This window comes from Mannheimia massilioguelmaensis, from assembly GCF_000940515.1.
Taxonomy (GTDB): Bacteria; Pseudomonadota; Gammaproteobacteria; order Enterobacterales; family Pasteurellaceae; genus Basfia; species Basfia bettyae.
Genome location: NZ_CDQL01000006.1, coordinates 57,672 through 288,357 on the forward strand (window position 1 = coordinate 57,672; position 230,686 = coordinate 288,357).

The following is a 230,686-nucleotide window of genomic DNA, read 5'->3' on the forward strand; positions in this document are numbered from 1 at the left end:
TTGACCAATATGCTTCATCCAATGAACTAATAGTTACACCTTCAGTAGTACTTGAGTGCATGAAACGGTTTCCACCTAAATAAACACCCACATGACGGTTACCACGGAAGAATACTAAATCACCTTGTTGAAGTTCATTTTTTTGAATTCTTCTACCTACTGATTGTTGTTCAGAAGTCGAGCGAGGTAAACTAATACCAAATGCACTTGCAAATGCTTCTTGCATAAATGCTGAACAATCAATACCACGACTCGTAGTGCCACCAAAACGATAACGCGTTCCAGCCCATTCATTATACACTTTCATAAGTTGCTTATTATTAATTTGTGCATGTTGAGCTGAATTGAAATTTGAACGAGCTCCATATTGGGGTTTATTGGTTTTTAATGAACCAATTAAAGCAGTCAATTGAGTATCATCTCTTTCATCTGCCGAAGGATAAATCATCGAACTCTGCCTAGGAGCACTTGAACAAGCGGCTAAAAATAATGCTCCCGCAATTACTAATAATTTTTTAATCATCATATGAAAATCTAAACATCAAAATATAAACGAGCTAAATCCTACATGATTTCTGTGTAAATTACCATCACTAATTCACTTTTTATGCAGTTTTTATTTATTTTATGTGAATAAAATCACATTTTTATTTGATTTATGCAATAAAAAAGCCTTTTTAAGCAATGAGCATACTAAAAAGTTGGATTAAAATACTAACTAATTAAGCTGCAAACATTAATCAAAAAGGCTTTTATTTATTTTATCTCAATTTATTTTTTCTTCGCTTTTGGATTAGGTAAATCTGTTACCGAACCTTCAAAAACTTCTGCGGCTAAGCCCACAGACTCATGCAAAGTTGGATGCGCATGGATAGTTAATGCGATATCTTCTGCATCACAACCCATTTCAATAGCAAGACCAATTTCACCTAATAATTCACCCGCATTAGTACCTACAATAGCACCACCTAAAATACGGCGAGTTTCTTTATCAAAGATCAATTTAGTCATACCATCTGCACAATCTGATGCGATCGCACGACCTGAAGCTGCCCAAGGGAATGTTGCAACTTCAAAGTTCAAGTTTTCAGCTTTACATTCTTTTTCTGTTTTACCCACCCAAGCGACTTCAGGCTCTGTATAGGCAATAGAAGGAATAACTTTAGGATCGAAATAATGTTTTTTCCCTGCAATCACTTCTGCCGCTACGTGACCTTCATGCACACCTTTATGAGCTAACATTGGTTGACCGACAATATCACCAATCGCATAAATGTGCGGTACATTCGTGCGCATTTGTTTATCTACATTGATAAAACCACGCTCTGTCACTTCTACACCCGCTTTTTCTGCACCAATAAGCTTACCATTTGGTGTACGACCAATCGCTACTAATACCACATCATAAACTTGCGTGGTTACTTTGCCATCTTTGGCTTCCATAGAAACATGAATACCATCATCTTTTGCTTCTACTGCAGTCACCTTGGTTTCTAGCAATAAGTTGAATTTTTTCTCAATGCGTTTAGTAAAGATTTTAACAATATCTTTATCTGCTGCTGGAATGACTTGGTCGAACATTTCAACCACATCAATTTGCGAACCTAATGCACTATATACTGTCCCCATTTCTAAACCGATAATACCACCGCCCATTAATAATAAGCGTTTTGGTACTTCGCGTAATGCTAAAGCATCAGTAGAATCCCAAATGCGTGGATCTTCATGAGGAATAAATGGTAATTGCACAGGGCGAGAACCCGCAGCGATAATCGCATTATCAAATTTAATCGTTGTTGGGTTACCTTCACGATCTTTGGCAACAAGAGTATGACTATCTGCAAATTCCGCTTGACCTTCAACCACTGTCACTTTCCGCATTTTCGCCATACCTGCTAGACCACCAGTTAAACGGCTTACTACAGCTTCTTTGCCTTCACGTACTTTATCTAAATCAATAGTTGGTTCACCAAATACGACACCATGATGTTCAACATGTTTTGCATCTTCAATCACTTTAGCAACATGCAATAATGCTTTAGAAGGAATACAACCTACGTTCAAACATACACCACCTAAAGTTGAATAACGCTCAACCAATACAGTTTCTAAACCTAAGTCAGCACAACGGAATGCAGCTGAATAGCCAGCAGGACCGGCACCTAATACCACAACTTGTGTTTTAATTTCTTTACTCATATTTTTACCTATGCTTTGGTAAAAGGTGGGCGAAAGCACCACCTTATTAAATATCGTTTCGATTGAAATTTAAAAAAATCTCACCGCACTTATCACATAACTAAACGGCGTAAATCAGATAATACACCGTTAATAAAGGTAATGAAACGTGCACCATCAGCACCATCAATCACACGATGGTCAAATGATAATGATAATGGAAGCATTAAACGTGGTGTAAATTCTTTACCATTCCATACAGGTGCCATTTCTGATTTAGAAACCCCTAAAATAGCCACTTCAGGTGCATTCACAATTGGTGCAAAGTGAGTTGTTCCTAATCCACCAATACTTGAAATTGTGAAACAACCGCCCTGCATATCAGAAGCTGTTAACTTGCCATCACGAGCTTTCTTAGAAACTTCAGCTAATTCACGAGAAAGTTCAATAATGCCTTTTTTATTAACATCTTTAAATACTGGCACAACTAAACCATTTGGCGTATCTACTGCCACACCAACATTAATATATTTTTTCAAGATTAAGCGTTGTGCATCTTCAGTAATTGAACTGTTGAAACGAGGATAGGCTTCTAATGCTTTCGCTACTGCTTTCATGATAAATACTACAGGCGTAATCTTCACGCCAAGTTTTTGTTTTTCAGCTAAAGCATTTTGTTCTTTACGGAATACTTCTAAGTCTGTGATATCCGCGCGATCGAAATGAGTTACATGAGGGATCATCACCCAGTTACGATGTAAGTTAGCGCCAGAAATTTTATTGATACGACTTAATTCAACTTCTTCTACTTCACCAAATTTGCTGAAATCCACTTTTGGCCATGGTAATAAGCCTAAACCTGCACCATTTGCAGCGCCAGTTGAAGTTGTTGCACCACTTTCTAAAGCTTTAAGTGCATTTTTAACATATTCTTGAACATCTTCTTTTAAGATACGACCTTTACGACCCGTACCTTTCACTTTATCTAAGTTCACACCAAATTCACGAGCTAACCGACGAACAACAGGGGTTGCATGAGCATAACTGGTTGTTGAAGCAATGCTATCTTGATTAACTGGTGCTACAGATTGTGCTGCAGGTGCCGCGACTTGTGGTGCTGGCGTTGTTGCTGGCGCTGGAGCACTTGCTACTGGTGCGGATACTGGAGTGCTACCCGCTACTTCAAAGCGCATAATCAATGAACCTGTAGAAACTTTATCACCTGATTTCACTAAAATTTCTTTTACTACGCCGCCGAATGGTGCAGGTACTTCCATTGAAGCTTTGTCGCCTTCAACTGTAATCAATGATTGTTCTTCTGAAATAGTATCACCTACTTTGACCATGATTTCAGTCACATTTACTTCATCACCGCCAATGTCAGGAACATTAACATCTTTCACTGCACTTGTTGCTGCGACAGCTGATTGAGCTAGAGCTGAAGCAGGTGCAGTAACCGCAGGAGCAGAACCTGCGATTTCAAATTTCATGATCAATGAACCTGTTGAAACTTTATCTCCCGCTTTAATCAGAATTTCTTTTACAATACCAGCTTGTGGAGCAGGCACTTCCATTGAAGCTTTGTCACCTTCCACATTAATGATAGATTGTTCTTCAGCAACTGAATCACCGACTTTAACCATAATTTCAGTAACATTAACCTCATCGCTACCAATATCTGGTACATGAATTTCAACAAGTGCACTTGATGCAGTTGCGGCTGGTGTGGCAGATGGTGCTGCTGGAGCCTCTGCAACAGCCTCTGAACCTGCGGCTTCTAATACAAACATCGGTGTGCCAGTTGAAACTTTATCACCGACTTTCACTAATAATTCTTTTACTACGCCAGCTTCTGGTGAAGGCACTTCCATTGAGGCTTTATCACCTTCCACATTAATAATACTTTGATCAACTTCTACAGTATCACCAACTTTCACCATAACTTCGGTTACTGTAACTTCATCACTACCAATATCTGGAATTTGAATTTGTTTCGACATGTTATATTCCTTTTAAGATAGGCTTCCACCCATCAAATAAACTACTTAAAAGTGCGGTCAAATTTTAGAAAATTTTCTGAAAAAACACCGCACTTTTCAGGGTTAATTATGCATATAATGGGTTAATACGATCGGCATCTAAAGCATATTTAGCAATCGCATCTGCAACCACTTGTTTAGTCACTTTACCTTGATTTGCTAATTCAGAAAGTGCTGCAACTACAACGTGGTGAGCATCCACTTCAAAGAAACTACGTAAGTTTTCACGGCTATCTGAACGACCAAAACCGTCAGTACCTAATACGTGATAGCTTTGTGTTGGGATAAATGCACGAATTTGATCTGCATAAAGTTTCATATAATCTGTTGCCGCTACTGCTGGTTTATCATTCATTACTTGAGATACATAAGGTACACGAGGCGTTTCAGTTGGATGTAACATATTCCAACGAATTGCATCTGCACCTTCACGAGCAACTTCATTAAATGAAGGCACACTATACACATCAGAAGCAATACCATATTCATTAGCAAGAATTTGTGCGGCTTCACGTACGTGACGGAAAATTGCACCTGAACCTAATAATTGGATAGCGGTTTCACCATCACCCACAGTTTCAAATTTGTAGATACCTTTACGAATACCTTCTTCAGCACCTACAGGCATTGCTGGTTGATCGTAAGTTTCGTTTAATGTGGTGATGTAATAAAATACATTTTCTTGTTTTTCACCATACATGCGGTTAATACCATCTTGCATGATTACAGCAACTTCATAAGCATAAGCTGGATCATAAGTCACACAGTTAGGAATAACACCTGCTTGAATATGGCTATGTCCATCTTCATGCTGTAAACCTTCACCATTTAATGTTGTACGTCCAGAAGTACCACCAATCATGAAACCACGAGCTAACTGATCTCCCGCAGCCCACATCATATCGCCTACACGTTGGAAACCAAACATTGAGTAATAAACAAAGAATGGAATCATTGGTAAATTATTTACAGAATATGAAGTTGCAGCGGCTAACCATGATGCAGTCGCACCTAACTCATTGATACCTTCTTGTAATACTTGGCCATCTTTAGCTTCACGATAGTATGCAACTAAATCTTTATCTGATGGGACATATTGTTGACCGTGTGGATTGTAAATGCCCACTTGACGGAATAAACCTTCCATACCAAATGTACGAGCTTCATCTGCAATAATTGGCACAATATTTTTACCAATATCTTTATTTTTCAATAAAGTATTTAATACACGAACAAATGCCATTGTCGTTGAAATTGCACGAGGTTGTGCCTCTAATAATTGAGAGAAATCTTCTAATGCAGGTACTTTAAATTCGGTAGTGAATTTCGCTAAACGCTGAGGAAGATAGCCATTTAATGCTTTACGACGTTCATGTAAATATTTGTGTTCTTCAGAACCTTCCTCGAATTTAATGTATTCGTAATGTTCAACTTGTTCATCTGTTAATGGAAGTTTGAAGTGATCACGGAAACCTTTAAGGCTGTCTTGTGACATTTTTTTGGATTGGTGTGCAGTATTTTTACTTTCTGCTTCTGGAATTTTATAGCCTTTTACAGATTGAATTAATAATACCACTGGTTTGCCTGCTTTTTGTGCTTTACTAAAGGCAGCAAACATTTTTTGTGTATCATGACCACCACGTTTTAATGCCCAGATTTCATCATCTGTCATATCGGCAACTAACGCCGCGGTTTCAGGGTAACGGCCAAAGAAGTGTTCACGAACATAAGCACCATCTTTAGATTTAAATGTTAAGTAGTCACCATCAACCACTTCCATCATTAACTGAATTAATTTACCTGAAGTATCTTTTTCAAATAATTTATCCCAAGTTGTACCCCAAAGGACTTTAATCACTTCCCAACCAGCACCATTAAACAAGCCTTCTAATTCTTGAACAATTTTACCATTACCATTTACTGGACCATCTAAGCGTTGTAAATTGCAAGAAATCACAAAGATTAAGTTATCTAAGCCTTCACGAGCTGCGAATGTTAATGCACCTTTAGATTCGATTTCATCCATCTCACCATCGCCTAAGAATGCATAGACTTTCTGATCTTTAGTATCTTTTAAACCACGGTTATCTAAATATTTTAAGAAACGTGCATTATAAATGGCATTAACAGGACCTAACCCCATAGATACTGTTGAGAATTGCCAGAATTCAGGCATTAATTTAGGATGGGGATATGAAGAAAGCCCATTAGCAAAGGCTTCTTGGCGGAAGTTATTCATTTGTTCTTCGGTAATACGCCCTTCAATAAATGCTCGAGCATAGATACCTGGTGCAGCATGACCTTGGAAAAATACTAAGTCACCACCATCTTTTTCTGTAGCTGCTTTAAAGAAGTGGTTAAAACACATGTCATACATAGTAGCAGCAGACTGGAACGTCGATAAATGTCCACCTAACTCTAAGTCTTTTTTCTGACCACGTAGAACGGTCATAATCGCATTCCAACGAATAGCTGAAGTAATACGATTCTCAATTTCAAGATTACCAGGATAGGTTGGTTGTTCAGACACAGGAATAGTATTAATGTATTCTGTTGTGGTTCCTGTTGGTAAAGATACTGCTTTATTACGAGCATGTTGCATTAACTCTTGAATAATAAATTGAGCTCTTTCTACACCTTCTTCACGAATAATAGAATCGATTGCTAACAGCCAATCATTAGTTTCGATTGGATCTACGTCATTAATCATCTGTGACATAGTCTTTTCCTTTTAAGTTAGTGGATAGTAATGCTTATATCTGCCTTTAACATCTAAAAGCCAATATAACCCGAGATAACTGCTTTCGATAAACGGTTTTAAATTAATATAGTAACACAATAACCATTGTGACATATCGAAAACAAGTAAATTAAAAAAACACAAAATAGCTCGAAGCAAACTTTACATTTTTTTAACAAATGATGTAAATTTTATTAAATTTTTTGATTAAAAGATAGTAAAAATTATTATTTCAGTAGAGAAAATAGGCTCTTGTCCTAATAAATTAAGGTTTAAATCAATCTTTATAAAAATAAAGAGAAATTTATTTGCCATGAAATTGTTTGAAAAACAATCAATATAGTTTAAAAGAATAAAAAAACCCGACCAAAGGCCGGGCTTTTTATAAAAACTCTAACTAAAATTAGAAGAATACACGTAAACCAACACCGAAGATGTTATCTTTAGTACGTTCATCTTTAGTTTTATCAGTTACATGTTCATATTGAACATAAGTTACTACGTTTTTGTGGAATTTATAATCAACACCAGCTAAATAACGATTGCTAATATCTTTATCACCAGTATTGTTATCTTTAACACTTAAACGTTCCCATTGTAAGTAGATTTTTGATGGTTCAATCACTTGGTAATGAGCACCTACACTGATATAACGGCCATCAGCATCATCATATTCATAACCTTCGTCTGTTGTTTGACCATAAGCAGCTGATAAGCTGAATGGACCATGAGCTAATTCTGTAGAAACAACCCATGCATCTTTTTCTGCACCAGTTGCACTACCAGTCGCTTTATCTTTGGCATCATAGCTATAACCTGCAGCAAAGTTTAATGCTGTCACGTCACTGATGTCATAAGTATATGTTAAGCCAGCCGCATAACCATGTTTGTAATCAGCTGAAGCATTATCTTTATCTTCGTTACCAAATAGGTAATCAACACCGAAGCTAAAACCATTCCAATCTGCTGATTTAAATTTAATTGATTTATCAGCACGAGTTGTTAATGGGTTGAATTCACCTGAACGATAGTAATATTGGTCTGTTAATACCATACCGTCAGCATTTGTTTGTTGACGACCAAAGCTTAATGCACCAATATCTTTATGTGCTAAACCTGCATATAATTCACGAGTAGTTGGACTACCGAAGCTGCTATCTGAGCTTGCTTCTTTATTGGTTTTTGTATCCTTTTTATCTTCGAAACGGATTTGGTAACCTGCGAAACCTGATAAGCCATTTCCTAAATCTTGGCTAGCTTTAATTACGATACGTGAACCGTCATTTTTTAAGTCGCCACGATTATCATCACCAACACGACCTAAAAACGCACGGAATGAACCGCTTAATTCAACTTTAGCACCGTCTTGTTCATAAACGGTGAATGCGCTTGCTGGTGCTGTTGCTGCGATAGTTGTTGCAGCTACTGCTAATGCTACTAATGTCTTTTTCATAATTTAATTCCTTTTGAGAATTTGTTTAATTATTTAGATTGAACTTTCTCATCATAGAAAGGTCAAAACTCGCTTTGAAGCACACGTATCTTGCCAAAGAAAAAAATATGAGTCAATAGAATTTAAATTTTTATATCCTCATTTAGTGATTCAGATCACACTTTTAAAATAAAAATTTTGATTTCACCTCTGATGATAGATAAAAAATCATTCTATATCAAAAAGATATAATTTATTAAAAGTAGACTTTAGCTAGAGCTAGCTCACTCGCATGATACCCAAACAAACTTTTCTAAACTATTTTTCAATTTATTTTAGTATTGCTATACCCAATCAAATACCTTACTATATTAATCAACTATTTCTACTTATCTTAATAAAGGATATGCCGTTATGCCACAAGAACTTATTTGTTACAAAAAAATGCCCATTTGGACAAAAGATTCTCTTCCTAAAATGTTTCAAGAAAAACACAATACTAAAGTTGGTACTTGGGGAAAGCTTACTGTATTAAAGGGTCAATTAAAATTTTATGTGCTTAAAGAAGATGGCTCAGTAGTCAGTGAACATATTTTCACAGCAGACAATCAAACACCTTTTGTTGAACCTCAAGTATGGCATCGTGTAGAAGCATTATCTGATGACTTAGAATGCTATTTAGAATTTTACTGTACTAAAGAAGATTATTTCAGCAAAAAATATAACATGACTGCGACACATGGTGATGTGGTAGATGCAGCTAAGATCATCGCACCTTGTAAAGTATTAGATTTAGGCTGCGGACAAGGTCGTAACTCACTTTATTTAGCGCTAAAAGGCTATGATGTGACCTCTTGGGATCGTAATACTGATAGTATTGGTTTTCTGGTTGATACCGCGGAAAAAGAAAATTTGTCAATTCAAACCGCAGTTTATGATATTAACAGTGCTAATATTCAAGAAAATTATGATTTTATCCTATCTACTGTAGTATTTATGTTCTTAGATCGTAAAGCAGTGCCAAATATTCTTGCCAATATGCAACAACATACCAATGTTGGTGGTTATAATCTTATTGTGGCAGCTATGTCAACACCTGAAGTGCCTTGCCCGATTCCGTTCTCATTTACTTTCGCTGAAAATGAATTGAAAGACTATTATGCAGGTTGGGAATTTATTGAATATAATGAAGATATGGGTGAATTACATAAAACTGATGAACATGGTAATCGCTATAAAATGAAATTTGTCACTATGCTGGCTAAAAAAATAGCCTAATCAGCACTAAAATTCAAAGGACGCCTAATGCGTCCTTTTTTGTTACGATATTACTTTGCGGTTTGCCCCAATTTTTGCTGTGTTCGTTTTGCTAGCCATTCTGATAACAATAAAGAAATTAACGAAATAATGATAGCAATAATACATAATCGTGCAGCTGAATCTTCCGCTCCTGGTGTTTCTATATAGGAATACATTGCCAGCGGAATAGTTTGAGTGACATTTGGAATATTAGACACAAAAGTAATAGTTGAGCCAAACTCACCTAATGAACGAGCAAAACCAAGAATTACGCCCGCTAAAATGCCTGGTAAAGACAAGGGTAAAGTAATTGTGAAAAATACCCGAACAGAAGAAGCGCCTAAAGTTCGTGCTGCCTGTTCAAGTTTAAAATCGACACTTTCTAATGCCAAACGAATTGAGCGCATGACTAATGGAAAAGCCACCACAGCCGAAGCTAAAGCAGCGCCATACCAACTAAATCCAAAAGTGAAACCAAACCATTCCAATAAATGCTTACCAATAATTCCGTTACGCCCCATACTTGCTAGAAGTAAATAACCAATCACTACGGGGGGTAAAACTAAAGGTAAATGAACGATACCATTAAGAATGGATTTTCCCCAAAATTCTTTACGTGCCAATAACCAAGCAATGAAAATAGCAAATGGCAAACTACTAATTATTGCCACCACAGCGACTTTAATACTTAATGAAATAGCATTAAGCTCAGACTGAGAAAATTGGAAATAATTAATAATTGATTCGAACATAGATGAAAATCACTTAAAAGTGCGGTCATTTTAATAAAAATTTTTAAATACAAAGTGGGCAATTAAAGCCCACTTATCTTAGTTTAATGATTATTTTGTTGAAAAACCAAATTTTTTGAATACGGCTTTCGCGGTATCTGATTTTAAATAATCTAAAAATGCGCGTGTATCTTGATTATCGTGTTCTTTGATTAATGCCATTGGATATTCAACAGGTGGATGAGATTCCGCTGGGAATGTTGCTACAACTTTCACTTTTTCACTAATCGCTGCATCAGTTGCATAAACCACACCTAATGGTGATTCACCTTGCTCAACTAAACGCAATGCATCACGTACATTTTTAGCACGGGCTAATTTATTTTCTAATGCCTCCCATTGTTTTAAATAAGTGAATGCTGTTTTTGCGTAAATCCCTGCGGGCACATGTTCAGGATCTCCCACAGATAAATAGGTGTTGTTTAAAGCCGTTTGCCATTTATCATTAGTTAAATCGACTTTATCAGTTTTGCTATCTTTAGGTGCAATCATCACTAATTTATTGCCCACGAGGTCAACTCGAGTTTCTGGCACAATAGCATTCTTCTCTGCTAAAAAGTCCATCCATTTTTGGTCTGCAGAAATAAACATATCTGCGGGTGCACCTTCGGTAATTTGACGAGCTAAAACTGAAGATGAAGCAAAAGAAAATACCACATCTTCAGTTGGTTTTACTTTTTTATACTCAGTGGCTACTTCTTGTAAAGCATTAGTCATTGAAGCTGCCGCAAAAACAGTCACTTTTGCTTGAGCAGAAAATGAAATCGCAGCACAGCTAAGTGCAAGTCCCACAACAATATTTTTTAATTTTAGCATTGGAAAATCTCCCCTTAAGTTAACGCTATTTAATTTATTATATAATGAATAAAAAAATAAAAGCTACATAAATATTTAACTTTCTATTAAAATGGTTAAACGACCTCTATTTATTTAGGCACACTAGAGAATACTCATATGCTAAATACTGAAATCTTATTGACCATCAAATTAAATCAAACCTTATTTGTGGATCCTAAACGTGTTCGCTTACTTAAAGAAATTCAAAAATGTAATTCCATTAACCAAGCCGCTAAAAATGCCAAAGTAAGCTATAAAAGTGCATGGGATCACTTAGAAGCCATGAATCAAATTAGCCCTAAACCATTACTTGAACGTAATGTCGGAGGGAAAAATGGCGGAGGTACAGTTTTAACTACTTACGCTGAACGCTTACTGCAACTTTATGATTTGCTCGAACAGACCCAAGATAAGGCGTTTGCTATTCTCAAAGATGAATCTATTCCACTTGATAATTTGTTAACCGCAACAGCACGTTTTTCATTACAAAGTAGTGCACGCAATCAATTGTTTGGTAAAGTCAGCAAATTAACTATTGATGGTGTGCGTTGTTGGGTAGAAATCCAAATTAATGGTTTAGGTCAGCCATTAGTCGCTTCTATTACTGAAAAAAGTGCGGTTCGTTTAAAATTATTTTTGGGCAAAGAAGTGATGGTGATGATTAAAGCACCTTGGGTAAAAACACAACGTGAAGAACCTGAAGATAAATTAAATCACTTCAAATCTACCGTTTCATCTATTATAGATAAGGGCGATGTGGAAGAAATTGAATTATCTCTAAGCAATGAAATGGATTTCTGTGCAACTTGTTTAAAATCTGAAAATGTAAAATTAAATGAAACACGCTGGTTATATATAGATCCAGAACAAATCGTGTTAGCCACATTATAAAAGGATAACTATGGGTATTTGGACAACAGATTATTCCCTTAAGCAACTTAACCAAATTGGAGAAAATAATTCACTCTCTCATTTAGGGATCACAATCTCTGCATTCGGAGATAATTGGATTGAAGCAACAATGCCTGTAGATCAACGAACAAAACAACCTTTTGGATTGCTCAATGGCGGGCTTTCCGTCGCTTTAGCCGAAAGCCTAGGTTCATTAGCTGGCAATCTCTGCCTTGAGCCTCATCAAGTTGCTGTGGGGAGTGAAATTAATGCAAGCCATTTAAGACCTACTTATTCTGGGTTAGTGACAGCACGAGCAACTCCGATTAAATTAGGAAAAACGTTACAAGTATGGCAGATCGATATCAGTAATGATGAAAATAAACTTTGTTGTACAACTCGTTTAACCCTATCAATTATAAATAAATCATAATGAAATCAGCAAAAATTGGAATTTTACTCGCTAATTTAGGAACACCAGATAGCCCTTCGCCAAAAGCGATAAGTCGTTATTTAAAGGAATTCTTAAGCGATATTCGGGTGGTAGATTTACCCCGTTGGAAATGGTTGCCTTTACTAAATAGCATTATTCTGCCACTACGTTCAAAACGTATTGCAAAAAATTATCGTGCGATTTGGACTAAGCAAGGTTCACCATTACTGGATATTTCATTAAAACAAAAAGCATTAATTACTGAATATATTCAACAGCGTTACGATAATGTGCTTGTAGAACTCGGCATGACCTACGGTAATCCATCAATGCAAAGTGCGGTAGATAATTTACTCAATCAACGAGTTGATAAAATTATCGTGCTACCACTTTATCCCCAATATAGTAGCACAACCACCGCCCCCGTATTAGATGTTTTTGCTCATGCATTAAAAGCACATCGTTATCTTGTGCCATTTGAATTTATTCATTCTTATCACCTTGACCCTGCTTATATTAATGCTTTAGCCAAAAGCATTAAACCAAAATTACAAGCAGATGAAACCCTACTCTTTTCATTCCATGGAATTCCTGAACGCTATGAAAGACAAGGCGATTTCTATCGCCAACATTGTGAAGAAACGGTTCAAGCGGTAATTAAACAATTGGGACTAAATGAGCAGCAATATAAGCAAACTTTCCAATCTCGTTTTGGCTCAGAACCTTGGTTACAGCCTTATACTGATGAGTTTCTAGAAAATGCAGCTTCACAAGGCATCAAAAAAATTGCGATTATCTGCCCTGGTTTTGCTTCAGACTGTTTAGAAACCTTAGAAGAGATCGAACAAGAAAATAAAGAAACCTTCTTATCTCATGGTGGTGAAAGTTATCAATATATTCCAGCATTAAATGATTCACCTGAACATATTGAATGTTTAGCAAACCTCATTTTGAATCGGATAAAATAATTTTAGGGTACAATATGTACCCTTTTTATCAATAAAATTTACGAAAAAATCACCGCAGTTTGCTATAATTATAAGCAATATTCATTTTCTTGCCCTATGCAAGAACAAGTTAATAAAAAGAGAACATTATGGCTAATATTACAAAACAACAAGTTTTAGATGCATTTACATTCCGTTGTGCATGTCGTTATTACGATCCAAATAAAAAGATTTCTAAACAGGATATGGAATATATTTTAGAATTAGGTCGTTTGTCTCCAAGTTCGGTGGGCTCTGAACCTTGGAAATTTGTGGTTTTACAAAATCGTGAAATTCAAGAAAAACTCCATCCAGTGACTTGGGGAATTAAGCACCCAATGAATGAACTCAGCCATTTAGTAATTATTCTTGCGAAAAAAAATGCACGTTATGATTCAGCATTTTTACGGGATTCCTTACTAAAACGGGGATTAACTGAAGAACAATTACAAACTACTGTAGCCCGTTATAAAAATTTCCAACAACATGATATTAAAATCTTAGAAAGCGAACGTACCTTATTCGATTGGTGTAGCAAACAAACCTATATTGCCTTGGCAAATATGATGACAGGTGCAGCGATGATTGGCATTGATTCCTGCCCAATTGAAGGCTTTGATTATGATGAAGTTAATCGTATTTTAGCGGAAGAGGGCGTATTTGATCCCAAAGAATATGGCGTATCTTGTATGGTAACTTTTGGTTATCGTAGCAAAGAGCTTAAGAAGAAATATCGCAAACCTGCGGAAGATGTCATTCAATGGGTTGAATAAACTTATCTCGCTTTATAAACTAAAAAAGTGCGGTAGAAATTTTAAAAATTTTTACCGCACTTTTCTTTATACTTTTTCATTAAAGCAATAAGGCAGAACCCCATTTAATGATATCAAAGAAGAATTTATTATCATCGGTTCCCACTTTGGCTCCCGATTTACCCTCTGTCGTGGTTTTCGGCTCTTCCACCATAGCTGAAATGTGCTGACCTTTCACCACAGCAAGATCATTACGAGCTTTAGTTCTTAACACCTCACATTGTGCTGATGTTAATTTATCTATTGTCGGTAAATCTTTACTATCTCTAAATTTCTTAAATTGATAAGTCGCATAATCCATTGATTTACTATCATCTTGGATAATTTTCACATTATCCTTACCGATAATCTCTTCAAGCGGATAGAAGAACACATATTGAGAATAAATATAAGCATCTTCTTTGGCAAAATGTTCCTGCTGAATACGAGTAAGGTTTGGATAAATACAGCTTTCAGCCTGATTACCTAAAACTACCCATTTTTTTGCATCAACATCTTCTAGTTGATAATCTGCCCCAGCAAATTGAGCCGGAATAGGTGCTTGTTGAATAGAACTACAGCTCACAATGGCCATGACAAAACTCATTAACAGTACTTTTTTTAACATATCTTCCCTTTTCTACTTGTTACAGCTAGTACTAAAAATTTTGCTATCATAACAGTAATTAAGCAATTCACCAAAATAAAGTGCGGGCAAAATTTGAAAAATTTCACCCGCACATATGATCACTCTCAGTTATTTCAGCAATTTACTCAGTGTTAAACCAATATCCGCAAGACTTTTCACACAGATTACTCCCGCTGAAGATAATGCCGCAATTTTCTCATCAGCAGTACCTTTTCCTCCGCTAATAATGGCACCTGCATGTCCCATGCGTTTACCTTTTGGCGCAGTAATCCCAGCAATATAGCTAACAACAGGTTTAGTGATATGCGCTTTAATAAATTCAGCTGCCTCTTCTTCTGCCGAACCACCAATTTCTCCAATCATCACTATTGCTTCAGTTTCTGGATCCTCTTGATATAATTTTAAAATATCAATAAAACTTGAACCTGGAATCGGATCACCACCAATACCGACACAAGCCGATTGCCCTAAACCTTGATCTGTGGTTTGTTTTACTGCTTCGTAGGTTAACGTGCCAGAACGAGAAACAATTCCTACTCGACCTTTTCGATGAATATTGCCAGGCATAATACCGATTTTACACTGTTCAGGGACAATAATACCAGGGCAATTTGGACCAATCATAACAACCTTGCTTTGATTGAGTTTTTGTTTAACTTGTAACATATCTAAAGTAGGTATGCCTTCTGTAATACAAACAATTAATTCTATACCTGCATCAATGGCTTCTAAAATAGCATCTTTACAGAAAGGCGCTGGCACATAAATAACTGTAGCTGTTGCTCCTGTATTTTCAACCGCCTCACGTACAGTATTAAACACTGGCAAACCTAAATGTGTTGTACCGCCTTTACCTGGTGAAACACCACCCACTAATTTTGTTCCATAGGCAAGTGCTTGTTCACTATGAAAAGTACCTTGTCCCCCTGTAAACCCTTGGCAAATGACTTTCGTATCTTTATTAATTAAAATCGCCATATTATTTATCCTCTGCTGCCTTAACTGCCTGTATAGCAGCATCTGTTAAACTGCTTGCAGCAATAATATTTAAGCTACTTTTCGCCAATATTTCACGCCCTAATACTGAATTATTTCCTTCTAAACGAACGACAACAGGAACATTCACGCCCACTTCATTTACTGCGGAAATTATACCTTCTGCAATTAAGTCACAACGAACTATCCCGCCAAAAATATTCACTAGAATGGCTTTAACGGATTGATCAGAAAGAATAATTTTAAATGCTTCGGAAACTCGTTCTTTAGTTGCTCCACCGCCAACATCAAGGAAATTCGCTGGTTGCCCGCCATGCAATTTAACAATATCCATGGTTCCCATTGCAAGACCTGCGCCATTCACCATACAACCAATATTTCCTGTTAAAGCAACATAGTTTAAATTCCATGCTTCTGCTGCGGCTTCACGAGGATCTTCTTGGCTCATATCACGCATAGCATTTAATTCTGGCTGACGATATAAGGCACTACTGTCTACGACAATTTTAGCATCTAAACAATGAAGTTGATCATTATCGAGAATGACTAGTGGATTAATTTCCAGTAAAGCGAGATCTTTTTCCACAAATAGTTTGCCTAACTGACAAAAAATCTGAGAGAACTGTTGAATTTGTTTTCCTTGCAAACCTAATTTGAATGCAAGTTCACGACCTTGATATGGCATAGCTCCCACTAATGGATCAATAGCAACTTTGTGTAGCAAATGTGGAGTTTTATCAGCGACTTCTTCAATATTCATGCCACCTTCCGTAGACACCATAAAGATCACTCGTTGCGAACTGCGATCAAGCACTGCACCTAAGTAAAGTTCTTTTTTTACATTGGCGCAGGCTTCCATATAAATACAATTTACAGGCTGTCCATGGCTATCGGTCTGAAATGTGACTAAGCGTTGGCCTAAAAATTTTTCACAAAAAGACCGCACTTCATCTACAGATTTGACCACTTTAACCCCACCAGCTTTTCCTCGTCCACCTGCATGAACTTGACATTTAGCCACCCACTGTTCGCCACCCAATCGCTGAGTTGCACGCACTGCATCATCTACGGTATCACAAGCATAGCCTTCACTAACAGGGAGTCCATATTGTGCAAAAATCTGTTTTGCTTGATATTCATGTAAATTCATTTAACATCCTTTTGCTTTTTATTCTATACGCCAGTTTTTTACGCTTAAATTAAGTTTTTATAAACTGTTGTAGATAGCGAAAAGCAACCATCATTTACATGTGATTGCTTTATTAAATACTAATATTAAATTTCTAATAATAAACGCGTTGGATCTTCAAGTAACTCTTTTACCGCCACTAAAAATCCTACTGACTCTTTACCATCAATTAATCGATGATCATAAGAAAGCGCAAGATACATCATCGGTCTAATCACGACTTGCCCATCAATTGCCACAGGACGATCTTTAATTGCATGCATTCCCAAAATTGCACTTTGTGGAGGATTGATAATTGGAGTGGACATTAAGGAACCAAATACACCACCATTAGTAATGGTGAAATTTCCACCAGTAAGATCTTCCACTGTTAATTTACCATCACGACCTTTTTCTGCCAGTAATTTAATTTCCTTCTCAATCTCAGCCATGCTAAGTTTATCGCAATTACGAATAACTGGAGTTACCAAACCTCTAGGTGTTGAAACAGCAATACTAATATCAAAATAATTATGATAAATAATATCGTCTCCATCAATTGACGCATTGATTTGTGCGTAACGTTTTAAGGCTTCTACAACCGCCTTAACATAAAAAGACATAAATCCTAAACGAACACCATGTTGTTTTTCAAATTTCTCGCCATATTTCTTACGTAAGCTCATAATCGGTTGCATATCAACTTCATTAAAAGTTGTGAGCATCGCCGTAGTATTTTTTACTTCTAAAAGACGTTCAGCAATACGTTTACGTAAACGCGTCATTGGCACGCGTTTTTCTGTTCTCCCTACCATATCACTTGTGCTTGGCGCAGAAATTTCTGTTTTTCGTACCGCAGTTTGCGTAGTTTGATGACCCTTAGCAAGTACAGCCTCAACATCTTCACGTGTAATTCGTCCATTAGGGCCTGTGCCTTTAATATCCGTTGCTTTTAAATCATGTTCAGCTAATAAGCGACGAATAGAGGGCCCGATGGTATCTGTTGAAGCGACTACATCATCAAGGCTTACTTCTTTAGATTCAGTCACTTTAGGAGAAGTTGCTGACACGGTGACCTCTCCTACGGGTAAAGCACTTACTCGCCCTAATAGTTGCTTACTTACCACTGTTGCACCTTCCGCTTCAGAGATTGATTCGACAATACCATCCGCCAAAGCTGGCACTTCTAACACCACTTTATCAGTTTCTATTTCAACTAATACTTCATCACGTTGTACTTTATCCCCAACCGCTTTATGCCATTTCACAACCGTAGCATCAGCTACCGATTCTGGTAAATCTGGTGTGATAATCTCAAAATTACTCATTTTATATTCCTTATTCTTTATTTTTGTTAGATCGCTAATGCTTCTGCCACTAACGCTTTTTGTTGTTCATTATGTAATGTAATATAGCCAACCGCTGGAGATGCCGAAGCAGGACGTCCAACATAACGTAATTTACCTGTTGCAGGCAAATTAGCAATAAAGTTATGCTGACTACAATACCAAGCACCTTGATTTAATGGCTCTTCTTGACACCAAATATAATCAGTCACATGAGCATAATCCTTTAAGATTTCTTGCATCTCTTCATGTGGATAAGGATAAAGCTGTTCAATACGAATAATCGCTACATCTACTTGATTATTTTTACGTCGTTGTTCTAACAAATCGTAATAAACTTTACCTGCGCAGAACACGACTCGTTTGACTTGTTTTGGATCTAAATTATCTATTTCTGGAATGACATTTTGGAAAGTGCCGTTGACCAGTTCTTCCATTGAAGACACCGCTAATGGGTGACGTAACAATGATTTTGGTGTAATCACAATTAATGGACGACGTACTGTTCGTAACATTTGGCGACGCAGTAAGTGATAAATCTGCGCCGGTGTAGAAGGCACACAAACTTGCATATTTTGCTGTGCACATAATTGTAAATAACGCTCAACACGAGCAGATGAATGTTCTGGACCTTGCCCTTCATAACCATGCGGTAATAATAAAACAAGTCCGCACATTCTGCCCCATTTTTGTTCTCCAGAACTAATAAATTGATCTATGACCACTTGTGCACCATTTGCAAAATCACCAAATTGTGCTTCCCAAATCGTTAAGGTTTTTGGTGCTGATGTGGCATAACCATATTCAAAGGCTAATACCGCTTCTTCAGAAAGAACAGAATCCCATACTTCAAAATGCCCTTGAGCTTTATGTAAATTCATTAATGGAATATAGGCTTTACGCTCATTAATATTATGCAAAACAGCTAATCGGTGAAAGAATGTTCCTCGTCCAGAATCTTCCCCTGAAAGACGAATGCTATGCCCTTCATCGAGTAAAGTAGCATAAGCCATCGTTTCAGCCATTCCCCAGTCAAATAATTTTTCACCACTGGCCATTAATAAACGATCTGCATAGATTTTTTCAACCCGAGCATGCACGGGATGAGTTTCAGGATATTCACATACTTTATTGGCAAGATCTTTGAAACGTTTTGGATCAAAATGGTCCTCATATGCAGTCCATTCTTGTGTTAAAAAATGATTCCAATCTGAACGTTCTATATTTGATGGATGCCATTCAGGTACAACACATTCTCCTCGATCTAGAGCATCACGATAATTATTCATTAACTCTGTGGCTTTAGCTTGATCAATAATACCTTCAGTAACTAAGCGCTCAGCATAAACTTCTCGAGGCGTTGGGTGTTGTTTGATCAATTTATACATTACAGGTTGTGTCACCAAAGGCTCATCAGCTTCATTGTGTCCATGACGACGATAAGAAACCAAATCAATGAAAATATCCCGTTTAAATAAAGTGCGATATTCCACCGCCATACGTGCTGCATAAGCTACAGCCTCAGGATCATCACCATTCACATGAATCACTGGAGCTTCAATCATTTTAGCAATATCAGTACAATATTCTGTAGAACGTGTGTCTCTTGTATTTGAAGTGGTAAATCCAATTTGGTTATTAATTACAATACGAATCGTGCCACCTACAGTATAACCTCGTGTAGATGACATATTTAAAGTCTCTTGTACCACACCTTGTCCCACAACCGCAGAATCCCCATGTACGGTTATTGGTAATACTTTTGTAAATTTATCATCACCAATACGTTTTTGTCTTGCTCGTACGGAACCTGCTACTACAGGACTAACAATTTCAAGATGAGAAGGGTTGAAAGCTAAAGCTAAATGTACTAAACCATTTTCGGTCATAAATTCAGAGGAATAACCTTGGTGATATTTCACATCGCCAGTACCATTACCATGATGTTTTCCTGCAAATTCATCAAATAAATTAGCAGGTTTCTTACCTAGGACATTTACCAGCATATTTAAACGCCCACGGTGAGCCATTCCCATGACTATTTCTTTCACACCATTTTTTGCACCATGGCGAATAATTTCTTTCATTAAAGGAATAAAAGCATCACTCCCTTCTAAAGAAAAACGTTTAGCCCCTGGAAATCTTGCGCCTAAATAACGCTCTAAACCATCTGCTGCGGTAAGTTCTTCAAGAAATTTAATTTGTTCATGCTTAGAAAATAAAGGTTTATTTAACAAATTTTCAACTTTACGCTGTAACCAAGTGCGTGCTTCTAGATCATTGACATGCATGAATTCTAGACCAATAGTTGTACAATAAGTATTCTTTAATGCATAGGCCAATTCACGTAACGTTATTTTCTCTTTATTATAAACATACTGACCCAAATCAAATTCTTCATCTAAATCATTATCAGTAAAACCATAAAATTTATAATCTAAAGTAGGCGCATCCATACGCTGCCATAAATTTAATGGGTCAAGATTAGCATGTAAATGACCTCGATTACGATGGGCATTCACCCACTGTAATACTTTAACAAATCGTTTACTGACATCAGGATCAACAACACTCGTAATACCTAATTGGGAATTATCTCGAGCGAGTTCTTGAAAATAACTTCTGATTTGAGAATGGGATTGTTCAGCTGTGGAGGATTTGGGTAAAGCATCGAAAGTATTACGCCAACTTTCTTCGACACTGTTAGGATCATGAAGATAATCTTCATAAAGTTCTTCAATATAAGACTGGTTTGCGCCACCTAAAGCTGTTGTCGCCAACCATTGATAAAATGGACTATTCTGTTGCATAAAACACCTGTTAATTATTTTAACGCTTTTACTTTTTATAAATGCTAAAAAGACTTAACAATACAAATTTCAAATTCCACTTCATTAAGTATTTTTAGCGGAATAATTTATTATACATGGGATTAGCCAAGAAATATGTTTTCTTTTAGCATACTAAACATCATACTTAAAAAATAGAGACTTTTCCTATTCTTATTAATTTTTTTACAAAAATGCAACATGCATCACAAATTTGATAAGGCCTTACTTTTCAATTCATTAAAAAGTAAAAATACTTTTACATAATATCCCTATCTCATCCCATTCTAAATCTAGCAAAATTTATAAAAAAAAGCCCGCACTTTGCGAGCTTTAATGAATTAATTATTCATAATAGAAATTAGAAACTGAGATAAGGGGCGATTTTTTCTACCGTTACCTCGCCAATCCCATTAATGTTAGATAATTCGGAGGCATTTTTAATTTTACCTACTTTTTTACGATAATCGATAATGGCTTGAGCTTTTACTTCACCAATACCTGTTAAGCTTTGTAAAGTTTCAGCATCTGCTGTATTGATATTAATTTTAGCAGATGGGCTTACTTTAGTGCTTGAGGTGAGTTTTTCTTTCTGATTACTCACTTTTTCTACGCCTGAATGTTTATGTTCAGTCGCATTATCTTTCATGTTTTTCATTTTCTCTGCCGCAGATTCTTTCATAGAATTTGCTTTTTCTTTAATTCCAGATACTTTTTCTGCATTAGCCTCTTTCATAGAGCCTGCTTTCTCTTTTACAGTAGATGCTTTATCTGTAACAGAATTTTTAGCTAAATTCGCTTTTTCTTTTGCCGAATTCACTTTATCCATTGTGGAATCTGCAGTAGATGATTTTGATGAAGCTAATTTATCTGCTGCTGATTTCTTTACAGAGACGACTTGTTCTTTTGTCGTTTTAGCGACATCTTTAGCATCAGAAAATACATTGCTTGATGACTCTGCTGCTAATACTGAAGTTGATAAGGCTAAACCTAAACTTAATGCTAAAATTGATTTAAGAGCTTTCATTGAAGATCCTTGATAATAATAATTAACTATCTCGAAATTATTCGAGAACCAAGCTAAATTGCTTAACTATAAGACTATATTAGTTATCTTAAGTTCCAATCATTGATCAAAATAATAATAAAGAAAAAGGCAACTATTATGTCGCCTTCAAATTAACTTATTTATTTCAAAAATGGATTACTTTTTCTTTCTGCACCAATGGTAGTATAAGGACCATGACCTGCAATAATAATCCAATCATCTCCCAGTGGTAATAACTTTTCTTTAATAGAAGACATCAAATCTTCATGACTACCGCCAGGAAAATCAGTTCTACCAATACTATTACGAAACAGTACATCACCAGTAAACGCAACTGTATTACTATGTTCTAGAAAACCAATATGACCTGGTGTATGTCCTGGTAAATGAATAACCTCTAGCTGTAAACTACCCACTTCAATGATTTCATGTTCTTGATTTAACCATCTATCAGGTAAAAAAGATTCTGAACCAAACAGCCCAAATTGTTCTGATTGAGTCAGTAAGCTTTCAAACCAAAATACATCATCTTCATGAGGACCAATAATATCCACATTAAAATGCTTCTTCAGAGATAATGCAGCTCCCACATGATCTAAATGCCCATGAGTCAGAAGAATTTTTTGCAGTTTTAAGCCATCATCTTCAATTTTTTTAATTAATTTTTGTGCTTCACCGCCTGGATCAATGATAGCCGCATTCTTATCATCATCCCAAATTAATGAACAGTTTTGTTGGAAAGAGGTAACAGGAATAATATCAATATTCATATATGTGTTGCTCAAGGAATTAAAATTTATTTCTCTATTGTAATTAACTCAATTCAATTAATAAATGGATGAAGATAAAAATGGTGCCTTATAGCACCATTTTTTTGGATTAACTTCCAGACCAAGTTCTTACTGGTCCCGTATCAATATGAACAAAATTACTGACAGGGTAATAACCAACCCCACCATTATTAAGACTTTGAGCAGCAGTTTTTACTTTAGCCAAGGAAACGCCATCAATACGGAAATCAATAGCTTGCCCTTTAACATGATAACTATTACTCGCCACACCACGACTACGACGATGCATTTTAGCATTAGTTGATGGACAACGATAACCACAAATAATTTGAATTTCGGTATTCCGTAATCCTAAATTACTTTGGATATCATAAAGTTTTGAAAATAACTGGGGATCCATCGGATGAACTTGAGAGGTATATTTATCACGTAAAAACCAATTTAACTTATGCAATGCAGATGAAGAAAGTTCTCTTCCTAGACCCACTTCAGAATTAAAAACCTCTCCAGTATTAATATTTCTAAGACGCAAAAGCCGTGGAGCTGGCGTAGAAGAAATCGCTAACACTGAATTTGGTAACATTGTTGCCCCTATAACAACGCCACCTAAAGATAGCCATTTACGGCGACTATGATTAACATTGCTCATCTTAAATTTCTCTTTGATTTATTATTTAACAAAATTTCGACCAAAGTCTCGTTTATAAGTTCATAAAAGGGTAAAAATAATCGCACTTTTTAAATATGAAAAAGTGCGATTAAAATATTAATGAAGATATTTTTTCAACGTATTCCAATTCACATAACTTGGTTGTCGAATAGAATCATAGCCATAAATATCAGGTAATAAATTTATTTTTCCATTCTCAACCCAACTAGTTACATAATACAAATAAACAGGGTTATCCGATCGAATTGTTGCTGACGTTGTTTTCTTACTATCTAATACACTTTGTTTTTTCTCTTCTGACCAGCCCGCTTCTTTTAGCAAAATACTTGCTAATTGGTTGGATTTATCAACACGAACACAACCAGAACTTAAGGCACGATCTTTCTTATCAAAAATACTATGATTTGGCGTATCGTGTAAATAAATAGCATCACTACTTGGCATATTAAACTTAAAACGCCCTAGAGCACTATTATCACCAGCATCTTGACGAATATGATAAGGGAATTTACTGCCAATGCTTGCCCAATTAATATTGCTTGGATTTACCTTATTACCATTACTATCAATAATGCTATAGCCATGACTTTCTAAATAGCCTGGATTACGTTTAATTTTAGGCACAATATCTTCATTGATTAAACGTATCGGTGCATTCCATGGTGGATTCACTACTACGTTACTTAATTTACTATACATTACCGGTGTGCGACGTTCATTTTTTCCCACCACCACACGAGAGTTGAGAATTAATTTACCGTCACGGTAATAATTAAGTTGATAGCTTGGAATATTAACAAAAATACCATTATTAAAATTAGGAATAATACGCAACCGTTGTGCATTAATTGCTAATTTATAAAGATTTTCTGTGCCTAATGAAGCTTTGTTTGTAGAAACTAATGACGCAAGTTTATCTATAGTTTGACGATATAGCGAATTATCTGTGTTTAATCCATGCAAATAATTTAAATTTTGATTATTTTTAACCGCACTTAGCCATATCATAATTTGTTCTTCATTGGGTTGGCTTGGCTTATAAGCATTAACTGAATAGAGCCAGCTTTGTGCAGAATGAGAAACATTCTGAGCATAGTACATATAATCTAAAAAAGCATCCGTCAATAAAACATCATAAGCAAGCTTATCTGCTGGATCTGTCAAACTGATTGTATCCAAGGAACGTGCTGAGCGAGAAGAAATTCCACTTGCCACCATTAGCGCATATTCCTTTAAGAAATATTGCTCAGCAGTCTTATCAGTCCATAGCAATTCGTATTCATTATCTGCGTAAATCTTTGCTACCGCTGACTTAAATTGAATTTCACGGGGGCCCAATAACTCTGTTAATTTAGCCTCAGCTTGTTGCTGTTTTTCAGCTGCAATACGTGCTTCTTCTGCTTTTTTTTGTTGCTCAATTTGTTTATTTGCTAAATCCACATCAATACTATCTTTATCAGAGATATTCGGATGGATATAGTCATTAATTGCACAACTTGAACATAAACCTGAAATTAAAATTGCTAACTGAGCTAATTTCAACGTAGATTTTCTATACATTAGAGTTCCTTTAAATGATCTTTATATGATCAATAACAATACTCATAGGAATCATAGCCAACATTCCTATTAATCGGGTAGAAATTATTTATTGTCTGAAGGTTTATCATCCGTTGATTTATGTGCTGCGTTTTCCTTTTCAGCTTTTACATCCGTTGTTGTTTTTTCAGGATTATCTTGCCCCTCAGATTTAGGTGTCTCTGTCGCATTTTCAGCTTCAAATTTCACTAAATCTACAGCCATTTTTTCCGCTTCTTTTAAGAAAAAATCAGGTGCTTCATAATCTTTAGGTAAATCATTAATATCTTTTAATGATTTTTTACCCTCGCGAGCAAAACGTTCATTTAATGCCTTTAAGCGTCGTGCATCATCTTTATCATTTTCTGCTTTGCGTTTATCGTAATTCAACGATAAGAACTTGCGTTCTCTTCGCTCATCACGAACTTTTAAATCCTCAGCTAATGCGATAAACTCAGGATCTTTTGCTATACGTTGTTCATGTTTAGCTTTTAATAACGCAACAGCATTGCGGGCATTAGCAACTTGAGAATAGGTTGCAGAAGGAATTTTATCCCAAGGTAATGCATTATCCTCTTTCTCTTCACCATTTTCTTTTGCATCAATAATCGCAGGAAAATCAATATCTGCTGCAACGCCTTTTAATTGTGTACTACCACCATTAATACGATAGAATTTTTGGATAGTATATTGAATAAAGCCTAGAGGTTCTTGATCAAGATCATAAACAAAGTTTAATGAACGACTTTGTTGTACAGTACCTTTACCAAAAGTATTTTGTCCAATAATGATACCACGGTTATAGTCTTGCATAGCGGCAGAGAAAATTTCTGATGCTGAAGCACTATAACGATTTATCATCACTAATAATGGACCTGAATAGACTTGAGCATTATCAGGATCTTCGTGTACACGAATACGGTTATAAGCATCACGTACTTGTACTACTGGACCATCTTTAATAAACAGGCCACTTAATTCAACAGCTTCAGTTAATGCACCACCACCATTTTCACGTAAATCAATAATCAATGAAGTCGCCTTTTTAGCATTCATTTGAGCTAACAATTTACGTACATCCGCAGTTAAACCAATATAGAAAGTAGGAATTTTAATAACGGCAACATTCTCTCCATTCACTTTTTCTACTGTTAATTTAGCTGCGCTATCTTCAATACGAACCTTATCACGTACTAAGGTAATAATTTTTGTTTTTCCGCCCTTAGCAGGTTCAATTTCTAAACGGACTGTTGAACCTTTTTTACCTTTGATCTTATCAACCACATCTTCTAAACGCCAGCCAACAACATCTTCAATTTCACCTTTAGCTTGACCAACACCAATAATCTTATCACCTGCTTTAATTTTTTTACTGCGATCAGCTGGCGCACCTGCGACTAAGGATTTAATCACAGTAATATCATCTTCTTGTTGTAAAGTGGCACCAATACCTTCTAATGAAAGATTCATACTTTCATTAAAACTTTTCGCCGTACGAGGTGCTAAATAACTTGTATGAGGGTCAATTTCACGAGCAAATGCGTTTAAGAATAATTGAGTAATATCATCAGGCTTAGTCTGTGTTAAACGACGAATCGCTAAATTGTAACGTTTCGTTAATGTTTTCTTAATTTCAGGCCATTTTTTATCTTTTAGTTTTAAATCAATGATATCATTTTTGACACGTTGTTCCCAAAGCTTATTAGCATCTTCAGTGGTCACAGGCCAAGCTGCTTTTTTACGATCAATCTCAATTTGATCGTCACCTGTTAAGTTAGGTTCTTTATCTAGTAAAGAAAGGGCATATTCATAACGTTCATAACGACGTTTTGTCATTAATTGATACATACTAAATGCCACATCTAACTTACCTTCATTGAATTCATCATCCAATAGATTCACATACTTAGTACGCATATCATCGATATCAGATTGAATAAATAAATTATGACTATAATCTAAAAAATCTAAATAGCGCGCAAAGATCTTCTGTGAAAATGCATCATCCAACTGAAATTTTCGATAATGTGATTGCGTGAGCCTTGTGGTTGCTCTCTTAGTTGCCAAACTATTTTCTTCTGTCGGGGTTGGTATCACAATATCTGTTGCTTTTAATGTTGGACGTACAGCTAACGCATTCCCACTGATGCCAATTAATGAACCAACAATCAAAGCTGCTAGATAAGTTTTAGATTTATTCAACTTCATTTAGACTTTCCTAATAAAAGAAAAACATCTCGTGAGTAAAACTCAGGATGTATTTATGGCGTCGCATTAAATATCCGACGCTAATTGAGATCAATTATGCAAATAAACGATCTGCAGTAACCGTTAAAACTAGACCATTATCTAATTCTACACGAGCACTCTCTTTTACAATTTCAAGGATCACCGCTGATTTAGCAGAATCCCCGACTTTCACTTTTACTTGTTTACCTTTTTGTAAACTTGCCACATCAAGCGCTTTCAATTCCACTTTAGGTTGACGCTCGGTAGTTTTTGATTTTGTCGATTTACGAGCCATTTTATCTGCTTTATCTGCAGGTTTACGCATTGGGCGTTTTTTAGTTGGTTTAGGACTCGCAGCTTTTTCTGCCGCACGTTTCTCTGCAAATTTAGCTTTTGCTTCAGATAATTGTTGTTGTGCGTGATCCACATGTTCTTGTTCTAATGCGCCTGTTGGATTTCCTTGTAAATCGACACGTTCCACCCCCAAACGGCAACCATGTAAATAGCGCCAATTTGACGTATATTGACGTAATGCATGACGAAGTTGTGTTTTACTTACTCGTTCATCATCTTTTAATGCTTCGGCTAAATCTTGGAAAAGACCAACTTTAAGTGGTTTCGCTTCCCCTTCAACTGAAAAACATAGCGGAAATTTTTCGGCTAAATACGCAATGATATCTTTGTTATTTGTTAATTTTTGCGATTCAGATTGAAGGTTTGTTTGAATTTCTGTCATGGTTTAGTATCCTGAACAACACTTAGTGTATGTTTATTATGAAAAAATAATCTTACGCATTTTATCTTACTTTCTAAAAGAATGACAATTAATAATCACAGTTAGCATACAATTTTTTCAAAATTTTATTAAATTAACCCGCACTTTTTCTGTATTCCAACATATGACTTTCACTCCATATCTGTTTGCTCATAAACCATAAATAAAAATTTCTTTTAGCAAAATATATTCAAGTATATAATGAAATTTCATCTTCCTAACGCAAAGGATTCACTATGTTTAAACCTTCACTCATTTTAGGTTTGCTCGCTTGTTTAGTAAGCAATGTAACTCTTGCAAACCGCACTGTTACCGACCAATTAAATCGCCAAGTCATCATCCCTGACCATATTGAAAGAGCCGCCATCTTACAACATCAAACTTTAAATATTGCGGTTCAGCTAGATGCCACTAAGCAAATTGTTGGTATTTTAGATAAATGGGATAGTGCTTTAGGCAAAGGATTTGCGAGATTAGCACCAGAATTGACAAAACTCGCAACACCTGGAGATCTAAAAACCGTCAATATAGAAAGCTTATTAAGCTTAAAACCTGATGTGGTCTTTGTAACTAATTATTTTCCACAAGATAATATAGAGAAAATCACCTCTGTTGGTATTCCAGTTATTGCAATCTCACTACGCAAAGATAATACTCAAGAAGCTTCTAAACTTAATCCAACGTTGTCAAATGAAGACGATGCTTATAATGAAGGGTTAAAAGAAGGAATTCGCCTTATTGCAAATGTCTTTGAAAAACAAAACAATGGGGAGGCATTAATTAACACCGCATTTAGCCATCGCCAATTGCTCAATGAACGTTTAAAGCAATTAAAAGCTGAACAACGAGTAAAAACCTATATAGCAAATCCTAATTTAGAAACCTATGGCTCTGGAAAATATACAGGGCTGATGATGCAACATGCAGGAGCCTACAATGTCGCCGCAGAGACTCTCAAAGGTTTTCAAAAAGTTTCTATGGAAACTGTTTTAAATTGGAATCCTGATGTGATTTTTGTACAAGCTCGTTATCCAGAAGTCGTCTCAGAAATTACTCAAGCCGCAGAGTGGAAAACTATTTCTGCTGTTAAAAATGGCAAAGTCTATTTAATGCCAGAATATGCTAAAGCTTGGGGTTATCCAATGCCAGAGGCTATTGCTTTAGGTGAGTTATGGGTAGCAAAGAAGCTTTATCCTGAAGCCTTTGCAGATCTTGATTTAGATAAAATGGTGCAAGATTATTATCAAAAATTCTACCGCACAAATTATCAAGGTGCCAATGCAAAATAATCAGATCACCATATTGAGTGCAGGCAGTTTTCGTCCTGCACTACTTGAATTAATCAAGCACTGGAATATGTCTACAATTAAACTCAGAACCATATTTGGTCCTGCTGGGTTATTACGTGAAAACATTGAACAAGGTGAAGATTGTGATCTTTTTATTAGTGCAGATACCAAACAAATAGAACAGTTAAAAGCACAAAATAAAATTTTACGTTCACAAATTATTGCTCAAAATCAGCTATGTCTCACCTTGCTTAATAAAGCTGAATATAGAGAATGTTCTGCCTTAGATTTATTACTCAATCCTAATCTACGAGTAGGCACCTCAACTCCAATTTGCGATCCTAGTGGTGATTATAGTTGGCAATTATTTGAAAAAATTGAACAGCTCTACCCAACTCATGGAAATCGTTTAAAAAACCATGCATATCAGTTAGTAGGGGGAAGAAATAGCGTGAAAATTCCACAAGATGAATTAGCGAGCTGTTATTTATTACAACATTATCCAATTGATATGTTTATTGGCTATGCACATTACCGTAAACAATTAAAACAGAATAGTGCATTTATAATTAAATCATTGCCACCTGAGTTTTCTATTATGGCAAACTATAGCTGTGGTTTGATAAATCAAAATGCCGTGACATTTTATGATTATCTTGCTTCATCACAAGCACAAGCGATCATTCAATCTCAAGGCTTTATGATTCAAACAGAAGAGTAACCATATCTTCTATGTTAATTCTTATTTTTCACATACTTATCAAAATTTTCAATATATTCTTCTAAATTTGCGGTAAGCATATTTTTATATTCTTCCACAAAATAGCTAATTATATCTTCTTTAGAATCAATAAGTTGCCCTTTATATTCTGCTTTCATAGTAGCAATAAAAGCATTAAATCTTGCACAACCAAACATCATTGAAGCACTCACACGATCTTTATCTGTGGTTTCTAATAACTCATTGGCCACATTAATAAAATTATTTGCTCTTGTATAAAATTGTTCATCAATATTTTTTGCTTGATTACTCATAAAAGTCCTTAAATAGCATAAATAAGGCTCACATTAGAGCGTAAAATTTTTATAAAATCAACCGCACTTTTTCCCAACTATCCCAAATAGCTTCACAAATAATCATCAAATAGCTAAAATGAAGCTTTTTCTAAGTGGAATCTTTATGACAGCATTTGCTCAACCAAGCCAAAATGAAAAGATCGTACGTTGCAGAGATTGCAATGCGTTAGTGTCTATGTCTGATTTGGATAAATATCAAAATGCAGAATGTCCTCGCTGTCATAACCAGTTAGGCACCACTGATCGTTGGAGTTTACGTCGTTGCTCAATTATTGCTATTTCAATTCTAATCCTGATGCCTTTTGCACTCACCTACCCTCTATTAAGTGTTGATTTATTGGGAACAAAAGTCGATGCTTCGATTTGGGGAGGCGTATGGAAAATGGCCATTGAAGGCTACCCTTACACCGCTTTTTTAGTCTTTATTTGCGCGGTATTTATGCCCATAGCTTTCGCCTTACTCGTTATTACGCTACAAGTGGCTAAACTCGCTCATAAAAAGCCACGAATTTTATTATTAGTCTTAGGTTACATTAAACCTTGGGTCATGTTTGATGTGTATTTAATCGCTTTGGGAGTAACTGCATTTAAAGTTCGTGACTATGCGAGTATTGAAATTAATATTTATCTTATTGGCTTTTTGCTCACCTCATTAATGACCACATTATTATTTGTTAAAATCAATGTGAAGGCGCTATGGCATGAGTTTTATCCATCTCTCCCCCCCCTAACAAAAATTTCTGATAAAAATCCACCGCACTTATGTGGTAGCTGTGAATATACTTTTGAGCATTATATGATAGACAGAAAAAACCATCCTATATGCCCACGCTGTCACAGCCCTATGGATATACCTGAACATCTTAATTTGCAAAAAACTTGGGCAACGTTGATTGCAGGTATTATCATGCTATTTCCAGCTAATATTTTGCCAATTTCTTATACCTCAATGAATAATGTGGCTACAGGTGATACGCTAATGTCTGGCGTGATTAGCTTCCTTGGAATGGGTAGTTATTTTGTCGCCTTTGTGGTCTTTTTTGCCAGTATTTTTGTGCCAATAAGTAAAGTATTTATTATGATCTACTTATTGTTATGTGTGCATTACCAATGGAAACATTCAATAAAATGGCAAATGCGATTATTTCATATTGTTCACTTCGTTGGTCGTTGGTCAATGTTAGACTTATTTGTGTTATCCTTAATGATGTCATTGGTAACTCGAGGACAAATTATTAATTTCTCAGTAGGACCTGCTGCCTTCTATTTTGGCTCAGCAGTGTTTCTAACCATGCTTTCAACAACGTTTTTTGATAGCCGTTTACTTTGGAATATTTATGACAAACAACATGCAAAACCATGATTCTCAAGCAGAACAACCATTAAAAGATGAAATTCAGGTAGCTAATATTAAACAAGATAAACGAATTTCACCTTTCTGGTTACTTCCAATCATAGCCCTATGTATTGGGGCATTACTGTTCTTTCAAATTATCAAAGAACAGGGAGAAACCATTCATATTACTTTTAACACTGGCGATGGATTAGTGGCAAATAAAACTCAAATTCGCTATCAAGGTTTACAAATTGGTGTTGTCAAAAAAGTCAATTTCACGGATAACCTAAAACAAGTGGAAGTCGAGGCCAATATTTATCCTGAAGCTAAAACGGTGTTACGTCAAAATACCAAATTCTGGCTTGTACAGCCGAGTGCATCATTGGCGGGAATCTCTGGTTTAGATACGCTGATTTCAGGTAACTATATTACACTTCAGCCTGGTGATGGGGATTATCAAGATGAATTTATTGCAGAAGAAAATGGACCAATCGCTCAAGTTGATGATGGCGATTTATTAATTCACCTATTAGCTGACGACTTGGGCTCTATTTCAGAAGGCGCTTCAGTTTATTATAAAAAAATGCCTGTAGGTAAAATTTACGACTATCATTTTACGCAAGATCAATCACAAGTAGAAATTCAAGTTATCATTGATAAAGCCTATGCCAACCTTGTGAAAAAGGATTCTCGCTTTTGGAATATCAGTGGGATTAATGCCCAAGTAAGCCCTTCTGGTATTAATGTCAAAATGGATAGTTTAAATGCGGTTGTACAGGGGGCTATTGCCTTTGATTCACCACCAGAAAGTGCCAAAGCTGAACAAAAACAATATTATAAGCTCTACGCTAACTTACAATCGGCACAACGAGGTATTGAAATTGCCATTAATGTTCCTAATCAACCTGGTTTAAAAGCAGGTAAAACAGAAGTATTGTATAAAGGCTTACAAGTAGGGATACTTTCCGAGCTAAACACGGAAGGTATTAATGATTCTTTGGTAAAAGGCAAATTATTAGTTGATCCTAATATTAGCAATGAATTAAAAAGCCAAACGAATATCATATTACGTACACCTAAGGTTAATTTAGGTGCATTAGAAAAATTACCTGACATGATACGTGGCGAATATTTTGAAATTCTCCCGGGTTCAGGCGAACCTAAACGTGATTTTGTAGTTTACACAGAAAACGAATTTCTATTACAACAACCCAATGCTTTAATTTTAACCCTAACAGCACCTGAAACCTATGGTATTACTGAAGGGCAACAAGTGTATTACAATAATATTGCTATAGGTCAAATTGCCAAACAACATATTGATGTCCAAGGAGTAGAATATCAGGTTGCAATTAAGCCTGAATATCGCCATTTAGTCTATGCTGATAGCCAATTTGTTGCGGCTTCTAATTTAGATGTTTCAATTGGTTTAGATGGCATACGATTTGAAGCAGCAAATCCTGATAAATGGCTACAAGGTGGGGTTCGTTTAATTAGTCATAAAAACCAAGGTGAGCCATTAAAATCTTATCCTATTTATAAAGATCTTAGTTATGCTGAAGCAGGTATCCGTAGTGGAGATTTATCTCCAAGCATCACCTTAAATGCACAAAATTTACCAAATATTAGTAAAGGTTCACTAGTACTTTATCGTCAATTTGAAGTGGGTAAGGTGCTAGAAGTTCGCCCTGTGAAAAATAGCTTTGATATTGATATTGCGATCTATCCTAAATATCGCCATTTACTCACAGATAAAAGCCGTTTTTGGGTAGAAAGTGCAGCTCAAGTAGATATCACAGCGAAAGGCATCAGTATTCAAGCAAGCCCATTAGGACGCTCTCTCAAAGGTGCAATTAGTTTTGATAACAGTGGTAATGGAAATAATAAAACACTTTATGTTAATGAACTAAAAGCAAAATCTGCTGGCCAAGTCATTACCTTAACCACAGATAATGCAACTAACTTAACTCAAGGCATGTCATTACGTTATCTTGGTTTAGAAGTGGGTGAAATTGAAAGTATTAGTCTAGATAAAAATAATCAAAAAGTGGTTGCTAAAGCATTAATGAATCCAAATTATATGGGCATTGTAGCAAAAGAAGGCTCACAATTTAGAATTATTTCACCGCAGATTTCAGCAGGTGGTATTGAAAATTTAGATAGTTTATTACGTCCTTACATTGATATTGATGCTGGGAAAGGGAGTCCTAAGACGAGTTTTGTACTCAAAGATAGTAATAGTTCACAAACCAACAAATATAATAATGGTTTCCCTATAATAGTAGAAGCTTCTGATGCAGCTAATTTGACCCTAGGTTCACCAGTATATTATCGTGGTGTTGAAGTGGGTAAGATTAGTTATATGGATTTAAATGATCTAGGCGATCGTGTATTAATTCATTTATTAATTTCACCTAAATATCAACATTTGGTACGTAAAAATTCTGAATTTTGGGTGTCCTCTGGTTACAGTGCAGAGGTAGGCTGGTCTGGTATGCAAATTACCACAGGATCAGTACAGCAATTGCTCAAAGGCGGAATTTCATTCTCAACACCTTCGGGCACGATTGTTCAACCACAAGCACCTGCAAACCAACGTTTCTTATTGCAAGTGAAAAAACCGACAGAGGCTAAAGTTTGGAATTCAGGAGTATTGCCCCCACAAAGCCAATTACCTGTAACTAATTAAAATTTCAAATAAAAATACCGCACTTTGTACAAAAAGTGCGGTATTTTTTTACAAAATTTTACTAACTACTTAGCAGCTAATTGTGCCATTTTTACAATAACTTCCACCGCACTTTCCATACCTTCTAAGGTAATTAATTCATGCTTACTATGGAAATTATAACCACCAGTAAAAATATTTGGACAAGCTAACCCTTTTTCTGCCAGCCAAGCACCATCTGTACCACCACGAATCGCTTGATGAATAGGTGTCAATCCGATATCTTTCATCGCTTGATCTGCCAATTCAATGGCTTGAGGTACCTTTTTAACCACATCATACATATTGTAATAACTATCAGTAATCACAACGTGCAGTGGATTTTTTAAACCTTTTTTTCGATTAAAATCAACCACTAATTTTTTTACGAATTGCTTACGCAGTTCAAAGTTAGCACGATCAAAATCACGAATAATATAATGTAATTCGACTTTTTCAATATCTCCATGGAATGAATTTAAATGGAAAAATCCTTGTTTATCCTCGGTTTTCTCAGGGACTTCATCCACAGGAAACCCTTGTTGAAATTCACAAGCCAATGTTAAAGCATTAATCATTTTATCTTTAGCATATCCCGGGTGGATAGCTCGACCTGGGACAGTGACTGTAACGCTAGCCGCATTAAAATTTTCATACTCTAATTCACCCACTTCTCCGCCATCGATGGTATAAGCCCAATCACAAGGAAATTTATCCATAGGGAAGAATTTCATACCTAAACCAATTTCTTCATCTGGTGTAAAGGCAACACGTAAATGACAACGAGGTTGATCACTGACTTTTAAAACAGAAAGTGCGGTCATTATTTCAGAAATTCCTGCTTTATTGTCTGCGCCTAAAAGGGTTTTTCCATCAGTAACAATCAAGGTTTTCCCGACTAACTTCTGTAAAAAAGGAAAGGTTACAGGGCTAATAAACTCATCACCCAATCCTAATGCAATATCTCCACCACGATAATTTTCGATCACTTCGGGATTTACATTTTTACCACTACATTGTGGTGAGGTATCAAGATGAGAAATTAAACCAATAGTGGGCGCATCAGCTACGGTCCCAGGTAAATAGGCAGTGACAATGCCATGCTTAGAAATTTCTATATTTTCTAACCCTAGACTATACAACTCTTGTTCTAAAACTTTTGCCAATTTCATTTGCCCAGTTGTACTTGGAGAAGTTTTCGCCCCAATTTTAGATTGGGTATCAAAAGAAACGTAATTTAAAAAACGTTCTAACAGTTGTTCAGTGTATTGCATAATAATTCTTCTAAATAAAATGAATAATGATTGGAAAACTTTCTTATTTCTTCAATGTAACTAACAAATAAGAAAGTAGAAAAAATAAAACATCAATAAGTCTATATAATTTTTTTAAGCTTTTTTTGACATATAACAAAAATTTGATTGTTATTCATCAGAAATAAGCCATTTTTTGATAAAAAACAAATTTTAGCCAGCATTTACCCTACAAATATTACCCACAACTTGTTCAATCACTGGTTAAATCAAAAAATGATAGGAATTGATATATCCTAGACAATAGAAAATTTCTAAAATTCACACAAAAATCATGATTTTTTACATAAAAAACTTTAATTTATCTGCTATTAGCTTTATCATTAGGCTTCATTTTATCTTAGGTGTCTGCATTCAGTTGCAGATGTGTTCTTTCTACTCAAAACTAAAGCCGTTTTAGTTCATTAAGGGAAAACCAAAGCTAGTGGAAAATACTGTTCAAAGCAAACCTATCATTGAACTCCGTTCGCTAAAAAAATCCTATGGCGATAATACAATTATCGATAATTTCAATTTAACCATTAACAATGGTGAATTTTTAACTATTTTAGGCCCTTCAGGCTGCGGTAAAACAACAGTTTTACGTTTAATTGCAGGTTTTGAAGAAGCCAATGGTGGCCAAATTATTCTTGATGGTGAGGATGTTACTAATGTGCCTGCGGAACAACGTCCAGTTAATACGGTATTCCAAAGCTATGCTCTGTTTCCTCACATGACAATTTTTGAAAATGTTGCTTTTGGCTTGCGTATGCAAAAAGTGCCTAATGAGGAAATTAAGCCTCGTGTATTAGAAGCATTACGCATGGTGCAATTAGAAGAGATGGCAGATCGTAAACCGACTCAATTATCAGGCGGTCAACAACAACGTATTGCGATTGCCCGTGCAGTAGTAAATAAACCAAAAGTACTATTATTAGACGAATCTCTCTCTGCATTAGATTACAAATTACGTAAGCAAATGCAGAATGAATTAAAAGCATTACAACGTAAATTAGGTATTACCTTCATTTTTGTTACTCACGATCAGGAAGAAGCATTAACCATGTCTGATCGCATTATTGTGTTAAGAAAAGGGAATATCGAACAAGATGGTTCTCCTCGTGAAATTTATGAAGAACCGAGCAACTTGTTCGTAGCTAAATTTATCGGTGAAATTAATATCTTTGATGCTGAAGTATTAGATCGTGTGGATGAACTCCGTGTACGTGCCAATGTGCAAGGTCGGGTATGCTATCTATATACTGATTTACCAGTAAAAGAAGGTCAAAAACTGAAAGTGCTACTACGCCCAGAAGATATTCTATTGGAAGAACTTGACGATAATGAGCATTCAAGTGCAATCATCGGTCATATCCGTGAACGTAACTACAAGGGTATGACATTAGAGTCAACTGTTGAGCTAGAATATAATGGTCAACTCGTGCTAGTTAGTGAATTCTTTAATGAAGATGATCCTAATATTGATCACTCATTAAATCAACGTGTTGCGGTAACTTGGATTGAAAAATGGGAAGTGGTATTGAACGATGAAAATAACAACGCGTAAATTTCAAAATTCAACCGTTGCTGTTATCTTCGCTTGGCTAATTTTCTTTATTTTAGTACCAAACCTTTTGGTATTAATTGTGAGTTTCCTAAGTAAAGACAGCAGTAATTTTTATGCCTTGCCTTTTACATTTGAAAACTATACTCGCCTATTTGAGCCACTATATGGCACAGTAGTATGGAACTCATTGTACATGTCAGGTATTGCTACGGTTATTTGCTTAGCCATTGGTTATCCTTTTGCTTTTTTTATGGCAAAAATTAATCCTAAATACAGACCTATTTTACTCTTTCTTTTAGTATTACCATTTTGGACCAATTCTTTAATCCGTATTTATGGAATGAAAGTGTTCCTAGGTGTGAAAGGCATTCTTAATGAATTTTTATTGTCTCTTGGACTAATTAGTGAACCAATGCGAATTCTTAACACTGAAGTGGCGGTAATTATCGGGCTAGTGTATTTATTATTGCCTTTTATGATTCTTCCACTCTATTCTGCTATTGAGAAATTAGACTTACGTTTACTGGAAGCAGCAAAAGACTTAGGAGCAAATGGTTTCCAACGTTTTATTAAAATCATTATTCCTCTCACCATGCCTGGTATCGTCTCAGGTTGTTTATTAGTGCTACTTCCAGCCATGGGTATGTTCTATGTAGCTGATTTACTCGGTGGTGCAAAAGTATTATTAGTGGGTAACGTAATTAAGAGTGAATTCTTAATTTCACGTAACTGGCCATTTGGTTCCGCAATCAGTATTGGATTAACTATTTTAATGGCAATGTTAATTTTCGTTTACTATAAAGCCAACAAACTATTGAATAAGAAAGTGGAGTTAGAATAATGAGTCGTGTACTACGTAATATATTTATGTTAGTGGTGTACGCTTATTTGTACATCCCTATCATTATTTTAGTGGGTAATTCTTTCAATGCAGATCGTTACGGGCTCAGTTGGAAAGGCTTTAGCTTAGATTGGTATGAACGCTTAATGGGCAACGACACCTTAATTCAAGCGGCAATTCACTCTGTGACCATCGCCTTCTTTGCGGCAAGCTTTGCTACCATTATTGGTTCCATGACTGCAATTGCATTATATCGCTATCGTTTTCGTGGCAAACAAGCTGTTAGTGGCATGCTATTTATTACGATGATGTCCCCCGATATTGTGATGGCAGTTTCATTGCTAGCCTTATTTATGATCGTAGGTATATCACTAGGTTTTTGGTCATTATTATTGGCTCATATTACCTTCTGTTTACCTTATGTTGTTGTCAGCGTGTTCTCTCGCCTAAAAGGGTTTGACTTAAGAATGCTAGAAGCCGCTAGAGATTTAGGCGCAAGTGAATTTACTATTTTAGGTAAAATTATCCTACCACTTGCCTTGCCTGCAGTTATCTCAGGTTGGTTATTAAGCTTCACTATTTCTATGGATGATGTAGTCGTTTCTTCATTCGTAAGTGGTGTCAGCTATGAAATCTTACCATTGAAAATTTTCTCATTGGTTAAGACAGGTGTGACCCCAGAAGTAAATGCCTTAGCGACAATAATGATTGTTCTATCTTTAGCTTTAGTGATTTTAGGTCAACTTATTAACCGAAAAAATAAAAGCTAAATAAAAGCTTCACAAAATGCCTATTTATCAATAAAATACGCCCTGACCCCAAGCTAGGAATTAGCCCAAAGTCAGGCGTTTTTTTATGCCTTATATTATTCATAAATACAAGGCGGATACTCTTATTTATTTCTCAACAGGAGATGATCTTAAATGAAAAAATTAGCAGGTCTTTTCGCAGCTAGCTTAGTTGCTGTTGCACTTACAGGCTGTAATGATAAAGATAGCAAAACCACAGATAGCAAAGCACCTCAAGCAACCAAAGATAATGGTACAGTCTATCTTTACACATGGACTGAATATGTACCTGATGGTCTATTAGATGATTTCACTAAAGAAACTGGAATCAAAGTCATTGTTTCAAGCTTAGAATCAAATGAAACCATGTATGCCAAAATTAAAACTCAAGGCGCTGATGGTGGTTATGATGTAATTGCTCCTTCAAATTATTTTGTTTCCAAAATGGCACGAGAAGGAATGTTACAGGAATTAGATCACAGCAAACTTCCTGTTATCAAAGAATTAGATCCTGATTGGTTAAATAAACCTTATGATAAAGGCAACAAATACTCATTGCCTCAATTATTGGGTGCACCAGGCATCGCATTCAATATGCACACTTACAAAGGCGAAAACTTCACCTCTTGGGGCGACCTATGGAAACCAGAATTTGCCAATAAAGTACAATTACTTGATGATGCTCGTGAAGTATTCAATATTGCTTTATTAAAATTAGGTAAAAATCCAAATACCACTGATCCAGCAGAAATAAAAGCGGCTTATGAAGAGTTATTAAAATTACGTCCAAACGTACTTTCATTTAACTCTGACAACCCTGCGAATTCATTTATCTCAGGTGAAGTTGAAGTGGGTCAATTATGGAATGGTTCTGTACGTATTGCCAAAAAAGAACAACCAGGCACCATTGATATGGTATTCCCTAAAGAAGGGCCTGTGCTTTGGGTTGATACACTAGCAATTCCAAAAACCTCTAAAAATCCAGATGGTGCACATAAATTAATTAATTATATGCTAGGCGCAAAAGCAGCTGAAAAATTAACATTAGCGATTGGTTACCCAACGGCTAATCTTGAAGCTAAAAAAGTACTTCCAAAAGAAATTACTGAAGATCCTGCCATCTATCCAACAGCAGAAGTATTAAAATCAGCCAATTGGCAAGATGACGTAGGTGATGCAGTAGAAATCTATGAAAAATACTATCAAGAATTAAAAGCAGCTAAATAATAGCTTTAATCATCAGATAAGCAAAACGCTAAACCCCGGTTTAGCGTTTTTTTATACTTAGAAAAAACAAAAACTGCGGTAAAAATTTTTAAAATTTTCACCGCAGTTTATTTACTTAAGAAATTAGCCAATTTGAGATAGTAAAATCTTTTGCAAAATTGTTTTATAAAATGAATTAACTCGTAAGTGATTAACATTCGCTTTATAAGTTAATTTTTGAACAGCTGATTTATCCATAATAGATTTAAAAACATCTTCATTAAAATCATTTCTTAAGTATTTTAGCAAATCATGTGCATATTGTTGATAATTATCCTTATTAGACTTAAGAAAATCTTGATTCGCTTTTTTATCTAATTGTGTCAATAATTCAAAAAATGTATGAAATTGGTAATATTCAAATAATTCATTGTGCGTATCAAAATATGTTAAGAATGCTGCATACATCAACACAAAAATACGATTATTTATTTGATTAGTGGAAATAAACCAACTTGTCACACGATATTGATTTTCTGGTACTCTTAATAAATAGATATTCTTATTTTCTTCTATAGATAAGTTTTTTTCAATTTCTTTAGAAAAACGTTCAGTAGTTAATACTGTTGAATCTAACCAAATACCGCCAAACTTCATTAGTAAAGCCACTCTGATAAAATCAGAAAAGAAAGCTCTGTATTTTGTTCGAATTTCACGAATAGTATCAGGAATATCTATAAATAACTCTAAGTTATCTTGGCTGAGTACTACTAAACGTTCACCATATACATTTTTCATTTGCTGGACTAAAATCTGAACCATTTGAGGTGCTTCATGTAATCCTTGATCCCAAAATACAAAAATAGGCGATTTTGTAATATCAATAAACTCTGGGTCATATGAGTCTGCTATTTTTTGAATTTTGTTGAGGTTCTTTTCCAAGAAATTTAACTCTTCACGTCGATAAGTTAATCCTGGATTATAATTATCAAAAAAGAGCTCCCAATCAATATCTGCTTTTGATGTATCCAAAGATAAGGCTTGCTTATAATATATTTGCTCTTTATTCTGTTTTTTTAATCGTCTAGCAGTTTGAGCCTTTTGATACAAAATTTCGGCATTATTAATGAATAAATCTTTAGCTTCTAATATATCAAAATAATTCTGTAATTCATCCCATTTAGAATGGATGGCTAACTTTCTGATCACATGACTCACAAAGCTTTCATCTTGGCTAGTTAACTTATGAATTAAACTATCAAATTTTCTAATTGCAATATCAACTTGTTTAGTAGCCAAGGTCTTTAGAATAGAAATTTTTTCAGAAATAACCGCACTATTTGCATAACGATTTTCAATTAATTCAACTATTCTAAAATTTTTCTTCTCACATAAACGATCTATAGCAGGGTATAAATCTACTTCATTTAAACTTTCTCTAATTAAATAAGTGTCATTAATTTTCTCTAGTAATGGGTTATCCTTATCTAAGTCAAATGCATTCTCAGTGACTAAAATATTTTTGATAATAATGTATCCTGCTTCAGATTCGGATCCACAATGAATTCTAAACCAAGCAGAAGAAAAACTTTTTGGTATAGTAATAGTTAAAGAACGGTGCCAAATGCCAACTTCATTCGGGACGGCTATTGTTGATTTTATATCCCAAATAGTACCTTTATCAGCATCAACCCCATCAAAAGCAATTTTAGGAACATCATTTGGTAAAGATTTATTTAAACGTTTAGTAATTTCAAAATCGCAAGAAAAAGTATAAGTCCGCCCTGCAACTAATAGATTATTTTTTCTAAAAAAAGTAATATTGAGACTATTATCATTCTTTTTATTACTTAATTTAACTATATTTTTCTCTGGAAAAGAAATATCCACAGTATTTTCATTCAGATCTCCATAAGCAAATTTTCGAAAATCGCTCAAATTAGAAAAGCTACTAATTAAGTTTATAAACATACAAATTTCCTTTTATTTTCTTTTTAATAAATAGCTTAATGCACTTGATTGAACAATTTTTTCTGCATCATATTTATATGTTAATTTATGTACAAATGAGCTACTAATTAACTTATCAAATTCTTCTGGGCTTATCGTTCTATTATAAGCGCGCAACACACTCAAAGCATCTGACGGATGAATTTTAAGCATTTCATCCCAATCACACCGATAATCAGGATCAACCCAATAAAACATCTCAATAATATCATGAATCATAAAGTAATTAGTTAAGTAACATTTTAATTCCCACCATAAAGAAATAGCTTCGGACAACATAGACATAATATAATTACGAGGTTTACTATACATAAACCAAGTACCTGTTCTAGAGCCTGCATAAGTAAAGATAAACTGTTTTTGTTCACGTATTTTTTGAGTCGCCTCATAAAAATCTTGTGTCAACATATCCGTAGCATCAATCCAAAACCCACCCCACTTTTCTAATAATTTAGTACGTAAAATATCAGTAAAATGAGCTTGAGTGATCTCTGCCTTAATCTGTTCTTTGCGGAAATCTGTCCATTCCTTATAAGATTCACTATTTAAAATAATGAGATCAAATTTATCCGTAGATATATACTTTTTTAAACTCTCACGACATAATGAAACAATTGGCGGTAACTTGTCATCATTATCCCAGTATGTAAAGACTTTAATTTTATCTGATTGTGTTGGCTTTGCTTCTTGAAGTCGTTTATTAACACGTTTTTTTATTTCCTCAAGATTTTCTGATAAAAATATCGCCATTTCATGTCTTTCAGCAAATAAACTTTTATGTGTAGTAAAAGCTCGTTTAGCATCATAAGGAGCATTTAATAAATGTTGTACTACATAAGATTCAATTCTAGTAGCATAGGCAGAAAGACTATTTTTATTTAATTCCGAAGCTAAATCCAATAACTCACTGGCTAAAGCATCTTGCTTATCCTTAACAGCAACTTGAAGTTGAATAAGTCTAGCATACTGATCATTAAATAAATCACCAGCAGTTTTAGTAACATTCTCTGTTTTTGAAATAATAGTTTCAAATACGGATTCTTTAATTTCCATAGTTAGGGCTCTTTAAGTGTTAGGTTATTTATATATAAAAATCAGTGATTTAGTTTTTTACGGACTAATCTACTCATAAAACGTCCAATTGCATACTGCTCATTAAATAGAAATTTAAACTTAGTAATAAATGGGTTTTTAGCATCACTAAAGAAAGTATAAGGATCTCGAGCTAATTTTCTTAATTTTCGATTATGAACCTGTGTTTGTTTTTCGGCTCTATCCGTAGGGTTTTCACCTTTTGCCATTGCCACTTTATTAGATTTCTTAGTTTCTTTCTTTAATGCAACCTTATCCTGTTTAGCAACTGAAATAAGCTTATTTGGCGGTTTTGGCAAATATTCTTTATCTGTAATAGCTACCCAATCTTTATGTGCAGTGATATAGCCATATTCAGTGAGTAATCTTGGTACGCCACCTTTTAACCAATCAACGGCGATAATTTCAATCATATGAGATTGTTTTAGATAAATATCAGTACGTTTTGATGCTTCACTAAAATCAATATCCATATAAAAACTATTATTTTTTAGCGCCTCTATAGTGAACGGCAGCTGATCACTCACAACGTAATTCTCAAGTGGATTGACCGCATAAACTTTCTTCATAGCTTTTCCGTTAAACGCAGGCAAATTATAATTTCTTTGAATACGTTTATAGTAATCAATAACAGCTGTATCGCTCTTCGCTAAAGAAATTGGGATTGATAAGGTAATTTTATCTAATTCTTGTTTTGAAGATATCCCTTGTAGTTGCGCTAAAGTTAACTTAGGTGCATAAGCTTTTTCCATTCCAAAGCTGGAGATGTTATCTTTTAATTCACTAAAGACATTCGCAATAAATTGATCATCATTACGTGTCATTTGATATTGATAAGAATATTGCGCTAAAGCCTGATTAAAATAATCTTCATCTTGAGGCTCTAATGCAAGATAATCCTCTGTAAATTTTAGTAGCCCCTCAGAAATTAAATCACTCACGGTACTATCACGATGGTGAATAATCGGCTCAACTTTATTATCAATTTCAACATACCCCGGAATACTTTCATAAGGTGTTTGAGCAAAAATAGGCTCAAAGAATGAAAAGTTTTGCGGAGCTAGAATAAAATTATGACGTAAAGAAGTTCCCATATCATCAGTGAAACTACGTACATAATAAAATGGATTTTTTATTTCTTTGCCAAATGCATCATTTAATAAACGACCAAAAGTATCTTGTGTATATCCTCGTCCCCAAAATTCAACAAAAGCAAATTTTTCATTAGGATCAATTTCTTGTTGAATATATTTACGTACAATCTGGCGTTTTTCTTTAGCAATATCTAACACTTTTTGGCGATACTGCTGAGAATCTGATAGTACTTTTCGAATATTTTCTGCTACCGCACCACGCAAGTGCTTAGCATTTTTTAAACGTTCGAATTCAGGGAATAAGGCCAATAATTCTTCCTCACTTAAGTAACTTGCTTTAACTAAGTCATCAAAGCAATCCATTCCTACAAAGTTACCAAATTGCCAGAAAGTTTCATCATCAACTTTATCGATAAAGGAAGGTAAACGCCATGCTTTACGTGAACCATAAATATATTTTGTGGTTAATTTATAATCTCTAGTAGCAATGATCTTATCAGCAATTTGTTTTAAGAAATGACCATCTCGAGAAATAAAATAAAGCGTTTCATAACCACGTTGTAATGCGTCACGAATAGCCCAATTGATATAGGTAACTAATGCCGAACCAACATAAGCATAGTTATAATACTTTGTTTCTAACAATTGGTTATCCATTATGTTAATCAGTTCACTACGATAGCGTTGCATTTTAGTAGCTAAACAATATGCTGGATAACGATTATAATTATCCATGCTGTTTACTAATGAAGATTCAAATGGAATAAAATCATCCATATCATGCACAGCAGTTTGAATACCATATCGACGAGGAACCACACCATCTGCATGCTTATTATCGCCATAATGCGTCCAACGACTATATTGATAATCAAGATCAAAGAAAATATGTTGATATAATTTACCTGTAGATTTTTGATAACCGATACTACTTGAAAGATAGAGTGGGATTGTACTTAAACGAGGCTCTGCCCGTTCTAACATCGCTCTAATAACATTTTCAGGAAGATACATATCACTTGCCATTATCACATCATGACCAGCATCTTTCAGTGAAAATAAGAAATCGATTCGTTTTTTAATCGGCTCGACATGAGCAATTTCTGCTTCAATTTCTGTTTGTTTTAAGAAATCAGTTTGTTCATCCGTTAAGAGAAGATTTTTTTGCAATCTTGTATAAATATCATCTAAAGTAATTTCAATTTTATTTGATTTTCTTTCAAAGGTTGTTTTTCGCATCATGTCACGCACATCATGCTCAACTTTATTTCGAATTGAAACCCAATTTTCAATAAGCGAAATAGGGAATGCCAAATTAGAATTTTTAGCTTTATCCCGCACATAATCGAAAATACTTAATGGTTTTAGGGTTGAACGACGAATTAATGTATCAAAAATATCAAATGAATGTAATTCTTTGAGCTCACTTGTTTGGATAGAATGGTTATCTACAGCAGTAATTAATTTTTGCATAGCATCATCTTTTTCAACAAAACCAAAGAAATATTGATTTAAATATTCTTTACGTTCAGTTGAAATAGATTCAATTTGTTTATGATTCAAGAGTTCTAATAAACTTGGGAATGTTTCAATAATTGTTCCTTCAGTAAGCTCAAGATAATCACCAATCAGTTCCAAATCTTGTTGATAATGCGCTAAGTCAGGAATATAACGAATAAATTTTTCTACTCCTGAATCTAATAAATCATAGAAAATACTTGAATAATCAATAATGGCAACGTCAATATTATTAAATGCTTCATAAATATCGTAATCATCGTTCCAAAATAAAATATGTTGACTATGCTTATATTTTTGTTCCATTTCAATGAAATAATTATCATTTTTCATAAATGGATGTACTTTTACAATAAATAGATGGTTATTATTACGACAAACCTCTTCTATGCGGTTAAAATCGGGTAAAAGTGAATTCAAAACACCTTCAATCGCTCCTACTCGGTACGTCGGTGCAAATAAAATGATATTAGTATATTCTTGTTTTGGTTTAGGTAATAATGTATCTAATTCATAAGTATGAATTCCACCCGTTTTATAAACTTCATTTCGAGGATATTGGCCTCTAATAACTAACTCTTTACTAATTGCCATATCTTCTAAGAAATGATCTTCCATAGTTTGAGAGGTAGTTAAGAAAAGTACATTATTTTTATATAAGTCATAATTTCGAATATATTTACGTACAATACTATCAACAAGTACAGAATCCATACCCAATGCAAGTTCAATATGTTTTAAGCCTACGCCATGCCAAGTATTGAAAATTTTAATATTTTCATTCATTTCTATTGGGTAGCTTTCACGGAAATTTTCTGTCACATAAACATCAGCTTTGGCAAATAGTTCTTTACTTTTAGCACTATTCATAAAAGTCACTTTTTCTAAACCTGTGGCTTTCTTAATTGCTTTCATATCATTTTCTTTATCTGCAATCCACCAACACTCATGGGATTCTTCACAATTCTGAGTCATATATAAAAATAATGCTTTAGGATTTCCTTGCCAAGCATATGTACCAAATAACCAAACTTTCTTTAAATTCATTTTATCTCCTGATATTTTTATATGTATTCTGCATAATCATGTAAATTATTTAACAGATAATTAATTCTTTCTGAAATAGGTATATTTAAACAACTATTATCAATTAAATATTCTTTTAATTCGTTAAAATCAATTTCTGAAATACGATTAGGTAATTCACTTTGGGTAAATTCAATTGCATGAGTTTTATAATAATTAGCAACTTTTAGACCTAATAAATAACTTTTATGTATTTTAGAGCAAAATATGTAGTAATAAATTTGCTCATTTAAAAATTGGGTTTCTATAGCAGATATATCGCAAAAGCCAAGAACCGCATAATATTTATTTAATTCAGATTCAAACACTACTCCTTTTCTTTTCAATCTCCAAACAATATGAAATGGAATTGTGATATGTGGTTTAAAGAGAACTATCTTTAACCCTTCAGATAATAATAATTCCACGAGAGAAATTAAATATTGATTATATTCTCGACATCGATGTCCTGTATTTGGATGAGGTTTAATAAGCACAGTATTGACATCATATTGCTTGCTAAAATGCTTAATACAATTAGCGACCTCATTGGTATAAGATAAGCTTGAGTAATTTTCTAACTCAATTCCGCCTTCCCAAGTCGGAGCATAAAAAATTACTTTTTTTCCCTGCCCTACTGACGCTAAACCAGTTCGACCAATAAAAGTATCTCCCATTTTAACTAATCGACCAGAATTTACATCATAACAATTAAATATTTTATTAGTGAGAAAACGCTCAATCCCTGCTTGACCAGCAGTAATAATATGATCATAAATACGAATAATTGGTTTAACTGATGCTATTTTATTACTCTCACCATGAGTAATAAATATATGAGTAAGACGACGATTAGCAACAGCTCTGCAATTTGACTGAGCATTAAAGGGATAAAAAATAATTCCCCTCGTTAATGCATCTAAATCAGCAGCTTTAACAAAACGATAGCTTACCCCCCCTTGTTTAAAAACTTGCTCAATTGTTTTTGCAGACTTATGCTTATACTTTTTAATTAAAATAACGGTATTTTCTATAGGGAAAATACCATTATTAAAAAAAGTCACAATTTGTCTTGCGGCCCCCACAATTTTACTATCAAGATAAATAAAATACGGAATATTATTAGTTGTCATAAGAAACGCTAATGTATTAAATTTATTTAAATAGCTGTGCTAAAAGATCCGAAATATATTCTTCATCTTTTAATACAACATCAATAATATTACCTGTTTCTCGACTTGCCAAAACAGCTAATGAAGCTAACGCAACAGTTCTCGGATCGAGTAGGGTGCCCTCAGGTTCAATACCAAAAGCTTTAGAGCGCATTGGCGTTTTTGTTCTTTCTGGGTTAATACAGTTAATCTTAATATTATCAGGCAACCATTCTTCTGAAAGTGCCTGTGTTAGATTCACAATTGCAGACTTTGTAGAAGAATAAATACTATAGAATGGTCTACCTCTAGTATAAGAACTTGATGTAAAACTTAAGAAACCGCCATGTGATTCTTTCAAATATGGATAAGCTACTGAAATCACATTCACCATTCCGGTATAATTAACATTAATACTTTGTGCAATCTCTTCACGGCTCATTGACGCTAGAGTTTTATGCATTAAAATAGCGGCTGAATTAACTACATAATCAATTTTATGTTCTTTTTCATAAATGGTTTTAAACGCATTTTCAAGTGCATCAATATCTGTAACATCAACCCCATTAGAGCGACTTAAACTATAGGTTTTTATGCCTAATTTTTGTGCTAGTTCAATGATATCTGCACCGATACCATAACTTCCACCAACCACAACTAACACATTATTTTTCATATCATATAAACGTGCCGTTGATGTAATATTACGTAAAGAAAAATTACTACGACTTTGAAATAATTTATCAGCAATAAATAAGTCTACTGGACGAGTTAATTTAATATTAGTTTCTGAACCTTCAACAATAGCAACTTTTTCTTCAGGTAATGTTTTTAATACAATACCACAATCACATGTACCTTGAATATTTGAGGTTGCATAAATATCATAGGCTTTTTTCAATAACCCTAGACGAAAAGCTTGTGGAGTTTGCCCTTGATAATATTCACTGCGTTTTGGAATTTCAATAATTTCTTGGTTGTCAACATTGACATGTACAATAGTATCGGTTGCTGGAATAACAACATCCACTGCACCATAATGCTCTAGCTTCTGAATGCATTTACTGATAACTTCAGCCGCTAATAAAGGACGAACAGAATCATGAATAATAAGTTTAGTATCTTCTGGCTCACCTTCTAAAGCAGTAATTGCTGATAATGTTGAGTCAGTACGTTCTTTACCACCAAAAATAATTTTATTTACTTTACTAAACTCAGCTTTAGAAACAATATCCTCAATACGTCGATAATGGTTTCTTTCAGCAACAATAATAATTTCATCAATTTCATGATGATCTTGGAAAATACTTATAGTATGTTCAAGAGCTGTTTTTCCTGCAATTTTTGAAAATTGTTTTGGATAACCTAATCCCATTCTACTCCCAACACCGCCTGCAAGAATAATTCCTATATTTTTACTCATTAACTTTTCCTATAAAAACAGTTGTGTGCGAAATTACACTGAATATCATATAGCTACACTAAAGTAGCTCATTTTCGGTAATTAGAGGATATATAATAAAAAAAGTTTCTATAATAAGGAATCAATATTTACATAATATTACAAATATTAGTATAAAATTACTTTCTAATGTGATTTTTATATATGCTATTTATTCCTAACTAGATAAAAATATAAGTTTTTTATACTATTTTAGGGTAGAATAATTTAAATAAAGCAATCTTAAAGGTTTTTATATAACGAGATTGTTACTCTATCACTTTAATTACATGTAAAAATTATATGAAAAAATTATCTTTAACATTAACTCTTACTGTAGCAATTAGTATCTCAGCCTGTTCAACACTTCCTACATCAGGTCCTAGCCAAAGTGCTGTTATGAATATGCAACAAACTGATAGTAATCAAGTTCCTGAAGTTAATGTCATTGAACTTGATAATCAAACTGTTCAACGGCTATATCAAACGCAAAAAGCGCAACAATTTTCGGGCTTAGCAGGTACACTTGGTGGCGGTGAGCAAAATGGCAGTGTAAAAGTTGGTGATGTGTTACAAATTTCTATTTGGGAAGCCCCTCCGGCGGTTCTCTTTGGTGGAACTTTTGGTGATGAAGGACAAGGTAGTGCTAATTTGACAAAACTCCCTGAACAAATGGTCAATAAAAATGGTACTATCAATGTACCTTTTGTAGGAAATATTACGGTTTCGGGGAAGACTCCTGAAAATATCCAATCACAAATTGTAAGCGTACTTCGCCGTAAGGCCAACCAACCGCAAGTCATGGTTCGCTTAGTCAATAACAACGCAACCGATGTCACTGTAGTTCGTCAAGGTAATGCAGTACGAATGCCATTAACCGCCAATAATGAAAGAGTTCTTGATGCAGTTGCTGCGGTGGGAGGAACTCAAGAAAATATTGATGATATTACCATTCAACTAACTCGCGATAATCAAGTTAGAACACTTGCATATGAAACACTGATTTCTGATCCAAGTCAAAATATTACTTTACGCTCAGGAGATGTTGTATCCTTACGTAATAATCCCTATAGTTTTACCGCTCTTGGTGCAGTAGGAAATAATCAACAATTACGTTTTTCAACAAAGGGAATCACTTTAGCTGAAGCAATTGGTAAAATGGGGGGATTAATTGATACTCGTTCAGATCCTCGCGGTGTATTTATTTTCCGCTATATCCCATTTGAACAATTAACTACAACTCAACAAGATGCATGGAAATCTCGCGGATATAATATTGGTATGGATGTGCCGAGTGTTTATCGGGTAAATTTACTTGATCCAAAAGCAATGTTCTTAGCTCAGCGCTTCCCAATTAATGATAAAGATATTGTTTATGTATCAAATGCTCCATTAGCAGAATTCCAAAAATTCTTGAGAATGATCTTCTCTTTGGTTACTCCTGTAACTAGTACAACAAATAGCGTTCGTAGCTTCTAGAGGTTAATAATGGAAACGATTACGGCAAATTCTATCGAAAATAAGAACAAAAAAACTTCTTTATGGAGAAAACTAAATCCTTTATTTTGGATTTGTGTCATTATTCCTAGTGTATTTTCCTTAATTTATTACGCACTATTTGCTTCTGATATTTATATTTCAGAATCCAGTTTTGTTGTGCGTTCACCGCATAATCAAACTTCCTTAAGTGGTGTTGGGGCTTTATTACAAAATACTGGTTTTACTCGTTCACAAGATGACACCTATACCGTTCAAGAATATATGCGTTCACGTACTGCACTTGAACAATTACAACAAGTATTGCCTGTTCGTAGTTTTTATGAAGAGAAAGGTGATTTATTAAGTCGCTTTAATGCTTTTGGTTTCGGTGATAGTGATGAAGCTTTTTACCAATATTTCCGTGAACATCTGAATATTAATTTAGATTCTGTATCTGGAATTGCAACCTTAAGGGTAAGAACATTTAGTTCTGATGAAGGTCAACAAATTAACCAAAATTTATTAACACAAGCTGAAGCATTAATTAACCGTTTAAATGAGCGAGCAAGAAAAGACACTATTACTTTCGCAGAACAAGCAGTAAAAGAAGCACAAGATAATGTCACAACTACTGCTGATTTACTCACTAATTACCGTGTTAAGCACCAAATTTTTGACTTACCTGCACAATCAAGTGTTCAACTTACATTGATTTCTAGTTTAAAAAATGAATTAATTCGTGTGGAAACTCAACTGGCACAATTGCAATCAATAACTCCAGATAATCCGCAAGTACAAGCTTTAAAAATGCGTCAACGCAGTTTAAAAGCAGAAATTGACCAACAATCGAAAAGTTTATCTGGTAGTGGTATATCTATTGCAACACAATCTGCAGAATATCAACGTTTAGTACTTGAAAATGAATTGGCACAAAAACAATTAACTGCGGCTATGGCATCCTTACAAAATACCCGCGGAGAAGCGGATCGTCAGCAATTATATTTAGAGGTAATCAACCAACCAAGCAAACCAGATTTAGCATTCGAACCACATCGTATCTATAATATTATTGCCACGTTTATTATTGGCCTCATTTTATACGGTGTATTTAGTCTATTACTAGCTAGTATGAGAGAGCATAAAAACTAATGCAATACGGCGATAAAACCACTCTTCGACAATCTTTAGTCATACAATGTCGAGTCATTCATGCCTTATTAATGCGTGAAATTATTACTCGATATGGCCGTCAAAACATTGGCTTTTTATGGTTATTTGTTGAACCACTAATTATGACGCTTGGTATTGTTTTATTGTGGGGTTTCTTACGAGCAGATAGATATTCTACTTTAAATATCATGGCATTTACGATTACAGGCTATCCTATGGCAATGATGTGGCGTAATGCATCTAACCGTGCCATTGGTGCAATTTCTTCAAATATTAGCTTGTTATATCATCGTAATGTGAGAGTATTAGATACCATTTTTACCCGTGTCTTATTAGAAGTTGCTGGAGCAACCATTGCTCAAATATTACTTACAGGATTACTCGTTTTTATCGGCTGGATTGAGCCTCCAGAAGATATATTCTATATGCTAATTGCCTGGGGACTAATGTCTATCTTTGCTTTTGCATTAGGACTAGTAATCTGTGCCCTTTCTTATCATTTTGATGCATTTGGTAAAATTTGGAATACACTGAGTTTCATTTTATTGCCACTATCTGGTGCATTTTTCTTTGTTCATAATCTCCCTGCACAAGTGCAAGAATTTGCATTATATATCCCTATGATCCATGGTACCGAGATGTTTCGACATGGTTATTTTGGCAATACAGTTATAACATATGAGAGTATTAAGTTTATTATAGTATCAAATCTTGTTTTACTTTTCATTGGCTTAGTCATGGTTAAAAACTTTAGTGAAGGAATTGAGCCACAATGATCCGTGTTAAAAATGTCAGTAAAAGATATCATACCAATAACGGTTGGAGAACAGTATTACAAAATATCAATTTTGATCTTCATAAGGGTGAGAAAATTGGTATTTTAGGTCGCAATGGTGCGGGTAAATCAACTTTAATTCGCTTAATGAGTGGTGTTGAAGCACCTACCACAGGAACCATTGAACGACATATGAGCATTTCCTGGCCATTAGCCTTCAGTGGAGCATTTCAAGGTAGCTTAACGGGAATGGATAATTTAAGATTTATTTGTCGTATTTATAATGCGGATATTGATTATGTTCAAGCGTTTACTGAAGAATTTTCTGAACTAGGCGAATATCTCTATGAACCTGTAAAAAAATATTCATCAGGAATGAAAGCTCGTTTAGCCTTTGCTCTCTCTCTTTCAGTAGAGTTTGATTGTTATTTAATTGATGAGGTTATCGCTGTAGGGGATTCTCGTTTTGCCGCAAAATGTAAATATGAACTTTTTGAAAAACGTAAAGATCGTTCTATTATCCTTGTATCTCATAGTCCTTCCTCCATCAAAGAATATTGTGATAATGCGATGGTATTGGATCAAGGATTAATGTATAAATTCGATAATATTGATGATGCTTATCAATATTATAATCAAGAACAAATATCTGAATTTAAAGATGATAAAAATACACTTAAAACTGCATTAATTAGTAAGACTTTCATTTTCTCACGTTATAATGATAGCTATCCTAGAACAATTTTACTTGAAGCTGATGGTGTAGTAACTACTCTCGCAGGCACGCCACATCATAATGAAACATTTTGGGATGTCATAGATAATAATTTTGTCTTTAAAAATGCAAAAGGTGAAATATCGGGTAAATTTTTTACTATGCAACAGAAAAATAATAGATTTGAAGGATTTGGATATTCCGAACTTAATAAATCCATTATTTTCAAATTAATAGAACAAAAATCTTCATAGGAAACAAAAACTGCGGTAAAAATTTTTAAAATTTTCACCGCAGTTTGATATTACAAAACCTTTAGTTAAGATTTATAGATGAATTCAATCCCTTCATCATCTTCTTCTGTCCAATCATCTTCATCATCAAGACCTTGTCCAGATAATTGTTCATTATGATAGTCATCCCATTTGAATTTAACTTCTTCAGGTGCTTTTTCTTCCTCTTCAATTTCTCGAGGATTGGCATCAATGAAGTCCATAATATCACGGGTTAGAGCAGAAATATTTTTACCTGTAGCCGCAGAAATCAAATAATATTCTTCTTCCAAGCCTAAACGTTCGGCAATATCTTTTGCTCGTTTTTCTGCTTCTTCATCACTCATGGTATCAATTTTATTGAATACTAACCAACGAGGTTTATCAGCTAATTTTTCACTATATTGGAATAATTCAGATTCTATAATAGCAACATTATCTGCAGGATCACTTTCATCAATCGGAGCAATGTCCACAAGATGAATTAAGACTCGACAACGTTCTAAATGTTTCAAGAAGCGAATACCCAATCCAGCCCCTTCTGAAGCACCTTCAATTAATCCTGGAATATCAGCAATTACAAAACTACGATTTGCATCTACACGAGCAACACCTAAACTAGGAACTAAGGTTGTAAATGGATAATCCGCCACCTTCGGTTTAGCTGCTGATACAGAACGGATAAAAGTGGATTTACCTGCATTAGGTAAGCCTAACATGCCGACATCAGCTAATAACATTAACTCCAGTTGTAAATCACGTTTTTCACCTGGTGTTCCCATCGTTTTTTGACGTGGTGCGCGATTTACTGAGGATTTAAAACGTGTATTCCCTAAACCATGGTAACCACCTTTTCCCACAAGTAACTTGGCGCCATTTTTAGTTAAATCACCGATAATCTCTTTTGTATCATTATCAATCGCACGAGTCCCTACTGGTACTCGCAAAGTAATATCTTTACCACGATGACCCGTACAGTTTGCACTACGACCATTTTCACCACGCTCCGCAGCAAAACGTTTTTCAAAACGGTAATCAATCAAGGTATTTAGGTTTTCATCAGCAATTAAATAAACATCACCACCATCACCACCATCACCACCATCAGGGCCACCTTTAGGTATGTATTTTTCACGACGGAAGCTGACACAGCCATTACCGCCATCACCAGCCTCAATTCGAATCAAAGCTTCATCAATAAATTTCATTTTTATACCTTTTTATACTTGAATAATTTAAATCCAACAGCAGAAATAATTGCCCCTAATACTACAACAAATGCCCCAATATAACTAATTGTATTTAAATGTGGCATAACAAAACGCTCAGGATTTATTCTATGCAAAACATGAGAAAATAAGATCGTAAATAAAGGAACTAAAGTGACTACTACACTGACCTTTGAAATATCCCAACGATTTAAAGCCTCAGCATAAGCACCATAGCCAATTAATGTATTTAGACAACAATAAATAAAACAACCTAGAGTAAAACCACTTAAGCCTTCAATTTGAGAAAACTGTGCAAATGGCATCAATACAATCACACAGCCTACATACATAATTAATAAGATCTGTTGAGCTGAAAATTGCCGTGACATCAATTTTTGAGCCATACCATATGCGACCCATACCACAGCAGCACTAATGCTAATCAAAATACCAAATGAAGAATCATTTAAGCTAGTAAAAATTGCTAAACGATCGTTGAAAAACAATCCTAATCCAATAATCAAAATTACTAAACCAATTTTTTGATGTAACCCTAATTTCTCTTTAAATATAAATACTCCACAAATCAACATCATAAATGAAGATAAATGAATAAAGATTTGTGCAATAGCAGGCTCAATATACTTCAGTGAACTATTAAATAAAAAGAAATTTCCAGCTAAACCTAAGATGCCAATAATTGATAATTTCCAATAACGTGCATTAAATTGCGATAGCGTAGGTAGTTTTTTCTTCCATGATAATAGTAACAGCATGGCTAATGATGCGACTAAAAACCGATACCATACGATACTTTCAGCCCCCATCACCGATAAAACATTCTGTAATGCAATGGGTAAAGATCCCCATGCCATCGCAGTAATTAAGGCAAATGTAAAGCCTAAGATAGGTTGTTGTTTCATATTCTAATATCTATACAATAAAAATGCCCCACAAAGCTGCGGGGCATTTAAAATTTCGTATAATTTGAAATTTATGCTTTTTCGATTACTCAGTAACGATACTCACATATTTACGGCTTTTTTCGCCTTTCACTTCAAATTTCACTTTACCATCTGCGGTTGCAAATAAAGTGTGGTCACGTCCCATACCAACGTTTGAACCAGCGTGGAATTTAGTACCACGTTGACGAACAATGATACTACCTGCTAATACAGATTCACCACCAAAACGTTTAACACCAAGGCGTTTAGCTTCAGAATCACGACCGTTACGAGTTGAACCACCAGCTTTTTTAGTTGCCATCTACTTGATCTCCTCTGAAATTATGCTTGAATCCCAGTGATTTTCACTTCTGTGAACCACTGACGATGACCTTGTTGTTTACGGCTATGTTTACGACGACGGAACTTAACGATTTTAACTTTATCGCCACGACCTTGTGCTACAACTTCAGCCACTACTTTAGCGCCAGCTACAACTGGTGCACCAATTTTAACATCTTCACCGTTAACGACCATTAACACTGAGTCAAATTCAACTTTTTCACCAGCTGCAATTTCAAGTTTTTCTAAACGAACTACTTGACCTTCGCTTACTCGGTGTTGTTTGCCGCCACTTTGGAAAACTGCGTACATAAATACTCCGCTATATATTGCGCTTATAATGTCTCTTGCATTTCTGCGCATAAAAATTATCTAAATAGGTCGCAAATTCTACGGAAAAACTCTGCTGATAGCAAGTGCTAAATCATAATTATGTAAAAAAAATCTTTATTTACGAAAAATTGCATAGTTTTCTTTCAGAAATAGCAGAAAATCAGGTAAAATCAACCGCACTTTTAGTCCTATTTCATGAATAAAGAATTGCATAATGACTACAACCAACAATTTAATGGATATTAAAACCATCCAAGAGCTCGTTAGCAATGATATGCAAAAAGTTAACGAGGAAATTTTAGCACAGCTAAACTCAGATGTCCCTTTAATTAATCAATTAGGTTACTACATTATTCATAGTGGTGGTAAACGCATTCGTCCGATGATTGCTAATTTATCGGCAAAAGCACTTAATTATCAAGGTGATAACCATATTACTTGCGCTGCCTTTATTGAATTTTTACACACCGCTACACTTTTACATGATGACGTGGTTGATGAATCAGATATGCGTCGAGGTAATCCGACGGCTAATGCAGAATTTGGAAACGCAGCAAGCGTGTTAGTCGGTGACTATATGCATACTCGCTCATTCCAAATGATGACAGAATTAGGCTCGTTACGAATTTTGCAAGTCATGTCTGCTGCGACTAATGTTATTGCCGAAGGCGAAGTGCAACAACTTATGAATGTGAGAGATCCTGACACTACTGAAGAAAACTATATGAAAGTAATCTACAGTAAAACTGCACGTTTATTTGAAGTCTCTACTCAAACGGTTGCTATTTTAGCAAATGCAACACCTGAAATTGAGAAAGGGCTACAAGACTATGGTCGCTATTTAGGTACGGCATTCCAATTAGTAGATGATGTTCTAGATTATAGTGCCAATGCAACCACTTTAGGTAAAAATATTGGTGATGATCTAGCTGAAGGAAAGCCAACTTTACCTCTGTTACATGCGATGCATCATGGTAATCCTGAACAAGAAGCATTAATTCGCAATATCATTTTAGATGGTGGTCGCCGTGAAGCTTTAGATGAAGTTCTCACGATTATGCACGAACAAAAATCTTTAGATTATGCGATGGATAGAGCAAAACAGGAAGCTCAAAAAGCAGTAGATGCAATTGCGATCTTACCTGATAGTATTTACAAACAAGCAATGATTTCATTAGCTTATCTTTCAGTAGATCGTTCTTACTAATTTATTTTTCTTTTGTAGGGCATTTATTGTGTCCTAATTTATGTTTAGCTATTTTAATTCAGACCTTATGTCTGAATATGATGATTTATGACAGAAACCACAGAAATTCAGCCTAATGTTCTTTCAATTGAAGGCAAAAGTGCGGTTGCTTTTCCGCAAAAAAAACGAAAGCATAAACAACATAAGGATCCCAATGCACCTTTTGTCCGCCCACAATTAACGCTGCCTAATGGTCATAATAAACTGCTCCTTCACTCTTGTTGTGCACCTTGTTCTGGTGAAGTAATGGAAGCGATTTTAGCCTCGGGTATTGAATTTACAATTTTCTTCTACAATCCGAATATTCATCCAATGAAAGAATATTTGATTCGTAAAGAAGAAAATATTCGTTTTGCACAAAAATTTAATATTCCGTTTATTGATGCAGATTATGATCGTCAAAATTGGTTTGATCGAGCTAAAGGTATGGAAAATGAACCTGAGCGGGGAATTCGTTGTACTATGTGTTTTGATATGCGTTTTGAAAAAGCCGCAGAATATGCTCATCAACATGGTTTTCCAGTATTCACCAGTTGTTTAGGAATTTCTCGTTGGAAAGATATGGAACAAATTAACGGTTGTGGTCATCGGGCAGCTGATAAATATGATGATGTGGTTTACTGGGATTATAACTGGCGTAAAGGTGGCGGATCAGCTCGCATGATTGAAATCAGCAAGCGTGAACGCTTTTATCAACAAGAATATTGTGGCTGTGTTTATTCATTGCGAGATAGTAATAAATGGCGTGAAGAAACAGGTCGACAAAAAATTGAAATCGGAAAACTCTATTATAGTGCCGATTAGAACTGACTAAAAATGACAAATTCCATTCATGATATAGTAAAAAGTGCGGTAGATTTTCAGAAAAACTCTAAGAAATCTAAGGTGCATAAAGATCCTAACGCACCTTATATTCGCCCTAAATTAGAACTTCCTGAAGGACACAACAAGTTGTTATTACATACCTGTTGTGCACCTTGCTCTGGAGAAATTATTGCTGCTGTAAAAGCTTCAGATGTGGAGTTTACCATTTTCTATTACAATCCTAATATTCATCCTTATAAAGAATATTTAATTCGTAAGGATGAAAATAAACGTTTTGCAGACAAAAATGGAATTCCGTTTATTGATGCCGATTATGATCGCACAGAATGGTTTGCGCGAACCAAAGGGCTAGAAAATGAACCAGAAAGGGGGGAACGCTGTACCGTTTGTTTTGATATGCGTTTAGAACGTACTGCCCTATTCGCCTATGAAAATGGTTTTCCCGTCTTTGCGACAAGTCTAGGAATTTCTCGTTGGAAAAATCAAGAACAAGTCTATAACGCTGGACGACGAGCTGCTGCTCGGTATGAAGATGTCATATTTTGGGACTTTAATTGGCGTAAAGATGGTGGCTCGGCTCGAGCCGATAAATTACGCAAAGAAGAACATTTTTATAAACAGGAATATTGTGGTTGCGTTTATTCTCTTCGAGATGCTAATAAATGGCGTGTAGAAAATGGGCGAGATAAAATTGAAATTGGCACAGTGTTTTATGGTGTCGATGAACAGTCATAACCCTATCTATAAGAATTATCAAAATAAGAAAAAGGCTGATTCTACACAGAATAAGAAACAGCCTTTCAATGAATGCTCTTTTTTATAGCCATATTATTGTGCTGGAAAAACTACCGTTAAAAAGAATTTGAAATTTTCTTCTGCATATAATGCATGAGGGATATTCGCTGGCATAACAATACTCTCCCCTGCGACAACAAGATAATCAGTATTATCAATAGTAATACAGGCTTTTCCCTCCAAAACTGTTACCAACGCATCTCCTGGAGCTTTATGGGCACTAATACCTTCTCCTTTTGGAATACTGAATAAGGTTAATCCAACACCTTTACTTTGTGCCAATGTTTTACTGCTCACTTGACCTTCATGAAAGGTAATTTGATCTGCCAATTTTAATACGGTAGCTTTTTCAATATTTTTTAACATCATTGACTCCTCTTTTATTAAATAAAAATAGCAAATTATGTTGTACTATTCTAAACAGCTGCATTTTTAAATACTTTTAAACGTTGAATATAAGGTGCAATATGTTTAAATTGATGCGCATCAGAGTTATCCCAAGTCACCTCATAATAAGGAGAAAGCAATATTTCTGAACGTTTCGGATCAACAACTTTATCATTGATAGATAAGAAAACTAAACATTTTCCTTGATTACGTTCTCTGAAATTTTCAATACATTTGGTCGCTATATCATGATATTCTTCTGGACGATCAATACGTCCTTCCATATTTTCCTCTGGAAATAAATTAGGATTTAAAATGACCTGTTTAATACCACATAAGAAACCGACTCTTTCAGCCCAATAACCACCCAGTCCCACACCACAAATCATAGGATAAGGATCATTCGTTTCTGAAACCATTTTATGTACTTCATTTAAAATATATTGCATATCATGACGAGGATGCAATGTGCTGTAATTCACACAACGAACGTCAGGATCAATCATTTGTAACTGCATTACATTTTCATGATCATCAGGACGACTAGATGAAAAACCATGTAAATAAATAATCATACAGAGCTCCTTTTACACAACTTGTTTTATCTTACCCCTAACAGCCACAAAATAAAAATAATGGATGATTTAATTTTTATGACAACTTACTTTTTTCTCTAAATAAGCTATCATTTGTGCTGCAATATCAATTCCGCTGGTTTTTTCTATCATTTCTAGTCCTGGGCTTGCATTCACCTCTAACACTAATAAACCACGTTTTGAAGGAATTAAATCAACCCCTGCGACATCTAATCCTAAAGCTTGACTTGCACGTACTGCAATATTCTTTTGCTCATCAGATAAGGTAATTTTTTGTGTAAGCCCCCCCCGATGACAATTAGCTCTAAATTCACCATGTTGTCCATGGCGTTGCATACTTGCTATCACATTATTACCAATCACAAAACAACGAATATCTGAAGCACTCGCTTCTTCAATGAAATCCTGCATCAACACGGGTACATTAGATAATTTTAAAGTTTCTAAAATACTCACCGCACTTTGAGGACGATCCGCTAAAATCACACCAATACCTTGCGAACCATTCAAGGTTTTTAGAATAGCTGGCGATGAAACTTGCTTGATCGTTTGGTTAGCAGAATATTCAATGCCCGATAATACCGTAGCTGGCACGGACACTTTAGCCTGCATTAACACTTGCAAACTTTTCCATTTATCCCGAGCTATTGCAAAAGCGTTTTCTTCATTTAAACAAGGAATATGTTTAGCAGCAAAATGCGCTAACAACGCACATCCTGTTTTAGTGCTTTGTGTACCAAAGCGAGGAAGCACGGCATCATATTCTGGTAATAAATAAGGTTCTGTTTCACTATTCGGTTGATAATAAAGTAAAAAGTGCGGTTCATTTTCCTGAATTTTCATCAGAAAACGGTTAGGATCAAGAATATCAATTTGATGCCCACTATGTTCAGCAGCCTCTTTCAAACGCTGACAGCTATAAAGACGTGGTTCACGACATAACATTAATAGCTTCATAGCCACCTACTTTTTCACGAAACCTTGTTTTTGCAGATAGGGTAACACTTGTGGACGCACAGGTTTACTCAATGCTTTAATCACATTACCAGACCAATCCATATCTAATTGACTACGCACTTGATAGTATTCTGCCACTTCTCTATCAAACGTGGCTAATTGAGCTTTATTCAAAGGCTGATACTGATTTTCAAAAAACATTAATGTTTTTGGTAAACGAGGTTTTAACATAGGCTCTTGATCAGGATAGCCCAAACACATTCCAAATAATGGCACAACATATTCAGGCAAGCCTAATTCTTTACCTGCTTTCTCAATATTATTGCGGATAGAGCCAATATAAACACCGCCTAATCCTAATGATTCGGCAGCAGCCAAAACATTCTGTGCCATAATGCCAGCATCGACCGCACCAATAAGCATCACTTCGGTATAATCTAGATTTGCTTCAGAACAGATTTGTTTATGCTTATTAAAATCTACACAAAATACCCAAAATTCAGGGGCTGTTTCTACATAAGATTGGCCTGAACATTCTTTTAATTCATGGCGGACTTTAGGATCGGTTATGCGAATAATTGAAATACATTGCAAATGATTTGAGCTTGAAGCAAAACGTGCCACATTCACTAGCTGTTCAATAACACTTTCATCTACAGCCTGTTTTTTAAATTTGCGAATAGAACGATGTGAAAGCATTTTTTCAATAAAAGATTGCTCTGCCATAATATCTCCTTGAACATAATTATTTGATATATTACACCAATCACAATAATGCTGAAAAACACTTTATTGTTATTTATTTTATAGGCTAGAATGAGTTTAATTTGATCAACAGTAAGGAATAAAATTATGTTCGTAGAAATCTATGGTCGGGCAGGGTGCCCATTCTGTGTACGTGCTAAAGCATTAGCAGAAACCTCAAAAAATAAATTAAACGATTTTGATTTTAACTATGTAGATATCAATGAAGCGGGTTTGACTAAAGATGATTTATCAAAATTAGTGGGCAAAACGGTACAAACGGTTCCTCAAGTATTTATTGACAAAACGCCTATTGGCGGATGCACAGATTTTGAAGCTTATATGAAAGAAAATTTCAATATTGTTGCCTAGTCCTACTTATAAAAAGTGCGGTCAAATTCCCGCACTTTTTTCTTCTTATTCTGCTCTACAATCTATTAGCTGAAGACTAGAGTAAAGCAGACATTCTAATCAATATTTCGGACTCTTAATTTACTGTCTTAATGTTTGCTTTCGGTGTCACAATAAACACTTTCTGATTGTTTTGATTATACAATATTGCAGCAATTGCCTTGATATGATCTAAATTAATATCATCTGCTAGAGCTTCCATTGCAGACAAATAACTTGGATTACCTAAATTTTCATCACTCAAAATTAATCGGTTCATCCAAACATTTGGTTCAATAATGCGTTTTTTTTCTGCAGAAATAAATTGTGACTTAGCCATTTTTACATCATTTTCATTGATACGGTTTGGAAGGTCTTTCAGAATAGCCTCTGAAAGTTGTATCAAATGCTCTGCTTTTTCAGGACTCGTCACAAAACGCAATTCACTTTCAATGCGATTTAATTCTGGATTTAATATACTTTCAAAACGTAAACTATATACACCTAGTTCTTTATCACGTAATACTAATTTCAACTTATTTGCAGCAATACTGCGTAATATTGAAACTAAAACCGCATCTTTGCCTTGCCATTGATGATCATTAAAAAACCATATAAGAATATCACTTTTCGGCTCAAGATTCATGGCAAATAGGGCTTTATCATTACCAGTGATAGGAATAATATCTGTAGATTTAATTACTTTATCACGAGGAATATCAGCTAAATATTGGGCTACCAATCTCTTCACTTCAGCTTCATCCAGATCCCCTTCAATATAAAATGTCACTGGCGCTGAAACCATTTTTGCCCAAGTTTTATTTAAATCCTGATTAGAAAGCCATTTCAACTCATCTTTAGTAGGAATATATTCTGTATTTTCTGTACCATACCGTAGTTTAGAAATTTTTTTAACAATCTCAGTATCATCGCTCTTCTCTTTTTGAATATTGATACTACGCGTTAATGATTCTTTCGTTTCATCCAGACCTTCTTTCACTTTGGTTTCTAGTTGATAAGCATAATACAAACGTAAGAGATCGCCCAATTTAGTTTTATCGGCAGAGCCATCAAATTTTAATTTAGTTGCAGTTTGAGTGGCAGAAAGATTCACTTTACTGAGTTTTTTCCAGCTTTCTAATTGTTCAACTTGCCAATCCAATGGTGCATTTTGTAATACTAACTGCGTAGCTAATTGACTTTGCCAAGCAATTAAACCTTCGCCTTTGAAGCCAGCACTACTATGTGCTCGAAAATATACTTTATCTTTTGCTAATGGTAATTTTAGCCACACGACTTTATCACCATTCGATAATGTCCAATACTTCACATTCTGTTTTGCAAAATTTTCCTCTTTAATAATAATGCCTTTACCTTGTACACTATCTAACGACATTGGTACCACGACTTTTTCTTTTTCAGGTGGGCTGATTTCGGCTTTTTGTACATCTATTCTGGCTTGATTTACTTGATCTAAAGTAAGTTCAAGTTGCATATCTCGAGGCGGTTGATATTGCACAATAATATCTTTTGCATTCAACCAACGCTGAATTCGCTGATTGATCTCATCAACTGTAATTTTATGTAACATTGGTTCAGTTAATTTTGCAATTTCAACCTGTCTGATATAAGGCTTATCCATCAATACCGTATTTTGCATGACTTGCATCCAACCGGCAAAATCACGATCATCCGTATTTTTCTTGGCATAATCTAACTGTTGTTGAATAGCTATTTTCTTTTTATCCAACTCTTCTTGCTCAATTGGAAATTTTTTAACACGCTCGATTTCAATTAAAGCTTGTTTTAAGCCAAGTAAATGTGATTGTTGATTTACGCTTGCAAACATCGCAACTGCACTAGTATTACGACCAATATCTTGCTTACGCACTACCACATTTTCTACACCTTTAGGATGAGTATCCGATTGATTACGTAAACGTTGCGTTAAGGTTTCTAAAGCCAAACGATCTAATAAGCGATTATATCTAGCTTGTTCTGAATCACCTTTAGTATCACTATCATCAAAACGGAACGCATATACCACTTGGCTCACTCCACTACGAGGATCTTGTACTTTTACTAAACGAGTAATATTTTCTAAGGTAGGATCATAATAATCACGTTTTGGAATATCTTTTGCCTTAGCATCACCAAAGAATTGTTTAATTAATTCAGGTGCTTTAATTGGATCAATATCACCAATAATTAATAATTGCATATTATTTGGTGTATACCAACGATGATAATAATCTTGTAATTCCGTTGCTGGCATATTTTTAATTGATTTAGGCGTGCCAATCACAGGGCCCCGTGTATAACGAGAACCAATGCGAATTGCGGCAGTACGTTGTTGATTCATCGCATTACCGACACCTTGCCCTTGACGCCATTCTTCCATAATGATCTTATATTCGCTGTCTAAGTCCTCTTGCTTTAATTGTGCATGAAATACCATTTGCGACAACGCATCTAAAGATTTATCTAAGGTAAACTTAGGTGGAGGAGTAAGCATATATGTGGTAGTTTCTTGTGTTGTCACTGCATTATAGTTACGACCACGTACCCAATTAAACTCATGAAAATGTTTCATCACATCTGGATATTTAGCTGAAGTATGAAAAACAGAATGTTCCACCATATGTGCCACACCAGATTGTTTATCCGTCTCATCTAATGCACCTGCATCCACTTTTAAACGAATTTCAACGTGACCCTTTTCATCATGTAATGGCAATAAAGTATAACGAAAGCCATTATCTAATATACCTTGAATTGGCGTGGAAATTTCAGCATAACTTATTGTTGCTAAAGCAAATGCTAATGTAAAAAGAATAAAACGATACATTATTGTAGAACCTGTCATAGAAAGTTAATTTATTTGACTAATAAAGCCCAATTCATAGCATAAAAGTGCGGTTTATTTTTGCAAAATTTTATCTACTTTTGTGCTGATAATAAAAGAAGAAAAAGCCTTGTAAAACTCACAAGGCTTTCATAATTAAGTATATAGAGGCTACCAGTTATAACTGATACCTAACCAATAGTTACGCCCCATTTTATAGGTAGTTGAACTATTATATGAAGAAGCAACCACTTTACGATTTAATACATTATTAATATCTAAAGTCACTTCTAAAAACTGTTCTTTAAATGTAGGCTGTTTATAAGCAAAATGCCAGTCTAGCATGAAATAGCTACCTTGTTTATATTCATCATAAACCAATACTTTTTTCACTGAAGAATAATCACCACAAGCGTCATGCCCACCTGGACAATATACATCATCTGTTGTATATCCTTTATACCCTGCTGTATAACTAAATCTTTGATTCCATGTTAATCTTAGATCGGGGAATTGAGTCTCTAGCTCAAAAAAAGCTGACCAGGGAACATTATAATCATCTTTAGGTAATTCTGAGATATCTTTTAACTTACCATTAATAATAGCTTTAGCATCGTAATCATTATATCTTTCAGCATCATCATATGTACTCATATTAGTATCTGTCTCACTAATTTGAGCACCTAAATTCCAAAGTATATTGGCATACTTAAATTTATAAGGTTCTTTAGGCTCAATATTTAGGCTAAATGTATTATTTTTAGAACAACCATCATTACTCATGTAATAGGTTCTAACGCCATCAGCATCCATCGTATATGACTTCGCCTTAGTAAATTGCTCCTTACTATGTCTATTTACCCATTTAAACGTAAAAATAGTATCATAAAAATTTTGTGAAAAACCCAATACATACTCATCAGTATAAGGAGTTTTCAAATCTGATACATCATAGCTTTGATTATTGACTACTGTAAATTTATCTGTAGAAGCCACATAGTTAATTTGTTTATTAATATTATTTTTCAACTTATAAGATAATACGGTATCAGAATAATAACGGTTAATCCCACCAAAAATCTGAGTAGAGCTATCTCCAAAAACATCATAAGATGTTGAAAAACGTGGTGCCAAATTAGTATTGCTTAAAAACTCATCGTGATCGAGACGAAGACCTAATGTTGCATTTAAATTTCCCCATTGGATACTATCTTCAAGATATACTGCATAGTTTGTATCATTAACTTTCACATTACGAGCTGGGTACCAAATATAACTCTTCAGTACATCGTTTTTATATGTGTAAGCATAACTATCAGTATCTCTTTTGTATTTAGCGGAAGAATCATTAATTTCCCATCCAAATCCGATTTTATGTTCTGTAGAGCCTATATCAAAAGCATTAATGTTATAATCTTGTTTATAAGTCAATGTTTCTTTTTCAGTACTATATTTACCGAACCCACCTAGATTTGATGAAGTGCATTTACCAGAACGAGAATTACGAGACGTACACCAATCATGATTATTTACAGAGGATGAACCAGAATAACTATAAGCATAGAGATTATTTTCATTATGTTTAATTTCATTTCCTGATTTTTTATATGCAAAAACAGATTTCATTTTTCCCCAATCAAAATTTTTATCCCATTGGAGATTAAACGAAAAACCACCACCTTCATTAGTAAATGAACCATTTTTTACATCTTTCTTAGCATATATTGATTTATGAGGTGAATACATTACTGTAGCTTTCCATAAATCACCATTATCTGGTAAGTAAATACCTCTCAATAAATAAGTTTCGTTGATACGTTTTTGAGTATCCCATTGATCTAATATATCATGATGAAAAGGTATTTTTGACTCAGTTCGATTATAAGAAAACATCAAAGAAGCTTTGTCACTCAATGGTTGAGAGACTGAAACACCGTATTGTTCTTTTTTGAATTGTGGCTGTTTACTTAACGTATTAGCCTGATTATATGATTCAGAATCTTCTAAATATAAATGAGCCCAACTATCTCTCGTTGTACGATAAAAAATTCGACCATGTGATTGATCGAATGAGGGGTCTTTTAATTCAGCATTAATTACACCACCTGTAAAACGCCCATATTTTGCGGAAATATTACTATCAAAAACCTCAACGCTTTTTAATAAACTGGTATCAATCCAAAACTCTTGAGTACCACCAGCAGGTAAATCTTTTGGGCTATTACCATTAACATTACCATTAGCATCAATATTATTATTATTTGCAGGATCTATATTGTTATTATTTGAAATACCATCTATCGTATAATTATTATTATAAAAAGCCTCACCATTGATTGAAACTTCATTTGGGGCAATTTCTCCTGCCGAAGTTGATGTATCAGATGAACTAGAAAACTGAACATTAGGATTGCTTTTAAGAAGTTCAGTAATATTACCATTTTTAAGGGGTCTATTTTTTATTTGTTCTTCGGTAATTTTTTGAGTACCCACTTGTTGGCTAAATGGTGTATCTGAAACAACAATCGTATCTAATTGTTCAATGCTCGATTCAACGTTTTTAGTTGGCTGGGTTTCTTCTGCTGAATAAGCAGATATACTGCAAACGTTTGCAATAAAAAGTGCAATAAGATGTCTTCTCATGTATGGATTCCTAGGGGACAGCTGAAACATTCTGTTTTGCAATAAAGACTAAAACGTTTCAAATGAAAATAAGATAAATTCCTATTTATGATATAGGGTGCTATATCCTAGAAATATTCACTCCATTTGTCAATCTTTCTCCATTATATGAAACACATAAAAATTATTTATTTAACTTATATCAAATTTATTTGATATTTTTATAACTACGATATCCTTGGAAAATAACGATTAATGCAAGAAAACTATAGCCAATAACAATACCTATTGCCCCAAAGACGCTATACATAAGGTTTGATAATGGCCCAATATGCGGGAATTGTCCTGTTTTCTCCCAAGCTAAAATATCGAAATAACTATATATTCCATAAACAAACATAAAAATAGCAATAATCACACTAATGATTAGTGCGGTAGGAAATGGCTTTTTTCTAGAAGGCGTTTGAGGATTATTCATAATAACGCTGGCTCATAAAATAAATAATAATTAATATAACAAAATTAAAAATAAAAAACCCTGTTAATAAACAGGGTTTAAGAATTATTTATTCAACTAAAGATTTCTTTCAATAAAAGCAGCTAATTGATTCTTAGGTAATGCACCCACTTGAGTACCAACTAACTGTCCATCTTTAAACATTAATAATGTAGGAATACTACGCACACCAAATTTTGCTGGTGTTGCGTTATTTTCATCAATATTAATTTTAACGATTTTTACTTTTCCCGCATATTCTGGTGCTAACTCATCTAAGATAGGAGCAACCATACGGCAAGGACCACACCAAGGTGCCCATAAATCTAATAATACTGGTACATCTGAGTTTAAAACATCTGCATCAAATGTTGCATCTGTTGTATGTAATACTTCTGACATAATCGTTCCTTTTTTGTTAATAAGTTAAATATAAGTACATCATACTTTTTATGTGTGAAGATAATAACATATCACCTTACTAAGTAAAACTATCGTTTTAATCGCTTAAATCTAAGATTACTCACTCAAAGTGCGGTGGTTTTTTAGAAAATTATTTTAATTGAGCAAATGCTTGAAGCAAATCGGCTTTAATATCATCCACATTTTCTAAGCCCACAGAAAAACGCAATAAATCATTAGTTACACCACGAGCAATACGTTCAGCAGCTGGAATATCCATATGAGTTTGAGTAGTTGGGTAAGTAATGAAACTTTCTGTTCCCCCTAAACTTTCCGCAAAAGTAATTAATTTAATCGATTTTAAGAAAGGGTTCACCCAATTTTCATTTTGTAAACGGAATGACAACATGCCACCTTTATTTGGATAAAGAACATCTTTAACCTGCGGTTGCAATTTTAAAAATTCAGCAATTGCTTTTGCATTTGCTTGATGACGTTCCACACGTAAGGCTAAAGTTTTCATGCCCCGTACAGTTAAGAATGCATCAAAGGCTGACAACACTGCCCCCGCACCATTTTGCATATAGAAAATCCGATCGCAAAGTGCTTGACCTTTAGCTACCACCAGCCCAACTAATGCATCATTGTGACCTGCAATATATTTGGTACCGCTATGAATTACAATATCTGCACCATGTTCCATTGGGCGGAATAATACTGGTGTTAAAAAAGTATTATCGACAATTAATAATAAATCATGTTTTTTCGCAATTTTTGAAATGGCATCCACATCACATTCTTGCATTAATGGATTTGATGGTGTTTCAATGAAAATCGCTTTAGTATTTTTGGTAATTGCAGCTTCAATTGAATTAATATCAGCAGTATTAACATAGACAGGTTTCACTGAATGATTATTTTTATACATAAAATCCAATAAACGATAAGTACCCCCATATACATCACTTGATAAAATCCATTCATCAGGCGAGGTAAATAAGCTCATTAATACTTGAATTGCTGCCATACCAGAAGAAAAAGCAAAACCACGATCGCCACCTTCTAATTGTGCGATAGTATCTTCTAATACTTGGCGTGTTGGATTTTTAGTCCGTGAATAATCAAATCCTGTACTTTCACCAATACCATGGTGACCATAAGCGGTTGAAAGATAAATAGGCGTTGAAACAGCCCCTGTTCTTGGTTCTGAACGGTTCCCAGCTTGAGCTAAAACCGTGTCAATTGCATAGTTGTGTGTCATACATATTGTCCGAAAAATAATTAAAAAAATGACCGCACTTTTCACTCAAAGAAAAGAACGATATTTTCAATTCTGTCATAAACAATAGAAACTTAAAAGCAGATTTTTTACTTTATTTTTACTACTATCTGCTCTTTTTAAGGAATGATTTTGCTTGCTTTTTAATTAATTTGCATTTTTTTTCAGCAAGCGAAAACTTTTTTTCAGTTTTTTTGCTTTTGCCTGTTGACAGTCTGCCAGAATCCCGTAAAATGCACGCCACTGACAGCGAATGTGTTAGCGAAAAGCGGGAATAGCTCAGTTGGTAGAGCACAACCTTGCCAAGGTTGGGGTCGCGAGTTCGAGCCTCGTTTCCCGCTCCAATTTACGCTAAGGCGTGTTAGCAAAGCGGTTATGCACTGGATTGCAAATCCATGTAGATCGGTTCGACTCCGGTACACGCCTCCATTAAATAACCGTTATCAGTAAATAAAATCTTCGCCCGGGTGGTGGAATCGGTAGACACAAGGGATTTAAAATCCCTCGCTTTCCGAAGCGTGACGGTTCAAGTCCGTCCCCGGGCACCATTTTAAAAAGCCAATACATTCAAAAATATAGTCGCTTAATGCGGCTTTTTTTATGCTCAAATTATTACATTCCTAAAATAACTAATCTTATATCCTTGAAGCGATAACTACGAGAGATTAATCAAAAACATTTTATTGTGTCTTTGGATTGTTTTTTGGAAATTTCTATCAGGTTATGTTATTCATCAGAAGTGTTTATCATTTATGTCAAGATAATAAGTTGAAAAAAGAAAAGCCCTTCTGTATAGAAAGGCTTTATATCAATATTAGAATTATTTAGGCATCATCGTTTTCATTTGTTTTAATGATTCAATACCTTGCTTACAAGCTTGTTCTTGAGTATCCGCTGGCATTGCGGAAATTTGTTGTTTACTCGCATCTAATTGTTGTTTCATCATACTTGATTGCTCTGCTGGCACCGCTTTTACATATTCATCAATATCACTAAAGTATTGTTTACACGTCGCTGATAAATCTGCTGCTGATGCGAAACTAGCTACTGCTGCAAATAAAACGGCTAAAATTGTTTTTTGCATAAAATACCCCTTAATAAAGTTAAGCTCATTTAATATGAGCTGTTTATATTGTGAGCAAAATAAATAAATAAATAAATAAATAAATAAATAAATAAATAAAATATTATTGATTTAGCTCAATAATCCAACAATTATGAATCTGTTTATTGCGTTCAAAATCTAGGGGTAAAGTTTTCGATGAAATTTCTTGTGCATGTAAACCTAGTTGAGTTAAACCATCGAAATCCATTTTAAAAGCACGTTTATTATTTGAGAAAACAATTATGCCATGTGGGCGTAAAATACGTTTTAAATTAGCCATTAACTTAATGTGATCACGTTGTACATCCCAATTATCTTCCATGCGTTTTGAATTTGAAAATGTTGGTGGATCTACAAAGATTAAATCAAACTGACGATCACAATTTTCGAGCCATTGTAAACAGTCTGCTTGAATCAATTTATGCTGTTTACCATCTACATCATTTAGTATTAAATTTTGTTCAGCCCAGTTCAGATAAGTATTTGACATATCTACGGTAGTCGTTGATTTTGCGCCACCTAAAGCAGCATGTACCGTTGCTGAGCCTGTATAAGCGAATAAATTGAGAAAATCTTTATCCTGTGCCATTTGCCCTAACATTCGACGAGTTAGGCGATGATCTAAGAATAATCCTGTATCTAAATAATCTGTTAAGTTCACCCATAACTTCGCACCATATTCGTGCACAAAGAAATATTCCCCCTTATTAGCAAGTTTCTCATATTGATTCGTGCCTTTTTGTTTTTGACGAACTTTCAAGATCAACTTATTCGTTTCAACACCCGTTACCGATAAAGTTGCTGTCACGGCATCGAGTAAACGTTGACGAGCTTTATTTTCATCAATATTTTTAGGTGCGGCATATTCTTGTACTATAATATGATCACCATAACGATCTACGGCTAAATTATACTCAGGTAAATCTGCATCATAGAGGCGATAAGCTTCTAAGCCTTCTTTACTTGCCCATTTTTCAATTTTTTTAATATTTTTTTGTAAGCGATTAGCAAAATCTGTAGCCACATTTGCATTGGGTTTAAATTCTACTGTAGTTTGTTCTGTGCTATTTTCTGTTGTTTGGTTAATTCTGCGGTCAGAAATTTGATAATTTTTTTGAATACAATCTAATGGGCCGTTTTTAGCTTTAAATTGACGATGAGAGCGCATTCTCAAACAATCTAATAATCCTTGTTCAGAACTGAAAACAGATACATTCCAACCTGAGAATTGTTCTTTTAAACGTTGACCAAATACAGAATATAATGCAATTAATGCTGGTGTTGTCCCTAAACGCTCACCATAAGGCGGATTACAAATTACAGTACCAGTTTGTGCTGGACATGGATTTTTTAATGAGGCGACATCACCTTGGCGCCAGTTTATTAAATGGGCGACACCTGCATTTTGTGCATTCTTTTGTGCTTTTTTCAATACCCGATGATCTAAATCGAAGCCATAAAAATCTGGGTGATGTTTGTTAAATTCTGCTTCTGCTAATTCAACCGCTTCAGCTTTAACTTTATCCCAAGCTTCTTGGTTATGACCTTTCCAAAAATCAAACCCCCAATGCATACGATGTAATTGAGGCGCAATTTTTGCTTCCATTTGTGCGGCTTCGATTAATAATGTCCCCGAACCACACATTGGATCCACTAAAGGCGTGCCAGGTTTCCATCCCGAACGTAATACAATAGCCGCTGCTAAGGTTTCACGCAAAGGTGCCGTCCCAGTATCCTCACGATAACCACGTAAATGTAATGCTTCACCGCTGAGATCTAATGAAATCACTAAATCATCACGGTTTAAATACGCATGAACACGAATATCAGGATAATCTTTATCGACATTTGGACGGTCTTTACCATTTCGCTCAAAATAATCCACGATCCCATCTTTGACACGCATTGCACCAAATTGAGTATGACGAATTTCTCGGTTGGTACCATTAAAATCTACAAGAAAACGTACTTTTTCGTCAAAATATGAAAGCCAATTCTGTCCAACCACCGCTGAATACAAATCTAAATCGCTATAAACTTTCGTTTTCACAATGGGTAATAAAATACGAGAACTAAGACGTGACCATAACAAAGTACGATATTGGGTTTCATCATCAGCAGTAAAATGTACACCGCCTTGAACCACCTGGCATTCACTGGCACCAAGCGAAGTTAATTCTACTTTTAGTAATTCTTCGAAACCGCGAGCGGTTGTAGCGAAAAGTTGTTTCATTATTGAATTGCTCTATTTTGTCTATTAAATAAAAATTGCGAAATTATAACAGGTTTTAACTCCTGCGTATTTGAAAATAAAAGTGCGGTCAGTTTTTTGAAAATTTTGACCGCACTTTTGCTATTGAAGTTATCCTCTTGGATGGAATTTCTCATGTAATCGTTTCAATCGTTCTTTTGCAACATGCGTATAAATTTGTGTGGTGGATAAATCACTATGACCTAACAACATTTGTACCACCCGAAGATCGGCACCGTGATTCACTAAATGAGTAGCAAAAGCATGACGTAACACATGAGGTGATAAACTATTAGTATCAATTTCAGCTAATACAGCATAATGTTTAATACGATGCCAAAACGTTTGACGAGTCATTTGTACGGCCCGTTTACTTGGAAAAATTACATCTGAACTTTGCCCATTTAGCAACATTGGACGACCATATAAAATGAACTGCCCCACCCAATAAGAAGCTTCTTCTCCCATCGGTACGATACGTTCTTTATTGCCTTTACCAATCACTCGAACTACGCCTTGTTCAAGGTTGATATTATCTGCGCTCAACGTCACTAACTCGGTAACTCGCAAACCTGTAGCATATAATAATTCCAACATCGCTTTATCACGTAATTCTAATGGAATATCCGTACTGGGTGCTTCTAATAAATCTCCCACTTGTTGTTCAGTGAGATATTTAGGCAAACGGCTGGGCAATTTTGGTGAACTAAGTACCGCACTTGGATCATCAGTGCGGTACTTTTCACGATATAAATACTGAAATAATTTCCTCATTGCACTGAGCATTCTTGCGGTGCTTGTGGCTTTATATCCCTGATCTACTCGCTCACCAAGAAATGATTGCAAATCTATAGAATCCAGCTCTTCTAAATTCTTACTTTGTTTTTGTAACCACTGACTTAATGCGCTAAGATCTAAACGATAAGATTGAATCGTATTATCAGACAACCCTTTCTCAAGCCACAGCTCATTTAAAAATAATTCAATTAATGTGGAATCTTTCATATTTATTCTTCAGTAGGGATTTCCTCTGACTTTTCAATAGCACTTCTAATCGTTAAATTTACCTCTGCAGAAATGATATGGTTCAATATATCTGAAAGCTCATTTAATTTTTCTAACACTGCATGACCAGCCTCATCAAAATAACCTTTTTCTTTCAAGCTGGTTGTAAAACCAACAAATACTGCTTTATCAAAAAACTCTGGTGCATTAATACCATGCAATACAGATAAACGTTGTGCAACAAATTGACTTTGTTTTTCTAAAGCAGCACGCGCTATATCTGGTTGATATTGTAAAATTGAAATAGTAATACGATAACGTTGTAGGATTTCTCTTACCGCCGATGCCCAAAGTTGTAACGTACGAATACCTTTATCATTAATGCTTAGTAGATCATTTTCAATATCAATAATTTGTTGACGATGAAATTCTGCTATCATTTTTTCTACTACATCATCTAAACTTTCTTCTAAAATATGAATAAAAAGCTCATTCTTTAAGAACGGATAAATGACTTTTACTGCACGTAATAATTCAGTTTTAGTCACTTGTTCATAATGCAACACAATACTTGCAACTAGTGATGGTAAAGCAAATAAATGCTGAATATTATTACGATAATAAGTCATTAATACCGCAGAATTTCTTTCTAAATGAACTAATTCACCAAAGTTATCTTTTTCAATTAATACACCCATTCTTTCTAGACTTAATACATGTTTTAGCATATCTTCTGGTGACTCAGATGGCACAATAACATCTGAAGAATAAGGCACATTTTGTAAAAACTCTTGATAACTTTGTAATTGTTCTAATAGCTGTTCTCGTGATAAAGCACGCTGACGTGAAGATAGTAATGCCATCCCCGTTAAATTCATTGCATTGATAGCAGCAGCATTATTAATATTCACCATGACCTGAGTAGAAATACTATCCACAGCTTTATTAAACCACACAGGTTTTTCTTCTACTGTATTTTTCCATTCAGGATAATGTTCATTTAAGTAATTACTTAAGGTAATAGGCTCTGCAAAATTTACATAACCTTTGCCTAAATTACGTAGTTTCTTAATCACACGTAGGACAAGACCAGCATTTTCTTTTTCTTTTGCTGCACCACGTAATTCTTTAGCATAAGTATCAACCTCTAAAACATGTTCATAACCTATATAGACTGGCACAACCGTAATTGGGCGAGTTTGGCGTTGCTGTAATGCCTGTAATGTCATTGACATCATACCTGTTTTTGGCGTTAATAAACGTCCTGTACGAGAACGCCCCCCTTCAATAAAATATTCTACGGAATAACCACGATGAAATAATTCCCCTAAATATTCACGAAAAATGGTGGAATATAAACGATTTCCCTTGAAAGTACGACGGATAAAAAAAGCACCACTACGACGGAAAATAGGACCTGCAGGCCAGAAATCTAAGTTAATTCCAGCGGCAATATGCGGTGGTACGAGACCTTGGTGATATAACACATAAGATAATAATAAATAATCAATATGGCTACGATGACAAGGAACATAAACAATTTCATGTCCTTCTAAAGCTAATTGGCGCACACGATCTGCATTTTCTACCGAAATACCTTGATAAAGCTTGTTCCATAGCCAACGTAATAAACGGTCTAACACTCGTAAATTTTCATAACTCACATCAGCAGCAATTTCTTTTAGAATTTTTTCTGCTTCTTGACGAGCTCGTGCTTGGCTCATATTCTTACTTTTTGCCTCATCGGCAATCGCTTCTAATATAACAGGAGACTGCAACAATTTATTAAACATCGCTTGACGATTTGGCAACCGAGGCCCCGTAGCAGATAAACGCTGTTTTGAAAAATGCATTCTCGCAATTCGTGCTAATTTTTGTGCAATAGAAACATCTGCACCATGTTCACTCACCATATAACGCATAGAAACTGCTTGAGAAAAACGAACAAAAGTATCTCGTCCAAACCAGATCGCTGCAATAGTTTTTTGAATACCATTTAATAAACGCAATTTAGGTAATTTACCTTTATCTTCTTTACCTGGTGAACGTCCCCATAGTACAGAAACTGGGATAACTTGAACATCTAAATCCGCATAAGCATTATGTAGCTCAAAATAATGATAAAAAACTTTTTCTGTTTCTTTTTTCGGGCCTTTTTTAGATTTAAAGAATTGACGACCATCATCTAAATAAACATAACGAGGTAATTGTTTACCATGAATATCATTAGTTTCTATCGGATCTGGCAATCCCACACTTAAACAGTTTTTACGAAAAATCACAAAGTCAGTTTGGGAGGTATAAGGTAATACATAAACTATTGGCTGTGTTATATCTAGTTTCAACTCTTCAATAGGGTGACTTGGGATAGGATTATTTTTTACCAAAAAAGATAAAGGAATTTCCAGTAATGCTCTATATAAATTTAAAAAACTAGCCATAATAAATTTCCATATACAAAAACAACTTTCTTCATTTTAACATAATTTTTTCATTTGGTTATCATCAGATGATAGTTTTGGAATAGATGTCACATTTTTATTAGATTCATTTTCATCTACTTAAATAAAAACATTGCAAGTTTTTACAGTCTGTATATAATGTCAGTGTTCTGTACAAAAAAACAGGGGATTTTTAAATGAAACCAATTAAAGCACTAACAGCTCGACAACAAGAAGTTTTTGATTTTCTCAAACACCATATTGAATCAACTGGAATGCCTCCAACTCGTGCTGAAATATCTAGAGAACTAGGTTTCCGCTCCCCAAATGCAGCAGAAGAGCACCTGAAAGCCTTAGCTCGCAAAGGTGTAATTGAAATTTTATCAGGTACGTCTCGTGGTATCCGTTTACTTATCAATACCGAAGAACCTGCTAATGATGAGGATGAAGGTTTACCTTTAATTGGTCGAGTTGCAGCAGGTGAACCAATTTTGGCAGAGCAACATATTGAGGGATCTTATAAAGTTGATGCCGACATGTTCAAACCTCAAGCAGATTTTTTATTAAAAGTTTATGGCCAATCAATGAAAAATATTGGTATTTTAGATGGTGATTTATTAGCAGTACACAGCACCAAAGATGTCCGTAATGGACAAGTTATTGTGGCAAGAATTGAAGATGAAGTTACAGTAAAACGTTTAGAACGTAAAGGCGATATGATTTATCTTCATCCAGAAAATGAAGAGTATCAACCAATTGTGGTCAATCTTAAAGAACAACCTAATTTTGAAATTGAAGGCATTGCCGTAGGCATTATTCGCAATAATGCTTGGATGTAAGCAAGCAATACATAATAAAAAGTGCGGTAAATTTTCTAAAATTTAACCGCACTTTTTATATCTATTGTCACAGATTAGTCAGGCTGATAGCCTGTATCTTCTAGCGTAGGATTTTCAGCACCTTGTTTGGCTAATTCATCACAAATCTCATTTTCTCTATGGCCAGAATGCCCTTTCACCCAATGCCAATCAATTTTATGTTTCCGAATTGCTTGATCCAGTAAAATCCAAAGATCTTGATTTTTCACAGGCTTACCTGTACTCGCCTTCCAATTGTTTTTTTTCCAATTAAAAATCCATTGTGTAATGCCATTTTTCATATATTGGCTATCACTATGTAACATCACAGTACAAGGTTCTTTCAAACAATTTAGTGCTTCCACTACAGCTAATAATTCCATACGATTATTCGTCGTTTTAAAATAACCTTTTGAAAGTGTTTTTTCGTATTGTTGATAACGTAATAAAATGCCAATTCCACCTGGCCCAGGATTTCCTAAACAGGATCCATCTGTAAATATTTCAATTTGTTTCTGCATAATTTGCTACAATCTAACAACTCATTTTAAAATAATAGCCTAAAACGTTAAAAATAGACAGTTTGAAAATATGAAAGTTGAAATTGATTTAAATCGCCAGATTGTTCTGGATACCGAAACCACAGGGATGAACCAATTTGGAGCACATTATGAAGGTCACTGCATTATTGAAATTGGTGCTGTCGAAATGATTAATCGTCGCTATACGGGTAAAAAATTACATCTCTATATTAAGCCTGATCGTCCAGTAGATCCTGAAGCAATTAAAGTTCACGGCATTACTGATGAAATGCTTGCTGATAAACCCGATTTTACAGAAATTGCACAAGAATTTATTGATTTCATCAAAGGTGCTGAATTATTAATTCACAACGCTCCCTTTGATGTGGGCTTCATGGACTATGAATTCCGTAAACATCAAATTGATGTAAAAACCAGTGATATTTGTACAGTGACTGATACGCTGCAACTCGCTCGACAAATGTATCCAGGTAAACGCAACAGTTTAGATGCACTTTGCGATCGTTTAGCTATTGATAACACTAAACGAGTACTACATGGAGCATTACTGGATGCTGAAATCCTTGGTGATGTTTATCTGGCTATGACAGGCGGACAAACTAGTCTTTTTGATGATCATGAAACGGATGAGCCAACCATGGCGAGTACTCAAGCTATACAGCAAACCTTTGAAAAAACAAAGCATAAATTATCTACACTACAACCTAGTGAGCAAGAACTAGCTGCGCATTTGGAATATATCAAGCTGATCAATAAAAAAAGTAAAGATAACTGTTTGTGGGAAAAAATATTAAATCCATCGTCAGAAGAAGAGTCTCTACATTAATTCGTTTAGGAATTAAACAAGTAAACTAAAAGTTCAAAAAAAAGGTTGACGGAACTCCCGTTCACTATTATTATTTGCTCCACCTATGCGGAGTGGTAGTTCAGCTGGTTAGAATACCTGCCTGTCACGCAGGGGGTCGCGGGTTCGAGTCCCGTCCATTCCGCCAATTTATTCTAATACGGAGCGGTAGTTCAGCTGGTTAGAATACCTGCCTGTCACGCAGGGGGTCGCGGGTTCGAGTCCCGTCCGTTCCGCCAATTAGAAATAGAGTTATAGCACCCAGAGGTGCTTTTTTTATGTCTGAAATTTTCCCTAATTCGGATAAATCCTATTTTTTCTTAAAATTTTAATAAAAACAGACCGCACTTTTCTCTATTTCTCCCCTTGTTGGTTCGCATTCTAGCTAAAATCAGCTATAATGATAGATTATTTTTCGTGCATGAATTTATTGCACTTTATATTACTGATTTCGAGGTTTCTATGACAACTCCTGTAGTTGCCCTTGTTGGTCGCCCTAATGTAGGCAAATCAACATTATTTAACCGCTTAACACGTACACGTGATGCTTTAGTAGCGGACTTTCCTGGTTTAACACGGGACCGTAAATATGGTCATGCGAATATTTCAGGCTATGACTTCATCGTAATTGATACTGGAGGTATCGATGGTACTGAAGAAGGTGTTGAGGAAAAAATGGCTGAACAATCATTGCTTGCGATTGAAGAAGCCGATGTGGTGCTTTTTTTAGTCGATGCACGGGCGGGACTTACACCAGCCGATATAGGTATTGCTCAATATTTACGCCAACGTCAAAATAAAAAAACATTTGTTGTAGCTAATAAAACAGATGGTATTGATGCTGACTCTCATGCTGCTGAATTCTATCAACTTGGCATGGGTGAAATTGCACAAATTGCTGCCTCTCAAGGTCGAGGGGTAACGCAGTTAATGGAAGAAATCTTAGCACCTTTAGCTGAACAAATGCAGGCTGACTTGGTCTCTGAAGAAAATGAAAATAACATCGAAAAAGAAGAACAAGACGAATGGGATCATGATTTTGATTTCAATTCAGAAGAAGATGCGAAATTATTAGATGATGCCTTAGCAGAAGAAAACCAAGAGCCTGAAAATAAAAATATTAAGATTGCTATCGTTGGTCGTCCCAATGTAGGTAAATCAACATTGACTAACCGAATTTTAGGTGAAGATCGTGTTGTGGTTTATGACTTACCTGGTACAACTCGAGATAGTATTTACATTCCGATGGAACGTGATGATCAACAATATACGATCATTGATACAGCGGGGGTTCGTAAACGTGGTAAAGTGCATTTAACTGTTGAAAAGTTCTCTGTAATTAAAACCTTACAAGCTATTCAAGATGCGAATGTGGTATTACTAACCATTGATGCTCGTGAAGGAATTTCAGACCAGGATTTATCGCTACTCGGCTTTATTCTCAATGCAGGGCGTTCTTTAGTTATTGTAGTCAATAAATGGGATGGGTTAAGTCAATACACTAAAGATCAAGTCAAATCAGAATTAGATCGCCGTTTAGATTTTATTGATTTTGCACGTGTACACTTTATTTCAGCATTGCATGGCAGTGGTGTCGGTAATTTATTTGAGTCTATACAAGAAGCATATAACTGTGCAACACAAAAAATGACCACATCAATGTTGACTCGTTTATTACAAATGGCAACAGATGAACATCAACCACCAATGATTAATGGTCGTCGTATTAAATTAAAATTTGCTCATCCTGGTGGCTATAATCCACCAATCATTGTGGTACATGGTAATAAAATTGATAAATTGCCTGATAGCTATAAACGTTATTTATCGAATTATTATCGTCGTAGTCTGAAAATTGTGGGCTCTCCGATTCGTTTACAATTCCAAGAAGGGAGTAATCCTTTTGCAGGTAAACGAAATAAACTTACTCCAAATCAATTACGTAAACGTAAACGTTTGATGAAATTTATTAAAAAAGCAAAACGCTAATGCCAAAGTGCGGTTAAATTTCCAAAAATTTAACCGCACTTTTATTATACTAGCAAGACTAATATTTGGGATTGGATGGATGATATCGAAATTTCAAATGCATGGTCACAAACCACAACATGCCAATCAATCCAAGTAACCCACCTACATAGCCAATATTTGCTAGCCCTAAATGCTGCATAACTTGATTACCAATTAATGCACCACCACCAATACCAATATTATAGATTCCTGAATAAATTGAGGTTGCTACATCTGTAGCATCTGGGGCAATTTGTAATACACGCATTTGCATACTTAAACTCATAGCTGAAATACCCACTCCCCAAATAAATACCAAAACAAACATTGCTAAAGTACTTTGGCTAAATACATGAATTAATGATAAAGAAAGTGTTAAAACTATGGCCATAGTCAGTAAAAATTGAATTGGACCACAACGATATAAACGTCCAAATAATAAACTTGCTACAATCCCTGATAAGCCAAATATCAATAACACAGCTGTGGCTGTATTAGCTGAAACCTGATTAATTTGAATCATAAAGGGTTCAATATAACTATAAGCAGTAAAATGTGCAGAAATAATAATAATTGTAAAAATATATACTCCAATCAGCATTGGACGACGCAATAAGCTTGGTAAACTACTTAATGATCCCGAATTTTTGCTTGGAATATTTGGCAAAATATAAGCAATAATAATCATTACCATAGTTGCGATACCCGCAATAATGGCAAAGGTTGTACGCCATCCTAACCATTGCCCGATGATACGCCCTAAAGGTAAACCTAGTACCATCGCCAAAGCCGTTCCCATAGAAAACAAACCCAATGCTTGAGTTTTCTTATTTTTCGGGGCAACACGTAACACTAAAGACGCAGTAATTGACCAAAATACAGAATGAGTTAAAGCAATACCCGCACGAGAAATTAATAATATCCAATAGTTCCAAGCACAAGCGGAAAGAATATGACTAGCAATAAAAATTATAAAGAGCTTAATGAGTAGTGATTTTCTTTCCATTTTGGAAGTAAGTAACATGCAAGGCAACGACAATAAAGAGACTATCCAAGCATATACAGTAATCATTAATCCTACTTCTGAAACCGGCATCTGGAAACTGGTTGCAATATCTGTTAATAAAGCAACAGGGATAAATTCTGTAGTATTAAAAATAAACGCAGCACAAGCCATCACCATGACGCGTAAATACTCAATACGCATGGCATTCTGTTTAGTCAACATATTATTTAAACTTTTCCTTCATAAAATTCTTTAATTGCTGCCTAAAATCTTTAGTAATTTCCACTTTATATTGAGGTGAGCTACAATCATCAAAGAAACGAATTGGCAAACTTAAATTTTTATAGTTAGGATTATTTACGCCAATATTCACCATCACATCACATTTCATGCTACGTAAATCAGCTTTTCCATATCCTTTTAATATTAATTCATCGGTACGCAATGACATATTTTCCAAATAAACATCTCGCCCTAACCAATTTAATTTCGTATTATATTGAAGAAAATTAGTCTCTAAATTTTTCAATTTTTCTTCATCATAATTAATTGGCAGATACTGTGCGACCAAAGAAATTAGATTGAGTCCTTGGAGCTTACCATTCATCACATTTAAGTCAAAGGTACCACTTGTCATCTCGGTATCACCGAAGTGTAATACAGCAGAAACATCACTCTTACCTGAAATAACCACAGGTAATTTTAAAATACTGAGTAATTTTTCAATGGGGAAAAACTCGGTTTTAAATTGAACAATTTTACTTTGTTCATGACTTGGAATGATATGAATAGATGAATTACAATAATTACAAGCTGAAGAGGTAAAACTCATAGATTGTGTTTCTAAATTGCCTTTAGGTAAATTTAGTTTTGCATGAATGCGTCCAAGATCTTGTGAATTTAATTTAAGTGTGTCAGCCACAAATTCATAATGATCTAATTGGGCTAAATTAGAAATAATGGTCGTTTGTCCAATAGAAGCATTAAACTGTTTATTATTGGAATAATCCAACTCATTTAAATCAACAGAAATTTGAGTATCTTTTAGGGCAATTCCTTGAGGAATGAATTTCAATTTAGTTGCCAAAGAAATATCATCGTTATGTCGATTTTTTGCTTTAAATTGCACACCATATAACCATTGATTCAATTTCTCATTCTTCATTTTCTTGGTTTGTAAAAAATGAATTAAATCATCAATAGCCATAAAATTAAGATGTGCAGGAGTCACTGAAAGTGTAATCGATTGTAATTCAGGTCGTTCAGGATTACGCCAGAATTTACCATTATCAAATTGTAATTGAGTAATCGTAAAATCACCTGAAAAAACTGACAAACCAGCCAATTCAGCCGTTGCACGCTCAAAACTAATCACTTGATTATCGTCTAACACATAACTTATTTTCTCTGCTGTAAAAGCTGGACGTAATAAAAAACTAAAATCGAGGCTATGAACCTCGATTCCTTGTTTTTGTAATAGTGTAATAAGTTTAGTTTCAGCTTTGTCTTTTTGTATATGCAAAAATACCAGTAATGCAATCAGTATTCCTAATATTATCGCACCCACTTTCTTTGACATTGACTTGCCTATTTATCTTCATTTATACGGCTTGCTACCGCACTTTGTTGATTTTTATATTTTGCATCTTGACGACAATTATAAGGTCTTGCAGCATAGCCGCTTAAGATCTCAAAACTTAATGCACCAATAATCATATTTGGTCGTAGTGCCAGTGGCAATTTTCCAGAATTATAAAACTCTAATACAATTTTACCTTCCCAACCTGGATCAATACGGTGTGCGGTAACATGTACCATCAATCCTAAACGGGCTAATGATGAACGTCCATCTAACCAACCGATCACATTAGCAGGTAATTTTACGCTTTCATATGTAGTAGCTAAAGCTAAAGCTCCCGGATGAAGAAAAAATGCTTCGTTATCTTGAATAATAATTTCATCACTCATTACTCGTTCTAACTGGGCAGTAACTTCCTCACGAGGACCACTCACATCAATATAAGGTGCTGAATATTCTCGGAATACTCGGAATGAATTTCCTAATCGTAAATCAATAGTTGCACCGTTAATTTTATCATTACTCGGACGAGGCATAATTTCAATAATCCCCTCATCTAAATAACGTTCAATATCAGTGTCACATAATCTCATCAGATTTCCTTTTACTTTTGACCTAACATATGTAAAATTTGTGCCTTCAACATATTGATCGCAATGCGATTTTTACCCCCTCGAGGGATAATAATATCGGCATATTGTTTTGAAGGTTGAATGAATTGTAAGAACATCGGACGTACTGTTTTACGATATTGCTCTACTACAGACTCTAGAGAACGGCCTCGTTCTTCCATATCACGTTTTAATCGACGAATAAAACAAATATCTAGAGGTGCATCCACAAATAAAGATAAATTAAGTTCCTTACGGACACGTTCATCAGTTAATAGTAAGATACCCTCTAAAATAATCACTTTCTTTGGCTCAAAGTGAGTAACCTCTTTCATTCTTGTATGTTCTACATAGCTATACTGAGGAATATCCACTGTTTTGCCTGCTTTCAATGCTTGCAAATGCTCAATTAATAAATCTCTATCCATTGAATTCGGATGATCATAATTGGTCTGAGTGCGAGTTTCAAAATCCAAATGGCTCTGATCTTTATAATAGCTGTCCTCGGAGATTATTCCCATTTCTTCATGTCCTAACTGTTCACATAATTCTTTGTATACAGTTGAAGCGATTAAACTTTTACCAGATGCAGAAGCTCCTGCAATAGCGATGATAATACAAGATGTATTTGATGAATCTGACATGGAAACCCCAATAAGCATGAAAAAACTAGGTAAGATTATAAAGATATTTTAGGATTTTTTACAGTTATTTAAACTTTTTTAAAGCAGAAAGTTCAGTTAATACAAGATTTTGTGAAGCACTTCACGGTATTCATTTTTAGTTTCTTGTAATATTAATCAAATTTCAAAGGTGTCTAGTCACTGAGAATTTATACATGGTATTCAGCTTTCTATATAACAATCGAGGTTAATTATGAAAATCAAGAATCTTTCTCTCGCAATATCTACCGCACTTTTAGGAGCTAGTTTAATGTTTTGCGCACAAGCTAACGCCAAAGGTCGTTTAGTCGTTTACTGTAGCGCAACCAATCAAATGTGTGAAGCCGTCACTCAAGAATTCGGAAATAAATATGACGTTAAAACTTCATTTATCCGTAATGGCTCAGGCAGTACCTTTGCAAAAGTAGAAGCTGAAAAGAATAATCCTCAAGCTGATGTTTGGTACGGTGGTACATTTGATCCTCAAGCACAAGCGGCTGAAATGGGTTTACTTGAAGCCTACCGTTCACCAAATATTTCACAAATTGTAGAACGTTTCCAAGATCCTGCAAAAGTAAAAGGCAACTATGCTTCTGCAATTTACATGGGAATTTTAGGTTTTGGTGTAAATACCGAACGTTTACAGAAATTAGGTATTACAGAAGTACCAAAATGCTGGAAAGATTTAACCGATCCTCGTTTAAAAGGTGAAATCCAAATCGCTGACCCACAAAGCTCTGGAACAGCTTATACGGCAATTGCAACATTTACGCAATTATGGGGTGAAGATCAAGCATTTGAATATTTCCGTAAATTACATCCAAATATTTCTCAATACACTAAATCAGGAATCACTCCATCACGTAGTACTGCTCGAGGCGAAGCAACTATCGGTATCGGCTTCTTACACGACTATGCTGTTGAAAAGAAAAATGGTGCACCAATTGAAATGATCGTACCTTGCGAAGGCACTGGTTATGAATTAGGTGGATTAAGTATTATTAAAGGCGCTCGTAATATAGATAATGCAAAACTCTTTGTTGACTATGTGTTATCAAAAGAAGGACAAGAAGTAGCTTGGAGAAAAGGTGAAGCTCACCAAACACTATTAAATACCACTGCTGAACAATCACCTACTGCATTTGACCCATTAAAACTTAAATTAATTAACTATGACTTTGAAAAATATGGTGCAACTGAAGAGCGTAAACGTCTAATTGAAAAATGGGTACAAGATGTAAAATTAGCCAAATAATCAATCCTTAAATAAATTTGGGAGAACCCTATGAAAAAAGCAAAACTTGCTGGAGCAATCTCAGCAGTTTTGCTTGGTAGCACTATGTTATCAAGCAATGCTGCGGCGGAAGGACGTTTAGTTGTTTATTGCAGTGCTCAAAATACGATGTGTGAACAAGAAACACTCGCTTTCGAGAAAAAGTACAATATTAAAACCAGTTTTATTCGAGGTGGAACAGGCAGTATTTTAGCAAAAATTGATGCTGAAAAAGATAATCCACAGGGTGATGTTTGGTATGGTGGTACATTAGATCCTCATTCCCAAGCAGGAGAAATGGGCTTATTAGAACCTTATAAATCCCCTAATTTACAATTTATTCCAGATAAATTAAAAGATCCTGGTAAAGTCAAAGGCAATTATTCCTCTGCAATTTATCTTGGTATCTTAGGTTTTGGTGTAAATACCGAAAAATTAGCCAAAATGAATATTCCTGTACCTAAATGCTGGAAAGATTTAACTGATCCTCGATTAAAAAATGAAATTCAATCTGCCGATCCACAAAGTTCGGGTACCGCTTATACTGCATTAGCGACCTTTATTCAATTATGGGGTGAAGAAGAAGCGTTCAAATATCTAAAAGCCTTACATAAGAATGTTTCCCAGTATACAAAATCAGGTAACACTGCGACTCGTAATACCGCACGTGGTGAAGCGTCTATTGGTATTGGATTCTTACATGAACATTCACTTGAAAAAGAAAAAGGCGCGCCTGTTGAATTAGTAGTTCCTTGTGAAGGAACTGGCTATGAAATTGGTGGTGTAAGTTTAATCAAAGGTGCTAGAAATAAAGAAAATGCTAAATTGTTCATTGATTGGGCATTATCAAAAGAAGCTCAAGAACTCTCTTGGCAAAAAGGTGAAACTCACCAAATTTTAACTAATAGTACCGCTAAACAATCACCTTATGCTTTAGATTTCAAATCCATTAATTTAATTAATTACGATTTTGATAAATATGGCTCAAGTGATTTACGTAAACGACTCATTACCAAATGGGTTGATGATGTAAAATTAGCCAAATAATTTATAATAAACGAGGCAAGTTGCTTAACTTGCCTTATTTCAAAAGAATTTAAAAATTCTTAAAATTTTAACCGCACTTTTGTCAATTATTGAGCGAGGTTGTATGAATTCCGCAAAATTACCAATAACACATTCGGCGAGTTTCTGGGTTATTCTTTCCTTTATTGCGTTTGTTATTTTACCTTCACAAGCCCTTGACTATGGCTTATTAGAAAGTACGAAAGATGAATTTTATGATGCGATGGGATGGTCCTCTTGGAATCTCACTGCTTTATGGTTTCTTCCTCTTATCATTTTCTTGATTATTCCTAAATTAGGTTTATCAAAAATAGCTGAAGCTAAAACTGAATTAATCTTCGTTACTGTGATTGCACTCTTTACATTTATTAGTGCAACAGTCATGAAAGTTAGCATGGGTTATTCTGTCATTGTATTAATTGCCAGTTTAACTGCCATTGCCACATTAGCTTTAGCAAAATTAAAAATTATGCAAGGTGATAAATTTATTATTGGTTCACTCCTCTGCATTATTTTATTAATTTTCTTCTTTATTGTTTATCCAACCGTAGCTATCTTTGTTTCTATGTTCTACGACGAAGGAACTTTTGCACCACAACAAGTCCTTCGTATTATTAGCCAAAATTACATTGTACGAGTAATTGCAAACTCATTATTTCTTTCAGGCTTCGTTGGATTAGTTTCAACTATTTTTGGCTTAGCTTTTGCCCTTTATACTACTCGTATCGCTAAACGTTCCGCTTTTATAGGTAAAATTTTCTCTATTCTACCTATCGTTACTCCTCCTTTCGTAGTAGGTTTAGGCGTGACTCTCATGTTAGGACGCTCTGGCTATGTTACTGAATTCCTAGCAAATAATTTTGGTTTTACCAATAGTAACTGGTTATATGGTTTTAATGGTATCGCCATTGCACAAATTCTCGCATTTGCACCAATTTCATTTATGCTTTTAGATGGTGCATTGAAGTCAATTCACCCATCAATTGAAGAAGCTTCTTATACATTACGAGCAAATAGATATCAAACCTTCTATAACATCATTTTCCCATTATTGCGTCCTGCATTGGCTAACTCATTTTTAATCGTGTTTATCCAATCATTAGCAGACTTTAGTAATCCATTAGTTTTGGGGGGAAGTTTCGATGTTATTGCAACACAAATCTATTTCTATATTGCTGGTTCACAATTAGACTATGCTTCTGCAAGCACTTTAGGCTCAATGCTATTGTTGTTCTCATTAGCAATTTTTGTTATCCAATATGTGTGGATTGGTAATCGTTCTTACGTCACTGTGTCTGGTAAATCTTACCGTGGTGACGTGCAAGAATTACCTACGGGATTAAAATACACCATTATTCTCATGTTAGGTCTATGGATTATTTTTAACTTAGCATTATACGGCAGTATTTTCTATGGTAGTTTCACTGTTAACTGGGGAGTGGATTACACATTTACCTTAAATAACTACAGCATGTTATTTGGTCAAGGATTGAGCGATGGTGCATGGCCTTCATTACTCAATACCATGTTCTATGCTGGTATTGCAGCGCCACTCACAGCCTTATTTGGTTTGTTAATTGCTTACATTGTGGTTCGTAAAGATTTCCAAGGTAAGAAAACATTAGAATTCTTAACCATGCTTTGTTTTGCTGTACCAGGCACCGTAGCTGGGGTATCTTATATCTTAGCCTTTAACAATGCCCCAATGTATATTACTGGTACGGGTATCATCATTATTATTTCTATGGTAATGCGTGACCTACCTATCGGTATGCGTTCTGCAATTGCGGGGTTAGGTCAATTAGATAAATCCCTTGATGAAGCCTCATTATCTTTAAAAGGTAGTTCATTTAAGACCATCTGGTATATTGTGTTCCCACTTTTAAAACCAGCATTATTATCCGCATTAGTAACGAGTTTCGTACGTGCCATGACCACCGTCAGTGCAATTATCTTCTTGGTCACTGCAGATACCCGTGTAGCAACAGCCTATATATTAAACCGTGTAGAAGACGGTGAATATGGTATTGCAATCGCCTACGGTTCAATCTTAATCGTGGTTATGATGGCGATCATCCTATTCTTCGACTGGATTGTGGGTGATACACGTATCTCACGTTCTAAAGCGAAACAAATGAGTTAATTTTGAAGATGGGATAACTTGCCCATCAGAGTTTGATTAGGCGGAAAGATTATCCGCCCTATAGAAAGGCAGTAAAATATGAATAATGATTTCGTTGTTTTAAAAAATATTACCAAAGCATTCGGCAAATCAGTGGTAATTGACAATTTAGATTTAGTTATCAAACGCGGTACCATGGTTACCTTATTAGGACCATCAGGTTGCGGAAAAACCACAGTGTTACGTTTAGTTGCGGGGCTTGAAAGCCCAACCTCAGGACAAATTTTTATTGATGGAGAAGATGTCACCAAATCATCCATTCAAAACCGCGATATTTGTATCGTATTCCAGTCTTATGCGTTATTCCCACATATGTCTATTGGAGATAATGTAGGATATGGCTTACGCATGCAAAATGTCAGTAAAGAAGAGCGTCAACAACGTATTAAAGAAGCCTTAGAATTAGTTGATTTAGCAGGTTTTGAAGATCGTTATGTAGACCAAATTTCAGGTGGTCAACAACAACGTGTCGCATTAGCACGTGCTTTAGTCCTAAAACCCAAAGTGTTATTATTTGATGAACCGCTAAGTAACTTAGATGCTAACTTACGTCGTTCTATGCGAGAAAAAATTCGTGAATTACAACAACGCCTGGGAATTACTTCACTTTATGTCACACATGACCAAACAGAAGCCTTTGCTGTTTCTGATGAAGTTATCGTTATGAATAAAGGTAAGATTGTCCAAAAGGCTCCTGCCAAAGAATTGTATCAACAGCCTAATTCGCTTTTCTTAGCTAATTTTATGGGAGAAAGCAGTATTTTAGAAGGTCGCTTACAGGGCAATCAAGTGAATATTAACGGCTACCAATTTACCTTACCAAATGCTGAGAAATTTAATTTAGCCGATGGGGAATGTTTAGTTGGTGTTCGTCCTGAAGCCGTCACATTAACTACGACAGGTGAATCATCACAATTATGTGATATTAAGAATGCTGTTTATATGGGAAACCATTGGGAAATCGTAGCTAACTGGGCAGGCAAAGATCTATTAATCAACGCTAATCCTGAAAACTTTGATCCTGTGCTCACACAGGCTTATGTAAACTTAGCGACTCATGGCGTATTCTTATTGAAAAAAGAATAGGCCACTTATTTTGCCATAAAAGTGCGGTAGGATTTTTAAGAATTTTGTATAGTCAACAAAATTTCCTAAATCCTACCGCACTTTTTTATTAAAGGATGACTGAATACACTTTAAATTTATTAGTTTTCGCTAAGACTTGGTGTTCTCCGAAATATTGATCTAATAAATCAGGATAAGGCAAAAATGCATTTGCTACGATACGCAATTCTCCCCCTTGTACCAAATGCCATTGTGCTTGTGTAATCAGTTCAGTCACTGTTCGATAAGCGGTATCAATCCCATCATGAAAAGGTGGATTGGAAATAATTAAATCAAATTTGCCTGAAACTTGAGAAAACACATCACTGGCAAGGACATCTGCTTGTAAATGGTTTTCGCTCAATGTTCGTTCCGCAGAGGCGATTGCCATCGCATGAATATCAGTCATTGTTACAGTGGCTTGTGGATTTTTTCGTTTAATCATTGCCCCAATGACGCCAGCTCCACAACCTAAATCCAATACCTTGCCACGGATTTTATGATTAAGAGTGGATAATAATAACTCGGTACCAGCATCTAATTCATTCGCACTAAATACACCAGGTAAACTATAAACGGTTAAATCCTCTAACAGAGGACTCTGATAAGTTTTCCAGTATTTATTTAAGTCAAAATGAGGTTGTTTTTCTAAACAAAAATGGTATAAACCACAGCGACGAGCACTATCAATCTTACCAATACTACCATATTCACTTAACAACTTTTCTACTGAACGTACACCACTGCGATTTTCACCAATAATCAAAAACTCCTGCCCTACTGGTGCCTTAGATAATAATTGCATTAACTGAAACTGTACTTCTTGTTTATTCTTAGTCCAATAATATAGAATTAAGTCTGCTTGAAAATGAGATTCTACAGAAAATTCTACTAAGCTTTTATCCTTGGCATAATCAAAATACCAAGACCATACTTTTACAGATTGGCATTGAGATTGAATTTGTTGAGGGAAATCATCATTAATCCCACCTGCAAATAACACATGCTTATTGGCAAATAAAGATAAATGGCGTTCAAGAACTTGACTTTCAAGTGAAATCACGTGGTAATCCTGTTGTTAATCAGATAAAATTGTACACATTATAAATGAAAACGGAATATGAATGAACAGACGAGACCTTCTTCTAAAAGAAATGGGAATCACCCAATGGCAGCTGCATCGCCCAGAGGCATTAAAAGGAGCGGTAAATATTGTTGTTGATGAGTCAATTCGTCTCGTGATTATCGCTGAACAAAGCTTAAATACTAAGGATCCTTTTGTTCAAGATGTGCTTCGTAGCGCAGAGATTAAACCGCAAAACTGCTTATTTATTAATTTCCAACAAGCCCCCCATTTACTTGTTCAACATCCAGTGAATTATTGGCTACTCAGCCAAGAACAAGAAAAATTGGATCAAATACAGACGCTTTGCACTTTAAAAAATAGCTTATGGCAATGTGCTGATCTTGAACGGCTCAAGCAGGATTCCCAAGCTAAACGTGTACTTTGGAAACAAATTCAAACAGCATTAATATGATCAACATTACTCCAATTCAAGAAAATGATTTCGAACGATTATTTGAAATTGAACAAGCCGCACATTTAGTACCTTGGTCGATGGGTACCTTGAAAAACAATCAAGGCTCTCGTTATATAAATTTAAAATTAATCGAGCAAAATCAAATTATCGGCTTCGCAATTTGCCAAACTGTATTAGATGAAGCAACCTTATTTAACATTGCTATTGATCCTAACTTTCAAGGTAAAGGTTTAGGAAAGAAATTATTGAGTCAGCTGATTGAAATACTAAGAGAAAAAGCTATTTTGACTCTATGGCTGGAAGTACGGGAATCAAATAATACGGCAAAACAACTTTATGATAAGCTTGGTTTTAATGAAGTAGATATTCGTAAGAATTATTATCCTAATCCACAAGGTGGGCGAGAGAATGCTATTGTGATGGCATTATATTTATAATGGATATTATTAAATAATGGGGCAAAATGCCCCATTTTCTATTAATGCTTTTCTTCTAATATACTTTCCAGCATCAGAGTAAACCAATTTTGAGTCATTTGTTGAATAGACAATAATTTCTGTGGCGTAAATGTTTGAGCTGTTGATTGTGAGAATACTCTTGACCAATAAACATCTGTACCATATTGCGTAGTCATACTATCTCTAAGTATGTTAAAGGCTTTCACCTCATCAAACTCATCTTCTAGCTGGCAATATTTCAGATATTTCTTAATCTCTTGAGTTGGCACAATTTGGATATTATGCAAACCTTGTAAATAGTCAGCCACATATTGGCTCAAATGTGAAAGTGCGGTTGAATTTTTAAAAATTTCTTCAGCATTTTTAAACGTTATATTGTTATCTTTGCCAACATATACAGGCGGATGAACATTATTTGTGGTAACCAGTTGTAATAAATAATAAAGCCAATTTTCAATAATCTGCTTATCTTTCACTGAACCAACTCGCCATCTTATGCGTTGCAAGCCGCTCCCCATATCATACAAATGAGTTAAATTCCCCGTTAAAAGAATTTTTTTCCCATTAATCTCTAAAGGCACTTCTACAGCTTGATATTGTGGCTCTTGTTGTGAATAAGTAGATACTAACTCTCTTATATTTCGAGACTCCACCATCAATTTCTGTTGATAAATTTCACCAAAATGCCCATAAGGTAAAATCCCCTGAACTTTTAAAGTCTCAAAATAATTATCCACTTCATTTTCATCAAAATTCAATAACTCATCTTTTATCAAATAATTATCCAAATGAGTTAAACTAAAATTTTCTGTATCAGGAATTTGTTCATCCACATTTTCAAAATAAACCCCTAAACGTTTTTCAAAGAAAAATTTTACTGGATTTTGCACAAACTGAACTAACTGGATAATATCGACTTCTGTAGCTTGTTCTGAGATATCGATTGGCTGAACAAAATCTCGCACATTATCTTGCTGATAATTCACTAAAGATAACCATTCTTTAGCATATGAATGATGTTTATGATTAAAATTATTAGGGCTAAAAATTCTCATGGCATGCTGTTGAATTAAGGCTTGGCGTTGCTCTTCAATATCATCATGGCTTTCCGCTAGATTTTCAGCTAAATAATCCAATAGCTGACTGACTAATACAGATGGTTGGGCTTGATGATTATCGATAATAGACTGACCGACATAGCTGATATATAAATAATCTTCAGCAGCTAATAATGCCTCAAGGAATAAATAACGGTCATCATCTCGACGGAAACGATCACCTTTCTGATGATGATGTTGCATTAAATCAAAGCTGTTTGGAGTTTGTTGACGAGGGTAACTACCATCATTCATCCCCAATAAACACACCACTTTAAATGGAATGGCTCGCATTGGTAATAAGGTGCAGAAACTCACTCGACCAACTAAAAATTTAACGCTATTTGGCGTATCATCTAAACGTGCAGCAATATGTTCAGCAATTACATCCACTTCTAACTTCTGTTCAAAACCCACTTCATGTAGCTGTTCAATGATATTTTGGATTTCTTCATTTAAATAAAATAACACAGCCTGTGTTTCTTCATTTTGAGCAAAGAAATCTTCAAGTAATTGAACTAACGCTGCATGCCATTCATTAACAGAATGTGTTGATTGCACGAAGCATTGCCATTGATATAACGTTTCTATAAACGCTGATAGCGATCCTGCCAATTGGCCTCGTAAACCATGGCTCTGATCAAAACCTAAACTATCTTGCCAGATACCATTTTCAGCACGCATTGCATAACCTAATAGCATGCGTTCAATCCCTGCTTGCCATGCATTATAATTCTTACTGTGGTGATTTTCTTTCTCTAATCCAAAACGAATGCCTGAATTAGCAACCCAGTCTCGAAGAGTTTCTAAATCTTCAATAGCAATATTAAAATTTTCTCGAATAGCCGGAATATCTAGATAAGCTAATACCTCTTCAGCACTAAATTGACTTTCTTTTAAATTTAATAACATCAAAAAAGTGGCAATAATCACATCACTGGAAGATAGCTTATTATCAGAAATAGAGAATGGAATGTAGCGTTCATCCACTTTATAAAATTGAGGATGTTGTAAATTTCGCTGATATTGTCCAAATACAGCCTGAATATAAGGGGTATAAGTATCAATATCTGCCACCATCACCACAATATCTTTTGGTGTTAAATCTTTATGTTTTTCAAAAAGATCGAGTAAATAATCATGTAAAACTTCCACTTCACGCATAACACTATGACAAGAATGAAGTGAAATTGAGCGATCATCTTTAGCTTTCTTAAATTTTTGGGTACCAGATGGAACTAACTCTAAAATTTGACGTTGCACTTGCGATAATAAGGAATGATCATCCAACTTAACAAAAGCACTAATTTCATGATTATGTTCTTCATTTCTACTGATTAAATCTGTCAGTAAGTAAAAAAAGTCCCTACCTAACTTCCCCCAACTCGCTAATAATGGATTCCCCACTTGGAGATTTTCTTGTTCTTGAGATAACTCATAACCATTTTGATCTAAATTTTCTAAAGCCTGTAGGCTAATGATATTTTCTGATTGCTGATTTTGATAGGTTATACGTTTACGAAGCTGCAATTTTTGTAGAAACTTTTGATCAATAATATCACCCCAATATTCTTGGCTTGGATTATTAAAGAACAGATGAATATCACAATATTGGCTCATCGCCTCAAAGGTTTCTAAATAAGATTTAGGCAAGGCAGAAATCCCAAAAATAAAAATACGTTTTGGTAAATTTTCAGGCTTCTGCTGTTTTAGTTTTTCAATAAATTCACGATGTAAATTAGCACGATGACGTATTTTATTATTATCCCCTGTTTGGACGAGTGCCACTAAGTGATTCCATAAAATTCCTTGCCATTGAATATCTTGAATAATTTGCTGTAATGACTCTTTCCCCATATCTTGGCGATATTGTTTAATATCAGCTTCAATTTGGCTAAAATTTTGTTGTTCCCATGCTTGGATCCAGTTCGGACGATACACTAAATATTGGTCAAAAAGATCAGCGATTGTACGGGCTAATTGGTAAAGTTTATGCTGTTCAGAATGAGGGGCATAACTAAGATAATTTTTTAACGCCTGAAAACTAGGTTCATCCAAATGATCTGGAATAATTTGCATTAGACGCCAAGTCATCGCATCTTTAGTAAATTCTGTTTGCTGACTAACATCTTCTAAGCAATTGCTATATTGTTGCCAAATAAAAGTAGCCGGCATAGGATATTTAATATTAGCAGAAATCCCTTTCTTTTCTGCAATCTTTAATTGCAACCATTGTGACATGCCTGGGCTTTGTACCAAAATAACATCAGATTGAAATGGATCATCCAAAGGCATCAATTCCATTAATTCAATAAGAATATCCTTCTGAACATCAAGTTTATTTGAATGGTAAACTGTAAACACTATGAATCTCCAAGACTGGGCGAATAGCAATATTTTCAATGACTTTGTTATCTATCGCAAGTCATTTACAAAGATATTTTTCCTTGGGGATAAGAAACATTCACTTTATGCTCTGAACAATTTATTTTAAATTGAATATTATTCTGGGTAATTTGCGACTTGCAGCCTAAATTAAGAAACTGACGCTGTTTCTGATTTTCAGCAATCTGAATAGCCTGAAAAATTTGATAAATTCTTACCGCACTTTTACGTTGATGATGCGTCCATTGCTGAAATGCTAGCATCAAAATACCCAAAATTGCCAGTGTAACTAATAATGAAATAGCACTCATTCCTTTAGTTAGTTTCATTAAAATCACTCCAACTATAAGGTACTAAATCCCATTCCGTCAGTGCTTGATGAATAAATTCAGAAACAGTCTTGCTACGAACAATTTTCATGCTATTTAAATTCACATTCCCCTCTGCAATAATAAAGCCTTTCAAACTTCCTGTTCCTTCCAAACTAATATTACCTTTAGCGACAACCATAATATTTTGTTGGTCATTAATTATTAACTTTGCCTCTTTCTCATCAAACCAATACAAATAAATTTTTTCTTTGGTAATTGGATGAAAATATTGCTGATTAAATTTATCTCGAAATCGCTCAATATTTTCTACATTAATCAATTTTGAAAACTGTTTACTCTTACTGTTTGTTGGTCTAGTTTTGAATAAAGAATAACGCTTACAGAGAAAAAAATTTGAAATTTCTACCGCACTTTTAGGCAATTTAATTGGATATAAAAATATCGATTGTTCATCACTCACCTCTTTATAAATCTGCTTACAAACATTATTTTGCTGTTTTTGTACCAATTCTTGTAACTGATTTACTTCTGAGACATAACTCATTCGTTGAGCCATAATAGCCCGATGGTAATGTAATACCTCATCAACAAATAATAATGTGAAAACAGAGAGTGTTGTGATAATCATCACAATAGATAAAGTAGCAAATCCCGATCTATAAACGTTCATGCCATAACACCTCATTCATTATTGGGATAACCATTGAAGTCTCATAAGAAATTGACTTATGCTCTTTTAATTGTCCCTTTAATTGAATTTCTAATCCTTTATTTTCTATCAACCAGTGAAAATTAAGATAAGTTACCTCAAATCGATGAGAATCAATTAATTGCTCCCACCCCAATCGCAAACTACAACCAGAAAATAGTATTTTGTCATTATGCGCAACATTGGACTTTTTATTATCGGGATGAGGAATGGCTTCAATTCTTTTATCATGTAAGCGATAGCCCACAACAAGCTTATTATCTTCTGAACCTTTCTTAGCTTTCTTATCCTCATTACCTATTCCATATGAAAAAAGGATACAACTATTTTTCTTTTCAGTTGAATATTCACTTAATTGAACAACTCGATATTTGGGATCTTGAATGTTAAATCCTGCACGACGAATATCTTTTCCGATAATCTGTAACACATTTTGCAATTCAGATTGAAGTTCTAATTGTAGTAACTGATTTTGGTTCTGTTTCTGAATATAAATATAAAATTGCATAATCACTAATAACAGAAATGCAGATAAAGCCATTGAAACTAATAAACTGACCAAAGTTTGTCCTCGGTATATCACAATGACACTCCTGAATTAAAACAAGCAGAATGGCTCTTCTTATCTTTAATACTAATATTTCCCATTTTAGAAAAACTCAATACGGCTTGTTCATGTTGTGAAACCAGAGAAAAACAATTATTTTCTGTAGTACGGCGAATACCACCTAATTTAGCCGCAATTTGTGGATAATATTTTTTACCGACAAACTTAACTTGCGTGGGAAATAAAGGATGATAAAAATGAGGATAGAGTTCTTGAGAACAAGTATTAGGCTTCAAACAATCACAGACCATATTATCTTTTTTAATATGTGCCACAATGCACCAAACATGATTGTTAGAAGAATGATTGACCACTAGATGCCAAATTTGATGAGAATTTTCTACACGAGCTTGAATGTGTTTAATAAAAAGCAAAAGCCGTTTTTGTTCTTGTTGCAACATTTGCTTTTCTTCTAAAGATTTCCAACTTGGAATTGCAATAGATACAGAAAGACTTAATAACAAAATGACAATTAAAACTTCTAATAATGTAAATCCTTTAAGCATAAAATTTCCTTATTTTTGACCGCACTTTAAAAGATTCAACACAAGAAGAAAATAAGGTAAGAAATTTTTTGCTATGAAGATCGCAAAACTAAAATTTAAAGTTTAAATTATAGGAAGAATTTTGAGTCAAGATAAAGTGGTGGGTCGTGAGCGATTCGAACGCTCGACCAACGGATTAAAAGTCCGCTGCTCTACCGACTGAGCTAACAACCCAAACCAGTTACGCTGTGTAACGGGTGCCTATGATACGGATTTTAATTCAATAATCAACTACTTTTTTCATTATTTTAATCATTTGCCTAAATAGACAGCAAAATTTATAAGAATCAATCAATTCTTAACTCATTACAATGAATTTAGTATATTTCAAATTAAAATAAAACAGGGATCACTAACGTAATCCCTGCTTTTAACTAATACAAATAAGTTAACTTATTTCTAGAAATTAGTATGCTAACACTGCACGACGGTTTTTAGAATATGCAGCTTCGTCATGACCTAACACAGCTGGTTTTTCTTCACCGTAAGAAACTGTTGATAATTGACCAGCTTGAACACCTTTAGCAGATAAGAAGTTTTTAACTGCATCTGCACGACGTTGACCTAATGCGATGTTGTATTCTGGTGTACCACGTTCATCAGCATTACCTTCAACTAATACTTTAGCTGATGGAGTTGCTGTTAAATATGATGCATGAGCATCTAATAATTGTTGATATTCACCTTCTACTGCATAGCTATCAAAACCAAAGTATACAGTGTTATAACGAGTTGTTAAATCTTGCACTGACATACCGCCGAATTGAGCGTTTGTACCTTCTTTACCGCTTGCATCGTTGTTTGATGAACTACATGCAGCTAATGCTAATACTGGTGCAACTAACAATAATTTTGCTAATTTCATTGATTTTCTCCTTAGTTTTTATTTAGATACGGTGACCAGGCTGGGAATTTAACTTGCCCATCTGTACCTGGTAACCTTGCTTTAAAGCGTCCGTCTGCGGACACTAATTGTAGCACCTTTCCTAACCCTTGGGTAGAGCTATAAATGATCATTATACCATTTGGAGAAATACTTGGACTTTCTCCAAGGAAAGATGTGCTCAATACTTCACTGGCGCCAGTTGTGAGGTCTTGTTTAACCACATTGTTATTACCATTAATCATAACTAATGTTTTACCATCACTACTAATTTGTGCGCTACCACGACCACCTACTGGTGATGCTGCTCCACCTGAAGCGCTCATACGATACACTTGAGGTGAACCACTTCTGTCAGAAGTGAATAAAATTGAACTGCCATCTGGTGACCAACTTGGTTCAGTATTATTACCTGCACCACTAGTCAATTGAGTTGGATTACCACCATTTGAGCCCATTACATAAATATTTAATTGTCCATCTTTGTTTGAAGCAAATGCTAAACGTGAACCATCTGGTGAAAATGCTGGCGCACCATTATGTCCAGGGAATGATGCTACAACTTTACGAGCACCAGAACCCAAATCTTGAACCACTAATTGTGATTTTTTATTTTCGAATGAAACATAGGCTAAACGTTGACCATTTGGAGACCATGCAGGTGACATAATAGGTTGAGAACTACGATTCACAACAAATTGGTTAAATCCATCATAATCAGCCACACGAACTTCATAAGGTTGTGAACCACCATTACGTTGTACAACATAGGCGATACGAGTTCTGAACGCTCCTTTGATTGCCGTTAATTTTTCAAAAACTTCATCACTCACAGTGTGAGCGCCATAACGAATCCACTTATCGTTTACCGTAATGGAATTTTGAGCAAGAACGGCACCTGCGCCACCTGATGCACCTACAGTGTCAACTAATTGGTATGCGATATTATAGCCACCACCAGTTGCTGTGACTTGACCAACAACAATTGCATCAACGCCTAAAGAAGACCAAGCTTCTGGAGTAACTTCAGACGCAGAACCTGGCTGTTGTGGCATTTGACTTACAGGAATAGGATTAAATTTACCACTATTACGTAAATCAGCAGTCACGATCTCAGCGATATCAGCGGGAACAGAACCATTTGTTTTAAATGGAACAACTGCGATAGGACGAGCACCATCGACACCTTCATCGATAACGATACGCACTTCATCAGCCGCTTGAGCAGTATTCATTGCAAAAAATAATACTGCGAATGCACTCAGCATGCGAGTTAAAAATTTCATTATTTCACCTATTGGTTAATGTTACTTTCCAAAATCAATTATTTAAGATCAAAATCAATAATTGGATTTTTATATTTGTTATACACATCATCAGATGGTGGAGCAGGAACTTTTTTGGTTCTTGCTACCGCACTTAATGCTGCGGTACAAATATCGTCTGGCCCAGAAACACGTTCATAACCAGTAATTGTCCCGTCACGGGCTAATTGAATTCTTACACTACAAATTTTACCAGCAAAACTTGGATCTTTTAAGAAGCGGCGTTTAATTTCACGCTTAATAACTGCTCCGTATTGATCACCAACTTTGCCACCATCGCCTGCACCTAGGCTAGCACCACTTCCTTGGCTACCTGCTTTATTGGCATTACCACCTGAAGATGCACTTCCACCGCCAACATCGCCTCCATTTAAAAAATCATCCAACGCAGACTGTTTTGCTTTTGCATCAGCTTTCGCCTTGGCATCGGCTTTCGCTTTGGCTTCTGCTTTAGCCTCTGCATCAGCTTTCGCTTTAGCATCTGCTTTAGCTTTTGCTTCAGCATCAGCTTTTGCTTTTGCCTCTGCTTCAGATTTTGCTTTTGCTTCTTTCGCTTTCGCATCCGCTACAGCTTTGGCTTTAGCTTCTGCCTCTGCTTTAGCTTTTGCTTCTTCTTCAGCTTGTTTTGCCGCCGCAGCTAAACGTTTTGCTTCAGCATCAGCTTTTAATTTGGCTGCTTCAGCTGCTTTTTTAGCTTTAGCTTCCGCTTCGGCTTGAGCTTTTTCAGCAGCTTCTTGGCGAGCTTGTTGCTCTTTTTGCTTTTGCTGTTCTAACTGTTTTTGCTTTTCAATTTCTTGCTGTTTTTGTACATCAACTTGTTCTTCTACTTGTTTCGGCTCTGGCGCATGTTGCACGTCCTCAACAGGATCAGGTGTTTTCTTTTGTTTTTGTTTATCTGTTTCACCCTTCTTCTGCTGTTTAATACGTCCCCATTCTGCGGCAGCGGCTCCAGTATCAACCATTACGGCACCCATAACGTCGCCGTCACCTTCTCCGCCTCCCATAACCTCAGTAGTATGGTATAAAGAACTCAGTATCAACAAACCGAACAAAAATATATGCAATATAACAGAAGTTATAAATGCACTTCTTTCTTTGTTTTGTCGATTATTTCTCACAACGTTTCCTACTTTTGATTAAATTGGGTCAGTCATTAAACCAACAGACTTGATACCTGCAAGGTGAAGTAAATTTAAAGCTTTAATTACTTCCTCATAAGGAACATCGCGTGCACCACCAATCAAAAACATTGTATTGGGATCTTTTTCAAACTCTGTTTTTGTTTGTGCAGTAACCATTTCTTCGGTTAAATTTTCTGAACGTTTTCCTGCAATAGAAATAGCATATTGACCTATGCCAGCTACCTCAATAATTACAGGTACTTTATCTTCTGTGGAAACATTTTGACTCTCAACAGCATCAGGTAAATCCACTTCTACACTTTGCGTAATAATCGGAGCAGTAGCCATGAAGATAAGTACTAATACTAACAATACGTCCAAGAATGGAACGATGTTAATTTCTGATTTTATATGTCTCTCTTTACTACGGCGATAAGCCATACTAACCTCGTAAAATTCTTCAATTTATGACCGCACTTTTAATTAAATAACGAAGCGGTCAACATGCTAATTATTGGATTTTGCTACCAAATACTTGGCGGTGTAAAATTGTTGTAAATTCATCAATGAAATTACCATAATTTTGTTCTAATTTACTTAAACGTAAACTTAAGCGGTTATATGCCATTACCGCAGGAATTGCAGCAAATAAACCAATTGCAGTTGCAATTAAAGCTTCTGCAATACCTGGAGCTACCATTTGTAATGTCGCTTGCTTCGCACCAGATAATCCCATGAAAGCATGCATAATTCCCCATACTGTACCAAATAAACCAATATATGGGCTAATGGAAGCCACTGTTGCTAAAAATGGAATACGTCCTTCTAAATCTTCAAGTTCACGATTCATAGCTAAATTCATTGCTCGAGTACTACCTTGAATAATAGACTCTGGCATATCTGGATTTGCTTGTTTTAAACGAGAAAACTCTTTAAAACCAACAAAAAAGATTTGTTCACTTCCAGTCAAACCATCACGACGATTTGATAACCCTTCATATAGCTTAGTTAAATCTTCACCTGACCAAAAACGATCTTCAAATACTGAAGATTCTTTTAAAGCCGAGGTTAATACACGGCTACGTTGAATAATAATCGTCCAGGAAATAATGGAAAATGCGATTAAAATTAAAATAACAATTTGAACGACAATACTTGCCTTAAGAAACAACTCAAGAAAATTCAAATCACCAGACATTACATAACTCCGAAAAAATATCTATTTAGATAACGCTGCTTTCACTTCTGGTGGAAGTGCAACAGGTTTCATTTTGCCAAGATCAACACAGGCTACCTTTACAGTAGCCTTACTTAAAACTAATTCATCTCTTTGTAATACTTGAGAGAATAGGATTGATGCCCCTTTTATTTCTATCACTTTGCTTTCAACCATTAACAGATCATCTAATCGTGCAGGAAAGCGATAATCAATATTCATAGATTTGACAACAAACCCTATGCGATAAACTTCTAGTAAAGATTGTTGAGAAAAACCTAAGGCTCGCAAAAATTCTGTTCTTGCTCGCTCAAAAAAATGTAAATAGCGTGCATGGTAAACCACTCCACCCGCATCCGTATCTTCATAATAAACACGAATAGGAAATTGAAAGATATTTATATCCATTACAATCCTTAGCAAAAGTGATTCAATTTACAAACTAACTATAAACTTATGAGTTTTATTTATCAGACTAAAAAGGTCAGTAAAACTGGCGTATTTTAGAGCGACTAAAAACGATAAGCAAGTATTTAAATGACTAAAATATAAAAAAATTCAAGTTTAAATACAATTTGTTATAAACGATAAATATTACATCATATTAAATTAAAAAATTATTGAATAATGCTATAGCACTTACTATATATCCAACTATTGGGAAAAAAATAATTTTCCAAATTAGAGATTTAATCTCAAATCCCATACCATGAATCCATAATATCACCGTTGACCAAATAATAAGCAAAACCCAACTTGGATTTGCTGTTCTTAAATTAGTAGCAAACTGATGTATATTAAAAAAGAAACAAAGGGTTAATAAAATAGCCAAAATGAAAGAAAGGGCTCTCCAAGAGCCCTTATTTACTATTTGATAAACTAAATGAATCATATTATTCGTCAAATTTACCAGAATCTTCGATACGTGTTGTAATTTTCACGCTAACCCAAACTGCTAACAAAACACCCACTACCCAAGCTACATAAAACATATATATTCTCCTTTAGTATAATGAGTTTTTGTTTTCTTCAATAAAACTATTATCAAGACGACCAAACATTTTGTAGTAAGACCAAATTGTATAAGCCAATGAAATAGTTACAAATACAAGTGCTAGGAAAAACATTAATTTTAATGTTAACTCACTTGATGTTGAATCCCACATTAATAAACTCATATCTGGATGAGTAATTGAAGGCATTACGAATGGGAACATTGCAATACCACATGTGAAGATCACACCGAACATTGTAATTGATGAGAAGAAAAATGCAAAACCTGAACGATTAGCTTTAGATGCAACAATATTTAATAGTGCGCCCACAACAGCTAATAGTGGGAAAATCCATAATACAGGCATCTCATTATAATTTTTAAACCAGGCTCCAGCTTCTAGTGAAACTTGTTTACCTAATGGTGAAGATGGTGCAAAGTGGTCCACTGTACTATTAACAATAAAACCATCTTTATACAATAACCATATACCAGCAAGTACAAAGGTAATTAATGTAGCAAATGCACCAACTTGAGTGATTGTACGTGAACGATCACGTAAATCTGCTGTTGTTTTCATTTGTAACCAAGCTGCACCATGTGTAATTAACATTGATAAACTGATTAAACCACAAAGAATAGCAAATGGGTTAAGTAGTTCGAAGAATGTACCTGTATATTTAACTTGCATTAAATCATCAAATTCAAATGGAACACCTTGTAATAAATTACCAAATGCAACACCAAATACTAATGAAGGCACAAATCCACCAAGGAACAATCCCCAATCCCACGCAGTACGCCAAGCTGGATTATCAATTTTAGCTCGATATTCAAAGCCCACTGGACGGAAGAATAATGCAGCTAAAACTAAAATCATTGCGATATAGAAACCAGAAAATGATGTTGCATAAACAATTGGCCATGCAGCAAACATTGCACCACCAGCAGTTAATAACCAAACTTGGTTACCATCCCAATGAGGTGCGACTGAGTTAATCATAATGCGCTTTTCAACTTCTTTTTTACCAGCAAAAGGTAATAGTGTAAGAACACCCATGTCAAAGCCGTCTGTTACTACAAAACCGAGTAACAACACGCCAATTAGGATCCACCAAATAAAACGTAAACTTTCGTAGTCAAGCATAATTAGGCTCCTGCTTTAGATGATTGTTCAAAATAGTAACGACCTGTTTTTAATGAACTTGGACCTAAACGACCAAATTTAAACATTAAATACATCTCTACTACGATAAACAATGTGTAAAGACCACAAAGTAGACCAATAGAGAACCAAAGATCACCCGTTCCTAATGATGAGTTAGCTACGCCAACAGGTAATACTTCATAAATAGCCCATGGTTGACGACCATACTCAGCAAGGAACCAACCACATTCGATTGAAATCCAAGGCAATGGTAAACACCATAATAATGCATGAAGTAATAAAGGAACTTTAGTTACTGACTTACGAATATTTAGCAGGAATGCTCCCATTAATAAGAAAAGTACCGCACCTGCAGCAGCAGCCATCGCACGGAAAGACCAGAACACTGGAGCAATATTAGGAATGGTATCTAATGTTGCTTGTTTAATTTGTTCTTCTGTGGCATTGACAACTTTATCAGTATAACGTTTTAGAAGTAAACCATAGCCTAAATCTTTACGGACTTCTAAGAATTGTGCTTTAGTGGCATCATTAACTGTACCAGCTTTTTTCTGTGCACGTAATTCTTCTAATAGGCCATAAGCAACCATACCATTACGAACACGTCCTTCATTTTCCACTAATAGATCATGAATACCTGGATAAGTTTGATCTAATGAGCGAGTAGCCATCAAACCACCTAAATATGGAATTTGAAACTCGAAGTCATTTTTTTGTTCAGCTTGGTTAGGGATTGCAATTGCATTCCAAGCAGCTGGTGCTTGTTGTGTATGCCATTCACTTTCCATTGTTGCTAATTTAGTTTTTTGTACACCACCAATTTCATAGGCAGATTGGTCACCCATTGCAATAGACGCAATTATAGAAATAAAACCAAATACTGAGGCAACAGAAAATGAACGTTTAGCAAAACCAACATCACGACGTTTTAATAAGTAATAGGAACTAATTGCTAATACAAACATCGCAGCTGATACATAGCCACCTGTTAGTGTATGAACTAATTTACTTTGTGCAATTGGATTTAACCATAGATCTAAGAAACTCGTCATTTCCATTCGCATGGTTTCAAAGTTAAATTCTGATGCAACAGGGCTTTGCATCCAACCATTGGCAACTAAAATCCACATTGCAGATAAGTTAGAACCAAATGCAACACAGTAGGTCGCTAATAAGTGTTTACCTTTTGTGAGACGATCCCAGCCAAAGAAGAATAAACCTACAAATGTTGATTCTAAAAAGAATGCAAGTAAAGCTTCAATTGCAAGAGGTGCACCAAAGATATCACCTACATAATGTGAATAATATGACCAGTTAGTACCAAACTGGAATTCCATAGTAATACCAGTTGTCACACCTAGAGCAAAGTTAATACCAAATAACTTACCCCAGAATTTAGTCATATCTTTATAAACTTGTTTATTTGTAACCACATACAAGGTTTCCATTATGACAAGAATAAATGTTAAACCTAATGTTAATGGCACAAACAAAAAGTGATACAGCGCAGTTAATGCAAACTGCAAGCGAGAGAGTTCAACAATGTCTAACATCTCAACTCCTTGTAAATGCTACAAGATATTTTAACTATTGATTACACCGCATTATTAGCATTTTGAATATGAACGATTAAGACATATACAAAATTCTAATCTCACTTTAATAACCACCCCATAAGATTAAGACCCCAAGATCCTAAAATTTATTTTGGAACTATGCTTATTCCTATCTAACCACAGATAAATTTAAGACATAACCCAAGATTGGTATAATTCTACTACGATTTATATGGATAAAAAATAGTAAAAAAGATACCTAGATCACATTTTTTGATTTTACATCAAATTAATGGAAGTATAAGCACACCACCAAATATTGATATATCGCAAATTATAGGTTTTATTAACTTATTTGCAACTTTTATATGCTTTTTTCATAAAATTTATCATTAATTACACAAGAAGCTAGACAAGGAGAAAATGATCTGTTATTTTCGGCAAAGATTTTATCAATTTGACTAATAGATAATTATTTAGATTCTATTTCTAGATAAGGATTATTGAATGACAAAAACAATTAAAACTATTTTTATGATACTTTTTAGTGGATTATTTTTCACTAGTGTTAATCTTCAAGCAGCAGAGGCGGCAGCAGTTCCTCAACAATGTCAGAAATTATTTAAAGCAACAGATCAACTTGTTGCAGAAGCTGAAAGACAACCAGGTACACACACACAAGTGAGTAAAATAAAAAACAAATTAAACCAAAGTAAAAAACAAATCCTAGAAATGGAATTAGCAACACAAATTAAAAGTTGCGACCAAGGTCTAGTAAAATTAAATAGTTTAAAACAACAAGAGCAAGAAACTAATTAATTCAATTAAAAAGGCTTATCAACTGATAAGCCTTTTTTACATCGATTTCAAAATTATTCTGTCAATTTTTCTAAACCAAAATGTCTATATGTGCGAGAAGTTGCAATACGTCCTCGAGGTGTGCGCTGTAAGAAACCTTGTTGAATTAAATAGGGTTCAAGTACATCTTCGATAGTATCTCGTTCTTCCCCAATAGCAGCCGCTAAATTATCCAATCCTACTGGACCACCGTCAAAACGTTCAATTACGGCATTCAATAATTTTCTATCTAAATAATCAAAACCGGCTTGATCAATATCTAACATCGTTAAAGCTGCTTTGGCAATTTCTTCAGAAATAACGCCTGAATTTTTGACATCAGCAAAGTCCCTAACACGACGTAATAATCGGTTAGCAATACGAGGCGTACCACGAGAACGTCTTGCTATTTCATGAGAAGCAGTCTCAGAAATATCTAAATTTAAACAACTCGCACTACGAGAAACAATAGAAGTTAAATCTTCTACAGAATAAAATTCTAAGCGTTGCACAATGCCAAAACGATCACGTAGAGGCGAGGTTAATGAGCCGGCTCTTGTCGTCGCTCCGATTAAAGTGAATGGAGGAAGATCTAATTTAATGGAACGAGCCGCAGGCCCTTCACCAATCATAATATCTAATTGATAATCTTCCATGGCTGGGTATAAAACTTCTTCAATTGCAGGAGATAAGCGATGAATCTCATCAATAAATAGCACATCATGAGGCTCAAGATTAGTTAACATCGCTGCGAGATCCCCAGCCTTTTCTAAGACAGGCCCCGAAGTAGTTCGAATATTCACCCCCATTTCATTAGCGACAATATTTGCTAGTGTGGTCTTGCCTAATCCTGGAGGTCCAAAAATCAATAAATGATCTAGTGCATCTTGACGTAATTTAGCTGCTTTAATAAAAATTTCCATTTGATCACAGACTTGTGGCTGACCAACATAATCTGTCAATAATTTAGGTCGAATAGCCCGGTCAATATATTCTTCATCCAATTGAACACTGCTACTAATAAGGCGATCTGCTTCAATCATATTTTATCTCTATAATGATGCTTTTAATGCTTCACGAATTAATTGTTCACTGGTTAACCCTGGTTTGGCAACTTTTTTAACCATTTTTTCTGAATCAGTCGCTTTATAACCCAATGCCATCAATGCAGCTATAGCTTCTTCTATAGGGGCATCAACAGAACTAGGCATTGCATTTGATGTAGCAATATGGGTACTTTCTACAAAGAAGTCTGGTTGTTGTAAACCTTTAAATTTACCTTTTAATTCAACCAGTAAACGCTCTGCCGTTTTCTTACCTACACCAGGAATTTTAATTAATTTAGATAATTCTTCACGCTCAATCGCATAAGCAAATTCATTTACAGACATCGCAGATAAAATTGCTAAAGCAAGCTTTGGACCTACTCCATTGGTTTTAATTAATTCTCGGAATAAAGTGCGGTCTTGTTTATGAGAAAATCCGAAAAGAAGGTGGGCATCTTCACGCACCACAAGATGGGTAAATAGGGTTGTTTCTTGACCAACTTCAGGTAAATTATAAAAACTTGTCATAGGCAATAATAATTCATAGCCTACACCATGTACATCTAATAAGATCTCAGGTGGTTGTTTTTCAATTAAAATACCCTGTAAACGGCCTATCATAAATACCCCATATCAATAGTTAAAATCGGGTATAGTATAAAATAAAACTGGATAGATAACCAGTTAAATTTTTAAACGAAAACGACCTCGACTATATCTTGTTTTCAAAAGTGCGGTCATTTTTTCATGAATTTCAGTAGTTTTTATGGTAGTTGCAACTTGCAAAGAATGTTGCATAGTATGGGCATGTGTAATCGCTATTGCTAAAGCATCCGCAGCATCAGCTTGAGGTTTATCTGATAATTTAAGAATTCGAGTCACCATATCTTGCACTTGAATTTTATCAGCAGATCCAATGCCTGTTACCGTTTGTTTAACTAAACGTGCGGCATACTCAAAAACTGGCAAATCTTGATTCACCGCAGCGACAATCGCAGTACCACGAGCCTGCCCTAATTTAAGTGCAGAATTTGGATTTTTGGCTAAGAAAACTTCTTCAATAGCAAACATATCTGGCTGGAATTGGGTAATAATTTCCGTGACACCAGCATAAATACGCTTTAAACGTGTAGGTAAGTCCTCAACTTGTGTACGAATTGCGCCACTTCCCAAATAATCTAGTTGCTTACCTGTTTGACGAATTACTCCATAACCTGTAACTCTTGATCCAGGGTCAATCCCTAAAATAATTGCCATAATACTATTCTATACATAAAAAATAAGCAGATGATATTTCACCTGCTTATTATATTTGTTTATCATTAATTAACGATTAAGTGCTTTTGTTGCTGTTTTATTAACAGAACATAATTTTGAAATGATGCGATCAACATCTTTACCTTTTTGAGTTAGCATACCGCCACTCATTGTTGTTACGTTTTTCGCAGTTAAACCACTATCAACATTCCAAACATATTTATCAGATTTAAATGAAGTAAAATCTGCATTCGCTTTATCATATTTTAAATTAATAACTTGTTTCTTTTTACCAACAGATAAATTCACTGCTTCTGGCTCACCAGTTGTTGCATTAAATGCATAGGTAGCGGAGAGATTCTCACCACGACATGTATAAGCTATTGCTTTTGCATGAGTATCAACAGGTTGCACACTTACAGCTGCTTTACCATCAATTTTTTGAGCAATATTGGTTGCTTGCTGTTGCGCATTCTCCATGATTTGTGCTTTTTGAGCTTGTTTAGCGGCTTCCATTTGTTGAGCTGTTTCATCAGCTGAATTTGAACAGGCGGCTAAAACGAATGTCGAAACTACTAGAGTTGGAACTACTTTGATTAATTTCATATAGATACTCCTAAGTTAGCTACTATGATTATCTGATTTGCTTACGCAGATACTTAAAAAAGTAAGAGAAATCTAAGCAAAATACAAAAAATAAGAAAGATATTATTTATTAATTTCTTATTTGTTTTCTATCTTAACAGAAATTACAGTAATTCGGCAACTTCGTCGCTAATTTCACCATTATGATATACATTTTGTACGTCATCACAATCTTCTAGCATATCGATTAAGCGCAATAATTTCGGTGCAGTTTCAGCATCAAGATCGACTGTGGTTGTAGGAATCATACTCACTTCAGCTTCTGCAATTTTAAAACCTGCGGCTTCTAAACCATCACGAACAGAACCTAAATCTTCCCATGCGGTATAAATTTCAAATGAACCATCATCTTGAGCTTGAATATCATCTGCACCAGCTTCAATTGCAGCTTCTGTCAAGGCATCTTCATCTGCACCAACATCAATTAGAATTAAACCTTTTTTATTAAATAAATAACCAACAGAACCTTCTGTACCTAAATTACCCCCGCATTTAGTGAAGCTTGGACGAACTTGTGAAATGGTACGGTTTGCATTATCACTTAAACATTCTACCATGACGGCGGTGCCACCAGGACCATAACCTTCATAGATTTTAGTTTCCATATTAGTGTCATCACCACCGCCAACACCACGTTCGATAGCACGGTTGATAGTATCACGAGTCATATTACTTGCTAATGCTTTATCTACTGCAGTACGTAAACGAGGGTTTGTACCAACATCACCACCACCAATTTTAGCTGCTGTTACTAATTCACGAATTAATTTAGTAAAGATTTTACCGCGTTGTGCATCTTGTGCTGCTTTACGGTGTTTAATGTTAGCCCACTTACTATGACCTGCCATGTTATTTTCCTTTTATTTTTCAATAAGATTAAATTGGAATACTCATTGGGAACAATAAAATGTTCCGATAAATGTTGATTCAAACTGCGGTGAAAATTTCCAAAATTTATACCGCACTTTTATGAATAATATATTGTTTAATCGCTTCACTATTATTAGGCGATTTTGTTAATTCAGCCGCTTGTTCTGGATCAAGCCACTGATAAGCTAAATGCTCTGCTAATGTAGGAATTCGTTCCTCTGGTAATGCTAATAAGAACCAATGTTCCCGACAATGCGTAACGTTAGGTGCGTATTTATACCGAAAATGAGGAAAAATTTCAAATTCTATCTGCTTTTTACAATCAAATAGGCATAAATGCTCTGCTTTAATTTGAAATCCTGTTTCCTCTGCAACTTCACGAATTGCTGCTTTATAAGGTTTTTCATTAGGCTCTAAAGAGCCTGAAACCGATTGCCAAAAGTCTAGATCGTCTTTGCGTTGAAGCATCAACACTCTATTGGTGTTTTTAGCATAAATAACAATAAGAACGGTGTTAGGATTTTTAAACGCCATAATTAATGAAAATAAACAAACTGCGGTTTAATTTTTAAAAAATTAAACCGCAGTTTTCTTGTTATTATTCGTCTTTTGCAACAACAGAAATCGAAAGCTCAGCTAACGCTTGTGGATTAGCAAGGCTTGGAGCTTCTGTCATCAAACAGGCAGCAGCGGTGGTTTTAGGGAATGCGATAACATCACGGATGTTGTCGGTGCCTGTTAACAACATGGTTAAACGGTCTAAACCAAATGCAAGGCCTGCATGTGGTGGTGTACCAAATTTTAATGCATCTAATAAAAAGCCAAATTTTTCACGTTGTTGAGCTTCATCAATACCTAAGATACGGAATACAGTTTGTTGCATATTTGGATCAAAGATACGTACTGAGCCACCACCCACTTCATAACCATTGATAACCATATCATAAGCATTAGCAAATGCTTTAATTGGATTAGCTTCAAGTTCAGCAGGGGTAAAATCTTTTGGTGATGTAAATGGGTGATGCATTGCACTTAAATTACCCTCATCATCTAATTCAAACATTGGGAAATCTACAACCCACAATGGTTGCCATTCATTTAGGCGAGTTAATTCTAAATCACGTCCTAATTTCAAACGTAACGCCCCCATTGCGTCGGTGGTGGTTTGCCATTTATCTGCACCAAAGAATAAGATATCACCAGTTTGTACACCAACACGCTCAAATAGAGCTTTTAACACCTCTTCATTTAAGAATTTAGCAATCGGGCTTTGAACCCCTTCAAGGCCAGCGTTAACATCGTTTACTTTTAACCAAGCTAAGCCTTTTGCACCATAAATGCCGACAAATTGAGTATATTCATCAATTTGTTTACGTGTAACAGAGACACCATTTGGCACACGAATTACTGCAACACGACCATTTTCATCATTCGCAGGATCACTAAACACTTTAAAATCCACATTTTTAAGAATATCTGCGACATCCACCATTTCTAATGGGTTACGTAAATCGGGTTTATCTGAACCGAAACGGGTCATTGCTTCAGTCCAGGTCATGACTGGGAATTTACCTAAATCTACACCGAGAGTATTTAACCATAAGCCATGAATCATTTCTTCCATTAGCGCACGAACTTCATCCGCAGTTAAGAAAGAGGTTTCTACATCAATTTGAGTAAATTCAGGTTGACGATCTGCACGTAAATCTTCATCACGGAAACATTTTACAATTTGATAATAACGATCAAAACCAGACATCATTAACAACTGTTTAAATAACTGTGGTGATTGTGGTAAAGCGTAAAATTTACCTTTATGCACACGGCTTGGAACTAAATAGTCACGAGCACCTTCTGGAGTAGCTTTAGTTAGCATTGGAGTTTCAATATCTAAGAAACCATGCTCATCCATAAAACGACGAACGAAACTTGTGATTTTTGCACGGGTTTTTAAACGTTCCGCCATTTCAGGGCGACGTAAATCTAAATAACGATATTTTAAACGTTGTTCTTCAGTATTATTTTGGTTGAAGTCTAATGGTAAAACATCAGATGCGTTATACACAGATAATTCTTTAGCAACTACTTCTACTTCACCCGTAGCCATATTTTTATTGACTTGATTATCTGGGCGAGCAATGACCTCACCTTTAATTTGAATACAGAACTCATTACGTAAACTTGATGCTTTGGTTAATGCATCTTGATATTTAGGATCAAAACACACTTGAACAATGCCTTCTCGGTCACGCATATCAATAAAAATTAAGCCACCTAAATCACGACGGCGATGTACCCAACCACTTAAAGTCACTTCTTGTCCAACCAAGCTGCGGTTTAATAAACCACAATAATGAGAACGCATCATCTTATATTCCTTAATTAAAAAACTGAATAGATATATATAATGTCTAAAATTATAACGGAAATTTGATAGTGTTAAAACATTATTGTTAAAGAGATAAGCAACAATTTATATACTCAGCGGCTTAGGAAAAATGCCTTGAATTTACATTTCAAAGTGAAATTGTTAGGATAAGCTCCTTTTTATCCGTCCAGGATGGGCATTTATTATACAAGGAGGTCAATGATGTTTTTAATTAATATTATTTTTATCACCGCACTTTGTGTGCGTTTCTATAGTTTGTCTATTTCCATTAGAAATGAAAAAGCCTTAATTCAACAAGGTGCAATTCAATATGGAAAATACACATCAATCCTGCTCTCTTTTGCGCATATTGTATTTTATTTATCGGCTATTATTGAAGCCAATACACAAAATGTAACTATTGATACCCTTTCAGTTATTGGTTTAATTATTTTAGGTTTTTCATTAATCATGCTATTTTATGTCATCCATTTATTGAAAGGCATTTGGACCGTAAAACTGTATATTCTACCTAAACATCCGATAGTTCATTCTTGGTTGTTTAAATATTTTCGTCATCCCAATTATTTTCTCAATATTATCCCTGAGTTAATTGGCTTAAGCCTATTTTGTCATGCTAAAAATACCGCACATTATGGCTTACCTATTTATTTATGCCTATTATTAATTAGGATTATACAAGAGGAAAAAGCGATGACTCATTTACGATAAATTTATTCAAGCCCTCCGCAACAGAGGGCTTTTAAATATTTAATTGAGAGTTACGCCATCTTCCCTTAAAATAAAGGTCAATTTAGATAAAATTAATAAATTTTTAAGAAAATGAATAAAGATACTATTTTCTCTGCACCGATTGAAAAATTAGGTGACTTTACTTTTGATGAAAACGTGGCTGAAGTCTTTCCTGACATGATCCAACGTTCAGTGCCTGGCTATTCAAATATTATTACCGCTATCGGCATGTTAGCTGAACGTTTTGTCACTGCAAATAGCAATGTATATGATCTCGGCTGTTCTCGTGGCGCTGCAACACTTTCTGCTCGTCGTCATATTAATCAACCTAATGTAAAAATTATTGGCGTTGATAACTCTCAACCGATGGTTGAACGTTGTCGTCAACATATTGCCGCTTATCATAGCCAAGTTCCAGTTGAAATTCTCTGTGATGATATTCGTGAAGTGGAAATTGAAAATGCCTCCATGGTGATTTTAAATTTCACATTACAATTTCTCCCACCAGAAGATCGAAAAAGTTTATTAGAAAAAATCTATGCAGGATTAACCCCTGGCGGATTACTAGTACTTTCAGAAAAATTCCGCTTTGCTGATGAAACTAACAATAAATTACTCATAGACTTACACCACACATTTAAGCGTGCAAATGGATATAGTGAATTAGAAATTAGTCAAAAACGCACCGCACTTGAGAATGTTATGCGTACCGACAGCATTGAAATTCATAAAGAAAGATTGCAAGCAATTGGTTTCTCTCATATTGAATTATGGTTCCAATGCTTTAACTTTGGTTCAATGATAGCGATCAAATAATATGAAATATTTATTATTAGGTTTAGCAACCATTCATCTCTCTGGTTGTATCATTTATTCATCTCATTCTGACCAACCTAAATCAATTTGCAATTTTTCAGCTATAGAGCAAGGAACGCTTGATACCACAGAAGAAATCAACGAAACCCGTAATTTAATTATTTTTTATGATCCAGCAATTGCTCCAGTAGAAAGCTTGATCCAACAAGCCAATAAATTAAATTGTAAAGTAGTTTATAAATATCAAAACTTTGCCGCTATCACTATTTACGTACCTGAAAATGCAAATATTCAAATCATTAAAAAACATTTTGAAAATCTAGAACAAGTTTTACAAGTTAATGAAGATCAATTAAACCAATTCAATAACGCTCAATAATCAAAGTGCGGTCTGAAATTAAAAAATTTTAATATTCAACCGCACTTTTTTACAAAACCACTTGAATAATTATGCATAAAAATATAATATTAATTCACTTTTCACATTAAGGAAAAAACTATGAAAAAATTATTACTTGCTACCATCCTATTAGGAACGGCTTTTGTCGCACAAGCCAAAGATATCACTTTTGCAATGGAACCCACTTATCCACCATTTGAATTTACCAATGAAAAAGGTGAAATTATTGGTTTTGATGTGGATATTGCCAATGCACTTTGTAAAGAAATACAAGCCAATTGTAGTTTTAAAAGCCAAGCTTTTGATGCCTTAATTCAAGGCGTAAAACAAAAACGTTTTGATGCTTCTATTTCAGGTATCGGTATTACAGAAGCTCGTCAAAAACAAGTACTGTTCTCTGAGCCTTATTTTGAAAGTTCAGCGGCATTTATTGCTAAAAAAGGAAGTGATTTTTCTAAAGCGAAAACCATTGGTGTACAAAATGGAACCACTTATCAAAATTATTTATTAAAAGAAAAAACTAATTTTGAAGTAAAAGCTTATGCTTCATTTCAAGATGCACTTCTAGATATTCAAAACGGTCGTATTGATGCCATCTTTGGTGATATTCCTGTTTTAGTTGATATGATCAATAAAACTCCAGGATTAGATTTTATAGGTGAGAAAATTGATAATAAAGCCTATTTTGGTAATGGTTTAGGTATTGCTACCAATAAATCAAATCAAGCCTTGGTAGATGAATTCAATAAAGCTTTAGCTACAATTAAAGCGAATGGTGAATATCAAAAAATCTATGATAAATGGATGACCGCTAAGTAAATTTAGCAAAAATTAACCGCACTTTGATCTGCCCCCATAAATTTAAACCGCTTATAAATTTATGAGGGCAAATCGTCTTTAATCGCCAAATTTTGTAAAAAAATTCACAAATCAGATAAAAAGTAAATATAAAGCCTATGATTTGTTTATTTTTAAACTATTTCATTACAAAAATTTGAAGATGATCACAAATCTACAACAATTTTGTTACATTAATCCAATTTAAAGGTAGAATCCATACTCCTCTGACCAGAAAGGTCTTTTCTTTAACCAAAATGAGGTGTGATATGGCTCTATTTCTGAGTATTTGCCCGATCGTTTTACTAATTTATTTAATGGTAAAACGTAATGCGTTGCCGTCTTATGTGGCATTACCCCTAACAGCCGCTCTTATTTTTATTCTACAATTAACCTATTTCGGTAGTGATTTTACCTTAGTGGCAGCGAATATGATCGCAGGCTTAGGTGATGTTTTAACACCGATTACCGTTATCTTCGGAGCAATTTTATTTAACCGCTTCTCAGAAGTGTCAGGTGTAACCGATACTATGCGAAAATGGTTAGGAAACATTAACCCAAACTCTATCGCACAGTTGATGATTATCGGCTGGGCTTTTGCCTTCATGATTGAAGGTGCATCAGGATTTGGTACACCAGCAGCAATTGCAGCACCTATTTTGGTAGGCTTAGGTTTCAACCCATTAAAAGTGGCATTATTAGCACTTGTGATGAACTCTGTGCCAGTATCATTTGGTGCTGTAGGTACACCAACCTGGTTTGGTATGGGGCCTCTTTTAAAAGACGGTTTGATTAACGATGAGCAAGTATTACAAATTGGTCAAATTAGTGCATTTATTCACTCTGTTGTAGCATTCATTATACCAGTAATAGCGTTACGCTTAGTGGTAACTTGGAAAGAAATCCGTGCAAACCTTATCTTTATCTATATCAGCATATTTGCTTGCGTAATTCCTTACTTCATCATTGCGCAATTTAACTATGAGTTTCCAGCATTAGTGGCAGGGTTTGTTGGTGTCTGTTTGGGTAGCAAACAAAGGCATTGGTTTAGCAAAAACAGAAAACACTCTTGGTCACAATAAAGTAACATTCGGAGAAGTCGCAAAGGCCTTATTACCAACAGGTTTATTAATTGTTCTTTTAATCCTTACTCGTATTCAACAGTTGCCATTTAAAGCATTAATGAATGATACAACTACTTGGATTGCAAGCTCTCTTGGATTTGCGAACTTTGAAATCAGCCAAGGTTTAATTTTTGCCTTGAAAAACATTTTAGGCACAAACGTAGCAACTAGCTATAAATTACTTTATGTACCTGCATTAATTCCTTTTGTAGTGAGCGTATTAATTTGTTTACCTATTTTTGCAGTATCAAGCAGAAATAGCGCAGAGATCTTCTCTACCAGCTTATCACAAGTGAAAAAACCATTCTTAGCCCTATTAGGTGCATTAATTATGGTAAAATTAATGTTGATTGGCGGTAAAGAATCAATGGTGCAAATCATCGGTCAAAGCTTTGCAGAATACACTGGTCAATACTGGACGTTATTTGCTTCTTACTTAGGTGCAATTGGTGCTTTCTTCTCAGGTTCAAATACCGTATCTAATTTAACTTTCGGTACAGTTCAATATGCAACAGCAAGCCAAGTGGGATTATCAGTAACCTTAATTCTTGCCTTACAATCCGTCGGTGGCGCAATGGGTAATATGGTGTGTATCAATAACATCGTTGCAGTATGTTCTGTATTGGGTATTGATAAACAAGAAGGTAATATTATTAAGAAAACTGTTGTTCCAATGTTTGTTTACGGTGTAATTTCGGCAGCAGCAGCCATCTTTATTGTGCCATTAGTTTATAATCTCTAATTTTTTTTAATTAGTCTTTAAGAAAGGAAGTAAAATTTTACTTCCTTTCGCCGTTTTAGGACGGGATTTTTGAGTTTGATTCTTATTTTTATTTGTGGGAGTTCATTATGAACGTCAATTTTTATGTCACCTGTATTGCTGATGTGATGAAAGCCGGTGTTGCCAAAAACACTGTACTTTTACTTGAAAAGCTCGGCTGTCAAATCACTTTTCTTGAAAAACAAGGTTGCTGTGGGCAACCTGCTATCAATAGTGGCTATACTAAACAAGCTATCGCAGGAATGAAAAACTTAGTGGAAACTTTTGAAGTAAATGATTACCCAATCGTTGCTCCTGCTGGTTCTTGTGTGTATGCGATTAAAAATTATCCAGAATATTTTGAGCGTTCTGGTGAAATCGAATGGGTAGAACGAGCAAGAAAAGTAGCAAACCGTTTTTATGATTTAACCGATTTCATTGTGAATCAATTAGGTGTTACCAATGTTGGGGCATATCTCCCAGGAAAAGCCGTGTATCACCCTTCTTGCAGTTTATTTCGTAAATTAGGCATTAAAGATGAGCCAATCGCCTTATTACAAAATGTGAAGGGCTTAGAATTACTTCCTATTAAAAACCAAGAAACTTGCTGCGGTTTTGGTGGCACATTCTCAGTAAAAATGGCAGAAATTTCTGGTGAAATGGTAAAAGAAAAAGTGGAACATATTAATGTTGAACAACCAGATTACTTAATTGGCGCTGATGTAAGTTGTTTAATGAATATTAGCGGTCGTTTAAGCCGTGAAGGTAAGCCAATCAAAGTTATGCACATTGCTGAAGTGTTAATGCAGGGAGAAAAATAATATGTCATATTTACAAACTAACACTCTGCCATTTAAACAACGTGTTGATCAGCAAGTGAACAACGAAATTGTACGTAAAGCTTTAGTAAAAGCTCAAGAAACCATCGGAGCAAACCGTCAACGTATGGTTGATGAGCTTGGTAACTGGGAAGAGTGGCGTGATGCAGCCGCACAAATTCGTAACCATGTTTTAGCTAATTTAGATGCTTATCTCTACCAACTTAGCGAAAAAGTCACTGAAAATGGTGGACATGTTTTCTTCGCTGAAACAGCTGAAGAAGCAACTAACTACATCAAACAAGTGGCTAAAGCAAAAAATGCCCAAAAAATTGTTAAATCCAAATCAATGGTAACCGAAGAAATCGGAATGAACCATGTGTTAGAAGCAGAAGGCATTAATGTAATAGAAACTGATTTGGGTGAATATTTACTGCAAATTGTAGGCGATAAGCCATCACATATTGTTGTACCAGCAATTCATAAAGATCGCCATAAAATTCGCCAAGATCTACAGGATATGTTGGGCTACAACGGTTCAGAAACGCCCGAAGAAATGACTGCCTTTGTGCGTCAGAAAATTCGCCAAGATTTCTTAGAAGCCGATATTGGAATATCAGGTTGTAACTTTGCAGTGGCAGAAACAGGCTCAGTTTGTCTTGTAACCAACGAAGGCAACTTACGCATGGCAACGACAGTACCCAAAACACATATTGCGGTAATGGGAATGGAACGCTTAGCCCCTACTTTCCAAGAAGTTGATGTATTGATTACAATGCTTGCTCGTAGTGCAGTAGGTGCAAAATTAACTGCTTATAACACTTGGCTTACAGGTCCACGTTTAGAAGGAGAAACTGACGGCCCTGAAGAATTTCATTTAGTGATTGTGGATAATGGACGTTCAAAAATTTTAGAAAGTAAATTTAAAGAAGTCCTACGTTGTATTCGTTGCGGTGCCTGCTTAAACACTTGCCCTGCTTATCGCCAAATTGGTGGTCATGGTTATGGTTCAATTTATCCAGGTCCAATTGGCTCAGTTATTTCGCCACTATTAGGCGGATATGAGGAATTTAAAGAATTACCTTATGCTTGCTCGCTTTGTACTGCCTGTAACAGTGTTTGTCCTGTAAAAATTCCGCTAGCACAACTGATTTTAAAACACCGTGAAAACATCGCTCAAAGTGGAATGACACCAATGGCGGAGCGTTTGTCTATCTTCGGTTTCAACTTCGCGAATTCACACCCAACTCTGTGGAAAGTAGGAGTAAAAGTGGGGGCAAAAGTGGCGAGTAAGTTTATTAAAAATGGCAAAACGCCTGTAAACTTTGGAGCATTAGCTGAATGGACTAAAGCTCGTGACTTACCAAATGCAGAAGGTGAAAGTTTCCGTGAATGGTTTACTTACAGAGGATAATAAGATGGATCTACAAAACCGTGAAAAATTTTTAACGAAATTAGCTGAATGTATGGGCAGACCACTTCAAACTATCCCTGAGCCAATGCCAAAATTAGTGAATGACCACGCCATTACGCGTTTAACTAATCGTAGCCAAGCTCAACTCTGTCAAGAGTTTATTGATTTTGCTCGTGTAATGATGACTGATGTGGTGGAAGCAAAAGAATCTGGGCTACCCACGGCAATTATCAACATTTGTGAAAAATACGGCGGTGGTAATATTATCGTAAACAACGATGAGCGTTTAAAAGCTCTAGGCATTACCGATACGCTAAAAGCAAAATATGAACATTGCTACCAATGGGATTTCAATAGCGGCGATGAAAACTTGCTGAAAGCAAAACAGGCAAATATCGGCATTGTTTATGGTGAGTATGGTTTAACCGAATCCGGTAGCGTTGTATTGTTCTCCAGCAAAGATTACGGCAGATCAGTAAGCCTACTTCCTGAAAAATCAGTGGTAATCTTACGCAAAAGCACAGTGTTACCTCGTGTGGCACAGCTTGCAAAAATCTTGCACGACAAAGCTCAATTAGGCGAAAGAATGCCATCTTGTGTGAACATCATTTCAGGTCCTTCAGCAACCGCTGATATTGAGCTTATCAAAGTAGTAGGCGTTCATGGTCCCGTGCATAAAATCTATTTGGTAATTGATGATCTGTAATTTTCAATAAATTAGAAAAAATCACTGCTTGTAATTTGATTTGCAAGCGGTGTTTATTTATTTTTCTATTTGATTTTAATCATCTTTTCTTTCAATAAAACATTGCTTTTTAAGTTATTAGGAATCATTATCATTTGGCAATTTATCTATCATCTAAGGAGCTTTTCATGAAAAAAATTGTGACATTATGTGCCTGTATCTTGGGGTTGGTGGGGTGTGCAACAGAAGGTTCTCGTGTGGTCGCGCCAACTGAAACTCAAGCTGCAACAACCGCAGCTACTTACAATGGGGTTAAAGCACCTATTTCTGTTGGAAAATTTGATAATAAATCAAGTTTCCAAAATGGCGTTTTCTCAGATGGGGTGGATCAACTTAGTAATCAATCAAAAACAATTTTGGTTTCTCATTTACAACAAACTGGGCGTTTCTCTGTGTTAGATCGCACAAATATGAGTGAAATTAAGTCTGAGGCTAAAATTAAAGGGAAAAAACAGAACCTCAAAGGAGCAACATACGTTATTACGGGCGATGTAACGGAATTTGGTCGTAAAACCGTAGGCGATCACCAATTATTTGGGATCTTAGGTCGTGGTAAAGAACAAGTTGCCTATGCCAAAGTGATGTTGAATGTAGTGAATGTAAATACATCTGAAGTTGTGTTCTCAGCTCAAGGCGCAGGAGAATATAATCTGTCTAATCGTGAAGTATTAGGCTTTGGTGGTACTGCAGGTTATGATTCAACCTTAAATGGTAAGGTACTTGATCTTGCAATTCGTGAAGCAGTAAACAATTTAATTAATGGTATTGAGTCTGGTCGTTGGACTCCCACAAAATAGAGGTTTACGATGATAAAAACATTAAAAGTACTAAGTATGGGAGTAACGTTCGCCTTACTTGCCGCTTGTGGAAGTAAAAAAGAGAATACCGATCTCTATTATTGGGGAAATTATTCTGATGTCGTCTATGCTCACTATAATGAAACAGGTGATTTTGCCAAACAAGAAGATTCATTAAATCAAATTATTTCTCAAGCTAAACAAAGCAGTAAGCCAGTTGCTCCTGGAGTATATGGACATTTGGGCTTAGCGTTGCTGAAACAGGGAAAAAGAGCTGAGGCAAAAGCAGCATTCCAACAGGAACAAGCTCTTTATCCTGAAAGCACTACTTTTATGCAATTTTTACAACGTAAAAAGTAAGAGGACACCGCAATGAAAAAAGTATTAATAGGTTTGGCTAGTGCTATCTTACTTGCAGGTTGTGCGACTAAACCTGCACCACAATATGACTACACCGCATTAAAAGAAAGTAAACCAAAATCTATCTTAGTCGTCATGCCTGTCAACAATTCTGTAGATGCAAAAGCGGATACAAGTGTATTGGCTAGAGCATCCTATCAACTCGCAGAAAAAGGTTACTATGTTTACCCAGTAGCTCTTGTAGATGAAACCTTCAAGCAAAATGGTTTAGTTGATGGTGCAGCGATTCGCAGTGCAAGTCATAAAAAAATTCGCGATATTTTTGGTGCCGATAGCATTTTGTATTTAAATGTGAATGAGTATGGGACAAGTTATAAAGTGTTTGATAGCGTAACTACAGTTTCTCTTGAAGGACAACTTGTGGACCTAAAAACCAGCAAAGTCTTATGGGAAGGAACGGGATCCTATAGCCAAGGTTCTAAAAATAGTAATGATGGAGCATTAGTTGCACTAGTTAAAGCAGTAGTAAGTCAGGTAATTGATACATCAAAAGATAAAGGCTATGAAATCTCAGCTGGAGCAATGAGTAACTTAGTGCATTTAGGGAAAAATGGTGGATTATTAGTTGGCCCTCGCCACCCTAGTTACAATAAGCCCGATAGCAAATAATATTTAAAGTAACGATAAAAATCCGTATCTTAATTAATAAGGTGCGGATTTTTTTTATAATGCTATTCTACCAATCGCAAATTTTCCAAAAAAATGACCACTTACAATATATCTATAAAATTATTATGTATATCTTGCAATTTCTTTCAAATCTCTGTAAATTGCCTTCCCTATTATTTATTTATGCTTTTTTAGGTTTGAAGAATGTTTAATAAAAATAATCTTGCCGTTGCAGCGTTAATTGCAATGAGCGGAATGAGCTATGCGAGTGAAATCGTATTGGAGGAAATTCAGATTGATGGAAGTTTGCCATCAACCAAGGGGAAATTAGTCGGTAATGAACTAAACAGCAATGAGGCAATAGTTGAGGAAAAAACGCTCAAGCAACGTGGTGCAACCTTAGGTAATGCCCTTTCTGGAGAGTTAGGGATTCATTCTAGTCAATTTGGTGGTGGAGCGAGTACACCTATTATCCGAGGACAAGAAAGTAAACGCGCAAAAATTTTACAAAATAACGGTGAGAACCTAGATATGTCGGGAATGTCACCCGATCACGCTGTGACGGTTGATGCTTTGTTGGCTAAACGCATTGAGATTTTGCGTGGCCCAACAACCCTGTTATATAGTGCTGGCAATACGGCTGGTGTAATTAATGTGGTAGACGAAAAAATCCCAACAACAATTCCTGAGAAAGGTTATGAAGGGCAAGCGGGTATACGTTTTGGCTCAGCGAGCAAAGAACGTTTAACCTATCTTGGCTCAACTTTTGCCTTAACCCCAAATCTTGCGTTACATGTACAAGGTCTGTACAACAAGGCATCTGAATATTATGCACCTCATTTCACCATTGAGGGCAAGCCTTATCACCGAGTACCAGACAGTGATGTACAATCACAAACAGGCACGATCGGGCTTTCTTGGATTGGCGAGCGAGGACATATTGGCATGGCGTACACTGATCGCCGAGATCACTATGGTTTGATCGGACATACACACAAATATGAGCACCACACCATCAGCATTATTCGTCAATCGGTAATGTTTGAAAAAGGCTATTTGCGTTTCTACCCTCATTTGGCTGAAGAAAGTGATATTGATTACAATAACCCAGGCTTGCGTTTGCTACATACTCACATTCCAGGAGCCTCATCAACTGGCTTAGAAGAACATGTTCATGGCAAACCTTGGATCAAATTACACAGTAAGCGATATGATTTTGATGGCGAATTGCGAAATCCATTCAAAGGATTTGAGTCTTTTAAAGTGTCCGCCAATTATGTAGATTATTACCACGATGAGAAAGATGGTAACAGAGTGGAAAACTACTTCAAAAACAAAGGCAAAAACCTACGTTTTGAATTAGTACATAAGGAGTGGAAAGGCTTAAAAGGAGCAATTGGTTTGCAATATACCAGCCAGCTCACCAGTGCTTTAGCATTAGAGGAATCACGAGCAGTGAATAAACAGCAGCTTTTGAATAATCCGAAAACCAAGCAGCTAAGCCTATTTGCGATTGAACGTTGGAATTTAGGAGACTTAGCTTTTGAACTTAGCGGACGTGCAGAACGCCAAAAAATCTCAATGGATTATGATGTGGAATTGATTGACCGCTGGTTATACTTTAATACACCAATGCCAAATCTTGATCCGCATAAAGACAAAGGCTACTCCTATAGCTTTGCAACCCATTGGTATTTCGCACCAAATCATAAATTGACCTTAAATATGGCACATCAAGAACGTTTGCCAAATGCTCAAGAGCTTTACGCTCACGGCAAGCATATTGCAATGAATGCCTTTGAGGCGGGTAATAAAAATCTGAAAAAAGAACGTTCTAACCAAATTGAACTTTCGTTAGCTTATGTCGGTGATAAATGGGATTATAAATTCAATGTTTACCACACACGTTACGGTAACTATATTTATCCGTTTACCCTCAACGATAACCGTGGTCCAAAATCAATGACCGATGAATATAATCTTAAAGTAAATCGTTACTACCAAGCAAAAGCTCGTTTTAGCGGTATAGAAGGTGAAATCGGCTATTTATTTACTCCACGCTATCGCCTCGCCGTATTTGGTGATTATGTACGTGGAAAATTAGTGGATTTACCAGATATGGCAATGGGTTACTATATTTTCGGACCACAACGAGGACAAGTATCTCGTTGGGAAAAACAACCTGACATTTCTGCCCCTCGTGTTCCGCCACTGCGTTTAGGTACAAGATTTAATGCTGATTTCAACCAAAATTGGTCAGGAATGTTGGAATATTACCGCGTGTTTGCTCAAAATAAACTGTCGAAATATGAAAAACGAACACCAGGCTATCACCAAGTGAATCTAGGGGTGACTTATAGCAATCACCTAAACCAAATGGAATATCAAGTTTTCTTAAAGGTAGATAACTTGCTAAATCAAAAGATGTACCAACACGCTTCCTACTTACCACATATTCCGCAAATGGGTAGAAATGCAATGCTTGGTGTGAATTTGAGTTTCTAATTAGTCAACGTCTTAGAAAAACAATGATCTGCACTTTAAAAGTTGGAGACTTAAACCAACTGGTTAAGGTGCAGATCAAAGTGCGGTTTATTTATAAAAAATTTAGGCTTGAGTTGGCTTATAGAATAATGTGTAAGCAATAAATAAGAAACCTAACACACTTGCTATAATAAGTGCGTAGAAGCCGCCATCCCAACCATATAAATCAACTAGTTTTCCCATTACCCAACCTGCTGATGCTGAGCCAAGTAAATAACCAAATAATCCTGTTAAACCTGTTGCAGTACCTGTTGCCACTCGTGGAACTAAATCTGCGGCTTGTAAACCAATCATCATCACTGGTCCATAAATTAAGAAACCAATTGCAACTAAACAGATATTATCTACTAAAGGATTACCTGCTGGATTTTTCCAATATACAAAAATAGCAATTAATACACCAGTTAAGAACAGCAACATAGGTGGCGCACGATGTCCTTTAAACACCTTGTCACTTAAATAACCACTTGCTAACATTCCAAAAATACCAGCATACTCATAAAGGAAATATGCCCAACTTTGCTTATCTACTGTAAAATGCTTCACTTCTTTTAAGTAAGTAGGTGCCCAATCAATAATTCCATAACGAATGAAATACACAAACACATTTGCCATTGCAATTGCCCATAAGAATTTATTATGCACAATATATTTTTTGAAAATATCCATAGATGACAAAGTATGTGCGGATTCCACTTGTTCAATAACCGCTTCACCTTTCCATTCATCAACAGGAGGCAGTCCTTCTGATTCAGGGGTATCTCGCATTAAGAAAAACATGATAAGTGCTAAAATAATAGCAATTAATGCTGGTAAATAAAAAAGAGATTGCCAAGTACCAAAAATCGCTAATCCTAATAAAGCTAATGGTCCAATTAAACCGCCTCCAAGTTTATGGGAAACATTCCACCAGCTCCACCAAGCACCACGTTCGGACTTACTGAACCAGTTGGTCATAGTTTTTGCGCCAGGAGGATAGCCCATGCCTTGAAACCAACCATTCAATGCCCCTAATACCACCATAAATGGTATAGATGCCAACACACCAGGTACTAAACCAAAAATTAAGCTCACTAAGGCAGATCCTAGCAAGCCGATAGTAATAAAATATTTTGGGTTTGAACGGTCTGAAACATTACCCATGATAAATTTACTAAATCCATAGGCAAGAGAAAGTGCCACACCAACTGTACCAAGATCAGCCTTGGTATAGCCATATTCATCAATTAAATAAGGAATTGCCAAAGAAAAATTCTTACGAATAAGATAATAAGCAGCATATCCAATAAATACACCAAAAAAAACTTGCCAACGTAATTTTTTATATTCATTATCAATTTGTGAGGCTTCAAGACGAGGAATTGGGGGAGAGGCTTTTAAGAATCTAAACATGTATATTACTCCTTGATTTGTTTATAAACTTATTTTTACATATACCTATTTATAGGTATATACTCAAGCTTCACTATTCAATTTTGCGATCAGATTCACACTCTTCTTATCTAAGTGATTTTATGGCATAATTAACTTTACTTTTGATAATTTTTATGCATTTATTTTAGGAGAGAAAGATGCGTCTTTTACATACAATGTTACGTGTGGGAAATTTAGAGCGTTCAATTCAATTTTACACAGAAGTTTTGGGTATGAAATTGTTACGCACTAGTGAAAATCCTGAATATCAATATTCCTTAGCCTTTGTCGGTTATGATGATGAAGATAAAACCTCAGTGATTGAACTGACTTATAACTGGGGAGTCACCGAATATGAATTAGGCAATGCCTTTGGTCATTTAGCTATTGGCACTGATGATATTTATGCCACTTGTGAAGCCATTCGTGCGCAAGGTGGAAAAATCACCCGTGAACCTGGTCCGGTAAAAGGTGGCACAACAGTTATCGCATTTGCAGAAGATCCAGATGGTTACAAAATTGAATTTATCGAAAATAAAAGTGCTAAATCAGCATTGGGTTAATTCTCATCTGTAAAGTTCGACCTATTTTTTCATTTTTTATTGTACTATTGCTTTACTCGTACCTCCTTTATTTTAATTAGGATTATTATCGTGACAGAACTTCATACAGAAACAACAGAAAACGAAACAACTAATTACAATTTACTTAAAAATCGTTTTCGTGGTTATTATCCTGTAATTATTGATGTAGAAACCGCTGGTTTTAATGCCAAACAAGATGCATTATTAGAACTAGCAGCAATCACCGTTAAAATGGATGAAAATGGGTGGCTTGTGCCTGATCAAAAATATCATGCGCATATTGAACCCTTTGAAGGTGCAAATATTAACCCTGACTCATTAAAATTTAATGGTATTGATATTCACAATCCATTACGTGGTGCTATTTCAGAAACTGATGCAATTACAGGTCTTTTCCAAATGGTTCGTCGTGGTCAGAAAGACAATGGTTGTCAACGTTCTATTATCGTAGCTCATAATGCAACTTTTGATCAAAGTTTTGTCATGGCGGCGGCTGAACGTTGTGGTGTGAAGCGTAATCCATTTCATCCATTTGGCATGTTTGATACCGCAACTTTAAGTGGCTTTATGCTCGGACAAACAGTTTTAGTGAAAGCCTGCAAAGTGGCTAAAATTACATTTGATGGTAAACAGGCTCATTCCGCCTTATATGATACGGAACGCACGGCAGAATTATTTTGCTACATGGTAAATCATTTAAAACATTTAGGTGGTTTTCCACATATTGTACAATCTGATGATTCAGCAAATTAAAAGTGCGGTTGTTTTTTTTAAAATTTTTATCTAACCAAAAGGACCAATACAATGTTAACTAATCCAGTGGTACTCTCTATCATTGTTTTATTAGCGCTCAGTTTATTACGCATTAATGTGGTAATTGCCCTTGTTATTTCAGCGCTTGTGGCAGGTTTCTCAACACACTTAGGTGGAGAAAATATTGCTGTTCTAAGTATGAGTGACACCATAAAAACCTTTACCGAAGGCCTCGGTGGTGGTGCAGAAGTGGCAATGAACTATGCAATTCTTGGTGCTTTCGCAGTGGCTATTTCTAAATCTGGAATTACTGATTTATTAGCTTATAAAATTATTAAACGTCTAGGTAAAGCACCAAGTGGTAAATCAATGGCTGGATTTAAATATCTCATTCTTGGTGTTCTTGTATTATTTGCTATTTCATCACAAAACTTAATCCCAGTACATATTGCGTTTATTCCAATTGTGATTCCTCCACTACTCTCTATTCTCAATAAATTACATATTGACCGCCGTGCGGTAGCTTGTGTGTTAACTTTCGGCTTAACTGCAACCTATATGTTATTACCTGTTGGATTCGGTAAAATCTTTATTGAAAGTGTATTAGTAAAAAACATTAATACAGTGGGTGAAAAATTAGGTTTACAAACTTCAGTCGCTGAAGTTTCAATGTCCATGTTAATTCCCGTTTGCGGAATGATTCTTGGTTTATTATTTGCTGTTTTTGTCAGTTATCGTAAACCCAGAGAATACATCATTAATGTTGCTGAACCAACAACAGCAGAAATCGAGCAACATATTGCAAATATTAAACCATTCCATATCACTAGCAGTATTATTGCTGTTGTAGTCACCTTCGGTTTACAACTTTTCACAAGTTCAACTATTATTGGTGGGCTTGCTGGTTTAATTATTTTTGGTATCTGTGGCGTATTCCGCTTAAAAGAAAGCAATGATATTTTCCAACAAGGCTTGCGTTTAATGGCAATGATTGGATTTGTTATGATTGCGGCATCGGGCTTTGCTAACGTAATTAATGCCACACAAGGTGTCAATGATTTAGTACAAACTTTCAGCCAAGGCATTGAAAGTAAAGGTATTGCTGCTTTCTTAATGTTATTAGTAGGCTTATTAATTACCATGGGAATTGGTTCATCATTCTCTACTGTACCAATTATTACTTCAATTTATGTACCGCTTTGCTTAACCCTAGGTTTCTCTCCTTTAGCAACAATTTCAATTGTTGGTGTCTCAGCCGCCTTAGGAGATGCTGGATCACCTGCTTCTGATTCCACTCTAGGACCAACATCAGGTCTAAATATGGACGGTAAACACGATCATATTTGGGACTCTGTTGTACCCACATTCTTACACTTTAATATTCCATTATTAGTGTTTGGTTGGATTGCCGCAATGATACTTTAATTATCTCAAAATCTCCTCTACTTCGGGGAGATTTGTTTATCTAGCTTTAGGAATTTTATGCAAAAACTCACCGCACTTATTGATAAGTTACAAGAAAAAGTGACTACGCTAACTAAACAATTTTCAAATGCTGCTGATAAAAAAATTTATGCTAAATTTGACCGCACTTTATTTACTGAAGATTTTGAGAAAGGGGCATTTTATTTCTCACAACTGCAACAAACATTAGATCAAATAAAACAGCTAAATAATGACCAAATTGAACAAATTAGTTTTTTCACAGAAAAATTACTTGCACAATGTACAGCCCTTACCGATGCACTGAATATTGTGGAATTACAAACAAATAAAACAGCAACTAAAACAACGCAAAATAAACGTGAAAAATTAAAAGCACAGATTAATCAATTACCGCCAAGAGAACGTCTAGTTCGCTATTATGAAGCATTACAAGCGCTAAATGAAAAAGTAAGTGAATTACAAGATAACCTTGAGATTTGTACGACTGCTCAAGATAAAGGAATTTATTTACGACAAATTGAAATCACCAATCAACGCAAAGCAAGATGTATAGAAGCCATTGATATACTGGAAGAGTATTTATCTTTCCAAGAAGAAAAAGAAGAGAAAGAAAATAACAAAATAGAAAACAGTTAATTCAAAAAGCAAAAACCCGTAAATCTTTCAACTTACGGGTTCTTTAAATTAAGTGGCGGAGGAAGTGAGATTCGAACTCACGGAGGGCGTAAGCCCTCGCCGGTTTTCAAGACCGGTGCCTTCAACCGCTCGACCATTCCTCCGCAATTAAGCGAGGTGAATAATACGTTTTTAAGCCTTTAATGTCAAGCGCAAGTAAATAAAAAAATAAACTTTTAACCTGATTGATGAATTTTAAAACAAAATAATAATATAAGGCGTTATTTATTATTTTTAAATGAAATGATTAATTGAATTTTTAACTTATATTTAATTTTATTTTAAATAATCAGCTCATAAAAAAAGCCCTCGCAAGGAGAGCTTTCTGTAATATTGCTAAGAATTAGCGACGTAAACCTAAACGGCTGATTGTTTCTTGGTAAAGTGCTAAATCTTTACGTTTTAAATAATCTAAAAGTTTACGACGGCGTGAAACCATACCTAATAAACCACGACGACCATGATGATCTTTTTTATGTTCTGCAAAGTGAGCTTGCAAGTGGTTAATTTGTGCAGTTAATAATGCAATTTGAACTTCTGATGAACCTGTATCTTTTGCATCACGACCATATTCAGCAACGATTGCTGCTTTTTGTTCTGTAGTTAGAGACATATTAAATCCTTATAACTAGGGTTTGTTAATGATACATCGTTAGCCGATCTCTAATCCAGCTACGACAAGGAGCTAGTATTGTAGCCATTAGATATAAAAAAGCAATAAATATTTATCATTTCATTCGGCTATGATGCATAAGTTCTGCTAAAATTTTTGTAAATCTAACCGCACTTTTCTCGTAAAAGGAAACGCTATGCTTCTCAATCAAATGATTGCACAAAAAATTGTTCAACGTGCAATGAAAATAATTGGTTCATCGATTAATGTAATGGATCAAAATGGCATTATCATTGCTTCTGGCGATACCAAACGCCTTCATCAAAAACATATTGGTGCGATCTTAGCAATCCGTGAAAATCGCACTATCGAAATTGATGAGCAGCTTGCCAAAAAATGGAATGATGAAGTACAACCTGGTATTAATTTACCTATTAATTATTTAGGCAAAATACTTGGTGTCATTGGTATTTCAGGAGTCCCTGAAAAGATTAGTGCTTATGCTGAATTAGTCAGAATGACAGCCGAGCTGATTATTGAACAGCACGCAGCCTTAGAAAAAGAACGTTGGACACGCCGTTATCGAGAAGAATTTATCATAAAGTTGCTGGAAGATAGCTCTTCTCATAATCTATCACAAATCCTTGAACAGACTCATGGATTTAACATTGCATTAGCCCCTGAAAGTGCGGTGATCATTATTAAATTTTTGCAAGCAAATATAGAAAAATTGCAAACTACGCTGAGTTATTTGGAACAGACCTTTCCACAAACCCCATCAGTGCCCATTGGATTAGATCAAATTGCAATGATTATGCCAATCTCCATATTGACAACTATCACTCAACAAAAACAAATTAACCATTTATTACCTTTATTGCAGATTCAAGAATATAAACTCTCTATTGGCTTAACAACCAGTTCAATAAATAGCTTTCATCTTTCTTATCAAACAGCAAAAGCCACTTTAGAATATGGCTTAAAACAACATCCTAAAAAAACCATTTATTCATTTTCACAAGAACGCTTTCCTGTGTTAATCAACACTTTTTCTGAATCATGGCAACATGCATTATTAACTAGCCCACTTCATAAATTAGTGCAACAAGATCCCAACGGCATACTTAGAAAAACTTTAAAACAATATTTTTTATCAAATTGTGATCTTTCTCTCAGTTCAAAATCTATGTTTATTCATATCAATACATTACGTTATCGAATAAGTAAAATAGAAAAAATAACTGGCTTAAATATCAATAAGATAGAAGATAAATTTATTCTCTATATCGGTACATTTCAACTTTAAAAAATTAGATGTTTACATAAAAATAAGAAATAAAACAATCAATTTTTTGTATTTTAATACAAAGATTTTATAGTCAGATTTATCAATAATAAGACTGACCTATTTATTTTATCTAAGGAGCATTACTATGTCTGGTATTTCTCTTATTATCACATTTATCATCGCTATCATAATTATGATTTGGATGATATCAAAATTAAAAGTCCATCCGTTCTTAGCATTAATGAGTGTTTCTCTTGGTTTGGCAATTATTGCGGGCATTAGCTTAAATAAAATCCCAAGCATTATTGGTGATGGATTTAGTGGCACATTTAAAAGTATCGGTATTGTGATTATCTTTGGTGCCATTATTGGTACTGTGCTAGAAAAAACAGGTGCTGCATTAAAATTAGCAGATATTGTAGTCAATATCGTAGGGCAAAAACGTCCTGAATTAGCCATGCTGATTATGGGCTGGGTCGTAGGTATTCCAGTATTCTGTGATAGCGGTTTCGTTGTATTAAATCCAATTCGTGAAGCGATTAGTAAAAAAATTCTAGCCAACCCAATTAGTATGTCAGTAGCACTAAGTGCTGGTTTATATGCTTCTCATGTATTTATTCCACCAACACCAGGACCAATTGCAGCTGCTGGCGCTGTGGGTTTAAGCTCAAATATTCTACTGGTGATCATTATGGGGGTTGTAGTTTCTATTCCTGTTTTAATTGCTAGTTATATTTTTGCCAAATTCACGAGCAAAAAGGTAATGTTAGAGCCATCAGCTGAAGATGATCAGCTAATTACCCAAAGTTATGATGATTTACTTAAACATTATGGACCTTTACCAAGTGGCTTCTTAAGCCTTGCACCAATCATTATGCCAATTTTCTTTATGGCATTAGGTTCAATTGGCAAAATTATGGGATTAGAAGGTGATATTGCGGTACCCGTTCAATTCCTAGGAAATCCTATTATTGCTTTAGCGATTGGTGTTATTTTCTCAATTTTCTTGTTAGTGAATACTAAAAAAACTGTAGAATTTAATGAATTAACTAATGAAACATTGAAAATTGTTGGCCCAATCCTCTTTATTACTGCGGCAGGCGGCGTGTTAGGAAAAGTCATTACAGAAGCTGGCTTTGTAGAGTATATAAAACAAAATGCTGTAACTATTAGTGCTGCTGGAATTTTCTTCCCATTCTTAATTTCTGCAATTTTAAAAACAGCACAAGGAAGTTCAACCGTAGCGATTATTACAACAGCATCCATTATGGGGATGTTCAATGCAAGCGATTCACTAATGAATGCCTTAGGTTTAACCTCTGAAATGGGTGCAGCTTTAACCGTTATGGCAATCGCCTCAGGGGCAATGTGTGTATCTCATGCAAATGACAGTTATTTCTGGGTAGTGACTAACTTCACCAAAATGACACCACAACAGGGTTATAAAACCCAAAGCTTGCTCACCTTTATTATGGGAATTGTCGGTATGATAACCGTTTATATTCTTTCATTATTTTTACACTAAGGTAATGATATGAAAATTCTAATTGCACCAGATTCCTTTAAAGAAAGCCTTATTGCGCTAGAAGCGGCTAAAGCTATTGAAGAAGGCTTTAAAAAAGTCTATCCCACTGCGACCTATATCAAGATCCCAATGGCTGATGGTGGCGAAGGAACTGTACAATCACTTGTAGATGCCTTAGAAGGCGAGCTAATTGAAGTTGATGTGAAGGCTCCGCTTGGCAATAAAATTAAAGCGAGCTTCGGGATTTCTGGTGATAAACAAACAGCTATCATTGAAATGGCAGCGGCATCAGGGTTGCATTTAGTTCCACCATCAAAACGAGATCCTCGTAAAACCACAAGCTACGGCACTGGAGAATTAATTAAAGCCGCTTTAGATCTCGGGGTTAAAAGAATTATTCTTGGTATTGGTGGTAGTGCAACTAACGACGCAGGAGCAGGAATGCTACAAGCTTTAGGGGCGAAACTACTAGATCATAATCTCCATCCAATCGAACCCATAGGCGAAGCACTTATCAATGTTAGACAAATTGATATTAGCCAGTTAGACCCTCGTTTACAAGGCGTACAATTAGACGTGGCTTGCGATGTGGATAATCCACTCTGTGGTGAAAATGGCGCCTCTGCGATATTTGGTCCACAAAAAGGCGCAACAGCGGAAATTGTGCAACAACTTGATAAAGCGCTTTACCATTTTTCTCAAATACTCGAAAAAAGCCTCAAGCTTAACATTCGTGAGCATGCTGGAGCAGGTGCTGCTGGTGGAATGGGAGGCGGATTATTATTACTGCCTAATGTCAATCTAAAAGCTGGCGTACAAATCGTCATGGAAGCAACTCGACTCGCTCAATATGCGGAGCAGGCAGATCTTATCATTACGGGTGAAGGTCGCATGGACTCACAAAGCATCCATGGTAAAACGCCAATTGGTGTTGCGAAAACCGCAAAACAATTTGGCAAACCTGTGATCGCTATTGTTGGTTGTTTACGTGAAGATTATGAAGTGGTCTATGATCATGGGATTGACGCAGTATTTCCAATTATTCGTCAATTAGCTAGCTTAGAGGACACTTTAAGGCTCGGCTATGCGAACTTAGTTTCTACTGCACAAAATATCGCTAGACTCTATCAATTGCACCATTAACAGATCAATTTACAAACAAAAAAGTGCGGTGAATTTTCTAAAAATTTACCGCATTTTTCATTTTCAGTTGGTTAACCTAACTTATTCTTCCAACACAACTTTACCAATATAACCTAAATTGCGATAACGTTGTGCATAATCAATGCCATAGCCCACCACAAACTCATCAGGAATTGGAAAGCCTACCCACTCAACAGGCACTTGTACTTCTCGACGTGAAGGCTTATCTAATAATGTACAAATAGCAATTGACTTAGGGTGACGTAGTCCCAAAATTTCACGAACCTTTTCTAAGGTATAACCTGTATCAATAATATCTTCCACAATTAATACATGTTCATCTTTAATATCGCCATCTAAATCTTTGGTAATTTTCACATCATGATTAGTCGTCATGTCTGAACCATAACTTGCAGTTGTCATAAATTCAATTTCAACAGGCAATTTAAGTTCACGTACTAAATCAGCCATAAACATAAAAGAACCACGTAATAGTCCTACGACAATTAATTTATCAATCTGTTTTTGTTGATAATATTGAGTGATTTCTATACCTAGTTGTTGAATTTTTGCACGTACGTCTTGTTCTGAAATTAAGACGTCAACATGATGTTTCTTCATAAAATATTTTCCAATGATTGAGTTAAACAGAGCTTTGAGGTCGCTCATAATATCACAAAAAAAAGACCGATGTTAAAAAACATCGGTCTTTTAGTACCCTAACGAATTTACTTTGTACTCTACCTGTTTGGAGCTATCTATGCCGACTAAAAATAACCTCTACCAAATTATTTTTAATCATTTCCTTAACAGATGTGTGTATCTTATAGAAGTAAAATTCACTTGTCAATAAGAATTATTATCATTTGCAAAATATTTTTTAATTACCTGAAATTTTCATACTTTCTAGTAAAATTGACCCAGTTTGAATATTTGAACGATGTTCAATGTCATCAGATACTGCCACAATATCATGCAACATATCTTTGAGTTGCCCTGCAATAGTAATTTCTGCCACTGGATATTGGATCTCACCATTTTCTACCCAAAAACCTGACGCCCCACGAGAATAATCTCCAGTAACCATATTAACACCTTGCCCCATCAGATCTGTGACTAATAAACCATGTCCCATTTCACGTAACAAACTTTCTAAGCCTCCCGTTTTATTCGGGCGGACTAACCAATTATGAATCCCACCAGCATGGCCTGTACTTTGCATACCTAATTTACGACCGCTATAACTGGTTAATAAATAAGTACGTAAAATCCCTTGCTCAATAATTTCGCGAGCTTCAGTTCTTACCCCTTCACTATCAAATGGTGTAGAAGCTAATCCCCCTTTTAGATGAGGACGTTCACTAATTTGGAACCAATCAGGCAAAATTTGTTTCCCTAAATAATCTAATAAAAAACTCGCCTTACGATATAAACTTCCCCCACTGATTGCCCCTGCTAATGAACCAATAAGCCCTGTAGCAACATCATTTAAAAAAATCACTGGTGATTCTTGAGTGGATATTTTGTGAGGTTGTAAACGAGCAATCGCTTTTTTAGCGGCATTCTCCCCTACCCACGCAGGATTTTCTAATTGGTTAAAATCTCTAGAAATAGTATATTCATAATCATTTTCCAATTGCTCATCAATGCCACTAAGCACAGAACAAGAAAGAGAATAACGACTAGATAAATAGCTTTGTAACATACCATAACTATTCCCATAAACTCGCACACCATTATGAGAATTAAAGCTAGCACCATTACTATTTACAATACGTTTATCATAATTTAAAGCAGCTATTTCAGCTTGTAAGGCTAATTCAATACCTTTATCCACATTAATATCAGCCGCTTTATATAAAGCTAAATCAGGCGCTTCAAAGGCAATTAATTCTCTATCAGCCAAACCTGTACAATCATCTGGTGAGGTATATTTTGCAATCGCTAATGCTGCATCCACAGCATTTTTAATTGCAGCTTGACTAAGATCTGAAGTGGATGCATTCCCTTTTTGTTGACCTAAATAAACAGAAATGCCTAATGCACCATCATTATTAAATTCAACATTCTCAACTTCTTTTAGACGGGTTGAAACCGATAATCCATTTACTTTAGTAACTGAAACCTCTGCGGTAGCTCCCGCTTTTTTTGCAATATCTACCGCATAACATACGGCATCACGTAATTCCTGTTCCTGCTGTTTTAAAAGTGCGGTTTGATTTTCTAAATTTTCCATATAAAAGCCCTACTAGCATGATTTTCACTGCATTTTATCTTATTTTTAGGTTTTATGCTAAAATGCTACGGGTCAAAATTAAAAAAGGAAGCAAAATGAAGAAACGTGGCAAAAAGCCTGAACTTGATTGGGAAACAGAAGATCAAGAAGAAATTATCTGGGTCAGTAAGAGTGAAATTAAACGCGATGCGGAAGCTCTTAAGAAATTAGGTGCAAAATTAGTGGAGCTCACAAAAACTAACTTAGAAAAAATCCCATTGGATAGCAACTTATTAGAAGCAATTGAGCTAGCTCAACGTTCAGTAAAAGAAGCTAAACGTCGCCAATTACAATATATTGGTAAATTATTACGCTCTACAGACATTGAGCCAATTCAAGAAGCATTAGATAAAATTGAAAATAAACATAATCAACAACAAGTTATGTTACATAAACTCGAATTTATGCGAGATGACTTAATCGCTAAAGGTGATCAAGGTTTAGCAGATTTAATCAATGAATATACTCAACTAGATCGCCAACATTTACGTAATTTAATTCGTTCAGCACAAAAAGAAAAGGAACAAAACAAACCACCTAAAGCTTATCGTGAAATTTATCAATATTTAAAACAAATGATCATCGGAGATTAATTTCTAGCCGAGCAAAAGTGCGGTTAAATATTCAAAATATTTTTCTATTATCTCCTTGCTATACAAACATTATTTAACTAAATAATTAATCATATCCTGATTGCCTTAAACAGTCAGGATTTTTATTATACAATTGGAATGCTTATTCCAAGCGTTTATTCAGGCACTGCTCTTTTATTAAAAATAAACGAAATGAATCAAATTCGTTAGTACCTAATATAGATAATATTTTATTATTGAGATTTATTCCTATTTGCAAACTTACTGTTGTTCTTATAAACTACAGAAAACCTCAACTCCATCAGGCTAAAGCATTGCAATTATTGAAGCAATATTTAATTTATCTTCAGTATAAAGTTAAGATGGGTGGAAAGGATTTAATTAAATTTATATTCATTTAAATAATAAAGGAACTGTTATGAATAAACATTGTTTCCGTGTTGTTTTCAATAAAACCTTACAACGCCTGGTGGTTGTTTCTGAGCTAGCAAAATCAGAAGGGAAATCCACTGAGAAAAAGAATTTTAGTTTTCCAAGCATAACGGTTCGACTAAAAACACTCGTATTCAGCTTATTTTGTGCACTGGGTTTTATATCATTTTCAAATTTGGCACTGGCGGATGCCTTAATTATAAGAGCCGATAAAACCGCCCCGAAAACCCAACAACCGATTATCCTTTCTACCGCCAATGGCTTACCTCAAGTAAATATCCAAACCCCAAATGATAAAGGCCTTTCCCATAATAAATATTCACAATTTGATGTAGCTGAAAAAGGGGCAATTTTAAATAACAGCCGCACCAACACTTCAACTCAATTAGCTGGAAACATTACCGCTAACCCTTACCTTGCTCGAGGCGAAGCAAAAGTCATTTTAAATGAGGTGAATTCAAGCAAACCAAGTGTAATGAAAGGCTATATGGAAGTGGCAGGTAAAAAAGCCCATGTGATTATTGCCAACCCAAGCGGATTACATTGTGATGGTTGCGGTGTGATTAATGCCGACCGTGCGACCTTTACCACAGGAAAGCCAGAGATTAACCATGGTGTGGTGGAAAAATTCCAAGTTGAGAAAGGCAAAGTGACTATTGCGGGTAAGGGCTTAGATAACAGCAATGTAGATTACACGGAAATTCTTGCCCGTGAAACCCAAGTAAATGCAGGAATTTGGTCGAAAAAAGAAGCCAAAGTAATAACTGATAAAAATACCGTTAAGCGTTCAGATTCCGACAATAATTTGCAAATAATTAGCACTAAACAACCGCTTGCAGATGAAAGCCAACCGCAATTTGCCATTGATGTAGGCAAATTAGGTGGTATGTATTCAGGTAAAATTTATTTAGTTGGCACAGAAAAAGGAGTTGGAGTACGTAACGCTGGGCATATTGGAGCGAGTTTTGATACTCTTCAAATAGATAGCCAAGGACGAATTGTTAATACTGGAATATTAAATGCCGAAAAAGCCATGAACTTAACGGCAACACAAGATATTGATAACCAAGGTAAAATTGAAAATAAACAAGGGAATATTCAGCTTCGTTCCAAAGCAAAAATTGAAAACCGAGGTTCCATTGTCGCTCGTGGTGGCAATATTGATAAAAAAGCAGATAGTCATATTCAACAAAGTGGTGAAACGCTAGCAAAAGGCAATGTTAGCTATACGGCTCCAACAATTCACGCAACTGAAACCTCATTGATTGCCGCAGGGGTTAATGTAACAGATGATGCACAGGGTGAAACTCGTCAGTTAGAGAAAAAATCAGCTAAAGGCAAATCCATTCAACTAACTAGCTCAAGAAAAACTACGGCACAAGGCAAAAATATCGCCTCTGGAGGCATCACAATATCAGCTAGTGAGGTTAATGTCAGCCAAAGCCATACTTCAGCTCATGGGATTGAGATAAAAACGACAAAAGATCAAATACAAGCAAATCACGCAACATTAATAGCGGATAAAGCTCTCTCTCTAACAACACCAACAACATTAGATACTCAACATAGCCAGTTAAATGCCGAGAATCTTTCTCTTTTTTCACAAAAATTAATCAATCATAGTGGCGAAATTCAAGCTCGCTCACAGCTTGCTCTCACAACACATTTATTGGATAACCAAGCAGGCTATATCCGTAGCCAAACAGGACATATTCATGCGAATAAGATTGATAATCATGCAATCTCTGAAACTGGCTCATTGATTTATGGCAACTTGCTCAGCTTACAGGTCGACCATTTAGATAATCAAGGCACCAAGGCGAAAGGAAATCAACCGACACAAGGTATTCAAGGATCAGATTTAACCTTTGAGGCGAACACCTTAAATAATCAGCAAGGTGGTATTTATAGTACAGAAAAGGTAAATATTAGTGCTGCTCATCTTCTTAGCAATCAACAAGGTGAAATCGTTGCCCTCAATAAGATACAGATAAAAAATCCCCATGATTTAATGATAAATAACCAAAAGGGAGTGATACAAGCGCATCATGCTATTGATTTACAAGCGAAAGGATTACTATCAGAAGGGTTAATTAGAACCCTGGGTAATTTAACCCTCGATCTCAAAGACAGCTTAACTTTACATCAAGCATTTGAAGTTGGTAATAACCTTAGCTTGACAACCCAAGGAGATTTTAATAATCATGCCGAACAACGTGTTGGCAATAAAATGACTATTTTGGCAAATCATCTTGTCAATAATGCACATGCTGAGCTTTCTGCAAATGAAACTACTTTATCTGTAAAGCAGTTAACTAATAGAGGTTTAATTGATGGTAATGAAACTCGTATCACTGGTACAGATATTACCAATATTGGCACAGGACGTATCTATGGTAATCATTTAGCACTAAAGGCAAATAAACTAGAAAATCTTGCTGAAAAACAAAAGGATGAAACCCAATCAGCAACTATTGCTGCCAGAAAACGCTTAGATTTTGGCGTGAGTTCCTTAACCAATCGAGATCATTCTTTGATTTTAAGTTTAGATAAATTATTTATTGGAGGAGCGTTAGATAGCAATTATCGAGCAATCGGTAAAGCGACTCTTGTGGATAATGGCAGTGCGACTATTGAAGCCTTGGGCGATGGCGGAATAAATACGACAAGATTAAAAAATCACGACCTTTATATTAAAACGGGCATCAAAACCGACAAACAATATTTTAAAGAATATAGTCCAGAAAATAGCAGTGATGTTTATTTAGGACGAGACGGCGTAAATGCACAAGGCTGGTTAGATTGGAATAATAATAACCGTCATGACCGTAATGCCTATTTTCGCTTTGATAATGGCACTTCTGTAGGCTCCCCTACTTGGTTCCAAAAATTTTATACTCGAACTACGCATACCACTACATTAGTTCACCAAGACCCAGCTAAAATTGCCTTTGGTGGAAATTTATCCCTGGCTGGAGAACATTTGCTCAATTATGCGTCAAAATTATTGATCGGAGAAAAATTGTTATTAGGCGATCGCGTAATCGAACATAATCTTAATAATAGTGATTTAAGTAGCAAAGGTACACATCTTGAGAATATTGATTTAATTGGAGAAATCCATCGTCTTGATGAAGGAGAAACCTCAACCTTAGTGTCAAAAAGAAAGCATAAAGGAACAAAAAAAGTTTGGGCACATTACACCGAAAATATTAATGAAAATTTTAACCGCACTTTACCCGTTGAGACCTTTGGTTTTAGTTTAGTGTTAAATCAGATTGGACGCCCTATTTCAAGCGAAGCTGAAATAGCCAAGAAAGCTGACCCTAAAACAATTCAAGTCGAAAATTTAGATCTGCCTCATGTGAATAAATCACCTATTGAGACGGTTCCTCTTCCACAAGCTAGCCTTTATAAAATCAATCCTGATGCTCCTCATGGTTATTTAGTTGAAACTGATACTCGATTTACCGACCCTAAACAATGGTTGAGTTCAGATTATATGTTTAAACAACTACGACATAATCACGAAAATGTACATAAACGTTTAGGTGATGGTTTTTATGAGCAACGGTTAATCAACGAACAAATTCATCAACTCACAGGACGGCGTTATCTTGAAGGTTATCATGATGATTTAGCCCAATATCAAGCCTTAATGAATAGTGGCGTGAAATACGCTAAACAGTTTAATCTTGCCCTAGGAGTAGGTTTAACCGCTAAACAAATGTCAGAGCTCACCACCGATATGGTGTGGCTAGTCAATAAAGACGTCACCTTAGCAGATGGTCGCCATTTAACAGTGTTGGTACCTCAAGTTTATTTAGTAGCTAGAAATAGCAATATTAGTGCTCAAGGGGCAGTAATTTCAGCGAATAAGATTATCGGGGCAGTAGATAACTTAGAAAACAGTGGCGTAATTGCAGGACGAGATTTAACCCTTATTCACGCTAACCAACTTAAAAACCAAGGTATGATTTTAGGCGAAAGTGTCGATTTATCCGCTAAGCAGAATCTCATTAATTTAGGGGGTAAAATTGAAGCGGTAAAAGATTTATCCCTTTATGCTGGTAAAAAACTAGACATTCAAAGTACCCTCTCTTCTGCCGAGAATAAAGCGGGGAATTTTGCTCGCACTGTCTTAGACCAAAAAGCAAGTGTGAAAGTAACGGGGAAAAATGGGCATTTAAATTTACATAGTGATGGGAATTTAACCATTAAAGCTGCCGATATAGAAAGCCAAGGTGCTCTCACTGCAAGTGCAGGAAATCATCTACAAATCACCACACTTAAGCTCAACAACAAAGAGCATAATAACACCGATAGCGATAACTACTACCGTTTAGACCAGCAATATGAAGTCGGTAGTCACTTAGTTGGTCAAGATACGGTCATGCTCATAGGGCAAAACAACACCACCTTGCGTCAAGCCTCGGTGAGTAGCCAGACTGGTAAAACCATGATTGGTGCAAAAGGCGATGTTCGTATTGAATCAGGTACACAATCAGAAACCTTAGCTACTCATTCAAAAACCAGTAATCATGATATGGTGAGTAAAAGCAGTGAAATTCGAGGTCATTATCATGACAACACTGAAGCTGTCGCCAGTGAGGTCGATGGTAAACATGTCACCCTCGCTTCCGAGAAAGGAAAAGTAGATATTAATGGTTCTTCAGTAGTTGCTGATAAACAATTAAGCATCGCTGGAAAACAAGGAGTAAACATCACTGCTGCTCAAAATAGCCACTATGAAGAAAATGAACATATTGAAAGTAAAAGTGGCTTAATGGGGGGCGGTGGCATTGGTTTTACCGTGGGTTCTAAAAAAGAGCAAATTGAGCAAGACCAAATGCAGCAAAGTGCGGTTGCTAGCCAAGTAGGAAGTTTATCAGGGAATACCGATATCCACACCGCAGGAGAATATCGACAAACAGGTAGTATTGTCACTTCAAAAAACGCGGATATCAATATCAGTGCAAAATCAGCAAATATCTCTGCGGTACGTTCGGATTATAAAAGTCACTACAAATACCAAATGGAGCAAAAAGGCTTCTCTTTAGCCCTTACTGGTGCAGTGGCGAATGCGATACAAGCGGTGGATTCTGTCACAAAATCGGTAAAAATGGTTGGAGAAAGTAAGAATAATCGCATTAACGCAATGGCAGCGGCGAATGTGGGCTTTGAAGCCATGAATGCGGTGGATAATCTGAGTAATGTTGCCGATGCGGTTTCAAAGGGGTCTGTAACAGGCGGAGCCGTTGGTGTACGCCTCGCTTACGGGCAACAAAAATCGGTGCAAACCCAACATAGTGAGGGCAATCTTGCAGAGAAAAGTCAAATCAATGCTGGCGGTAAGGTGAATATCCAAACTCAAGGTGCAGGCAAAGACGCTACCCTCTCTATTACGGGGTCAGATGTTGTAGGCTTAGGTGGTACCCACTTAAAAGCGGATGGCAACATCAATATTGAAGCCGCAGATGAAAACCACTTAGAACGCAGTAATAATAAATCCAGCGGATTTAATCTAGGGGTGGCTGTTCAATTTGGTAATCATGTATTGGCTGGAGTTACAGCCAGTGGCAATGTGGCAAAAGGCTATGGCAATGGCGAAAGCCAAGCATGGGTAGCCAGTCAAGTGGGTAGCCAAAACAGCCAAACCATAATTGAAAGCACAGCGGATACCGCCATTAAAGGAAGCCAAATGAAAGGCAACCAAATCAGCGTTTCAGCAGAAAATCTGTCTATTAAAAGCTTGCAAGATACTGCCAAATATCAAGGTAAACAGCAAAATATCAGCGGACAAGCAACCATGGGTTATGGTTTTTCAGCAAGTGGTAGTTACAACAAATCTAAAATCAACTCAGATTATGCCAGCGTGAAAACTCAGGCGGGAATTTTGGCGGGTGATGGTGGTTACGATGTAGACATTAAAGACAAGGTACAGCTTACGGGAGGCGCTATTCTCTCTTCCGCAGAATCAGATAAAAATGCATTATCGGCCCGCACATTCAGCTTTACCGACATTAAAAATCACGCAAATGCTGAAGCCAGTTCAACAGGTTTTGATATGGGATTTTCTGTCGGTAGAGACCAGACTTCTAAGGAGGATAAAGAAAAAAATGAGATTTACCGTGCTGAGAGAGAAAGAAACGGCGAAACATTTGAGCAGACCAACCCAAATCAAGCCAATCGTAGCCCAATTCAATTTGGTTTAGGTGAAAATGACGTACATAGTGCCGATTTTTACGCTATATCAAAAATCGGAGCGGTTAATTTATTGAGTAATACGAAGAAATCTGAAAATGCTTCCAGTACAACTTCATCTGTGATTAGTAACGGGCGATTCACTATTCAGGATTCGGAGGGGCAGGAAAATATTAAAGGTATTACAAAATCAACAACAGAACAAACTCATCATTTAGACAAACCTGATTATCAATCTCTGCAAAAAGAAGCGGAAACAGATTCAGCAATTAAACGACAATTCTTTTCAAATATGGCAGGGTTAACCGATGAGGCTTATCGGACAATGTTTATAGCCGAACATAGAATGATGACCGCCAAGATTGATGAGAAGGGAGAACCTATAAAAGATAAAAATTTAGAAAATCAATTGAATGATGAAGCTAAAAAAGTAGCTGATGAAAAATTAAGAAAAGGAGAAATTACTCAAGAAGTGTATGAAAAAGAAATAGATAAATATAGAGCTAGCGAATTAGGTAAAGGCCGCAATGTTTATCAACTAAGAGAAGTTTCCGATCAAGAAAGGAATCATCTGCAAAAAGTAACCTATAAAGATCCGCTCACTGGTAAATCGGAAACAAGGTATGTAGTGGCATTTAATGGCATTTTTAACGATGAAAACGCAGCAGCGAAATTTGCATGGCAAAACTATGTAGCTAAAGAAAGTGAATCAGGAAAAATAAATACTCGTATCCATAAAGATATTTATTTTGTACATCATCCAGAGGCAAAAAATAAATTTTCTGAATTACTCGTGGCGGGTTATGAAAAGATATTTGAAACCTCTTTTGGTAACTTACTGGGAATGGATAATTCCAGCTTACAAGCCAAACAGATTATGACGAAGTATGGTAAAGATAATCTATTCATTGGTTCACACAGTCGAGGCACCTTAACTGTGGCTAATGCCATAAACTCACTAAATACTCAAGAAAATCGTGAGGCTAAATTACTCTCAGGTACTAAAGTAAAAATGGTGGGGCCTGCAGCTAATGTGACTAATACCGATAATTCCTTAAGTCAGCTACAAACAGGTTCCTTAAGAAACGAGGCTAACAAAGAGGGAGCTATTCGTATTGAAAACCATCAATTAGATCCCGTAGGTAGCTTACCATTTCTATTAGGAGGAAATCCATCAACAATGAATGATAATTATCAGAATAGAGGGATAATAAAACGAACGATTGATATGTTTGGAGATGATTCATCGGTGCATAATTGTCATGGTCTAGGACAAAAACAATGTGTAACGGATGGTTATCGTAAAGATGAAAAAGACCTAATTATGAATAAAGAACGAACAATTTATGATTTAAACAGAAATTCAAACCATAAATAATAGGAGAAATTTTATGAGAGTACTTTGTATGATTTTTAGTATTGCCTTTTTGGTTAGTTGTTCATTTGGTGGGTTTAAGCCACCTAAACTATACTATATATGGTATACAGGAAAGTCATTTTATGACCCCAATACTGGAGCTTGGATTGGGAAGTTTGACTTTTTCACTCAAAGAGAGGTTGATATGCGAGCTTGTGGAATGGATCCTGTATTAGGTGAAAGTGTTGAACTTAAAGTTAATTTATGTATGGAAAAAAAAGGATGGTATTTGGAACAAGGTCCCGTATGCGAAGAAAAGTATGTCTGGAACGAGCCAGAATGTATTAAATGGCGAGCTAAACACAGCAAACCAGATGCTAAGCCTTGGGGATAATAACACAAATATATTAGTGCAAAATCAGCAAATATCTCTGCGGTACGTTCGGATTATGAAAGTCACTACAAAAGCACCTTTAAGCGAAAAGGGTTCGCCAATTACAAAGGCAGCAGTTTCGGTATAAGCGGAAGTGTTGCCGCAAACTTTGATACTCCGTTTGGCAACAGTAAAACGGGCATAGCCCAAAGCAATAAGCAGGCGGTGAATGAAAAAGGCGAGAAGCTCTACATTAATCAAAATGGGGAAGAAACGACAAAAGCCGAAACGGATGGTAATGCGAATAAAGCCAAACTGGCAAGTGGTTGGGCTTCTTTACAGACGGATTTAAATGTGGGGTTTGGCTCGGATGAAGATAGCCAATCCAGCCAAACCATCTCGGGGATTAATACGAAAAATATTACTATCCGAGACGAACAGGGGAAGCTTGACAGAACGGGCAAAACCGCAGAACAAATTAAAGCGGAAGTCAAAACTGATATTACGACAGATACAGCCGAAAGCCGTTCAGGGAAATTGGAAAATAAATTTGATAAGAAGAAAGTACAGAACGAATTGGATTATCAGGTGAAAGTGATTCAAGAATTCCAAAGTATCACTTTAGCAACGATAAATGAAAAAGCAACTGCTCACGCAGAAAGCAAACGGGAGGAAGCGAATCAAGCCAAAGCAAATGGTAATCTAGCTAAGGCAATAGAGCTGGAAAAAGAAGCAGAAAAATGGGAAATAGGCGGAGCTTATCGACAAGGAGTGAATGCTATTACCAGCGCAGTAGGCTTAGCCTTAGGTGGAAGCCCAACAGCAGGAGTGGTAACAGGAGCGGTTTCGCCTTATATGAATACGGTAATTAAAGAGATTACACAGGATAACAAAGCAACTAATATTTTGGCACACGCTGTATGGGGAGCAATAGAGGCTTATACTCAAGGAGGTAATGCAACAAGTGGTGCAGTTGCAGGTGCTAGCGGTGAAATGGTGGCTGAAATTATCAGCAAAGCTCTTTATAACCAACCTAACCCTAAAAATCTAACAGAAGAACAAAAACGGCAAGTATTGGAGCTAAGTCAAGCTATTGCAGGAGTAGCAAGTGCAGCAACCAGCTCGGTGACAGGCGGTGATTCACTTACCACTGCAAAAAATGCTCGAGTTGGAATGCAGATTGCGGAAAATGCGGTGGAGAATAATGCTTTATATGTTGATTTAATGCCTATAACAGAAAGTGAAAAAATAGAGCTTGTTGCTGAACGGTTTTTTGGTGGAGATTGGCATAAAGCGATGCTTTTTATAACTTCTTATAGAAAAGCAGAAGGGAAAGGTATTATCAATAATGTAGTAGAATCTGTAGAAAGTGTTATTAACCTTGACCAAACTATTAAGGATTTAGCTTATGCGATAACAAACCCTAATGAAATAGTTGATAAGATAGTTCTTTCTGGAAAAGAGCTTAGCACTACTTTAGATTACGCAATGAAAAATGATCCAGCTTTAGCTGGAGAGATTCTTGGGTATATTGATGGTAACTTAACAGGAATACCAGGTTCAAATATTGTTTTAGGTGGTGTAGCAGCAAAAACTATCCAAAAAGCAGCTTATTTAGCTAAAACATCTGGTATTGCGGTAATAGATCAAGTTAATCGTTTCAAAAATTACTCTGTATTAAATAAAGTTATCAATGAAGTTGATAATGTAGCTATTTCAACAAATAAAGGCTTTATTAATGCAAGCAAAGTTTGCAAATCAGCGTGTGAATTAAAACCGACTAATGCTGCAGAGAAAGATTTAATTGAAAAAATAGTTAATTATGGAGATCCGAAAGGTGATTTAACAGAAAAACTCATAAATGATCTTGCTAACCGTTCTGGTTATAAACCATTAGCGGGAGGGAAATATGGTTCAAATAATGGTTTTGATCATGTTTTAGTTGGAAAAGATGGTTCTATTGTTATTATTGATAGTAAACAAATTAGAAATAGTACGATTCAGATCAGCTCTAAAGGTGCTGGTGGAACGAATCAATTATCATCAGACTGGATTACTAATGTTATCAATCAATTACCTAAAAATGATGCTGTACGTATAGCTATAGAGAAATCGGATCCTACTTCTATTAAAACTATTGTAGCTGGAATAGATAAATCCGATAGAGCAATCAAGCTAATTCCAGTAAAAGTTCCAAATTCAAAAGGAGTAAAATAGTATGTCAATAAATTATACTATTTATTTAGGTAGCTCAGGAAAACGTAGTTATCAAGAAAGCGTAGAACATGTACAGGGGCGTGCAGAATATATTTGGGGTAGAGGATATGCGGATGAAGAAGTAGGCGTAAATGCTTTTTTAAACAAGATATATTCTGGACAAGGGAATGTATTATTTTGTATGGGCAGAATAGGTGTTTATTATGAAGCTAAGGCATCTTTCGATTTGTTGTTACACTCTGATATTATCGCATTCAAACAAGATGCTTATATTGGAGCTAAATTACGAATATTAAGTAGCGAAGAACCATTGTCTTGGATTAGTGGTTATAATACTTCTTGCTTGTTTTTACCAATTATGTCTGATAATCCAGATTTAATCCATTTTCTGATTAATTCTAGAAATCATTTTTTAGGAGAATATAAGAGAAAAGATACCTATAGTTTCTTTTTAAAAAATACTTTATTAGCTTTAGCTGGTGATTGGTCTGAATTAAAAATACGTGCAGAAACTTTTTTAAATGAGCCTAATAAACAAAAAAGTGATGAAAAACGTATCCCTGATCATGAATTTTATATTGCTTTATGTAATAAAGATATTGAAGGAATGAAAATAGCACTAGAAAAATTGCTTGAGCCAAAATTAGCCAAGAATGCAGTTTATGATAATAATGTTTGGTTTGATTTTTATTTGCAGATGCAAGTATTGATGTATGCGAAAATTGCGGCTATTCATGGATTTGATTTAGAGATTGATAGTCCGATAGCTCCGAAAGAATTAATAGAATATAAACCATTGAAAAAATATGAAGATCCTTATGATTTTATGAGGGATTTTGATTATAGCCAGCCATTAGAAAATTGGATTAGTTTTTGGAAACAGAAAGCAGACAATGCTAAGCACCTAGAAAACCAGAAAGGAAAAGGATTTCTTTCTAGATTTTTTGGTATATAGGCAGTTCCTATTCTGATTGGGCTAGAGCTAAATTAGAGACAAGCGGTTAATTTTGTTTGAATTTTTGCAATTTTGGCACGAGCGAGACACTCACGCCATTAGTGGAGTATAAGAATAATCGCATTCACGCAATGGCGGCGGCGAATGTGGGCTTTGAAGCCATGAATGCGGTGGATAATCTGAGTAATGTTGCCGATGCGGTTTCAAAGGGCTCTGTAACAGGCGGAGCGGTTGGTGTACGCGTCGCTTACGGGCAACAAAAATCGGTGCAAACCCAACATAGTGAGGGCAATCTTGCAGAGAAAAGCCAAATCAATGCAGGCGGTAAGGTGAATATCCAAACCCGAGGTGCCGGCAAAGGCTCTACCCTCTCTATTACGGGGTCAGATGTTGTAGGCTTAGGTGGTACCCACTTAAAAGCGGATGGCAACATCAATATTGAAGCCGCAGATGAAAACCACCTAGAACGCAGTAATAATAAATCCAGTGGTTTTACTGCTGCTGCCAACTATGGCAAAGGCTATGGAAATGGCGATGAAGTCACCTATGCTTAGAATCAAAGTGATTTAGATAGAGTATATGGTTCAATCCAATATTCGGGCAAAGATATTTTAGACAATGCCAGCGTAGTTGTGCGTAAACCTTATGCCGGATTAGCGGAAGAAATGACCTTTACCATTTTTGAACGATTGCGTGCCGGTTTAGATATGCCGAGTATATTTGGCGCATCTAATGCAAGCCGAGATCAAGTTACGATTTGGGATAGGCTTAATACCTATAATGCACAAAACCCGACTAATCGAGTGTCATTAGATCATGTAGCTCATAGTTTGGGAGCAGCAAGCACAAAAAATGCAATGAATTGGGCGGGATATAAAGAAATAGATTTAAATGACACCACCTTAAAAGGCTATGTGGCAGGCACATCTTATCCAATTACCAATAGTACTATCGGAGGAAGACTGTCGCTTGGTTTGTATGATCAAGGTTATGTAGAAAAAGCAGCGGGTTTATTTAAAGATGGTGAGGTGGAATATGCTGCAGCACCGAGGGATATTGTGGCAACAGGGCTAGGATTGCCTTATCAAGCGGGTATGTTAAGTTTATTTATTGGGAATACAAATACAACAGGAAGTAATTGGACAGGAATACCGTTATGGGGGATTATTGCAGGGGATCATACCAAGGCTTATTATCGAGATGAAGATGTGATTAGATTTTTAGAAAATGAAAAAGAAGCTAAAAAAATTATTGATTATCAAGATAAGACTTGGGGAAAAGGAGGGATTAAAACAAAAATAAGATATTTTGAAAACCAAATTAAGGAGAATAAAAGATGAAACTCATAGTTTTATTTTTACTATTATTGATTTTAAATGGTTGCTATTTAGCTAATGGTTCTCCTCCTTCGACTACCTATTGGTTAAAAGATTCAAGGAAAATATTATATGATGACATAAAGTTTTGTAAGACCAAAATCTACCAAGGGTTAGGAGCGCGTTTTTTGTACTTAAGTGATAAAAGTAAATTGGGAATAGCTAAAATGAAATATAACAATCCATCTGAATACCAAGAATATTCAGAGTATTTAGATTACGCTGAACCATTAATTAGCAAATGTTATTTTGACCTAGGTTATCGTTTCCGTGCTCCTTACTATTGGTGTGTTGCAGAAAATAATATGGAAACTTGTAAAGTTAATCAGAAATATCGTTAATTAGTATGTTAAAAGATATTTTAGATACTTTCAGTGCGTTTGGCGCATCTAATGCAAGCCGAGATCAAGTTACGATTTGGGATAGGCTTAATACCTATAATGCACAAAACCCGACTAATCGAGTGTCATTAGATCATGTAGCTCATAGTTTGGGAGCGGCAAGCACAAAAAATGCAATGAATTGGGCGGGATATAAAGAAATAGATTTAAATGACACCACCTTAAAAGGCTATGTGGCAGGCACATCTTATCCAATTACCAATAGTACTATCGGAGGAAGACTGTCGCTTGGTTTGTATGATCAAGGTTATACAGAAAAAGCGGCTGGTTTATTTAAAGATGGTCAGGTGGATTACACTATTGCTTCTGGAGATATTGTTGGAACAGGGATTAATTTATTACCTTGGATACCAGGTCGCTTTAATTTTGGAATAGGAAATACGGATACTACGGGAGAGAATTTCCCTAGGATTCCAGGTAGGATTTTAACAGGAGATCATACCGATGCTTATTATAGAGATTTTAGTGTTATAAATTTTTTAAATAACAAAGCTGTTGCTGATAGTATTATCAATTATCAAGATAAAATTTGGGGTGGTGATGGAATTAAAATAAGAAGTAATAGATTTAATCAAGGGATGATAAATAATGAAGGAGATGGATAATGAGATTCGTATTATTTATTCTTGTAAGTGTTTCAAGTGGATGCTATTTGGGTAATGGTTCTCCATCTGAATTTAATTATTGGATAAAGAATGGAGAGCATATATCCTATTCTGATATAAAGGTTTGTGAAAAAAAAGTTTATGCATTGTTAGATTCTAGATTTAAGCATTTAGATGCTATTGAAAATAATATAGGTATAGTTTCCATGAGGAAAAATTATAGGGAGGAATATGATGAGTATATATCATATATAAAAAAAGCAACCCCAAAAATAAGTGAATGTTATTATGATATGGGATATAGATTTACAGCCCCTTATTATTGGTGCTTATCTAGAGATCATGGAGGAGCAAACACAGAAACTTGTAAAGTTAATCAGAAATATCGTTAATTAGTATGTTAAAAGATGTTTTAGATAGTTTCAGTGCGTTTNAGATCAAGTTACGATTTGGGATAGGCTTAATACCTATAATGCACAAAACCCGACTAATCGAGTGTCATTAGATCATGTAGCTCATAGTTTGGGAGCGGCAAGCACAAAAAATGCAATGAATTGGGCGGGATATAAAGAAATAGATTTAAATGACACCACCTTAAAAGGCTATGTGGCAGGCACATCTTATCCAATTACCAATAGTACTATCGGAGGAAGACTGTCGCTTGGTTTGTATGATCAAGGTTATACAGAAAAAGCGGCTGGTTTATTTAAAGATGGTCAGGTGGATTACACTATTGCTTCTGGAGATATTGTTGGAACAGGGATTAATTTATTACCTTGGATACCAGGTCGCTTTAATTTTGGAATAGGAAATACGGATACTACGGGAGAGAATTTCCCTAGGATTCCAGGTAGGATTTTAACAGGAGATCATACCGATGCTTATTATAGAGATTTTAGTGTTATAAATTTTTTAAATAACAAAGCTGTTGCTGATAGTATTATCAATTATCAAGATAAAATTTGGGGTGGTGATGGAATTAAAATAAGAAGTAATAGATTTAATCAAGGGATGATAAATAATGAAGGAGATGGATAATGAGATTCGTATTATTTATTCTTGTAAGTGTTTCAAGTGGATGCTATTTGGGTAATGGTTCTCCATCTGAATTTAATTATTGGATAAAGAATGGAGAGCATATATCCTATTCTGATATAAAGGTTTGTGAAAAAAAAGTTTATGCATTGTTAGATTCTAGATTTAAGCATTTAGATGCTATTGAAAATAATATAGGTATAGTTTCCATGAGGAAAAATTATAGGGAGGAATATGATGAGTATATATCATATATAAAAAAAGCAACCCCAAAAATAAGTGAATGTTATTATGATATGGGATATAGATTTACAGCCCCTTATTATTGGTGCTTATCTAGAGATCATGGAGGAGCAAACACAGAAACTTGTAAAGTTAATCAGAAATATCGTTAATTAGTATGTTAAAAGATGTTTTAGATAGTTTCAGTGCGTTTGGCACATTTAATGCAAGCCGAGATCAAGTTACGATTTGGGATATGATTAATACCTATAATACACAAAACCTGACTAATCGAATGTCATTAGATCATGTAGCTCATAGTTTGGGAGCGTCAAGCACAAAAAATGCAATGAACTGGGTGGAATATAAAGGAATAGATTTAAATGACACCACCTTAAAAGGCTATGTGGCAGGCACATCTTATCCAACTACCAATAGTACTATCGGAGGAAGACTGTCACTTGGCTTGTATGATCAAGGTTATGTAGAAAAAGCGGCTGGTTTATTTAAAGACGGGAAAATTACTTATACTGTGGCATCAAGGGATATTGTGGCAACAGGGCTAGGATTGCCTTATCAAATAGGTAGTTTAAGTTTTGGTATCGGTAATACAAATACGACAGGAAGTCATTGGACAGGAATACCGTTATGGGGGATTATTGCAGGGGATCATACCAAGGCTTATTATCGAGATGAAGATGTAATTAATTTTTTAAATCCTAGTTTTGATAAAGAAAGCGAAAAAAATAGACAAAATATAATACATTATCAAAAAAATGTTTGGGGAAGCGTTGGACCTAAAACAGAAATAATAAGATTTGATAATAAGATAATCTTAGGAAAAGAGAAGGAGAATAAGTAATGAGAAAATTATCAACTATATTTTCCTTGTTATTATTAGGATGTTATTTAGCTAATGGTTCTCCAAATGCCTATACTTTTTGGATTAAAGATGGCAGACACATTTCTGCCTCTGAAATGAAATTTTGTTTTGATAAAAATAAATCTAAATTAGGCAGTGCAAATAAGAAAAGATTAGAATATTTAGAAACTCGCTATGAAAAGCTAGGTTATTTAAAAATGAAAACAGAATATCCAAATGAATACCAAGAATATCGAAGTTTGCGTGAGCTGATTCCCTCTAATACTAGTTGTTATTACGAGCTAGGATATAAATTTAGTGCCCCCTTATATTGGTGTATGGCTCAAGATGGAGATAATGCGAGTATATGTAGAGAAAATGCAAAATATCGTTGATTAGTGTGCTTGGTTACCCTAGATGGTACCGGCATCCACACAGTGCTTGATTAACTTTAGTAGAAACCGTTCATTTTTCTCAATTTTTTCATAAAATCTATAAAAACTCGGATAAAGTAAGAACAACCGCTGTATAACTTGCCGATTCTATCAGCTCCCCTCCCCTCACAATGAATGATAATTATCAGAATAGAAGGATAATAAAACGAATAATTGATATGTTTGGAGATAATTCTTCAATACATAATTGTCATGGTCTAGGACAAAAACAATGTGTAACGGATGGTTATCGTAAAGATGAAAAAGACCTAATTATGAATAAAGAACGAACAATTTATGATTTAAACAGAAATTCAAACCATAAATAATAGGAGAAATTTTATGAGAGTACTTTGTATGATTTTTAGTATTGCCTTTTTGGTTAGTTGTTCATTTGGTGGGTTTAAGCCACCTAAACTATACTATATATGGTATACAGGAAAGTCATTTTATGACCCCAATACTGGAGCTTGGATTGGGAAGTTTGAATTTGCCACTCAAAGAGATGTTGATATGCGAGCTTGTGGAATGGACCCTGTATTAGGTGAAAGTGATAAACTTAAAGTTAATTTATGTATGGAAAAAAAAGGATGGTATTTGGAACAAGGTCCCGTATGTGAAGAAAAGTATGTATGGAACGAGCCAGAATGTATTAAATGGCGAGCTAAACACAGCAAACCAGATGCAAAGCCTTGGGGATAATAAAAAATTATTATTAATTTTCAGAAAAACTTTGGGGGATATTGGTTCAAAAACAGAACAAATTGAATTTAACAATAAAACAGTGCATAAAGTAAAAAGTGAAGGATGAAAGCCATTAATTCTATTTTATTTAATAATATCAATATGTTATCTAAATAACAATTCTCCACCAGATATGAATTTTAGGTAAAAAGAGTAAAAAATATTTTATGAAAATTCTAGATTTTGTAAAAAAATTTTTAATTTTTAGACCGCACTTTTACTTCGATTCCCTTTCCATTTTAGTGATCTCACTCACAATTTTATAAAACAAATTTTGTGTTAAATTTTGAACGGTATTACACTTGTTATTACATTAGTCGGGGTGCTACGTTTCAGTAGCTGAGATAACACCCGTGAACCTGATACAGCTAATACTGGCGTAGGAAACTAATTGTAAAAGATTCAAGTAAAACTAAAATACTCTCGTTTATTGATAAAAGATCTTTTGTACTTTTATTCCCTTTCGTCTTATTGCTGGTTAATTTCATTTTTTACAAAAAGGAATTGCTATGCAAACTCATTATTTAGAACTGATTCGTCAAAAAAATCCATTAGTTCATTGTATTACTAATATTGTTGTCACCAATTTTTCCGCTAATGGCTTATTAGCTTTAGGTGCCTCGCCTTTTATGTCAACAATGCCTAAAGAAGTAGCAGAAATTCAAGATTTTGCGCAAGGTTTATTAATAAATATTGGTACGATTCACCCCGCAGATATTGAAGCAATGTTGATTGCAGGAAAAGCAGCAAATCAATTAGATATTCCCGTGGTATTCGATCCTGTTGGTGTGGGTGCGACGAAATTCCGTCAACAGGTTACACATCAATTACTCAGCCAAATCAAAGTGGCGGTTATACGTGGAAACGCTGCGGAAATTGCTTTTTTAGCGGAAGGTTGTTGGCAAGGGAAAGGTGTAGATGCGGCGGGTAATGATGCAGATTTAAATATTATTGCTAAAACCGTGGCTCAAAAATATCAATGTATTGTGGCAATAAGTGGTGAAACTGATGTGATTTCTGATGGTTCACTACTCTGCTCCATTCATAATGGCTCATCTATGCTTCCTAAAGTCACAGGTTCTGGTTGTTTACTTGGTGCTGTAATTGCCGCATTTCTTGGGGTTGCTGAAAAGGATTCATATTTTTCTGCTTGTGTCGAAGCCTGTGCAACTTATGCGGTTGCAGGAGAATTGGCAATGCAAGGCTTACTACCAACTGAATATGGCAGTTTCGCGGTTAATTTTATTAATCAATTAGGTGCTATTACCTCTGCCCAAGTACAACGTGTTAGCAAAATCAACAAGAAGTAAAAAACATATGATGAATCCAATAAGACAAACCTTAACCATTGCAGGTTCCGATAGCGGCGGTGGTGCAGGTATTCAAGCTGACTTAAAAACCTTTCAAATGCGAAATGTTTTTGGGACTTCTGTTATCACTTCGGTGACGGCACAAAATACGCTGGGCGTTTACGATATCCATCTTATTCCTATTGATACAATTCAATCTCAACTTAAAGCTATAGCTGAAGATTTTGATATTAGAGCGGTTAAAATTGGAATGCTGGGAGATGCTAATCGCATTGAATGTGTTGCTGATGGTTTACGTCAATATTCTTTTGGCAAAATTGTGTTAGATCCCGTGATGATTGCAAAAGGTGGAGCTAGCTTACTACCACAAAGTGCGGTCAGTGCATTAAAAAATTTAATGATTCCTCAAGCAGATATTATTACCCCTAATATTCCTGAAGCAGAAGCACTTACAGGGATTAAAATCCATAATGAAACAGATATTAAAAAAGCCGCTGAGATTATACAAAATTTAGGTGTTGAAACGGTAATTATCAAAGGTGGTCATTTAGATGATGCGAAAAGTGCGGTATGTAAAGATTGGATTTTCACTTCAGATGAAGATTTTACACTCTCCTCCCCTCGTTATCAGACCCTTCATACTCATGGCACAGGCTGTACATTTTCAGCTTGCATTACCGCAGAAATAGCTAAAGGCTATACTGTTCCACAAGCGATACATACAGCCAAGTTATTTATTACTGAGGCAATTAGCCATCCATTAAACATTGGTCATGGGCATGGACCAACAAATCATTGGGCATATCGTGATGAATAAAGTGAAATCAATGCTTTCCGTGTATTTTATTGCTGGCTCACAGGATTGCTGCCATTTATCTAATAATGCTGGTGAAAATTTACTCTATATTTTAAAACAAGCACTAATGGGCGGAATTAGTTGCTTTCAATTCCGTGAAAAAGGAAAGAACTCTTTAGAAAATGATCCCGCAGCAAAACGTCAACTTGCCATTGAATGCCAAAAACTATGTAAAGAATTTAATGCTCCTTTCATTATTAATGATGATATTGACTTGGCTTTATCTCTACAGGCTGATGGAATTCATGTAGGACAAACAGATATGGGAATCAACGATATTCTGCTAAAAACTACAGTAAAACCGATTATTGGATTATCAATAAATAATTTAGCACAAGCCTTAGCGAATCAAAATAATCCTAATATCGATTATTTTGGTATTGGTCCTATTTTCTCTACGCAATCTAAATTAGATCACAGTCCTGTGCTTGGTATGGAAATTTTTCATCAAATTCGAGAGCATCAAATTAATAAGCCTTGTGTTGCTATCGGTGGAATTACTGAATTATCCGCCCCCAAACTAAGACAACTAGGTGCCGATGGGGTGGCTGTCATTTCTGCGATTACCCGTTCTAAAAACATTTTCGAAACCATTAGAATATTATCAGGCGGTTAAAATTTAATAAAAAGTGATTTAAATCATAAAATATGAAAATGTTGATTGACATATAAATACGAATCCTTATCATTCATAGCATTTGTTTTTTATTATTAAATTCAATTTATTTTATAACCCTAAGGAATTTTGTATGAGTCAATCACACTTACACTTTCGACTTTCATTATTAGCATTAAGTATTACTTGTGCATTTAGTTCAAACATTTATGCACAAGAAAATACAGAAACACTTTCTCAAATTGATGTCACCACTCAAGAAGAAGTTAAAGCCTCTACTGAACAAAAAACGCAAAAAGTTATACAACAAGAATTAATTCAAAATAATCGTGATTTAGTTCGTTATAGCCCTGATGTTGGCGTTATTAACCAAGGTCGACATCAAAAAGGTTTTGCGATTCGTGGTGTAGAAGATAATCGTGTTGGCATTAGTATCGATGGGGTAGCATTGCCCGATTCTGAAGAGAATTCTCTCTATAAACGTTACGGTAATTTGAATACTTCTCGTCAATCTATCGATCCTGAATTGGCAAGAACAATAGAAGTTTCAAAAGGGGCTGATTCGTTTAACCAAGGTAGTGGTAATTTAGGCGGTGGTGTAAATTATCGAACTCTTGAAGCTTATGATATTGTACGTAATGGCAATAAATTTGGTGCTTTATATCGTACAGGTTATGCCACTCGCAATAATGAATGGGTCAATACTTTTGGCTTGGGCTATTTAGGTGAACAATTAGAAGCGGTCTTGCTTTATTCCCATCGTCATGGTCACGAAATGGAAAGTGCTGGTGGTTATACTGTACCTGAGGATGATTTACAAACTCGATATATCGGCAGTAGCAAACAAACACCTGATGATTCCACACATAAAAATCATAGTTATTTAGCAAAACTTTCCTATCGTTTTAATGATAATCATCGTATTGGCGTGGCTTATAGTGGTCAACATAATAAAAACTATATTATTGAAGATTCTGCGGTATATCTCAGCTCATATTGGCGAGAAGCAGAAGATAGAGCAAAACGCGATACCTTCAATGTATTTTATGAATATTTCCCTGCCTCTAAATGGATTGCTTTAGCGAAAGTTGATTTTGATTACCAAAAAACAGAAACTTCCGCCTATAACTATGAAGGAAAACGTGCAGCGCCTGAAACGGAATATAGTCCAGCGGTAGAAAGAACACCAAGTGATAACAATATTCGTATTTTCAATACCAAGCTAAAACGTTTAAATTTCCGTTTAGACAGCCAAACTCTAACATTAGGAAATTTAACACATCAACTTTCATTTAAAGCCTCAACCGCAGAAAGAAAATTTGATGTATTGCATAAAGATTCATTCTATTTATATGGTACTTGGCGTATTCAGCCTGATTCCACGATGATGCATCCAATTAAAAGTAAACAGCATTATTTCTCATTACATGATTCCATTGATTTAACTCATGATTGGAAAGCTACTCTTGGGGTTCGTTATGACTGGGCGAAATATGAACAGCAAGATTTAAATGGCTTAGAATGCCGCAATTGCGTTAAAAGCGATAATGCGAAGTTTAATCAAACAACTTGGACTGCGGGTTTAGAAAAACAAATCACTGATGCATGGAAAGTAGGCTATAACATCGGCACAGGCTTCCGTATTCCAAATGCCTCTGAAATGTATTTTGATTATCGTAACAATGCTGCAGGGGCTTGGATGTCAAATCCAAACTTAAAAGCTGAACGTAGCTTAACGCAGAATTTAAGTTTGCAAGGTCATGGCAATGTTGGACAACTCTCAATTAACTTGCATCATACTAAATATAAAGATTTCTTATGGGAACAAGAAACTTGGGGTGAATTTTATTCCAGAATGCGTCCAGTGCAACAGATGCAAAATATTGACTCAGCCAAAATTTATGGTTTAGAAGTTACTGGGAAATGGAACTTAAATTCTGCGATGCCTGTTCCTGAAGGTTGGAAATTATTCGGTGCTTTAGGTTACAGCAAAGGAAAAATGTCAAATGGTGCTGATTTACTTTCTGTTCAACCTATTAAAGCGGTGATTGGTTTAGACTATGAACAGCCTGAAGGCAAATGGGGCGTCTTCTCTCGTTTAACATTCTTAGGCGCGAAAAAAGCCAAAGATGCCAAATATATGGACACTTTACCTGAAAGATGTATAAAACAAGAAAAAGTTCGCAATCCTTATTACGATTGGGGATATGGTCCAGAATATGAAATTAGTTGTACAAAATACGCTTATGAAACAGGTATAAAAACTTGGCCACATCTTAATTCAAAAGCCTTTATTGCGGATCTATTTGGCTTTTATAAACCAACTGAGAACATTACATTACGTGCTGGCGTGTATAATATCTTTGACCGTAAATATCACACTTGGGATACCTTGCGTGGCTTAAATATCAATGGTGGCGTAGTTAATGCTGTAGGAATGGAAGAAAATTCAAGATATGGTGGCTACCCTGGCTTACAACGTTATTATGAACCAGGTCGCAACTATAATATCAGTTTTGAATACCGATTCTAATTTTCGATAACACAAAAGTGCGGTTAAAATTTTCAAAAATTTAACCGCACTTTTTTATTAATTAGGCAGATTTTTATACGCAAAAGCGTTTAAAGATATCAGCTAAATGTTCAAGTAAAACGTCTTTTCCTGCAATATCTTCATTTTGCCAAGAGTCCATTAAAATCTCTGGAGTAAATTGGCTCTGTAATTTAGTTGCCACAGGTAAATAACTAATATGCCAAGGCTCACGCCCGATTTCTTTATCATTTGGCATATTGATGAAAGGTAAAGCGAAATCAAACTGAACTAGATTTGCTTGTAACCACAAACTAAAGTCTGCAAAATAGCCACCTTTATCATATTCCCAAGGTTCAAGTTGGAGTTGTTGATTTTGTGGTAGTAAATCAGGATCAAATACATCAATTTCAGTTCCCCAGTGATGACGGCTTCCACCTGGCAAAGCGGAAAAACGTAAAATGGCTTCAATTTTCTGCCAATCTGACATCACAGTGAGATCTAAAGTATTGCCTTTTACATCATGAACTTTACGTTCTCCCTTAAATTTTCCATTCCAAATTAGTTGCTGACGTTGAAAATCACGGAAACTACTGGCTGGCTGCAAATTAAAGCCATTTTTCACCGCACTTTTTTGTAATTCTTGAAAGGCTTTCAAGGTGTCCTTTTGCAGAAAATGATGATTAGAAAATGGGCAAGGCAAATTCTGCAAATGAGAGCGAGATTTACCAGTTAACATTTCAGCAGTAAATTTCATGAGGCACTATCCAATAAATTAATCAACATTTGGCGATAAACTTGTCCTAGAGTAGCGAGATCATTCACATTGACGCATTCATTTACCTTATGAATAGTGGCATTTAATGGACCTAATTCCACCACCTCTGCTCCCATTAAAGCAATAAATCGTCCATCAGAAGTGCCACCACCCGTATCTAATTTAGGTTTAATTTGAGCAAACTGTTCAAGGCTCTCCACTACTGCATTGACTAATTTTCCTGGTTTAGTCAGGAATGGCTTACCTGATAAATTCCATTCAATTCGGTATTTTAAACCATGATTTTGTAACATTTCAGTGACTTTAGCTTTGATTAATTGGTCTGTCACTTCTGTGCAATAACGTAAATTAAATTGTACATAAAGCTCACCTGGAATCACATTGTTACTCCCCGTTCCAGCCTTAATATTAGCGATTTGTAAGCTGGTTGCTGGGAAAAAATCATTACCTTTATCCCATTCGTAAGTGGTTAAATCGGTAAGAAAACCTAAGGCTTTATGAACTGGATTTTCGGCTAAATGTGGATATGCTACATGCCCTTGAATACCTTCAATGTAAAGATTACCAGTAATGGAACCTCGACGACCATTTTTAACAATATCGCCAAGCTGTTGTGAACTTGAGGGTTCTCCAACTAAACAATAATCAATATTTTCACCACGAGCCATTAAGGTTTCTACTACCCTGACCGTGCCATCTTTAGCTTCGGCTTCTTCGTCAGAGGTAATTAATAAGGCAATCGTACCTTGATGATTAGGATGAGCTTTAACATATTCCTCGGCAGCCACAATCATTGCAGCAAGCGAGCCTTTCATATCCGCAGCACCACGACCATAGAGCATATCCTCTACAATTTCTGCGGAAAAGGGCGGATAAGCCCACTGTGACTCATCCCCTGTAGGCACGACATCAGTATGTCCTGCAAAGGCAATTAAAGGGGCTGAACTGCCGTGCTTTGCCCATAAATTAATGGTGTTATTAAAAGGCATCCATTCAATAGTAAAACCTAGCTTTTGTAAACGCTCTGCGATCATCATTTGACAACCTTGATCATCAGGGCTAATGGATGGGCGACGAATTAAATTTTGTGCTAATTCAATGATCTTGTGTTTCATATTTTTAAATTTATTTAAATGCCTGTTCATATGCATGAATATCAAAGCCAATTAATGCGATATTATCTTGTAAAATAATTGGTCGTTTAATCAATGTTGGCTGCTTTGTTAATACTGAAAGTGCGGTCGATTTTGATAAATTTTCTTTTACCTCATCCGCCAAATTACGCCAAGTGGTACTGCGTTTATTAACTAATGATTGCCAACCAAATTGCTGTTCTGCTTGATTAAGAAAATACTCATCTAAACCATCTATACGATAATCATGTAATTTGTATTCAATCTGGTGTTCTGTAAGCCATTTCAAGGCTTTTTTTACTGTATCACAATTTTTAATACCATAAACTACAATCATTTTATTTACCCTATTTGTTCAAAAAATCTTTATCACTTAACACACGCAATGGCTGCATATCACTCTCGCCAACAATAATTCGAGTTGGGTCTGAACGTAAACAACTGCCACCATAATGCCCACCAACAGTGAATGTACAAACTTGCATATATTGATCTTCTACTTTAGGTAAACACCATAATTCTTGATAAATATTCTCTTGCTTATCAAAACGTCCATTGGTGGTATCCAGTGCCATTTTGCTATCAGCGACTAAGGTTACATTATCTCCACGACGACCTGCAATTGGTTTCTTCGCATATCCTCTATTAATAAGATCTTGTGTCAATTCAAAGCTGGCTTCCAGTAAATAACGATGATTTGGAAATAATGACCATAACACAGGTAAAATAGCTTTATTGCTTGGAATAGCTGTCCATAATGGCTCATAAACTAACACTTCTGGACGTAATAACACATCAATCAAACGGACTTTATCTTCAGGGTAGCCTGTTCGAATTGGTGGTGCAACTTCTCTTCCCGTTGTACCTTCACGCAATTGTTCTAGCATGGTTTCCCATGCCCAGGTTTTCCACACGCTTAACATTTGATTATCTTCATCATCTAATAAACGCCCACGTTTATCCCAATGTAACCCTTCAGTGCCATGAATAATTTTAGTATGATAACCCGCTTGTTTAAGTGCAGATTGCATAAACATTGCATGATAATCCTCTTCACTATCATTATCCTGCATAATATGTATCAAAGGAGGATTACCTCGATGTTTCCAACAATCGGCTAAAGCATCACGTAAATGTGCACCTGGATCTAATCCTTTATCCTGTAAACCAGCAATAGCTGCCCAACGACCTAAAATTGCTCCTGCTTCTGCATGACAAGATGCTGAATCTGCATTATATTCATAAACTTTCAAGCCTCGCTCATCCATACAGAAATCAAGCCGCCCCGAAATTGTCTGATAGCGACGATTTTCCCAAGACAAACGTAAACGAGGCCATAACAATTTAGGAATATTGAAGTATTGCAATAAATTGTCATCTTTTAAAACTTTATCCGTCGCATGCAAATACATCAAATGTAATTCGTTAGTAGCACGAATCAATTCATGATGAGCACTCTCTGAAATAGTAAAATAACGATATTGATCACTCAAATTCACCTGATGACCTTTCATTGCCGTTACATAAAGACTTTCAAAAGTATCTTGTTCATTCAACCATTTACCATCAAATTGACCTTTATTTTCAATATGCTCTGTATTAATCTCAAGTTTCTCAGGCTCGACCATCGGTTGAGGTAAACTATAAGATGGATCTTCAGTTTGAATCATCCAACCTAAAATTTCAGTATCATCAAAGGTATCATGTAACATATAACCTTCTGAACCTTTGGTCATTTTTAATTCACGAGTCCATTGTTGACCACTTGGCAAACGATAATGGATCACATTCTGCTCAGCAATACGAATTTTATCTGCAAAAACTTCCGTAATAATAGCTACGTGTCCCGTTTCTTGGAATTCCCCACCTTCTTGCCAAATCAACAATGCACCAGGTTCAGGCGCTTTTTTACAACCATTCGCATAAGCTTGTAATGGCACTAGAGCATCATCTAATACTTGGCGTAAAAAACGTAACGAAAAGATTTCATAAGCCATGCCAACATCGGTGAATACTAAACCATGATTTAAATATAAATAACGACGGGCAAACTCGACACATTGCCATTTATAACCCATATATTCACGATCTAAATAACTGCGAAATGCGGTATCATCAGGAAATTCTTTCTTATCGACGGTTTCATAATCGGAAGAATAAATTGCTACTCCACCAGGGGCGTAACCGAGTAAACTGCCAAAAGCATCATGGGTGGGAATATTAGGCGAGATTTCTGACATTGTAGTTTTCCGAGTTAAGCAAAATAAATAAAATTATTAGTTAGTATAGACCTAAATCAGGGTAAAAACAAAAATCGCCAAAACAAAAATTTTATCGAAAATGACCGCACTTTTTCTCTATAAAAAACTCATTTTAATAATGATTATCAATCAATAATGCGTGATTTAATTTGCAAAATCTATCATTAATAATTATTTTCTATTATAACTATCAATACTAACGATTAGCATAATTAAGACTAGCCATTCATAATAACCACATCAAAACAAAGGATGTTTCGAACTATCCAATTTATGATTAAGAACAAATACTCTACTAAAATAGGAGAACAGACTATGAATAAAAAAACTATCTCTTACCCAGTTTTAACATTAACAGAAACACATTCATTAACAGCAGATGTTAATAAAAATGCTACCCACACTGTACCAGGGCTAGAAATTAAGACGGGTCGTTCTATTGCAGAAGCCTTACAAGCCCGTTTACAAGGATTAAATGAACTTCAATTAATTTTGAAACATGCGCACTGGAATGTCACTGGTCCTCAATTCATTGCAGTACATGAAATGTTAGATGAGCAAGTGGATGAAGTACGTGGTTTTGTAGATGAAATCGCAGAACGTATGGCTGCATTAGGTGTGGCACCTAATGGCTTATCTGGTAATTTAGTAGCAAATCGCCAAACTCCAGAGTATCCATTAGGCCGTGCATCTGCACAAGATCATTTACGTATAATTGATAAATTCTATACCTACAATATTGAATCTCATCGTGTAGTGTTAGAACATTTCGGTGAATTTGATGCAATGAGCGAAGACTTACTCGTTTCTCAAACACGCTCATTAGAAAAACTACAGTGGTTTATTCGCGCACATTTAGATAACGGCCACGGCAACATTTAATCTTGCCTTGATTTTAGTCTGACAGCTTATAGCTATTATATAAAGCTGTCAGATTAAATTTATTTTTCCTAATAATGTTTAATCTTTATAATCTTCTTTACTTAACTGATGCTTTTTCATACGTAAATAAAGTTTTTTACGTGGTATTTGCAGATATTCAGCCACCTCATTAATTCGTCCTTGAAAACGATCTAATGCATCTTCAATCACCGTTTTCTCATATTCTTCAATCAATGCATCCAATGACAGCTCGCCTTGATGCTCTTGAATAAAATGTAAATTATCATTTTGTACAAGTACACCAACCGCATAAAGCTCTGCGGTATGAATCAATTGACTGACATTACCACACCACTGTTGTGATAATAACTGCTTAATAACACTTTCTGTTACGGCAGGCTTTTTCTTATTTAATTTTTTACAAGTAATATCTAAATAATGACGGAATAATGGCTCAATATCAGCAGGTCGGTGAGCAAGTGGAATACATTCTAACTGGGTCAATGAAAAAGCATAAAATAATTCTGCTAATAAGTGATAGTCAGTCAATAACTTTTGAGGCGAATATTGGCTAATTGCAATGACTCTAACCTGTTTATTATGTTGAATAAACTGTGCCAACAATTTTTGAGCTGGGGGCATTAAATACTCAATATTTTTTAAAATAATCACCGCACTTTGTAAATGGCTAAGCTCTGCTTGCAATTTTTCTCCACTGGTTTCTTCAAATAATTCTAAAAAATATTTCTTTTCAAAGCGTGATTTTGCTAGTTCATATAAATAATTTGCGGCTAAACTTCTTCCCGTGCCAATTTCACCAAAAATAAAAATAGGTAAATTCGTTTCTGCTAACTGTTGTAAACGTTTTCTTTGATTTTTAATCCAATTACTTTGCCCAATAAAATGCGTTTCAAGTTCTGCTTGTTGCCATAATTTGACGGAAAGTTGCTTTTCTCGTTGAATGAGTGCTCGTTCAACTTGTTGCAAAATATGCTCTGGATTAACGGGTTTCTCAATAAAATAAAATGCCCCTTTTTGCATCGCTTCAATTGCCATAGGCACGTCCCCATGGCCAGTAATTAGAATCACAGGCAGATGTTTATCTTGATGATGAATTTTCTCCAATAATGTCCAACCAGACATTTGTGGCATATAAATATCACTTACTACAACACCTTGCCAATCTTCACTAATATACTGAAATGCCTCAAGGGGATTATTGACACCGATTGTTTGATATCCTTCGCCTTCCAATAAGGACTGATAGGCTTGTAAAACATCTTGATCATCATCAATTAATAACACTATTTTTTTATGATTCATCTTTATTCTCTACGATATTCATAGTTAGACTCGGAAATTCTAAAATAACCACCGCACTTTTTTGCATATTTGAGGCAATATAAAGTTGTCCATTAAATTGATTCATAATGCGTTGACAAATTGTTAACCCCAATCCTAATCCAACTTCTTTATTACTATAAAAAGGCTGTAATAATTTATCCGCATTGTCTAATTGCCAACCTGTGCCATTATCTTCTAGATACACATGGGTTTTATCATCATTTATCAATATACGAATATAAATTTTAGGCTGAACTTTACAAGCCTCCAAAGCATTCGTAAATAAATTGACAAAAACTTGCTCTAATAAAACCTTACTGCCATTTACCGATGCCACTCCTTCCACCAATAATTTTGCTTGAACAGGTTGATGTCTTAGTTCAAGTAAATCCCAAGCTTCTTGAATAACATCATTTAATTGAATAGGTTGCAGTAAATCTGTTTGTCCATGTCGTTTAGTAAATTGACGTAGCCCTTTAATAATATGAGCAATACGCTCCGCAAGTTTACTAATTTTTTCTGTATATAATTCTGCTTGAGGCAAATTTTGTGCCTTGAGAATCTTTTTCAAACTAAATAAATAGATAGAGATTGCATTTAGTGGTTGATTAATTTCATGAGCTAAACTGGTCATCGTCTGACCAACAACTGCCAATTTAGCCGTTTGAATCAACTCATTTTGTGTATCTCTTAAATCTGAAGCAATCGCATGACGTTCTTTCACAATTTCAGTGTGATGCTTTAATAAATGATTAATTTCTGAAATTTCATCATTGCCAGATACTTTAATAAGAAGATCTTCTTTGCCTTGATTTAATAATTTTACTGATTCAATTAAATCTTCAAAACGTTTTGTTAAATGTTGCTGTAAGTAAAAGTAATTAAATAACCAAATAAAAATTAACGAAACCAATAAAGCTATACCAATAATCGTACCGCTTATCTCAGTCTGAAATTGCATATCTTGATTAAGTGCACTGACCTTTTCTTTTGTCTGTATCAAAATGTTATCAATAATCTGACGTATCGATTGTAAAATCTGTGATTGTTGGAAACTCACATCAATTTGAGAACGTTGATAATGTGTAATATTGCTTACTAAGCGCCCCACTTCTTCTGTGGGTGTTGTTGTTTGAACCAACATATCAATCATTTGTTGCAATGTTGTCAAACTGGCATTTGTCACTTTAATAGGCTCACTATGATAAATATTGGAAACTAGCTCTAATAAATTTTGATATTGAATAGAAATTGTTTTTTCATCTAAAGAATATAAAAATTGAGTAATTTCATTTTTAATTTGTTCTTCTATATTTTTAAGTTGTGAAATAGCCTGTAATTCACTAGACAAATTGGAGGCAATATGGCGTTCCTGATGTATCACATAAGGTTGACTTGCCAAATTAATTTGTTGCCAATTAAGCTCTTGTCCAAGTGCCACAATTTCATTATTAAAATCATCATGCAACCACTGAATTTTAGTTATCAGCTCTTGTTTTTTTTGTTCAATAAGTAAGTTATCTGAAATATTCTGATTAATTTGTATAATCAGTGCTTTAAGTGCCTCAATATTTTTTAAAATAGTTTCTTTATCATCTGTTGTAGACAAAATTACTACATCTTGTTCAATTTCTTCTAACTGTTTGTTTAATTGTTTAAACATAGATTGGCGAATCACATTATTTTTTAATTCAGAAAAACGCTCAAGTTCACTCAGTAGAGTGTTCACATTGTCTTCTAACTTTAATGCTAAATTAGTTTTGGGGAAGTAATCTTCCAAAATATAGTTAACTTGTTTATGTTGTTGATACCATGAAAACAAACTTACTAGTCCAATAACTAAAGTAAAGAAAAGGCTAATTGAGAATGCATTCTTCAAAATTCGGCTAATGCTGTTTTTTTTCACAATATAAATTCCTTAACTATTCTTCAAGTGAAATAAGAACCTTATCTATTTGCCCCTGAAAATATTCAGCCCATTTTTTTTCCTGAGCAAGAGCAAAATTTCGATCGTTTTTTAATTGTTCCAAAAACTGTTTGTCTTTAGCTTGTGCATCACTAATTGGAATAGAAGTGAGTTCATCACGAAGTGCGGTCAATTTTTTACCTAATTTTTTTTCTTTCGCATACAATACAGACCAAACCTCTTTTAATTGAGATAAACGGAAAGTAATCGCAACATCAAATAGTTTTTCGACTAGAGAATCACGTAACAATAATAAATCATAATCTAACAAGGGCTGCGCAAATAACTTCTGTTGTTCTACATATAAAGAATCTTGTCGGTTTAAAGCAATCAATGGGTATTTAGCAAAATTATGTGTTGCAACAATTTGCTGACCTTGATCGGATAACAAAAATTGAATAAAGGCTTCTGCTTCCTTTGGGTGTTCACTGTTTCGATGTATTGAAATAAACGTCGGTGAAGCTATTGATAATGGAAAATAAACAAACCCTAAATCTGAATTTGTCATCTGATTAAGTGCATAAGTATCAATACTAATGCCTGCCACAGCCAGCCCCATTTTAACTTTATCCACTACATTAAAGCTACGAGAAGAAATTAAAGATAAATTACTCGACAATGTTAAAAGAGCATCCCACCCCTGTTTCCAGCCTCGTTGCTGTAAAAGCATTTCTAACATAATATGATTTGTGCCAGAACGAGATGGAGAACTAATAAGTATTCCATTGGCATAACTAGAATCAAGTAAGCTATCCCAGTCAGTAGGTATAGATAAATGACGAGCTTCCAATAATTTCTTATTATAAAAAATCCCATAACCAGAAAAAGCGATGGCTGTTGTGGTTTGCTTTAAATTTGAAGGTACGCCAATCAAATTCTGTAATAAATGTTCTGGTAATAAAGCTAAATAATGTTTTTGTTGTAATTGATTAAATAAAAATGGTGATGAACTCAAAATCAGATCAACATTCTCAATATTGGATTGTGTCAATAAACGTTCTAAAGAACTCACTGTTCGGTTGATTAAGCGAATCGGTTGTTCTGGATGTTTAGTCTCCCACTGTTTACTAATATAATCCATCGTTTCTGGTGAAAAAGAGGTCGCAATAACTAATTCTTCTGCTTTCACAGCATGATGACATAATACCCCTAACAGAATACTTATAACACCTAGGATTTTTTTCATTTTGTTTGTCCATTCTTGTGATTTAGATCACATTTTTTAAAATTTTTTTTTATTTATTTAGAATTGAAAAGGCTAATTTTATCTCAAATTTGAATCATATCATTTTAGCAAACTTAACTCACTTTATTTTGAGTCAAAATTGACACTTGAAAAATCAAAATGGGGCTTTTTTAACTTAAAAATCAACATATTGCCTTTTATTTTAGACATATTAACATACTCGCGAATTTCTTTAAGTAGAAAGAAAAATTTATTATTTTTTATTCTTATAGGTATCACATTATGATTTCATTTTTAGCCTCTAAACCTGGGAAACCAGTTCCCGAAGCAGAACTCCAAGAGCGTTATAATCGTTTAAGATGGCATGCGCTTTTTGGTATTTTTATCGGTTATGCTGCATATTATATTTTACGTAACAACTTCTTACTTTCCTCACCAGAACTTATTAGTGAATTTGGTTTCACTAAAAAAGATATTGGTTTTATCTCTGGTACAATGCTTGTTATTTATGGCTTGAGTAAAGGTTTTATGTCCGCATTTGCAGATAAATCTAATCCGAAACATTTTATGATTTTTGGATTAATGATGTCTGCTATCGTCAATCTTATGATGGGCTTTAGTGCATCTTTCTGGGCATTTTTATTCCTCTGCGTACTTAATGGTATTTTCCAAGGTATGGGAGCAGGACCAGCTTATGTTGTTCTAGCAAGTTGGTTCCCTCGTAAATCTCGTGGTGTCACTACTGCTATGTTTAATATTTCTCACAACGTTGGTGGCGGTTTAGTTGCTCCTATTGCAGGCGCAAGTATTGCATGGCTTGGCTCAGAAAATTGGCAAGCAGCTCATTTTACTGTACCTATGGTATTAGCCACCATCATTGCAATTATTGTCTATATTTTTGGTAAGGGTCGTACTTATAATGAAGGTTTACCTCCAACCAGCAAAATTTTAGGTACAGAACAAGAAGAATTAGTGGTTACTAAAGACGAAAATGTAAATTTAACCACATGGGAGATCTTCCGTGATTATATCGTAAAAGATATTAATGTTTGGTTTGTATCTTTCATTGATGTTTTCACTTATATGATTCGTTTCGGTGTATTAACTTGGTTACCACTTTATTTATTAGAAACCAAAGGTTTCTCTAAAGGTCAAATGGCGACAGCATTCGCAATTTTCGAATGGGCAGCAATTCCTTCTACTTTACTTGCTGGTTGGTTAACAGATACTTATTTTAAAGGTCGTCGTATGCCACTTGCAATTATCACATTAGTCGGCGTAGGTTGTGCAATGTTTGCTTATTGGGGCGGTCAAGATTTATTGACAGTAACCATTGGCGCAGGAATTATCGGTTGCTTAATCTATGTACCAATGTTCCTATCTTCATTACAAACTATTGAATTAGTACCATCATTTGCAGCAGGTTCTGCAACAGGTCTACGTGGTTTATTAAGTTATATTCTTGGTAGTTTCTCTGGTACTGCACTATTTGGTATTCTTGCTGAACGTTTTGGTTGGGATGCAGGTTTCTATCTTCTATTATTTGCGGTATGCGGTTGTATCTTCTGTTGCTATATGACTCACTTAGGCGTATTACGTTTAGAGAAGAAGAAATTAGCACAATCAACAGCAAATAAATAATAGTTAAAAACTAATAAAAAATCTGCACCTAAGGTAGAATATACTACCAATTAGGATGCAGATTTTTATTACAATATATAATCAACTCATCTTCCACTAAACAACTTTTCTTTTCATCAAATCTATATTTATAAATAATGTTGCTAATATAGTGAATTCATTGAAAAATCAGTATATTCAGACTACATTACTGACCCACCAATACCAATAAATAAGCCTGCAATAGCACCACTCATCAAATTAGAGAGAGAACCAGCAATTACAGCACGAATCCCCATACGAGCAATGTCACTACGACGATTTGGCGCCATACTACCTAATCCACCAACTAAAATTGCAATTGATCCTAAATTTGCAAAACCACATAGTCCAAATGTAATAATTGCAACCGTTTTTGGACTCAATTGAACAGCTGCTTCAGGGCTTAGATATTTAATAAAATCCACATAAGCGACAAACTCATTCAAAATCAATTTTTCACCAATTAATGCACCTGAAACCTGGGCCTCTTCCCATGGAACACCTATAGCCCAAGCTAATGGTTTGAATGCATAGCCAAGTAAGGATTGCATCGTTACGCCATCTTGACCAACTAGTCCGGCTAATGCAGATATAATCCAATTTAGCATTGCAATCAATGCAATAAAGGCAATCAGCATAGCTCCAATATTAATCGCTAATTGAGCACCAGATGCAGCTCCAGAAGCGGCGGCTTCAATCACATTAGCAGGTTTCCCCTCTGTATCAACAAGCGTAATATCGTCATTAGGTTTTTCTGTTTGTGGGAACAATAATTTTGCAAACAACAATCCGCCTGGTGCAGCCATAAATGAAGCAGCAATTAAATAAGGCAATGGAATTCCCATTCCTGCATAGCCTGCAAGTGATGCGCCTGCAATTGATGCTAATCCACCGACCATCACAGCAAACAGCTCTGATTGTGTCATTTGCTGAATAAAAGGCTTCACTAATAATGGCGCTTCTGTTTGACCAACAAAAATATTAGCTGCTGCAGATGTTGATTCTGCTTTTGATGTACCAAGTACCTTTTGCAATCCACCACCTATAATTTTGATAATGAATTGCATAATACCTAAATAATAAAGCACTGAAATTAATGCAGCAAAGAAAATGATTGGAGGCAATACTCGGAAAGCAAATACAAAGCCACCACCACCAAACACTTCAAACATCTTTTCACTCACTAAACCACCGAATAGGAAATTCATCCCTTCTGCACCGAAACTGATAATCTTAGCTACACCATCAGATACCGCCATCAACACATTACGTCCAGCTGGTACATATAAAATTAAAGCACCAATTCCCATTTGAATAGCAAGGGCTCCCAGCACTGTACGATAATTGATGGCTCTTTTGTTATTTGATAATAAAAAGGCAATAAACAGTAAAATAAAAATACCAAACAAACTGTTTAAGATATCCATAGAATCCTCCTGTTAAAAAAATGCCGTCAAGTAAAAACTAAACGGCAAATTTATAATTTTATTGATTAAAATAACCAACGGCGAGCTGCGCCCCTATTTTAGCATTATGCTTAACAAGCTGAATATTAGCTTCTAAGCTTTTACCTCCTGTCATCTCTACAATCTTACCTAATAAGAATGGTGTAATATTTTTTCCAATAACCCCTTTTTCTTCAGCTTCTTTCACCGCACTAGCAATAATGCCGTCAATATATTCTGGTGCAAGAGCGTGTTCTTCAGGAATAGGGTTGGCAATAACAATACCGCCTTTAAGCCCTAGTTCCCATTTTGTTTTAATCATATTTGCAATATGTTCTAATTTATCGGAAGACATAGGTAAAGGTAATCCACTATCACGACAGAAAAAAGCAGGTAAATTTTGAGTTTTATAGCCAATTACTGGTACTCCTTTAGTTTCTAAATACTCTAGAGTAGCTGGAAGATCTAAAATGGATTTTGCTCCAGCACAGATAACGGCAACATTAGTTTGTGCAAACTCATCTAAATCAGCAGAAATATCTAAATTATGCTCCCAACCACGGTGAACACCACCTAAGCCACCTGTTACAAAAAATTTAATGCCAGCTAGTGCTGCTGCAATCATGGTGGTAGCAACTGTGGTTGCACCTAAACGTTTTGAAGCAATAATATCTGCTAAATCACGACGAGAAACCTTTGCGATACCTTTACTATTGGCAAACATCTCTAATTCATCATTAGATAAACCTATTTTGATTTTTCCGTCAATAATCGCTATGGTTGCTGGTACTGCGCCATTATCACGAATAATTTGTTCCACCTCACGTGCCATTTTTACATTTTGAGGATAAGGCATTCCATGAGAAATGATCGTAGATTCTAAAGCGACGATAGGTAATCCTTTTTCCATACCATCTTTAACTTCTTGAGAAAGCACCAAGTATTTATTCATAAAAATTCTCCATTTCAGTTTGTAATTGTACTTTGGTTAAATTTGGTCGAACGGTAAATTCTGACTGAATGGTATAATAAGCATTAGTCATACCAGCTAATATACATTGTTGTTCATTGTGTCCCTGCAACCAAGCATCAATAAATGCAGCACTGAAAGAATCTCCAGCGCCTGTTACATCAACAATTTTGGAAGGCTCTAATTGTTTAACGGCATACCACTGATAATGCTCTCGTGTAGCACAAAGCACTCCCTTAGAACCTGCTGTAAGAATAATTTGTTTAACACCATAGCCTAATACTTCATAAATAGCTTCACGTAACTTTTCTTCAGTATCGATGATACGTCCGACTAAAGCACCGAGTTCTCCTTTATTAATAAAAAAGCAATCTACGCCAGTAAGTTGCTTAGGCAAGTGGATCATCTTCGGTTCTGAAACTGCAATAATGGCTAATTTTATTTGCTGCTTTTGGGCATAAGCGCAGAGAAATTCTATGGTTTCTTTAGGACAATTTAAATCCACTACCAAGCATTTAGCATTACGTAAATATTGTTGCTGTTTAATAAGTAATTCAGGTTTAAAATGTTGATAAATCGACATATCAGCTAAACCCAAATACATTTCTCCATCAATATCCAATAGTGCGGTATAACAACCTGTAGATTGACCTTCCAATATAATCACCGATTCGGTATTCATAAAAGGTGATGAAAGTGCTTTAATGCGTAGCCATTCGGGATCATTACCTACAGTTGAAATAAGTACGACTTCTTGTTCCAAACGACCTAAATTTTCCGCAATATTTCGTACAACCCCACCAATAGACACTTTTGAAGTAATAGGATTCGAGGTATACCCTTGTAATTCATGATCTGTTTTGATTTTTTTGTCTAAATTTGCAGCACCAATGCATACAATAGAATTACGCTCATTAAATATATAGGCTTTACCCAGCAGATATTCTTTTTTTACTAGACTAGAAATGATATTGGCAACAGCAGAACGAGAAAGGCCCACTTTATCTGCGAGCTCTTGTTGAGAAATAAATGGATTTTGGCGAATAAGTTCAAAAATAATACTTTCATTATCAGTCATTATCGACCTCCAAACATAAGTTTATGAGTCAAACTTATGTTTGGATTCTAGGTAATATCATAAGGATTGCAATAGATTATTTTTTAATCTGTGAGAAGGATCACAGAAAAAATAAAGGCTATCTCAACAGCCTTTATTAATATACAAAACTTATAGATTCTTTACTGACTCAATAACTAAATCCCAGAAACGCTCTTTATCAAGTTTCTTTGCAACCCAGGTATGACAAGGCTTGAGCGGATAACGGAAATCTGCGACCGTCATTCCTAATGTATGCGTTCCTGTCAGTTCAATATTGACAGGGACTTGTTGTACTTCTATGAGTGTTGGATCGATGACATAAGCTACTGCACAAGCATCATGCACAGGTGGAGCATCAAAGCCTTGAGCTTGTTTATACATTTTGCCAAAAAAAGCTAATAGCTCAACAACAAACTGTCCTGGCTTACTTTGCAATGAGGAAAAGCGAGCTATCACATCAGGTGTAGCAAGTGCTTGATGAGTTAGATCTAATCCTACCATGGTTACTTTCCAACCCGCATTAAATACGATATGTGCTGCTTCTGGATCAATTTTAATATTAAATTCAGCGACCGCACTCCAGTTGCCCGTATGATAGCCTCCCCCCATCAATACAACTTCTTTTACTCGTTCGATAATTCTAGGCTCTAAACGTGCGGCCATAGCAATATTAGTTAAGCCTCCTGTTGGCACTAAAGTTATTGTTTTTTCAGGATGAGACATAATTAAATCAATAATTAAATTCACCGCATGTATGTCTTCAAATTGCATAGTGGGCTCTGGCAATAGTGGGCCATCCATACCAGAATCACCATGTATAGTTGGTGCATTTTCGATTTCACGAACTAAAGGACGTGGGCAACCTTTAGCAAATGGAATACCATGGATATTTGCCATCTCTGCCACAGCCAATGCATTGCGTGAAACTTTTTCTAGCGTTTGATTCCCGACTACGGTCGTCACAGCAAGTAAATCAATATTTGGATTTCCCCAAGCTAACATCATGGCAATTGCATCATCATGCCCAGGATCACAATCTAAAATAATCTTCTGGATCATATTCATCTCCTTATAAACATGCGTTAAATAATTTAGGTTTACTCACAAATAAAAAGTGCGGTTAAAATTTTAAAAATTTATACCGCACTTTTATTTATTCAAATTCTAATTCAACTGCACTTTCACCTAACATATTAACCAATTCACCGAGCAAATCATCGGTTGGCTTAATATACCATTGCACACCTAATTTAAGTAAAGCTCTACCTTCAGGGCTTTGGTAATAGACATTAATCGGCATCGTTCCGCCCGAATATGGTTCAATCACAGCTTTAAATTGCTTGAGAAACTGTGGGGTAATTTGCGGTTGACTCAAGCTAATAGCAAGACTTTTTGCATAACGGCTACGAGCCTCATCTAAAGTCATTAAATCACGAACGGACATGCGTAAGCCTTGGGTGAAGTCATCGTAGCTAACCTGCCCTGAAACCACTACCACTGTATCTTTTTCAAGTTTTTCACCAAAACGTTCTAAGGCTTCTGCAAATAAGGTAATGTCTAAACGCCCAGAGCGGTCATCTAAAGTTGCAATACCTAAACGATTCCCTTTCTTCGTCATAGCAAATCGAGAAGCTACGACTAAACCACTTGCGGTACTTACTTGGCCTCTAATATTTGGTACTAAGTCCTTTAAGCGATTTTGACTATAATGAGAAAGTTCTTTTAAATAACGACTAATAGGATGGCTGCTTAAATATAATCCTAAAGTTTCCCGTTCTCCATCAAGAAGTTGCTTTTCTGACCAGCGAGGTGTATTAGCATATGCAATTTCGACATCTTCAGGACTTTGTGTCAAAACACCAAACATATCAGCTTGCCCAGCAGCCCGATCTTTTGCATGTTGATCTGAGGCTTTTAGAGCATCTTCTAAATTTTTCGATAAGGCTGCACGATGAGGACCTAATTTATCAAAAGCCCCCGACATAATTAAACTTTCAAAAGTACGACGATTAATTTTCTTTAAATCAACACGAGCACATAAATCAAATAAATCTTTAAAAATTCCGCCTTGCTCACGAGCAGCAACCAATGCTTCAATTGGGCCTTCACCAACGCCTTTGATCGCACCGATACCATACACGATCTCACCATGATCATTCACACTAAAATGATGTTTACCCGTATTAATATCTGGTGGCGTTACTTTTAACCCCATTCTTAAACATTCATCATATAAACCGACAATTTTATCTGTATTGTCCATTTCAGAGGTCATTACTGCGGCCATAAATTCCGCTGGGAAATGGGTCTTTAACCATAGGGTTTGATAAGATACTAAAGCATAAGCCGCTGAGTGTGATTTATTAAAACCATAGCCTGCAAATTTTTCTACTAAGTCGAAGATTTTCATGGCAAGTTCGCCATCAATACCTTTATCAATCGCTCCTTTCTCAAAGACAGAACGTTGTTTTGCCATTTCCTCTGGTTTTTTCTTACCCATCGCACGACGCAATAAGTCCGCTCCACCCAGGGTATAACCTGCAAGTTCTTGAGCAATTTGCATGACCTGTTCTTGATAAACAATAACGCCATAGGTTGGTTCAAGAATTGGCTTTAAACATTCATGTTGGTATTGTGCATCTGGGTATGCAACTTCTTCACGTCCATGTTTACGATCAATAAAGTTTTGTACCATACCCGATTCTAGTGGACCTGGTCGGAATAATGCTACTAACGCAATAATATCTTCGAAACAGTCTGGTTGTAGGCGTTTGATTAAATCCTTCATCCCACGCGATTCCAACTGGAATACAGCGGTAGTTTCTGATTTTAAGAGTAAGGCAAAGGAAGCAGGATCATCCAATGGAATATGACTAATATCTACCAACGGTTTACCTTCTCGCTCCATACGTGCATTAATCATATCTAATGCCCATTTTATAATAGTGAGTGTTCGTAAACCTAAAAAGTCAAATTTTACTAAACCTGCATATTCCACATCACTTTTATCAAAGTGTGTAACAGGATGTTTACCTTCACTATCACAATACAGTGGTGCAAAGTCGGTAATCAAGGTTGGTGAAATAACCACTCCACCTGCGTGTTTCCCTGCATTACGAGTCACCCCTTCCAGTTTACGAGCCATATCAATTAAGGCTTTAACTTCTTCATCACTATCATAAATAGTTTGTAACTGAGGCTCTGCATCAAAGGCTTTTGCTAAGGTCATCCCAGGATCTGAAGGAATCAATTTTGAAATACGATCGACAAATCCATAAGGATGTCCGAGTACACGTCCTACATCTCGAATTACCGCTTTGGCAGCCATGGTACCAAAAGTAATAATTTGTGATACCGCACCACGACCATACATATCTGCAACATGCTCAATAACTTTATCACGGTTATCCATACAGAAATCAACGTCAAAGTCAGGCATAGAAACCCGTTCTGGATTGAGAAAACGCTCAAAAAGCAAATCAAATTCTAGTGGATCTAAGTCGGTAATACGTAATGAATAAGCCACTAATGATCCAGCACCAGAACCTCGTCCTGGGCCCACTGGAATATTATTATCTTTAGACCATTGGATAAATTCCATCACGATTAAGAAGTAACCTGGGAATCCCATTTGGTTGATCACGCCTAATTCGGTCTCTAAACGCTGATCGTAAATTTCCCGTTTTTGTTGGCGTTCTTGTTCATCAGGGAAAAGTACGGCTAAACGTTCCTCTAAACCATCACGAGCTCGCTTAATCAGATAATCTTCCGTACTCAATTCGCCCGTTGGGAATTGGGGTAAGAAATACTCTCCCAGACGTATAGTCACATTGCAGCGTTGGGCAATTAATACTGTATTTTCAAGTGCTGAAGGAATATCTGCAAATAAATCACACATTTCCTGTTCTGAACGGAAATATTGTTGCTCCGTATAAAGTTTTGGACGCTTTGGATCATCTAAAGTATAACCGTCATGAATTGCTACTCGAATTTCATGCGCTTCGAAATCATCAGCTTTAAGAAAGACAACATCATTAGTAGCTACCACTGGAAGTTGATGTTTTTGGGCTAATTTAATAGCAGCTTGTACATAAGTTTCTTCTTCGGCATGTCCTGTACGAGTTAATGCTAAATAATAATGATCAGGGAAATATTTTTGGTAAAAAGCGACCGCACTTTCAACATCATCTGTAGCATTATTTTTAAGCAGTTTTTTACCTACATCACCATTACGACCGCCTGATAAAATAATCACACCATCACGATGTTCGATCAACCAGTCTTGGTCAATATAAGGTAAATCTTCATAACCTCGTTGATACGCTTTCGATAATAATAAGGTAATGTTTTTATAGCCTTCATTATTTTTGGCTAAAAGTGTTAATTCAAAGCGCTCATCTCCCATTAATTGACTTTTAACTAAGACATCCGCGCCCATAATGGGTTTAATCCCAGATTCCAAAGAGGAACCATAAAATTTAACCAACCCACAAAAATTTGTGAAATCGGTTAACGCCATCGCCACCATATTTTCTTGTACACAGGTTTTAACCAATGGTTTTACTTTAGCAATTCCATCAATCATGGAGAAGTCACTATGTACACGTAAATGGACAAATCGAGGTTCTGGCATAACTATCCTTATGTTCTTACTTTTTAATTATAATGATACGTTTTCGTTATTTAAATCTTTACGAATGGATACGAGTAGCTGATCAATTTTGAAATTTTCAGTATCAATAATCTCAAATTTATATTTGTCATAAAGCACAAAATCCGTTTTCTTTGGAATCTTACGTAACATATACATCATAAAGCCACTAATCGTTTCGTAATTTTCCCAATCAGGAAAACTCTCAATATCAAGAGCACGTCTTACATCTTCAAGTGGGGTTGCACCATCAATTAACCATGAATCTTCATCACGACGTACAATTTGTTCTTCCTCACTAGAGACTAATTCGCCCATCACTATACTCATTACATCGTTTAACGTACAAATACCAACAACAAGTGCATATTCATTGACAATAACCGCAAAATCCTCGCCAGATGACTTAAATAACTCTAAAACTTCATAAAGCGATAACGTATCTGGAATAAATAACGGTTTTCGTAAAATACGTTGATCCGTCAATGAAACTTGTGGTTCACGCAAATAAAGGGTTAATAAAGTATGGGATTCTACATAACCGAGAATATGATCTAAACCTTTATCACAAATGAGCACTTTAGAATGTGAATCTATAGTTAAGGTATCAATGACTTTTTGTCGATCAAAAGTGCGGTCTAAAAATACAATATTTTCACGAGTAGTCATACTTGAGGTCACTGTTCGCTCTTGCATATCAAAAATATTTTCAATTAAATAATGCTCTTGAGCCTTTAACACTCCGGCCTCCGCTCCTGCATCAACAACTGCAACAATATCTTCAGAAGTCATACTTTCATGGCGTACTGTAGAAATATGAAATAGCCTAAATATGACATTGGCAATAGAATCAAACAGTAATACTAATGGTTTAAACACCATAATGAAAAAAGACATAATGCCAACTGTGCGTAAAGCAACGGTTTCTGGATAAGTTATCGCAACACGTTTAGGCATTAAATCAGCAAAAAGAATAAAAGCCATCGTGACTACAGCAAATGATAGCCAAGAGGCTACGGTTTCGACCCATTCGGCACTGGTATGTTGATAGATAATCTCTTGAATATAAGGACGTATTGCGCTTTCACCTAACATCCCGCCAAAAATAGCCACCATATTCAAACCAATTTGCACCACGGTAATGAAGCGACCAGGATGTTCCTGTAATTTCAGCACATTCTCTGCTCGCACATCTCCTTCATTCGCTAATGATTGTAGCTTTAATCTTCTTGCGCCCGCTAAGGAAATTTCGGAAGAAGAAATCACTGCACTGATTAAAATTAACAGCAGTAAAATTAATATTGCTTCAAATAAACTCATAAAATCATCTTTTACTATGTGATATGAAAAGTAGGACGCCAGATGGCGCCCTCACTTACTAAACTTCACTATCAAACCAACCACGGATCAGTTGGATGGAGAAGAATAAGGTAATTAAACCAAGGAAATAAAAAATATAGCTCAGAATTGGATGCGAGCCCGTATCTTCTGTCACCTCTTTCATTGAAATAGCATTACGGAACTCATCAAACATTACAATTCTCCAACCATAATATTTTATTTCTACTAACCGCTGATCTTGAGCAAAAGTAGATGCTTTTGCTTGTAAATCCGCTGAACCAAATTTGAAATAAAATGGAAATCCCCAACGAGTATCTTCATTACGATATACCATTGGCTTATCTTTACCTGGCTCTTGAGTATAAATGTAATAAACATCTCGAGTTGGGCCGTCAGCTGGATTCGCTTTAGTGATAGGGCCATCTTTATCTACACGTTTTACTTCTACACCAGTAATTTTGGTGGTTTCATAATGAGGAAATATATAATGAATTCCAGCAAATAACACAACATGGAAGAGGAACACTACTATCAGTAGAAAATATTTAATTAGTTTACGCATAACATTACCCTTTTAAAAATGTTATTGATTATAACACGTTAACCTTAAACAAACGCTCAAAATTTTGTGTTGTGATTAAAGCAAACTGTTCGCTAGAAAACCCTTTTAATGCTGCCACATATTCGCAAACTTCTCGGGTATACGCAGGTTGATTTTGTTTACCTCGATAAGGCACTGGTGCTAAATAAGGTGAATCAGTCTCTACCAATAGGCGATCGACAGGTACATAGCGAATTACTTCACGAATTTCTTCTGCATTTTTAAAAGTCACAATGCCAGAACAAGAAATATAAAATCCTAAATCCAATGCTTGTTTTGCAAAATCCATATTTTCCGTAAAACAATGAATTACTCCACCACACTTTTCAGCATGATTTTCACGTAATACACGAATGGTATCTCCACGAGCATCTCGTGTATGAATAATTACTGGTTTATTCACCTGATTAGCAACATCAATTTGTTGAGCAAAAACATCTAACTGTTCTGCTTTACGCTGTTGATCGTAATAATAATCTAATCCAATTTCGCCAATTGCAATTACCCGTTTATCTGTGGCATATTGTTCTAAACGTTGTCTATCAAAGCGCTCATCACCTAAATCAAGTGGATGCAAACCACAGGATAAAGACACATCATCACGATGCGCTACTAAATCACGCATCGCCTCAAAACGACCTAAGGTGACACCAATTGATAAAAAATGTTTTACTCCACGAGCTTTGGCTTTTTCAATCACATCATCCACATTAGTATGTAATTTCTCATAATCTAGTGAATCTAAATGACAGTGACTATCAACAATAAACATTTTACTTTCCTTTAAATTTTAGGGTCAAAAACTTCAGTAATTAAGCGACTTAAACCATCTAATAAAATTAGCTCCTGATTCACCCCATTAATTTTCATTAAATCCCACCGCACTTTTTGTATAATCTGTATAGCCTTCAATAATCCAACTACTTGTTGCTGTTCTGAAAATTGCTGTACTCCTTTAGCTAAATCTTGGTTTATCCACCCTTCATAAATATTTAGCTTAAATTTTATTGCATCAGACAAAAAAGCAATTAACCAATCTAACTGCGATAATGTCAATGTTTTATCAAAAAGTGGCAATAGTTCTAAGGGAGAACGGCGAATATAAAACAACCAAAACGCACGTAAAAACTCACGTCTTTTTTCAAGTAACCCTTGTGTTAAATAGGTGAGCGCTAATAACGGGCGACCATAGCTCATACGAAGTGCGGTATCAATATCTGAAATTTCTGCTGTACATTGTTGTTGCAACCAGTTGATAGCGACTTGCTCAACAGGAGTATCAATAATCCATACCTGACAACGACTATAAATAGTTGCCATTAGAGAGGCTGATAAGTCAGCGTTTAATAAAAAATAGGTATTCGGACGAGGCTCTTCTAAAGTTTTTAATAAGGCATTTGCGGCACTTTCAGTTAATCGATTGACCTCTTCAATACAAACAATTTTATTTCCGCCTTGCTGTGCATGTTGAGCGACCTTTTGGTTAATCTCTCGAATCTGATCCACACCAATATCTTTATCTTCAATAGGTGCTAAGCGATAAACATCAGGGTGATTACCTGCCTCAAATAAATGACAGCTATGACAATGCCCACAAGGTTTACTTTGGCTATCCTCTGACTGACATATAATCCTACTTGCTACCGCTTGAATGAGTTCTTGCACACCTAGCCCCTGCTCAGCTCGAAACAATATGGCATGGTGGCCATAGCCTTCGCTAAAAGCAGTAGTTATTTTGTTATAATAAGATTGTAGCCAAGGATAAAGATTTACCATCACGAATCAACTCTTATTTCAAAGAATTTAGCCAATTTCTGACCGCACTTTTAATGTCAGCAGTTACTTGCTCAATAGGTTGTTCTGCATTAATAATCACGGCTTTAGGATCGGCTTTTACCAATTCCAAATAACGAGCTCTCGAACGGTGGAAAAAATCTAAACCTTGTTGCTCAATGCGATCTAAGGCTCCACGCCCTCTTGCACGTTCTAAGCCGATAGCGGGATCTAAATCCAAATATAAAGTCAAATCAGGTGTAAAACTACCTAACACCGTTTCTTTTAATGTGGCTAATAAATGACGATCTAATTGCCGTCCACCACCTTGATAAGCCTGTGATGAAAGATCATGACGATCACCAATTACCCATTTGCCGTCTGCTAATGCAGGTTTAATGACATTTTCGACTAACTGAATACGTGCTGCATAAAGCATTAACAACTCTGCTTTATCTGTCACTGGCTCTTCCGTTTCATGTTTTATCAAATGACGTAATTTTTCCGCTAAAGGTGTCCCACCTGGTTCACGAGTAAAAACCAAATTTGTAATACCTTGAGATTGTAATTCTTCAATAATTGCTTGACGTGCTGTGGTTTTCCCTGCTCCCTCTAAGCCTTCAAGCACAATAAATTTTCCGTTCATAATATCTCTTTCTACTGGGCCTTATTTTGGCGTAACCAACGTAAATATTCTTGCACCGCACGATTATGCTCATTTAAATTACGTGTAAATTTATGTCCGCCAGTGCCATCTGCCACAAAATATAAAAAATCTGTTTTTTCTGGTTTAGCCACTGCCATTAAAGATTCTTCACTTGGCATAGCAATAGGGGTTGGTGGTAATCCATCAATCACATAAGTATTATAAGGAGTCGGTGTTTCAAGATCTTTTTTACGAAGATTACCTGTATAATTTTCCCCCATGCCATAAATAACAGTAGGATCTGTTTGTAATTTCATATTAGCTCGCAAACGGTTCAGAAATACTGAGGCTATTTTCCCACGCTCCGTAGAAATACTACTTTCTTTTTCAACAATAGAAGCAAGAATCAACATTTCATAAGGATTTTTTAAGGGCAATCCTTCATCCCTTGTTTGCCAAGCCTTATTTAAAATTTTAACCATTTTTTCAATAGCACGTTTTAATAATGCGGTATCTGTTGAATAAGGTGTGTAATTATAAGTATCAGGATAAATCCAGCCATCTAATGTTTTCCACTCATTCACTGCATTCCATTCAGGCAACAGTGCATTAAAATGGGTAAAAATTTCTTCTTCTGTTTTATCTTTTAGTTCTGATGTTAAATGAGGAGCATGTAAAAGAGATTGCTTCACTTGTCTCCAGGTCTCCCCTTCCGTAAAACGCAAACTAAATTGAGCCTCTTTCCCAGTATTCAACAGTCTGAGTAATTCCCCTAAGGTAGTTATTCCATTCAAAGAATAAGTGCCAGCTTTCACATTATTCAGTTGAGGTTGTAATTTAAGTAACCAAGGAAACAATGGATGATTAGTAATAATATTTTCTTGCTCTAATAAGGTGAATAGCTTTTGTCCCGTTGTTCCACGTTCTAAGGTTAATAATTGATCGGCTTGAATATTAACAGGTTCATTAATTAAGGATTGAATCTTACTATAACCCCAAAAGCCGATGCCCAACAAAATAACAAATAAAATTAAAAAAAATTGAAATAGTTTTTTCATTTAAGATAAAAGTTAAATAAATAATTAGCAAAGATATTACCATAAATATAAGCGCTAAGGATAAAATTTTATCTCTTCTATACTTGCTTAGGAATGAAAAAAAGGAAGATCAACTCTTCCTTTTTAAACTGACTTGAAGGTTAATTAAACTAAGACACGTGCACGAATCGTACCATCAATATCTTTTAATTTTTGCAATAATTCAACACTGTCATCGGTTTCAATATCCACGACAACATAGCCAATTTTCGAATCAGTTTGTAAAAACTGTGCTGCAATATTAATATTTTGGTCTACAAACACTTTATTAATTTGATTCAAAATACCTGGTCTATTTTGATGAATATGCAAAATTCGTTTAGCAGAACTATGTTCAGGTAAAGAAACTTCTGGGAAATTTACCGCAGATAAAGTTGAACCATTATCCGCATATTTCACAAATTTATTAGCCACTTCAGTACCAATATTCTCTTGTGCTTCTGCCGTTGAACCGCCAATATGTGGAGTTAAAATCACATTATCAAATTTGCATAGTGGTGACTCAAATACTTCGTCTTCAGAAGCGGGCTCCACAGGGAAGACATCAATTGCTGCCCCCTGAACTTTACCTTCATCAAGTGCTTTTGCTAAGGCTTCAATATCCACTACAGAACCACGTGCAGCGTTAATTAAAATACTACCTGGTTTTAACTGTGCAATACGTTTAGCATTCATTAAATTTTTAGTAGAAGGTAATTCTGGCACATGCAACGAAATAATATCGCAAAATCCTAAAAGTTTTTCTAATGATGAAACTTGCTGTGCATTTCCCAAAGGCAATTTATTCTCTATATCATAGAAAAACACATTTAAACCTAGAGATTCAGCAATAATACTTAATTGTGAACCAATATGACCATAGCCAATAATCCCTAATTTCTTACCACGAACTTCATGAGAACCTGCGGCTGATTTATTCCATTCACCTCGATGCACTTGTGCATTTGCTCTTGGAATATTACGCATTAACAACAAAATTTCACCTAATACGAGTTCTGCCACAGAACGAGTATTGGAAAAAGGTGCATTAAAAACGGGAATACCTTTTTCTTTAGCAGCTTCTAAAGCCACTTGATTCGTACCAATACAAAAACAACCAATAGCAATCAATTTTTCCGCATGTTCAAGAACATCTTCAGTTAAGTTTGTTCTGGAACGTATACCGATAAAGTGAGCATCTTTAATGGCTTTTTTTAGTTCTTCTGGACATAACGCCTTTTTATAATATTCAATATTGGTATAACCTGCTGACTGCAATACGTTAATTGCATTCTGGTGAACACCCTCTAATAATAAAAACTTAATTTGATCTTTATCGAAAGATACTGGAACCATCTTATCTTCCTTATATAATTTATTAACTAATAATTTTAGCACCTTCTGGAGTACCTACAATTAAGGTATTTGCTGCATTTAAAGCAAAAATACCATTAGTAACCACGCCAGCGACATTATTTAATTCTTTTTCCATTTCAACAGGATTCATAATCGTAAAATGATGTACGTCTAAAATGACATTACCATTATCCGTAATTACCCCTTCTCGCCATTCTGGAGAGCCACCTAATGAAACCAGTTTACGGGCTACTTGAGAACGTGCCATCGGGATAACTTCAACAGGAAGGGGAAAGGTAGTACCAAGCACATCAACTTGTTTACTGCTATCAACAATACAAATAAAATTTTTTGCCAACGAAGCCACAATTTTTTCACGCGTTAATGCTGCACCACCACCTTTAATCATCATCTTCTGTGGGTTAATTTCATCTGCACCATCCACATAGATATCCAAACTCGAAACATCATTTGCACTAAATACTTCAATACCTTGTTTTCTTAATAATTCTTCCGAGGCTTTGGAGGCAGCAACTGCCCCTTTTATTTGATTACGAAGAGAGCCTAATTCTTCTATGAAACAATTCACTGTAGAGCCACTACCGACACCCACTATCATATCGGGTTTTACAAATTGTAGCGCTGCTTTTGCAGCAACTTTTTTCATCTCTAATTGATCCATATTTGCTCCTTAAGGTCTAGGTTAAATTTAATTCTTATTTTAAAGCATACTATTTTTAAAATTAAAGCCAAGAGACTTCATCAAACTTCTTCAGCAATTAAAATCATTGTAGAGAAATTTGAAACTAAAACAACTTACAAAACAATAAGCAAACGTTTGCTTATTGAATGTATGTTACTTTAGCCTCAAATAATCCGATAAACAAGTGAAATTCTTAGATAGTTTTAAATCAGAGTATAAAGATTCTCGATAAAAATAAAGGCTGAAATCAATTCAGCCTTTATTTAGTCATTCATCTGCTAAAAATGCTTCAAGTAACTCATTTAAGAATAACTTACCATGTTCAGTAATTTGCCACGTTGTTTCAGTTTCTATAATATAATTCTGTTCAACCGCCCAATTTATCTGTTGCTCTATGGTACTTTCCGATAATCCTGTATAGGCTCGAAATTCTGATTTTGGCACGGCTTCTAACAATCGGAAACGATTCATAAAAAATTCAAATGGACGATCCACATCTGCAACTTGACGTTCTTCATAGAGATATTCACCTCGTAAGTAACCTTTAGGGTGGCGAGTTTTTGAATAACGAATAATTTCACCATTTTCAAAACTCATTTTGCCGTGTGCTCCACAACCTATGGCTAAATAATCACCAAACCGCCAATAATTAAGATTATGTTGACATTGAAAACCTGGTTTAGCATAAGCTGAGGTTTCATATTGTTGATAGCCCGCAGCAGTCAATAATTGATGACCTTGCTCAAAAATATCCCAAAGTTCATCATCATCTGGCAGCTTAGGTGGTCGATATGCAAACATGGTATTCGGTTCAATAGTTAATTGATACCAAGATAAATGTGGTGGCGACAATTCAATAGCTTGACGTAAATCATCTAAAGCTTGTTCAAGGGTTTGATTCGGTAATCCATGCATTAAGTCCACATTAAAGCTCTTCAAGCCAGAAATTTTAGCAATTTCTACCGCACTTTTTGCCTCCACAACATTATGAATACGTCCAAGTGCCACCAGTTTCTCATTAGAAAAACTTTGAATACCCATAGATATTCGAGTTATCCCTGCGTTGACATAGCCATGAAAACGTTCTGCCTCCACGGTGCCAGGATTTGCCTCAAGAGTCACTTCAATATCTTGCTGAAATGGAATAAGTTGCTGAATAGCTGATAATAATTGAGCAATGCTTTCTGCGGAAAATAAACTTGGTGTACCACCACCAATAAAAATAGAATGTAATGATCGATTTTGAAGGCTATCTTTAAAGCGCATGATATCGGCTTGCAAATCTGCAAGTAGATGTTCAATATAATCTTGTTCAGGAATCTCGCCCTTCAGCCCATGAGAATTGAAATCACAATATGGGCATTTTTGTACACACCATGGAATATGTACATACAGGCTAAGTGGAGGAAGAAGTAAAGACGCCATTAACGAGTAACTACGGCGGTACCACTTGCCACAATCATAAACATACTTTTACTTTCTGAGGTAATCGACGTATAGTTCACTTCCACACCAATCACCGCATCTGCACCTAGCTTACGAGCATTCTCTTGCAATTCGTCTAATGCTTCTTGACGTCCCTTAGCTAAGCGTGCTTCATAAGCGCCTGAACGTCCACCAAAGAAATCTGTAAAACTTGCAAAAAAATCACGGACAAAATTAGAACCCGCTACGACTTCTCCAAAAACAAGTCCTTTATATTCTACAATTTGTTTACCATCAATATTTGGTGTTGTGGTTACGATCATTTTACTTTCCTCAATAAAATAATGAGGTCTGCTTAACAGCCTCATAATATAAAAAATTATCTAAAATCCTACCGCACTTTTATCATCAAAGGTTAAATCCCTAATTTACCTTTTAGAACCGATAATGATCTTGCACGATGAGAAATTTTTTTCTTCTCTACTGTATCTAATTCACCAAATGTGCAGTGGGTATCATCACTTAAAAATAAACTATCATAACCAAAACCATTTGGACCTTTTTCTTCAAAAATGATAACACCATGACATTCTCCTTCAGCAATAATTGGAGATGGATCGGTTTCATGTTGTAACATCACAATACAACTCACAAATTTTGCTTGGCGTTTTTCAGCAGGAACATTAGCTAATTCAGATAATAGTTTCTGACGATTTGCGGCATCAGCATTTTCACCCTCTATCCCAGCATAACGAGCAGAATATAAACCAGGAGCACCCGCTAAAGCTTCCACAACTAGACCACTATCATCAGCAATAGCAGGATAGCCTGATATTTTTGAGGCATGGCGTGCTTTTAATAATGCATTCTCAACAAAGGTTAAGCCTGTTTCTTCAGGACTTTCAATGCCTAAATCTGTTTGTGCAATAACTTCAAAGCCAAAATCAGATAATACATCTGTCATTTCTTTGACTTTACCTTTATTACCTGTTGCTAGTACTACTTTTTGTTTCATAACCGACTCCTATTCCATTTTTGCTCATTATACTTGAAATCATAAAAAAGCGGAATTTTTCATATTCCGCTTTGTACATAAGAGAAAGGATCGATAATAAGCAAATAAATTATAAGAGAATACGTTCTCTATTTTTCTCTAAGGTAGCTTGCCCAATACCAGAAACCTCCGTAAGTTGTTCAATAGAAGTAAAACTTCCATGCTTCTCTCGATATTCCACGATGGCTTCCGCTTTTTTCATACCGATTCCCACTAAAGTATTCTTAATTTCTGTAGCGGTAGCAGTATTAATATTAACCTTATTTTCCATATTCATTGGAGCTTTTTCTACTTGTTCAGTTTTTGGCATTTGAGGTTTCTCTGCTGCCATCACCTGAGAAGTTAAAATTGAACCAAGAATAAATAGTGAAGATAAAAATTTTTGCATTTTGGTCATAAAGACTTCCTTGTTAATTAATCAATGTTGAGAATTCAACAAACCTTACTTTAAGGAAGGTGGCAAAATTTTCTAGAAACTCACCGCAGTTTTACGAGGAAGATCGCAAAAATCAGATTTTTTTGGAAAAAAACAGATAAACAAAAGGCGAAATTAATTATTCACCTTTACTCTATTATTGAACTTCTTTAATACGTAATTCTTTTGGAACTTCAAAAAACATATTTTCTTCAAGCCCTTCAAGGGTTTCTACCGTAGTCGCTCCTAAAGTTTTTAGATGAGAAATAACCGATTGAACAAGCACTTCTGGAGCCGAAGCACCAGCAGTTAAGCCTATAGTTTCAACATTCTCTAACCATTCAGGCTGAATATCTTCGGGCCCATCAATTAATTTTGCCCTCACCCCCATTCGTAAGGCTAATTCAGCTAATCGATTAGAATTTGAAGAATTTTTAGACCCGACAACTAAGACTAAATCTGAACATTTTGCTAATTCACGCACCGCTTGCTGACGATTAGTGGTTGCATAACAAATATCATTCTTATGAGGGCCTTTGATCGCAGGATATTTTTCTTTTAAGGTGCTAATAGTCTCTGCCGTATCATCTAAAGAAAGGGTTGTTTGGGTCATAAATGTTAAATCATCTTTCTCATTTACTGGAAGATTTAAAATATCTTCAACACTTTCAATAAGATAAATACCACCTGCGTCATTGCTATATTGCCCCATGGTCCCTTCTACTTCAGGGTGTCCCTTATGACCGATAAGGATCGCTTTTGTGCCCTTTTTACTTGCTCGAGCGACCTCCATATGGACTTTAGTCACCAAAGGACAAGTGGCATCAAACACCTTTAACTGGCGACGTTTAGCTTCCTGACGTACCGCTTGTGAAACACCATGGGCAGAGAAAATGACAATTGCACCATCAGGTACTTCATCTAATTCTTCCACAAAAATTGCACCACGCTCACGCAATCCATTTACCACGAAACGATTATGCACCACTTCATGACGTACATAAATTGGAGCACCGTGAATTTCTAATGCTAATTCTACAATACTAATGGCTCGATCCACTCCTGCACAAAAACCTCGTGGATTAGCTAAAATTATTTTCATATTATGACTCATTGATATTTTTGTATTGGCTCATCAATTCGTTTGCTAAAAAAGAAATTATGCTTTTTTCTTATCAGTATTTTTAAACGCATCTAGTGCAAGTAGCCCTGCACCAATACAGATTGAAATATCTGCCACATTAAATACAGGATAATGCCACTGTTGCCAATAGAAATCTAAAAAATCGACCACAAAACCATGATAGATTCGATCCACCATATTAGCTAGAGCACCGCCGATAATCAATGCATAGGCAGTATTCTGTAATTTTTGACTAGCATGATTTTTAAATAATAAATAAACCAATACAAATGAAATAGCTATTGCTAACACAATAAATAAATATTTTTGCCAACCGTTATTATCGGCTAAAAAACTAAATGCAGCGCCATGATTACGCACATAGGTTAAATTAAAAATAGGCAAAACTTGAATGCTTTCATAAAGCTCAATGTTTTTCACAACAATATATTTAGTGATTAAATCAAAAATAAATGCAAAAGCACTTATCCAAAGAAAAGGTAGTCCAGTTCTAGTTTGGGACATAAAATACGTTCCTACATAATAATCTAGGGCGTATACCTACGCCCCGATCAATGGTTATCAATGTAATAAAAGTGCGGTCAATATTTCGCAAATTTTACTGATTATGCAAAGTGTCTTACTTCGCCATTACCGTTAACATTTTGTTCACAGCGTGAACATAGTGAATTTGCATCTTTGCTATCAGAATAATGCCAACAGCGAGGACATTTATGGTTAGCAGAACGAATCACTTTAATTGCTAAACCTTTTACTTCGCCTTCTTCTACATCCGCTTCTGTAAGTGGTTGAACATCTGCTTTTGAAGTAATGAGTACAAAACGTAACTCATCTTTCAATTTATTTAATAATGCAGCATATTCATCATTTGCATAAAGAGTGACTTCTGCTTCTAATGCTCCACCAATGAGTTTATCGTTACGAGCTTGTTCTAATACTCGATTCACTTCGGCTCGTAAAACTAATACTTGTTGCCAGTAAGCATCATCAAATTCTGCATTAGTATCTAAAGCAAATAAACCTTCATAAAATTCTTCAGTAAATACGAATTCAGAACGTTCACCAGGTAAATGCCCCCAAATTTCATCTGCGGTGAAAGATAAAATTGGTGCAATCCAACGTACTAAGGCTTCAGATATATGCCATAAAGCGGTTTGGCAACTACGACGGGCAAGACTATCTGCTTTAGTCGTATATTGGCGGTCTTTGATAATATCTAAGTAAAATGAGCCCATTTCCACTGAACAGAAACGCATTAAACGTTGTACTACAGCATGGAATTGGTAATTATCATAAGCATCTTTAATTTCGTTTTGTACTTGCAATGCACAATCAACAGCCCAGCGGTCAAGTGAAATCATCTCTTCTGGTCTGAGCATATCACGTTTAGGATCAAAGCCGTTTAAGTTTGCTAATAAGAAGCGCGCGGTGTTACGGATACGACGATATGAATCGGCTGCTCGTTTTAAGATCTCATCAGAAACAGTCATTTCACCAGTATAGTCAGTTGAAGCCACCCATAAACGTAAAATATCGCCACCAAATTTATCCATTACCTCTTGTGGTGTGACGATGTTACCAATAGATTTAGACATTTTACGGCCTTGTCCATCCACAGTAAAACCATGAGTTAATACTTGTTTATAAGGTGCTTTGTTATCAGTGGCAGTAGAAAGCATTAATGAAGACATAAACCAACCACGATGTTGGTCAGAACCTTCAAGATACATATCAGCTTCCTTACCATTAAATTCAGGACGTGCTTTCACAACTGAATAATAAGTTGATCCTGAGTCGAACCATACATCTAAAGTATCTGGAACTTTACTGTAATGAACGGCATCTTCACCTAATAAATCTTTAGGATCTAAATCCCACCAAGCCTGAATACCTTTTTGTTCAACTAATTTTGCCACTTCTTCAATTAATTCAACGGTACGTGGATGAAGCTGTTCAGTTTCCTTATGAATAAATAACGCTACTGGCACGCCCCAAGTACGTTGACGAGAAATACACCAGTCAGGGCGATTTTCTACCATTTTTTCAATTCGTGCTTGACCCCAATCAGGAATCCAACGCACTCTCTTGATTTCATTTAATGCTTGTTGGCGTAAACCTTTAGTTTCCATACCAATAAACCATTGTGGTGTAGCACGGAAAATAATTGGTGTTTTATGACGCCAACAGTGCGGGTAGCTATGGCGAATTTTTTCTAATTTAAGTAAAGCACCTGTTTCTTCTAATTTTTCAATCACTTTACCATTAGATTCAAACACACCGAGACCTGCAAAAAATTCAGCATTTGAGTTAAATTTACCGTCATTACCGATTAAACCAGCCATGCCAATATTATATTTACGTGCAACCACATAGTCGTCTTGACCATGATCTGGTGCAGTATGTACTAAACCTGTACCACCATCAGTAGTCACATGATCACCGAAAATAAAAGGCACGCTAAATTTATAGAATGGATGGTTAAACTCTAATAACTCGAGTACATCACCTTTGGCTGAACCCAATACTTTCCAAGATTCAACAGCTACAGCCTGAGTAACAGATTCGACTAATTCAGAAGCTAAAATAACACGCTCATTACCTAATTGAACAAGGCTATATTCTAATTCTGGATTAATTGCAATAGCACGGTTTGAAGGCATTGTCCAAGGTGTCGTTGTCCAAATGACCGCTGATAATTTACCATTGCCTTTTTCAGTTAAATTAAATTTACTTTCAACTAAGCTCTCATTAACTGCGGCAAAACGTACATAAATAGAAGGAGAGGTTCTATCTTCATATTCCACTTCGGCTTCTGCTAATGAAGATGCACAATCTAAACACCAGTGAACAGGTTTAGAGCCTTTATATAAGTGGCCATTTTCAACTGCTTTACCAAAGGCACGAATGATATTCGCTTCAGTATCAAAGTTCATTGTTAAATATGGATGTTCCCAGTCACCTAACACACCTAAACGAATAAAGTCTTTTTTCTGACCTTCTACTTGTTCACGTGCATATTTACGACATTCTTCACGGAATTCTGCTGCAGAAATTTTTTGATTTGGTTTGCCTACCAAACCTTCTACTTTTAATTCGATAGGTAAACCATGGCAGTCCCAACCTGGTACATAAGGGCTATCAAAACCTAATGCGGTTTTAGATTTAATGATAATATCTTTTAAAATTTTATTTACAGCGTGACCAATATGAATGGTACCGTTCGCATATGGAGGTCCATCATGCAAAATAAATGATTTTTTGCCTTTTGAAGATTGACGAATTTTTTGGTAGAGATCTTTGTCATACCAATTTTTTAGCATACCTGGTTCACGTTTTGCCAAGTCTCCACGCATTGGAAAACCTGTTTCAGGCAGGTTTAAAGTATTTTTGTAATCAATTGTTTCGTTAGACATTTGTATATTCCACGTTGTAATAAAATTTAATTTGTAATCGGATAGTTATATCGTTTTTTCTTTATGAATAAAAGCAAAATTAATCATTTCTTTTGAAAAAATCTCGTGCCACAAACACATCTTGAGCGATTTGTTCTGTTAAGGCTGTGATAGAAGAAAATTTTATTTCATTTCGAATTTTATGGCAGAGGGTGACTAAAATTGTCTTACCATATAAATCATCATTAAAATCAAATAAATAAACCTCTAACCGCTGTTCTACTCCATTTAAGGTTGGGCGTTGACCAATATTCGCCACCCCTTCAAACACTGAACCGCAAGGGCATTTTACTCGTACAGCAAAAACCCCTTTCACAGGATTCACTTGACGTTGTAAACGAATATTCGCTGTTGGAAAACCAATAGTACGCCCTAATTTTTGACCATGAACGACTTTACCAAAAATGCTATAAGGGCGACCTAATAATTCTTCCGCTTTCACTAAATCATCTTGTGCCAAAGCTTGCCGAATTGCGGTACTACTAATACGTAACTTATCAAGGAAAAAAGTGCGGTTATCTTCTACAGAAAATCCAAATTCTTTACCCGCACTTTCAAGCAATCTGAAATCGCCTTTACGATCTGCACCAAAGCGGAAATCATCACCAATACTCAGAAATCTCACATTTAACTTATTCACTAACCAATCTTCAATAAAGAATTCTGCCTTTAATGAAGCAAAAGTGCGGTCGAATTTTACGCAAATTACATAATCCACACCCAGCTGTTTTAAGTAATATAATTTATCACGTAACCGCATTAAACGTGCGGGTGCCTGCTCATGCTGAGCATTCATTGACATAAAATACTCACGTGGCTGTGGCTCAAATAACATCACCACCATTGGCAAATGCAAGGCATTGGCTTTATTACGTAGATGTTGTAACACGGCTTGATGACCTAAATGAACACCATCAAAATTACCAATGGTTAACGCACAGCTTGTCAATGTCTTAGGTAAATTCTGTATGCCACGAATAAGTTGCATCACATATTCCATTAAATATAAGTAGAAAAATATGCCGTATTATACGCACAAATTGAGGAAGATTAAAGGAAAGTGGGTAAGAATCTAGCATTAAAAATAATGCGCTAAAAATTTCAAAAATTTTTGAAAAACCTACCGCACTTTTAAATTTTCCGTTTAATTAACGGCGCAAATACTGAAATCAACATTGCGCCTAAGGTGAGCAACACTCCGAGGGCAGAAATGAATGAGAATCTATCGCCTAAAATTAAAATTGCCAATAATACACCAAACACGGGTTCTAGCGTGGATAGCAGACTGGAAATATAAACGGAAGAGGTTTGTACTCCTTTAAACCAAAGAACAACGGCAAAACAAGTGCACATTAAGCCAAGGTAGAATAAAGAAGCAATTCCCTTGAAAGTAGGGATAATTGTCCAATCTTTTACCAATAAAATACTAAAAGGAATACAAAGAACTGTGCCCAACACAATAATCACATTTGTATAATCCTTAGATTTCATGGTTTTCATAACATCTTTAGAAAGATATAAACAAAAACAGAATGCAACCGCTGATGCTAAAACTAATAGGCATCCCCATACATTAATATGGCTATCTCCTTGCCCTCCAATAACCGTTAATAAGATACCGATAAATGCAATAATACTTAACAATAAATCAATTGGTCGGATATATTGATTAAAGAAAAAATAGCCGATCAATACCGAGAGTAAAGGAATCATGCCCAACATGGTAACTGCACTTGCGGCAGAAGTATAATATAAACCAATAAATTGCAATAAAAAGACCACAGGGAAATTTACAAATGCCAAAATCCACATGGTTTTAATATAAGTTTTTGGGATGGTATTATAGGCTTTAAAAAAAGTGGGTAATAAAACTAAAGATGCAATAAAAAAACGACACTGTACCATAAGCACAGGATCCATAATCTCATAGGTATATTTCGCTGCAATAAAGGCGCTCGCCCAAATTAGCATGGCAATTATTTGATAGATCATCGCTAGAGTGCCATTTTATTTTTTAGATATTTAATTAACATTGGTGATAAGACTGAGGTCCCCGCGGCTAAGATGACTAGCAACATGCCAAAAAAAGTCACGAGAGTTAAATGTTCATCTAGGAGTAATAGTGCTAATAATACGCCAAATACAGGTTCAAGGGTAGTTAAAATGCTTGCCGTATTCGCTGTTGAAACTTGTAATCCCTTACTCCATAGACGATAAGCCAACCAAGTACAACCAATGCTTAAGTAAAGAATCGCAAGAATACCTTCACTATGAATTTGAACATGCCAATCTTGCACTAACAACAATGAGAAAGGAATGCAGGTAATGGCACCTGTCATAATAATTACATCAGTATAAGCTTTCGGATCTATGGCTTTCATGACACTTTGTGCTAAGTGTATACTGAATGAAAATGCAATACTCCCTAGCAATACTAACATACAACCTAATATTGTGACTTCATCTGTTGATTTAGCCCCCAACACGACCAGAGCAATCCCAATTAAGGCTATAATGCCCAATAACCAATCCAATAGACGAGCTGACTTTTGAAAGAAAAGATGCCCTAACAGTGCCACGATTAACGGTTCTGTACCTAACATTGTTACGCCACTAGATACTGATGTATAGCGGACACCAATAAATTGTAATAATAAGACAATAGGGAAATTCAATAAACCTAATCCCCACATCTGCCAACGATACTGCACAGGTACTTTTTGATAAGAACGAAAGAAGGTAGGCAACACCAATAATGCCGATAGGATTAAGCGGCACATGACTGTGAGTGCGGGATCGAACATGCTATAACTGAATTTTGCAGCGATAAATGCACTCGCCCAAATCAAAACAGCTGCCACTAAATAGAACATAGAACCTTCTTAGGTATGCTTAGGTAAAAGTGCGGTCAAATTTGAAGAAATTTAGGGATAGTGGTTTGTTAACCATGCCCAATAGCTAAATTATCCTATTTATAGCAAGAGATCTAGTGGCAACTTAAAATATATTCAATAATAAATACCCTAACAAAACTAATTAGATGTACGAGCTAACAAATGATGTTTACGCACGCCCATTATCACAAGCATAGGGAAATAAACCATCGCAGCCAAAAACATCAGCCAACCTAACCAATGAATACGTTTAAACATTGTCATTGCTTGCCAAGTTTCAATAGCGGGGGTGTAATGCCATAGAACACCTCCCATCACCAGCGCAGAGATTAAAATTTTCACAAAAAAGACCGCACTTTGTTTAGAAAATCGATATACTCCCGCTTGCGATAAACCACGATACAATAAATATGCATTTAAGGTTGCAGACATTGCGGATGCGATCGCTAAACCGACATAACTAAAAGGAATGGCTAATAAATTAAACCCCATATTGCTTATCATCGCAATAATCCCAATCTTTACTGGGGTTTTGGTATCTTGTCGAGCATAATAACCATTGGCTAAAATTTTAATCAGCATAAAGCTTAACAAGCCCACATTAATTGACCACAGTGCATAAGAAGTGGCTTGTACATCAGCTAAAGCAAATTGACCACGCATAAATAATACTAATAACATCGGTTGAGCTAATACCGCAATACCGATTGTTGCAGGTACACCTAATAATAAAATCATACGTACCCCCCAATCCATTGTGCTACGAAAATCTTCACTGCTTTTTACCGCATCATCAGAACGATTAACATGATGACGAGATAAAGTTGGTAAAATTACCGTAGAAATAGCAATACCAAACAAACCTAATGGGAATTCTAATAAACGATCTGAATAATAGAGCCAGCTGATTGAGCCAGTCATTAAGAAACTAGCAATAAAGGTATCCAACAATAAATTAATTTGACTGACAGAAACACCAAATAATGCAGGAATCATCAGTGTTCGAATTTTTTTAACGCCCTCATCATTCCATGCCCAACGAGGTTTGACTAACAATCCAGCTTTTTTCAAGAAAGGCAGTTGGAATAAAAATTGCAATAAACCACCAATAAAAATACCAATTGCCAATGCCATATCTGCGTTTTCCAGACGGGGAGCAAGAAAAAGTGCGGTCGTAATCATGGCAATATTGAGTAACACAGGAGAAAACGACATCACTGCAAACTTGCCAATACTATTAAGAATCGCTCCCGATAAAGCAACAAAGGTAATAAACCATAAATAAGGGAAGGTAATTTTTAATAGTAAAGAGGCTTGGGAAAATTTATCTGCATTAGGACCATCATTCAACCAATCCACAAACCAGCCTGTCCCGAAGATCGCTGCAACAACGGGAGAGCCAATCATCGCAAGCAAGGTAACAATAGTGACTAATCCTCCCAAAGTACCAGAGACTTTACTGACAAACTCTTGAGTTTTAGTTAATTCACCTGACTTTTGATATTCAGCTAAAACAGGTACAAACGCCTGTGAAAACGCCCCTTCAGCGAATAAACGGCGTAAAAAATTGGGAATTCGGTTGGCAAAAAGAAATACATCCGCTGCTGCCCCAGCGCCAATAATATTAGCAATCACTACATCTCGTACTAAGCCTAATACACGAGATAATAAAGTCATCACACTGACAGTAATGCCTGATTTTAGAAGTTTTTTACTCAAAATATTGTTCTCTAGTAAGATCTTCTTATTTTCGATACTAAATAGTTAGAAATAGGATCAGCTGAAGATCGCTGTCATAAAAATTTATGCTAATTGTATAGAAATTTAGTTTTTAAGCTATATTCTATCGAAAAAAACTGGTAAAATCTCGCCCACATCGTTAATCTCAATCGCTTAACGGCTTAATGGCGACATTCAAAACGGTGGTAACATTCGGTTGTGTCTCACCGAAACCATAGAAATTACTTAATTTATCATTGACAAACGTGCATAAAAGGGGCATATTTTACGCCTTTATTTTATCTTCGTTTAATTACAGAAATTCTTAGGAGTTTGACCTTGGCTAATATCAAGTCAGCAAAAAAACGTGCGGTTCAATCTGAAAAACGCCGTCAACACAATGCAAGTCAACGTTCAATGATGCGCACAGCGATCAAAAAAGTTTACGCAGCAGTAGCAGCAGGTGAAAAAGCCGCAGCACAAGCAGCATTCTTAGAAATGCAAAAAGTTGTAGACCGTATGGCTTCTAAAAACTTAATCCACGCTAACAAAGCAGCTAACCACAAATCTAAATTAGCAGCTCAAATCAAAGCATTAGCGTAATTTAAAAGTTTTTAAAATTGAATAAAAGAAAACCGCACTTTAACGTGCGGTTTTTTATACTTAATGATTTTCAAAAAACGAAATCATAAAACAATATTATCACTTATATCGGCGACGTCTGCGATGAAATGTTAATGACGGACTAACCTTGTTCTCCTTTACAGGTTGCGGAGCTAATTCTAGTTGAACACGTCTTGTACGGCGATAATGGCTTAAAAAATAATGCACTGAACTGGCTAACACCACTCCAGCCAGAAAAACAATAATTAACTCACCGTATAGACGATGAAATAACTGATTAATTTTATTTTGTGTCGTTTGCCCATATTTATTATCAAAAGTTACTCGCAAGAATCCTTCCACACCATTTGATGAATAAACTGGCTCAACAATTTGTTGTCCATCATTAGATTCTATATGGCGTTGCTCATGATCTAAACCAAGTTGATTACGCAGTGCAAAAGCATTACGTGTTTGAGCTAATAATTCGCCAGTATTATTATAAATAGATGCATCTAATACAAATTGATTTTTCTTTAATTGTTCTAAATTATCAGTTAAACGTTCTGTACTCGCATTATTTACCAATAACATGGAAAATAGATTGGCCTGCTGACGAACCAATAAGTGAGATAAGTTCGATACCTGATTAACACTGGCAAGCTGTGAGCCGATTTTAAATTGATTCACACCAAATAAAATTACCGCCATAATCAGCACGCAGAGTGCAATAATCAGTAAAATCATTGATGATTTCATGACCTTTTCTTTGATGATATGCAAATTATTTCCCCAAAAGCATAAAGCAATATATTATTGTAGCATTTAGACAATTAAGCGTTAAGATTACCATAATAATACCACAGGATCTTTTAAATTATGCAAACAAGCAAATTGATTAGCTCAAACATTGAAGATATTAAGCAACATTACTCTCCCTTTCCCTGCCGATTCAATACAACTCAAGTAGCATCTAATGGCTGTGATTATTTTATTTTATTTGGCACTAATTTAGGCATTGAAAAACTACAAGCTTTCCAACAAAAGTGCGGTGAGAATTTTCAAATTTTTGATTGTTGGAACGAATTACATAATATCGTTATATTACTAAAAGGTCATTGGCAAAAAGATTATGAAAATCATGCATATACTTTACATTTAGATGTAGCCAAAATCGACTTTCATGTAAACCTGACTCAACCTGGTTTGCTCGTAATGGATATGGATTCCACTGCCATTCAAATTGAATGTATTGATGAAATTGCTAAATTAGCAGGCTCAGGAGAAGAGGTTTCGAAAATTACGGCAGCTGCAATGCGTGGTGAATTAGATTTTGAACAAAGCTTACGTCGTCGTGTTGGAACATTAAAAGATGCACCTGAAAGTCTCCTACAACAAGTGTGTAAAAACTTACCTTTAATGTCAGGCTTAAAAGAAATGGTTGAAATCTTAAAACAACATCAATGGCGTATCGTCATTGCCTCTGGTGGTTTTACTTATTTTGCTAATGATCTAAAAGAAAAATTAGGATTAGATGCGGCAGTGGCTAATCAATTTGATATTGTAGACGGTAAACTTACAGGCTTACTCAAAGGCGATATTGTCCATGCTCAATATAAAGCAGATACCTTGCTGTACTTCGCTAACCAATTTAATATTCCGATTAAAAATACCGTCGCGATTGGTGATGGGGCGAATGATTTAGCTATGATGAAGATAGCTAACTTAGGTGCTGCCTTCCATGCCAAACCAAAAGTACAACAACAAGCACAAGTTGTGGTAAACTTTGCGGACTTAACTGCACTTATCTGTTTATTAAGTGCTAGTACAAAAATTAAGAATTTATCATTATAGGAGAAGAACAATGCCATCATTTGATATTGTGTCAGAAATTACTATGCATGAAGTACGTAATGCCGTTGAAAATGCACAGCGTGATTTAAGTAACCGTTGGGACTTTAAAAATGTTCAAGCCTCTATTGAGTTAAATGAAAAAACAGAAAGCATTAAATTATCTACTGAATCTGATTTCCAATTAGAGCAATTATTAGATATTTTACGTAATGCTTGTATTAAACGAGGTATTGATTCAACATCTTTAGATATTCCAACTGAATTTGAACATAGCGGTAAAACTTACAGTAAAGAAGTAAAATTAAAACAAGGTATTGAATCAGAGATGGCTAAAAAATTAACCAAACTGATCAAAGATAGTAAATTAAAAGTTCAAACTCAAATCCAAGGTGAACAAGTTCGTGTAACAGGTAAATCTCGCGATGATTTACAAGCCGTTATTCAATTAGTCAAAGGTGCAGAACTAGGTCAACCTTTCCAATTCAATAATTTCCGAGATTAATTAAAATAGTAAGCCTATCTAATCATCAGATAGGCTTATTCCCTCATATTAATGATGCTTAACCGCTATAATTAGATTTTGCTTAAATCTACTAATGCATCACGGGTAATATCACTGATTTTCTGGTTGCTGGTGAGGGTCATTGCCACTTTCATCTCTTTCAAGAAGATATCGAGTAAGTTTTCAACACCTGCTTGGCCTGCCGTACCTAGAGCGTAAACAAATGAGCGACCAATCATCGTACAGTCTGCTCCCAACGCCAACATACGTACCACATCTAAACCATTACGAATACCTGAATCGGCAAGGATTTTGATGTCACCTTTCACTGCATCTGCAATACTTGGTAACGCTTTAGCGGAAGAAAGCACGCCGTCTAACTGGCGACCACCGTGGTTCGACACGATAATCCCATCAGCCCCGAAACGTACTGCATCTTTCGCATCTTCAGGGTCAAGAATGCCTTTGATCACCATCGGACCGTCCCAGAATTCACGGATCCACTCTAAATCTTTCCACGAAATAGAAGGGTCAAAGTTTTCTGTCAGCCAGCCGATATAGTTATTCAAATCAATCGGCTTTTTCATATATTCAGACACATTACCGAGCGTATGCGGTTTGCCTTGAATGCCCACGTCCCATGCCCAGAATGGGTGAACCATTGCTTGCAACACACGGCGAATATCTTTGTAAGGACCACTCATTCCAGAATGATTGTCACGGTATCTTGCTCCTGGTGTTGGCATATCAACAGTAAATACCAGCGTTGAGCAACCTGCCGCTTTCGCACGCTCAAGGGCGTTTTTCATAAAGCCACGGTCTTTTAATACATAAAGTTGGAACCACATAGGGCGTTTAATCGCTGGAGCCACTTCTTCAATCGGGCAAATTGACACTGTTGAAAGCGTAAAAGGAATGCCTTTTTTATCTGCTGCTTTCGCTGCTTGCACCTCACCACGGCGAGCGTACATTCCCAATGCACCCACTGGTGCAAGAGTTACAGGCATTGAAAGCTTTTCGCCGAATAGATCGATACTGGTATCTAATTGCGACATATCTTTTAATACACGTTGACGCAAAGCAATATTTTCCAGATCTCTCACATTACGACAGAGAGTCTGTTCTGCATAAGACCCTCCATCAGCATAATGAAACATAAATGGTGGAAGACGACGTTTAGCCGCTCGACGATAGTCGTTTGCAGATGAAATAATCATTTAAAGACCTCATTAATCAATGATAAAAATTAACAATAGCTTAACATATTAATACAAATAAGAATCAATATCTTTTATATTATGAGGCATCGATCACATTTTTGTTAAATAAATGTAGAAAAATTACCCATATAAAATATTTAATTAAATTTTGAGGTGCTTTTTATTGGTGGATTTAATGCCTCTATATGGCACTTAGAACAATAATAAAAAAGGCTAAACTCTTTTTGTAAAGTCTAGCCTGATAAAACCTTGTTGAATACAATAAAACTTTTAAATGGTCCCCCCTGCCGGACTTGAACCAGCGACCAAGCGATTATGAGTCGCCTGCTCTAACCAACTGAGCTAAGGGGGGAAGTTTATGTTTTTTAAAAAGTGCGGTGATTATATTGAAATATTTGCTATAAGTCTAGAACTGAGTCAAATAATTGATGTAATTTCAAACAAATAAGGCCTAGAAAACTAGGCCTTATTTTAAATTATTCATCAAGGAAACTACGTAATGTCTCTGAACGACTAGGATGACGCAATTTACGTAATGCTTTTGCTTCAATTTGACGAATACGTTCACGTGTTACATCAAATTGTTTACCCACTTCTTCTAAGGTATGATCGGTATTCATATCAATACCAAAACGCATACGTAACACTTTAGCTTCACGAGGAGTCAACCCTTCAAGCACTTCGTGAGTAGCTGCTTTTAAGCTTTGTGCCGTTGCAGAATCTAAAGGAAGTTCTAAAGTACTATCCTCGATGAAATCCCCTAAATGTGAATCATCGTCATCACCAATTGGCGTTTCCATTGAAATTGGCTCTTTAGCAATCTTAAGCACTTTACGTACTTTATCTTCCGGCATTCCCATACGTTCTGCTAACTCTTCTGGTGTTGCCTCACGCCCCATTTCCTGTAACATTTGACGAGAAATGCGGTTTAGCTTATTAATAGTTTCAATCATATGAACAGGAATACGAATAGTACGTGCTTGGTCAGCAATTGAACGAGTAATTGCTTGTCTGATCCACCATGTTGCATAAGTAGAGAATTTATAGCCACGGCGATATTCAAATTTATCTACTGCTTTCATCAAACCAATATTACCTTCTTGAATGAGATCTAAGAATTGTAAACCACGGTTCGTATATTTTTTTGCAATAGAAATTACTAAACGTAAATTTGCTTCAACCATTTCTTTTTTCGCACGACGTGCTTTTAATTCACCCTGTGCGATACGCTCACCAATATCACGGATTTGTTGTACCGTTAAATTAGTATCTTGTTCAATTTGTTGTAAACGACCGATAGAAATACGAATATCTGGTGCACGTTGTTGTAATTTTTCGACAAATGGTTTCTTGCCATCTAATAATTTATCTAACCAAGCTTCTGAATTTTCTTTACCAATAAAGGCTTTTAAGAAATCTTCTTTTGGCATTTTGGCATAATCAACAGCTAAACGTTGAATTTGGCGTTCTTCTGTACGTACACGTTTCATAATGGTACGCATTGAAAGAACCAAAGTATCAAATTGACGCGGGACTAGGCGAAATTGTGTGAATATATCAGATAATGCCTGAATTTGTTCTTTAGATTTTTTACCTGTACGACCATGTTTAGCAATTGTTGCTAAAGTTTTCTCACATTGTTCTTTTAAGGCAGTAAATTTTTCACGTGCAACTTCAGGATCAATTGAATTATCACCATCATCACTAGAAGAATCACTATCATCACTTTCTTCATCATCTTCATCGTCTAAAGCATCAGTATCTACTTCAGCCTCGTCTGATAATTCATCCTCTAATTCTGAAAGATGCTCCTCTTCTGCAATGGCATTAGGATCCACAAATCCCGTAATAATATCGGCTAAGCGGACTGAACCATCCTCGACTTGTTCATATTGTTCAATTAAATAGGCTAAGGCTTCTGGATATTCTGCTACCGCACTTTGAACTTCATTGATACCATCTTCAATACGTTTAGCAATATCAATTTCACCTTCACGAGTTAGAAGTTCCACACTTCCCATTTCTCGCATATACATACGTACTGGATCAGTAGTGCGTCCAAGTTCAGCTTCAACACTAGATAATACTTGCGTTGCTTCTTCTACAGCATCTTCATCAGCAATATTTTCATTTAGCATTAAATCATCAGCATCGGGAGCACTATCTAGCACCTGGATACCCATGTCATTAATCATTTGAATTATGTCTTCAATCTGATCCGTATCAACAAGTTCTTCTGGAAGGTGATCGTTAACCTCAGCATAAGTTAAATAACCTTGCTCTTTCCCTTGGGCGATTAACAATTTCAATTGAGATTGTGGATTATGATCCATATATGACTTCCGCCTTTGATAAATTTAGTTATATATAAAGATAAAATGCAAATATTTTCGATTTTACCACTGTTAAGATTGATTAACTATTGTTTTATTGTCGTTGAGCTAATAATTGTGCTAATTCTTGTTTTTCCTCTGAGGATAAACCTGTACTACGATCTTTAGCAATCAATCTTTCAATATTTTGGTCCGTAAATTGGACATAAAGATAAAGCAATGTTTCCAAGAAAGTCTCTTGGATTTTATCTTCCGTGATTAAATGATCCCAAGTTGCCAAAATTTCAAGGGGTTTACTGTATTTTGAATCACGCCAATATTCCAAAATTTGTCCCATACTCATACCTACATGTTCACGACAGAGATGAGTTAACGCATAGAACAAATCAAAACCCGGTTCCTTTAAAGACTTTAAAGGCTCTAAGTCATAATCTAATTGAGATAATTCAGGATTTTGTAGCAATAAACCAATTAATAAACGCATTGGAGTACGTTTCACTGCAGGTGTTTTGTCAACTTGAGGTTCTGCTTTATCTATTTTACTCGGAATTAAACTCTCCAACTGAGATTGATCAATAATCCCTAATTTTTGTGCTAATAAATTACGTAAATACAAACGTAACATTTGACCTGGAATACGTTTGATTAATGGCACGGCTAAAGCCGCCAATTTACTCTTACCCTCTTTGCTAGAAAGATCCACTTGAGCCACTAAATGAGCAAACATAAAGTCACTCAATGATTGAGCCTTTTGTAAATATTCTTCAAAACCTTGTTTACCATATTGACGAATATAAGTATCAGGATCTTCGCCATCAGGTAAGAAAATAAATTTCAATTGGCGACCATCTTCCAAATATGGTAGAGCATTTTCTAAGGCGCGCCATGCGGCATCACGTCCAGCTCTATCGCCATCGTAGCAACAAACAATTTGTTCAGTAACACGGAAGGCTTGTTGAATTTGCTCAGGCGTTGTTGCTGTACCTAATGATGCAATCGCATAATCCACCCCAAACTGTGCTAAAGCCACTACGTCCATATAGCCTTCCACCACCAATAACATTTCAGGTGTTTCATTGGCTTGTAACGCTTCATATAGACCGTAGATTTCATTACCTTTATGGTAAGTCACAGTTTCGGGGGAATTTAAATATTTAGGACGTTCATCCGTAAGTACTCGCCCTCCAAATGCAATCGTTCTACCTCGACGATCTCGAATAGGGAACATAATACGGTTACGGAAACGATCATACACATCACCTCGCTCATTACGAGATAACATGCCTAAATCAAATAATTTCTCTTGGTCTGAACGATTTTTAGCAAATTGGCGTAACACTGAATTAAAGCTATCAGGTACAAATCCAATAGCAAAACGTCGTATAACCTCTTCTGATAATCCTCGTTTTTGTAAATATGCTTGAGCTGGAATACTAATAGGTAATTGTTGCTGATAAAATTCACTAATCTCTTCCATCAAGCTATATAAATCACGCTTGTTTTGAAAGTGCGGTTGGTTTTTATCAAATTTTTCATTGCTTGGCTCTCGAGGTACTTCTAAGCCAAGAAAATTAGCTAATTCTTCAACAGCCTCTAAAAACTCTAACTTATCGTATTCCATCAAGAAACCAATGGCATTACCATGAGCTCCACAGCCAAAACAGTGATAGAACTGCTTATTTTTACTGACTGTAAAAGAAGGTGTTTTTTCATGGTGGAATGGGCAGCAAGCTTGATAATTATTTGTGCCTGCTTTTTTAAGTTTTACTCGTGAATTGACAACATCCACTATATCAGCTTTAGCTAGAATATCATTGATGAATGTACGGGGAATAGGCACGCCCATGAGTCAACCTCGAATAAAATAGAGAAATATTACATAATATTACAATGAACAAAACCGTGATTCCCTTGTATTCTTATCTTTCAAGGTATCACGGTTTGTTGAACTCGAGTTTAATTAAATGAAAATTTAATTAGTATAAACGTGTATTACGAGCATTTTCACGAGCTACACGTTTTGCATGACGTTTAGCACGAGTTGCATTTTCACGTTTACGAATAGTTGTTGGTTTTTCGTAGAATTCGCGACTGCGAACTTCTGCTAAAATACCTGCTTTTTCGCAAGAGCGTTTAAAACGACGTAATGCAACGTCAAATGATTCGTTTTCACGTACTTTAATTACTGGCATATGCCATCACCTCTAAAAATAATAATTTGATAATAAGTTTAGTTAATTTTGCAAAATTACTGAGCAACTTACTCAATAAGGTCCGTGATTTTAATCTAAACTTATACTAAAAGTAAAGTATTGATTTACTGTTTTATCAGCAATTGTCCCTTTGCCACTCAACAAAAGCTAAAAAGTGCGGTAGAATTTGCAAAAATTTTTAATTAGAAAACGAATCTAAGAGACTCTCAATGCGAATTTTAGGAATTGAAACATCCTGTGATGAAACAGGTGTAGCGATTTATGATGAAGAAAAAGGTCTTATTGCTAACCAACTCTATACTCAAATTGCCTTACATGCTGAATATGGTGGTGTCGTGCCTGAATTGGCATCACGCGATCACATCCGTAAAACTGCACCATTAATTAAAGCGGCATTAGAAGAAGCCCATTTAACTGCACAAGATATTGATGGCATTGCTTATACCTGCGGACCAGGTTTAGTGGGGGCATTATTAGTAGGTTCAACGGTTGCTCGTTCACTGGCTTATGCATGGAAAGTGCCTGCAATTGGTGTTCATCATATGGAAGGGCATTTATTAGCTCCGATGCTTGAATTACCTGAAAATCGACCGCAGTTTCCTTTTATAGCCCTATTAGTTTCGGGCGGACACACACAATTGGTGAAAGTCGATGGCGTAGGCAAATATCAACTAATGGGTGAAAGCATTGATGATGCAGCTGGCGAAGCCTTTGATAAAACCGCAAAATTACTGGGATTAGATTATCCTGGCGGTGCAGCTTTATCACGTTTAGCCGAAAAAGGCACCGCAGGACGGTTTATTTTTCCAAAACCTATGACCGATAGACCAGGATTAGATTTTAGTTTTTCAGGTTTAAAAACTTTTGCTGCCAATACCATTAATCAGTGCATTAAAAATGAAGGTGAGCTGACGGAACAAACTAAAGCAGATATTGCTCATGCTTTCCAAACTGCTGTGGTAGACACCTTAGCTATAAAATGTAAACGCGCACTTAAAGAAACAGGCTATAAAAGCCTTGTTATTGCTGGTGGCGTAAGTGCTAACAAACAATTACGTAAAGGCTTAGCACAATTAATGGAAAGCTTAAACGGTCGTGTTTTCTATCCTGCCCCGCAATTCTGTACAGATAACGGTGCGATGATTTCTTATGTAGGTTATTTACGTTTAAAACATGGAGAACGAGCGGATCTTGCTATTGATGTAAAACCTCGTTGGCCAATGATGGAACTTAGCGAAATTTAATATGGCAAAACTCTATTTTTATTATTCAACAATGAATGCAGGCAAATCGACTACCCTACTTCAATCAGCTTATAACTATAATGAACGCAATATGAACACCTTGGTTTATACTGCTGCCATTGATGATCGTTTTGGGCAAGGGCGAGTCACCTCACGTATTGGCATTAGCCAACAGGCGAATTTATTTAGCCACGACACAAATTTATTTGAAGAGATTAGCCAACATCTTAAGCAAGAAAAATTACATTGCATTTTAGTTGATGAAGCACAATTTCTCACTAAAACACAGGTATACCAACTCAGTGATGTCGTAGATGAGCTTAATATTCCTGTTTTATGTTATGGATTACGAACTGATTTTCAAGCGGAATTGTTTGAAGGCAGTAAATACCTGTTAGCTTGGGCTGATCAATTAGAAGAATTAAAAACTATTTGCCATTGTGGGCGAAAAGCAAACTTCGTTTTACGCCTCAATGAACAAGGTAATGTAGTTAAAGATGGTGCACAAATTCAAATCGGCGGAAATGACCGATATATTTCTGTATGTCGCCTACACTATAAACAAGCAATAAGTAAAGCATAAAATTATGAAAGTTAGACATGAGTCACAAAAATAAAGAAAAGATCTTTTTTTTTACAATTGTAAGGGCTAGAATGAAATCAGTTGTTGTAAAAATAAACAAAAAAGAGGTTATTATTATGAAAAAACTTATGTCTTTAATTCTTGCTAGTGCTTTCGTCTTAGCTCTTACAGGTTGTGAAACAACAAAAGGTGTGGGTAAAGATATCCAACACGCAGGTGAAAAAGTAGAACAAGTTGTGACTAAATAATTATTCACTCAATTACCATATTATAATAAAGGCAGGTTTATACCTGCCTTTATCAATGAAATTATTTTCCCTTCCATAATATAAGCCAAATTTTCAAAATACTGACCGCACTTTACTCTACTTCTAAAACTTATAGCCTAATTTCCGTTGTATATCATATGTTCAACTTTTCTAACCATCAATATGATAGCCACCTACAAAAAATGTTAAATCATAGTGAAGTTTGATTATTCCGAGGTCTATTTTAGATATAAAACTTATGAAACTATAATAACACAATTTTATTGGAACTAGAACTTCTGGCAATTTTGAGCTAATTAACCACTGAAAAGCGATTATGCATAAACTTTTTACTTATGTCCAATTTTCAGATGCGATTCGGAGATGAACGAATAGGAATGTTTAATTACAACCCCAAACATATTAAATTAGACTAAAAAAATACTGAGCCTTGCATAATGCAAGAACTCAGTAGTTATTAACTCTAGGATTTTTTAGATCTGTTTCTTAGCTGTTGCTTTGCTAGATCTAAAATTAAAGAATATCTAATAATTCAACTTCAAACACTAATGGACTAAATGGAGGGATTGATGCGCCAGCACCACGCTCACCATAAGCTAATTCTTGAGGAATAGCTAAACGCCATTTTGAACCAACTGGCATTAATTGTAAGGCTTCAACCCAGCCAGCAATTACGCCGCCTACTGGAAATTCAGCAGGTTGACCACGACTTACAGAACTATCAAATACTGTGCCATCAGGCAATGTACCTGTATAATGAACTCGTACAGTATCATTACGAGTTGGAATTTTACCCGTACCTTCAACTAAAACTTCATATTGCAAACCAGAATCCGTTACCTTAATACCTTCTTTTTTTGCATTTTCAGTTAAAAATGCTTGGCCTGCAAGTTTGATTTCTTCAAATTTAGCTTGTGCTGCTTCTTGTGCTTTTTGTTGTAATGTTTGTAATGCTTGACTCACTTCGTTTAAATCTAATGCTGGTGAATGATGATTTAATGAATCATAAATACCTTTCGCTACGGCTTCAGGTGTGACATCTAACTGGCTATCTAATAACTGTTGACCAATTTGTAAACCCACACCGTATCCGCCTTTCGCTGATACACTTTCCAAACTAACTGAATCAAAAAATTGTTTTGACATAATATTTTTCCTAATTTCAAATGGTTATTTAAATAAATTGATATATGAAACTATATTTCTAATTCAAGAAATCATAAGCCTATTTTTTATAAGCAAGTAGTTCACCGACACGTGTAATAGTATCCACCTGTAAATAATCGGCTAATTGTACTGCATCTTTTGGAAATAAATTGATCACTGTTGATCCCAATTGGAATGCTCCCATTTCCTGACCTTTAAGTAAGGTAATTTGTTCTGCATCATAATTCCAAGTTTTGATTTCATTATGGCGAGGTGGGTTAATTACCCCAGCCCATGTTGTACTGATACTCGCTGTAATCGTTGCTCCAACAAGGATTTGAATCATTGGACCAAATTTAGTATCAAATAAACAAATCACACGCTCATTACGAGCTAATAAATTTGGAATATGTGTATTTAAAAATGGATTTACTGAAAATAACTCACCAGGAACGTAGATCATTTTTCTGATTGTGCCATCACAAGGCATATGTACACGATGATAATCTCGAGGCGATAAGTAAGTGGTAGCAAACTCGCCATTTTTAAATAAATCAGCGAGTTCTTCATCACCTGCGAGCAACTCTTTTAAGCTAAAACTATGACCTTTTGCTTGTAACAACAAATCATCATCAATATGACCACATTGGCTAATTCTTCCATCCGCAGGCAAGCACATAGCATCATTATTTTGATTAATTGGTCGAGCATTAGGTTTTAATTTACGAATAAAAAACTCGTTAAAAGTAGCATAGTCAGAGAAATTCTCTTTTTCTGCTTCGCCCATATTAATATTATATTTTTTAGCAAATGCTTGAATGGCTAAATGGGTAATTTTGCTCCATTTTTGCTGTGCAAACCAACCTGCAAATTGAGTTAAATAAATTTGCGGCATAGCATATTGAAAAGCAACTTTTAAACGTTGCCAATAAGTAATTTTAGACATAATTTAGATTTCCTTACTAAAAATAGGCTTGATTATAACAATAATTGAGTTTGTGCCAATGTTTTTCAAGATATTAATTAAAAAGAGATGAAAAAACATGTAAAATTCTATAGGTTTTAATATGAAGTTATTGGAAATCTGATACAAAATATTTATTAAACATATTAGAATTTAGTATATCAACTTTAATAATTTAGATTATTAATAAAAAAATAGTAATTTCCTTTGACTATTTTTCTATCTAAAGGTAATATTTGCGCCCTATGCAAAAGGTAAAACTACCCCTAACTGTTGACCCAGTTAAAGATGCTCAACGTCGATTAGACTATGTAGGCTATTACACAGCCGATCAATTAGTGCGTCTTTCTGAGTCTGTCAGTAAAGTGCTCAGCGATGCACAGGTAACATTATCATTTTTCATTGATCCACAAAAATTAGTGGTAATTAAAGGGCTAGCCCAAGTTGATGTTGAATTAGAATGTCAGCGTTGTGGTCTACCATTTAAGCAAACAGTAGAATGTACTTTTTGCTATAGCCCTGTGGCTAATTTGGATAAAATTGATGAATTACCTGAGATTTATGAGCCGATTGAATTCAATGAATTCGGTGAAATAGATTTGGTTGGTACAATTGAAGATGAATTAATTTTGACTCTGCCTATTGTGCCAATGCATTCATCTGAACACTGTGAAGTGTCCGTGGCTGAACAGGTTTTTGGCGAATTGCCCGAAGAGTTGGCAAAAAAACCGAACCCGTTCGCTGTATTAGCTAATTTAAAGCAAAAGTAAATTTAGGAGTATAGCCAATGGCTGTTCAACAAAATAAAAAATCTCGTTCACGTCGTGATATGCGTCGCTCACATGATGCACTAACTACTGCTGCAGTATCAGTTGATAAAGCAAGTGGTGAAACGCATTTACGTCACCATGTAACTGCTGATGGTTACTATCGTGGTCGTAAAGTGATTAATAAGTAATTATATTTATTACTAATAAGGTAATCACTTGAGCCGTCTAACCCTTGCGTTAGATGTGATGGGCGGGGACATTGGTCCCCGTACTACTATCCCTGCATCAATAAAAGCGTTGGAAAAAGATCCAATGCTATCTCTCTTATTGTTTGGAGATAACCAACAAATCACTCCTCTCTTGGAACAAGTTCCAAGCAACCTCAAACAACGTCTTACTATTTGCCACTGTTCTCAGGTAATTGAAAATAATCAAGGTCTTTCTTATGCATTACGTCATAGCAAAGGCACTTCTATGCGATTAGCAATTGAAGCAGTTCAAAAAGGCGAAGCTAAAGGTTGTGTGAGTGCGGGAAATACAGGTGCGTTAATGGGGCTCTCAAAAGTTATTCTGCAACCTTTAAAAGGAATTGATCGCCCAGCTCTTGTTTCATTATTACCTACGATGGACGGTAGACGTAGCGTGATGTTAGATTTAGGAGCTAATATAGATTGCAATGCTAAAAACTTATATCAATTTGCCTTAATGGGAGCAATATTTGCTGAGAATCAACTAAATTTACTGTTTCCACGCATTGCTTTATTAAATATCGGTATTGAAGATATAAAGGGTTACAAATCTATTCGTGAAGCAGCCCAATTATTGGCAGCAGATACAACTCTCAATTTTACAGGCTTTATTGAAGGCAATTATTTATTAAATGGTAAAGCTGATGTGATCGTTAGTGATGGATTTGCAGGGAATATCGCACTAAAAACCCTTGAAGGTGCAGCTAAAAATGTCATTAGCTTAGTGAGAGGTCAATCTCAAAACCATCGATTAAAACCTATTTTTAATTGGTTAATAAAATTACTATTTAAAGATAGTTATTTACGCTTAAAAAAAATCAATCCAGATCAATACAATGGTGCATCTTTGATAGGATTAACCGCAGTTGTGGTAAAAAGTCATGGCTCTGCTAACATTGAAGCATTTAGCCATGCAATTCAAGATGCCGCCTTACAAGCTCGTCAAGATATTCCAAATAAAATCTTGGCAGGTCTACAAAAATATTAAAATTAAGACAATTACGAACATAACGAGAATATTATGTACAGTAAAATTTTAGCAACCGGTAGTTACTTACCAACTCAAATACGTACTAACGCCGATTTAGAAAAAATGGTGGAAACATCTGATGAGTGGATTTACACTCGCTCAGGTATGAAGGAACGCCGTATTGCAGCTGCTGATGAAAGTGTTGCAAGCATGGGCGCAAAGGCAGCAGAAGCCGCCTTAAACATGGCTAATATCGATCCACAAGAAATTGAACTTATTGTCGTTGGAACCACCACTAATTCTCATGCCTATCCAAGTGCTGCTTGTCAAATTCAAGGTTTGTTAGGTATCAAAGATGCAATTTCATTTGATGTTGCCGCAGCTTGTACAGGCTTTGTTTATGCTCTTGCGGTAGCGGATCAATTTATTAAATCAGGTCAAATTAAAAAAGCCTTAGTGATTGGTTCCGACCTGAACTCTCGTCACTTAGATGAAACTGATCGAGGCACTGTCGTTTTATTTGGTGATGGTGCAGGAGCAACGATCTTAGAAGCAAGTACAGAATCAGGCATTATCTCAACACATCTACATGCTTCTGCTGATACTGAAAATATGCTAGTTCTTCCTAATATTGAACCGAAACAAACAGGAACTGGCTATATTTCAATGCAAGGTAATGCAACTTTTAAACTTGCCGTAGGACAATTATCAAGCGTTGTTGAAGAAACTTTAGAAAAAAATAACTTACAAAAATCTGATTTAGATTGGTTAGTTCCACATCAAGCCAATATCCGTATTATTTCAGCTACGGCAAAAAAATTAGAGATGGATATGTCGCAAGTTGTATTAACCGTTGAAAAATATGGCAATAATAGTTCTGCAACGGTGCCTATCGCATTGGATGAAGCCGTTCGCGATGGAAGAATTCAACGAGGTCAATTGCTGTTATTAGAAGCATTTGGTGGTGGTTGGACTTGGGGTTCGGCACTAATTCGTTTTTAATATACACATTTCATCCTCTATACTTTTGAGGTTTTGCTTAATATTTTACATACAATATAGGAAATATAATGAAAAAATTCGCAATGGTTTTCCCTGGTCAAGGTTCACAAACTGTGGGTATGTTAGCTGAATTAGCAGAACAATTCCCTATTGTTCAGGAAACATTCCAACAAGCATCAGAAGTGCTTGGTTATGATTTATGGCAATTAGTACAACAAGGCCCCGCTGAAGAATTAAATAAAACTTGGCAAACTCAACCCGCTCTTCTTGCTGCTTCAGTTTCAATTTATCGTGTATGGCAAGAACAATATCCAAATCTAAAACCAGAGCTTATGGCTGGACATAGTTTAGGTGAATACTCTGCTTTAGTATGTGCAGGTGTAATTGATTTTCAAGATGCAATCAAACTTGTTGAATTGCGTGGTAAATTAATGCAACAAGCGGTGCCAGAAGGCACTGGTGCAATGTATGCTATTATTGGCTTAGATAATGAAATTATTATCAAAGCATGTAAAGATGCGGAACAAGGTGAAGTAGTTTCAGCAGTAAACTTCAACTCACCAGGACAAGTTGTTATTGCTGGTAATAAAGCAGCAGTTGAACGTGCGGCTGTTGCTTGTAAAGAAGCTGGTGCTAAACGAGCTTTACCATTAGCAGTTAGTGTTCCTTCACATTGTGCTTTAATGAAACCTGCTGCCAATCAATTAGCCGTATCCTTAGAAAGTATTACATTTAAAGCACCAAGCATTGCAGTGATTAATAATGTAGATGTAAAAACTGAAACTGATGCTGAAACAATTCGTAATGCGCTTGTTCGTCAATTATATAGCCCGGTACGCTGGACAGAATCCGTGGAACGTATGGCAAAAAATGGAATTGAAGTGCTCATTGAAATTGGTCCTGGCAAAGTATTGACAGGGTTAACTAGCCGTATTGTAAAAGAATTATCTGCACAAGCCGTTAATGATGTAAAAACATTAAACGCCGTGACAGAAATTTTAGCTTAATCTTAAGTGAATTGGATTAAACAAGGTTATTGGTAAAATTTATCAAAAATATACCGCACTTTTGGAAAAATCTATTTTATAAATAATCAGGGAGATAATATGCAAAATAAAATCGCATTAGTTACAGGTGCAACTCGTGGTATTGGGCGTGCAATTGCCGAAGAATTAACGGCTCAAGGTGCATTTGTTATTGGCACGGCTACATCTGAAAAAGGTGCAGAAAGCATTTCTGTTTATTTAGGTGAAAAAGGCAAAGGCCTAGTATTAGATGTGGCTAACCAAGAATCTATTGATTCAGTATTAGAACAAATCAAAAAAGAGGTTGGAGATATTGATATTCTTGTTAACAATGCAGGAATAACTCGTGATAACCTTTTAATGCGAATGAAAGATGATGAATGGTTTGATATTATGCAAACGAATCTTACTTCAGTATATCGGTTATCAAAAGCAATGTTACGCAGCATGATGAAAAAACGTTTTGGTCGTATCATCACTATTGGTTCTGTTGTAGGTTCAAGCGGTAACCCAGGTCAATCAAACTACTGTGCAGCTAAAGCGGGCTTAATTGGTTTCAGCAAAGGTCTAGCAAAAGAAGTAGCTTCGCGAGGCATTACCGTTAATGTGGTTGCTCCTGGTTTTATTGCGACAGATATGACAGAAGTATTAACAGATGAACAAAAAGCAAGCATTTTAACCAATGTTCCAGCGGGTCATCTAGGCGAGCCTAAGGATATTGCTAAAGCAGTAGCCTTCCTAGCGTCTGAAGATGCAAGCTACATTACAGGAACAACATTACATGTAAATGGCGGACTTTACATGGCGTAACAAAGAAAGACTATGGAATACATCCAAAAAAGGAATAAAAACCATAGAAAACCATAAAGCTTAATGTTAAAATCAAAATATGATTAAACCTTAGTAACGCAATCATGCGTATATAAACGAGGTAATTAAATTTTAACGGTATGTTTTAACTAGCGTGAGAATTCGTGGTTTGACCACTAAAATAAAGTTCTTGCAAGTTTTAGAAAAATACATACACTATCTACTTTATCGCATTGGGCGAGAACTACAATAGGAAAAAAAAATGAGCATTGAAGAACGCGTAAAAAAAATCATTGTTGACCAATTAGGTGTTAAAGAAGAAGAAGTTAAATCTGAAGCATCTTTCATCGAAGATTTAGGTGCTGACTCTTTAGACACAGTTGAATTAGTAATGGCTTTAGAAGAAGAATTCGATATCGAAATTCCTGATGAAGAAGCAGAAAAAATTACTACCGTTCAATCAGCAATTGACTACGTTCAAAACAATCAATAATTAATTTATTAAGGCGACTATCAAGTCGCCTTAATTATATATACCTCACCAATTTCATTAAATTTCCATTCTGTTAATGACTAAGTTATTTTTCATTTATTGACTTAGAACAAAAATTAATTAAATACCCCCTTTTAAGTAGTAAAATTGATGTTAAAATTAGCAACTATACATTAATCATATTTAATATTTGGAGTATTTATGGATTTTCTAATAAATCTAAGTGAAGGAAGTCAATTTGCAATTCAACTTGCGATTGTACTTATCTGTTTATTTTATGGTGCAAGAAAAGGTGGGATTGCACTTGGAATGCTAGGTGGAGTAGGTTTACTCGTTTTAGTATTTGGCTTTGGTATCGAGCCTGGCAAACCTGCAATTGATGTTATGCTAACCATTCTTGCTGTGGTGGTAACATCTGCAACATTACAAGCTAGTGGTGGTTTAGATGTAATGTTACAAATTGCAGAAAGAATGTTACGTAGAAATCCTAAATACGTGAGTATACTTGCTCCCTTTGTAACCTGTACATTAACTATTCTTTGTGGGACAGGTCACGTTGTTTATACCATGTTACCTATTATTTATGATATTGCTATCAAAAATGATATTCGTCCTGAACGTCCTATGGCGGCTAGTTCTATTGCCTCTCAAATGGGGATTATTGCCTCACCAGTTTCAGTTGCTGTAGTCACCTTAACAGCCTTCTTAATCAATGCGAAAACACCATTAGCAGGTTTTGATGGTTACTTAGATCTATTAAAAATCACCGTGCCTTCTACACTTTGTGGTGTATTAGCTATTGGTATTTTCAGTTGGTTCCGTGGTAAAGATTTAGATAAAGACCCAGAATTCCAAGAAAAACTTAAAGATCCTGAATTCAAAAAATATGTTTATGGTGAAAGTACTTCACTATTAGACAAAAAATTGCCACAATCCAGCTGGAATGCAATGTGGATCTTCTTTGGTACCATTCTATTAGTGGCTTTATTAGGTTACTTTAAAGATTTACGCCCTTCTTTCGAAAAATCTGTGCCCGCTCAAGTAGTTGAAATTGTATCAGCTGACAAAACAGTAAAAAGTATCAATGTGAAAGACGGTAAAATTGTTGCTACTGCAAAAGATGGCAAAATGGCTATTGACGTAAAAGAAAGCAAAGGTAAAGCCAAAATTGCCTATAATGCAATTGATATTTATGATGATAAAGGGGTGCTAGCACAAACTGTTTCTGCACAAGATAATAATGTTGTTATTACCGCAGGTGATAAATCCGAAACGATTAATGATGCCTCTATCCTATTAAAAGATAGCGTGAAGAAAAAATCTACCTTAGGTATGGTACACGTTATTCAAATTTTCATGCTGTTAGCTGGTGCGCTAATTGTTGTATTCACTAAAACTGATCCAGGTAAAATCAGTAAAAATGAAATCTTCCGTTCAGGTATGATTGCATTAGTTGCTGTATTTGGTATTTCTTGGATGGCAGAAACCATGTTTACCGTACATACTCCAATGATGAAAGCTGCCCTTGGTGATATTGTAAAAGCACACCCTTGGACCTATGCAGTAATGTTGTTACTCATCTCTAAATTTGTAAACTCACAAGCTGCGGCTTTAGTTGCTTTCGTACCATTAGCATTAAGCATTGGTGTTGATCCTGCGATTATCCTTGCATTTGCTTCAGCTTGTTATGGTTACTATATTTTACCAACTTATCCAAGTGACTTAGCTGCAATTCAATTTGACCGTTCAGGTACAACCCACATTGGTAAATTTGTTATCAATCACAGTTTCATATTAGTGGGATTAATCGGTGTAATTACATCATGTATCTTCGGTTATATCTTCACAGGCTTATATGGTTACCTTTAATCTTTCATAAAGCGTAACTAAAGTGCGGTAAATTTTTTAAAAATTCACCGCACTTTTTTTATTTTTTTTCACCTCAACCTCAGCACTAGTACAGAAAACAAAATTAAATAAAAACTCACTATTTACATGAAAATAGTAAATTTCATTTAATTACAACTCTAATTTAACAAATATCCAACCAATATATAATGAAAATATAATAAATTATGATAATATCATTACACTTATTACGTTTTTTTAAGGAGGTATGTAATATGTTGATGGCTCAATTAGAACGTTTTTTCAAAATGGAGTCAGCTAGTGGCATTTTATTATTCTTTTTTGCGTTACTTGCCATGATTTTTGCAAATACCCCATTAAGCTCGCTATATTTTTCTTTTCTCGATATTCCTGTACGAGTGCAATTTGGTGACTTTATTATCAATAAGCACCTTTTACATTGGATAAATGATGGTTTTATGGCTGTTTTCTTTGTACTTGTCGGGCTTGAAGTAAAACGTGAAATGCTTGAGGGATCGCTCGCCAGTTATCAACAGGCTATCTTCCCTGCAATTGCGGCTATTGGTGGCATGATTGTACCCGCCATGATCTATTATTTTATCACACAAAATCATCCTGAATTAGCTAATGGCTGGGCAATTCCAATGGCCACGGATATAGCATTTGCTTTAGGTATTGTCGCATTATTGGGAACACGTGTACCTCTACCTCTTAAAGTCTTTTTATTAGCCCTTGCTATTATTGATGATTTAGGTGCGATTGTTGTGATTGCAGTATTTTATTCCGAAGAGTTGAGTATGCCTGCTTTATCTGTAGCAATTTTAGCTATTATTGGTTTAATAACTTTAAATCGCAATAAATCAGGGCATATCTGTGGTTATTTAGTATTTGGTCTGATCTTATGGGCTGCAGTATTAAAATCAGGAGTCCACGCAACCTTAGCAGGTGTCATTATTGGTTTTTGTATACCAATGAAGGATAAACAGGAAAATAGCCCCTTACACTCTTTCGAACATATTCTTTCGCCTTGGTGCTCATTCTTTGTGTTACCTTTATTTGCCTTTGCTAATGCAGGCGTGTCTCTTCACAATGTCTCTCAAGACATGATTTTATCCACCCTACCTTTAGGCATTGCTTTAGGGCTATTACTCGGAAAACCCTTAGGCGTATTTAGCTTTAGTTACTTATCAGTAAAATTAGGCATTGCCAAATTACCAGAAAAGGTTAAATGGAAACAAATTTTTGCAATCGCTATGCTATGTGGTATTGGCTTTACCATGTCTATGTTCTTAGCAGGTTTAGCATTTACCGAAGGTGGCTCAGAATCCACCATCAATATATTATCTCGTATCGGCATTCTATTAGGTTCCTGTTTTTCTGCCATATTGGGCTATATATTATTGAAGATGACAACGACTGAGGTTCAAGTTAACTAACTCTTTTTATTTATATAATTATTTGAACCTTATCACATTTTTCGAAAATAAAATTTGCATATTTTTAACATTATATTAACTTTAATACGACCCTATACTAAGGAACTTTATTTACCCTTTGGAGGATATGATGAACACAACATCAAAACCTAATGCTCTCAATAAAAATTCAATTATTTTTATTGCAGATGTCATTATCTTTTTTATTCTATTAAAAACTTTACCCTTTAACCCAAAAGAAAATGCGGGCTTATCTTTGCTTTTCTTTGTTGGGGTGTTATGGCTTACTGAAGCGTTACATGTTACGGTAACCGCCATTTTAGTCCCTATTTTGGCAATTGGACTTGGGCTTGTCACCACTAAGAATGCCTTAGTTGCATTTGCTGATCCGACTATTTTCTTATTCTTTGGTGGTTTTGCACTAGCGACAGCATTACACATTCAAAAAATTGACAAAATGATTGCTAATCGAATTATGTCTTTAGCTCGAGGCAATTTATTTATTGCAGTGATTTATTTATTCATTATCACCGCATTTCTTTCTATGTGGATGAGTAATACTGCGACTGCTGCCATGATGTTACCATTAGCGATGGGGATCCTTAGTCAACTTGATCCACAAAAAGAACACAATACTTACACTTTCGTATTATTAGGAATTGCCTATAGTGCAAGTATTGGTGGTATGGGAACCTTAGTTGGAAGCCCTCCAAATGCTATCGTTGCCTCTCAATTACACTTAACCTTCTCTGATTGGCTTTGGTATGGTTTACCGATTATGGTTGTTCTCATGCCAATTATGATCGGTTCGCTAATTGTTATTTTCAAACCTAAACTAAACTTACATTTCGATCAAAACTTTGAAAAGATCGAAATCAATAACCAACGCCTAATTACTTTAGGAATCTTTGTTCTCATTGCATTATGCTGGGTATTTAGTAGCTCATTAAATCCATTCCTTTCAGGATTATTAGGGCTAGAAAAAAATATGGGCAGTTTTGATAGTGTAATTGCTTTAGTGGCAGCTGCTTTAATTTGCATTTCGGGAGTAACCAGCTGGAAACAATTACAAGAAGGTACTGAATGGGGTGTGCTAATGCTATTTGGTGGCGGTTTAACCTTAAGTGCAGTATTAAAAGACTCAGGCGCGAGTAAAATTCTTGCCGATGGTATCGTATTCTTAATTGATGGAGGACACTACTTCCTCATTGGTTTACTGGTCTCATTCTTTATTGTGTTCTTAACTGAGTTCACATCAAATACAGCCAGTGCGGCATTGTTAGTGCCAATCTTTATTTCAATTGCCCAATCATTAGGTATGCCAGAACTCGGTCTATCATTGATTATCGGTTTAGGTGCTTCTTGTGCATTTATGTTACCAGTGGCTACTCCACCAAATGCAATTGTCTATGGCACAGGCCATATCAAGCAAAGCGATATGATTAAAGCAGGGTTTGTATTAAACATTATCTGTAGCTTTATTATTGCAATATTTGCTTATTTCTTCTGGTTAGGTTAATCCAAACAAAATTTTTGAAATTGAAACCGCACTTTAGTGCGGTTTTTTATTCATTTTTTCCAAATAATTAATATAATTTAAAATTATTAAACTTTATTAGAATCTTTATATAGACTATTAATAAAAATAAAAAATGAAAGGATAAATATGAAAAATACGTTTTATATTGGGTTATTATTTATCGCCATACTCACAATCATCGTCAATCTGTTAGCCCAAACCACTTTTGCTACCCATCTCCAACTAAGTTCGCTTACAATAGCCATTATATTGGGAATTATTATTGGTAACTTATTCCATAATCAACTAAAACCTTATACCGCTGATGGCATCAATTTTGCCAAAGGCACATTGCTCCGTACTGCAATTGTATTATATGGGTTCAGAATCACCTTACAAGACATCAACCAAGTAGGAATAAATGCAATCAGTGCTGACGCAGTTATGCTCATAACAACCTTTCTGTTAACTTGCTATCTTGGTATTCATTATCTAAAAATCGATAAACATATTGCCTATTTAAGTGCCGCAGGTTGTAGCATTTGTGGAGCTGCTGCGGTGATGGCAACTGCACCTATTACTAAATCAGAATCACATCAAATTTCAGTTGCCGTGGCAGTAGTTGTCATTTTTGGCACACTCTCCATGCTAATTTATCCTCTCGCTTATCCTTATCTGAGTAGTTGGATGAACGCCCACCAATTTGGTATTTATATTGGTTCTACAGTACATGAAGTCGCTCAAGTTTATGCAGCGGGTGGCAATATTAGCCCAACCGTTGCAGATAATGCAGTGATCACAAAAATGATCCGAGTAATGATGCTCGCTCCTTTTTTATTAGCTCTCTCTTGGTTCTTAAATAAACAAGATAGCAACAATCAAACCCGTAAAATCAATATTCCTTGGTTTGCAGTGTACTTTATCTTAATTGCTATTTTTAACTCTTTTAACTTACTACCAGAAAGCGTCGTCAAGTTTATTATTAGCCTTGATAGCTTATTATTAATCGCTGCAATGACAGCATTAGGCTTAACTACCCAAATCAGTGCAATTAAACAAGCTGGTTTCAAACCTATTTTATTAGGAGCTATAGTTTATATTTGGTTAACAGTGGGTGGATTTATGGTGAATTTATTAATGCAAACTGTGATGTAGCCTTTAATAAGTGCGGTAGATTTTTCAAAAATTTTATTCCAATACTAAAAAAAAAAGCACGGGTTTTTGTCCGTGCCTTTGTTTATCTATTTAATTAAATTCATTAACGAGTTCTGAATTCAATACGGCGATTTTTCGCACGTCCTTCTTCAGTATTATTATCTGCAATTGGATTATCTTGACCATAACCAACGGCAACTAATGCATCCGCAGGCACGCCTTGTGAAACTAAGTAATTACGAATTGCATTCGCACGAGCTTCAGATAATTTTTGATTTGCTGCAGCATCACCCACATTATCTGTGTAACCTGCGATTTCACCACGACGGTTATTTTCAACAAAGTATTTTGCTAATGCATTTAAACGACGGAAGTAACGAGGGCTAATATCAGAAGATCCCGTTGCAAAAACGATATCTAAATCTAAATTAGCTAAAGACATATCTGCAATTTCTTTTGCTTCAGGCTCAACTACTTTAACCGCCTCAGCATTCACAGAGAATAAATTCCCCAATACTGATTTTACGCCATCAACCAAACTTGATTTGGCTGAATCACTTTCAACAGAACCGACTAAATTCAAAACTTTATCTGCAAATGAACCGCTTACGCCAGGGAAATTTTTGAATAAATTAGCTAAGCCAGCAAAATCACTAAATGCAAATTTTCCAGTTTGAGGATCCACCATCAATTTATCTACTAATGGTAAACCACCAGCTAAACCTTTAAATGCATCAAGAAGACTAGCCTTAATACTGTCATTTTGAACCGTACCAGAAACAGTTAAATCTTTATCTGTTTTGTTCCAAGCTAAATTACCTAATCCTTCAACAGTTTTTACTTCAGCCACAGCTTTAGCTACAGGAGCTTGAGTAGTTGATGCAGTTTGAGTTGCTGCTGTTTTATCTGCACTATCAGTTGAACAACTCTTATAACCGAATAATGCGGCTAATAATACTAAGGCTGGAACTAGCCATTTGCCTAAACCTGATTTTTTCTCAACAGCTGCAGAGCTAGGTGCTGCTGAAGTGGTTACGCTGGATCTTGCCATATTAGCAACCACATCATCAAAAGAGCCTTTAAAGCCTAATGATTGTAATGCGCTACTATCTAAATGAGGTGCTACAGATTTTGCTAAACCACCTAATATACCAGTTAATGCTGATACCCCTAATCCACTATTCATTTTACCTTTAAAGAATGAGAACACCACAGGTAATAACATTCCTAATATTCCTTTAGCCGCATCAGCAGAAGTATTCGCAGAAGCCGCTAAATGATTTGTGACAGACTCTGTATTTGTACCAAAAACACTTGGTAATAATGATTTACCTAAATCTAACAAGCTATTCTCAGCATCAATATCAGCTTTACCTGTGAGCGCTTCTAACGGATTTGCATTAGTCGGAAATGCCGTATTTTTGATCAAATCAAATAAATTGCCAGCACCTTCGTGAGTATTTACTTTAGATACCATACCACCAAGAATCATTGAAAGACCTTTGGTTAATAAGTTACCTCCATTTTCTGTTGATACACCAAGTTTTTGTGTGACTTGATTTAACACTAAATCACGTACTGGACCTTGAAGTAATTGGCTTAAATCAAAATTCATAATAAATCCTTCATAAACGATAAGCTAAGTAAATTCCAGAATAAAAGAAATCATTTATTTTTATTCTTCTAGAGAATTATACTCGCCTTTTATGTAAAGAACCGCAAAGAAAAAGTAAAGTTAACTAATCTTTAGCTGGAATTAAAAAGATAGTTATATCAATAAAAGTGCGGTAAAGATTTGGGAAATTGCAACATACTGTGTCGTATAAAATAACAAGCGGTAAAATTTTGCGAAAAGCTTGCAAAATTTTTACTTGGAAGATAGTTTTCCTGCATTAAAAATGGTGCAGAAAGCTGCGCCATATCAGACTTAATCTTTACGGGTTAAAATTGATTTTATTTCCTCTAATTGTTTTTCTAATACTGATATTTTTTCTGAGATTTCAATATTAGATTTCTTCATCACACACCTCAAAAAAATCGCCCATTAAGAGTGATCTTATTACCATAATTTTAAAACTAATTGTGCATATGCAACTAAAATTGGATAGCCATTTAAATCATAACTATTACGAGAATTAGCATTGTATTTTGGTTTTAAAATCCCTTTATTATCCACAACCCAAGTGTTACTAGAATTCGCATTATATTTCGGCTTTAATGTTTGACCATCAAAAACCCAAGTATTACTAGATCTCGCATTGTATTTTGGCTTTAATTCACCACGTTCATAAACCCAAGTATTGCTAGAACTAGCATTATATTTCGCTTTTAAGATTGCACCATCGCAAACCCACTCTTTTGGTAAAATAATATCAAGCATAATAGCTCCTTATTTTGATAAAAATAATATCATTATAGATAAAGCACTAATCTATAACCACTCAGAATCATTGTAAAAAATAGAATAAAAATCAATCAATTCACAATAAATAATCCAACACTGCCCGCCAATCCGGAAATTGCGGCTGTCCGAAATGAATATGCTCTCCGCCAAATTTATCCGCTCCGTTTCGCAAGCGGTCATCAATCAAATAATCGCCCTGATTGAGATTTTTGTGGTGCGATAAAATCAGCCGTTTATATAAAACGGAATCTTCATCTTTGCCAAAATATTTTTGAATCCATTCCACTTTATCAATCCACGCCGATGAATTCCACCAAGGCGCGGTGGAAAGCACATAAACATCGTACTTTTCCGCCAATTTATACACCGCTTCCACCGCATTCGGCATTGGCTCCATTAAGCCGAAAATACCTTTCACATCATCGTAACGTCCCACATATTCCTGTTGGATTTCTGGAGCTAATTTGGCAATACCGCTGGCAAAATCCACCAACACATTATCCATATCAATGTACACAATTTTTTTCATTTTTCTGTTCCTTCTCTTTGATTTTTTGAATCGCTTGGTCAATATCAAACTTTTGCCCAGCTTCTATTTGAGCCAACCGCTTATCCGCACTTTTTCCCATACGGTTTAAATAAGCCTTACTCATTACCCCTGCCTTATAAAAACGCCAATTTTCTTTATATTCTTTCCAACCTGAAATATCCCATTGATAAATATAGCGAAAATAGTAGTGAATCACACAATCGATATCGGTGAAATCCCGTTCTTTATAAGTGGGCGAAAAAACATTGTCTTGGCTATGCAGCGTATAACGGCGGACTTTTTCACCAATCGGCAAAATCAGCACGGTTTTTTGGTTGAATAAATAACCTAATTTGGTGACTCGGGTTTCCAGTCTTTCCAGTTGGTTATAGAAAATCAGATAAAGCGTAATCACCCTATCACTGGTACAAAATTTCTTACAGGTCACTTCCATACCGTCCAAGCGAAGAATAGAACCCCAATAACTTGTCAAATCACGGCAAACTTCGCCCAAATCCGCATCGGCATTCGTTTCCAAAAACTGATGGATCTGCTTCGAATTGAAATTCGCAATGCCCTGATCCTGTTCACAGCTTAACACTGCACAGTGATACACTTTAAACAATGAGGGATTAATAATAACGCCATACATACTTCACTCCTTAAATGAATTAACTTCAAGGTGAATATATGGATTAAAGCGACAATTTGTGTCGGGAAAAACAACAAGCGGTGAAATTTTGCAAAAAATTTACAAATTCTCACCGCTTGCAGGTTTATTTCGCTAATTGCTCCAATACTGCTTTACAAATTCAGGCACAATTTCACTTGCTTTACCGTATTTTGCGTCTTGGAATGCACTTTTGACTTTGCTCGGCTCCAAATTCAGCTCAACGGTTTTCGCTCCCCAATTATTGGCGACTTGCACAAAGCCCGCTGCCGGATAAACATTGCCCGATGTGCCGATAGAAACGAAAATATCGCACTCCATCAATGCTTGTTCAATCCGTGCCATTTCCAACGGAATTTCACCAAACCAAACAATATGCGGACGCAGCCGTGCAGGTTGAACGCAGCAGGTGCAACGGCTTTCATCTGTGACATCGCCTTGCCACTCATACACAGTACCTTTATTCGGGCAACGCACTTTCAACAGTTCGCCGTGCATATGGATTACATTTTTAGATCCTGCCCGTTCGTGCAAATTATCCACATTTTGCGTTACAATCAGCACATTTTCGCCCAATTTTGCTTCTAATTCCGCAAGGGCAAGATGAGCCGCATTGGGTTGCACTTCGGGGTCAAACAGCTTGCGCCGGCGTTCGTTGTAAAAGCGTTGCACCAATTCCCGATCCCGCTTATAACCCTCAGGCGTTGCTACATTCTCCACCCGATGATTTTCCCACAAGCCATCTTCCGCTCGGAAAGTCCGAATGCCCGATTCCGCAGAAATACCAGCCCCTGTTAAAACGACGATTTTTAGATCTTTTTCCATTTTTGCTCCTACTTTAACCAAACCGCTTTTCCGCCATTTCTAGCGTTGCTTGTAAATTTTGGCAAAATAATTTCATATGTTGTAAAAATTTATCAGTGTCATCATAAAAATCTCCCCCAATCGTCATCTGCATTTTATCGCCAGCACGGAAAAAAGTGAGATGTTGCATTCCTTCTATTTCCTCATTAAGTAATAGTGCCAGTGTGCCAATATTGGAAAAGGTCATTATATCCTCATCTCGTTCAACAATCGCATTGCCGCAAAGATAAGCATTACCGCTGATATTGGTATCAAACTTCACTTCGGTATTGCCCTCCACTATCGCTTCACCACAAATATCAGAATCATAAATTTGAGCGTTCCCGTAAATCTGAGCATTATCGCTAACGCAACCACCATAAATTTTGGCATTGCCAGACACGCAACAATTATCATCTAGACAACCACCTCGTATTTCCGCATTATCTCTTACAGTAATATGCCCCTTATCATTACCTGTTACTCTACCTGCTGAAAATATCGCATTATCAGAAATATCAAATTGCGTATGACTTGCTTCTGCATTACCGTATATTTTGGCATTATCTGCCATTGTTAAACCAACTTTATAAATAAAGGCATCACCATAAATCTTTGCCTGCCCAGAAATATCAGATTTATATTTTTTAAATCTTTCATCAGAGAGCCAAGCTCGTCCAAATACACGGCTGTTTTCACGCACTACACAACAACATTCAATAACCGCATCATTTTCCACTCGGGCATTATCCAACACATAAACTGCTTTTGTAATCCAACAATTCCCTTTTTGAGAAAGGTTAGATTCTTTTTCAATATAGCCGCCTAAATCACCTTTTTTAACTTGTAACGCCCACTCTCGTTTAATTTCAAAATCTTTTAAGGCTTCAATTTGATAAAGGGTTTTACCGCAATATTCCACGGTATTTTCAGTTAAACGATATTTCATTAAAAATCTCCTAAAATGCGTGATTTTGCAACTTGAATAGCTATTTCATATTCTGTATAAGCCGATAATGCTTTACGCACTTGCTCTGGGGAAAAAGACTGATTGTTATAGCGAATTTCAATGCCGTTTTCAGTTTTATAGGCTATGAAATACTCTAAAAAATCGGAAAAAATCTTGCTCTGTATAAAATCATTTTGCGAGCGAATAAACGCATTGCCCGCAATCCTGCCATCACCACCTATTTCAATGCGTTGTGCTTCATCTGTATTTATAATTTTGGCATTTTCTGCAAAAGATACGCCGCCACTAATTACAATGTTTTGCCCCACAATTTGGACATTATTTTTAAAACGATTACCACCCGTAATTTCAGCACCGCAAATTTTCGCATTATCTTGAATATATACATTTTTTCCTGCAATTCTCGTATTGCCATAAATTTCAGCATTACCTTTTAAACAACAAGATGCCTCAATTTGAGCATTGCCATAAATCTGAACATTATCGCAAATCTTAATATCACCGATAAAAACACCTCCTATTACAGCATTTTCAAAAATTTTAACTGCCCCCGAAATATTCGTACATTTACCGCCTACCTCTGCATTTCCAAATATCTCTACCTCATCACAAACTGTACCTTTAACATAAACAGTAGCGTTATCATAAATTTTTACCTCGCCATAAAAATCTCCCCTTGTAATACAAGCATTACCAAACACTTGCACCGCATCATTCAAATAACTACAACCACCCACATAGCCATTTTCCGACACACAAGCCTTATCTCGTACCTCTGCCGAATTCGCCACCCAACAATTCCCCTCGTGGGAAAGATTATGCTCACCACTCAAAAATCCGCCCAAATCGCCTGCTTTCACTTCAGTGTCATTACTGGTGGTAAAATCTCGCAACGCTTGAA

Annotated in this window: 204 protein-coding genes, 8 tRNA genes, 3 pseudogenes and 1 riboswitch (2 of these 216 only partly in view); of the genes and pseudogenes, 93 read left to right on the forward strand and 122 right to left on the reverse strand. The window is 35.6% G+C overall.

The window, feature by feature from the left end:
* The 5 genes from BN1226_RS05070 to BN1226_RS05090 all read right to left on the reverse strand — a co-directional run.
* Positions 1–523: the 5' portion of an NlpC/P60 family protein gene (locus BN1226_RS05070; RefSeq protein ID WP_040596436.1), read on the reverse strand. The gene continues 32 nt to the left of window position 1, outside the view; only the first 523 of its 555 coding nucleotides appear in the window; its start codon is at positions 521–523; its stop codon lies off the left edge, out of view.
* Positions 524–771: 248 nt separating this feature from the next.
* On the reverse strand, positions 772–2,199 hold the full coding sequence (lpdA, locus tag BN1226_RS05075; protein ID WP_005760963.1) for a dihydrolipoyl dehydrogenase: 1,428 nt from the start codon (positions 2,197–2,199) through the stop codon (positions 772–774).
* A gap of 92 nt (positions 2,200–2,291) precedes the next feature.
* Positions 2,292–4,178, reverse strand: coding sequence for a pyruvate dehydrogenase complex dihydrolipoyllysine-residue acetyltransferase (gene aceF / locus BN1226_RS05080; RefSeq protein WP_044470281.1), 1,887 nt, complete (start codon positions 4,176–4,178; stop codon positions 2,292–2,294).
* Positions 4,179–4,284: 106 nt separating this feature from the next.
* A complete protein-coding gene (aceE, locus tag BN1226_RS05085; RefSeq protein ID WP_044470282.1) occupies positions 4,285–6,936 on the reverse strand; it encodes a pyruvate dehydrogenase (acetyl-transferring), homodimeric type in 2,652 nt (883 codons plus the stop codon).
* Positions 6,937–7,360: 424 nt separating this feature from the next.
* Positions 7,361–8,410 (reverse strand): porin, encoded by a 1,050-nt coding sequence (locus BN1226_RS05090; protein ID WP_044470283.1) that lies wholly within the window; start codon positions 8,408–8,410, stop codon positions 7,361–7,363.
* A gap of 393 nt (positions 8,411–8,803) precedes the next feature.
* Between BN1226_RS05090 and tehB the strand changes: the two genes are divergently transcribed.
* Positions 8,804–9,667, forward strand: a complete 864-nt coding sequence (gene tehB, locus BN1226_RS05095; protein ID WP_044470284.1) for an SAM-dependent methyltransferase TehB — start codon at positions 8,804–8,806, stop codon at positions 9,665–9,667.
* A 50-nt stretch (positions 9,668–9,717) separates the two neighbouring features.
* Here tehB and modB read toward each other — a convergent pair whose 3' ends face one another.
* Entirely contained in the window at positions 9,718–10,440 is a 723-nt protein-coding gene (gene modB, locus BN1226_RS05100) for a molybdate ABC transporter permease subunit (RefSeq protein WP_005761075.1), read from the reverse strand.
* Positions 10,441–10,530: 90 nt separating this feature from the next.
* Entirely contained in the window at positions 10,531–11,295 is a 765-nt protein-coding gene (modA, locus tag BN1226_RS05105) for a molybdate ABC transporter substrate-binding protein (protein ID WP_044470285.1), read from the reverse strand.
* A gap of 138 nt (positions 11,296–11,433) precedes the next feature.
* Here modA and BN1226_RS05110 point away from each other — a divergent pair, with 138 nt between their 5' ends.
* The 4 genes from BN1226_RS05110 to BN1226_RS05125 all read left to right on the forward strand — a co-directional run bounded on the left by BN1226_RS05110 (position 11,434) and on the right by BN1226_RS05125 (position 14,399).
* Positions 11,434–12,207: a TOBE domain-containing protein gene (locus tag BN1226_RS05110; RefSeq protein WP_044470286.1), complete on the forward strand. Its 774-nt coding sequence runs from the start codon at positions 11,434–11,436 to the stop codon at positions 12,205–12,207.
* A 10-nt stretch (positions 12,208–12,217) separates the two neighbouring features.
* Positions 12,218–12,640, forward strand: coding sequence for a hotdog fold thioesterase (locus BN1226_RS05115; protein ID WP_044470287.1), 423 nt, complete (start codon positions 12,218–12,220; stop codon positions 12,638–12,640).
* The gene (gene hemH, locus BN1226_RS05120; RefSeq protein WP_044470288.1) at positions 12,637–13,608 is read left to right on the forward strand and encodes a ferrochelatase; all 972 of its coding nucleotides are present in this window, start codon (positions 12,637–12,639) and stop codon (positions 13,606–13,608) included. Before BN1226_RS05115 ends, hemH begins: the two co-directional genes overlap by 4 nt.
* Positions 13,609–13,736: 128 nt before the next feature.
* Positions 13,737–14,399: an NAD(P)H-dependent oxidoreductase gene (locus BN1226_RS05125; protein WP_044470289.1), complete on the forward strand. Its 663-nt coding sequence runs from the start codon at positions 13,737–13,739 to the stop codon at positions 14,397–14,399.
* Positions 14,400–14,478: 79 nt separating this feature from the next.
* Here BN1226_RS05125 and BN1226_RS05130 read toward each other — a convergent pair whose 3' ends face one another.
* The 11 genes from BN1226_RS05130 to proQ all read right to left on the reverse strand — a co-directional run bounded on the left by BN1226_RS05130 (position 14,479) and on the right by proQ (position 28,456).
* Positions 14,479–15,045: a DUF5358 domain-containing protein gene (locus BN1226_RS05130; protein ID WP_044470290.1), complete on the reverse strand. Its 567-nt coding sequence runs from the start codon at positions 15,043–15,045 to the stop codon at positions 14,479–14,481.
* A gap of 129 nt (positions 15,046–15,174) precedes the next feature.
* A complete protein-coding gene (gene sucD, locus BN1226_RS05135; RefSeq protein WP_044470291.1) occupies positions 15,175–16,044 on the reverse strand; it encodes a succinate--CoA ligase subunit alpha in 870 nt (289 codons plus the stop codon).
* Between the two features lies 1 nt (position 16,045).
* Complete coding sequence (gene sucC, locus BN1226_RS05140; RefSeq protein ID WP_044470292.1) at positions 16,046–17,212, reverse strand: ADP-forming succinate--CoA ligase subunit beta; 1,167 nt, start codon at positions 17,210–17,212, stop codon at positions 16,046–16,048.
* A 125-nt stretch (positions 17,213–17,337) separates the two neighbouring features.
* Positions 17,338–18,558: a 2-oxoglutarate dehydrogenase complex dihydrolipoyllysine-residue succinyltransferase gene (gene odhB / locus BN1226_RS05145; RefSeq protein ID WP_044470293.1), complete on the reverse strand. Its 1,221-nt coding sequence runs from the start codon at positions 18,556–18,558 to the stop codon at positions 17,338–17,340.
* A gap of 26 nt (positions 18,559–18,584) precedes the next feature.
* A complete protein-coding gene (gene sucA / locus BN1226_RS05150) occupies positions 18,585–21,386 on the reverse strand; it encodes a 2-oxoglutarate dehydrogenase E1 component (protein WP_044470294.1) in 2,802 nt (933 codons plus the stop codon).
* 379 nt (positions 21,387–21,765) lie between these two features.
* A complete protein-coding gene (locus BN1226_RS05155; RefSeq protein WP_044470295.1) occupies positions 21,766–22,431 on the reverse strand; it encodes a ComEA family DNA-binding protein in 666 nt (221 codons plus the stop codon).
* 161 nt (positions 22,432–22,592) lie between these two features.
* Positions 22,593–23,222: an MBL fold metallo-hydrolase gene (locus BN1226_RS05160; RefSeq protein WP_044470296.1), complete on the reverse strand. Its 630-nt coding sequence runs from the start codon at positions 23,220–23,222 to the stop codon at positions 22,593–22,595.
* 109 nt (positions 23,223–23,331) lie between these two features.
* Positions 23,332–23,892 carry a peptidoglycan L,D-endopeptidase MepK gene (gene mepK, locus BN1226_RS05165; RefSeq protein WP_044470297.1) on the reverse strand — a complete coding sequence of 187 codons (561 nt, stop codon included), beginning with the start codon at positions 23,890–23,892 and terminating at the stop codon, positions 23,332–23,334.
* 117 nt (positions 23,893–24,009) lie between these two features.
* Entirely contained in the window at positions 24,010–25,473 is a 1,464-nt protein-coding gene (locus BN1226_RS05170; protein ID WP_044470298.1) for a L,D-transpeptidase family protein, read from the reverse strand.
* An 84-nt stretch (positions 25,474–25,557) separates the two neighbouring features.
* On the reverse strand, positions 25,558–27,699 hold the full coding sequence (gene prc / locus BN1226_RS05175) for a carboxy terminal-processing peptidase (RefSeq protein WP_044470299.1): 2,142 nt from the start codon (positions 27,697–27,699) through the stop codon (positions 25,558–25,560).
* 94 nt (positions 27,700–27,793) lie between these two features.
* Complete coding sequence (gene proQ, locus BN1226_RS05180) at positions 27,794–28,456, reverse strand: RNA chaperone ProQ (protein WP_044470300.1); 663 nt, start codon at positions 28,454–28,456, stop codon at positions 27,794–27,796.
* Between the two features lie 275 nt (positions 28,457–28,731).
* Here proQ and BN1226_RS05185 point away from each other — a divergent pair, with 275 nt between their 5' ends.
* Both BN1226_RS05185 and BN1226_RS05190 read left to right on the forward strand, forming a co-directional pair.
* Positions 28,732–29,784 carry an ABC transporter substrate-binding protein gene (locus BN1226_RS05185; protein ID WP_044470301.1) on the forward strand — a complete coding sequence of 351 codons (1,053 nt, stop codon included), beginning with the start codon at positions 28,732–28,734 and terminating at the stop codon, positions 29,782–29,784.
* Positions 29,774–30,505: a substrate-binding domain-containing protein gene (locus tag BN1226_RS05190; RefSeq protein ID WP_044470302.1), complete on the forward strand. Its 732-nt coding sequence runs from the start codon at positions 29,774–29,776 to the stop codon at positions 30,503–30,505. Before BN1226_RS05185 ends, BN1226_RS05190 begins: the two co-directional genes overlap by 11 nt.
* A gap of 14 nt (positions 30,506–30,519) precedes the next feature.
* Here BN1226_RS05190 and BN1226_RS05195 read toward each other — a convergent pair whose 3' ends face one another.
* Positions 30,520–30,819, reverse strand: coding sequence for a DUF3144 domain-containing protein (locus BN1226_RS05195; RefSeq protein ID WP_044470303.1), 300 nt, complete (start codon positions 30,817–30,819; stop codon positions 30,520–30,522).
* A 145-nt stretch (positions 30,820–30,964) separates the two neighbouring features.
* Here BN1226_RS05195 and BN1226_RS05200 point away from each other — a divergent pair, with 145 nt between their 5' ends.
* Together BN1226_RS05200 and BN1226_RS05205 are read left to right on the forward strand one after the other, a co-directional pair.
* On the forward strand, positions 30,965–32,224 hold the full coding sequence (locus BN1226_RS05200) for a paraquat-inducible protein A (RefSeq protein WP_044470304.1): 1,260 nt from the start codon (positions 30,965–30,967) through the stop codon (positions 32,222–32,224).
* On the forward strand, positions 32,199–34,886 hold the full coding sequence (locus BN1226_RS05205) for a PqiB family protein (RefSeq protein ID WP_044470305.1): 2,688 nt from the start codon (positions 32,199–32,201) through the stop codon (positions 34,884–34,886). The genes BN1226_RS05200 and BN1226_RS05205 overlap by 26 nt, the downstream gene beginning before the upstream one ends.
* Positions 34,887–34,951: 65 nt before the next feature.
* Here the strand turns inward: BN1226_RS05205 and pepT are convergent, their stop codons facing one another.
* Positions 34,952–36,178, reverse strand: a complete 1,227-nt coding sequence (gene pepT / locus BN1226_RS05210) for a peptidase T (protein ID WP_044470306.1) — start codon at positions 36,176–36,178, stop codon at positions 34,952–34,954.
* Between the two features lie 463 nt (positions 36,179–36,641).
* Between pepT and potA the strand changes: the two genes are divergently transcribed.
* From potA to BN1226_RS05230, 4 genes are all read left to right on the forward strand, one after another.
* Complete coding sequence (gene potA, locus BN1226_RS05215) at positions 36,642–37,763, forward strand: spermidine/putrescine ABC transporter ATP-binding protein PotA (protein ID WP_005760966.1); 1,122 nt, start codon at positions 36,642–36,644, stop codon at positions 37,761–37,763.
* On the forward strand, positions 37,744–38,604 hold the full coding sequence (gene potB / locus BN1226_RS05220; RefSeq protein ID WP_040596421.1) for a spermidine/putrescine ABC transporter permease PotB: 861 nt from the start codon (positions 37,744–37,746) through the stop codon (positions 38,602–38,604). Before potA ends, potB begins: the two co-directional genes overlap by 20 nt.
* Positions 38,604–39,374, forward strand: coding sequence for a spermidine/putrescine ABC transporter permease PotC (potC, locus tag BN1226_RS05225; RefSeq protein ID WP_044470307.1), 771 nt, complete (start codon positions 38,604–38,606; stop codon positions 39,372–39,374). Before potB ends, potC begins: the two co-directional genes overlap by 1 nt.
* Positions 39,375–39,527: 153 nt before the next feature.
* Positions 39,528–40,619, forward strand: coding sequence for an extracellular solute-binding protein (locus BN1226_RS05230; protein WP_044470308.1), 1,092 nt, complete (start codon positions 39,528–39,530; stop codon positions 40,617–40,619).
* Positions 40,620–40,742: 123 nt separating this feature from the next.
* Here the strand turns inward: BN1226_RS05230 and BN1226_RS05235 are convergent, their stop codons facing one another.
* From BN1226_RS05235 to BN1226_RS05255, 5 genes are read right to left on the reverse strand one after another with little or no spacing between them, the layout of a single operon-like run.
* Positions 40,743–42,569, reverse strand: coding sequence for a capsular polysaccharide synthesis protein (locus tag BN1226_RS05235; protein WP_044470309.1), 1,827 nt, complete (start codon positions 42,567–42,569; stop codon positions 40,743–40,745).
* Positions 42,570–42,581: 12 nt separating this feature from the next.
* The gene (locus BN1226_RS05240; RefSeq protein ID WP_044470310.1) at positions 42,582–43,661 is read right to left on the reverse strand and encodes a capsular polysaccharide synthesis protein; all 1,080 of its coding nucleotides are present in this window, start codon (positions 43,659–43,661) and stop codon (positions 42,582–42,584) included.
* Positions 43,662–43,702: 41 nt separating this feature from the next.
* Entirely contained in the window at positions 43,703–47,359 is a 3,657-nt protein-coding gene (locus BN1226_RS05245) for a CDP-glycerol glycerophosphotransferase family protein (RefSeq protein ID WP_044470311.1), read from the reverse strand.
* Positions 47,360–47,376: 17 nt separating this feature from the next.
* Positions 47,377–48,510 carry a CDP-glycerol glycerophosphotransferase gene (locus BN1226_RS05250; protein ID WP_044470312.1) on the reverse strand — a complete coding sequence of 378 codons (1,134 nt, stop codon included), beginning with the start codon at positions 48,508–48,510 and terminating at the stop codon, positions 47,377–47,379.
* Positions 48,511–48,532: 22 nt separating this feature from the next.
* Positions 48,533–49,951 carry a bifunctional cytidylyltransferase/SDR family oxidoreductase gene (locus tag BN1226_RS05255; RefSeq protein ID WP_044470313.1) on the reverse strand — a complete coding sequence of 473 codons (1,419 nt, stop codon included), beginning with the start codon at positions 49,949–49,951 and terminating at the stop codon, positions 48,533–48,535.
* Between the two features lie 321 nt (positions 49,952–50,272).
* Here BN1226_RS05255 and BN1226_RS05260 point away from each other — a divergent pair, with 321 nt between their 5' ends.
* The 4 genes and pseudogenes from BN1226_RS05260 to BN1226_RS05275 all read left to right on the forward strand — a co-directional run.
* Positions 50,273–51,448 carry a polysaccharide biosynthesis/export family protein gene (locus BN1226_RS05260; RefSeq protein ID WP_044470314.1) on the forward strand — a complete coding sequence of 392 codons (1,176 nt, stop codon included), beginning with the start codon at positions 50,273–50,275 and terminating at the stop codon, positions 51,446–51,448.
* A gap of 9 nt (positions 51,449–51,457) precedes the next feature.
* Positions 51,458–52,597, forward strand: a complete 1,140-nt coding sequence (locus BN1226_RS05265) for a capsule biosynthesis protein (RefSeq protein ID WP_044470315.1) — start codon at positions 51,458–51,460, stop codon at positions 52,595–52,597.
* Positions 52,597–53,394, forward strand: coding sequence for an ABC transporter permease (locus tag BN1226_RS05270; protein ID WP_005761011.1), 798 nt, complete (start codon positions 52,597–52,599; stop codon positions 53,392–53,394). Before BN1226_RS05265 ends, BN1226_RS05270 begins: the two co-directional genes overlap by 1 nt.
* A pseudogene (locus BN1226_RS05275) lies at positions 53,391–54,029 on the forward strand (ABC transporter ATP-binding protein); the annotation flags it as partial. The gene BN1226_RS05270 and the pseudogene BN1226_RS05275, both read left to right, overlap by 4 nt.
* 398 nt (positions 54,030–54,427) lie before the next feature.
* Here the strand turns inward: BN1226_RS05275 and cgtA are convergent.
* The 4 genes from cgtA to rplU all read right to left on the reverse strand — a co-directional run bounded on the left by cgtA (position 54,428) and on the right by rplU (position 57,189).
* Positions 54,428–55,588, reverse strand: coding sequence for an Obg family GTPase CgtA (gene cgtA, locus BN1226_RS05280; protein ID WP_044470316.1), 1,161 nt, complete (start codon positions 55,586–55,588; stop codon positions 54,428–54,430).
* A gap of 2 nt (positions 55,589–55,590) precedes the next feature.
* Positions 55,591–56,514, reverse strand: coding sequence for a DMT family transporter (locus BN1226_RS05285; RefSeq protein WP_044470317.1), 924 nt, complete (start codon positions 56,512–56,514; stop codon positions 55,591–55,593).
* A gap of 85 nt (positions 56,515–56,599) precedes the next feature.
* A complete protein-coding gene (gene rpmA / locus BN1226_RS05290; RefSeq protein WP_005760959.1) occupies positions 56,600–56,857 on the reverse strand; it encodes a 50S ribosomal protein L27 in 258 nt (85 codons plus the stop codon).
* A gap of 20 nt (positions 56,858–56,877) precedes the next feature.
* Positions 56,878–57,189, reverse strand: coding sequence for a 50S ribosomal protein L21 (gene rplU, locus BN1226_RS05295; protein WP_005760989.1), 312 nt, complete (start codon positions 57,187–57,189; stop codon positions 56,878–56,880).
* Positions 57,190–57,445: 256 nt separating this feature from the next.
* Between rplU and ispB the strand changes: the two genes are divergently transcribed.
* The 3 genes from ispB to BN1226_RS05310 all read left to right on the forward strand — a co-directional run bounded on the left by ispB (position 57,446) and on the right by BN1226_RS05310 (position 60,016).
* Positions 57,446–58,417, forward strand: coding sequence for an octaprenyl diphosphate synthase (gene ispB / locus BN1226_RS05300; protein WP_044470506.1), 972 nt, complete (start codon positions 57,446–57,448; stop codon positions 58,415–58,417).
* 87 nt (positions 58,418–58,504) lie between these two features.
* Complete coding sequence (locus BN1226_RS05305) at positions 58,505–59,260, forward strand: epoxyqueuosine reductase QueH (protein WP_044470318.1); 756 nt, start codon at positions 58,505–58,507, stop codon at positions 59,258–59,260.
* 12 nt (positions 59,261–59,272) lie between these two features.
* Positions 59,273–60,016, forward strand: coding sequence for an epoxyqueuosine reductase QueH (locus BN1226_RS05310; RefSeq protein ID WP_044470319.1), 744 nt, complete (start codon positions 59,273–59,275; stop codon positions 60,014–60,016).
* 93 nt (positions 60,017–60,109) lie between these two features.
* Here the strand turns inward: BN1226_RS05310 and BN1226_RS05315 are convergent, their stop codons facing one another.
* From BN1226_RS05315 to nfsA, 4 genes are all read right to left on the reverse strand, one after another.
* Positions 60,110–60,442 (reverse strand): cupin domain-containing protein, encoded by a 333-nt coding sequence (locus BN1226_RS05315; RefSeq protein WP_044470320.1) that lies wholly within the window; start codon positions 60,440–60,442, stop codon positions 60,110–60,112.
* 50 nt (positions 60,443–60,492) lie between these two features.
* On the reverse strand, positions 60,493–61,038 hold the full coding sequence (gene ycfP / locus BN1226_RS05320; RefSeq protein WP_044470321.1) for an alpha/beta hydrolase YcfP: 546 nt from the start codon (positions 61,036–61,038) through the stop codon (positions 60,493–60,495).
* A gap of 69 nt (positions 61,039–61,107) precedes the next feature.
* Entirely contained in the window at positions 61,108–62,016 is a 909-nt protein-coding gene (locus BN1226_RS05325) for an ATP-grasp domain-containing protein (protein ID WP_044470322.1), read from the reverse strand.
* Positions 62,017–62,022: 6 nt separating this feature from the next.
* A complete protein-coding gene (gene nfsA, locus BN1226_RS05330) occupies positions 62,023–62,742 on the reverse strand; it encodes an oxygen-insensitive NADPH nitroreductase (protein WP_044470323.1) in 720 nt (239 codons plus the stop codon).
* 126 nt (positions 62,743–62,868) lie between these two features.
* Here nfsA and BN1226_RS05335 point away from each other — a divergent pair, with 126 nt between their 5' ends.
* Positions 62,869–63,132, forward strand: a complete 264-nt coding sequence (locus tag BN1226_RS05335) for a GrxA family glutaredoxin (RefSeq protein WP_044470324.1) — start codon at positions 62,869–62,871, stop codon at positions 63,130–63,132.
* 115 nt (positions 63,133–63,247) lie between these two features.
* On the opposite strand, the gene BN1226_RS05340 is transcribed toward BN1226_RS05335, so the two are convergent.
* From BN1226_RS05340 to BN1226_RS05360, 5 genes are all read right to left on the reverse strand, one after another.
* Entirely contained in the window at positions 63,248–66,016 is a 2,769-nt protein-coding gene (locus BN1226_RS05340; protein WP_082041905.1) for a M16 family metallopeptidase, read from the reverse strand.
* Between the two features lie 150 nt (positions 66,017–66,166).
* Positions 66,167–68,638, reverse strand: a complete 2,472-nt coding sequence (locus tag BN1226_RS05345) for a TonB-dependent receptor plug domain-containing protein (RefSeq protein ID WP_052506684.1) — start codon at positions 68,636–68,638, stop codon at positions 66,167–66,169.
* A 187-nt stretch (positions 68,639–68,825) separates the two neighbouring features.
* Complete coding sequence (locus tag BN1226_RS05350; RefSeq protein ID WP_044470326.1) at positions 68,826–69,095, reverse strand: hypothetical protein; 270 nt, start codon at positions 69,093–69,095, stop codon at positions 68,826–68,828.
* A gap of 96 nt (positions 69,096–69,191) precedes the next feature.
* Positions 69,192–69,515: a thioredoxin gene (gene trxA, locus BN1226_RS05355; RefSeq protein WP_005760965.1), complete on the reverse strand. Its 324-nt coding sequence runs from the start codon at positions 69,513–69,515 to the stop codon at positions 69,192–69,194.
* Positions 69,516–69,666: 151 nt separating this feature from the next.
* Positions 69,667–70,776, reverse strand: coding sequence for a methionine biosynthesis PLP-dependent protein (locus BN1226_RS05360; RefSeq protein ID WP_044470327.1), 1,110 nt, complete (start codon positions 70,774–70,776; stop codon positions 69,667–69,669).
* A gap of 286 nt (positions 70,777–71,062) precedes the next feature.
* Between BN1226_RS05360 and BN1226_RS05365 the strand changes: the two genes are divergently transcribed.
* From BN1226_RS05365 to BN1226_RS05375, 3 genes are all read left to right on the forward strand, one after another.
* A tRNA-Gly gene (locus BN1226_RS05365) sits at positions 71,063–71,138 on the forward strand.
* An 11-nt stretch (positions 71,139–71,149) separates the two neighbouring features.
* Positions 71,150–71,223, forward strand: a tRNA-Cys gene (locus BN1226_RS05370).
* A 32-nt stretch (positions 71,224–71,255) separates the two neighbouring features.
* Positions 71,256–71,342 (forward strand) — tRNA-Leu (locus BN1226_RS05375).
* 272 nt (positions 71,343–71,614) lie between these two features.
* Here BN1226_RS05375 and BN1226_RS05380 read toward each other — a convergent pair.
* The 4 genes from BN1226_RS05380 to plsB form a co-directional block, all read right to left on the reverse strand.
* On the reverse strand, positions 71,615–71,878 hold the full coding sequence (locus BN1226_RS05380) for a DUF5339 domain-containing protein (protein WP_044470328.1): 264 nt from the start codon (positions 71,876–71,878) through the stop codon (positions 71,615–71,617).
* A gap of 103 nt (positions 71,879–71,981) precedes the next feature.
* Entirely contained in the window at positions 71,982–74,132 is a 2,151-nt protein-coding gene (gene rlmKL / locus BN1226_RS05385) for a bifunctional 23S rRNA (guanine(2069)-N(7))-methyltransferase RlmK/23S rRNA (guanine(2445)-N(2))-methyltransferase RlmL (RefSeq protein WP_044470329.1), read from the reverse strand.
* Between the two features lie 129 nt (positions 74,133–74,261).
* Positions 74,262–75,155, reverse strand: coding sequence for a site-specific tyrosine recombinase XerD (gene xerD, locus BN1226_RS05390; protein WP_044470330.1), 894 nt, complete (start codon positions 75,153–75,155; stop codon positions 74,262–74,264).
* Between the two features lie 2 nt (positions 75,156–75,157).
* Positions 75,158–77,596: a glycerol-3-phosphate 1-O-acyltransferase PlsB gene (gene plsB, locus BN1226_RS05395; RefSeq protein ID WP_044470331.1), complete on the reverse strand. Its 2,439-nt coding sequence runs from the start codon at positions 77,594–77,596 to the stop codon at positions 75,158–75,160.
* Positions 77,597–77,793: 197 nt separating this feature from the next.
* Between plsB and lexA the strand changes: the two genes are divergently transcribed.
* Positions 77,794–78,435 carry a transcriptional repressor LexA gene (gene lexA / locus BN1226_RS05400; protein ID WP_005761085.1) on the forward strand — a complete coding sequence of 214 codons (642 nt, stop codon included), beginning with the start codon at positions 77,794–77,796 and terminating at the stop codon, positions 78,433–78,435.
* Between the two features lie 74 nt (positions 78,436–78,509).
* On the opposite strand, the gene rnhA is transcribed toward lexA, so the two are convergent.
* Positions 78,510–78,974 (reverse strand): ribonuclease HI, encoded by a 465-nt coding sequence (gene rnhA / locus BN1226_RS05405; RefSeq protein ID WP_005761072.1) that lies wholly within the window; start codon positions 78,972–78,974, stop codon positions 78,510–78,512.
* A 70-nt stretch (positions 78,975–79,044) separates the two neighbouring features.
* Here rnhA and dnaQ point away from each other — a divergent pair, with 70 nt between their 5' ends.
* The 4 genes from dnaQ to der all read left to right on the forward strand — a co-directional run bounded on the left by dnaQ (position 79,045) and on the right by der (position 81,828).
* Complete coding sequence (gene dnaQ / locus BN1226_RS05410) at positions 79,045–79,821, forward strand: DNA polymerase III subunit epsilon (RefSeq protein ID WP_044470332.1); 777 nt, start codon at positions 79,045–79,047, stop codon at positions 79,819–79,821.
* Positions 79,822–79,910: 89 nt separating this feature from the next.
* Positions 79,911–79,987, forward strand: a tRNA-Asp gene (locus BN1226_RS05415).
* 14 nt (positions 79,988–80,001) lie between these two features.
* A tRNA-Asp gene (locus BN1226_RS05420) sits at positions 80,002–80,078 on the forward strand.
* A 223-nt stretch (positions 80,079–80,301) separates the two neighbouring features.
* The gene (gene der / locus BN1226_RS05425) at positions 80,302–81,828 is read left to right on the forward strand and encodes a ribosome biogenesis GTPase Der (protein ID WP_044470333.1); all 1,527 of its coding nucleotides are present in this window, start codon (positions 80,302–80,304) and stop codon (positions 81,826–81,828) included.
* Between the two features lie 58 nt (positions 81,829–81,886).
* On the opposite strand, the gene BN1226_RS05430 is transcribed toward der, so the two are convergent.
* Genes BN1226_RS05430 through udk form a run of 4 tightly spaced genes read right to left on the reverse strand, consistent with a single transcriptional unit; the run spans position 81,887 to position 85,689 of the window.
* Complete coding sequence (locus BN1226_RS05430; protein WP_044470334.1) at positions 81,887–83,077, reverse strand: sugar transporter; 1,191 nt, start codon at positions 83,075–83,077, stop codon at positions 81,887–81,889.
* Position 83,078: 1 nt separating this feature from the next.
* Entirely contained in the window at positions 83,079–84,434 is a 1,356-nt protein-coding gene (locus tag BN1226_RS05435) for a hypothetical protein (RefSeq protein WP_044470335.1), read from the reverse strand.
* Between the two features lie 8 nt (positions 84,435–84,442).
* Positions 84,443–85,027 carry a dCTP deaminase gene (gene dcd, locus BN1226_RS05440; RefSeq protein ID WP_044470336.1) on the reverse strand — a complete coding sequence of 195 codons (585 nt, stop codon included), beginning with the start codon at positions 85,025–85,027 and terminating at the stop codon, positions 84,443–84,445.
* 11 nt (positions 85,028–85,038) lie between these two features.
* The gene (gene udk, locus BN1226_RS05445) at positions 85,039–85,689 is read right to left on the reverse strand and encodes a uridine kinase (protein WP_044470337.1); all 651 of its coding nucleotides are present in this window, start codon (positions 85,687–85,689) and stop codon (positions 85,039–85,041) included.
* A gap of 232 nt (positions 85,690–85,921) precedes the next feature.
* Here udk and BN1226_RS05450 point away from each other — a divergent pair, with 232 nt between their 5' ends.
* The 4 genes from BN1226_RS05450 to fbpC all read left to right on the forward strand — a co-directional run bounded on the left by BN1226_RS05450 (position 85,922) and on the right by fbpC (position 91,313).
* On the forward strand, positions 85,922–86,962 hold the full coding sequence (locus tag BN1226_RS05450; protein WP_044470338.1) for an ABC transporter substrate-binding protein: 1,041 nt from the start codon (positions 85,922–85,924) through the stop codon (positions 86,960–86,962).
* Between the two features lie 30 nt (positions 86,963–86,992).
* Positions 86,993–88,027: an ABC transporter substrate-binding protein gene (locus BN1226_RS05455; RefSeq protein ID WP_044470339.1), complete on the forward strand. Its 1,035-nt coding sequence runs from the start codon at positions 86,993–86,995 to the stop codon at positions 88,025–88,027.
* Positions 88,028–88,130: 103 nt separating this feature from the next.
* Positions 88,131–90,188, forward strand: a complete 2,058-nt coding sequence (locus BN1226_RS05460) for an ABC transporter permease (RefSeq protein WP_044470340.1) — start codon at positions 88,131–88,133, stop codon at positions 90,186–90,188.
* Between the two features lie 78 nt (positions 90,189–90,266).
* Complete coding sequence (gene fbpC, locus BN1226_RS05465; protein WP_005759763.1) at positions 90,267–91,313, forward strand: ferric ABC transporter ATP-binding protein; 1,047 nt, start codon at positions 90,267–90,269, stop codon at positions 91,311–91,313.
* A gap of 88 nt (positions 91,314–91,401) precedes the next feature.
* On the opposite strand, the gene rsmC is transcribed toward fbpC, so the two are convergent.
* On the reverse strand, positions 91,402–92,394 hold the full coding sequence (rsmC, locus tag BN1226_RS05470; protein ID WP_044470341.1) for a 16S rRNA (guanine(1207)-N(2))-methyltransferase RsmC: 993 nt from the start codon (positions 92,392–92,394) through the stop codon (positions 91,402–91,404).
* Positions 92,395–92,455: 61 nt separating this feature from the next.
* On the opposite strand from rsmC, the gene BN1226_RS05475 reads away from it, so the two are divergent.
* Together BN1226_RS05475 and rimI are read left to right on the forward strand one after the other, a co-directional pair.
* On the forward strand, positions 92,456–92,869 hold the full coding sequence (locus BN1226_RS05475; protein WP_044470342.1) for a DNA polymerase III subunit psi: 414 nt from the start codon (positions 92,456–92,458) through the stop codon (positions 92,867–92,869).
* Positions 92,866–93,309 carry a ribosomal protein S18-alanine N-acetyltransferase gene (gene rimI, locus BN1226_RS05480; protein ID WP_044470343.1) on the forward strand — a complete coding sequence of 148 codons (444 nt, stop codon included), beginning with the start codon at positions 92,866–92,868 and terminating at the stop codon, positions 93,307–93,309. The genes BN1226_RS05475 and rimI overlap by 4 nt, the downstream gene beginning before the upstream one ends.
* A 41-nt stretch (positions 93,310–93,350) precedes the next feature.
* Here rimI and recC read toward each other — a convergent pair whose 3' ends face one another.
* The 16 genes from recC to BN1226_RS05555 all read right to left on the reverse strand — a co-directional run bounded on the left by recC (position 93,351) and on the right by BN1226_RS05555 (position 107,265).
* Positions 93,351–96,791, reverse strand: a complete 3,441-nt coding sequence (gene recC / locus BN1226_RS05485; protein ID WP_044470344.1) for an exodeoxyribonuclease V subunit gamma — start codon at positions 96,789–96,791, stop codon at positions 93,351–93,353.
* Between the two features lie 65 nt (positions 96,792–96,856).
* Complete coding sequence (locus tag BN1226_RS05490; protein ID WP_082041906.1) at positions 96,857–97,141, reverse strand: DUF5374 domain-containing protein; 285 nt, start codon at positions 97,139–97,141, stop codon at positions 96,857–96,859.
* A complete protein-coding gene (locus tag BN1226_RS05495) occupies positions 97,128–97,814 on the reverse strand; it encodes a DUF2572 family protein (protein WP_044470345.1) in 687 nt (228 codons plus the stop codon). Before BN1226_RS05495 ends, BN1226_RS05490 begins: the two co-directional genes overlap by 14 nt.
* Entirely contained in the window at positions 97,801–98,436 is a 636-nt protein-coding gene (locus BN1226_RS05500) for a PulJ/GspJ family protein (RefSeq protein WP_239384667.1), read from the reverse strand. Before BN1226_RS05500 ends, BN1226_RS05495 begins: the two co-directional genes overlap by 14 nt.
* Positions 98,433–98,966: a prepilin-type N-terminal cleavage/methylation domain-containing protein gene (locus BN1226_RS05505; protein WP_044470346.1), complete on the reverse strand. Its 534-nt coding sequence runs from the start codon at positions 98,964–98,966 to the stop codon at positions 98,433–98,435. The genes BN1226_RS05500 and BN1226_RS05505 overlap by 4 nt, the downstream gene beginning before the upstream one ends.
* Positions 98,967–99,103: 137 nt before the next feature.
* Positions 99,104–99,179 (reverse strand) — tRNA-Lys (locus BN1226_RS05510).
* A gap of 232 nt (positions 99,180–99,411) precedes the next feature.
* Complete coding sequence (pal, locus tag BN1226_RS05515) at positions 99,412–99,870, reverse strand: peptidoglycan-associated lipoprotein Pal (protein WP_005759301.1); 459 nt, start codon at positions 99,868–99,870, stop codon at positions 99,412–99,414.
* A gap of 11 nt (positions 99,871–99,881) precedes the next feature.
* Positions 99,882–101,174, reverse strand: a complete 1,293-nt coding sequence (gene tolB / locus BN1226_RS05520; protein WP_044470347.1) for a Tol-Pal system beta propeller repeat protein TolB — start codon at positions 101,172–101,174, stop codon at positions 99,882–99,884.
* Positions 101,175–101,212: 38 nt separating this feature from the next.
* On the reverse strand, positions 101,213–102,331 hold the full coding sequence (gene tolA / locus BN1226_RS05525; RefSeq protein ID WP_044470348.1) for a cell envelope integrity protein TolA: 1,119 nt from the start codon (positions 102,329–102,331) through the stop codon (positions 101,213–101,215).
* Between the two features lie 18 nt (positions 102,332–102,349).
* Positions 102,350–102,775, reverse strand: coding sequence for a colicin uptake protein TolR (tolR, locus tag BN1226_RS05530; protein WP_005759343.1), 426 nt, complete (start codon positions 102,773–102,775; stop codon positions 102,350–102,352).
* 70 nt (positions 102,776–102,845) lie between these two features.
* A complete protein-coding gene (gene tolQ, locus BN1226_RS05535) occupies positions 102,846–103,532 on the reverse strand; it encodes a protein TolQ (RefSeq protein ID WP_005759337.1) in 687 nt (228 codons plus the stop codon).
* 21 nt (positions 103,533–103,553) lie between these two features.
* Positions 103,554–103,958 carry a tol-pal system-associated acyl-CoA thioesterase gene (gene ybgC / locus BN1226_RS05540; protein ID WP_044470349.1) on the reverse strand — a complete coding sequence of 135 codons (405 nt, stop codon included), beginning with the start codon at positions 103,956–103,958 and terminating at the stop codon, positions 103,554–103,556.
* Between the two features lie 196 nt (positions 103,959–104,154).
* The gene (ybgE, locus tag BN1226_RS05545; RefSeq protein ID WP_044470350.1) at positions 104,155–104,442 is read right to left on the reverse strand and encodes a cyd operon protein YbgE; all 288 of its coding nucleotides are present in this window, start codon (positions 104,440–104,442) and stop codon (positions 104,155–104,157) included.
* A 1-nt stretch (position 104,443) separates the two neighbouring features.
* Positions 104,444–104,542 carry a cytochrome bd oxidase small subunit, CydX/CbdX family gene (locus BN1226_RS10575; protein ID WP_077064990.1) on the reverse strand — a complete coding sequence of 33 codons (99 nt, stop codon included), beginning with the start codon at positions 104,540–104,542 and terminating at the stop codon, positions 104,444–104,446.
* A gap of 12 nt (positions 104,543–104,554) precedes the next feature.
* A complete protein-coding gene (gene cydB, locus BN1226_RS05550; protein WP_044470351.1) occupies positions 104,555–105,691 on the reverse strand; it encodes a cytochrome d ubiquinol oxidase subunit II in 1,137 nt (378 codons plus the stop codon).
* Between the two features lie 2 nt (positions 105,692–105,693).
* Complete coding sequence (locus BN1226_RS05555; RefSeq protein WP_044470352.1) at positions 105,694–107,265, reverse strand: cytochrome ubiquinol oxidase subunit I; 1,572 nt, start codon at positions 107,263–107,265, stop codon at positions 105,694–105,696.
* A 537-nt stretch (positions 107,266–107,802) separates the two neighbouring features.
* On the opposite strand from BN1226_RS05555, the gene BN1226_RS05560 reads away from it, so the two are divergent.
* Positions 107,803–108,087, forward strand: a complete 285-nt coding sequence (locus tag BN1226_RS05560; protein ID WP_044470510.1) for a DUF5339 domain-containing protein — start codon at positions 107,803–107,805, stop codon at positions 108,085–108,087.
* Between the two features lie 53 nt (positions 108,088–108,140).
* On the opposite strand, the gene ruvB is transcribed toward BN1226_RS05560, so the two are convergent.
* The 7 genes from ruvB to aspS form a co-directional block, all read right to left on the reverse strand.
* Positions 108,141–109,148 carry a Holliday junction branch migration DNA helicase RuvB gene (gene ruvB / locus BN1226_RS05565; protein ID WP_044470353.1) on the reverse strand — a complete coding sequence of 336 codons (1,008 nt, stop codon included), beginning with the start codon at positions 109,146–109,148 and terminating at the stop codon, positions 108,141–108,143.
* Between the two features lie 9 nt (positions 109,149–109,157).
* On the reverse strand, positions 109,158–109,772 hold the full coding sequence (gene ruvA / locus BN1226_RS05570; RefSeq protein WP_044470354.1) for a Holliday junction branch migration protein RuvA: 615 nt from the start codon (positions 109,770–109,772) through the stop codon (positions 109,158–109,160).
* 63 nt (positions 109,773–109,835) lie between these two features.
* Positions 109,836–110,408 (reverse strand): crossover junction endodeoxyribonuclease RuvC, encoded by a 573-nt coding sequence (ruvC, locus tag BN1226_RS05575; RefSeq protein ID WP_005759335.1) that lies wholly within the window; start codon positions 110,406–110,408, stop codon positions 109,836–109,838.
* A 69-nt stretch (positions 110,409–110,477) separates the two neighbouring features.
* Positions 110,478–111,014 carry a hypothetical protein gene (locus BN1226_RS05580; RefSeq protein ID WP_005759318.1) on the reverse strand — a complete coding sequence of 179 codons (537 nt, stop codon included), beginning with the start codon at positions 111,012–111,014 and terminating at the stop codon, positions 110,478–110,480.
* A 143-nt stretch (positions 111,015–111,157) separates the two neighbouring features.
* Positions 111,158–111,901: a YebC/PmpR family DNA-binding transcriptional regulator gene (locus BN1226_RS05585; protein ID WP_044470355.1), complete on the reverse strand. Its 744-nt coding sequence runs from the start codon at positions 111,899–111,901 to the stop codon at positions 111,158–111,160.
* A gap of 106 nt (positions 111,902–112,007) precedes the next feature.
* Entirely contained in the window at positions 112,008–112,457 is a 450-nt protein-coding gene (gene nudB, locus BN1226_RS05590; protein ID WP_044470356.1) for a dihydroneopterin triphosphate diphosphatase, read from the reverse strand.
* A gap of 64 nt (positions 112,458–112,521) precedes the next feature.
* On the reverse strand, positions 112,522–114,291 hold the full coding sequence (gene aspS / locus BN1226_RS05595) for an aspartate--tRNA ligase (RefSeq protein ID WP_044470357.1): 1,770 nt from the start codon (positions 114,289–114,291) through the stop codon (positions 112,522–112,524).
* Between the two features lie 222 nt (positions 114,292–114,513).
* Here aspS and BN1226_RS05600 point away from each other — a divergent pair, with 222 nt between their 5' ends.
* The 12 genes and pseudogenes from BN1226_RS05600 (at position 114,514) to BN1226_RS05655 (ending at position 126,289) form a co-directional block, all read left to right on the forward strand.
* Entirely contained in the window at positions 114,514–115,023 is a 510-nt protein-coding gene (locus BN1226_RS05600; protein WP_082041908.1) for an isoprenylcysteine carboxyl methyltransferase family protein, read from the forward strand.
* A 111-nt stretch (positions 115,024–115,134) separates the two neighbouring features.
* Positions 115,135–115,860, forward strand: coding sequence for a carboxy-S-adenosyl-L-methionine synthase CmoA (gene cmoA / locus BN1226_RS05605; protein ID WP_005759341.1), 726 nt, complete (start codon positions 115,135–115,137; stop codon positions 115,858–115,860).
* Between the two features lies 1 nt (position 115,861).
* Positions 115,862–116,239 (forward strand): hypothetical protein, encoded by a 378-nt coding sequence (locus BN1226_RS05610; protein ID WP_040596203.1) that lies wholly within the window; start codon positions 115,862–115,864, stop codon positions 116,237–116,239.
* 120 nt (positions 116,240–116,359) lie between these two features.
* The gene (locus BN1226_RS05615; RefSeq protein ID WP_005759344.1) at positions 116,360–117,079 is read left to right on the forward strand and encodes an arginine ABC transporter substrate-binding protein; all 720 of its coding nucleotides are present in this window, start codon (positions 116,360–116,362) and stop codon (positions 117,077–117,079) included.
* A 275-nt stretch (positions 117,080–117,354) separates the two neighbouring features.
* Positions 117,355–118,963 (forward strand): annotated as a pseudogene (locus BN1226_RS05620) (L-lactate permease).
* A 107-nt stretch (positions 118,964–119,070) separates the two neighbouring features.
* A complete protein-coding gene (locus BN1226_RS05625; RefSeq protein ID WP_005759324.1) occupies positions 119,071–119,802 on the forward strand; it encodes a (Fe-S)-binding protein in 732 nt (243 codons plus the stop codon).
* A 1-nt stretch (position 119,803) separates the two neighbouring features.
* Positions 119,804–121,213: a LutB/LldF family L-lactate oxidation iron-sulfur protein gene (locus tag BN1226_RS05630; RefSeq protein ID WP_005759326.1), complete on the forward strand. Its 1,410-nt coding sequence runs from the start codon at positions 119,804–119,806 to the stop codon at positions 121,211–121,213.
* A gap of 4 nt (positions 121,214–121,217) precedes the next feature.
* Positions 121,218–121,919 carry a LutC/YkgG family protein gene (locus BN1226_RS05635; RefSeq protein ID WP_005759305.1) on the forward strand — a complete coding sequence of 234 codons (702 nt, stop codon included), beginning with the start codon at positions 121,218–121,220 and terminating at the stop codon, positions 121,917–121,919.
* Positions 121,920–122,086: 167 nt separating this feature from the next.
* Complete coding sequence (locus BN1226_RS05640; RefSeq protein ID WP_005759322.1) at positions 122,087–122,755, forward strand: CsgG/HfaB family protein; 669 nt, start codon at positions 122,087–122,089, stop codon at positions 122,753–122,755.
* Between the two features lie 9 nt (positions 122,756–122,764).
* Complete coding sequence (locus BN1226_RS05645) at positions 122,765–123,115, forward strand: DUF4810 domain-containing protein (RefSeq protein WP_005759316.1); 351 nt, start codon at positions 122,765–122,767, stop codon at positions 123,113–123,115.
* A 12-nt stretch (positions 123,116–123,127) separates the two neighbouring features.
* The gene (locus BN1226_RS05650) at positions 123,128–123,784 is read left to right on the forward strand and encodes a DUF799 domain-containing protein (RefSeq protein ID WP_005759319.1); all 657 of its coding nucleotides are present in this window, start codon (positions 123,128–123,130) and stop codon (positions 123,782–123,784) included.
* A 204-nt stretch (positions 123,785–123,988) separates the two neighbouring features.
* A complete protein-coding gene (locus BN1226_RS05655) occupies positions 123,989–126,289 on the forward strand; it encodes a TonB-dependent receptor (protein WP_005759321.1) in 2,301 nt (766 codons plus the stop codon).
* A 102-nt stretch (positions 126,290–126,391) separates the two neighbouring features.
* On the opposite strand, the gene pgtP is transcribed toward BN1226_RS05655, so the two are convergent.
* On the reverse strand, positions 126,392–127,720 hold the full coding sequence (gene pgtP, locus BN1226_RS05660; RefSeq protein ID WP_005759323.1) for a phosphoglycerate transporter protein PgtP: 1,329 nt from the start codon (positions 127,718–127,720) through the stop codon (positions 126,392–126,394).
* Positions 127,721–127,899: 179 nt separating this feature from the next.
* On the opposite strand from pgtP, the gene gloA reads away from it, so the two are divergent.
* The 4 genes from gloA (at position 127,900) to priC (ending at position 131,160) form a co-directional block, all read left to right on the forward strand.
* Positions 127,900–128,304: a lactoylglutathione lyase gene (gene gloA / locus BN1226_RS05665; protein ID WP_005759299.1), complete on the forward strand. Its 405-nt coding sequence runs from the start codon at positions 127,900–127,902 to the stop codon at positions 128,302–128,304.
* A gap of 90 nt (positions 128,305–128,394) precedes the next feature.
* On the forward strand, positions 128,395–129,078 hold the full coding sequence (gene rnt / locus BN1226_RS05670; RefSeq protein ID WP_005759312.1) for a ribonuclease T: 684 nt from the start codon (positions 128,395–128,397) through the stop codon (positions 129,076–129,078).
* Between the two features lie 51 nt (positions 129,079–129,129).
* Entirely contained in the window at positions 129,130–130,503 is a 1,374-nt protein-coding gene (locus tag BN1226_RS05675; protein WP_005759325.1) for a Na+/H+ antiporter family protein, read from the forward strand.
* 57 nt (positions 130,504–130,560) lie between these two features.
* On the forward strand, positions 130,561–131,160 hold the full coding sequence (gene priC, locus BN1226_RS05680; RefSeq protein WP_005759310.1) for a primosomal replication protein PriC: 600 nt from the start codon (positions 130,561–130,563) through the stop codon (positions 131,158–131,160).
* 53 nt (positions 131,161–131,213) lie between these two features.
* Here priC and BN1226_RS05685 read toward each other — a convergent pair.
* Both BN1226_RS05685 and rpsO read right to left on the reverse strand, forming a co-directional pair.
* Positions 131,214–131,303, reverse strand: a tRNA-Ser gene (locus BN1226_RS05685).
* A gap of 239 nt (positions 131,304–131,542) precedes the next feature.
* Positions 131,543–131,812: a 30S ribosomal protein S15 gene (rpsO, locus tag BN1226_RS05690; RefSeq protein ID WP_005759306.1), complete on the reverse strand. Its 270-nt coding sequence runs from the start codon at positions 131,810–131,812 to the stop codon at positions 131,543–131,545.
* Between the two features lie 196 nt (positions 131,813–132,008).
* Here rpsO and BN1226_RS05695 point away from each other — a divergent pair, with 196 nt between their 5' ends.
* The 3 genes from BN1226_RS05695 to BN1226_RS05705 all read left to right on the forward strand — a co-directional run bounded on the left by BN1226_RS05695 (position 132,009) and on the right by BN1226_RS05705 (position 135,768).
* Entirely contained in the window at positions 132,009–133,118 is a 1,110-nt protein-coding gene (locus BN1226_RS05695) for a sugar diacid recognition domain-containing protein (RefSeq protein WP_005759327.1), read from the forward strand.
* 127 nt (positions 133,119–133,245) lie between these two features.
* Positions 133,246–134,625, forward strand: a complete 1,380-nt coding sequence (locus BN1226_RS05700; RefSeq protein WP_005759307.1) for a GntP family permease — start codon at positions 133,246–133,248, stop codon at positions 134,623–134,625.
* 9 nt (positions 134,626–134,634) lie between these two features.
* Positions 134,635–135,768: a glycerate kinase gene (locus tag BN1226_RS05705; protein WP_005759333.1), complete on the forward strand. Its 1,134-nt coding sequence runs from the start codon at positions 134,635–134,637 to the stop codon at positions 135,766–135,768.
* A gap of 81 nt (positions 135,769–135,849) precedes the next feature.
* Here the strand turns inward: BN1226_RS05705 and hpt are convergent, their stop codons facing one another.
* Positions 135,850–136,389 carry a hypoxanthine phosphoribosyltransferase gene (gene hpt, locus BN1226_RS05710; RefSeq protein WP_005759320.1) on the reverse strand — a complete coding sequence of 180 codons (540 nt, stop codon included), beginning with the start codon at positions 136,387–136,389 and terminating at the stop codon, positions 135,850–135,852.
* A gap of 259 nt (positions 136,390–136,648) precedes the next feature.
* Complete coding sequence (gene pmbA, locus BN1226_RS05715; protein WP_044470359.1) at positions 136,649–138,004, reverse strand: metalloprotease PmbA; 1,356 nt, start codon at positions 138,002–138,004, stop codon at positions 136,649–136,651.
* A gap of 95 nt (positions 138,005–138,099) precedes the next feature.
* Here pmbA and yjgA point away from each other — a divergent pair, with 95 nt between their 5' ends.
* The 19 genes from yjgA to BN1226_RS05810 all read left to right on the forward strand — a co-directional run bounded on the left by yjgA (position 138,100) and on the right by BN1226_RS05810 (position 161,168).
* Positions 138,100–138,636 (forward strand): ribosome biogenesis factor YjgA, encoded by a 537-nt coding sequence (yjgA, locus tag BN1226_RS05720; RefSeq protein ID WP_044470360.1) that lies wholly within the window; start codon positions 138,100–138,102, stop codon positions 138,634–138,636.
* 418 nt (positions 138,637–139,054) lie between these two features.
* Positions 139,055–146,650: a two-partner secretion domain-containing protein gene (locus BN1226_RS05725; RefSeq protein ID WP_044470361.1), complete on the forward strand. Its 7,596-nt coding sequence runs from the start codon at positions 139,055–139,057 to the stop codon at positions 146,648–146,650.
* 13 nt (positions 146,651–146,663) lie between these two features.
* A complete protein-coding gene (locus tag BN1226_RS05730; RefSeq protein ID WP_044470362.1) occupies positions 146,664–147,023 on the forward strand; it encodes a hypothetical protein in 360 nt (119 codons plus the stop codon).
* Positions 147,024–147,227: 204 nt separating this feature from the next.
* Positions 147,228–149,219 (forward strand): VENN motif pre-toxin domain-containing protein, encoded by a 1,992-nt coding sequence (locus BN1226_RS05735; protein WP_239384669.1) that lies wholly within the window; start codon positions 147,228–147,230, stop codon positions 149,217–149,219.
* 1 nt (position 149,220) lies between these two features.
* Positions 149,221–150,174, forward strand: coding sequence for an immunity 49 family protein (locus tag BN1226_RS05740; protein ID WP_044470363.1), 954 nt, complete (start codon positions 149,221–149,223; stop codon positions 150,172–150,174).
* 56 nt (positions 150,175–150,230) lie between these two features.
* Entirely contained in the window at positions 150,231–150,728 is a 498-nt protein-coding gene (locus BN1226_RS05745) for a hemagglutinin repeat-containing protein (RefSeq protein WP_156149898.1), read from the forward strand.
* A gap of 111 nt (positions 150,729–150,839) precedes the next feature.
* Positions 150,840–151,514 carry a hypothetical protein gene (locus BN1226_RS05750; protein ID WP_156149899.1) on the forward strand — a complete coding sequence of 225 codons (675 nt, stop codon included), beginning with the start codon at positions 150,840–150,842 and terminating at the stop codon, positions 151,512–151,514.
* Positions 151,515–151,717: 203 nt separating this feature from the next.
* Complete coding sequence (locus tag BN1226_RS10765; protein WP_156149900.1) at positions 151,718–151,891, forward strand: hypothetical protein; 174 nt, start codon at positions 151,718–151,720, stop codon at positions 151,889–151,891.
* Between the two features lie 5 nt (positions 151,892–151,896).
* Complete coding sequence (locus BN1226_RS05760; RefSeq protein WP_044470367.1) at positions 151,897–152,556, forward strand: hypothetical protein; 660 nt, start codon at positions 151,897–151,899, stop codon at positions 152,554–152,556.
* Positions 152,556–152,948: a hypothetical protein gene (locus BN1226_RS05765; RefSeq protein WP_044470368.1), complete on the forward strand. Its 393-nt coding sequence runs from the start codon at positions 152,556–152,558 to the stop codon at positions 152,946–152,948. The genes BN1226_RS05760 and BN1226_RS05765 overlap by 1 nt, the downstream gene beginning before the upstream one ends.
* 103 nt (positions 152,949–153,051) lie before the next feature.
* A complete protein-coding gene (locus BN1226_RS05770) occupies positions 153,052–153,594 on the forward strand; it encodes a hypothetical protein (RefSeq protein WP_156149901.1) in 543 nt (180 codons plus the stop codon).
* Positions 153,594–153,986, forward strand: coding sequence for a hypothetical protein (locus BN1226_RS05775; RefSeq protein WP_044470368.1), 393 nt, complete (start codon positions 153,594–153,596; stop codon positions 153,984–153,986). Before BN1226_RS05770 ends, BN1226_RS05775 begins: the two co-directional genes overlap by 1 nt.
* A gap of 5 nt (positions 153,987–153,991) precedes the next feature.
* Complete coding sequence (locus BN1226_RS05780; protein ID WP_044470370.1) at positions 153,992–154,675, forward strand: hypothetical protein; 684 nt, start codon at positions 153,992–153,994, stop codon at positions 154,673–154,675.
* Positions 154,675–155,070 (forward strand): hypothetical protein, encoded by a 396-nt coding sequence (locus BN1226_RS05785; RefSeq protein ID WP_044470371.1) that lies wholly within the window; start codon positions 154,675–154,677, stop codon positions 155,068–155,070. Before BN1226_RS05780 ends, BN1226_RS05785 begins: the two co-directional genes overlap by 1 nt.
* A 381-nt stretch (positions 155,071–155,451) precedes the next feature.
* Complete coding sequence (locus tag BN1226_RS05790) at positions 155,452–155,811, forward strand: hypothetical protein (protein WP_044470372.1); 360 nt, start codon at positions 155,452–155,454, stop codon at positions 155,809–155,811.
* Between the two features lie 350 nt (positions 155,812–156,161).
* Positions 156,162–156,256: riboswitch (TPP riboswitch) on the forward strand.
* A gap of 106 nt (positions 156,257–156,362) precedes the next feature.
* The gene (gene thiM / locus BN1226_RS05795) at positions 156,363–157,163 is read left to right on the forward strand and encodes a hydroxyethylthiazole kinase (protein ID WP_044470373.1); all 801 of its coding nucleotides are present in this window, start codon (positions 156,363–156,365) and stop codon (positions 157,161–157,163) included.
* A gap of 10 nt (positions 157,164–157,173) precedes the next feature.
* A complete protein-coding gene (gene thiD, locus BN1226_RS05800; RefSeq protein ID WP_044470512.1) occupies positions 157,174–157,980 on the forward strand; it encodes a bifunctional hydroxymethylpyrimidine kinase/phosphomethylpyrimidine kinase in 807 nt (268 codons plus the stop codon).
* Complete coding sequence (gene thiE, locus BN1226_RS05805) at positions 157,973–158,635, forward strand: thiamine phosphate synthase (RefSeq protein ID WP_044470374.1); 663 nt, start codon at positions 157,973–157,975, stop codon at positions 158,633–158,635. The genes thiD and thiE overlap by 8 nt, the downstream gene beginning before the upstream one ends.
* 133 nt (positions 158,636–158,768) lie before the next feature.
* Entirely contained in the window at positions 158,769–161,168 is a 2,400-nt protein-coding gene (locus BN1226_RS05810) for a TonB-dependent hemoglobin/transferrin/lactoferrin family receptor (protein WP_082041910.1), read from the forward strand.
* A gap of 73 nt (positions 161,169–161,241) precedes the next feature.
* Here the strand turns inward: BN1226_RS05810 and BN1226_RS05815 are convergent, their stop codons facing one another.
* Genes BN1226_RS05815 through gss form a run of 4 tightly spaced genes read right to left on the reverse strand, consistent with a single transcriptional unit; the run spans position 161,242 to position 165,316 of the window.
* Positions 161,242–161,922: a M15 family metallopeptidase gene (locus tag BN1226_RS05815; protein WP_044470375.1), complete on the reverse strand. Its 681-nt coding sequence runs from the start codon at positions 161,920–161,922 to the stop codon at positions 161,242–161,244.
* Complete coding sequence (gene dapE, locus BN1226_RS05820; protein WP_044470376.1) at positions 161,919–163,058, reverse strand: succinyl-diaminopimelate desuccinylase; 1,140 nt, start codon at positions 163,056–163,058, stop codon at positions 161,919–161,921. Before dapE ends, BN1226_RS05815 begins: the two co-directional genes overlap by 4 nt.
* Before the next feature lie 10 nt (positions 163,059–163,068).
* Positions 163,069–163,413, reverse strand: coding sequence for an ArsC family reductase (locus tag BN1226_RS05825; protein WP_044470377.1), 345 nt, complete (start codon positions 163,411–163,413; stop codon positions 163,069–163,071).
* Positions 163,414–163,423: 10 nt separating this feature from the next.
* Positions 163,424–165,316 (reverse strand): bifunctional glutathionylspermidine amidase/synthase, encoded by a 1,893-nt coding sequence (gss, locus tag BN1226_RS05830; RefSeq protein WP_044470378.1) that lies wholly within the window; start codon positions 165,314–165,316, stop codon positions 163,424–163,426.
* A 336-nt stretch (positions 165,317–165,652) separates the two neighbouring features.
* Here gss and BN1226_RS05835 point away from each other — a divergent pair, with 336 nt between their 5' ends.
* Positions 165,653–166,219 (forward strand): Dps family protein, encoded by a 567-nt coding sequence (locus BN1226_RS05835; RefSeq protein ID WP_005759841.1) that lies wholly within the window; start codon positions 165,653–165,655, stop codon positions 166,217–166,219.
* 78 nt (positions 166,220–166,297) lie between these two features.
* On the opposite strand, the gene BN1226_RS05840 is transcribed toward BN1226_RS05835, so the two are convergent.
* From BN1226_RS05840 to BN1226_RS05850, 3 genes are read right to left on the reverse strand one after another with little or no spacing between them, the layout of a single operon-like run.
* Positions 166,298–167,542 (reverse strand): sigma-54-dependent transcriptional regulator, encoded by a 1,245-nt coding sequence (locus BN1226_RS05840; RefSeq protein WP_044470379.1) that lies wholly within the window; start codon positions 167,540–167,542, stop codon positions 166,298–166,300.
* On the reverse strand, positions 167,532–169,469 hold the full coding sequence (locus tag BN1226_RS05845; RefSeq protein WP_044470380.1) for an ATP-binding protein: 1,938 nt from the start codon (positions 169,467–169,469) through the stop codon (positions 167,532–167,534). Before BN1226_RS05845 ends, BN1226_RS05840 begins: the two co-directional genes overlap by 11 nt.
* 16 nt (positions 169,470–169,485) lie before the next feature.
* Positions 169,486–170,715, reverse strand: coding sequence for an ABC transporter substrate-binding protein (locus tag BN1226_RS05850; protein WP_082041911.1), 1,230 nt, complete (start codon positions 170,713–170,715; stop codon positions 169,486–169,488).
* Between the two features lie 282 nt (positions 170,716–170,997).
* On the opposite strand from BN1226_RS05850, the gene BN1226_RS05855 reads away from it, so the two are divergent.
* Positions 170,998–172,356, forward strand: coding sequence for an MFS transporter (locus tag BN1226_RS05855; protein WP_044470381.1), 1,359 nt, complete (start codon positions 170,998–171,000; stop codon positions 172,354–172,356).
* Positions 172,357–172,538: 182 nt separating this feature from the next.
* Here BN1226_RS05855 and BN1226_RS05860 read toward each other — a convergent pair whose 3' ends face one another.
* The 24 genes from BN1226_RS05860 to murJ all read right to left on the reverse strand — a co-directional run bounded on the left by BN1226_RS05860 (position 172,539) and on the right by murJ (position 200,141).
* On the reverse strand, positions 172,539–173,804 hold the full coding sequence (locus BN1226_RS05860; protein ID WP_044470382.1) for a NupC/NupG family nucleoside CNT transporter: 1,266 nt from the start codon (positions 173,802–173,804) through the stop codon (positions 172,539–172,541).
* Between the two features lie 58 nt (positions 173,805–173,862).
* Complete coding sequence (locus BN1226_RS05865; protein WP_044470383.1) at positions 173,863–174,774, reverse strand: pseudouridine-5'-phosphate glycosidase; 912 nt, start codon at positions 174,772–174,774, stop codon at positions 173,863–173,865.
* Entirely contained in the window at positions 174,767–175,870 is a 1,104-nt protein-coding gene (locus BN1226_RS05870) for a carbohydrate kinase (protein WP_044470384.1), read from the reverse strand. The genes BN1226_RS05865 and BN1226_RS05870 overlap by 8 nt, the downstream gene beginning before the upstream one ends.
* Before the next feature lie 150 nt (positions 175,871–176,020).
* The gene (uriH, locus tag BN1226_RS05875) at positions 176,021–176,950 is read right to left on the reverse strand and encodes a uridine-preferring nucleoside hydrolase UriH (RefSeq protein ID WP_044470385.1); all 930 of its coding nucleotides are present in this window, start codon (positions 176,948–176,950) and stop codon (positions 176,021–176,023) included.
* A 94-nt stretch (positions 176,951–177,044) separates the two neighbouring features.
* Positions 177,045–180,524, reverse strand: coding sequence for a DNA polymerase III subunit alpha (gene dnaE / locus BN1226_RS05880; protein ID WP_044470386.1), 3,480 nt, complete (start codon positions 180,522–180,524; stop codon positions 177,045–177,047).
* Positions 180,525–180,551: 27 nt separating this feature from the next.
* Positions 180,552–181,862, reverse strand: a complete 1,311-nt coding sequence (gene paeA / locus BN1226_RS05885; RefSeq protein WP_044470387.1) for a polyamine export protein PaeA — start codon at positions 181,860–181,862, stop codon at positions 180,552–180,554.
* Between the two features lie 58 nt (positions 181,863–181,920).
* The gene (locus tag BN1226_RS05890) at positions 181,921–182,445 is read right to left on the reverse strand and encodes a DUF1523 family protein (protein ID WP_005759876.1); all 525 of its coding nucleotides are present in this window, start codon (positions 182,443–182,445) and stop codon (positions 181,921–181,923) included.
* A gap of 28 nt (positions 182,446–182,473) precedes the next feature.
* Entirely contained in the window at positions 182,474–183,256 is a 783-nt protein-coding gene (locus BN1226_RS05895) for a TatD family hydrolase (RefSeq protein WP_044470388.1), read from the reverse strand.
* 11 nt (positions 183,257–183,267) lie between these two features.
* On the reverse strand, positions 183,268–184,260 hold the full coding sequence (locus BN1226_RS05900) for a DNA polymerase III subunit delta' (RefSeq protein ID WP_044470389.1): 993 nt from the start codon (positions 184,258–184,260) through the stop codon (positions 183,268–183,270).
* 13 nt (positions 184,261–184,273) lie between these two features.
* Complete coding sequence (gene tmk, locus BN1226_RS05905; protein WP_044470390.1) at positions 184,274–184,903, reverse strand: dTMP kinase; 630 nt, start codon at positions 184,901–184,903, stop codon at positions 184,274–184,276.
* Between the two features lie 11 nt (positions 184,904–184,914).
* A complete protein-coding gene (gene mltG, locus BN1226_RS05910; RefSeq protein WP_044470391.1) occupies positions 184,915–185,961 on the reverse strand; it encodes an endolytic transglycosylase MltG in 1,047 nt (348 codons plus the stop codon).
* A 144-nt stretch (positions 185,962–186,105) separates the two neighbouring features.
* Positions 186,106–187,335: a phosphoglycerate dehydrogenase gene (gene serA / locus BN1226_RS05915; RefSeq protein ID WP_044470392.1), complete on the reverse strand. Its 1,230-nt coding sequence runs from the start codon at positions 187,333–187,335 to the stop codon at positions 186,106–186,108.
* A 22-nt stretch (positions 187,336–187,357) separates the two neighbouring features.
* Positions 187,358–188,017, reverse strand: a complete 660-nt coding sequence (gene rpiA / locus BN1226_RS05920; RefSeq protein WP_005759864.1) for a ribose-5-phosphate isomerase RpiA — start codon at positions 188,015–188,017, stop codon at positions 187,358–187,360.
* A 288-nt stretch (positions 188,018–188,305) separates the two neighbouring features.
* Positions 188,306–189,463 carry a radical SAM family heme chaperone HemW gene (hemW, locus tag BN1226_RS05925; protein WP_044470393.1) on the reverse strand — a complete coding sequence of 386 codons (1,158 nt, stop codon included), beginning with the start codon at positions 189,461–189,463 and terminating at the stop codon, positions 188,306–188,308.
* Positions 189,463–189,786, reverse strand: a complete 324-nt coding sequence (locus tag BN1226_RS05930) for a YbjQ family protein (protein ID WP_005759806.1) — start codon at positions 189,784–189,786, stop codon at positions 189,463–189,465. Before BN1226_RS05930 ends, hemW begins: the two co-directional genes overlap by 1 nt.
* Before the next feature lie 92 nt (positions 189,787–189,878).
* Positions 189,879–190,478: an RdgB/HAM1 family non-canonical purine NTP pyrophosphatase gene (gene rdgB / locus BN1226_RS05935; RefSeq protein ID WP_044470394.1), complete on the reverse strand. Its 600-nt coding sequence runs from the start codon at positions 190,476–190,478 to the stop codon at positions 189,879–189,881.
* A 109-nt stretch (positions 190,479–190,587) separates the two neighbouring features.
* Positions 190,588–190,914: a ComEA family DNA-binding protein gene (locus BN1226_RS05940; RefSeq protein WP_044470395.1), complete on the reverse strand. Its 327-nt coding sequence runs from the start codon at positions 190,912–190,914 to the stop codon at positions 190,588–190,590.
* A 175-nt stretch (positions 190,915–191,089) separates the two neighbouring features.
* The gene (gene ispH / locus BN1226_RS05945) at positions 191,090–192,034 is read right to left on the reverse strand and encodes a 4-hydroxy-3-methylbut-2-enyl diphosphate reductase (protein ID WP_044470396.1); all 945 of its coding nucleotides are present in this window, start codon (positions 192,032–192,034) and stop codon (positions 191,090–191,092) included.
* A gap of 57 nt (positions 192,035–192,091) precedes the next feature.
* Positions 192,092–192,580 carry a signal peptidase II gene (gene lspA / locus BN1226_RS05950; RefSeq protein WP_044470397.1) on the reverse strand — a complete coding sequence of 163 codons (489 nt, stop codon included), beginning with the start codon at positions 192,578–192,580 and terminating at the stop codon, positions 192,092–192,094.
* A gap of 101 nt (positions 192,581–192,681) precedes the next feature.
* The gene (gene ileS, locus BN1226_RS05955; RefSeq protein WP_077064991.1) at positions 192,682–195,489 is read right to left on the reverse strand and encodes an isoleucine--tRNA ligase; all 2,808 of its coding nucleotides are present in this window, start codon (positions 195,487–195,489) and stop codon (positions 192,682–192,684) included.
* Positions 195,490–195,568: 79 nt separating this feature from the next.
* Positions 195,569–196,516, reverse strand: coding sequence for a bifunctional riboflavin kinase/FAD synthetase (gene ribF, locus BN1226_RS05960; RefSeq protein ID WP_044470398.1), 948 nt, complete (start codon positions 196,514–196,516; stop codon positions 195,569–195,571).
* Positions 196,517–196,659: 143 nt separating this feature from the next.
* Positions 196,660–197,520 carry a DMT family transporter gene (locus BN1226_RS05965; RefSeq protein WP_044470399.1) on the reverse strand — a complete coding sequence of 287 codons (861 nt, stop codon included), beginning with the start codon at positions 197,518–197,520 and terminating at the stop codon, positions 196,660–196,662.
* 2 nt (positions 197,521–197,522) lie between these two features.
* Positions 197,523–198,401: a DMT family transporter gene (locus BN1226_RS05970; RefSeq protein WP_044470400.1), complete on the reverse strand. Its 879-nt coding sequence runs from the start codon at positions 198,399–198,401 to the stop codon at positions 197,523–197,525.
* A 159-nt stretch (positions 198,402–198,560) separates the two neighbouring features.
* Positions 198,561–200,141: a murein biosynthesis integral membrane protein MurJ gene (gene murJ, locus BN1226_RS05975; RefSeq protein WP_044470401.1), complete on the reverse strand. Its 1,581-nt coding sequence runs from the start codon at positions 200,139–200,141 to the stop codon at positions 198,561–198,563.
* A 339-nt stretch (positions 200,142–200,480) separates the two neighbouring features.
* On the opposite strand from murJ, the gene rpsT reads away from it, so the two are divergent.
* The gene (gene rpsT / locus BN1226_RS05980) at positions 200,481–200,744 is read left to right on the forward strand and encodes a 30S ribosomal protein S20 (protein ID WP_005759828.1); all 264 of its coding nucleotides are present in this window, start codon (positions 200,481–200,483) and stop codon (positions 200,742–200,744) included.
* 99 nt (positions 200,745–200,843) lie between these two features.
* Here rpsT and BN1226_RS05985 read toward each other — a convergent pair whose 3' ends face one another.
* On the reverse strand, positions 200,844–201,527 hold the full coding sequence (locus tag BN1226_RS05985; RefSeq protein WP_044470402.1) for a YtjB family periplasmic protein: 684 nt from the start codon (positions 201,525–201,527) through the stop codon (positions 200,844–200,846).
* 96 nt (positions 201,528–201,623) lie between these two features.
* Between BN1226_RS05985 and serB the strand changes: the two genes are divergently transcribed.
* Positions 201,624–202,598 (forward strand): phosphoserine phosphatase, encoded by a 975-nt coding sequence (gene serB / locus BN1226_RS05990; protein WP_044470403.1) that lies wholly within the window; start codon positions 201,624–201,626, stop codon positions 202,596–202,598.
* A 10-nt stretch (positions 202,599–202,608) separates the two neighbouring features.
* Positions 202,609–203,100 (forward strand): YajQ family cyclic di-GMP-binding protein, encoded by a 492-nt coding sequence (locus BN1226_RS05995; RefSeq protein ID WP_044470404.1) that lies wholly within the window; start codon positions 202,609–202,611, stop codon positions 203,098–203,100.
* A gap of 71 nt (positions 203,101–203,171) precedes the next feature.
* Here BN1226_RS05995 and lldD read toward each other — a convergent pair whose 3' ends face one another.
* The 5 genes from lldD to rpsU form a co-directional block, all read right to left on the reverse strand.
* Complete coding sequence (gene lldD / locus BN1226_RS06000; RefSeq protein ID WP_044470405.1) at positions 203,172–204,317, reverse strand: FMN-dependent L-lactate dehydrogenase LldD; 1,146 nt, start codon at positions 204,315–204,317, stop codon at positions 203,172–203,174.
* Between the two features lie 278 nt (positions 204,318–204,595).
* Positions 204,596–204,672 (reverse strand) — tRNA-Ile (locus BN1226_RS06005).
* 124 nt (positions 204,673–204,796) lie between these two features.
* On the reverse strand, positions 204,797–206,653 hold the full coding sequence (gene rpoD, locus BN1226_RS06010; RefSeq protein WP_044470406.1) for an RNA polymerase sigma factor RpoD: 1,857 nt from the start codon (positions 206,651–206,653) through the stop codon (positions 204,797–204,799).
* Between the two features lie 94 nt (positions 206,654–206,747).
* The gene (dnaG, locus tag BN1226_RS06015; protein WP_044470407.1) at positions 206,748–208,499 is read right to left on the reverse strand and encodes a DNA primase; all 1,752 of its coding nucleotides are present in this window, start codon (positions 208,497–208,499) and stop codon (positions 206,748–206,750) included.
* 130 nt (positions 208,500–208,629) lie between these two features.
* Positions 208,630–208,845 carry a 30S ribosomal protein S21 gene (gene rpsU / locus BN1226_RS06020; protein ID WP_005717672.1) on the reverse strand — a complete coding sequence of 72 codons (216 nt, stop codon included), beginning with the start codon at positions 208,843–208,845 and terminating at the stop codon, positions 208,630–208,632.
* Between the two features lie 230 nt (positions 208,846–209,075).
* Here rpsU and tsaD point away from each other — a divergent pair, with 230 nt between their 5' ends.
* The 3 genes from tsaD to BN1226_RS06035 all read left to right on the forward strand — a co-directional run bounded on the left by tsaD (position 209,076) and on the right by BN1226_RS06035 (position 210,941).
* Positions 209,076–210,110 (forward strand): tRNA (adenosine(37)-N6)-threonylcarbamoyltransferase complex transferase subunit TsaD, encoded by a 1,035-nt coding sequence (tsaD, locus tag BN1226_RS06025; RefSeq protein ID WP_044470408.1) that lies wholly within the window; start codon positions 209,076–209,078, stop codon positions 210,108–210,110.
* A 1-nt stretch (position 210,111) separates the two neighbouring features.
* A complete protein-coding gene (locus BN1226_RS06030; protein ID WP_005759862.1) occupies positions 210,112–210,693 on the forward strand; it encodes a thymidine kinase in 582 nt (193 codons plus the stop codon).
* 116 nt (positions 210,694–210,809) lie between these two features.
* Complete coding sequence (locus tag BN1226_RS06035) at positions 210,810–210,941, forward strand: entericidin A/B family lipoprotein (RefSeq protein WP_040596266.1); 132 nt, start codon at positions 210,810–210,812, stop codon at positions 210,939–210,941.
* 534 nt (positions 210,942–211,475) lie between these two features.
* Here the strand turns inward: BN1226_RS06035 and BN1226_RS06040 are convergent.
* Together BN1226_RS06040 and asd are read right to left on the reverse strand one after the other, a co-directional pair.
* Positions 211,476–212,108 carry a BamJ family beta-barrel-assembly machinery protein gene (locus BN1226_RS06040; protein ID WP_044470409.1) on the reverse strand — a complete coding sequence of 211 codons (633 nt, stop codon included), beginning with the start codon at positions 212,106–212,108 and terminating at the stop codon, positions 211,476–211,478.
* A 79-nt stretch (positions 212,109–212,187) separates the two neighbouring features.
* A complete protein-coding gene (gene asd / locus BN1226_RS06045) occupies positions 212,188–213,054 on the reverse strand; it encodes an archaetidylserine decarboxylase (protein ID WP_044470410.1) in 867 nt (288 codons plus the stop codon).
* 263 nt (positions 213,055–213,317) lie between these two features.
* Here asd and yceD point away from each other — a divergent pair, with 263 nt between their 5' ends.
* From yceD to BN1226_RS06100, 11 genes are all read left to right on the forward strand, one after another.
* A complete protein-coding gene (gene yceD, locus BN1226_RS06050; protein ID WP_040596260.1) occupies positions 213,318–213,842 on the forward strand; it encodes a 23S rRNA accumulation protein YceD in 525 nt (174 codons plus the stop codon).
* A 17-nt stretch (positions 213,843–213,859) separates the two neighbouring features.
* Entirely contained in the window at positions 213,860–214,030 is a 171-nt protein-coding gene (rpmF, locus tag BN1226_RS06055) for a 50S ribosomal protein L32 (RefSeq protein WP_005544470.1), read from the forward strand.
* A 28-nt stretch (positions 214,031–214,058) separates the two neighbouring features.
* Positions 214,059–215,078 carry a phosphate acyltransferase PlsX gene (gene plsX, locus BN1226_RS06060; RefSeq protein ID WP_044470411.1) on the forward strand — a complete coding sequence of 340 codons (1,020 nt, stop codon included), beginning with the start codon at positions 214,059–214,061 and terminating at the stop codon, positions 215,076–215,078.
* 33 nt (positions 215,079–215,111) lie between these two features.
* A complete protein-coding gene (locus BN1226_RS06065) occupies positions 215,112–216,062 on the forward strand; it encodes a beta-ketoacyl-ACP synthase III (protein ID WP_044470412.1) in 951 nt (316 codons plus the stop codon).
* 68 nt (positions 216,063–216,130) lie between these two features.
* Entirely contained in the window at positions 216,131–217,069 is a 939-nt protein-coding gene (fabD, locus tag BN1226_RS06070; protein WP_044470413.1) for an ACP S-malonyltransferase, read from the forward strand.
* Between the two features lie 99 nt (positions 217,070–217,168).
* Positions 217,169–217,897 (forward strand): 3-oxoacyl-ACP reductase FabG, encoded by a 729-nt coding sequence (gene fabG / locus BN1226_RS06075; protein ID WP_044470414.1) that lies wholly within the window; start codon positions 217,169–217,171, stop codon positions 217,895–217,897.
* A gap of 262 nt (positions 217,898–218,159) precedes the next feature.
* Complete coding sequence (gene acpP, locus BN1226_RS06080) at positions 218,160–218,390, forward strand: acyl carrier protein (RefSeq protein ID WP_005759872.1); 231 nt, start codon at positions 218,160–218,162, stop codon at positions 218,388–218,390.
* A gap of 201 nt (positions 218,391–218,591) precedes the next feature.
* Positions 218,592–220,259: an anaerobic C4-dicarboxylate transporter gene (locus BN1226_RS06085; protein ID WP_044470415.1), complete on the forward strand. Its 1,668-nt coding sequence runs from the start codon at positions 218,592–218,594 to the stop codon at positions 220,257–220,259.
* 260 nt (positions 220,260–220,519) lie between these two features.
* Positions 220,520–221,695, forward strand: coding sequence for a Na+/H+ antiporter NhaA (gene nhaA / locus BN1226_RS06090; protein WP_044470516.1), 1,176 nt, complete (start codon positions 220,520–220,522; stop codon positions 221,693–221,695).
* 130 nt (positions 221,696–221,825) lie between these two features.
* Entirely contained in the window at positions 221,826–223,214 is a 1,389-nt protein-coding gene (locus tag BN1226_RS06095; RefSeq protein WP_044470416.1) for a DASS family sodium-coupled anion symporter, read from the forward strand.
* A gap of 147 nt (positions 223,215–223,361) precedes the next feature.
* A complete protein-coding gene (locus BN1226_RS06100; RefSeq protein ID WP_044470417.1) occupies positions 223,362–224,369 on the forward strand; it encodes a YeiH family putative sulfate export transporter in 1,008 nt (335 codons plus the stop codon).
* A gap of 103 nt (positions 224,370–224,472) precedes the next feature.
* Here the strand turns inward: BN1226_RS06100 and BN1226_RS06105 are convergent, their stop codons facing one another.
* From BN1226_RS06105 to BN1226_RS10890, 7 genes and pseudogenes are all read right to left on the reverse strand, one after another.
* Positions 224,473–225,984, reverse strand: coding sequence for an OmpA family protein (locus tag BN1226_RS06105; protein WP_044470418.1), 1,512 nt, complete (start codon positions 225,982–225,984; stop codon positions 224,473–224,475).
* A 444-nt stretch (positions 225,985–226,428) separates the two neighbouring features.
* Positions 226,429–226,749, reverse strand: a complete 321-nt coding sequence (locus BN1226_RS06110; RefSeq protein ID WP_044470419.1) for a hypothetical protein — start codon at positions 226,747–226,749, stop codon at positions 226,429–226,431.
* Positions 226,750–226,855: 106 nt separating this feature from the next.
* Positions 226,856–227,302: pseudogene (locus BN1226_RS06115) on the reverse strand (5' nucleotidase, NT5C type); the annotation flags it as partial.
* Positions 227,280–227,954: a hypothetical protein gene (locus tag BN1226_RS06120; RefSeq protein WP_044470421.1), complete on the reverse strand. Its 675-nt coding sequence runs from the start codon at positions 227,952–227,954 to the stop codon at positions 227,280–227,282. The pseudogene BN1226_RS06115 and the gene BN1226_RS06120, both read right to left, overlap by 23 nt.
* Before the next feature lie 132 nt (positions 227,955–228,086).
* Entirely contained in the window at positions 228,087–228,797 is a 711-nt protein-coding gene (gene cobB / locus BN1226_RS06125; RefSeq protein ID WP_044470422.1) for a Sir2 family NAD+-dependent deacetylase, read from the reverse strand.
* 13 nt (positions 228,798–228,810) lie between these two features.
* Entirely contained in the window at positions 228,811–229,764 is a 954-nt protein-coding gene (locus BN1226_RS06130) for a hypothetical protein (RefSeq protein WP_044470423.1), read from the reverse strand.
* Positions 229,764–230,686: the 3' portion of an LbetaH domain-containing protein gene (locus tag BN1226_RS10890; protein ID WP_077064992.1), read on the reverse strand. The gene runs 61 nt beyond the window's last position; only the last 923 of its 984 coding nucleotides appear in the window; its start codon lies beyond the right edge, outside the window; it ends in the stop codon at positions 229,764–229,766. Before BN1226_RS10890 ends, BN1226_RS06130 begins: the two co-directional genes overlap by 1 nt.

What these genes read in the sequence shown, in the direction of transcription:
- lpdA (WP_005760963.1), bottom strand. Translation starts at nt 2,199, where the DNA reads ATGAGTAAAGAAATTAAAACACAAGTTGTGGTATTAGGTGCCGGTCCT.
- aceF (WP_044470281.1), bottom strand. Translation starts at nt 4,178, where the DNA reads ATGTCGAAACAAATTCAAATTCCAGATATTGGTAGTGATGAAGTTACA.
- aceE (WP_044470282.1), bottom strand. Translation starts at nt 6,936, where the DNA reads ATGTCACAGATGATTAATGACGTAGATCCAATCGAAACTAATGATTGG.
- BN1226_RS05090 (WP_044470283.1), bottom strand. Translation starts at nt 8,410, where the DNA reads ATGAAAAAGACATTAGTAGCATTAGCAGTAGCTGCAACAACTATCGCA.
- tehB (WP_044470284.1), top strand. Translation starts at nt 8,804, where the DNA reads ATGCCACAAGAACTTATTTGTTACAAAAAAATGCCCATTTGGACAAAA.
- modB (WP_005761075.1), bottom strand. Translation starts at nt 10,440, where the DNA reads ATGTTCGAATCAATTATTAATTATTTCCAATTTTCTCAGTCTGAGCTT.
- modA (WP_044470285.1), bottom strand. Translation starts at nt 11,295, where the DNA reads ATGCTAAAATTAAAAAATATTGTTGTGGGACTTGCACTTAGCTGTGCT.
- BN1226_RS05110 (WP_044470286.1), top strand. Translation starts at nt 11,434, where the DNA reads ATGCTAAATACTGAAATCTTATTGACCATCAAATTAAATCAAACCTTA.
- BN1226_RS05115 (WP_044470287.1), top strand. Translation starts at nt 12,218, where the DNA reads ATGGGTATTTGGACAACAGATTATTCCCTTAAGCAACTTAACCAAATT.
- BN1226_RS05125 (WP_044470289.1), top strand. Translation starts at nt 13,737, where the DNA reads ATGGCTAATATTACAAAACAACAAGTTTTAGATGCATTTACATTCCGT.
- BN1226_RS05130 (WP_044470290.1), bottom strand. Translation starts at nt 15,045, where the DNA reads ATGTTAAAAAAAGTACTGTTAATGAGTTTTGTCATGGCCATTGTGAGC.
- sucD (WP_044470291.1), bottom strand. Translation starts at nt 16,044, where the DNA reads ATGGCGATTTTAATTAATAAAGATACGAAAGTCATTTGCCAAGGGTTT.
- sucC (WP_044470292.1), bottom strand. Translation starts at nt 17,212, where the DNA reads ATGAATTTACATGAATATCAAGCAAAACAGATTTTTGCACAATATGGA.
- odhB (WP_044470293.1), bottom strand. Translation starts at nt 18,558, where the DNA reads ATGAGTAATTTTGAGATTATCACACCAGATTTACCAGAATCGGTAGCT.
- sucA (WP_044470294.1), bottom strand. Translation starts at nt 21,386, where the DNA reads ATGCAACAGAATAGTCCATTTTATCAATGGTTGGCGACAACAGCTTTA.
- BN1226_RS05155 (WP_044470295.1), bottom strand. Translation starts at nt 22,431, where the DNA reads ATGAAAGCTCTTAAATCAATTTTAGCATTAAGTTTAGGTTTAGCCTTA.
- BN1226_RS05160 (WP_044470296.1), bottom strand. Translation starts at nt 23,222, where the DNA reads ATGAATATTGATATTATTCCTGTTACCTCTTTCCAACAAAACTGTTCA.
- mepK (WP_044470297.1), bottom strand. Translation starts at nt 23,892, where the DNA reads ATGAGCAATGTTAATCATAGTCGCCGTAAATGGCTATCTTTAGGTGGC.
- BN1226_RS05170 (WP_044470298.1), bottom strand. Translation starts at nt 25,473, where the DNA reads ATGTATAGAAAATCTACGTTGAAATTAGCTCAGTTAGCAATTTTAATT.
- prc (WP_044470299.1), bottom strand. Translation starts at nt 27,699, where the DNA reads ATGAAGTTGAATAAATCTAAAACTTATCTAGCAGCTTTGATTGTTGGT.
- proQ (WP_044470300.1), bottom strand. Translation starts at nt 28,456, where the DNA reads ATGACAGAAATTCAAACAAACCTTCAATCTGAATCGCAAAAATTAACA.
- BN1226_RS05185 (WP_044470301.1), top strand. Translation starts at nt 28,732, where the DNA reads ATGTTTAAACCTTCACTCATTTTAGGTTTGCTCGCTTGTTTAGTAAGC.
- BN1226_RS05190 (WP_044470302.1), top strand. Translation starts at nt 29,774, where the DNA reads ATGCAAAATAATCAGATCACCATATTGAGTGCAGGCAGTTTTCGTCCT.
- BN1226_RS05195 (WP_044470303.1), bottom strand. Translation starts at nt 30,819, where the DNA reads ATGAGTAATCAAGCAAAAAATATTGATGAACAATTTTATACAAGAGCA.
- BN1226_RS05200 (WP_044470304.1), top strand. Translation starts at nt 30,965, where the DNA reads ATGACAGCATTTGCTCAACCAAGCCAAAATGAAAAGATCGTACGTTGC.
- BN1226_RS05205 (WP_044470305.1), top strand. Translation starts at nt 32,199, where the DNA reads ATGACAAACAACATGCAAAACCATGATTCTCAAGCAGAACAACCATTA.
- pepT (WP_044470306.1), bottom strand. Translation starts at nt 36,178, where the DNA reads ATGCAATACACTGAACAACTGTTAGAACGTTTTTTAAATTACGTTTCT.
- potB (WP_040596421.1), top strand. Translation starts at nt 37,744, where the DNA reads ATGAAAATAACAACGCGTAAATTTCAAAATTCAACCGTTGCTGTTATC.
- potC (WP_044470307.1), top strand. Translation starts at nt 38,604, where the DNA reads ATGAGTCGTGTACTACGTAATATATTTATGTTAGTGGTGTACGCTTAT.
- BN1226_RS05230 (WP_044470308.1), top strand. Translation starts at nt 39,528, where the DNA reads ATGAAAAAATTAGCAGGTCTTTTCGCAGCTAGCTTAGTTGCTGTTGCA.
- BN1226_RS05235 (WP_044470309.1), bottom strand. Translation starts at nt 42,569, where the DNA reads ATGTTTATAAACTTAATTAGTAGCTTTTCTAATTTGAGCGATTTTCGA.
- BN1226_RS05240 (WP_044470310.1), bottom strand. Translation starts at nt 43,661, where the DNA reads ATGGAAATTAAAGAATCCGTATTTGAAACTATTATTTCAAAAACAGAG.
- BN1226_RS05245 (WP_044470311.1), bottom strand. Translation starts at nt 47,359, where the DNA reads ATGAATTTAAAGAAAGTTTGGTTATTTGGTACATATGCTTGGCAAGGA.
- BN1226_RS05250 (WP_044470312.1), bottom strand. Translation starts at nt 48,510, where the DNA reads ATGACAACTAATAATATTCCGTATTTTATTTATCTTGATAGTAAAATT.
- BN1226_RS05255 (WP_044470313.1), bottom strand. Translation starts at nt 49,951, where the DNA reads ATGAGTAAAAATATAGGAATTATTCTTGCAGGCGGTGTTGGGAGTAGA.
- BN1226_RS05260 (WP_044470314.1), top strand. Translation starts at nt 50,273, where the DNA reads ATGAAAAAATTATCTTTAACATTAACTCTTACTGTAGCAATTAGTATC.
- BN1226_RS05265 (WP_044470315.1), top strand. Translation starts at nt 51,458, where the DNA reads ATGGAAACGATTACGGCAAATTCTATCGAAAATAAGAACAAAAAAACT.
- BN1226_RS05270 (WP_005761011.1), top strand. Translation starts at nt 52,597, where the DNA reads ATGCAATACGGCGATAAAACCACTCTTCGACAATCTTTAGTCATACAA.
- cgtA (WP_044470316.1), bottom strand. Translation starts at nt 55,588, where the DNA reads ATGAAATTTATTGATGAAGCTTTGATTCGAATTGAGGCTGGTGATGGC.
- BN1226_RS05285 (WP_044470317.1), bottom strand. Translation starts at nt 56,514, where the DNA reads ATGAAACAACAACCTATCTTAGGCTTTACATTTGCCTTAATTACTGCG.
- rpmA (WP_005760959.1), bottom strand. Translation starts at nt 56,857, where the DNA reads ATGGCAACTAAAAAAGCTGGTGGTTCAACTCGTAACGGTCGTGATTCT.
- rplU (WP_005760989.1), bottom strand. Translation starts at nt 57,189, where the DNA reads ATGTACGCAGTTTTCCAAAGTGGCGGCAAACAACACCGAGTAAGCGAA.
- ispB (WP_044470506.1), top strand. Translation starts at nt 57,446, where the DNA reads ATGGATATTAAAACCATCCAAGAGCTCGTTAGCAATGATATGCAAAAA.
- BN1226_RS05305 (WP_044470318.1), top strand. Translation starts at nt 58,505, where the DNA reads ATGACAGAAACCACAGAAATTCAGCCTAATGTTCTTTCAATTGAAGGC.
- BN1226_RS05310 (WP_044470319.1), top strand. Translation starts at nt 59,273, where the DNA reads ATGACAAATTCCATTCATGATATAGTAAAAAGTGCGGTAGATTTTCAG.
- BN1226_RS05315 (WP_044470320.1), bottom strand. Translation starts at nt 60,442, where the DNA reads ATGTTAAAAAATATTGAAAAAGCTACCGTATTAAAATTGGCAGATCAA.
- ycfP (WP_044470321.1), bottom strand. Translation starts at nt 61,038, where the DNA reads ATGATTATTTATTTACATGGTTTTTCATCTAGTCGTCCTGATGATCAT.
- BN1226_RS05325 (WP_044470322.1), bottom strand. Translation starts at nt 62,016, where the DNA reads ATGAAGCTATTAATGTTATGTCGTGAACCACGTCTTTATAGCTGTCAG.
- nfsA (WP_044470323.1), bottom strand. Translation starts at nt 62,742, where the DNA reads ATGGCAGAGCAATCTTTTATTGAAAAAATGCTTTCACATCGTTCTATT.
- BN1226_RS05335 (WP_044470324.1), top strand. Translation starts at nt 62,869, where the DNA reads ATGTTCGTAGAAATCTATGGTCGGGCAGGGTGCCCATTCTGTGTACGT.
- BN1226_RS05340 (WP_082041905.1), bottom strand. Translation starts at nt 66,016, where the DNA reads ATGACAGGTTCTACAATAATGTATCGTTTTATTCTTTTTACATTAGCA.
- BN1226_RS05345 (WP_052506684.1), bottom strand. Translation starts at nt 68,638, where the DNA reads ATGAGAAGACATCTTATTGCACTTTTTATTGCAAACGTTTGCAGTATA.
- BN1226_RS05350 (WP_044470326.1), bottom strand. Translation starts at nt 69,095, where the DNA reads ATGAATAATCCTCAAACGCCTTCTAGAAAAAAGCCATTTCCTACCGCA.
- trxA (WP_005760965.1), bottom strand. Translation starts at nt 69,515, where the DNA reads ATGTCAGAAGTATTACATACAACAGATGCAACATTTGATGCAGATGTT.
- BN1226_RS05360 (WP_044470327.1), bottom strand. Translation starts at nt 70,776, where the DNA reads ATGACACACAACTATGCAATTGACACGGTTTTAGCTCAAGCTGGGAAC.
- BN1226_RS05380 (WP_044470328.1), bottom strand. Translation starts at nt 71,878, where the DNA reads ATGCAAAAAACAATTTTAGCCGTTTTATTTGCAGCAGTAGCTAGTTTC.
- rlmKL (WP_044470329.1), bottom strand. Translation starts at nt 74,132, where the DNA reads ATGAAACAACTTTTCGCTACAACCGCTCGCGGTTTCGAAGAATTACTA.
- xerD (WP_044470330.1), bottom strand. Translation starts at nt 75,155, where the DNA reads ATGAAAGATTCCACATTAATTGAATTATTTTTAAATGAGCTGTGGCTT.
- plsB (WP_044470331.1), bottom strand. Translation starts at nt 77,596, where the DNA reads ATGGCTAGTTTTTTAAATTTATATAGAGCATTACTGGAAATTCCTTTA.
- lexA (WP_005761085.1), top strand. Translation starts at nt 77,794, where the DNA reads ATGAAACCAATTAAAGCACTAACAGCTCGACAACAAGAAGTTTTTGAT.
- rnhA (WP_005761072.1), bottom strand. Translation starts at nt 78,974, where the DNA reads ATGCAGAAACAAATTGAAATATTTACAGATGGATCCTGTTTAGGAAAT.
- dnaQ (WP_044470332.1), top strand. Translation starts at nt 79,045, where the DNA reads ATGAAAGTTGAAATTGATTTAAATCGCCAGATTGTTCTGGATACCGAA.
- der (WP_044470333.1), top strand. Translation starts at nt 80,302, where the DNA reads ATGACAACTCCTGTAGTTGCCCTTGTTGGTCGCCCTAATGTAGGCAAA.
- BN1226_RS05430 (WP_044470334.1), bottom strand. Translation starts at nt 83,077, where the DNA reads ATGTTGACTAAACAGAATGCCATGCGTATTGAGTATTTACGCGTCATG.
- BN1226_RS05435 (WP_044470335.1), bottom strand. Translation starts at nt 84,434, where the DNA reads ATGTCAAAGAAAGTGGGTGCGATAATATTAGGAATACTGATTGCATTA.
- dcd (WP_044470336.1), bottom strand. Translation starts at nt 85,027, where the DNA reads ATGAGATTATGTGACACTGATATTGAACGTTATTTAGATGAGGGGATT.
- udk (WP_044470337.1), bottom strand. Translation starts at nt 85,689, where the DNA reads ATGTCAGATTCATCAAATACATCTTGTATTATCATCGCTATTGCAGGA.
- BN1226_RS05450 (WP_044470338.1), top strand. Translation starts at nt 85,922, where the DNA reads ATGAAAATCAAGAATCTTTCTCTCGCAATATCTACCGCACTTTTAGGA.
- BN1226_RS05455 (WP_044470339.1), top strand. Translation starts at nt 86,993, where the DNA reads ATGAAAAAAGCAAAACTTGCTGGAGCAATCTCAGCAGTTTTGCTTGGT.
- BN1226_RS05460 (WP_044470340.1), top strand. Translation starts at nt 88,131, where the DNA reads ATGAATTCCGCAAAATTACCAATAACACATTCGGCGAGTTTCTGGGTT.
- fbpC (WP_005759763.1), top strand. Translation starts at nt 90,267, where the DNA reads ATGAATAATGATTTCGTTGTTTTAAAAAATATTACCAAAGCATTCGGC.
- BN1226_RS05475 (WP_044470342.1), top strand. Translation starts at nt 92,456, where the DNA reads ATGAACAGACGAGACCTTCTTCTAAAAGAAATGGGAATCACCCAATGG.
- rimI (WP_044470343.1), top strand. Translation starts at nt 92,866, where the DNA reads ATGATCAACATTACTCCAATTCAAGAAAATGATTTCGAACGATTATTT.
- BN1226_RS05490 (WP_082041906.1), bottom strand. Translation starts at nt 97,141, where the DNA reads ATGAAACTAACTAAAGGAATGAGTGCTATTTCATTATTAGTTACACTG.
- BN1226_RS05495 (WP_044470345.1), bottom strand. Translation starts at nt 97,814, where the DNA reads ATGAACGTTTATAGATCGGGATTTGCTACTTTATCTATTGTGATGATT.
- BN1226_RS05505 (WP_044470346.1), bottom strand. Translation starts at nt 98,966, where the DNA reads ATGCTTAAAGGATTTACATTATTAGAAGTTTTAATTGTCATTTTGTTA.
- pal (WP_005759301.1), bottom strand. Translation starts at nt 99,870, where the DNA reads ATGAAATTAGCAAAATTATTGTTAGTTGCACCAGTATTAGCATTAGCT.
- tolB (WP_044470347.1), bottom strand. Translation starts at nt 101,174, where the DNA reads ATGAAATTTTTAACTCGCATGCTGAGTGCATTCGCAGTATTATTTTTT.
- tolR (WP_005759343.1), bottom strand. Translation starts at nt 102,775, where the DNA reads ATGGCTTATCGCCGTAGTAAAGAGAGACATATAAAATCAGAAATTAAC.
- tolQ (WP_005759337.1), bottom strand. Translation starts at nt 103,532, where the DNA reads ATGTCTGGTGATTTGAATTTTCTTGAGTTGTTTCTTAAGGCAAGTATT.
- ybgC (WP_044470349.1), bottom strand. Translation starts at nt 103,958, where the DNA reads ATGGATATAAATATCTTTCAATTTCCTATTCGTGTTTATTATGAAGAT.
- ybgE (WP_044470350.1), bottom strand. Translation starts at nt 104,442, where the DNA reads ATGATTCATTTAGTTTATCAAATAGTAAATAAGGGCTCTTGGAGAGCC.
- BN1226_RS10575 (WP_077064990.1), bottom strand. Translation starts at nt 104,542, where the DNA reads ATGTTTTATGTAGCTTGGGTAGTGGGTGTTTTGTTAGCAGTTTGGGTT.
- cydB (WP_044470351.1), bottom strand. Translation starts at nt 105,691, where the DNA reads ATGCTTGACTACGAAAGTTTACGTTTTATTTGGTGGATCCTAATTGGC.
- BN1226_RS05555 (WP_044470352.1), bottom strand. Translation starts at nt 107,265, where the DNA reads ATGTTAGACATTGTTGAACTCTCTCGCTTGCAGTTTGCATTAACTGCG.
- BN1226_RS05560 (WP_044470510.1), top strand. Translation starts at nt 107,803, where the DNA reads ATGATACTTTTTAGTGGATTATTTTTCACTAGTGTTAATCTTCAAGCA.
- ruvB (WP_044470353.1), bottom strand. Translation starts at nt 109,148, where the DNA reads ATGATTGAAGCAGATCGCCTTATTAGTAGCAGTGTTCAATTGGATGAA.
- ruvA (WP_044470354.1), bottom strand. Translation starts at nt 109,772, where the DNA reads ATGATAGGCCGTTTACAGGGTATTTTAATTGAAAAACAACCACCTGAG.
- ruvC (WP_005759335.1), bottom strand. Translation starts at nt 110,408, where the DNA reads ATGGCAATTATTTTAGGGATTGACCCTGGATCAAGAGTTACAGGTTAT.
- BN1226_RS05580 (WP_005759318.1), bottom strand. Translation starts at nt 111,014, where the DNA reads ATGAAATTAATCAAAGTAGTTCCAACTCTAGTAGTTTCGACATTCGTT.
- BN1226_RS05585 (WP_044470355.1), bottom strand. Translation starts at nt 111,901, where the DNA reads ATGGCAGGTCATAGTAAGTGGGCTAACATTAAACACCGTAAAGCAGCA.
- nudB (WP_044470356.1), bottom strand. Translation starts at nt 112,457, where the DNA reads ATGGCGTTTAAAAATCCTAACACCGTTCTTATTGTTATTTATGCTAAA.
- aspS (WP_044470357.1), bottom strand. Translation starts at nt 114,291, where the DNA reads ATGATGCGTTCTCATTATTGTGGTTTATTAAACCGCAGCTTGGTTGGA.
- BN1226_RS05600 (WP_082041908.1), top strand. Translation starts at nt 114,514, where the DNA reads ATGTTTTTAATTAATATTATTTTTATCACCGCACTTTGTGTGCGTTTC.
- cmoA (WP_005759341.1), top strand. Translation starts at nt 115,135, where the DNA reads ATGAATAAAGATACTATTTTCTCTGCACCGATTGAAAAATTAGGTGAC.
- BN1226_RS05610 (WP_040596203.1), top strand. Translation starts at nt 115,862, where the DNA reads ATGAAATATTTATTATTAGGTTTAGCAACCATTCATCTCTCTGGTTGT.
- BN1226_RS05615 (WP_005759344.1), top strand. Translation starts at nt 116,360, where the DNA reads ATGAAAAAATTATTACTTGCTACCATCCTATTAGGAACGGCTTTTGTC.
- BN1226_RS05625 (WP_005759324.1), top strand. Translation starts at nt 119,071, where the DNA reads ATGAACGTCAATTTTTATGTCACCTGTATTGCTGATGTGATGAAAGCC.
- BN1226_RS05630 (WP_005759326.1), top strand. Translation starts at nt 119,804, where the DNA reads ATGTCATATTTACAAACTAACACTCTGCCATTTAAACAACGTGTTGAT.
- BN1226_RS05635 (WP_005759305.1), top strand. Translation starts at nt 121,218, where the DNA reads ATGGATCTACAAAACCGTGAAAAATTTTTAACGAAATTAGCTGAATGT.
- BN1226_RS05640 (WP_005759322.1), top strand. Translation starts at nt 122,087, where the DNA reads ATGAAAAAAATTGTGACATTATGTGCCTGTATCTTGGGGTTGGTGGGG.
- BN1226_RS05645 (WP_005759316.1), top strand. Translation starts at nt 122,765, where the DNA reads ATGATAAAAACATTAAAAGTACTAAGTATGGGAGTAACGTTCGCCTTA.
- BN1226_RS05650 (WP_005759319.1), top strand. Translation starts at nt 123,128, where the DNA reads ATGAAAAAAGTATTAATAGGTTTGGCTAGTGCTATCTTACTTGCAGGT.
- BN1226_RS05655 (WP_005759321.1), top strand. Translation starts at nt 123,989, where the DNA reads ATGTTTAATAAAAATAATCTTGCCGTTGCAGCGTTAATTGCAATGAGC.
- pgtP (WP_005759323.1), bottom strand. Translation starts at nt 127,720, where the DNA reads ATGTTTAGATTCTTAAAAGCCTCTCCCCCAATTCCTCGTCTTGAAGCC.
- gloA (WP_005759299.1), top strand. Translation starts at nt 127,900, where the DNA reads ATGCGTCTTTTACATACAATGTTACGTGTGGGAAATTTAGAGCGTTCA.
- BN1226_RS05675 (WP_005759325.1), top strand. Translation starts at nt 129,130, where the DNA reads ATGTTAACTAATCCAGTGGTACTCTCTATCATTGTTTTATTAGCGCTC.
- priC (WP_005759310.1), top strand. Translation starts at nt 130,561, where the DNA reads ATGCAAAAACTCACCGCACTTATTGATAAGTTACAAGAAAAAGTGACT.
- rpsO (WP_005759306.1), bottom strand. Translation starts at nt 131,812, where the DNA reads ATGTCTCTAACTACAGAACAAAAAGCAGCAATCGTTGCTGAATATGGT.
- BN1226_RS05695 (WP_005759327.1), top strand. Translation starts at nt 132,009, where the DNA reads ATGCTTCTCAATCAAATGATTGCACAAAAAATTGTTCAACGTGCAATG.
- BN1226_RS05700 (WP_005759307.1), top strand. Translation starts at nt 133,246, where the DNA reads ATGTCTGGTATTTCTCTTATTATCACATTTATCATCGCTATCATAATT.
- BN1226_RS05705 (WP_005759333.1), top strand. Translation starts at nt 134,635, where the DNA reads ATGAAAATTCTAATTGCACCAGATTCCTTTAAAGAAAGCCTTATTGCG.
- hpt (WP_005759320.1), bottom strand. Translation starts at nt 136,389, where the DNA reads ATGAAGAAACATCATGTTGACGTCTTAATTTCAGAACAAGACGTACGT.
- pmbA (WP_044470359.1), bottom strand. Translation starts at nt 138,004, where the DNA reads ATGGAAAATTTAGAAAATCAAACCGCACTTTTAAAACAGCAGGAACAG.
- yjgA (WP_044470360.1), top strand. Translation starts at nt 138,100, where the DNA reads ATGAAGAAACGTGGCAAAAAGCCTGAACTTGATTGGGAAACAGAAGAT.
- BN1226_RS05725 (WP_044470361.1), top strand. Translation starts at nt 139,055, where the DNA reads ATGAATAAACATTGTTTCCGTGTTGTTTTCAATAAAACCTTACAACGC.
- BN1226_RS05730 (WP_044470362.1), top strand. Translation starts at nt 146,664, where the DNA reads ATGAGAGTACTTTGTATGATTTTTAGTATTGCCTTTTTGGTTAGTTGT.
- BN1226_RS05740 (WP_044470363.1), top strand. Translation starts at nt 149,221, where the DNA reads ATGTCAATAAATTATACTATTTATTTAGGTAGCTCAGGAAAACGTAGT.
- BN1226_RS05750 (WP_156149899.1), top strand. Translation starts at nt 150,840, where the DNA reads ATGACCTTTACCATTTTTGAACGATTGCGTGCCGGTTTAGATATGCCG.
- BN1226_RS10765 (WP_156149900.1), top strand. Translation starts at nt 151,718, where the DNA reads ATGAAATATAACAATCCATCTGAATACCAAGAATATTCAGAGTATTTA.
- BN1226_RS05760 (WP_044470367.1), top strand. Translation starts at nt 151,897, where the DNA reads ATGTTAAAAGATATTTTAGATACTTTCAGTGCGTTTGGCGCATCTAAT.
- BN1226_RS05765 (WP_044470368.1), top strand. Translation starts at nt 152,556, where the DNA reads ATGAGATTCGTATTATTTATTCTTGTAAGTGTTTCAAGTGGATGCTAT.
- BN1226_RS05775 (WP_044470368.1), top strand. Translation starts at nt 153,594, where the DNA reads ATGAGATTCGTATTATTTATTCTTGTAAGTGTTTCAAGTGGATGCTAT.
- BN1226_RS05780 (WP_044470370.1), top strand. Translation starts at nt 153,992, where the DNA reads ATGTTAAAAGATGTTTTAGATAGTTTCAGTGCGTTTGGCACATTTAAT.
- BN1226_RS05785 (WP_044470371.1), top strand. Translation starts at nt 154,675, where the DNA reads ATGAGAAAATTATCAACTATATTTTCCTTGTTATTATTAGGATGTTAT.
- BN1226_RS05790 (WP_044470372.1), top strand. Translation starts at nt 155,452, where the DNA reads ATGAGAGTACTTTGTATGATTTTTAGTATTGCCTTTTTGGTTAGTTGT.
- thiM (WP_044470373.1), top strand. Translation starts at nt 156,363, where the DNA reads ATGCAAACTCATTATTTAGAACTGATTCGTCAAAAAAATCCATTAGTT.
- thiD (WP_044470512.1), top strand. Translation starts at nt 157,174, where the DNA reads ATGAATCCAATAAGACAAACCTTAACCATTGCAGGTTCCGATAGCGGC.
- thiE (WP_044470374.1), top strand. Translation starts at nt 157,973, where the DNA reads ATGAATAAAGTGAAATCAATGCTTTCCGTGTATTTTATTGCTGGCTCA.
- BN1226_RS05810 (WP_082041910.1), top strand. Translation starts at nt 158,769, where the DNA reads ATGAGTCAATCACACTTACACTTTCGACTTTCATTATTAGCATTAAGT.
- BN1226_RS05815 (WP_044470375.1), bottom strand. Translation starts at nt 161,922, where the DNA reads ATGAAATTTACTGCTGAAATGTTAACTGGTAAATCTCGCTCTCATTTG.
- dapE (WP_044470376.1), bottom strand. Translation starts at nt 163,058, where the DNA reads ATGAAACACAAGATCATTGAATTAGCACAAAATTTAATTCGTCGCCCA.
- BN1226_RS05825 (WP_044470377.1), bottom strand. Translation starts at nt 163,413, where the DNA reads ATGATTGTAGTTTATGGTATTAAAAATTGTGATACAGTAAAAAAAGCC.
- gss (WP_044470378.1), bottom strand. Translation starts at nt 165,316, where the DNA reads ATGTCAGAAATCTCGCCTAATATTCCCACCCATGATGCTTTTGGCAGT.
- BN1226_RS05835 (WP_005759841.1), top strand. Translation starts at nt 165,653, where the DNA reads ATGAATAAAAAAACTATCTCTTACCCAGTTTTAACATTAACAGAAACA.
- BN1226_RS05840 (WP_044470379.1), bottom strand. Translation starts at nt 167,542, where the DNA reads ATGAATCATAAAAAAATAGTGTTATTAATTGATGATGATCAAGATGTT.
- BN1226_RS05850 (WP_082041911.1), bottom strand. Translation starts at nt 170,715, where the DNA reads ATGAAAAAAATCCTAGGTGTTATAAGTATTCTGTTAGGGGTATTATGT.
- BN1226_RS05855 (WP_044470381.1), top strand. Translation starts at nt 170,998, where the DNA reads ATGATTTCATTTTTAGCCTCTAAACCTGGGAAACCAGTTCCCGAAGCA.
- BN1226_RS05860 (WP_044470382.1), bottom strand. Translation starts at nt 173,804, where the DNA reads ATGGATATCTTAAACAGTTTGTTTGGTATTTTTATTTTACTGTTTATT.
- BN1226_RS05865 (WP_044470383.1), bottom strand. Translation starts at nt 174,774, where the DNA reads ATGAATAAATACTTGGTGCTTTCTCAAGAAGTTAAAGATGGTATGGAA.
- BN1226_RS05870 (WP_044470384.1), bottom strand. Translation starts at nt 175,870, where the DNA reads ATGACTGATAATGAAAGTATTATTTTTGAACTTATTCGCCAAAATCCA.
- uriH (WP_044470385.1), bottom strand. Translation starts at nt 176,950, where the DNA reads ATGATCCAGAAGATTATTTTAGATTGTGATCCTGGGCATGATGATGCA.
- dnaE (WP_044470386.1), bottom strand. Translation starts at nt 180,524, where the DNA reads ATGCCAGAACCTCGATTTGTCCATTTACGTGTACATAGTGACTTCTCC.
- paeA (WP_044470387.1), bottom strand. Translation starts at nt 181,862, where the DNA reads ATGAGTTTATTTGAAGCAATATTAATTTTACTGCTGTTAATTTTAATC.
- BN1226_RS05890 (WP_005759876.1), bottom strand. Translation starts at nt 182,445, where the DNA reads ATGCGTAAACTAATTAAATATTTTCTACTGATAGTAGTGTTCCTCTTC.
- BN1226_RS05895 (WP_044470388.1), bottom strand. Translation starts at nt 183,256, where the DNA reads ATGTTTATTGTTGATAGTCACTGTCATTTAGATTCACTAGATTATGAG.
- BN1226_RS05900 (WP_044470389.1), bottom strand. Translation starts at nt 184,260, where the DNA reads ATGGTAAATCTTTATCCTTGGCTACAATCTTATTATAACAAAATAACT.
- tmk (WP_044470390.1), bottom strand. Translation starts at nt 184,903, where the DNA reads ATGAACGGAAAATTTATTGTGCTTGAAGGCTTAGAGGGAGCAGGGAAA.
- mltG (WP_044470391.1), bottom strand. Translation starts at nt 185,961, where the DNA reads ATGAAAAAACTATTTCAATTTTTTTTAATTTTATTTGTTATTTTGTTG.
- serA (WP_044470392.1), bottom strand. Translation starts at nt 187,335, where the DNA reads ATGGTTCCAGTATCTTTCGATAAAGATCAAATTAAGTTTTTATTATTA.
- rpiA (WP_005759864.1), bottom strand. Translation starts at nt 188,017, where the DNA reads ATGGATCAATTAGAGATGAAAAAAGTTGCTGCAAAAGCAGCGCTACAA.
- hemW (WP_044470393.1), bottom strand. Translation starts at nt 189,463, where the DNA reads ATGGCGTCTTTACTTCTTCCTCCACTTAGCCTGTATGTACATATTCCA.
- BN1226_RS05930 (WP_005759806.1), bottom strand. Translation starts at nt 189,786, where the DNA reads ATGATCGTAACCACAACACCAAATATTGATGGTAAACAAATTGTAGAA.
- rdgB (WP_044470394.1), bottom strand. Translation starts at nt 190,478, where the DNA reads ATGAAACAAAAAGTAGTACTAGCAACAGGTAATAAAGGTAAAGTCAAA.
- BN1226_RS05940 (WP_044470395.1), bottom strand. Translation starts at nt 190,914, where the DNA reads ATGACCAAAATGCAAAAATTTTTATCTTCACTATTTATTCTTGGTTCA.
- ispH (WP_044470396.1), bottom strand. Translation starts at nt 192,034, where the DNA reads ATGAAAATAATTTTAGCTAATCCACGAGGTTTTTGTGCAGGAGTGGAT.
- lspA (WP_044470397.1), bottom strand. Translation starts at nt 192,580, where the DNA reads ATGTCCCAAACTAGAACTGGACTACCTTTTCTTTGGATAAGTGCTTTT.
- ileS (WP_077064991.1), bottom strand. Translation starts at nt 195,489, where the DNA reads ATGTCTAACGAAACAATTGATTACAAAAATACTTTAAACCTGCCTGAA.
- ribF (WP_044470398.1), bottom strand. Translation starts at nt 196,516, where the DNA reads ATGCAACTTATTCGTGGCATACAGAATTTACCTAAGACATTGACAAGC.
- BN1226_RS05965 (WP_044470399.1), bottom strand. Translation starts at nt 197,520, where the DNA reads ATGATCTATCAAATAATTGCCATGCTAATTTGGGCGAGCGCCTTTATT.
- BN1226_RS05970 (WP_044470400.1), bottom strand. Translation starts at nt 198,401, where the DNA reads ATGTTCTATTTAGTGGCAGCTGTTTTGATTTGGGCGAGTGCATTTATC.
- serB (WP_044470403.1), top strand. Translation starts at nt 201,624, where the DNA reads ATGCAAACAAGCAAATTGATTAGCTCAAACATTGAAGATATTAAGCAA.
- BN1226_RS05995 (WP_044470404.1), top strand. Translation starts at nt 202,609, where the DNA reads ATGCCATCATTTGATATTGTGTCAGAAATTACTATGCATGAAGTACGT.
- lldD (WP_044470405.1), bottom strand. Translation starts at nt 204,317, where the DNA reads ATGATTATTTCATCTGCAAACGACTATCGTCGAGCGGCTAAACGTCGT.
- rpoD (WP_044470406.1), bottom strand. Translation starts at nt 206,653, where the DNA reads ATGGATCATAATCCACAATCTCAATTGAAATTGTTAATCGCCCAAGGG.
- dnaG (WP_044470407.1), bottom strand. Translation starts at nt 208,499, where the DNA reads ATGGGCGTGCCTATTCCCCGTACATTCATCAATGATATTCTAGCTAAA.
- rpsU (WP_005717672.1), bottom strand. Translation starts at nt 208,845, where the DNA reads ATGCCAGTAATTAAAGTACGTGAAAACGAATCATTTGACGTTGCATTA.
- tsaD (WP_044470408.1), top strand. Translation starts at nt 209,076, where the DNA reads ATGCGAATTTTAGGAATTGAAACATCCTGTGATGAAACAGGTGTAGCG.
- BN1226_RS06030 (WP_005759862.1), top strand. Translation starts at nt 210,112, where the DNA reads ATGGCAAAACTCTATTTTTATTATTCAACAATGAATGCAGGCAAATCG.
- BN1226_RS06035 (WP_040596266.1), top strand. Translation starts at nt 210,810, where the DNA reads ATGAAAAAACTTATGTCTTTAATTCTTGCTAGTGCTTTCGTCTTAGCT.
- BN1226_RS06040 (WP_044470409.1), bottom strand. Translation starts at nt 212,108, where the DNA reads ATGTCAAAACAATTTTTTGATTCAGTTAGTTTGGAAAGTGTATCAGCG.
- asd (WP_044470410.1), bottom strand. Translation starts at nt 213,054, where the DNA reads ATGTCTAAAATTACTTATTGGCAACGTTTAAAAGTTGCTTTTCAATAT.
- yceD (WP_040596260.1), top strand. Translation starts at nt 213,318, where the DNA reads ATGCAAAAGGTAAAACTACCCCTAACTGTTGACCCAGTTAAAGATGCT.
- rpmF (WP_005544470.1), top strand. Translation starts at nt 213,860, where the DNA reads ATGGCTGTTCAACAAAATAAAAAATCTCGTTCACGTCGTGATATGCGT.
- BN1226_RS06065 (WP_044470412.1), top strand. Translation starts at nt 215,112, where the DNA reads ATGTACAGTAAAATTTTAGCAACCGGTAGTTACTTACCAACTCAAATA.
- fabD (WP_044470413.1), top strand. Translation starts at nt 216,131, where the DNA reads ATGAAAAAATTCGCAATGGTTTTCCCTGGTCAAGGTTCACAAACTGTG.
- fabG (WP_044470414.1), top strand. Translation starts at nt 217,169, where the DNA reads ATGCAAAATAAAATCGCATTAGTTACAGGTGCAACTCGTGGTATTGGG.
- acpP (WP_005759872.1), top strand. Translation starts at nt 218,160, where the DNA reads ATGAGCATTGAAGAACGCGTAAAAAAAATCATTGTTGACCAATTAGGT.
- BN1226_RS06085 (WP_044470415.1), top strand. Translation starts at nt 218,592, where the DNA reads ATGGATTTTCTAATAAATCTAAGTGAAGGAAGTCAATTTGCAATTCAA.
- nhaA (WP_044470516.1), top strand. Translation starts at nt 220,520, where the DNA reads ATGGCTCAATTAGAACGTTTTTTCAAAATGGAGTCAGCTAGTGGCATT.
- BN1226_RS06095 (WP_044470416.1), top strand. Translation starts at nt 221,826, where the DNA reads ATGAACACAACATCAAAACCTAATGCTCTCAATAAAAATTCAATTATT.
- BN1226_RS06100 (WP_044470417.1), top strand. Translation starts at nt 223,362, where the DNA reads ATGAAAAATACGTTTTATATTGGGTTATTATTTATCGCCATACTCACA.
- BN1226_RS06105 (WP_044470418.1), bottom strand. Translation starts at nt 225,984, where the DNA reads ATGAATTTTGATTTAAGCCAATTACTTCAAGGTCCAGTACGTGATTTA.
- BN1226_RS06110 (WP_044470419.1), bottom strand. Translation starts at nt 226,749, where the DNA reads ATGCTTGATATTATTTTACCAAAAGAGTGGGTTTGCGATGGTGCAATC.
- BN1226_RS06120 (WP_044470421.1), bottom strand. Translation starts at nt 227,954, where the DNA reads ATGTATGGCGTTATTATTAATCCCTCATTGTTTAAAGTGTATCACTGT.
- cobB (WP_044470422.1), bottom strand. Translation starts at nt 228,797, where the DNA reads ATGGAAAAAGATCTAAAAATCGTCGTTTTAACAGGGGCTGGTATTTCT.
- BN1226_RS06130 (WP_044470423.1), bottom strand. Translation starts at nt 229,764, where the DNA reads ATGAAATATCGTTTAACTGAAAATACCGTGGAATATTGCGGTAAAACC.